This is a genomic window from Amycolatopsis sp. NPDC051903 (assembly GCF_044452505.1).
Lineage (GTDB): Bacteria > Actinomycetota > Actinomycetes > Mycobacteriales > Pseudonocardiaceae > Amycolatopsis.
Window position 1 is genome coordinate 1 of sequence record NZ_JBITBT010000010.1, and the last position, 225,717, is coordinate 225,717.

At 71.7% G+C, this 225,717-nt stretch carries 209 protein-coding genes, 1 tRNA gene, 3 pseudogenes and 1 riboswitch (1 of these 214 only partly in view); of the genes and pseudogenes, 76 read left to right on the forward strand and 137 right to left on the reverse strand.

Translation table 11 applies throughout. From position 1 onward, the window contains the following. Positions 1–2,860 (reverse strand): Eco57I restriction-modification methylase domain-containing protein (locus ACIA77_RS22275; RefSeq protein ID WP_395887840.1); only part of this gene is annotated, 2,860 nt, incomplete at its 3' end. Next, complete coding sequence (gene drmD, locus ACIA77_RS22280) at positions 2,860–5,997, reverse strand: DISARM system SNF2-like helicase DrmD (RefSeq protein WP_395888067.1); 3,138 nt, start codon at positions 5,995–5,997, stop codon at positions 2,860–2,862. The genes ACIA77_RS22275 and drmD, both read right to left, overlap by 1 nt. Before the next feature lie 372 nt (positions 5,998–6,369). On the opposite strand from drmD, the gene ACIA77_RS22285 reads away from it, so the two are divergent. The 4 genes from ACIA77_RS22285 to ACIA77_RS22300 are packed head-to-tail and all read left to right on the forward strand — an operon-like array spanning position 6,370 to position 9,601. Next, a complete protein-coding gene (locus ACIA77_RS22285; RefSeq protein WP_395887841.1) occupies positions 6,370–6,852 on the forward strand; it encodes a hypothetical protein in 483 nt (160 codons plus the stop codon). After that, entirely contained in the window at positions 6,849–7,472 is a 624-nt protein-coding gene (locus ACIA77_RS22290) for a DUF3558 domain-containing protein (RefSeq protein ID WP_395887842.1), read from the forward strand. Before ACIA77_RS22285 ends, ACIA77_RS22290 begins: the two co-directional genes overlap by 4 nt. Beyond that, positions 7,472–8,827, forward strand: a complete 1,356-nt coding sequence (locus ACIA77_RS22295) for a hypothetical protein (protein WP_395887843.1) — start codon at positions 7,472–7,474, stop codon at positions 8,825–8,827. Before ACIA77_RS22290 ends, ACIA77_RS22295 begins: the two co-directional genes overlap by 1 nt. A gap of 9 nt (positions 8,828–8,836) precedes the next feature. Continuing rightward, positions 8,837–9,601 (forward strand): ESX secretion-associated protein EspG, encoded by a 765-nt coding sequence (locus ACIA77_RS22300; protein ID WP_395887844.1) that lies wholly within the window; start codon positions 8,837–8,839, stop codon positions 9,599–9,601. 276 nt (positions 9,602–9,877) lie between these two features. Here ACIA77_RS22300 and ACIA77_RS22305 read toward each other — a convergent pair whose 3' ends face one another. Genes ACIA77_RS22305 through ACIA77_RS22315 form a run of 3 tightly spaced genes read right to left on the reverse strand, consistent with a single transcriptional unit; the run spans position 9,878 to position 11,060 of the window. Next, positions 9,878–10,276 carry a transcriptional regulator gene (locus ACIA77_RS22305; RefSeq protein WP_395887845.1) on the reverse strand — a complete coding sequence of 133 codons (399 nt, stop codon included), beginning with the start codon at positions 10,274–10,276 and terminating at the stop codon, positions 9,878–9,880. Then, entirely contained in the window at positions 10,273–10,512 is a 240-nt protein-coding gene (locus ACIA77_RS22310) for a hypothetical protein (protein WP_395887846.1), read from the reverse strand. The genes ACIA77_RS22305 and ACIA77_RS22310 overlap by 4 nt, the downstream gene beginning before the upstream one ends. Next, positions 10,509–11,060: a hypothetical protein gene (locus tag ACIA77_RS22315; RefSeq protein ID WP_395887847.1), complete on the reverse strand. Its 552-nt coding sequence runs from the start codon at positions 11,058–11,060 to the stop codon at positions 10,509–10,511. Before ACIA77_RS22315 ends, ACIA77_RS22310 begins: the two co-directional genes overlap by 4 nt. 56 nt (positions 11,061–11,116) lie before the next feature. Here ACIA77_RS22315 and ACIA77_RS22320 point away from each other — a divergent pair, with 56 nt between their 5' ends. Continuing rightward, the gene (locus tag ACIA77_RS22320; protein WP_395887848.1) at positions 11,117–12,586 is read left to right on the forward strand and encodes a helix-turn-helix transcriptional regulator; all 1,470 of its coding nucleotides are present in this window, start codon (positions 11,117–11,119) and stop codon (positions 12,584–12,586) included. Here the strand turns inward: ACIA77_RS22320 and ACIA77_RS22325 are convergent. The 3 genes from ACIA77_RS22325 to ACIA77_RS22335 all read right to left on the reverse strand — a co-directional run bounded on the left by ACIA77_RS22325 (position 12,575) and on the right by ACIA77_RS22335 (position 14,973). After that, on the reverse strand, positions 12,575–12,925 hold the full coding sequence (locus tag ACIA77_RS22325; RefSeq protein ID WP_395887849.1) for a cupin domain-containing protein: 351 nt from the start codon (positions 12,923–12,925) through the stop codon (positions 12,575–12,577). The genes ACIA77_RS22320 and ACIA77_RS22325 overlap by 12 nt on opposite strands. Continuing rightward, positions 12,922–14,481 (reverse strand): transcriptional regulator, encoded by a 1,560-nt coding sequence (locus ACIA77_RS22330; protein WP_395887850.1) that lies wholly within the window; start codon positions 14,479–14,481, stop codon positions 12,922–12,924. Before ACIA77_RS22330 ends, ACIA77_RS22325 begins: the two co-directional genes overlap by 4 nt. Positions 14,482–14,589: 108 nt before the next feature. Next, complete coding sequence (locus ACIA77_RS22335; protein WP_395887851.1) at positions 14,590–14,973, reverse strand: helix-turn-helix domain-containing protein; 384 nt, start codon at positions 14,971–14,973, stop codon at positions 14,590–14,592. 155 nt (positions 14,974–15,128) lie between these two features. Between ACIA77_RS22335 and ACIA77_RS22340 the strand changes: the two genes are divergently transcribed. The 6 genes from ACIA77_RS22340 to ACIA77_RS22365 all read left to right on the forward strand — a co-directional run bounded on the left by ACIA77_RS22340 (position 15,129) and on the right by ACIA77_RS22365 (position 20,670). After that, the gene (locus ACIA77_RS22340) at positions 15,129–15,323 is read left to right on the forward strand and encodes a helix-turn-helix domain-containing protein (protein WP_395887852.1); all 195 of its coding nucleotides are present in this window, start codon (positions 15,129–15,131) and stop codon (positions 15,321–15,323) included. Continuing rightward, complete coding sequence (locus ACIA77_RS22345) at positions 15,305–15,631, forward strand: WhiB family transcriptional regulator (protein ID WP_395887853.1); 327 nt, start codon at positions 15,305–15,307, stop codon at positions 15,629–15,631. Before ACIA77_RS22340 ends, ACIA77_RS22345 begins: the two co-directional genes overlap by 19 nt. Next, a complete protein-coding gene (locus ACIA77_RS22350; protein WP_395887854.1) occupies positions 15,628–15,957 on the forward strand; it encodes a hypothetical protein in 330 nt (109 codons plus the stop codon). The genes ACIA77_RS22345 and ACIA77_RS22350 overlap by 4 nt, the downstream gene beginning before the upstream one ends. Next, positions 15,954–16,652 (forward strand): hypothetical protein, encoded by a 699-nt coding sequence (locus ACIA77_RS22355; protein ID WP_395887855.1) that lies wholly within the window; start codon positions 15,954–15,956, stop codon positions 16,650–16,652. The genes ACIA77_RS22350 and ACIA77_RS22355 overlap by 4 nt, the downstream gene beginning before the upstream one ends. Beyond that, entirely contained in the window at positions 16,645–18,768 is a 2,124-nt protein-coding gene (locus ACIA77_RS22360) for a cell division protein FtsK (protein WP_395887856.1), read from the forward strand. Before ACIA77_RS22355 ends, ACIA77_RS22360 begins: the two co-directional genes overlap by 8 nt. A 150-nt stretch (positions 18,769–18,918) precedes the next feature. Further along, complete coding sequence (locus ACIA77_RS22365) at positions 18,919–20,670, forward strand: recombinase family protein (protein WP_395887857.1); 1,752 nt, start codon at positions 18,919–18,921, stop codon at positions 20,668–20,670. Here the strand turns inward: ACIA77_RS22365 and ACIA77_RS22370 are convergent. Next, positions 20,652–20,735: transfer RNA gene (locus tag ACIA77_RS22370), tRNA-Leu, on the reverse strand. The two genes, ACIA77_RS22365 and ACIA77_RS22370, sit on opposite strands and share 19 nt — an antisense overlap. A 1,029-nt stretch (positions 20,736–21,764) precedes the next feature. Here ACIA77_RS22370 and ACIA77_RS22375 point away from each other — a divergent pair. Together ACIA77_RS22375 and ACIA77_RS22380 are read left to right on the forward strand one after the other, a co-directional pair. Then, on the forward strand, positions 21,765–22,913 hold the full coding sequence (locus tag ACIA77_RS22375) for an acyl-CoA dehydrogenase family protein (RefSeq protein WP_395887858.1): 1,149 nt from the start codon (positions 21,765–21,767) through the stop codon (positions 22,911–22,913). A 73-nt stretch (positions 22,914–22,986) separates the two neighbouring features. Beyond that, positions 22,987–23,787, forward strand: coding sequence for an alpha/beta fold hydrolase (locus ACIA77_RS22380; protein ID WP_395887859.1), 801 nt, complete (start codon positions 22,987–22,989; stop codon positions 23,785–23,787). A gap of 24 nt (positions 23,788–23,811) precedes the next feature. Here the strand turns inward: ACIA77_RS22380 and ACIA77_RS22385 are convergent, their stop codons facing one another. From ACIA77_RS22385 to ACIA77_RS22415, 7 genes are all read right to left on the reverse strand, one after another. Continuing rightward, positions 23,812–24,483 carry a TetR/AcrR family transcriptional regulator gene (locus ACIA77_RS22385; RefSeq protein WP_395887860.1) on the reverse strand — a complete coding sequence of 224 codons (672 nt, stop codon included), beginning with the start codon at positions 24,481–24,483 and terminating at the stop codon, positions 23,812–23,814. A gap of 128 nt (positions 24,484–24,611) precedes the next feature. Further along, a complete protein-coding gene (locus ACIA77_RS22390) occupies positions 24,612–26,525 on the reverse strand; it encodes an FAD-dependent oxidoreductase (protein ID WP_395887861.1) in 1,914 nt (637 codons plus the stop codon). Then, positions 26,522–26,716 carry a ferredoxin gene (locus ACIA77_RS22395; protein ID WP_395887862.1) on the reverse strand — a complete coding sequence of 65 codons (195 nt, stop codon included), beginning with the start codon at positions 26,714–26,716 and terminating at the stop codon, positions 26,522–26,524. Before ACIA77_RS22395 ends, ACIA77_RS22390 begins: the two co-directional genes overlap by 4 nt. Next, positions 26,713–27,960 carry a cytochrome P450 gene (locus tag ACIA77_RS22400; protein WP_395887863.1) on the reverse strand — a complete coding sequence of 416 codons (1,248 nt, stop codon included), beginning with the start codon at positions 27,958–27,960 and terminating at the stop codon, positions 26,713–26,715. Before ACIA77_RS22400 ends, ACIA77_RS22395 begins: the two co-directional genes overlap by 4 nt. 9 nt (positions 27,961–27,969) lie before the next feature. After that, a complete protein-coding gene (locus tag ACIA77_RS22405; RefSeq protein WP_395887864.1) occupies positions 27,970–28,776 on the reverse strand; it encodes an ester cyclase in 807 nt (268 codons plus the stop codon). Beyond that, complete coding sequence (locus ACIA77_RS22410; RefSeq protein ID WP_395887865.1) at positions 28,776–29,585, reverse strand: enoyl-CoA hydratase/isomerase family protein; 810 nt, start codon at positions 29,583–29,585, stop codon at positions 28,776–28,778. Before ACIA77_RS22410 ends, ACIA77_RS22405 begins: the two co-directional genes overlap by 1 nt. Then, positions 29,582–31,153 (reverse strand): acyl-CoA carboxylase subunit beta, encoded by a 1,572-nt coding sequence (locus ACIA77_RS22415; protein WP_395887866.1) that lies wholly within the window; start codon positions 31,151–31,153, stop codon positions 29,582–29,584. Before ACIA77_RS22415 ends, ACIA77_RS22410 begins: the two co-directional genes overlap by 4 nt. A gap of 195 nt (positions 31,154–31,348) precedes the next feature. Between ACIA77_RS22415 and ACIA77_RS22420 the strand changes: the two genes are divergently transcribed. After that, positions 31,349–33,115 (forward strand): acetyl/propionyl/methylcrotonyl-CoA carboxylase subunit alpha, encoded by a 1,767-nt coding sequence (locus ACIA77_RS22420; protein ID WP_395887867.1) that lies wholly within the window; start codon positions 31,349–31,351, stop codon positions 33,113–33,115. Positions 33,116–33,207: 92 nt separating this feature from the next. On the opposite strand, the gene ACIA77_RS22425 is transcribed toward ACIA77_RS22420, so the two are convergent. The 8 genes from ACIA77_RS22425 to ACIA77_RS22460 are packed head-to-tail and all read right to left on the reverse strand — an operon-like array spanning position 33,208 to position 40,753. Beyond that, positions 33,208–34,008 carry an SDR family NAD(P)-dependent oxidoreductase gene (locus ACIA77_RS22425; protein ID WP_395887868.1) on the reverse strand — a complete coding sequence of 267 codons (801 nt, stop codon included), beginning with the start codon at positions 34,006–34,008 and terminating at the stop codon, positions 33,208–33,210. A gap of 23 nt (positions 34,009–34,031) precedes the next feature. Next, the gene (locus ACIA77_RS22430; protein ID WP_395887870.1) at positions 34,032–34,793 is read right to left on the reverse strand and encodes an SDR family NAD(P)-dependent oxidoreductase; all 762 of its coding nucleotides are present in this window, start codon (positions 34,791–34,793) and stop codon (positions 34,032–34,034) included. After that, positions 34,790–35,623, reverse strand: a complete 834-nt coding sequence (locus ACIA77_RS22435) for a mycofactocin-coupled SDR family oxidoreductase (protein ID WP_395887871.1) — start codon at positions 35,621–35,623, stop codon at positions 34,790–34,792. Before ACIA77_RS22435 ends, ACIA77_RS22430 begins: the two co-directional genes overlap by 4 nt. 59 nt (positions 35,624–35,682) lie before the next feature. After that, positions 35,683–37,035, reverse strand: a complete 1,353-nt coding sequence (locus tag ACIA77_RS22440) for a phytoene desaturase family protein (RefSeq protein ID WP_395887872.1) — start codon at positions 37,033–37,035, stop codon at positions 35,683–35,685. Positions 37,036–37,063: 28 nt separating this feature from the next. After that, on the reverse strand, positions 37,064–37,522 hold the full coding sequence (locus tag ACIA77_RS22445) for a VOC family protein (RefSeq protein ID WP_395887873.1): 459 nt from the start codon (positions 37,520–37,522) through the stop codon (positions 37,064–37,066). Beyond that, complete coding sequence (locus ACIA77_RS22450; RefSeq protein WP_395887875.1) at positions 37,519–39,084, reverse strand: class I adenylate-forming enzyme family protein; 1,566 nt, start codon at positions 39,082–39,084, stop codon at positions 37,519–37,521. Before ACIA77_RS22450 ends, ACIA77_RS22445 begins: the two co-directional genes overlap by 4 nt. 31 nt (positions 39,085–39,115) lie before the next feature. After that, positions 39,116–39,526: a nuclear transport factor 2 family protein gene (locus tag ACIA77_RS22455; RefSeq protein WP_395887876.1), complete on the reverse strand. Its 411-nt coding sequence runs from the start codon at positions 39,524–39,526 to the stop codon at positions 39,116–39,118. Positions 39,527–39,538: 12 nt separating this feature from the next. After that, positions 39,539–40,753: a cytochrome P450 gene (locus ACIA77_RS22460; RefSeq protein WP_395887877.1), complete on the reverse strand. Its 1,215-nt coding sequence runs from the start codon at positions 40,751–40,753 to the stop codon at positions 39,539–39,541. Between the two features lie 215 nt (positions 40,754–40,968). On the opposite strand from ACIA77_RS22460, the gene ACIA77_RS22465 reads away from it, so the two are divergent. Continuing rightward, positions 40,969–42,072, forward strand: coding sequence for a hypothetical protein (locus tag ACIA77_RS22465; RefSeq protein ID WP_395887878.1), 1,104 nt, complete (start codon positions 40,969–40,971; stop codon positions 42,070–42,072). 1 nt (position 42,073) lies between these two features. Here the strand turns inward: ACIA77_RS22465 and ACIA77_RS22470 are convergent, their stop codons facing one another. The 3 genes from ACIA77_RS22470 to ACIA77_RS22480 are packed head-to-tail and all read right to left on the reverse strand — an operon-like array spanning position 42,074 to position 44,970. Then, on the reverse strand, positions 42,074–42,466 hold the full coding sequence (locus ACIA77_RS22470; RefSeq protein ID WP_395887879.1) for a nuclear transport factor 2 family protein: 393 nt from the start codon (positions 42,464–42,466) through the stop codon (positions 42,074–42,076). Further along, on the reverse strand, positions 42,463–43,584 hold the full coding sequence (locus ACIA77_RS22475) for an LLM class flavin-dependent oxidoreductase (RefSeq protein ID WP_395887880.1): 1,122 nt from the start codon (positions 43,582–43,584) through the stop codon (positions 42,463–42,465). Before ACIA77_RS22475 ends, ACIA77_RS22470 begins: the two co-directional genes overlap by 4 nt. Then, positions 43,585–44,970 (reverse strand): phytoene desaturase family protein, encoded by a 1,386-nt coding sequence (locus ACIA77_RS22480; protein WP_395887881.1) that lies wholly within the window; start codon positions 44,968–44,970, stop codon positions 43,585–43,587. 167 nt (positions 44,971–45,137) lie between these two features. On the opposite strand from ACIA77_RS22480, the gene ACIA77_RS22485 reads away from it, so the two are divergent. Further along, a complete protein-coding gene (locus ACIA77_RS22485) occupies positions 45,138–46,811 on the forward strand; it encodes a class I adenylate-forming enzyme family protein (protein ID WP_395887882.1) in 1,674 nt (557 codons plus the stop codon). 24 nt (positions 46,812–46,835) lie between these two features. Then, a complete protein-coding gene (locus tag ACIA77_RS22490) occupies positions 46,836–48,476 on the forward strand; it encodes a class I adenylate-forming enzyme family protein (RefSeq protein ID WP_395887883.1) in 1,641 nt (546 codons plus the stop codon). 36 nt (positions 48,477–48,512) lie between these two features. Here ACIA77_RS22490 and ACIA77_RS22495 read toward each other — a convergent pair whose 3' ends face one another. Then, positions 48,513–49,364 carry an NmrA/HSCARG family protein gene (locus tag ACIA77_RS22495; RefSeq protein WP_395887884.1) on the reverse strand — a complete coding sequence of 284 codons (852 nt, stop codon included), beginning with the start codon at positions 49,362–49,364 and terminating at the stop codon, positions 48,513–48,515. Between the two features lie 727 nt (positions 49,365–50,091). Between ACIA77_RS22495 and ACIA77_RS22500 the strand changes: the two genes are divergently transcribed. The 7 genes from ACIA77_RS22500 (at position 50,092) to ACIA77_RS22530 (ending at position 57,886) form a co-directional block, all read left to right on the forward strand. After that, a complete protein-coding gene (locus ACIA77_RS22500) occupies positions 50,092–51,894 on the forward strand; it encodes a hypothetical protein (protein ID WP_395888068.1) in 1,803 nt (600 codons plus the stop codon). 56 nt (positions 51,895–51,950) lie between these two features. After that, positions 51,951–53,684 (forward strand): hypothetical protein, encoded by a 1,734-nt coding sequence (locus tag ACIA77_RS22505; RefSeq protein ID WP_395887885.1) that lies wholly within the window; start codon positions 51,951–51,953, stop codon positions 53,682–53,684. A 32-nt stretch (positions 53,685–53,716) separates the two neighbouring features. Further along, positions 53,717–53,917 (forward strand): hypothetical protein, encoded by a 201-nt coding sequence (locus ACIA77_RS22510; protein ID WP_395887886.1) that lies wholly within the window; start codon positions 53,717–53,719, stop codon positions 53,915–53,917. 25 nt (positions 53,918–53,942) lie between these two features. Continuing rightward, entirely contained in the window at positions 53,943–54,182 is a 240-nt protein-coding gene (locus ACIA77_RS22515) for a hypothetical protein (protein ID WP_395887887.1), read from the forward strand. A gap of 64 nt (positions 54,183–54,246) precedes the next feature. Further along, positions 54,247–55,515 carry a YeeE/YedE family protein gene (locus ACIA77_RS22520; RefSeq protein ID WP_395887888.1) on the forward strand — a complete coding sequence of 423 codons (1,269 nt, stop codon included), beginning with the start codon at positions 54,247–54,249 and terminating at the stop codon, positions 55,513–55,515. A gap of 75 nt (positions 55,516–55,590) precedes the next feature. Then, the gene (locus ACIA77_RS22525) at positions 55,591–57,015 is read left to right on the forward strand and encodes a UbiD family decarboxylase (RefSeq protein ID WP_395887889.1); all 1,425 of its coding nucleotides are present in this window, start codon (positions 55,591–55,593) and stop codon (positions 57,013–57,015) included. A 79-nt stretch (positions 57,016–57,094) separates the two neighbouring features. Then, entirely contained in the window at positions 57,095–57,886 is a 792-nt protein-coding gene (locus tag ACIA77_RS22530) for an enoyl-CoA hydratase/isomerase family protein (protein ID WP_395887890.1), read from the forward strand. Between the two features lie 492 nt (positions 57,887–58,378). Here ACIA77_RS22530 and ACIA77_RS22535 read toward each other — a convergent pair whose 3' ends face one another. The 14 genes and pseudogenes from ACIA77_RS22535 to ACIA77_RS22600 form a co-directional block, all read right to left on the reverse strand. After that, positions 58,379–59,719: a HEAT repeat domain-containing protein gene (locus tag ACIA77_RS22535; RefSeq protein WP_395887891.1), complete on the reverse strand. Its 1,341-nt coding sequence runs from the start codon at positions 59,717–59,719 to the stop codon at positions 58,379–58,381. A 757-nt stretch (positions 59,720–60,476) separates the two neighbouring features. Next, positions 60,477–61,253: an IclR family transcriptional regulator gene (locus ACIA77_RS22540; protein WP_395887892.1), complete on the reverse strand. Its 777-nt coding sequence runs from the start codon at positions 61,251–61,253 to the stop codon at positions 60,477–60,479. Positions 61,254–61,267: 14 nt separating this feature from the next. Next, positions 61,268–62,188: an SRPBCC family protein gene (locus tag ACIA77_RS22545; RefSeq protein WP_395887893.1), complete on the reverse strand. Its 921-nt coding sequence runs from the start codon at positions 62,186–62,188 to the stop codon at positions 61,268–61,270. An 8-nt stretch (positions 62,189–62,196) separates the two neighbouring features. Beyond that, the gene (locus tag ACIA77_RS22550; RefSeq protein WP_395887894.1) at positions 62,197–63,684 is read right to left on the reverse strand and encodes a CoA-acylating methylmalonate-semialdehyde dehydrogenase; all 1,488 of its coding nucleotides are present in this window, start codon (positions 63,682–63,684) and stop codon (positions 62,197–62,199) included. A 24-nt stretch (positions 63,685–63,708) separates the two neighbouring features. Further along, the gene (locus ACIA77_RS22555) at positions 63,709–64,422 is read right to left on the reverse strand and encodes an ABC transporter ATP-binding protein (RefSeq protein WP_395887895.1); all 714 of its coding nucleotides are present in this window, start codon (positions 64,420–64,422) and stop codon (positions 63,709–63,711) included. Further along, on the reverse strand, positions 64,419–65,126 hold the full coding sequence (locus tag ACIA77_RS22560) for an ABC transporter ATP-binding protein (protein ID WP_395887896.1): 708 nt from the start codon (positions 65,124–65,126) through the stop codon (positions 64,419–64,421). The genes ACIA77_RS22555 and ACIA77_RS22560 overlap by 4 nt, the downstream gene beginning before the upstream one ends. After that, on the reverse strand, positions 65,123–66,385 hold the full coding sequence (locus tag ACIA77_RS22565) for an ABC transporter substrate-binding protein (RefSeq protein ID WP_395887897.1): 1,263 nt from the start codon (positions 66,383–66,385) through the stop codon (positions 65,123–65,125). The genes ACIA77_RS22560 and ACIA77_RS22565 overlap by 4 nt, the downstream gene beginning before the upstream one ends. A 13-nt stretch (positions 66,386–66,398) precedes the next feature. After that, positions 66,399–67,346, reverse strand: a complete 948-nt coding sequence (locus ACIA77_RS22570; RefSeq protein WP_395887898.1) for a branched-chain amino acid ABC transporter permease — start codon at positions 67,344–67,346, stop codon at positions 66,399–66,401. Next, a complete protein-coding gene (locus tag ACIA77_RS22575; protein ID WP_395887899.1) occupies positions 67,343–68,209 on the reverse strand; it encodes a branched-chain amino acid ABC transporter permease in 867 nt (288 codons plus the stop codon). The genes ACIA77_RS22570 and ACIA77_RS22575 overlap by 4 nt, the downstream gene beginning before the upstream one ends. Next, complete coding sequence (locus ACIA77_RS22580) at positions 68,199–70,619, reverse strand: xanthine dehydrogenase family protein molybdopterin-binding subunit (RefSeq protein ID WP_395887900.1); 2,421 nt, start codon at positions 70,617–70,619, stop codon at positions 68,199–68,201. The genes ACIA77_RS22575 and ACIA77_RS22580 overlap by 11 nt, the downstream gene beginning before the upstream one ends. Next, complete coding sequence (locus ACIA77_RS22585) at positions 70,616–71,122, reverse strand: (2Fe-2S)-binding protein (RefSeq protein WP_395887901.1); 507 nt, start codon at positions 71,120–71,122, stop codon at positions 70,616–70,618. Before ACIA77_RS22585 ends, ACIA77_RS22580 begins: the two co-directional genes overlap by 4 nt. Beyond that, on the reverse strand, positions 71,115–72,008 hold the full coding sequence (locus tag ACIA77_RS22590) for an FAD binding domain-containing protein (protein ID WP_395887902.1): 894 nt from the start codon (positions 72,006–72,008) through the stop codon (positions 71,115–71,117). The genes ACIA77_RS22585 and ACIA77_RS22590 overlap by 8 nt, the downstream gene beginning before the upstream one ends. A 295-nt stretch (positions 72,009–72,303) precedes the next feature. Next, complete coding sequence (locus ACIA77_RS22595) at positions 72,304–73,311, reverse strand: sensor histidine kinase (protein WP_395887903.1); 1,008 nt, start codon at positions 73,309–73,311, stop codon at positions 72,304–72,306. Then, a pseudogene (locus tag ACIA77_RS22600) lies at positions 73,308–73,876 on the reverse strand (DNA-binding response regulator). Before ACIA77_RS22600 ends, ACIA77_RS22595 begins: the two are co-directional and overlap by 4 nt. Positions 73,877–74,017: 141 nt before the next feature. Between ACIA77_RS22600 and ACIA77_RS22605 the strand changes: the two are divergent. Further along, positions 74,018–74,632 (forward strand): VC0807 family protein, encoded by a 615-nt coding sequence (locus ACIA77_RS22605; RefSeq protein WP_395887904.1) that lies wholly within the window; start codon positions 74,018–74,020, stop codon positions 74,630–74,632. A 4-nt stretch (positions 74,633–74,636) separates the two neighbouring features. Here the strand turns inward: ACIA77_RS22605 and ACIA77_RS22610 are convergent, their stop codons facing one another. The 22 genes from ACIA77_RS22610 to ACIA77_RS22715 are packed head-to-tail and all read right to left on the reverse strand — an operon-like array spanning position 74,637 to position 95,847. Beyond that, on the reverse strand, positions 74,637–75,707 hold the full coding sequence (locus ACIA77_RS22610) for an NAD-dependent epimerase/dehydratase family protein (RefSeq protein ID WP_395887905.1): 1,071 nt from the start codon (positions 75,705–75,707) through the stop codon (positions 74,637–74,639). Further along, positions 75,704–76,624, reverse strand: a complete 921-nt coding sequence (locus ACIA77_RS22615) for an acyl-CoA thioesterase (protein ID WP_395887906.1) — start codon at positions 76,622–76,624, stop codon at positions 75,704–75,706. Before ACIA77_RS22615 ends, ACIA77_RS22610 begins: the two co-directional genes overlap by 4 nt. Further along, entirely contained in the window at positions 76,621–77,451 is an 831-nt protein-coding gene (locus tag ACIA77_RS22620) for a MaoC family dehydratase N-terminal domain-containing protein (RefSeq protein WP_395887907.1), read from the reverse strand. Before ACIA77_RS22620 ends, ACIA77_RS22615 begins: the two co-directional genes overlap by 4 nt. Further along, positions 77,448–77,777, reverse strand: a complete 330-nt coding sequence (locus ACIA77_RS22625) for a MaoC family dehydratase (protein ID WP_395887908.1) — start codon at positions 77,775–77,777, stop codon at positions 77,448–77,450. Before ACIA77_RS22625 ends, ACIA77_RS22620 begins: the two co-directional genes overlap by 4 nt. Further along, positions 77,774–78,160 carry a hypothetical protein gene (locus tag ACIA77_RS22630; protein ID WP_395887909.1) on the reverse strand — a complete coding sequence of 129 codons (387 nt, stop codon included), beginning with the start codon at positions 78,158–78,160 and terminating at the stop codon, positions 77,774–77,776. The genes ACIA77_RS22625 and ACIA77_RS22630 overlap by 4 nt, the downstream gene beginning before the upstream one ends. Then, the gene (locus ACIA77_RS22635) at positions 78,157–78,903 is read right to left on the reverse strand and encodes an enoyl-CoA hydratase (protein WP_395887910.1); all 747 of its coding nucleotides are present in this window, start codon (positions 78,901–78,903) and stop codon (positions 78,157–78,159) included. Before ACIA77_RS22635 ends, ACIA77_RS22630 begins: the two co-directional genes overlap by 4 nt. Continuing rightward, on the reverse strand, positions 78,900–81,059 hold the full coding sequence (locus ACIA77_RS22640; RefSeq protein ID WP_395887911.1) for an acyl-CoA dehydrogenase family protein: 2,160 nt from the start codon (positions 81,057–81,059) through the stop codon (positions 78,900–78,902). Before ACIA77_RS22640 ends, ACIA77_RS22635 begins: the two co-directional genes overlap by 4 nt. Next, complete coding sequence (locus ACIA77_RS22645) at positions 81,056–81,814, reverse strand: hypothetical protein (protein WP_395887912.1); 759 nt, start codon at positions 81,812–81,814, stop codon at positions 81,056–81,058. The genes ACIA77_RS22640 and ACIA77_RS22645 overlap by 4 nt, the downstream gene beginning before the upstream one ends. Further along, positions 81,811–82,629 (reverse strand): CoA transferase subunit A, encoded by an 819-nt coding sequence (locus ACIA77_RS22650; RefSeq protein ID WP_395887913.1) that lies wholly within the window; start codon positions 82,627–82,629, stop codon positions 81,811–81,813. Before ACIA77_RS22650 ends, ACIA77_RS22645 begins: the two co-directional genes overlap by 4 nt. Continuing rightward, positions 82,626–83,438, reverse strand: coding sequence for an SDR family NAD(P)-dependent oxidoreductase (locus ACIA77_RS22655; RefSeq protein WP_395887915.1), 813 nt, complete (start codon positions 83,436–83,438; stop codon positions 82,626–82,628). Before ACIA77_RS22655 ends, ACIA77_RS22650 begins: the two co-directional genes overlap by 4 nt. Next, on the reverse strand, positions 83,435–84,535 hold the full coding sequence (locus ACIA77_RS22660; protein ID WP_395887916.1) for a CaiB/BaiF CoA transferase family protein: 1,101 nt from the start codon (positions 84,533–84,535) through the stop codon (positions 83,435–83,437). Before ACIA77_RS22660 ends, ACIA77_RS22655 begins: the two co-directional genes overlap by 4 nt. After that, a complete protein-coding gene (locus tag ACIA77_RS22665; protein ID WP_395887917.1) occupies positions 84,532–86,025 on the reverse strand; it encodes a 3-hydroxyacyl-CoA dehydrogenase NAD-binding domain-containing protein in 1,494 nt (497 codons plus the stop codon). The genes ACIA77_RS22660 and ACIA77_RS22665 overlap by 4 nt, the downstream gene beginning before the upstream one ends. Continuing rightward, positions 86,022–87,200, reverse strand: a complete 1,179-nt coding sequence (locus tag ACIA77_RS22670; protein WP_395887918.1) for a thiolase family protein — start codon at positions 87,198–87,200, stop codon at positions 86,022–86,024. Before ACIA77_RS22670 ends, ACIA77_RS22665 begins: the two co-directional genes overlap by 4 nt. A gap of 44 nt (positions 87,201–87,244) precedes the next feature. Then, a complete protein-coding gene (locus ACIA77_RS22675; RefSeq protein WP_395887919.1) occupies positions 87,245–88,585 on the reverse strand; it encodes a phenylacetate--CoA ligase family protein in 1,341 nt (446 codons plus the stop codon). Beyond that, the gene (locus tag ACIA77_RS22680; protein WP_395887920.1) at positions 88,582–89,214 is read right to left on the reverse strand and encodes a TetR/AcrR family transcriptional regulator; all 633 of its coding nucleotides are present in this window, start codon (positions 89,212–89,214) and stop codon (positions 88,582–88,584) included. The genes ACIA77_RS22675 and ACIA77_RS22680 overlap by 4 nt, the downstream gene beginning before the upstream one ends. Beyond that, positions 89,211–90,032 (reverse strand): cyclase family protein, encoded by an 822-nt coding sequence (locus ACIA77_RS22685; protein WP_395887921.1) that lies wholly within the window; start codon positions 90,030–90,032, stop codon positions 89,211–89,213. Before ACIA77_RS22685 ends, ACIA77_RS22680 begins: the two co-directional genes overlap by 4 nt. After that, entirely contained in the window at positions 90,029–91,198 is a 1,170-nt protein-coding gene (locus ACIA77_RS22690; RefSeq protein ID WP_395887922.1) for an acyl-CoA dehydrogenase family protein, read from the reverse strand. The genes ACIA77_RS22685 and ACIA77_RS22690 overlap by 4 nt, the downstream gene beginning before the upstream one ends. Before the next feature lie 13 nt (positions 91,199–91,211). Beyond that, entirely contained in the window at positions 91,212–92,285 is a 1,074-nt protein-coding gene (locus tag ACIA77_RS22695) for a branched-chain amino acid ABC transporter permease (protein WP_395887923.1), read from the reverse strand. Continuing rightward, on the reverse strand, positions 92,282–93,133 hold the full coding sequence (locus tag ACIA77_RS22700) for a branched-chain amino acid ABC transporter permease (RefSeq protein ID WP_395887924.1): 852 nt from the start codon (positions 93,131–93,133) through the stop codon (positions 92,282–92,284). Before ACIA77_RS22700 ends, ACIA77_RS22695 begins: the two co-directional genes overlap by 4 nt. Next, positions 93,130–93,861, reverse strand: coding sequence for an ABC transporter ATP-binding protein (locus ACIA77_RS22705; RefSeq protein ID WP_395887925.1), 732 nt, complete (start codon positions 93,859–93,861; stop codon positions 93,130–93,132). Before ACIA77_RS22705 ends, ACIA77_RS22700 begins: the two co-directional genes overlap by 4 nt. Then, positions 93,858–94,640, reverse strand: coding sequence for an ABC transporter ATP-binding protein (locus tag ACIA77_RS22710; protein WP_395887926.1), 783 nt, complete (start codon positions 94,638–94,640; stop codon positions 93,858–93,860). Before ACIA77_RS22710 ends, ACIA77_RS22705 begins: the two co-directional genes overlap by 4 nt. A gap of 4 nt (positions 94,641–94,644) precedes the next feature. After that, complete coding sequence (locus ACIA77_RS22715) at positions 94,645–95,847, reverse strand: ABC transporter substrate-binding protein (protein ID WP_395887927.1); 1,203 nt, start codon at positions 95,845–95,847, stop codon at positions 94,645–94,647. Positions 95,848–96,081: 234 nt separating this feature from the next. Between ACIA77_RS22715 and ACIA77_RS22720 the strand changes: the two genes are divergently transcribed. From ACIA77_RS22720 to ACIA77_RS22730, 3 genes are read left to right on the forward strand one after another with little or no spacing between them, the layout of a single operon-like run. Then, entirely contained in the window at positions 96,082–96,861 is a 780-nt protein-coding gene (locus tag ACIA77_RS22720; RefSeq protein WP_395887928.1) for an enoyl-CoA hydratase/isomerase family protein, read from the forward strand. Between the two features lie 14 nt (positions 96,862–96,875). Then, positions 96,876–97,523, forward strand: a complete 648-nt coding sequence (locus ACIA77_RS22725; RefSeq protein WP_395887929.1) for an enoyl-CoA hydratase/isomerase family protein — start codon at positions 96,876–96,878, stop codon at positions 97,521–97,523. Further along, positions 97,520–98,008: a nuclear transport factor 2 family protein gene (locus ACIA77_RS22730; RefSeq protein ID WP_395887930.1), complete on the forward strand. Its 489-nt coding sequence runs from the start codon at positions 97,520–97,522 to the stop codon at positions 98,006–98,008. The genes ACIA77_RS22725 and ACIA77_RS22730 overlap by 4 nt, the downstream gene beginning before the upstream one ends. Before the next feature lie 320 nt (positions 98,009–98,328). On the opposite strand, the gene ACIA77_RS22735 is transcribed toward ACIA77_RS22730, so the two are convergent. Next, positions 98,329–99,213 carry a LysR family transcriptional regulator gene (locus tag ACIA77_RS22735; protein ID WP_395887931.1) on the reverse strand — a complete coding sequence of 295 codons (885 nt, stop codon included), beginning with the start codon at positions 99,211–99,213 and terminating at the stop codon, positions 98,329–98,331. 190 nt (positions 99,214–99,403) lie between these two features. On the opposite strand from ACIA77_RS22735, the pseudogene ACIA77_RS22740 reads away from it, so the two are divergent. The 3 genes and pseudogenes from ACIA77_RS22740 to ACIA77_RS22750 all read left to right on the forward strand — a co-directional run. Beyond that, positions 99,404–99,868: pseudogene (locus ACIA77_RS22740) on the forward strand (MFS transporter); the annotation flags it as partial. Between the two features lie 181 nt (positions 99,869–100,049). Further along, positions 100,050–100,652 (forward strand): MFS transporter, encoded by a 603-nt coding sequence (locus tag ACIA77_RS22745; protein ID WP_395887932.1) that lies wholly within the window; start codon positions 100,050–100,052, stop codon positions 100,650–100,652. Between the two features lie 14 nt (positions 100,653–100,666). After that, positions 100,667–101,995, forward strand: coding sequence for an enolase C-terminal domain-like protein (locus tag ACIA77_RS22750; protein WP_395887933.1), 1,329 nt, complete (start codon positions 100,667–100,669; stop codon positions 101,993–101,995). On the opposite strand, the gene ACIA77_RS22755 is transcribed toward ACIA77_RS22750, so the two are convergent. The 6 genes from ACIA77_RS22755 to ACIA77_RS22780 form a co-directional block, all read right to left on the reverse strand. Then, positions 101,981–102,793 (reverse strand): amidohydrolase family protein, encoded by an 813-nt coding sequence (locus ACIA77_RS22755; protein ID WP_395887934.1) that lies wholly within the window; start codon positions 102,791–102,793, stop codon positions 101,981–101,983. The genes ACIA77_RS22750 and ACIA77_RS22755 overlap by 15 nt on opposite strands. A 679-nt stretch (positions 102,794–103,472) precedes the next feature. Continuing rightward, positions 103,473–104,510, reverse strand: a complete 1,038-nt coding sequence (locus tag ACIA77_RS22760; RefSeq protein WP_395887935.1) for an aldose 1-epimerase family protein — start codon at positions 104,508–104,510, stop codon at positions 103,473–103,475. Further along, positions 104,507–105,235: an SDR family NAD(P)-dependent oxidoreductase gene (locus ACIA77_RS22765; protein WP_395887936.1), complete on the reverse strand. Its 729-nt coding sequence runs from the start codon at positions 105,233–105,235 to the stop codon at positions 104,507–104,509. Before ACIA77_RS22765 ends, ACIA77_RS22760 begins: the two co-directional genes overlap by 4 nt. Beyond that, on the reverse strand, positions 105,232–106,236 hold the full coding sequence (locus ACIA77_RS22770) for a hypothetical protein (protein ID WP_395887937.1): 1,005 nt from the start codon (positions 106,234–106,236) through the stop codon (positions 105,232–105,234). The genes ACIA77_RS22765 and ACIA77_RS22770 overlap by 4 nt, the downstream gene beginning before the upstream one ends. Continuing rightward, a complete protein-coding gene (locus tag ACIA77_RS22775; RefSeq protein ID WP_395887938.1) occupies positions 106,233–107,420 on the reverse strand; it encodes a CaiB/BaiF CoA transferase family protein in 1,188 nt (395 codons plus the stop codon). Before ACIA77_RS22775 ends, ACIA77_RS22770 begins: the two co-directional genes overlap by 4 nt. A 2-nt stretch (positions 107,421–107,422) precedes the next feature. Next, complete coding sequence (locus tag ACIA77_RS22780; protein WP_395887939.1) at positions 107,423–108,169, reverse strand: enoyl-CoA hydratase/isomerase family protein; 747 nt, start codon at positions 108,167–108,169, stop codon at positions 107,423–107,425. A 109-nt stretch (positions 108,170–108,278) separates the two neighbouring features. Here ACIA77_RS22780 and ACIA77_RS22785 point away from each other — a divergent pair, with 109 nt between their 5' ends. Continuing rightward, positions 108,279–109,166 (forward strand): fumarylacetoacetate hydrolase family protein, encoded by an 888-nt coding sequence (locus ACIA77_RS22785; protein ID WP_395887940.1) that lies wholly within the window; start codon positions 108,279–108,281, stop codon positions 109,164–109,166. A 37-nt stretch (positions 109,167–109,203) separates the two neighbouring features. On the opposite strand, the gene ACIA77_RS22790 is transcribed toward ACIA77_RS22785, so the two are convergent. The 6 genes from ACIA77_RS22790 to ACIA77_RS22815 all read right to left on the reverse strand — a co-directional run bounded on the left by ACIA77_RS22790 (position 109,204) and on the right by ACIA77_RS22815 (position 116,975). Then, the gene (locus tag ACIA77_RS22790; protein ID WP_395887941.1) at positions 109,204–111,090 is read right to left on the reverse strand and encodes a right-handed parallel beta-helix repeat-containing protein; all 1,887 of its coding nucleotides are present in this window, start codon (positions 111,088–111,090) and stop codon (positions 109,204–109,206) included. Between the two features lie 34 nt (positions 111,091–111,124). Next, positions 111,125–111,907, reverse strand: coding sequence for a ribonuclease activity regulator RraA (locus tag ACIA77_RS22795; protein ID WP_395887942.1), 783 nt, complete (start codon positions 111,905–111,907; stop codon positions 111,125–111,127). 11 nt (positions 111,908–111,918) lie between these two features. Next, entirely contained in the window at positions 111,919–113,838 is a 1,920-nt protein-coding gene (locus tag ACIA77_RS22800; protein ID WP_395887943.1) for a hypothetical protein, read from the reverse strand. A 61-nt stretch (positions 113,839–113,899) separates the two neighbouring features. Next, positions 113,900–114,820, reverse strand: a complete 921-nt coding sequence (locus tag ACIA77_RS22805) for a carbohydrate ABC transporter permease (RefSeq protein WP_395887944.1) — start codon at positions 114,818–114,820, stop codon at positions 113,900–113,902. Beyond that, on the reverse strand, positions 114,817–115,707 hold the full coding sequence (locus tag ACIA77_RS22810; RefSeq protein WP_395887945.1) for a carbohydrate ABC transporter permease: 891 nt from the start codon (positions 115,705–115,707) through the stop codon (positions 114,817–114,819). Before ACIA77_RS22810 ends, ACIA77_RS22805 begins: the two co-directional genes overlap by 4 nt. Beyond that, a complete protein-coding gene (locus ACIA77_RS22815; RefSeq protein WP_395887946.1) occupies positions 115,704–116,975 on the reverse strand; it encodes an ABC transporter substrate-binding protein in 1,272 nt (423 codons plus the stop codon). The genes ACIA77_RS22810 and ACIA77_RS22815 overlap by 4 nt, the downstream gene beginning before the upstream one ends. Before the next feature lie 169 nt (positions 116,976–117,144). On the opposite strand from ACIA77_RS22815, the gene ACIA77_RS22820 reads away from it, so the two are divergent. After that, positions 117,145–118,209: an FCD domain-containing protein gene (locus ACIA77_RS22820; protein ID WP_395887947.1), complete on the forward strand. Its 1,065-nt coding sequence runs from the start codon at positions 117,145–117,147 to the stop codon at positions 118,207–118,209. Positions 118,210–118,279: 70 nt separating this feature from the next. Here ACIA77_RS22820 and ACIA77_RS22825 read toward each other — a convergent pair whose 3' ends face one another. After that, a complete protein-coding gene (locus ACIA77_RS22825) occupies positions 118,280–120,394 on the reverse strand; it encodes a glycosyl hydrolase family 95 catalytic domain-containing protein (RefSeq protein ID WP_395887948.1) in 2,115 nt (704 codons plus the stop codon). A gap of 216 nt (positions 120,395–120,610) precedes the next feature. Here ACIA77_RS22825 and ACIA77_RS22830 point away from each other — a divergent pair, with 216 nt between their 5' ends. The 6 genes from ACIA77_RS22830 to ACIA77_RS22855 all read left to right on the forward strand — a co-directional run bounded on the left by ACIA77_RS22830 (position 120,611) and on the right by ACIA77_RS22855 (position 128,723). Continuing rightward, on the forward strand, positions 120,611–121,321 hold the full coding sequence (locus tag ACIA77_RS22830) for a FadR/GntR family transcriptional regulator (protein ID WP_395887949.1): 711 nt from the start codon (positions 120,611–120,613) through the stop codon (positions 121,319–121,321). Continuing rightward, on the forward strand, positions 121,314–122,204 hold the full coding sequence (locus ACIA77_RS22835) for an aldo/keto reductase (protein WP_395887950.1): 891 nt from the start codon (positions 121,314–121,316) through the stop codon (positions 122,202–122,204). Before ACIA77_RS22830 ends, ACIA77_RS22835 begins: the two co-directional genes overlap by 8 nt. 289 nt (positions 122,205–122,493) lie before the next feature. After that, entirely contained in the window at positions 122,494–125,283 is a 2,790-nt protein-coding gene (locus tag ACIA77_RS22840) for an AAA family ATPase (RefSeq protein WP_395887951.1), read from the forward strand. 159 nt (positions 125,284–125,442) lie between these two features. Beyond that, positions 125,443–126,444, forward strand: coding sequence for an ATP-binding protein (locus ACIA77_RS22845; RefSeq protein ID WP_395887952.1), 1,002 nt, complete (start codon positions 125,443–125,445; stop codon positions 126,442–126,444). 1,318 nt (positions 126,445–127,762) lie between these two features. Then, a complete protein-coding gene (locus tag ACIA77_RS22850) occupies positions 127,763–128,131 on the forward strand; it encodes a helix-turn-helix transcriptional regulator (RefSeq protein ID WP_395888069.1) in 369 nt (122 codons plus the stop codon). 415 nt (positions 128,132–128,546) lie between these two features. Then, positions 128,547–128,723 (forward strand): hypothetical protein, encoded by a 177-nt coding sequence (locus tag ACIA77_RS22855; RefSeq protein ID WP_395887953.1) that lies wholly within the window; start codon positions 128,547–128,549, stop codon positions 128,721–128,723. 751 nt (positions 128,724–129,474) lie between these two features. Here the strand turns inward: ACIA77_RS22855 and ACIA77_RS22860 are convergent. Then, complete coding sequence (locus tag ACIA77_RS22860; RefSeq protein WP_395887954.1) at positions 129,475–130,386, reverse strand: LysR family transcriptional regulator; 912 nt, start codon at positions 130,384–130,386, stop codon at positions 129,475–129,477. 84 nt (positions 130,387–130,470) lie between these two features. On the opposite strand from ACIA77_RS22860, the gene ACIA77_RS22865 reads away from it, so the two are divergent. Then, a complete protein-coding gene (locus ACIA77_RS22865) occupies positions 130,471–131,799 on the forward strand; it encodes an aspartate aminotransferase family protein (RefSeq protein WP_395887955.1) in 1,329 nt (442 codons plus the stop codon). A 39-nt stretch (positions 131,800–131,838) separates the two neighbouring features. On the opposite strand, the gene ACIA77_RS22870 is transcribed toward ACIA77_RS22865, so the two are convergent. From ACIA77_RS22870 to ACIA77_RS22880, 3 genes are all read right to left on the reverse strand, one after another. Continuing rightward, positions 131,839–132,885, reverse strand: a complete 1,047-nt coding sequence (locus ACIA77_RS22870; RefSeq protein WP_395887956.1) for a ferritin-like protein — start codon at positions 132,883–132,885, stop codon at positions 131,839–131,841. A 261-nt stretch (positions 132,886–133,146) separates the two neighbouring features. Then, entirely contained in the window at positions 133,147–133,791 is a 645-nt protein-coding gene (locus ACIA77_RS22875) for a hypothetical protein (RefSeq protein ID WP_395887957.1), read from the reverse strand. 95 nt (positions 133,792–133,886) lie between these two features. Further along, positions 133,887–134,012, reverse strand: coding sequence for a hypothetical protein (locus ACIA77_RS22880; protein WP_395887958.1), 126 nt, complete (start codon positions 134,010–134,012; stop codon positions 133,887–133,889). Positions 134,013–134,246: 234 nt separating this feature from the next. Here ACIA77_RS22880 and ACIA77_RS22885 point away from each other — a divergent pair, with 234 nt between their 5' ends. Beyond that, on the forward strand, positions 134,247–134,903 hold the full coding sequence (locus ACIA77_RS22885) for a hypothetical protein (protein ID WP_395887959.1): 657 nt from the start codon (positions 134,247–134,249) through the stop codon (positions 134,901–134,903). Here ACIA77_RS22885 and ACIA77_RS22890 read toward each other — a convergent pair. Continuing rightward, positions 134,884–135,357: a nitroreductase family deazaflavin-dependent oxidoreductase gene (locus tag ACIA77_RS22890; protein WP_395887960.1), complete on the reverse strand. Its 474-nt coding sequence runs from the start codon at positions 135,355–135,357 to the stop codon at positions 134,884–134,886. The two genes, ACIA77_RS22885 and ACIA77_RS22890, sit on opposite strands and share 20 nt — an antisense overlap. Positions 135,358–135,452: 95 nt before the next feature. Here ACIA77_RS22890 and ACIA77_RS22895 point away from each other — a divergent pair, with 95 nt between their 5' ends. The 4 genes from ACIA77_RS22895 to ACIA77_RS22910 all read left to right on the forward strand — a co-directional run bounded on the left by ACIA77_RS22895 (position 135,453) and on the right by ACIA77_RS22910 (position 139,497). Then, a complete protein-coding gene (locus tag ACIA77_RS22895; RefSeq protein ID WP_395887961.1) occupies positions 135,453–135,950 on the forward strand; it encodes a GNAT family N-acetyltransferase in 498 nt (165 codons plus the stop codon). Between the two features lie 174 nt (positions 135,951–136,124). Next, positions 136,125–137,432, forward strand: a complete 1,308-nt coding sequence (locus ACIA77_RS22900) for an MFS transporter (protein ID WP_395887962.1) — start codon at positions 136,125–136,127, stop codon at positions 137,430–137,432. Between the two features lie 14 nt (positions 137,433–137,446). After that, positions 137,447–138,289 carry a fumarylacetoacetate hydrolase family protein gene (locus ACIA77_RS22905; protein WP_395887963.1) on the forward strand — a complete coding sequence of 281 codons (843 nt, stop codon included), beginning with the start codon at positions 137,447–137,449 and terminating at the stop codon, positions 138,287–138,289. Then, positions 138,286–139,497 (forward strand): alpha-hydroxy acid oxidase, encoded by a 1,212-nt coding sequence (locus tag ACIA77_RS22910; protein ID WP_395887964.1) that lies wholly within the window; start codon positions 138,286–138,288, stop codon positions 139,495–139,497. Before ACIA77_RS22905 ends, ACIA77_RS22910 begins: the two co-directional genes overlap by 4 nt. 234 nt (positions 139,498–139,731) lie before the next feature. Here the strand turns inward: ACIA77_RS22910 and ACIA77_RS22915 are convergent, their stop codons facing one another. The 5 genes from ACIA77_RS22915 to ACIA77_RS22935 form a co-directional block, all read right to left on the reverse strand. Next, positions 139,732–140,415, reverse strand: coding sequence for a GntR family transcriptional regulator (locus tag ACIA77_RS22915; RefSeq protein WP_395887965.1), 684 nt, complete (start codon positions 140,413–140,415; stop codon positions 139,732–139,734). Positions 140,416–140,452: 37 nt separating this feature from the next. Next, entirely contained in the window at positions 140,453–141,163 is a 711-nt protein-coding gene (locus ACIA77_RS22920; protein ID WP_395887966.1) for an SDR family NAD(P)-dependent oxidoreductase, read from the reverse strand. Between the two features lie 12 nt (positions 141,164–141,175). Further along, positions 141,176–141,895, reverse strand: a complete 720-nt coding sequence (locus ACIA77_RS22925) for an SDR family NAD(P)-dependent oxidoreductase (RefSeq protein WP_395887967.1) — start codon at positions 141,893–141,895, stop codon at positions 141,176–141,178. Continuing rightward, positions 141,892–142,656 carry an acetoacetate decarboxylase family protein gene (locus tag ACIA77_RS22930; protein WP_395887968.1) on the reverse strand — a complete coding sequence of 255 codons (765 nt, stop codon included), beginning with the start codon at positions 142,654–142,656 and terminating at the stop codon, positions 141,892–141,894. Before ACIA77_RS22930 ends, ACIA77_RS22925 begins: the two co-directional genes overlap by 4 nt. A gap of 103 nt (positions 142,657–142,759) precedes the next feature. Further along, complete coding sequence (locus ACIA77_RS22935) at positions 142,760–143,542, reverse strand: IclR family transcriptional regulator (protein WP_395887969.1); 783 nt, start codon at positions 143,540–143,542, stop codon at positions 142,760–142,762. A gap of 60 nt (positions 143,543–143,602) precedes the next feature. On the opposite strand from ACIA77_RS22935, the gene asnB reads away from it, so the two are divergent. The 5 genes and pseudogenes from asnB to ACIA77_RS22960 all read left to right on the forward strand — a co-directional run bounded on the left by asnB (position 143,603) and on the right by ACIA77_RS22960 (position 149,941). Continuing rightward, positions 143,603–145,114, forward strand: a complete 1,512-nt coding sequence (gene asnB, locus ACIA77_RS22940) for an asparagine synthase (glutamine-hydrolyzing) (RefSeq protein WP_395887970.1) — start codon at positions 143,603–143,605, stop codon at positions 145,112–145,114. A gap of 419 nt (positions 145,115–145,533) precedes the next feature. After that, complete coding sequence (locus ACIA77_RS22945) at positions 145,534–146,238, forward strand: hypothetical protein (RefSeq protein WP_395887971.1); 705 nt, start codon at positions 145,534–145,536, stop codon at positions 146,236–146,238. 140 nt (positions 146,239–146,378) lie between these two features. After that, positions 146,379–147,575, forward strand: a complete 1,197-nt coding sequence (locus ACIA77_RS22950) for a cytochrome P450 (RefSeq protein WP_395887972.1) — start codon at positions 146,379–146,381, stop codon at positions 147,573–147,575. Between the two features lie 269 nt (positions 147,576–147,844). Then, positions 147,845–148,094 (forward strand): annotated as a pseudogene (locus ACIA77_RS22955) (IS256 family transposase); the annotation flags it as partial. A 425-nt stretch (positions 148,095–148,519) separates the two neighbouring features. After that, complete coding sequence (locus tag ACIA77_RS22960; RefSeq protein WP_395887973.1) at positions 148,520–149,941, forward strand: lamin tail domain-containing protein; 1,422 nt, start codon at positions 148,520–148,522, stop codon at positions 149,939–149,941. A 57-nt stretch (positions 149,942–149,998) separates the two neighbouring features. Here ACIA77_RS22960 and ACIA77_RS22965 read toward each other — a convergent pair whose 3' ends face one another. Next, complete coding sequence (locus tag ACIA77_RS22965; protein WP_395887974.1) at positions 149,999–150,613, reverse strand: class I SAM-dependent methyltransferase; 615 nt, start codon at positions 150,611–150,613, stop codon at positions 149,999–150,001. A 96-nt stretch (positions 150,614–150,709) separates the two neighbouring features. Next, positions 150,710–150,988, reverse strand: coding sequence for a hypothetical protein (locus ACIA77_RS22970; RefSeq protein WP_395887975.1), 279 nt, complete (start codon positions 150,986–150,988; stop codon positions 150,710–150,712). A 61-nt stretch (positions 150,989–151,049) separates the two neighbouring features. On the opposite strand from ACIA77_RS22970, the gene ACIA77_RS22975 reads away from it, so the two are divergent. Next, positions 151,050–151,682 carry a TetR/AcrR family transcriptional regulator gene (locus tag ACIA77_RS22975; RefSeq protein WP_395887976.1) on the forward strand — a complete coding sequence of 211 codons (633 nt, stop codon included), beginning with the start codon at positions 151,050–151,052 and terminating at the stop codon, positions 151,680–151,682. 95 nt (positions 151,683–151,777) lie between these two features. After that, positions 151,778–153,400, forward strand: a complete 1,623-nt coding sequence (locus ACIA77_RS22980; protein WP_395887977.1) for an ABC transporter substrate-binding protein — start codon at positions 151,778–151,780, stop codon at positions 153,398–153,400. Here ACIA77_RS22980 and ACIA77_RS22985 read toward each other — a convergent pair. Genes ACIA77_RS22985 through ACIA77_RS23005 form a run of 5 tightly spaced genes read right to left on the reverse strand, consistent with a single transcriptional unit; the run spans position 153,393 to position 158,137 of the window. Next, positions 153,393–154,097 carry an SDR family NAD(P)-dependent oxidoreductase gene (locus ACIA77_RS22985; protein ID WP_395887978.1) on the reverse strand — a complete coding sequence of 235 codons (705 nt, stop codon included), beginning with the start codon at positions 154,095–154,097 and terminating at the stop codon, positions 153,393–153,395. The genes ACIA77_RS22980 and ACIA77_RS22985 overlap by 8 nt on opposite strands. 2 nt (positions 154,098–154,099) lie before the next feature. Continuing rightward, positions 154,100–154,936: a polysaccharide deacetylase gene (locus tag ACIA77_RS22990; RefSeq protein ID WP_395887979.1), complete on the reverse strand. Its 837-nt coding sequence runs from the start codon at positions 154,934–154,936 to the stop codon at positions 154,100–154,102. Then, entirely contained in the window at positions 154,933–156,072 is a 1,140-nt protein-coding gene (locus ACIA77_RS22995) for a C45 family autoproteolytic acyltransferase/hydolase (RefSeq protein WP_395887980.1), read from the reverse strand. Before ACIA77_RS22995 ends, ACIA77_RS22990 begins: the two co-directional genes overlap by 4 nt. An 8-nt stretch (positions 156,073–156,080) precedes the next feature. Then, the gene (locus ACIA77_RS23000) at positions 156,081–157,382 is read right to left on the reverse strand and encodes an MFS transporter (protein ID WP_395887981.1); all 1,302 of its coding nucleotides are present in this window, start codon (positions 157,380–157,382) and stop codon (positions 156,081–156,083) included. Between the two features lie 32 nt (positions 157,383–157,414). Further along, positions 157,415–158,137 carry an SDR family NAD(P)-dependent oxidoreductase gene (locus tag ACIA77_RS23005; protein WP_395887982.1) on the reverse strand — a complete coding sequence of 241 codons (723 nt, stop codon included), beginning with the start codon at positions 158,135–158,137 and terminating at the stop codon, positions 157,415–157,417. Positions 158,138–158,264: 127 nt separating this feature from the next. On the opposite strand from ACIA77_RS23005, the gene ACIA77_RS23010 reads away from it, so the two are divergent. From ACIA77_RS23010 to ACIA77_RS23020, 3 genes are all read left to right on the forward strand, one after another. Then, complete coding sequence (locus tag ACIA77_RS23010; RefSeq protein WP_395887983.1) at positions 158,265–158,402, forward strand: hypothetical protein; 138 nt, start codon at positions 158,265–158,267, stop codon at positions 158,400–158,402. A 207-nt stretch (positions 158,403–158,609) separates the two neighbouring features. After that, positions 158,610–159,392: a methyltransferase domain-containing protein gene (locus ACIA77_RS23015; protein WP_395887984.1), complete on the forward strand. Its 783-nt coding sequence runs from the start codon at positions 158,610–158,612 to the stop codon at positions 159,390–159,392. Positions 159,393–159,660: 268 nt separating this feature from the next. Then, positions 159,661–160,398 (forward strand): class I SAM-dependent methyltransferase, encoded by a 738-nt coding sequence (locus ACIA77_RS23020; RefSeq protein WP_395887985.1) that lies wholly within the window; start codon positions 159,661–159,663, stop codon positions 160,396–160,398. A 154-nt stretch (positions 160,399–160,552) separates the two neighbouring features. Here the strand turns inward: ACIA77_RS23020 and ACIA77_RS23025 are convergent, their stop codons facing one another. Beyond that, entirely contained in the window at positions 160,553–161,224 is a 672-nt protein-coding gene (locus ACIA77_RS23025) for a MerR family transcriptional regulator (protein WP_395887986.1), read from the reverse strand. A gap of 55 nt (positions 161,225–161,279) precedes the next feature. Between ACIA77_RS23025 and ACIA77_RS23030 the strand changes: the two genes are divergently transcribed. Further along, complete coding sequence (locus tag ACIA77_RS23030) at positions 161,280–162,563, forward strand: amidohydrolase family protein (RefSeq protein ID WP_395887987.1); 1,284 nt, start codon at positions 161,280–161,282, stop codon at positions 162,561–162,563. Between the two features lie 21 nt (positions 162,564–162,584). Here ACIA77_RS23030 and ACIA77_RS23035 read toward each other — a convergent pair whose 3' ends face one another. The 8 genes from ACIA77_RS23035 to ACIA77_RS23070 are packed head-to-tail and all read right to left on the reverse strand — an operon-like array spanning position 162,585 to position 170,164. After that, on the reverse strand, positions 162,585–163,655 hold the full coding sequence (locus ACIA77_RS23035) for an ABC transporter substrate-binding protein (protein ID WP_395887988.1): 1,071 nt from the start codon (positions 163,653–163,655) through the stop codon (positions 162,585–162,587). Positions 163,656–163,680: 25 nt separating this feature from the next. Beyond that, entirely contained in the window at positions 163,681–164,367 is a 687-nt protein-coding gene (locus ACIA77_RS23040) for an SDR family NAD(P)-dependent oxidoreductase (RefSeq protein WP_395887989.1), read from the reverse strand. Next, positions 164,364–165,182 carry a polysaccharide deacetylase gene (locus ACIA77_RS23045; RefSeq protein ID WP_395887990.1) on the reverse strand — a complete coding sequence of 273 codons (819 nt, stop codon included), beginning with the start codon at positions 165,180–165,182 and terminating at the stop codon, positions 164,364–164,366. Before ACIA77_RS23045 ends, ACIA77_RS23040 begins: the two co-directional genes overlap by 4 nt. Positions 165,183–165,193: 11 nt before the next feature. Continuing rightward, the gene (locus ACIA77_RS23050) at positions 165,194–166,609 is read right to left on the reverse strand and encodes an amidase (RefSeq protein ID WP_395887991.1); all 1,416 of its coding nucleotides are present in this window, start codon (positions 166,607–166,609) and stop codon (positions 165,194–165,196) included. After that, a complete protein-coding gene (locus tag ACIA77_RS23055; protein ID WP_395887992.1) occupies positions 166,606–167,373 on the reverse strand; it encodes an SDR family NAD(P)-dependent oxidoreductase in 768 nt (255 codons plus the stop codon). The genes ACIA77_RS23050 and ACIA77_RS23055 overlap by 4 nt, the downstream gene beginning before the upstream one ends. Further along, a complete protein-coding gene (locus tag ACIA77_RS23060) occupies positions 167,363–168,169 on the reverse strand; it encodes an ABC transporter permease (RefSeq protein ID WP_395887993.1) in 807 nt (268 codons plus the stop codon). Before ACIA77_RS23060 ends, ACIA77_RS23055 begins: the two co-directional genes overlap by 11 nt. Continuing rightward, a complete protein-coding gene (locus tag ACIA77_RS23065; RefSeq protein ID WP_395887994.1) occupies positions 168,153–169,040 on the reverse strand; it encodes an ABC transporter permease in 888 nt (295 codons plus the stop codon). Before ACIA77_RS23065 ends, ACIA77_RS23060 begins: the two co-directional genes overlap by 17 nt. Further along, a complete protein-coding gene (locus ACIA77_RS23070) occupies positions 169,037–170,164 on the reverse strand; it encodes an ABC transporter ATP-binding protein (protein WP_395887995.1) in 1,128 nt (375 codons plus the stop codon). The genes ACIA77_RS23065 and ACIA77_RS23070 overlap by 4 nt, the downstream gene beginning before the upstream one ends. A gap of 209 nt (positions 170,165–170,373) precedes the next feature. Between ACIA77_RS23070 and ACIA77_RS23075 the strand changes: the two genes are divergently transcribed. The 6 genes from ACIA77_RS23075 to ACIA77_RS23100 all read left to right on the forward strand — a co-directional run bounded on the left by ACIA77_RS23075 (position 170,374) and on the right by ACIA77_RS23100 (position 176,620). Further along, positions 170,374–171,129, forward strand: coding sequence for a FadR/GntR family transcriptional regulator (locus ACIA77_RS23075; protein WP_395887996.1), 756 nt, complete (start codon positions 170,374–170,376; stop codon positions 171,127–171,129). Between the two features lie 17 nt (positions 171,130–171,146). Further along, on the forward strand, positions 171,147–172,259 hold the full coding sequence (locus ACIA77_RS23080) for a 3-isopropylmalate dehydrogenase (RefSeq protein ID WP_395887997.1): 1,113 nt from the start codon (positions 171,147–171,149) through the stop codon (positions 172,257–172,259). A gap of 80 nt (positions 172,260–172,339) precedes the next feature. Next, complete coding sequence (locus ACIA77_RS23085; RefSeq protein WP_395887998.1) at positions 172,340–172,954, forward strand: TetR/AcrR family transcriptional regulator; 615 nt, start codon at positions 172,340–172,342, stop codon at positions 172,952–172,954. Between the two features lie 245 nt (positions 172,955–173,199). Continuing rightward, on the forward strand, positions 173,200–173,991 hold the full coding sequence (locus ACIA77_RS23090) for a serine protease (RefSeq protein WP_395887999.1): 792 nt from the start codon (positions 173,200–173,202) through the stop codon (positions 173,989–173,991). A 904-nt stretch (positions 173,992–174,895) separates the two neighbouring features. Beyond that, positions 174,896–175,798, forward strand: coding sequence for an AraC family transcriptional regulator (locus tag ACIA77_RS23095; RefSeq protein WP_395888000.1), 903 nt, complete (start codon positions 174,896–174,898; stop codon positions 175,796–175,798). 96 nt (positions 175,799–175,894) lie between these two features. Continuing rightward, the gene (locus ACIA77_RS23100; protein WP_395888001.1) at positions 175,895–176,620 is read left to right on the forward strand and encodes an alpha/beta fold hydrolase; all 726 of its coding nucleotides are present in this window, start codon (positions 175,895–175,897) and stop codon (positions 176,618–176,620) included. 4 nt (positions 176,621–176,624) lie between these two features. Here the strand turns inward: ACIA77_RS23100 and ACIA77_RS23105 are convergent, their stop codons facing one another. Continuing rightward, positions 176,625–177,827, reverse strand: coding sequence for a hypothetical protein (locus ACIA77_RS23105; protein WP_395888002.1), 1,203 nt, complete (start codon positions 177,825–177,827; stop codon positions 176,625–176,627). A gap of 641 nt (positions 177,828–178,468) precedes the next feature. Between ACIA77_RS23105 and ACIA77_RS23110 the strand changes: the two genes are divergently transcribed. Further along, a complete protein-coding gene (locus tag ACIA77_RS23110; RefSeq protein ID WP_395888003.1) occupies positions 178,469–179,752 on the forward strand; it encodes an MFS transporter in 1,284 nt (427 codons plus the stop codon). Positions 179,753–179,758: 6 nt separating this feature from the next. On the opposite strand, the gene ACIA77_RS23115 is transcribed toward ACIA77_RS23110, so the two are convergent. From ACIA77_RS23115 to ACIA77_RS23150, 8 genes are all read right to left on the reverse strand, one after another. Continuing rightward, positions 179,759–180,412: a (2Fe-2S)-binding protein gene (locus ACIA77_RS23115; protein ID WP_395888004.1), complete on the reverse strand. Its 654-nt coding sequence runs from the start codon at positions 180,410–180,412 to the stop codon at positions 179,759–179,761. Continuing rightward, positions 180,409–181,254: a CbtA family protein gene (locus tag ACIA77_RS23120; RefSeq protein ID WP_395888005.1), complete on the reverse strand. Its 846-nt coding sequence runs from the start codon at positions 181,252–181,254 to the stop codon at positions 180,409–180,411. The genes ACIA77_RS23115 and ACIA77_RS23120 overlap by 4 nt, the downstream gene beginning before the upstream one ends. Before the next feature lie 25 nt (positions 181,255–181,279). Then, the gene (locus tag ACIA77_RS23125) at positions 181,280–181,489 is read right to left on the reverse strand and encodes a CbtB-domain containing protein (RefSeq protein ID WP_204089520.1); all 210 of its coding nucleotides are present in this window, start codon (positions 181,487–181,489) and stop codon (positions 181,280–181,282) included. 33 nt (positions 181,490–181,522) lie between these two features. After that, positions 181,523–181,656: riboswitch (cobalamin riboswitch) on the reverse strand. Between the two features lie 72 nt (positions 181,657–181,728). Further along, on the reverse strand, positions 181,729–182,349 hold the full coding sequence (locus ACIA77_RS23130; protein ID WP_395888006.1) for a class I SAM-dependent methyltransferase: 621 nt from the start codon (positions 182,347–182,349) through the stop codon (positions 181,729–181,731). A 10-nt stretch (positions 182,350–182,359) separates the two neighbouring features. Beyond that, positions 182,360–182,962: a class I SAM-dependent methyltransferase gene (locus ACIA77_RS23135; protein WP_395888007.1), complete on the reverse strand. Its 603-nt coding sequence runs from the start codon at positions 182,960–182,962 to the stop codon at positions 182,360–182,362. 94 nt (positions 182,963–183,056) lie between these two features. Beyond that, positions 183,057–183,965 carry a serine hydrolase domain-containing protein gene (locus tag ACIA77_RS23140; RefSeq protein WP_395888008.1) on the reverse strand — a complete coding sequence of 303 codons (909 nt, stop codon included), beginning with the start codon at positions 183,963–183,965 and terminating at the stop codon, positions 183,057–183,059. Then, positions 183,854–184,324, reverse strand: a complete 471-nt coding sequence (locus ACIA77_RS23145) for a hypothetical protein (RefSeq protein WP_395888009.1) — start codon at positions 184,322–184,324, stop codon at positions 183,854–183,856. The genes ACIA77_RS23140 and ACIA77_RS23145 overlap by 112 nt, the downstream gene beginning before the upstream one ends. A gap of 124 nt (positions 184,325–184,448) precedes the next feature. Next, positions 184,449–185,258, reverse strand: a complete 810-nt coding sequence (locus ACIA77_RS23150; protein ID WP_395888010.1) for a DeoR/GlpR family DNA-binding transcription regulator — start codon at positions 185,256–185,258, stop codon at positions 184,449–184,451. Between the two features lie 268 nt (positions 185,259–185,526). Between ACIA77_RS23150 and ACIA77_RS23155 the strand changes: the two genes are divergently transcribed. From ACIA77_RS23155 to ACIA77_RS23165, 3 genes are read left to right on the forward strand one after another with little or no spacing between them, the layout of a single operon-like run. Then, on the forward strand, positions 185,527–186,138 hold the full coding sequence (locus tag ACIA77_RS23155; RefSeq protein WP_395888011.1) for a TetR/AcrR family transcriptional regulator: 612 nt from the start codon (positions 185,527–185,529) through the stop codon (positions 186,136–186,138). Between the two features lie 11 nt (positions 186,139–186,149). Next, positions 186,150–187,340, forward strand: coding sequence for an acyl-CoA dehydrogenase family protein (locus ACIA77_RS23160; protein ID WP_395888012.1), 1,191 nt, complete (start codon positions 186,150–186,152; stop codon positions 187,338–187,340). Next, positions 187,337–188,314: a phosphotransferase family protein gene (locus ACIA77_RS23165; protein WP_395888013.1), complete on the forward strand. Its 978-nt coding sequence runs from the start codon at positions 187,337–187,339 to the stop codon at positions 188,312–188,314. Before ACIA77_RS23160 ends, ACIA77_RS23165 begins: the two co-directional genes overlap by 4 nt. A gap of 393 nt (positions 188,315–188,707) precedes the next feature. Here the strand turns inward: ACIA77_RS23165 and ACIA77_RS23170 are convergent, their stop codons facing one another. From ACIA77_RS23170 to ACIA77_RS23215, 10 genes are all read right to left on the reverse strand, one after another. Continuing rightward, positions 188,708–189,922, reverse strand: a complete 1,215-nt coding sequence (locus tag ACIA77_RS23170) for a hypothetical protein (RefSeq protein ID WP_395888014.1) — start codon at positions 189,920–189,922, stop codon at positions 188,708–188,710. A 372-nt stretch (positions 189,923–190,294) separates the two neighbouring features. Further along, positions 190,295–190,870: a TetR/AcrR family transcriptional regulator gene (locus tag ACIA77_RS23175; RefSeq protein ID WP_395888015.1), complete on the reverse strand. Its 576-nt coding sequence runs from the start codon at positions 190,868–190,870 to the stop codon at positions 190,295–190,297. A gap of 13 nt (positions 190,871–190,883) precedes the next feature. Then, the gene (locus tag ACIA77_RS23180) at positions 190,884–192,158 is read right to left on the reverse strand and encodes a chloride channel protein (protein WP_395888016.1); all 1,275 of its coding nucleotides are present in this window, start codon (positions 192,156–192,158) and stop codon (positions 190,884–190,886) included. 399 nt (positions 192,159–192,557) lie between these two features. Further along, positions 192,558–192,962, reverse strand: a complete 405-nt coding sequence (locus ACIA77_RS23185; protein WP_395888017.1) for an ester cyclase — start codon at positions 192,960–192,962, stop codon at positions 192,558–192,560. A gap of 133 nt (positions 192,963–193,095) precedes the next feature. Further along, positions 193,096–194,253, reverse strand: coding sequence for an acyl-CoA dehydrogenase family protein (locus ACIA77_RS23190; protein WP_395888018.1), 1,158 nt, complete (start codon positions 194,251–194,253; stop codon positions 193,096–193,098). Positions 194,254–194,269: 16 nt separating this feature from the next. Continuing rightward, complete coding sequence (locus ACIA77_RS23195) at positions 194,270–195,013, reverse strand: SDR family NAD(P)-dependent oxidoreductase (RefSeq protein ID WP_395888019.1); 744 nt, start codon at positions 195,011–195,013, stop codon at positions 194,270–194,272. Between the two features lie 45 nt (positions 195,014–195,058). Then, entirely contained in the window at positions 195,059–196,240 is a 1,182-nt protein-coding gene (locus tag ACIA77_RS23200) for a thiolase family protein (RefSeq protein WP_395888020.1), read from the reverse strand. Positions 196,241–196,255: 15 nt separating this feature from the next. After that, positions 196,256–196,471 (reverse strand): hypothetical protein, encoded by a 216-nt coding sequence (locus ACIA77_RS23205; protein WP_395888021.1) that lies wholly within the window; start codon positions 196,469–196,471, stop codon positions 196,256–196,258. Positions 196,472–196,816: 345 nt separating this feature from the next. Continuing rightward, positions 196,817–197,395: a TetR/AcrR family transcriptional regulator gene (locus ACIA77_RS23210; protein ID WP_395888022.1), complete on the reverse strand. Its 579-nt coding sequence runs from the start codon at positions 197,393–197,395 to the stop codon at positions 196,817–196,819. A 168-nt stretch (positions 197,396–197,563) separates the two neighbouring features. After that, positions 197,564–198,292, reverse strand: a complete 729-nt coding sequence (locus tag ACIA77_RS23215) for a DsbA family protein (RefSeq protein WP_395888023.1) — start codon at positions 198,290–198,292, stop codon at positions 197,564–197,566. A 145-nt stretch (positions 198,293–198,437) separates the two neighbouring features. Between ACIA77_RS23215 and ACIA77_RS23220 the strand changes: the two genes are divergently transcribed. Next, a complete protein-coding gene (locus ACIA77_RS23220; RefSeq protein WP_395888024.1) occupies positions 198,438–199,205 on the forward strand; it encodes an enoyl-CoA hydratase/isomerase family protein in 768 nt (255 codons plus the stop codon). Here ACIA77_RS23220 and ACIA77_RS23225 read toward each other — a convergent pair. Continuing rightward, positions 199,202–200,176, reverse strand: a complete 975-nt coding sequence (locus ACIA77_RS23225; RefSeq protein WP_395888025.1) for an NADPH:quinone oxidoreductase family protein — start codon at positions 200,174–200,176, stop codon at positions 199,202–199,204. The genes ACIA77_RS23220 and ACIA77_RS23225 overlap by 4 nt on opposite strands. Before the next feature lie 106 nt (positions 200,177–200,282). Between ACIA77_RS23225 and ACIA77_RS23230 the strand changes: the two genes are divergently transcribed. Continuing rightward, entirely contained in the window at positions 200,283–201,902 is a 1,620-nt protein-coding gene (locus ACIA77_RS23230) for a class I adenylate-forming enzyme family protein (RefSeq protein ID WP_395888026.1), read from the forward strand. A 97-nt stretch (positions 201,903–201,999) separates the two neighbouring features. Here the strand turns inward: ACIA77_RS23230 and ACIA77_RS23235 are convergent, their stop codons facing one another. Genes ACIA77_RS23235 through ACIA77_RS23245 form a run of 3 tightly spaced genes read right to left on the reverse strand, consistent with a single transcriptional unit; the run spans position 202,000 to position 204,840 of the window. Beyond that, complete coding sequence (locus ACIA77_RS23235) at positions 202,000–203,277, reverse strand: amidohydrolase family protein (protein ID WP_395888027.1); 1,278 nt, start codon at positions 203,275–203,277, stop codon at positions 202,000–202,002. Further along, the gene (locus tag ACIA77_RS23240; RefSeq protein ID WP_395888028.1) at positions 203,274–204,185 is read right to left on the reverse strand and encodes an oxaloacetate decarboxylase; all 912 of its coding nucleotides are present in this window, start codon (positions 204,183–204,185) and stop codon (positions 203,274–203,276) included. Before ACIA77_RS23240 ends, ACIA77_RS23235 begins: the two co-directional genes overlap by 4 nt. A gap of 13 nt (positions 204,186–204,198) precedes the next feature. Next, the gene (locus tag ACIA77_RS23245) at positions 204,199–204,840 is read right to left on the reverse strand and encodes a GntR family transcriptional regulator (RefSeq protein ID WP_395888029.1); all 642 of its coding nucleotides are present in this window, start codon (positions 204,838–204,840) and stop codon (positions 204,199–204,201) included. 126 nt (positions 204,841–204,966) lie between these two features. On the opposite strand from ACIA77_RS23245, the gene ACIA77_RS23250 reads away from it, so the two are divergent. After that, positions 204,967–205,509, forward strand: a complete 543-nt coding sequence (locus ACIA77_RS23250) for a GNAT family N-acetyltransferase (protein WP_395888030.1) — start codon at positions 204,967–204,969, stop codon at positions 205,507–205,509. Here ACIA77_RS23250 and ACIA77_RS23255 read toward each other — a convergent pair. Next, entirely contained in the window at positions 205,467–206,243 is a 777-nt protein-coding gene (locus ACIA77_RS23255; RefSeq protein ID WP_395888031.1) for an SDR family NAD(P)-dependent oxidoreductase, read from the reverse strand. The two genes, ACIA77_RS23250 and ACIA77_RS23255, sit on opposite strands and share 43 nt — an antisense overlap. 249 nt (positions 206,244–206,492) lie before the next feature. Next, positions 206,493–207,413 carry a glycine/sarcosine/betaine reductase selenoprotein B family protein gene (locus ACIA77_RS23260; protein ID WP_395888032.1) on the reverse strand — a complete coding sequence of 307 codons (921 nt, stop codon included), beginning with the start codon at positions 207,411–207,413 and terminating at the stop codon, positions 206,493–206,495. Positions 207,414–207,553: 140 nt separating this feature from the next. Here ACIA77_RS23260 and ACIA77_RS23265 point away from each other — a divergent pair, with 140 nt between their 5' ends. The 3 genes from ACIA77_RS23265 to ACIA77_RS23275 all read left to right on the forward strand — a co-directional run bounded on the left by ACIA77_RS23265 (position 207,554) and on the right by ACIA77_RS23275 (position 211,228). Continuing rightward, entirely contained in the window at positions 207,554–208,210 is a 657-nt protein-coding gene (locus ACIA77_RS23265) for a GntR family transcriptional regulator (RefSeq protein WP_395888033.1), read from the forward strand. A 172-nt stretch (positions 208,211–208,382) separates the two neighbouring features. Next, positions 208,383–208,733, forward strand: coding sequence for a VOC family protein (locus ACIA77_RS23270; RefSeq protein ID WP_395888034.1), 351 nt, complete (start codon positions 208,383–208,385; stop codon positions 208,731–208,733). 104 nt (positions 208,734–208,837) lie between these two features. After that, positions 208,838–211,228, forward strand: a complete 2,391-nt coding sequence (locus ACIA77_RS23275; protein WP_395888035.1) for an ATP-binding cassette domain-containing protein — start codon at positions 208,838–208,840, stop codon at positions 211,226–211,228. On the opposite strand, the gene ACIA77_RS23280 is transcribed toward ACIA77_RS23275, so the two are convergent. Together ACIA77_RS23280 and sigJ are read right to left on the reverse strand one after the other, a co-directional pair. Further along, positions 211,213–211,680 (reverse strand): DNA topology modulation protein FlaR, encoded by a 468-nt coding sequence (locus tag ACIA77_RS23280; RefSeq protein WP_395888036.1) that lies wholly within the window; start codon positions 211,678–211,680, stop codon positions 211,213–211,215. The two genes, ACIA77_RS23275 and ACIA77_RS23280, sit on opposite strands and share 16 nt — an antisense overlap. 9 nt (positions 211,681–211,689) lie before the next feature. Beyond that, entirely contained in the window at positions 211,690–212,577 is an 888-nt protein-coding gene (gene sigJ / locus ACIA77_RS23285) for an RNA polymerase sigma factor SigJ (protein ID WP_395888037.1), read from the reverse strand. 396 nt (positions 212,578–212,973) lie between these two features. On the opposite strand from sigJ, the gene ACIA77_RS23290 reads away from it, so the two are divergent. Both ACIA77_RS23290 and ACIA77_RS23295 read left to right on the forward strand, forming a co-directional pair. Beyond that, positions 212,974–213,822 (forward strand): GH25 family lysozyme, encoded by an 849-nt coding sequence (locus ACIA77_RS23290; protein ID WP_395888038.1) that lies wholly within the window; start codon positions 212,974–212,976, stop codon positions 213,820–213,822. Positions 213,823–214,367: 545 nt separating this feature from the next. Then, positions 214,368–215,441: a winged helix DNA-binding domain-containing protein gene (locus ACIA77_RS23295; protein WP_395888039.1), complete on the forward strand. Its 1,074-nt coding sequence runs from the start codon at positions 214,368–214,370 to the stop codon at positions 215,439–215,441. Between the two features lie 404 nt (positions 215,442–215,845). On the opposite strand, the gene ACIA77_RS23300 is transcribed toward ACIA77_RS23295, so the two are convergent. The 4 genes from ACIA77_RS23300 to ACIA77_RS23315 all read right to left on the reverse strand — a co-directional run bounded on the left by ACIA77_RS23300 (position 215,846) and on the right by ACIA77_RS23315 (position 222,706). After that, entirely contained in the window at positions 215,846–216,541 is a 696-nt protein-coding gene (locus ACIA77_RS23300) for an ArsR/SmtB family transcription factor (RefSeq protein WP_395888040.1), read from the reverse strand. Between the two features lie 1,095 nt (positions 216,542–217,636). Continuing rightward, positions 217,637–219,124 carry a metallophosphoesterase gene (locus tag ACIA77_RS23305; protein WP_395888041.1) on the reverse strand — a complete coding sequence of 496 codons (1,488 nt, stop codon included), beginning with the start codon at positions 219,122–219,124 and terminating at the stop codon, positions 217,637–217,639. Between the two features lie 157 nt (positions 219,125–219,281). Continuing rightward, positions 219,282–220,529, reverse strand: a complete 1,248-nt coding sequence (locus tag ACIA77_RS23310; protein ID WP_395888042.1) for a dihydrolipoamide acetyltransferase family protein — start codon at positions 220,527–220,529, stop codon at positions 219,282–219,284. 14 nt (positions 220,530–220,543) lie between these two features. After that, positions 220,544–222,706, reverse strand: coding sequence for a thiamine pyrophosphate-dependent enzyme (locus ACIA77_RS23315; protein WP_395888043.1), 2,163 nt, complete (start codon positions 222,704–222,706; stop codon positions 220,544–220,546). Positions 222,707–222,821: 115 nt separating this feature from the next. On the opposite strand from ACIA77_RS23315, the gene ACIA77_RS23320 reads away from it, so the two are divergent. Beyond that, positions 222,822–223,325, forward strand: coding sequence for a VOC family protein (locus ACIA77_RS23320; protein ID WP_395888044.1), 504 nt, complete (start codon positions 222,822–222,824; stop codon positions 223,323–223,325). An 11-nt stretch (positions 223,326–223,336) separates the two neighbouring features. Then, the gene (locus ACIA77_RS23325) at positions 223,337–224,002 is read left to right on the forward strand and encodes a GntR family transcriptional regulator (protein ID WP_395888045.1); all 666 of its coding nucleotides are present in this window, start codon (positions 223,337–223,339) and stop codon (positions 224,000–224,002) included. Between the two features lie 243 nt (positions 224,003–224,245). Here ACIA77_RS23325 and ACIA77_RS23330 read toward each other — a convergent pair whose 3' ends face one another. Then, positions 224,246–225,397, reverse strand: coding sequence for a Rid family hydrolase (locus ACIA77_RS23330; RefSeq protein ID WP_395888046.1), 1,152 nt, complete (start codon positions 225,395–225,397; stop codon positions 224,246–224,248). A 39-nt stretch (positions 225,398–225,436) separates the two neighbouring features. Further along, positions 225,437–225,717, reverse strand: the 3' portion of a protein-coding gene (locus tag ACIA77_RS23335; RefSeq protein ID WP_395888047.1) for an SDR family NAD(P)-dependent oxidoreductase. Its footprint extends 481 nt past the window's final position; the window shows 281 of its 762 coding nt (coding positions 482–762); the start codon falls outside the window, past its right edge; the stop codon is at positions 225,437–225,439.

Consider the following 225,717-nt stretch of genomic DNA (forward strand, 5'->3'; position numbering starts at 1 on the left):
CGACCTCGCGGGTGTCGCCTTGGGCGACCGTGTTGGTGGCGATCAGGCCGAGGGTGCCGTTCCTCTGTAGGAGTGAGGTCGCACGGAGAAAGAAGTAGGCAACGAGGTCGGCGCTGCCTCGGCGGCCCGTAGCAATGTTGTTGACGAACCAGTCGCGTACGGAAGTGCCCATCGCGCCGGTGAGCTTCTGGCCGCCGAGGAAGGGTGGGTTGCCGACGACGGCGTCGAAGCCACCGTTGTCGATCATGACATCGGGGGCCTCGATGATCCAGTGCAGTGGCTTCCAGCGCTCGTAGTCTGTCTCGACCGTCGGCCGGAGACCCCCCTCGATGAGCGATGCGAGAAACGTGCTGTCCGCTTGGCCCTTGTCTGGGTAAGCGGCACGGGCGGCGAGGCGAAGGTTCTCGTACGCCTCGTCGAGTGCTCTGCCCGGCTTTCCACCGAGCGGAAGACCGGCGGCGATGACGCCGTTGGCGAGCTCGAGAAGGTCGGAGGTCACCTCGCGGAACTGAGCGAGTTGGCGACGCTTCGCAGCGCTGTTACGGGCCGGGTCACCCTCGTCGATCTCCTCCAGCAGCCGGCGGCGGATCTTGGCGGCTCGGTGAAGGATCGCGTCGACGTCAATGAGGCCGCCGAAGAAGGTCTCAGCGTGGGCCTTGGCCGGATTGATGTGTAGTTTGCGAAGCTGGTCAAGGCTGGTGAGGCCGAGGAGCGAGTTGCCGAGGAAGACCTTGTCATCCACGAACGAAAACGGCAGATCGCGGTCGAGTGATACGAGCCAGAGGGAGAGCTTGCACATCTCGACGGCCATGTCGTTTATGTCGGCCCCGTAGAGGCAGTTCGCAACGACCTGGCGGATCGCTCGGACGTGCAGGTCCTTGCGCTGCGCGTTGGCGGGATCTTCGCTTGTCCAGGCTTCGACTACGCGGTCAGCGAGGTAGCGGGCGGCGGCGACGAGGAAGGCACCAGAGCCGCAGGCGATGTCGGCGACCTTGAGGCCAAGCAATTCGTCGGAGGACTTGAGCCTCCAAGCCGAATCGTCGGCGGACTGGTGCGGGCCTGGCGAATAGCACAGAGGCTGGAGGGCGTGGTGCACGACCTCCTCGGCGAGAGACTTAGGGGTGTAGTGCGCGCCGGCGTTCTTCCGCGAGGGTGTCTCCTTGACCAGGAGCCCTCCCTCCACCACAACGAATGGGTGGTCGCGCAGGTCACGTCGGACGAGTCCGAGCCACGGTTTGATTAGGTCCCGCAAAATGTAGTCGTCGCCGACGGCCTGAGTGAGCGCGCTCACCGCACTCGAGTCCGGGGCAGCACCGACCGCCTTCGCGTACGCGGCCACGGAGGATGGGCTCGCCGAGGGTTGATCCTCAGCAACCCACACGCGGATTGCTGCGGCCAGCTTCTTCGGGTCGGGGTTGGCTGACGCTAGTGCTTCGAGCTTGGCGAGCGGGATCTCGGGCTCGGATCCGGTGGTTCCCTTCAGGCCGAGGTAGGTCTCGTCGACGGTGACGCAGGTGTAGCCGAGCAGTCCTTCGTAGATGTAGCCGATCTGCTCGACGTCGATGTCGCGGAAGGAAATTTGGCGAGCTTCGCCGTTGATGTAGGCGATCTGGACAGAGCGGAGGACGTGGAGCATGACGCGGTCGGACACCGTGACCGCGAGTGTGCCCTGTTCGTTTGTGGCGGTGAGGAACGGGAACCGCGACGGGTCGAACAGGGAGCCTCCATATGCCGGCATCCGGAGGCTCTCGAACGTCGCGCCGTTGTACAGGGCCTGGCTGGTGGCCAGCAGACGATGCCAGGCGAAGAACGTCGAGTCCAAGCCTTCCTGGCCTTCCGACACGTCTCGATCGGTGAGGTGCCGCAACGAACCTGCGATGCCGTAGCCCTGCTCGAACAGCTCGCCCGAGGGCAGGAGGCCGCGTTCCTCGGCGAAGAGCAAGAACACCACGCGCATCATGACCGTGACGGCCGCCTCGTAGGTGTCATGGGTGCGAGCCGGGAGCGGGTCTGGTACGCCGCGACGTTTGGCGTCAGCGGCGGACTCGGAGAAGGACTGGATGAGCAGCTCGACGGCGCGGCGCACCTGGCCACCGAGAGCTTCGGTGATGTCCTCGGCCTCGGCGATGGAATCCTCGAACAGCACCGGCAAGCGTTCGATGGGGTCGCCGCCGATGATGTGCTGGCGACCGACGAGGGTAAGGAAGGCGTCTCGGGCGCGTGGTTCCTCGACCCAGGTGAGTGCGTCCACGATGCCGGATGCCGTCAGCTTGCCCTCGCGGGCACAGACCAGGCCCCACCAGCGGCCGTCGGTGACGATGCCGATCTCGACACCGTTCTCGCGCAGCAGCGCTTCGAGTCGATCGACCGGGGTCGCTGCCCACAGGTCGCCGGGAGTCTGCCGCAGTGAGTCGGTCGGGTCGACGACGTGCACGAGCGCCCCGGTGCTGTTCGCACCGACGAGCGTGCCTTGGGCGGTGACCGTGATGGCACGGTTTGGGGACTGCGCCTGCACGCCGGGCACGGTGCCCCATCGAAGCGACTCGGCCCAGCCCACCACGTCGCGCAGGACCGTTTCGACCCAGCTGTCGCGGACGGCGCGGTAGGCATCGAGCCTGGCGTCACTGTCGGGGTTGCGGTCGAGTGCTTCCCACGCCGCCTCGAACTCTTTCCGCGCGTCGACCAGTAACTCGAACCGCTCGCGGTGAGCATTGCGGAAGTCGGGGATGCCGTTGGGCCAGACTCGCCTCAACGGCGGGATCGCGAGGAATGGGCCCTCGATATCGACGAGTTCGAGCCATTGCCGGTGCAACTCGGCGGCGTCTGTGGTGGGGCCGGTGCGGCGTGCGAGGCGGGCCATCAGTTGGTCCATCCTTCGGCGTCGGTGCGGGTGAGTGCAAACACGACGGCGGCCGCGGTGGTGTGGGGTTTGACCTCGGCGTACCGGTCGGTGATCGCCGCGATCTCGCGAGCTTCCTCGTCATCGAGTTCGTCCAGGCGGCGTTCCATCGCGTCGATGTCACGGCGGCGCTGGCGCTGCTGATCGTCGGGCAGCAGCATCGCGGCCGCTTCTTCTTCGGCCTGGCGAAGACGTTGGAGGGAGTCGCGGAGGTTTGTGCGGAAGGCCGCGAAGATCTCGCTTGCACGCTGGATGTCGGCTTCCTGCCGCCGGGCGAGCTGCTCGATCACCAGCTCGTGGCGTCGGGTGGCGCGGGCTTGCATGGACTCTTCCAGCCGGGCACGCAGTGGCGCGTCGGGCACGTTCCACATGTCGCACAGCTGATCACGCACCCGCTCGTGCGCCAGCTGGAGCGTGTCGCCGTCGAGGGCGTGGTCGAGTGCAGCTTCGGCCTTCTCTTCGGCCATTGCCCGGCGCCCGCGGAGGCGGACACCGGCGAGGAAGACCTCCTCGTGGAGGCGGATGCCGCCGCGGCCGACCAGCACCATGCGCGTGACAGCGGCGACGAATGACTCAGGCAGGTCGTCGACCACGACAGCGCTGACGCGGCTGAGCGGCGAGTCGACGCTCCACAGCGACCGGCGCAGCAGCCGCTGTGCCTTCTGCACGATCGGGTGCCCGAGATGGACGTACACGACGTCGTTCGTCTTCGCTGCGGCCTCGGGGTCGAACGTGATCGGGCGCACCACACCTGGGTTCAGGCGCGTGTCCAGGCCCTTGAGGGTGGCGTGCCAGCCCGGCGACAAGGTCGGCACGTCAAAGATCTCGGCGTCGATGTCCTGCGCGAAATCATAGTTGCGCACAAGCGGCGACTGGTGGTTGATGCGCAACGCGGTATCGACCACGCGGCGCAGGTTTGCCGGTTCCAGGTGCATCTCGGTGCGCGAAGCGTCGTACCCCTGCTCCAGCCGGGTCAGGCGGGCGTTGAGTTCCATCCCGCCAGCCAACGCGGTGTTGATGGCCTCGTTCGCGTCCACGCCTTTGGCCTTCGCCCTTACTGGGCCGCGTTTGGCGAAATGCTGCTGGATGTCGTCACCGATGACCTGGTTGACCGAACCAAGGTCCTGCTCCACATTGGCGACCTTCTTCGCCACGCGGGCCATGAACCCAGCGTCGGCGGCATACGTGGACGACTCGGCGTCGGGCAGGAAGTGGAACACCTGCGGCTCATGGGTCTGCCCGTACCGGTCGACACGGCCGATGCGCTGTTCGAGGCGCGACGGGTTGAACGGGATATCGAAGTTCACCAGGCGGTAGCAGTACGTCTGGAGGTCAATGCCCTCTCCCGCGGCGTCCGTCGCGAGCAGCACGCGCACCGGCTCCTTGACGGGGTGCTCGGTGAACTGTGAGCGGATGTACTCGCGGTCTTCCGGTGACGTAGAGCCCTGGATCACAGCGAGCACATCGGTGTAGCCACGCTGGTTGAGCACGCGGGCGAGCCAGTCGACGGTGTGGGCGTACTCGGTGAACACCACCACGCGTTCGTTCGACCAGTGCTTGCCGTCCGGGCTACAGACCGCGTCGAGGAACTTCAGCAGCTCGTCCAGTCGGGAGTCGGCCCGGCTCTCGTAGCTCAGACCCCACTCCATCAGCTGTTCAAGCTGACCCGGCTCGGCCGCGACCAGCGGGTCGGAGCCCTTGGACTCACGCAGCCGCTCAGCCTCGTTCTGTTCCCACAGGCCCTCTTCCTCGTCGGCCTGGCCTTCGCCGAAGACGTCGTCGTAGTCGTCCTCGGACAGGCCGCGACCGGCCTTAGAACCCAGGTAGTGACTGATGGTCTGCCCGAACGCGAACGGGCTGGACAAGAACCGCTTCTTCAGGAGCATCGTCACGATGTCGCCGCCAGGCTTGGTGCCGTTCAGCTTGGCGCTCTTGACGACGATCTGGTCGAGCAGCGCGAACATCTCCTGCTCGTCGTCCCGCGGAGTGAACGGAAGGCTTCGGACGCTTCGAGTTTTGAAGCCCTTGCCCGTCAAGTCGCGCTTGAGGCGGCGGACCGTCACGTCCTTGAGTGCGTTGGAGTCGAGCAGCGCGCCGCGAGAGAACCGGCGCGGGTCGATCATCTCCAGCAGAGCGGTGAACGACTCCGGGTGCCCGTTGTGCGGGGTCGCCGACAGAAACAGCCGGTGCTCGCACTTGTCAGCCAACTGCCGCGCGGCCACCGTGCGCTGCGTGTCGACCGCGTACCCGCGACCGCCCGCGATCACTGACGGGCTCGACGGCGCGACATGGTGCGCCTCGTCGACGATGAGCATGTCGAACGCGAACCGCTTGCCCGTCTTCGGGCTGCTGGCCTGCGCGTACACATCGCGCAGCAACCGCTGCGCACGCACTTGCGGCAGCCAGGCCATCGACACGATCACTCGCGGGAACATCAGGAACGGATTGGCGTGCAGCCCGTGCGTGCGGCGCACCTGCGCCATCAACTCGCTGTTGACGATGACGAAGTTGAGACCGAACTTGTCCCGCATCTCGTCCTGCCACTTCAGCGACAGGCTCGGCGGGCACACGATCACCGCCGTCCGCGCACGGTGCCGAAGCAACAGCTCTTGGATCACCAAACCTGCTTCGATCGTCTTGCCCAGACCCACGTCGTCGGCCAACAGCAAGTTCGTACGGGGGGCGCCCAGCGCGCGGCGAAGCGGTTCGAGTTGGTAAGCCTCCACATTCACGCCCGACCAGAATGGAGCCTGATACCGATTCGGGTCTGCCGAGGTAACCGCACCCCAACGCATCGCGTCTACAAAACCCGCAAGCGTCGTCGGGTCGTCAAACTGCTCGGCATAGATCGCCTCTGGCAGCCCTTGCGCAGGTGTGACGGTATGACCGACCTCCAGCTCCCACACGACCGAGAGCTGCTCGCCCAGACGGTCCTCATCAAGCGACTGGAGATCGACTACGTGTGAGAGCTGGGCCACCGCCTCGTCCGCTGGACTACGTGGCAGGCCTTGCGCCTGGACGTTGGCCACTGCCCAGGTGGAGCCGCGAACTTCGACAACCAAGCCGGGCTCGGGCAGTAGCGGCGCGACTCCGGACATAGCCGTCACAGACTGTTCTCCTCAGTTTAATGGTCTGAAGGAGTGCATCCTATCCAAATCTGGCCGGTCGAGGCCCGGTTTCAGCACCTGGAGTCGGGCGATCAGGCAAGGAGGGCCCAGGACGCCCTCGTGGCCAGCGACGCAGTCACCGAACATCAACGCCATGGCTGTGCCGGCGGACGGCAAGCAGCCGGAGGCACCTCGGCTGAGAACCCACCGCAATTCGGGCAAAAAGGATGTGATCGGATGACCAAACGGGTTGCACGGTTTGACCACCCCGCTGTGAGTGATCGGTTACTGTGACAGACGGAGTTGCCATCGGATGGGCGGCTCTGACGTGTGGCTGACGTGTGTCAAAACGAGGGGTGCACCATGGCGCAACAGGCGCCTGCGCCAGGTAGCTGGCTGGCAGGTCTGGACTTCAATATCAGCGATGCTTTCGGCGCGGCGGCGGCCGCGGGTGCAGCGGTGGGTGGTGGTGCGGGCGCCGGCGGTGCCGTGGCGTCGAGCGGGCAGGGGTTCACGCTCAACCACGACGAAGCGATGACCATGCTGAACACGGCGCGTGAGATTCGAGACGACCTGTGGAATCTCATCCCCAAGGCCGAACGCCTCACCTCGCTGAAGCCCCCAGCCGACGAGCCTGCAAGCAACGGCTACAACGCGCTCCTCGCCAGCAACGGGGGAAAGCCTGGAGCGTTCGACTACGGGCTGGGACACATCAAGCTCGAACACCAGTATGTCGTCGAGTTGATCGGCCGGCTTGAAGATGCCCTGCATCTGACGCGCTCCAGCGATCAGAGCGCCACTGGTGACATTCAGAAGACCGCGGGTAACGGAGGAGTTCTGGGATGACGGCCCGATCAGCTCTTGTGGTCTTCGGCGTCGCGCTGGCAGCGGGGCTCACCGCCTGCAGCTCCGGAAACTCCCCATCCGCACCCAGCTCGTCAGCTAGTGCCCCGTCGAGCACTTCGCAGGCGTTGCCACATAGCGGCGCACCCAAGGTACCGAACCCAGTCGCGTCGTCGATCCTCGACAACCAGCCGTGCCAGAGTGGCCTGACCGCGGCACAGCTGACCGACCTTCTGGGCGAGGCCCCGCAGGGCTCGCCCGACACGACCGCCGGGCTTGGGCCAAGCTGCAACTGGACGAACAGCGAAAAGGGCTCGCACGTCGACGTGGCGTACGACTCTGAGTCGCATGAGGGCTTAAGCGGCTGGTACGAGAACACGAAGCCGAAGGCTGTGGTGTGGCGCGAACTACCTGCTATTCAGGGGTTCCCCGCGGTCGCGCACGTCACGTCAGCCGGTGACCCCAGCACGTTCTGCCAGATCAGCATCGGCATTAACGATCAGACGACGGTCGACGTGTCGGTCGGTCTCGGCCCGGCGAAAAAGGGCACCGATCCGTGTCAGGCGGCCACGATCGCGGCCGGCATGGTCGTCACGAACCTGAAGCAGAAGGCCGGCTCGTAATGGGGTTCTTCGATTGGGTCGGCGACACCGCCAAGGCGGTCGGGCACGGCCTGGAGGATGCAGCCGACTGGACGGGTGACCGGTTCAGCGACGTTGGCAACTGGTTCGGCGACCTGTACCACGGGAGCCTCGGCGAGCAAACCGTGCCATCGTCGGACCTGGTCCAGAAGGTCATGGCCAGCAAAGGTGCGCCTGACTGGCACAACGGCAGTTCTGATGCAGCTGACCTCGCCTCAGAACACAGCCAGATCAGCGGGCGCGTGCAGCAGCTGAGTTCGAATCTGGAGTCGGTGTGGACCGGCGGCGGAGCAGATGCGGCGCAGGGTCGGATCAGGCCGCTCGCGGACGTGTCTCAATCGGCGTCGGAGACGTTCACATCCAATTCGCAGAACGTCAGCGACCTGGCGCACGGGTTCGACGAGATGAAACAGTCGCTGCAGCCGATGCCGCCGACTCCGCCGCACAAGAACTTTTTCGACGAAGCGGCTTGGTGGCAGACCGACACTGAGAAACAGATCCAGGACTACAACAACGTCGGGCAGCAGAATCTCCAGAAGTACCAGGGGTATGCGACGCACGCGCAGGCCAGCGGTCAGAGGCTGAAGATCGATTACGGCCAGCTTGCCGCCTTCGACGGTGGCAAGGTCACGATCGGCTCGGGCCAGCCTGTCACCAGCAAGCAGGCCGAGATTGCCGCCCGCAGCGAGACTGGCAGTGGCCGGGGCAACGGCGGGGCGTCGCCGACATTCACGCCGGGGCAGGGTTCGACGGTCCCGGTAGCCCACGGGCCTGGCGTGACCACGCCCGTGGGTTACCAGCCCGGCAGCGGGCCGGGTGACGGGACGACGACCTCGGGGTGGACTCCACCGTCCACGAATCCGACCGGCGGCTCGACCTGGAGTCCGCCGTCGTCGTTGCCGCCTGGTGGCGGCAGCAGCGGCGGCAACCCGTGGTCGCCGGGTGGCATCGGCGGGTTCGGCCCGACCAGCGGGTTTGGTGGTGGCGGTTTCGGCGGTGGTGAATCGGGCGGCGTGAGCGGTGGTGGCCGCGCGGGCGGCTCTGCCGGCCAGCTGGGCGCCGGTTCCGGCGCCGGTGCTGTTGCTGGTGCGGAGGAAGCAATGGGGCGAGGAGGGGCCGGTGCGGGCGCACGCGGGGCCGCCGGCGCTCGGGGTTCGTCCGGGATGGGCGGCATGGGTGGTGCCGGTAAGGGCGGCAAAGGCGAGGAGGACAAGGAGCACCAGCGCAAATACGTGCTGGAGGACGACTCCGCGTTCGACATCGTCGACGACGAGGATGGACGGCTGCGTGACCCGTGGTCCGGGCTCCCGCCGACCCCGCCGACGATCGGTGGCTGAGACACGACGATGACGATCATCGACAAGCCGGTCCGGATGCCGCGATCGGCGTTCTTCGTCGCGTGGAAGCTGGCCGAGCTGGGCGATCTCCCAGCTGTGGTCGACCCGGACGACAGCTACTCGACAGCTGAGTTCGCCAAGGAACTCACCAGGCGCTCGTTGTCCCGGTTCACCGCACTGCGCCTGGCCAGAGATGACGGTCGGCTCACGCCGGAATTCCGCGCGACGCTCAGCCTATTGGCCGTGCCCGAGCGGGAGTTCTACTCGTGGACCGCGTTCGGGAGCCACCCGGATGACAACGGCGCCGTTTTCGTGGCCGCGGCCGGCCCGGACGCGGTGCGGCTGATCACCGACAATCGGTCGATCCAGCTCGACCCGATCCGGCCCCGCGACGTAGCGGCCAGCCTGGTGGACACCTTGCCGGGCTGCGCGCCCGCCCGCATCCAGCAGCTGAGGGTGCCGACTGCCTATCTCGAAGGCAGGGATGCTGATCCGATGTCGGAGCTGTCCGGAGTGGCCGACGAGATGCGGTACCTGATGCGCGCCGAGCGCGTAGCGGTGCACAAGCTCTACGCCGCGATCCGCGACGGGGACGGCGACCGAGTCCGCAGCACCCCGTTGACCGTGTACGACCTCGCCCACACGGGCCGAGTCCTGGCTTTCACCAGCGACACGAACGACGGTGAGCTGGAAGCCAACATGTGTGCCGGCAGCCGTACCAACCTGATCGACGCGCTCAACCTCACCCGCGACGGCCTCGCCGCAGTCCGGTAAAGCCAGCATCCGGCCGGCGCAGTCAATCTGCGCCGGCCGGACCGGCTCGGCCGTTCCGCTCGGATGGTCGCGAGGGGAGCGACGCCGGAACAGCCAAGACTCAACGCCCGTCACCGGGCCGTAGTGGTGGTCTTCCTTCCCTTGTCACCGGGGCCGCGTTCCTCCCGTCAGCCGTCACGGCCGTCACACGGCCTGTGACAGCGACAAACGCGGGTTGACCTGCGACAACGCCTGCGTGACGGCTGTGACAGCTCGACGGGAGTCCCGTCACAACCGTCACGAGCAGCCGTCTTCGGACGGTTCAGCGCATCGGGCCACACCCGTCACAGCACACCGGATCGGCGGAGCACGCCGGGCAGTGACGAGTTCGGCGGCTGTGTTCGCGACTGACCGGAGTGCCGTCACGTGCTCGGTCAGCCGGTCGAGTCCGAGCGGCGTCAAACGGAGCACCAGGCTAGGTCTCTCGAACCGGGTCTCCACGTATCCGGCGGCGCGCAGGGTCACCAGGTGCGGCGCGAGACTCCGCCCATCCACACCCAGTGCGGTCCCGACCACGACGGCCCTGTGCCAGCGCATGTTCGCCAGCTGGCACATCACGAACAGCCGGACCGGCAGGAGCAGCAGTGGATCCAGCTCGCGTTGAAACGCCGGCGCGAGCGGCGGGCTCGGCGTCATCGCTCGATCGCTTGCCGGTCGGCGTCGCCCGGGGTGGGTGCGAGGCGGAGGCAGGTCACGCACGGCATCCCGACCGGGCGTTCCAACAACTCAAGCTCGCCGCGGCCGAACGTCGCGCCGCAATACGCGGTCAGCCGTTCAGGCGCCAGGCCCTCTGCTGGGAGCGGGAAGACATGGACGACGCGGCGGGATTCGCCGACCGTGCCGGGCAGCGGGCGTGCGATGTAGACGGTCATCGGGTCGGCCGCCGGTGATGGTGGTCGGCGGGAGCGGGCGCGCTCGGGGTGCTGCCCGTTCCCGCCGACGTGGTGGTCCGGCTGTCCTGCTCGGGAATGAGCCGCACGCGTTGAGGCGGGCGCGGCAGCAGGGCGGCCGGAGTCTGGAGACGGCCGAAGACGCGACGCCAGCACGACGGCTTGCGATGGGACGCGGGTTCCGGCGACGGCGTGGCCGTGCGGAGCCAGACCAGCGACTTGCACATAGCGCACGGCCGACCGGGCGGCATCAGGCAGGAGTGGAACAGCACATCGCGGCCGCAGAGCGTGCGGTAGCGGCCTTCGTGGCGTGCGATGCCATCGGCCAGAGCGTCGTCAGTGACGGCGTGGTCCAGGTTGTCGGCCACGCAGCGGTGCCAGGTCACGTACAAGCGCGAGCCGTGTTCGCCGCTGGTCACATCCGCCCCCTGGTCTTTGGATCTGTTGAAATCATCCAAACCGGAGAGGCGGGCATGGCCCAGAGCGGAAACGTTGATGTTTCGTGGCGGGGATATCGCAGTCAGGACCATTACCTGCAATGACGGCTGCTACGCTGTGATCACGTCAACCGGGGTGAGGTGGTCGAGTGGTCAGCATTCGTCGACGCGAGGAGCTTGTTTCAGCGCGTAAGGTGGCCGGGCTGACTCAGGAGAACCTTGCCGAGGTGATGGGCGTCGACCGCTCGACGGTCATCCGGTGGGAAGCCGGCGACTACGCGCCCCTGCCGTACCAGTGGCCGAAGCTGGCCGAGGTTCTCGGCCGAACTGCGGACGAGCTGCGCGAGCTGATCGGCCTGCGTCGGCTGAATCGGACGGCGGAGCTTGACTCGGCGCTTGAGCCTGCGTTCGGCTGGCTGGACCGGCACGCCGGCTGGTCTCCCGGCACTGCACGCGGACGCGTGGCAACCGCCGCGCCGGTGAGGCCGCATTCCGACGCGCCAGCCGGACGGAGTCATGTTGCTGCCGCCTTGGCGAACTACTACAGCGACTCGGTTCCCGGGTATCTGCTGTATGCCGCGCGCTGCGGACCGGTTGAGGTCGCGACCAGCGTCCTGACCCGGCAGGACTGGCTGGACCTTACTTGCCCGTTGACGGCCGAGAACGACCGGATTGTGTTGTCTGCCAACGACAATGCCTCGCGCGAGCCGGTAGATGAAGCCGTTGCGGTTCGGCGGCTGGCCGAAGCCGCGGCCGACGACGTGCGCATCGCGGACGTGCCGCTGTATCGGCTCACAGACGTGCAGATCCGACCGGGAACGGTCGGCGGCGACGTCCAGGTGGTGCCGTTCGTCGAGTACGCCCTGAGCATGGATCTTCTCGAGCGCGAGCTACACGAAAGCCGGGCGGTGCAACCGGGCCGGATGCCGCTTCGGGATCGGTACCTGCCGAGTCTTGCGACTGTGCTTGACCTTCCGGGACGGCTTTGCGCCGGTGGCGTGCTCGCGTTGACGGCGATCGCGCGGCCGGCCGATCCGTTCCGCGGTGAGGCGGACTACCTATTGCTGGTGCAGGAGCGTTCACGGCACGTGGTGAACGCGGCTCGCAGGCTGGCCGTCATCCCGAAGAGCTTCCACGGGCCGCTCGCCGATCAACGCGCCGACGCGCGGATCGGCGCCACGCTGCACCGTGAGCTGGAAGAAGAGCTGTTCGGCAGGGGCGACCTCGACCGGACAACCGGCGTCCAGTGCGCCGCCGATCCCATGCACCCGGCTCGGTTCTCGGCACCGATGCGGTGGTTGACCGAACAGCCCGGCCGGTTGCAGTTGGAGTGCACTGGGTTCGGGTTCAACCTGGTCAGCGGGAACTACGAGTTCGCCAGCCTGGTCGTGATCGAAGATGAGGAGTTCTGGCCGCGGTTCGGCGGTGACGTCGAAGCGAACTGGGAGGCCGCCGGGCTGCGGCAGTACTCGACGCTCGACGGAGACCTGATCACCGAACTGATCGGTGACGAAACCTGGAGCAATGAGGGATTGTTCGCATTTCTCCAGGGCCTGCGTCGACTCTCCGAGATCGGCGGTGAGCGGGTGAGGATTCCCGCAGTCGAATTAGGTCGCTGACGGCCAGCGGACCGTCACGACAACCGAATCCGCCAATGCTTCCCAGGAATGGTCGATTCCCGGGCCCCACATGAGGTAATCGCCCGGTCGGTTCATGACCTTGCTCCCGCCGGTGACTTCCACTCGAAACTCACCCGAGACGAGCATCACGAGCGTGGTTCGCTGGTCGTCTGAGGTCCACTCGGGACGCTTGTCGCCCGCAGGATGGTTGGCCCACTTGACTTCCACGTCTTGGGACGAGCGAACGCCCTGTGACGGATCGATGAAGTGACCGACCAGCCAACCGCGCGTGTCCGCCGCGTCTTCGTTGGCGTTGCCGGCGGTCCAACCGTCAGTCACTGGCTGATCTCCCATTCGATCGCAGGTAGTTTCACACGCTCTCCGCCGATTTCCGCGAGGCGCCTGAGCCCCTGCGACATGGCGAACAATCCTTCGTTGCTCCACGCTACATCACCCAGCAACTCAGTGACGAGCTCGTCATCGGTAGTCGAATACTGACGAAGAGTCGTGGATTCCCAGTTTGCTTCGACCACTCCTCCGTAGCGTGTCCAAAACTCTTCGTCGTCGATGACGATCAGGCTGGCGAACTCGTAGTTTCCGCTGACGAGGTTCAGGCCGAACCCGGTGCACTCCATCCGCAGCCGGCCGGGCTGCGCCATGAGCCAGCTCATCGGCTCGGTGAGCTTGGTTGGGTGCAGCGGGTCAGCCGCCAGCATGTCGCCCAAGGTGTTGTCGATGTCGGGCCGGCCGAACAGCTCTTCTTCCATCTCACGGCGGAGTGTCATGCCCACCTGCGCGTCGCGGCGGAGGTCGGTCAGCGGCTGGTGGAAGCCCTTCGGGATCACCGCGAGACGGCGCGCCGCGTTCAGCACGTTGCCGGACCGCTCTTGGACCAGCAGCAAGTAGTCGGCGTCTCCGCGGTACGGGTCGGCAGGCCGGGCGATCGCCGTCAGTGCGAGGACGCCGCCCGCACAGAGCCGCTCCCCGACGTCGAGCACCGAGCGGAGGTCCGGCAGGTAACGGTCCCTCAGCGGCATGGCCGTGGAGCCCGCGGCCACCGCGTCGACCAGTTCACCTTCGAGAAGGTCGGCCGTCAGCGCGTAGTGCACGAACTGGGACACGCCGAACGTGCCGCGAAGCTGGTGTTCACGGATGTCCGCGCTCGTGAGCCGGTAGATCGGGCTGTCGGTGAGCCGGGTGTTCATGGACAGCGTCTCGGCGAGTCGCTGAACGGCGCGGTCGGCGGCGTGGTCCTCCAGGTCGAGGTCGGCTTCCGGCTGCGCGCTCGGAACCCGAAGCCGGTCATACGGCGGACGCAGCTCGCAATCCAGGTCGAGCCAGTTTGCGCAGGTCAGCACGCTGGTGTTCATGGCGAGATCACCGCATTGCGCGGTGTACAGGCCGTGGTCGTTGAGCCGGCCGCCGTAGTAAGCGGTCAACGCGGCGGCGACGTCACGTTGACTGACCCAACCACGCCGCGTCCCACGGTCGTGAAGTGCTTGGACGTCCATGCGCGCAATGCGATCGGCGACGGCGCGACGCGCGGTGCCCGGCTTCCAGCGCGCGTGGCGGTCGAGCCACTCCAGTGCGGCGCCGATGTGAGGGTCGGCGTCCAGGCGTTGATCAGCCTCGCTCGACGCGGCCGGCGAGGCGCTGGCCGGTGCGTCGCCGGTCAACGCGCCGAACCGGTCGCGCTCGGCGTCTGACGCCTGCGCCAACGCCGTGTCCAAGACCTGTTGCATGTCTGATTGCGGTCGAAGATCCGGTTTCTTGTGCCACGACCCGACCGTTCGCGCGCTGATTCCGAGGCGTTCGGCGAAGCGCTCTTGACTCAGCCTTAATGCCGACTGCAATGCCGTCGCGGTGCGTCCCGTCCATCCCCCGGCCGGATTCATTGCGCTCCTGAATGTCGGTGATCTGCGGTGGTTGTGCGGTGGTGCTGCGGTGTTTGTGCATGGGTTGCGAGGCCGTTCCAGCCTTGAATTGAAGGCATGGAAAAGACCTCAGTGACGCTTCGGCCGGATGTGTTCGACCACGGTGGCCAGGCTCGTTTGAACGTCTTCGAGCCGGTCCGTGATCTCGGCCAGCCGCTGTTCGAGTGCGTCCAATCGGGACGCGAGCTCGTTGCCGTCGTCGGCTGGCTCGTCCGGGTGCGGCGGCGTGCGGTTCTGCAGCACGGCGAGCAGATGCCGCGGGTGCCAGCCCAGCGTCGTCGACAGCGCTTCGAGCGTCCGGGCACTGCGGCGCCGCTCGACGACGTGGTGTTGAAGCTCGCGCACCGTCGCTTGCGACACGTGCGACCGCTCGGCCAGCTCGCGTTGCCGCCAGCCCAGTTCCCGCACGCGCATGTCGATCGCCTTCGCGACCGCCGCCCAGTCCTCCGTCACGTATTCCTCCGCGCTCCGCCTCAGCGCCGAGATTAGCGGCTTTTCAACCGTTCATTAGCGCCGCGGGCGCGTGTTGCCGCGGCGCGCGGACAAACACGTCCACGTGACAGCTGAAATAAACAACATAGTCTTGAAATCAACAGAATGGTTCTCTCATGAACACCAAAACGACCTTTCACACCATTCCCGAGTCCGCATGGATTCTCGGCGTCTCCCGCAACACGGTCAGTCGGGCGATCCGGACTGGCGCCCTGCGCGCCACCCGATGCCGGACTGGCCTGCGCGTCTCCTCCGCCGAGCTGGCCAAGGCGCTTCAGGACGGAGGTGCGGCATGGACGACCTGCAGCTGATCGGCATCGCGTGGCGGCTGGATCGCTTGCGATGGGTGCCCACCGATGTCCTGACCAACATCGTGACCAGCGATGGAGCCTGCATGACCCCGGCGGCGGGCGGGCCGCCGGACGCTCGTGACGATCGGGAGTTCGCCAAGCGCTTGTGCGGTGGCTGCCCGGTCCAGGACGAGTGTCTTGAACTGGAGCTCCGGACGGCCGGCGCCGAGACGGTCGGCGTCTGGGGCGCGATGACCGACGATGACCGGCGCGCGCTGCACCCGCACTGGCTGCGGCGCGGCGAGCGGATCGATCGGGGTGCGCGATGAACGGACTGACCGTGACACCCACGCAGATCCTCGCCGGAGTCGGCGTGCTGCTCGTGCTGTTCTGGGTCTGGCGGGCCGGCGCCCGCCGGGCGAAGGCTGCCACTGAAGCCGCTCGGAGCGGGGCGCGGCTCGTGTCGCTGGTCGGGCGGGTGCTGTTCAACGGCGGCTTGATCGTCGCCGTCCAGTGGGTGGTGATCGCGCACCCGGGTAGCCGGTGGCTGCTGGTCGCCGTGCTCGGCCTGCCGGCACTGTTTGCGTCGTACGCGCTGACTCGCGCCATGACCGTGACCACCGTCGACACGCGGAAGCGGAGTGGTCGGCGATGAACCGTGCTCAACGGCTCGCGCAGGACGCGGCCGAAACCGCAGAGGTGCGCGCCTACCAGACCGATCCGGACGTCGTTGCGCTGCGGATCGAGCGGGTCCGGCGGCAGGTCGACTGGATGTGCTGGACCGGGATCGTGCTCGGACTGGCGTTCACGATGACCAACGTCCAGGGCTTCGCGTCTGCCGGAACACGGCCGGGCTCGCTGCCGTGGCTGGCGGCGTGGGTACTGGACCCGACCGTCTCACTGGTCCTGCTCGCGATCCTGCGCGCGGAGCAAGTGACCGCGCGACACCAGGTCCGGACGGGTCCGTGGGTGCGGCGGGCGAAGTGGTTCACGCTCGCCGCCACGTATGTCATGAACACCTGGACATCGTTCGCGGCCGGGGAGCCCGCGTCGATCGTCCTGCACTCGGTGCCGCCGCTGGTCGTGTTCGTCGCGGTCGAAGCGATCACCGATCTGCGGGACAAGTTCACGGACGCCGTGCTCGTGGCTGCTGAACGGCGTCCTGTTCACGAGGAACCCGTGAACGCTGGTAGGCGCGTCCTGTTCGGCGACTACCTCGCGATCGCTCGGGAGAGCTGGACTCCGGACGTCGAGATCACGCCGGCGTGGGTGCGACGGGCGACCGGCTGTTCGCGCGGGCTGTCACCGCGGCTTGCGCGGGCGCTGCGCGCGGAGGTGGCCAATGGCTGACTCGTTGCCGGTCAAGGCCGATCCCGTGCTTGACGGCGAGCTGGTCGACGACACGTTGCCGCAGCCGCGTCGGCGTGAGCGACGTCGGAACCGTTTCGTGTTGTGGTGGTTGCACTCGCCGCGGGTCCCGTTGTGGCTGAAGAGCAAGCCGCAGGCGGTGCAGGCGCTCAAGGATGCGGTGGTGTGGCTGGTGCTGTCGCCGTTGCGGTTCCTCGGTGCGGTTGTGCGCGGTGTCGTCGTCGGTGCGCGGTGGTGGCGTGGGTGGGTAACCGTCCGGGATTACCGGACGGCCGCCGAGGAGTCGGAGAAGCTGGCCGACAAGTTCATCGAAATCCGGGCGCTGACGTTGTTCCGGTGGAAGGTCAGCGGCGCCGTCACGGTCGTTGTCGCCACTGCGGTGGCCGTCGTCGACCTGGTGTATGGGACCGATCCACTGTGGATCGGCGGGGCGGCTGCGTCGGTAGCGCTCGCGGTTCTCGGACGCAGGAAAGACGGCAGTCCCGGGCGCAAGCCGGCGCTCGCCGGACCGCGGACGCTGACGTGGACGATGGACCCGCAGGTCCTGGTGGACGCGTTCCGGGACGCGAAGCTGATCGGCAAGGACGAGACGTTGCGGCTCGTCGAGCGCGCGACGCGCGTCGGTGACGGCTGGGCGGTCACTGTCGACCTTCCTGCCACGCGCAAGGCGGCCGACGTGGTGAAGAACCGGGACGCGCTCGCGTCGGCGCTTGCCGTCGATGAAGTCCAGCTGATCGTCGAGCGGGTGCGCGGCAACAGCGGGCACGCCGGCCGGGTGGCGATGTGGGTGGCTGACGAAGACCCGTACGCATCACCACCGTTGCGGACACCGCTGCTCGGCGTGACCCAGTGGGACGCGTGGCGGCCGATCCCGTTCGGACGGGACGCGCGGGATCGGCGGATCGACCTTCCGCTGGTGTGGACGTCACTGCTCGTCGGCGCGATTCCGCGGCAGGGCAAGACGTTTTCCGCCCGACTCGCCGCGGCCGGGCTCATCCTGGACACGTGGGTCCGGCTGTACGTGGCCGACTTCAAAGCCGGGAAGGACTGGGACGCGGCCGGCCTGGTAGCGCACCGGTTCATGTCCGGCGACGAACCCGAACACGTGCTGACCTTGGTCGACTGGCTGATCGAGCTGGTCGGCGAGGTTCAGACGCGATTCCGGCGGATGCGCGACCTGGACGACCTCACGTGTCCGGAGTCGAAGGTCACGCCGGAGATGTCCCGGGACAAGGCGTTGAACATGCCGATCACGGCGATCTTCATCGATGAGGTCCAGGTTCCCTTGGAGGACCGCACACCCGTTGACGTACAAGGAAAGAAGCTACCGGCCGGTGAGTACGTCGGCGAGCTGCTGACGTGGCTGGCGAAGAAGGGACCGGCCGCCGGGATCGTGCTCGTACTCGCAACGCAGCGGCCGGACTCGAAGACGATCCCGTCCGGGCTGCGCGCAGTGCTCGGCTCGCGGTTCGCACTGCGGGTGATGGATTGGCGCGACTCGAACATCGTGCTCGGCGAGCAGATGAACACGCGAGGGTTCGACTCGTCGCGGCTACTGCCCTCGCACAAGGGTGTCGGCATCCTGCGGCCGGACGGCGACACCGCGGCCGGCGCCGACGTGCTGGCGATGACGGTCCGGACCTACTACATGCCGAACGAGGACTGGCGGACCATCTGCGAGCAAGGCCGTGCGCTGCGCGAAGCGGCCGGGACGCTGACCGGGCACGCAGCAGGGCAGGACACCATGCCAGTGCTCGACCGCGCCGCGGCCGTGAAGGCAATCAGTGCAGGTCAGCCCGTTGACGCGATTGAGCTGCCCGCGCTGCTCGCGTCGATCGTCGACTACCTGGGCGACGATCTCGGCGAGGACGGCCGGGACTTCATACCGACGGCCGAACTGCTCGACGCGCTGGAGATGGACCGGCGGACGTTCGCCCAGGAGATGACTGACCTGGGATGCCGGCCGACCCGGGACCGGGTGACCGGCGAAGACGGTGAGGTTCGACAGGTACGCGGGTACTTGACAGCTGAAATCAGGGACGCTGTCAGCCGAGTGATCGGCGGCGACGACCCGGACGTCGAAGAAGATCAGCCATGAGTACCGCTCACTCCGAGGATCGACCGGTCCGAGTTATCCTACCTGCGGGATTGCCTAACCTGACGCCTGCTGTCGCGCGCGGCTTGCTGGCCATTCTGATCGAGCTTACCGAGGTGCCGGTGTTGGACGGACCGGCGGAGGAGGTACACCGTGACGGCTGAAATCAGCAGTGACCCGTGGTCGACGCTTGACGACATCCTTGGCCTGGAAGTCGTCGACCCCGTAGACGACGGGATCGGCGAGCTGGCGGTCTACGGCCGGTGCTCTACCGAGGACAACCAGGACCCCGAGACTTCTCGCGGCTGGCAGTTCGGGAACGCGCGAAAGTTCGTCGAGCCGCTCGGCGGACGGGTCGTGGCCGAGTTCTTCGACATCGGGCAGTCACGATCGGTCCCTTGGGAGCGGCGGAACGAGGCAGCACGGCTGCTCGCCGAGCTGAAGAACCCACGGCGGACGTGGAACGCCGTCGTGGTCGGTGAGGGCACCCGGTGTTGGTTCGGCAACCAGTTCTCGCTGATCGCGCCACGGTTCGCTGCGTACGGGGTGGACTTGTGGGTGCCGGAACTCGGCGGAAAGTTCGACGCGCGGAACCCGTCGCACAAGATGCTCATGAGCGTGCTTGGCGGGATGAGCGAATCGGAGCGCCAGCACGTCCAGGCGCGCGTTCGCGCAGCGATGGACGCTCAGGTGGTGAACGAAGGACGGCACCAGGGCGGCCGGGCGCCGTACGGATACGTCGTGGTCGATGGCGGGCCGCACCCGAACCCGCGGAAGGCTGCAGAGGGGTTCCGGCTGCGCGTGTTGGCAATCGACGATGAGGCGGCCGGCGTCGTCCGACGGATCTTCGCCGAGTACATGGAAGGTGTGGGCGACCGCGCGATCGCGAAGGGCTTGAATGAGGACGGGGTGCCCTGCCCTTCGGAGCGCCGGCGCGACCAGAACCGTCACCGACTCGCGGATGGCTGGCAGGGCAGCACCGTTCGATCCATTTTGGAGAATCCGCGCTACACCGGGTACGCGATCTTCGGGCGCTGGACGAAGCACGAAACCTTGCTGAACCCGGATGATGTGAGCGCGGGGCACGTCGTACGGTTCCGCCGTGCGGAGCCGGAACGCGTCGTTCGATCGCGGCGGCCCGCCCACCCGGAGATCGTCTCGGTGGAGACGTTCACGCAGGCACAGCTGGTGCGCCGGTCCCGGGCAGCCGGCGGGATGCGTGGCATTGCGAAGCTTGACCGGGATCGGAGCGCCACCAAGCACACCTACTTGCTGAAAGGGTTGGTGCGCTGCGAGATCTGCACACGGAAGATGCAGGGGGCGGCGATTCGGAAAGGCGTCTACTACCGGTGCATCGCGCGGACGCTGGCGCCGGGCTCTGCGGCGCTCGCCGACCACCCGAAGACGGTGAATCTGCGAGAGGACGTCGTGACTCCGCCGATCAACGGTTGGCTGAGTCAGGTCTTCGACCCGGCCAACCGGGACGAGACGGTAGCCGCGCTGGTCGGGGCGCAGGGCGGCCAGCCTGGCACGGGCCGGGAAGCCGTGGAGAAGCGACTTAAGGACGCGGAAGCACGGTTGCGCAGGCACCAGGCGGCGATCGAGGCAGGGGTTGACCCGGCGGCGCTGGTCGACGCGATGAACGTCGCTCAAGCCGAGCGGCAAGCCGCGAAGGAAGAGCTTCAGCACCTGCCAGAAGCGCAGACGGTCGACACGGCGGAGGTCTACGCAATGCTCGACCAGCTCGGCGACGTCGAGAGGCATCTGAACTCGCGGAGCCCGGAGCGGATCATGCAGGTCTACCGGGATGTCGGCCTGCAAGTGGTCTACGACAACAAAAAAGAGGCGGTCGTGGTGACCGCCTCTCCCCGTGTGGTTAACGTGTGTGTCCGAGGGGGGACTTGAACCCCCACGCCCGTTAAGGGCACTAGCACCTCAAGCTAGCGCGTCTGCCATTCCGCCACTCGGACTTGCTGATGAAGAGAGTATACGACCCCCTAAGGGCGGTTTTCAGGGGGGTGTCACGTGGTGAACGTGGGGCGGATGGGATGATCATCTGTTTCGCGCATCGAGCGACATCGTCAAGAAAGGGCCTGGTCAGGCGCCTGCTGTGCGGTGTGGGCGGTTGAGTGGGCGACGCCTGCTGGGGACGGTAGGAGCACGGCGCGACCGGCCGTTGAAGCGGTGCCGCGTGTCGTCGAGGGTGGCGGCGGGCAGGGCGGGACGCGAGAAGGCGACACGAGTGTTGGATCGCGTGCGCGTTCGTGCGGTGGAACAGAACGGGGAACGAGTGGAGGTTTGGTGGGGCGATCACGGGGACCCGGTGCCGCCGGTGGCAACCGGGTGGCGAGGTGCTCGCGCATGAGGTCCAGCTGCCGGTGCGGTATGAGCCGTGGGTGGGGCGAGCGGGTCGGTGCCGTCCACGAGGAGGGCGGGTGGGCCGGTCGGGCCCGCTGCGCGCCGAGGCCTGAGTGTCGACGAGTCGGAACGTGACCTCCGCCGAGGCGGGATGGGTGGCGAGTACGTGTTCGAGGCGTTGTTGCGACGGGGTGGCGTTCGGGCAGCCGGGTACGTGGACGATCTCCAGTCGCATCGCCGCTCCCCTCGTTCGGCGTCGGGACGAATGCCCGGGCCTTGGCCGAGACGCGGGCTGAAACTGCGGATGCTGGTACGCGGAACCAACGTGGCCTGGGCGGCGTGCGTCGAGCCGGGGATGAAATCCGACCACACTGAATGCAGAGCCTGAGCCACCGCAACAAGGGGTGCCCGAACCTTCCGACACCGAAGTCGAACAGGAGTCTCGCGGGCCGCCGCACCTGAATGCGTAGGGACAACCGTCGGCCGGGGTCGACATGAAGAAGCGCGGCTTGCCAAGTCCGGCGCCGCGGTATTGCCGGCCGGTCGGTTGGCTTTGATTAACAAACAACCGTCAGGTAGGTTTCGGCGGGGCGGCCGGAGCGGGGTGCGGCCACAACTCGGCGGGGCGGAAGGGGTGAGCCGTGGAGCGGGTGGTGTTCGGCGGTGAGCACGAGGAGTACCGGGAGACCGTGCGGCGGTTCGTGCGGGCCGAGGTGGTGCCGCACCGAGAGCGGTGGGAGGGGGCCGGCCGGGTGGATCGGGGGTTGTTCGCCGCGGCTGGGGAGGTCGGGATTCTCGGGGTGGCCGCGCCGGAGGAGTTCGGGGGTGGCGGGTGTGGAGATTTCCGGTTCAATGCGATCCTCAGCGAGGAGCTGGCGGCGGCGGATTGCCTGAGCGCGGGGCTGGGGTTGTCGTTGCAGGCGGACATCGCGTTGCCGTACTTGCTGGCGAACTGCTCGCCTGAGCAGGCCGCAAGATGGCTGCCCGGGGTGGTGAGCGGGGAGACGATCCTCGCGCTCGCGATGACGGAGCCCGGGGCGGGGTCGGACGTCGCCGGGATCGCGACGCGGGCGGTGCGGGACGGCGATGCGTACGTGGTCAGTGGGACCAAAACGTTCATCACCAACGCGCTCAACGCGGATCTGGTGATCACGGCGGTGAAAACGGATCCGGCCGCGGGACGCAAGGGCATCTCGCTGCTGGTGATCGACACCCACGCGGACGGGTTTCGGCGCGGGGCGAAGCTGGCGAAGATCGGGCAGCCCGCGGCGGACACCGCGGAGTTGTTCTTCGACGAGGTGCGCGTGCCGGCGGCGAATCTACTGGGCGAGGAAAATCGCGGCTTCTACCTGATGATGAACCACCTCAGCCAGGAGCGGCTGGCCGTCGCCGTGCAGGCCACTGCGCAGGCGAGGCGGGCGTACGCGCTGAGTGTCGAGTACGCGAAACAGCGCGAGGCGTTCGGCCAGCCGATCGGGGCGTTCCAGCACACCCGCTTCGCACTGGCGGAGATGAAGACCGAGACGGAGATCGCGCAGGTGTACGTCGACCGGTTGCTGCTGGCGCACAGCCGGGGCGAGCTGGACGCGGTCGAGGCAGCGCAGGCGAAGTGGTGGACCACCGAACTGTGCCAGCGCGTGGTGGACCGCGGGGTGCAGATCCACGGCGGCTACGGCTACCTGACCGAGTACCCGATCGCGAGGGCGTGGGCCGACAGCCGGATCCAGCCGATCTACGCGGGGACCACCGAGGTCATGAAGGAGATCATCGGGCGCTCGATCGGGCTCTGACTCAGAAGTTGGTACCCGGCGCGGGCGCTGCTAAGCTCAGCCACCAAACGACCGGTAGATTTGCGAGGCGACGATGCCTGATCTGACGATGCGCGACGGCACCCGGCTGCACGTCCGGGACGAGGGCGCCGGTCCCACGCTGCTGCTCCTGCCCGGCTGGGGCGTGTCGACGTGGTGGTTCCGCAAGCAGTTCGAGACGCTGACCGCGTCGTTCCGGGTCGTGTCCTACGACCCGCGCGGGCAGGGCGACTCGGACAAGACGACGCACGGGCAGCGCACCGCGCGGCTGGCGGCCGACCTCGCCGAGGTCCTCGCGTGGACCGGGGCCGACCCGGTGCACCTGGTGGCGTGGTCCGGCGGCGGCTCGACGGCGTTGCAGTACGTGGAACTGTTCGGGACCGACCGGCTGCGCACGCTCACGCTGGTCGGCGCGAGCCCGAAACTGCTGAAGTCCGACGGCTGGGAGCTGGGGTTCGCCGACCTCGACGGCCTCCGCGGCTGGGTCGGCCTGGTCGGGAGCGACTTCGGGGCCGCGGCGGAGACGCTGTTGCCGGCGTTCTTCGCCGAGCCGCTGTCCACTGAGGACAAAGAAGCCACGCTGGCGGAGATGCGCCGGTGCGACGCGGCGGCGATGGCGCTCGCTTCGTGGGACTTCATCATCCAGGACTACCGCGACGTGCTGCGGCTGATCGACGTGCCGGCGCTGATCATCACCGGTGAGGCCGACGTCGCGGTGCCGGCGGGCAACGGGCCCTACCTGCACGAGCACATCGCGGGCTCGCGGCTGGAGATCGTGGCGAAGGCGGCGCACTGCCCGTTCCTGGAGCAGCCCGAGCAGTTCGACGCGGCGCTGCGGAAGTTCCTCGCCGCCTGACGGGCCCGGACAGCGGGCCCGGCGTCAGTCCGAGGCCCGCTTCTTCGGCGAGGGCTTCTCCAGCGACGCACCGTCGGCCACGAGGCTGTGGAGGATGAGGTCGGCGAAGTGCTCGCCGATCTGCTTCGGGGTGAACTCGCCGCCGGGCCGGAACCAGCGGTACACCCAGTTCACCGAGCCGAGGATCGACAGGCTGGCGAGCTTGGGATCGATGTCGTCGCGCACCAGCCCTTCGGCCTTGCCCTTGCGGATCAGGTCGAGGAACACCGACCGGTACGCGTGTTCGCCGCCGAGGATCTCCTCCTGGCGTTCGGCCGGCAGCGCGGCCATCTCGTGCAGGAAGACGGTGGTGCCGGTGAGGTTGCGGCACATGTGGTCGACGTGGCCGACGACGACGTTGCGCAGCCGCTGCAACGGATCCCCGGGCCGGCTCGCCAGCGCGACGATGTTCGCGAGCCCTTGGCGGTGGACCTCGCTCATGACCTCGAAGAGCAGGTCTTCCTTCGAGTGGATGTAGTAGTACAGGCTGCCCTTGAGCAGCCCGAGCCGATCGGCGATGTCCTGCAGCGACGCGCCTTCGTAGCCCTTCTCGTAGAACACCTCGGTGGCGACGGCGAACAGTTCCGCCCACCGCTCCTCACGCGGTTTGCGCGAACCACCGCCGCGTCGCTGGGCCCTGCCCGCCGGCTGCCGCATCCGGACCACCTTCATTCGTCTGCTCGGCCGCTCGACCGGGTCTCGGAAACCCCCAATCTACCAAACGACCGATCAATGAACCGCTGACCGGGCTCTCGGTGGGTGGCGATCACGCTACCCTCGGCCAATCAGACGGCGAGCCCGGCGTCGGCGCCGGCGTTCACCGCGGCGACGAAATCGGCCGGGTTTTCGGCGTCGCCGAGGATTCGGACGTCACGCCCCTCCCCCGCGAGTTCCGCGGCGATCTCCGGCCCCGTCGCGCGCCAGCCGATGGCCAGGGCGACGAGGTCGGCCGGGAACGATTCCCCGGCGCCCTCCTCCCCCGCCGGCCGCCAGTGCACGGCCCCCGGCTCGATGCCGACGACCACGGCGTTCGTGACGATCCGCACGCCGTCGCGGCGGAGCTGCTTCACCAGCTGCCGCCGCGTGATCGCCTCGATGCCGCGACCGACGCTCGAGCGCATTTCGACGATCGTGACCTCCGCGCCCCGAGCTCGCACCAGCTCGGCGGTTTCGCAGCCGGTGGCGCTGCCGCCGACGACCACCAACCGGGTCCCGGGGGCCACGTCGATCTCCCCGCGCAGCAACCGCTGCGCGTCGTGCACGTGCGGTCCGCCGATGCCGGGAATGGGCGGCACCAACGGAACCGCGCCGGTGGCCACGACCACGACGTCGGGCCGCTGCTCGGCCACCGTCCGGGCGGACACCGGTGCGCCGGTGCGGATCCGCACGCCCAGCTCGCCGAGCCGGCGAAGCTGAAACTCCCGGAACCGCAGCACTTCCTGCTTGCTCGGCGCCGCGCCCGCCACGCCCAGCTTGCCGCCGCAGGAGCCGTCGCGTTCCCACACGGACACCTCGTGGCCGCGCAGCCGCGCGATCCGCGCCGCCTCCAGCCCCGACGGCCCCGAGCCCACGACCATCACGCGCCGCGCGGCCGCGGCCGGTTCGACCGCCCACGTGCGTTCTCGGCCGACTTCGGGGTTCACCGAGCACCGCGCGCGCTCGCCGCGGCCGACCAGGTCCACGCAGGCGTTGCACGCGATGCACGGGCGCACCTCGGAAAGCCGGCCCGCGCGCACGAGGTTCGGCCAGTCCGGCTCGGCGATCAGGCCGCGCCCGAGCAGCACCAGGTCCGCGTCGCCGGAGGCCACGACCTCGGCGGCCAGCGCCGGGTCGTCCAGGCGGCCCACGGCCATCACCGGCACGGACACGGCCTGCCGCACGGCCTTCACGAGCGGGCGCATGTGCCCGCGGCGCACCGCCATGGGCGCCAGCGTTTCGTGCAGCGTCAGCCAGGTGCCCGAGGACACCGAGATCGCCGCGACGCCGGCGTCTTCCAGCAGGCGCGCGACGGTCACGGCCGAGTCGAGGTCGAACCCGCCGGGCTCGGCGTCGGTGCCGTTGAGCCGCCAGACGAGCGGCAGCTCGACCGCGGCGACGATCGCCTGCGCCACCTCGACCGAGAACCGGGCCCGCCGGGCGAGGGTGCCGCCGTAGCCGTCGGTGCGCAGGTTGTGCCGCGGGGACAGGAAGTTCGACGGCAGGTAGCCGTGGGCGCCGTGCACCTCGAGGTAGTCGAACCCCGCGTCGGCGGCCAACCGCGCGGCCTGCGCGTAGTCGGCCACGATGCGGGAGATCTCGGGCTCGGTCAGCTCGTGCGGGGTCGGCGAGGCCGAGTTGAGCGGGACCGGGGACGGCGCCACGGACGGGCCGTCGACGACCTGCCGGCCGGGGTGCATGAGCTGCACACCCACCACGGTGCCGTGCGGGCGGACCGCCTCGACGATCCGGTTCAGCCCGGGCACGTACTCCGGCGCGGACAGGCGCGGCTCGGGCCCGACGGTGTCCGGCGAGACGAGGCAGCCTTCGACGGTGATCGCACCGACGCCACCCTCGGCACGGCGCCGGTAGTAGGCCACGGTGTCGTCGGTGACGAACCCGCCCTGGTCCAGGCACGTGCCCATCGGGGCCATGACAAGCCGGTTCGCGAGCGTGAGCCCGCCGAGCCGCACCGGGGTGAACAGCGCGTCCGTCGCGTTCACCGCAGCACCCGCAGCGCCGCGACCGGGCACGCGTCGACCCCCAGTTCGGCGGTGTCCTCCTCCCCCGGCGGCACCTCCTGCTCCGCGCCGACGCCGGAAAACCCGTCTTCGTTGAGCGGGAACAGGTCCGGGTCGATGATGTAGCACTGCGCGTGGCCCTGGCAGACGTCGCGCACCTGGCCGATCTTCATGACGTCCTCCGGGCGCCGTGCGTGACGGGGAGGGCGGCCATGGCCCGCGACGCCAGGCTCACCTTCCACTGTGGATCGCCCGCGAGGGCGAGTTCGGGCATCCGCGCGAGGATCCGGCTCACGGCGATCCGGGTTTCCATTCGCGCGAGCTGGGCGCCGATGCAGGCGTGGATGCCCTTGCCGAACGCCAGGTGCGGGTTGGGGCCGCGTTCGAGGTCCAGGGAGTCCGGGTCGGTGAACTTCGCCGGGTCGCGGTTGGCGGCGGCGAGCACGAGGTGCACGCGCTCGCCGGGCGAGATCGTCCGGCCGCCCACTTCGGTTTCCGCGACGACCCAGCGGATCAGGACCTTGATCGGCCCGTCGAACCGCAGCAGCTCCTCGACCGCGGGACCGATCAGGCCCGGTTCCTGCCGCAGCCGATCCAGCTCGTCGGGCCGGCGCAGCAAGGCCAAGATGGAGTTCGCGATGGAGTTGGTCGTGGTCTCGTGCCCGGCGAACAGCAGCAGCGCGCACATGGCGACGAGTTCGTCGTCGGACAGGTGGTCGGCGTCCCCGTCGTGCGCCATGAGCGCGGACAGCATGTCCTCGCCCGGGTCGGTGCGCCGTTTCGCGATGAGCTCGCGGATGTAGGCGTCCATCTCGCGCAAACCGCGCAGCGCCCGTTCGTGCCGGTCGGCCCGCGCCGTGCCGCCCGCGCCGAAGGCCACGAGCGCGAGCTCGTCGGACCACTCGCGAAAACGATCCCGGTCTTCCGGCGCCGCGCCCAGCATCGTGGCGATCACGGTGGTGGGCAACGGATACGCGATGTGCTCGATGAGGTCCTGCGGGCCGGAGCCGCGCAGGAAGCCGTCGATGTGCTCGTCGACGATCCGGGTGATCATGCCGTCCATGCGGGCGATCCCCTGCCCCTTGAACGCTCCCGCGGCGAGTTTCCGCAGCCGGGTGTGGGCGGGCGGATCGGACACGACCATCCAGCTGGACATCAGCCCGAGCACCGCGGTCGAGGGCTGCTCGGGCCGACCGGCGCGCGCGGCGAGCAGCGGCCGGACCCGGTCGCTGGAGAACGCCTTGTTCTGGAACGCGGCCGAAACGTCGTCGTAGCGGGTGAGCAGCCACGCGCGGTGCGGCTCGCTCCAGTGCACCGGATCCGCGTCGCGCAGGGCGCGCAGCACCGGGTACGGGTCGGCGCTCGCCGACGGTTCGAGCAGGTTGTCGGGCACGGCGGCGTTTTCGGTGGCAGGCATGGGGTCCTCTCAGGAGCTGGCGACGGCCGGCTGCGCGAGGCTGCGCGCCAGCCCGAGCCGATCGCGGACGATCCAGCCGCCACCGACCCGGCCGTGGCCGACGGTGACCAGGCCGACGAGGTGCAGGGTCGCCAGGGTGCCGGCGGCCGCGCTGCCGGCCGCGGAGCCGAGACCACCGGTGTAGGCGCCGGAAGCGGTGACCCGGAACGCGACGTGCGAGCCGGCCGAGAACAGCTCGTCGACCCTCGACGTCACGTCCGTCAGCAGGGCGGGTCCGGCGTCGCCGTCGTCGAAGCGGACGGCAGCGCTCGCCGGCTGCACGGCCGCGCCGGTCGCGAGCCACTCGCGCACCACGGTTTCCGCCGCGGGGTCCGCCGCTTCGGCCGCGGTGTCCCACGGGGCGAGCGCGGGCGGATCGGCCGTGCCCGGGTGCCCGGAGCCCAGCTGGCGGCGGCGGGACCAGTAGTCCTGCTCGACGAAGTTCGACTCGAGCCGGCTGCCGTTCCAGCGGTACAGCCCGATCCCGGTCCACACCGCGAGCCGCCCGTCGCGGGCGCGGCGGCCGTGCTCGGAGAACCGCATGGCCAGCCGCCGGCCGTCGGTGACGATCGCGTGGACCGTGAGGCCCAGCCCGGGGAACTGCTCGAACTGCCGCCGCGCCGCGGGGATGTAGGCCTCGTCGCGCCCGGCGACCTCGTGCGGGCCCATGTGCAGCACGTAGCCCGGTTCCATGATCTCCGGGCACACCGACACGTCGTGGCGGTTGGTGTAGTCGTTGACGTAGCGGCGCATCAGGGCCACGAACGGTTCGGTCATCAGCGGCCCTCGAAGCGCGGCGCGCGCTTGCCGAGGAAGGCGGCGATGCCCTCGGCGGCGTCGGCGGTGGCGTGCAGGGTGGTCAGCGCGCCGGTCGAGTGGTCGAACTCGCCGCGGTCCACGCCGCGGTTGACCAGGTTCTTGCCGGTGGCCACGGCGAGCGGGGCCATCGCGGCGAACCGCCCGGCGAGTTCCCGGGCGGCGGGCAGCAGTTCGGCGGCGGGAACCACCTTCTGCGCCAAGCCGATCTGCAGCGCCGTGGCCGCGTCGACGCGTTCGCCGCCGAACATCATGAGCTTCGTCCACTGCCGGCCGATCACGGCGGGCGCGCGCAGCACACCGAACCCCGGCACCAGCCCGACGCCGCACTCCGGCATCCCGAACGTCGCGGTGTCGGCGGCGATGACCACATCGCACGCCAGCGCCAGTTCGCAGCCGCCGCCCATCGCGAAGCCGTTCACCGCCGCGATGATCGGCAGCGGGGACTCCTCCACCGCGGCGAAGGTGCGCATGCAGTCCTGCTGGAACTCGCGTTTGGCGACGACGTCGGTGAGCTCGGCGAAGCTGGCGATGTCGCCGCCGGCCGAGAACGCCTTGTCCCCCGCGCCGGTGATGATCACCGCGCGCGTGCGGCCGTCGGTGGCCAAGCGGGACAGCGCTTCCCTCAGCTCCGGCCAGAAGGTCCGGCCCATCGCGTTCAGCTTGGCCGGGGAGTCGAGGGTGAGCACCGCGACCGCGCCCGAACCGTCGCCGGTGTCGCCGGCCTCGACGCGGATGGTGCCGGCCGCGATCCCGTTCCCGTTGCTCACGCAGGTCCTCCCGATGCGATCTCGATGCTCGTCGCGATGACGTCCCTCGTGCGGGCGGGTTCGATGACGTCGTCCAGCGACAGGTGCGCGGCGGCTTCCCACGGCTCGGCTTCGCTGATCCACTCCTCGGTCAGCTGCGCGACGAGCGCCGCGTGCGCCGCCGGACCCTCCTCGGCCAGCACCCGTTCCAGCCGGCGCCGGTGGATGGTGCGGATGCCGGTTTCGGGCGCCATGAAGCCGAGTTCGGCGCTGGGCCACGCGTAGAGGAAGTCCGGTTTGGTCGGTCGCCCGCCCATCGCGAAGTGCCCGCCGCCGTAGGCTTTGCGCAGCACCACACCGACCTTCGGCACGGTGGCTTCGGCGATCGCGGAGACGAGCCCTTCGTAGCCGTGCAGGATGCCGCCGCGTTCGGCTTGGGTCCCGATCATCAGGCCGGGCACGTCGTGCAGGAACACCAGCGGCAGGCCGAAGGTGTCGCACAGCCGCACGAACGCGCGTTCCTTGGCCAGGCTGGGCGGTTCCAGTGCGCCGGCGCGCACGATCGGCTGGTTGCCGATGAGCCCGACGGGCCGGCCCTCGATGCGGGCGAGCGCGCACAGCAGGCTGGGGCCCCAGCCGTCCGCCCACGGCAGGATGCTCGCTTCGTCGGCGATGCACGCGAAGACGTCGCGCATGTCGTACCCCGAACGCGGGCCGAGCGGGACGATCGACTCGAGCTCGGCCGGATCCCGCGCGGGCGGCAGCGGCGGCGCGAGCGGCGGCCGCTGGGCCGAGTTCTGCGGCAGGTAGGACAGGAACGCCGCGAGGGCGTCGATCGCGTCCGCCTCGGTGTCGACGACGAGGTGGGCGTTGCCGGCCTCGGTCGCGGCGGCTGGGCCGCCGAGTTCGGTGTCGGTGACCTTCTCGCCGATCGCCGGCTCCACCACCGACGGGCCCGACAGCGCGATCGAGCCGCTGCGCACCATCACCACGAAGTGGGCGGTCGACGCGTGCAGGGCGGAGTCGCCGTAGCTCGGGCCGAGCACGGCCGCGGCTCTCGGCACGACCGGTGACCCCGGTGGTGGCTTGAGGAACGTCGTGAAGTCCAGGGGCAGCCCGGAGAAGCGCCAGCCGGACACGTCCGGCATGCGGCCGCCGTCGGCGTCGCACAGCAGGACGAGCGGGAAACCGTGGCGCTGGGCGTGCTCGATCAGCCGGCCCTGCTTGCGCATGCTGATGGGCGCGGTGGTTCCCGCGACCACGGAGGAGTCGATGCCGATCACGCCGACGCGGCGCCCGTCGAGCAGGCCGAAGCCGGTCACCACGGCGTCGCCGGGGATCGGCTTTTCGCGGCGCAGTTCCGGCAGCGCGAGGGCGCCGATCTCGAACCACGTGCCGGCGTCGACGAGCAGCTCGATCCGCTCGCGCACCGGCAGGCGGCCGGATTCGCGGTGGCGGCGCAGGCCTTCCGGCCCGCCGCTGGCGTGCGCGGCCTCCTGCTTCTCGCGGAGCACGGCGAGCCGATCGGCCATCGTGACCTCGGCCGGTTCGCCGGCTTCGTCACCCGAGCCGGTGCTCCTCGTCGCCACGGCACCTCCACTTGCTGAGTCGGGTCGTGAGCGTGAACCGCCGCGCCTGCGAAGGGCGTGATCCATCCTCGACGCCGACACTAGACTATCAGACGGTAGGTTGGTAGACAGATCTCCGCGAGGGTGCCGTCGACCGGGACGGGGCCCCAGGATGGGTGTGCCAGTCGCGCCGGCACGGACGTGAGGGAAGCCGACATGCCAATCGGGACCGTCCTCGTGGCGAACCGCGGCGAGATCGCCGTTCGCATCATCCGCGCGTGCCACGAGCTGGGCCTGCGCGCCGTCGCGGTGTACAGCGACGCCGACGCCGGGGCCCTGCACGTGCGGCTCGCCGACGAGGCGCACCGGATCGGCCCCGCGCCCGCCCGCTCGTCCTACCTCGACGTCGACGCGGTGCTGGGTGCCGCGAAGGCGGCGGGCGCGGATCTCGTGCACCCGGGTTACGGCTTGCTGAGCGAGGACCCGGCGTTCGCGGAGGCGGTCGCCGCGGCCGGGCTGACGTTCGTCGGGCCGTCCGCGGAGATCATCGCGCGCATGGGCGACAAGGTCGCGGCGCGCGGGGTCGCCGAGAAGTGCGGAGTGCCGGTGCCGCCGGGCACGGGTGACCTGACGGCCGAGCAGGCGGCGGCCGAGGCGGAGCGGATCGGGTTCCCGCTGGTGGTCAAGGCGTCGTTCGGCGGTGGCGGGCGGGGCATGCGCGTCGTCGCCTCCGCCGCCGGCCTGGCCGAGGCGATGGCAGCCGCCGGGCGGGAAGCGGGGGCCGCGTTCGGGCGGTCGGAGGTGCACCTCGAGCGCTACCTGCGGCCGGTGCGGCACGTCGAGGTGCAGGTGCTCGGCGACGCGCACGGCACCGTCGTCCACCTGGCCGACCGCGACTGCTCGGTGCAGCGCCGCCACCAGAAGCTGATCGAAGAAGCCCCGGCGTTCGGCCTGCCGGACGCGCTGCGCACCGCGCTGCGGGAAGCGGCCGTGACGCTCGCGCGGGAGGTCGGGTACGCCGGCGCGGGGACGGTGGAGTTCCTCGTGCCGCCGGGCTCCGGCGAGTTCTTCTTCCTGGAGATGAACACGCGGCTGCAGGTCGAGCACGGCGTGACGGAGCTCGTCACCGGGCTCGACATCGTCGCGACGCAGCTGCGGATCGCGCTGGGTGAGCCGCTGCCGTTCACGCAGGACGACGTCGTGGTGCGCGGGCACGCGATCCAGGCGCGCATCGCCGCCGAGGACCCGTGGGCGGGCTTCCGGCCGGCGCCGGGCACGGTGTCCGGCCTGGCCCTCCCCCTGGGTCCCGGCGTCCGCAACGACTTCGGCGTCGAGCCGGGTGATCCGGTCCCGGCGATGTACGACTCGCTGTTCGGCAAAGTCCTCGCCCACGCCTCGGATCGCGACGCCGCCCGCCGCCGGCTCGTGGGCGCGCTGGGCGAGCTGCGGGTCACGGGCGTAGCGACGACGGCGCCGTACCTTCGGACGATCCTCGAGTCGGCGTCGTTCACCGAAGGCCGGCACGACACGGGATCGGTGGAGCGGGAGTGGGTGCCGGATCCGGCCGAGGCCCCCGTCGCTCTCGGTCCATCCACAGTGGACGGCCCCGCGGCGGAGGCCGTACCCAGCCGGCGGGTCCGCATCAGCACGGACCGCGGACCGGTGGAGATCGCGGTCTACGGCCGCGCGCCGCGGGCAGGGGCGGTCGCGGGACCGTCGGACCGCCCGTCGCGCAACAGCGTTTCGAGCCGGGCCACGGCCGCGGTGGCCGGCGGAGTGCCGACGGCACCGATGGACGCGACCGTCGTCGCCGTCCGCGTCGAGCCGGGCCGGGAGATCGCCGCGGGCGAGGTCGTCGCCGTGCTGGAGGCGATGAAGATGGAGATGGAGGTGCGCACGGAGGTCGGCGGCGTCGTCGGCGCGGTCCTCGTCACGCCGGGCACCTCCGTCGCCGCCGGAGCACCGCTGATCACGCTCGGCTGAGCCGGGCGCGCCGCCCGGCAGCTCCCCCGGGACGGCGAGGATGGGGCCGCCCCGCCGGGAGCCACCGGCCACCGCGCGTGAACCCGCCCCGATCAGGACTCCGGGGCGGCGACGATCGGGATGTCCGGGCCACCGCCGTCGACGCGGATGCGTTGCGCGGTCAGGTAATCGGCGGCGGCGGAGGCGAGGAAGGCCACCACGCCGGCGACGTCCTCGGGGCGCGCCACGCGGCCGAAGGGGTAGCGGGCGTCGAGGTCGGCGATGGCGGCCGCGCCCGAGGCCGCGACGAGTCGTTCGCCCATGTCGGTGGCGACGAGGCCGGGCGCGACGATGTTGACGCGCACGCCGTTCGCCCGTTCTTCGTAGGCCAGGGTGCGCGCGGCGGTCTCCAGGGCGGCCTTGGCCATGGAGTAGGGCGCGCCGCCGGCCGGGGCGGTGTCGACGATGGCGCTGGACACCACGATCACGTCGCCACGCGGCGCCGTGCGCAGGTCCGGCAGCAGGGACCGGATCAGCGCCAGCGGGCCCAGCGTGTGGACGCGCAGCAGGCGCAGGTACTCCTGCTCGTCGGTGTCCGCGATGGGGGTGCCGCGGCTCGCCGTGCCCGCGTTGCTCACGAGCAGGTCGACCGGGCCGAGGTCGGCGTGGATCCGGTCCACCATCGCGGCGACGGCGTCCGCGTCGTCGACCGAAGCGCGGTAAGCGAGAGCGGTCCCGCCCCCGGCGGCGATGCCCGCGACGACCTCCTCGGCCGCCGCGGCGTCGCGCCGGTAGTTGACCGCGACCGCGGCACCGTCGGCCGCCACACGCAGGGCCACCGCGCGGCCCACGCCGCGCGAACCTCCGGTCACGAGCGCGGTGCGCCCCGCCAGCGGTGCGGCGGTATCGGACATCGGGAACTCCTCGCTGTAGTGCGTCACAACCGGGTCGCGGCGTCCAGCCGGACCACTTCGCCGTTGAGCAGCTCGTTCTCCATGAAGCTCGCGACGAGCCGGGCGAAGTCCTCCGGACGGCCGAGTCGCTTCGGGAACACGTGCAGGTCCATCAGCGCGGCGCGGCGTTTCTCGTCCGCGCCGGCCAGCATGCCCGTGTCCATGATCCCCGGGCAGACCGTCAGCACCCGGATGCCCCACAGCGCGAGGTCGCGCGCCAGCGGCAGCGTCAGCGCGACCAGCCCGCCCTTCGACGCCGAGTACGCCGCCTGCCCGGCCTGTCCTTCCAGCGCCGCCGCGGACGAGACGTTGACGATCAGCCCGCGTTCGCCGTCCGGTCCCGGTTCGTTGCGGGCCATCACGGCGACCGCGTGGCGCAGCACGTCGAACGCGCCCACGAGGTTGATCTCGACGGTCTTCCGGAACAGCTCGAGCGGGTGCAGTTCACCCTTGCGCGACAGAACGCGCGCGGCCGGGCTGATCCCGGCCGCGTTGACGCACACGTCGAGCCGGCCGAACCGCTGCGCGACCTCGGCCACGGCCTTCTCCACCCCGGCCTCGTCGGACACGTCGGCCGGCACGAACAGCGCGGCGTCGCCAAGTTCGGCCGCGAACTCCGCGCCCGCCGAGCCCGGCAAGTCGAGAATACCGACCCGGCCGCCGCCGGCCACCAGCATCCGCGCGGTGCCCGCGCCGAGGCCGGACGCGCCGCCGGTGACCAGGCCGACGGAACCCTCGATCCTCATTTGACCGCGGCTCCCGCGTCGACGGGCAGGGCCACCCCGGTCACGTAGCGCGCCTCGTCGCTGGAGAGGAACAGCACGGCGTTGGCGATGTCGACCGATTCGACCCACGGCACCTGCAGCGCGTTGAGCGACAGGAAGCCCGGCATCGCCTTCTCGCGCGTCGGCTCGGGGTCGTCCGGGGCGAACATCCCCCACGTGCCCGGGTTCTGGATCATGTGGGTGTCCACATTGGTCGGGTGCACGGTGTTGACGCGGATGCGGTGCCCGGCCAGCTCGTTGGCCATCGTGCGCATGAGCCCGACGATGCCGTGCTTGGCGGACACGTAGTGGGCGACCTGCATGATGCCCTTCAGCCCGCCGATCGAGCTGGTGAACACCATCGAGCCACCGCCGCGGCGCATCAGGTGCGGCACCGCGGCCTTCGCGGTGTGCCAGACGCCGGTGAGGTTGACGTCGAGCATGTCCTGCCACATGTCCTCGGTGAGCTCCCAGGACATGCCGTAGGTCGCGATGCCGGCGTTGGCGACGACGATGTCCAGCCCACCGAGCTGGTCGGCGCCCTCGTCGAGAGCCGCCTGCAGGCCCTTCGCGTCCCGGACGTCGGCCTTGCGCGCGACGATCCTGCGGCCCAGCTTCTCGACCAGCGCCGTGGTTTCGGCCAGGTCCTCCTCGGTGGCCGGTGGGTACTTGTCCACCGTCTCGATCGCCTCGCACGCGTCGATCGCGATGATGTCGGCGCCCTCCTCGGCGAGCCGCACCGCGTGCGCGCGGCCCTGCCCGCGGGCCGCACCCGTGATGAACGCGACCTTTCCCTCGACCCGTCCCGCCATGTCCGCCTCCTGCCGTCGTGGAACTGTTGCCGTCAAAGAACTTTCAGTAGCGCCGGGGTTCAGTAGCGAAGAGTGCCCGCGAACGCGTCGAGCCGCTGCCCCAGCACGGCTTCGGCGGTCGTGATGCCCGAGCGCGCGGCCTTGTCGATCCCGATGCCGCGGGCGCGGGTGGTGTCGCCGGTCAGCCACAGGCCCTCGACGCCGCGGACCTCGGCGTCGGGCCGGACCGGGCCGACGAGCCCCGGTTTGGTGATCACGCCGTAGCTGGTGACGACGTGCGGTTTCGTCCACAGTGCACCGCGGGCCGCGGGCATCATCTCTTCGATGTCTTCCCACAGCTCGGCGAACTTCCGGTCGAGCCAGGGCCGGTCGCCGTAGTGCCGCGTCGCGTCGAACGACGCCCCGACGCACGTGAGGTACTCCCCTTCGGGCGAGACGCCGGAGTCGTAGCCGGTGAAGTTGAGGGTGAACCCGGGCAAGCCGCAGCGGGGCGTGGACAGGAACGACGCCATCTCCCGCTCGGTCATCGCGATCACGGGTTCCTCGGCGGCGATCCAGTAGCCGATCCAGCAGGCGCGGTTGCGGTTGTCGGCCAGCAGCCGGATCCGCGCTCGCAAGTCCCAGGGCAGCGCGTCGTCGGCGAAGAGCCGGGGCAGGTCCCACACCGGCGCGGACACGACCACTTGCGGCGCCTCGATCTCCTCGCCGTCGCGCAGGGTCACGCCGTGCACGGCGCCGGCCCGGACGTCGACCCGGCGCACGGGGGCGGACGTCCGCAGCTGCCCGCCCTTGGCTTCGAACGCCGCGACCAGGTTGTGCCACAACGCGTCCCACCCGCCCATCGGCCAGAACGAGTAGCCGGCGGTGCGGCGCGTCGAGTAGTGCAGCTTGCGCGTGTAGAGGTTCTCCGAGGCCGAGTGTTCCCACGGGCGCAGCGTGATCTGCTCCAGCACGGAGATGGCTTCCCACACCGTGTAGACGCCCTCGTCGGAGGTGTACTGCGCCATCCACTCCCGCAGTGACGCGTGGTTCCAGTTCTCGAGCTCGTCGTAGGACGTGTAGTTCAATGCCTGGATGCAGCGCTTGAGACCCTGTTTCGCGCTGCCCGCGTACTGCTCCTGGATCGGCGCCCAGCCCCGGCCGTTGGTCCAGAACGGCATCGAGTCGCTGCGCTCGGAGTGCACGAGGTCGAGCCCCATCAGCGCGCACACGCGGGTCAGCGAGTCGCCCGGGTCCTCGACGAGGTGGCTGCCGAGGCCGAGCTGGTGCCCGCGGTACCGGTATTCGCGCGCCCGGCCGCCCAGGTACGCGTGCTTTTCCAGCAGCAGCACGCGTTTTCCCCGTTCGGCCAGCAGGGACGCCGTGACCAGGCCGGACACGCCGGCGCCGAGCACGATCACGTCGTAGGACAAGGAACCTCCTCCTCGGGCACGTCGGTGCTCACCGGGCGACCACGTCCGCGACCGCCCGCAGCGGCCCGTCGAGCAGCTCGAGCACGGTCCCATCCGGATCGCGCAGGTACACCACCCGCACCGGGCCCCACTGCTGCGGTTCGTCCCACAGCCGCTGCCCGCCGGCCGCCTCGGCGCGGGCCAGCGCGGCGTCGACGTCGGGGACCTGGATCCCGAGGTGCGGCAACCGGGCGGCCGGCTCCGGCTCGGCGCACCACGGGGGTACGGGGTCGCCGAACTCGAACAGCTCGACCCCGCTGCCGTCGGGGAACCCGAGCAGGGCGACCCGCACCGGGCCGGCGCCGCGCGCGTTCATCGCGAGCCGGGCGGCGCCGGGGGCGAGCGTGAACTCCCCGGCGAGCGGCTCGGCCCCGAGTTCGCGGTAGAAGGCCACGGCCTTCTCCAATGCCGCCACGCGCACGCCGAGGTGGTGCAGTCCCGCCGTCACACCGACCGGCCGCGATCCGCCCAGTACTCCCGGCGCAGGTCGCGCTTGAGGATCTTCCCGGTGGGCGCCTTGGGCAGCGCGTCGACGAACTCGACCGACCGCGGCTTCTGGTAGGAGGCCAGGTGCTGCTTGGCCGTCGCGATGATGTCGGCTTCCGTGGCCGTCGTGTCGGGTTTGAGCACCACGAAGGCCTTGACCGCCTCGCCCCACTCGTCGTCGGGCACGCCGATCACCGCGCACTCGAGCACCGACGGGTGCTTGTTCACCGCTTCCTCGACCTGGATCGAGTAGATGTTCTCGCCGCCGGAGATGATCATGTCCTTGGCGCGGTCGACGATGAACACGTACGACTCGGCGTCCCACGTGGCGATGTCGCCGGTCCACATCCAGCCGTCGCGGATGGTGTCGGCGGTGAGGTCGGGCCGGTTGAGGTACCCCAGCATGTTGGCCTCGGACCGCACGATGATCTGGCCCGCGGTCTTGCCGTCCTTCGGCACTTCCCGGCCGTCCGGGTCCACGACCCGGACCTGGGTGACGAACCCTTCGCGCCCGCAGGACATCAGCCGTTCCGGGTGGATCCCGCGCACGGCGTCGAGGTGGTCCTCCTGGGACAGGAAGCACATCGTCGTGCCCTCGGTCTGCCCGTAACCCTGGATCAGCGTGCAGGGGAAGTGGTCCAGCGCGGCCTTGACCACCGACGAAGGCATGGGGCCGCCACCGTACTGGATGTTGCGCAGCGCCGAGAGGTCGTAGGTGGAGAAGCCGGGCACGGCCATCATCCAGTTGAGCATCGTCGTGATGCCGAGGAACGCCGAGACGCGCTCCTCCTGGATCAGCTCGAGCGCGGTGCGCGCGTCGAAGTTCATCAGCACCAGCGGGCAGCCGTGGCGGTGGTAGTTCATCGAGAGCACGACCGGGATGTGGTACATCTGCCCGGTCAGCATGTAGACGTCGGTCGCGACGATGCGCTCGGCGACGGTCTGGTTGAGCATCCCGAACGACACGCTCGTGTGGCTGTGCAGCGCGCCCTTCGACTCCCCGGTCGTGCCGCCGGTGTAGAGGATGAAGAACGGGTCGGCGTCACCGACCGAGGCTGACTGCTCCGGCTCGTCGGTGCTGCTGCGCGCCAGCAGGTCTTCGTACGTCCCGTCGCCGGAAGCCCCGAACTGCAGCCAGTTCGGCACGTCCACCGCGGACTGCAGCTCCTTGGCGGTGTCCAGCCACTCGTCGGAGGTGATCACCGCCTTCGGGGCCGCGTCGGCGACGATCCGGGTGAGCTCACCCGCGCCGAGCCGCCAGTTCAGCGGCTGGGTGACGAGCCCGGCCCGCCCGGCGGCGTAGTACAGCTCTTGGTACTCGATGGAGTTCTTCGCCAGGATCGCGACCCGGTCGCCTTTCGCCAGGCCGAGCCCGCCCCTGCCCGCGAGCCCGTTGGCGAGCCTGCGCACGCGCTCGTCGAGGGTTCTCCAGTCCATCCGCCGCCCGCTCGGGGCGTCGACGATCGCGTCCCGGGTGGGCGTGAGCGCGGCCCACTTCTCCGGGATCCGTCCGATGTTGACCATGGGTGTCCTCTGGTAGGTGCCGGTGCGGGGATCAGTAGGGCAGGTCGAGGTAGATGTGCCGGGTGGCGATCAGCCAGGACTCCCCGCGCTTGACCAGCTCGTCGCGGTACCAGCCGCTGGAGAGGACCTGCACGGCGCCGTTCTCGATCGAGAGCAGGGTGAGGTTCGCGGTCGTCGACGCGCTTTCCGGTGTTTCCTTGGTGATCACCAGGTTCGAGAGGTTGTGCCGGCGCTGGTCGGTCTGCGCGGCCAGCGAATCCGCGTGCAGCTTGCGGATCGCCTCCCGTCCTTCGAACGGGCCGATGGTGTCGCCCTCGCGGCCGATCTGCATCGTCATCGTGGCGGTTTCGGTGAACTGTTCGGCGATCAGGTCGACGTCGTTCTCGTCGTAGCCCCAGGAAGCCTTGCCCAGGACGTTTTCGATCTCCGCGCGTGCGGTCATGACGGTGTCTCCTCAGGCGGGCGTGAAGGTCAGTGGCAGCGAAGCGGGGGCGCGGGTGAACACGCCGTGCTCCGGCGGCGCATCGCCGTCGAAGCGGATGTCCTGCATGGCGTCGAGCAGCTGCGCGATGCCGGTGTCGAGTTCGGTCTTGGCGAGCATCGCGCCGACGCAGAAGTGGCGGCCCAGGCAGAACGCGGTGTGGTTGGCGCCGGCGGTGTAGGCGCGGCCGAGGTCGAGATCAGTGCGCAGCACGTTGAACGAGTCCGGATCGGCGTACTTGGCCGGATCCCGGTTCGCCGCGCCGATCAGGCAGGTCACGGTCTTGCCCGCTTCGACGACACCGCCCGAGAGCTCCACGTCTTCCGAGGGCTGGCGCATGATCATGTGCACCGGCGGCGAGAACCGCAGGGTTTCCGCGAACGCGGCCGCGATCAGCGAGTGGTCCGCCCGGACCGCGGCGAGCTGATCGGGGTTCGCGACGAGGTTGCGCATCAGGCTCGCGATGGCCTTGTCGGTGGTCTCGCCGCCGGCGGTCAGCAGCAGGCTGCAGAACGCCTTGATCTCCTCGTCGGTCATCCGCACGCCGTCGATCTCCGCCGAGCAGAGCGTGGACAGCAGGTCGTCGCCGGGGTTTTCGCGGCGCTCGCGGATGATCGGCAGCAGGTACTGCTCGAATTCTTCCTTGGTGCGGATGCCTTCGGCCATGACCTGTTCGTCACCGGACAGGTTGGACAGGAAGGCCATGATCGAGCTGTACCAGCGGTGGAAGTGCTCGTGGTCGGACTTGGGCAGGCCGAGCATGTCCACGATGACGTTGATCGGGAACCGCGTGGCGTACTGGTCGACGAGGTCGACCCGCCCGTCGCGGCGGAACTGCTCGATCAGCTCGCGCGAGTTCTGCTCGATGACGGGCAGGAACTTGGTCATCAGGTCCCGCCCGCGGAAGGCCGGGGCGACGAGGTTGCGGTGTGTCGAGTGCTCGCGCCCGTCCATCTGCAGGATGGTGCGCCCGTGCACGGGTTCGAGCTGCCAATCGTAGTTGCGGCTCGTGAACACCGGGTCCTTGAAGGCGCGCTCGACGTCGCAGTACCGGCTGATCACGTAGCTCTGCATGGCTTCGTGCCAGATGAGCGGGTGCTGCTCGCGCATCACGCGGTACGCGCGGTACGGGTCCGCAGCGAACTCCTCGGACAGGATGTCGGGTGGAGCGGTGGCGGCTACGGACATCGGCGTCCTCCATGACGTCGTCGTCATTGACTAACGGCCGTTTGGTAGCGGTGAGATTAGCACCACACCCGGACCCCAACAAGGGCCATCAACCAACCGTTTGACAGAAATACCCGCGCTTGCGATGCTCCGCGAAGGACTCGCGCAGGGAGGGCTCCAGTGCACGGAAACGGCAGCGGTGAGCAGCCGCGGTTCGCCGGAACGGGCGGTTCGTGATGGGGCGCGCGCTGGTCGTCGGCGGCACCGGACCGACCGGGCCGCCGATCGTCGAGGGGCTGCTGGCCCGCGGGCACGACGTGACGGTGTTCCACACCGGACGGCACGAAGTCGCGGAACTGCCGGACGTGCCGCACGTGCACGGCAGCCCGTTCGAGGCCGGCGACATCACGCGCGCCGTCGGCGACGGCGGGTGGGACGTGGTCGTGGCGACCTACGGCCGGGTCCGGCTCATCGCCGAGCACGTGGCGCGCCGCTGCGCGCACCTGGTCGTGGTCGGCGGCGTGCCGGTCTACCAGGGTTACGTCAACCCCGGTTCGCGCTTCCCCTACGGCGTGCGGCTGCCGGTGCGCGAGGATTCGCATCCCCTCGTCGCGCCGGACGAGCCGCGCTTCGCGGGCTACAGCACCGGCCCGATCCGCCGCAGCGAGGACCAGGTGTTCACCTTGGGCGCCAACGGTTCCTTCGCGGCCACCTACCTGCGTTACCCCACGGTCTACGGACCGCGCAACCCCTACGCGTGGGAGTGGCACGTGGTGCGCCGCGTGCTCGACGGCCGGCCGTGGATGATCCTCGCCGACGGCGGCCACGGCGTGCACTCCCGCGCCGCCGCGCGCAACGCCGCGCAGGCGGTGCTGCTGGCGGTCGACCGGCCGGAAACCGCCGCCGGCAAGGCGTACAACGTCGCCGACGACGAGCTTCTCACCGTCCGCCAATGGGTTCAGCTGGTCGCCCGTGCGGCGGGCCGGGACCTGGAGCTCCGGTCGCTGCCGCGCGAGCTGCCCAGCCCCGGCCTGGCGGTGTCCGCGTTCGGCGGCCAGGAGTCACCGACGTCCATTGTGGACACCACCCGGCTGCGCGAGGACCTCGGGTACCGCGACGTGGTGACGGTGGCGGACGGGCTCGCGGAGACGGTGGAGTGGATGCTGGCGAACGAAAAGGCCCTCCGAGCGGCGGGTACGACCGACCCCTTCGCCTACGCCGCCGAAGACGCCCTCGTGGCCGCCTACGACCGGGCGCTGGCAAGCCTCGCGCCGCAAGCCGCCCCGTTCGACTCGGGCATCGGGCGCATGGACGTGGTGCAGACCGCCAAGGGACGGTGACTCACGACGCGAGCACCTGACGGCGGACGTCGCGGGTGTCGTACCACGTGGCGACCTTCGCGATCAGGCCGTCGCGCAGGTCGAACACGTCGAGGGCGGCGAAGCCGATCGGCCGGCCGTCGAGCAGGCGGCCCGTGAAATCGATCTCGGTCACGACGGACCCGGTGCCGGCGTCGTCGGCTTCGATCCACCGCGTCACGCGGTCTTCGTGCTCGGCGTAGCCCGCGAGCAGTTTCGCGAAGTGCGTGATCGCGGCTTCCCGGCCGACGACCGGGGCCGCGCCGACCGTGTGGATCTCCACGTCCGCGGTGAACACCTCGGTGAGCTCGGGGAACCGCTCGGCGTTGATCGCCGAGAAGTAGCCCTCGACCGTCGTCCGCGCGCGGGCGCTCACGACCCCACCAGCTCCTTCAGCTCGCGCATCGCCTGGAACGACCACTTCGCCAGCGACGGGTCGCCGAACGCGGTGATGTTCCACATGACGAGGTGGCGCAGCCCGGCCTCGCGGTACTCCGCCAATTCCTCGGCGACCTGCGCCGGGGTGCCGCAGAAGGCGTAGTGCCGCACGACCTTCGGCGGGATGGCGTCGATGATCCGCAGCGACTCCGCCCGGGACACGGTGGTGGGGATGAAGTCGTGGAACCCGGAGCCGTGCGGCCCGCCGGCCAGGGGCGGTTCGACGCCGAGTTCGCGGAAGACCTGCGCGGGCAGCAGCACGCACAGCGCCCGCACGAGCGGTGCCTCGGTGAGCCGGCGCACGGTTTCCTCGTCGGGGCCCATGAGCAGGTAGCCGAGCATGCCGGGCGTGAACGCGGCGGGATCGCGCCCGGCGTCCTGCGCGGCCTGGTGGATCGTGGTGAGCGATTTGGCGTAGCCGGCCGGCGTCATCTTGGTGGGCAGCCAGCCGTCGGCCTTGGCGCCGGTGAGCTCGAGCATCCGCGGACCGTGTGCGGCGGTCCAGATCTCGGGTGGTTTCCCTTGGTAGGGCTGCAATCCCAGGACGGCCCGCTCGAGGGTGTGGAACTTCCCGCGGTAGTCGACGGGGCCGTCGGCTTCCCACAGCAGCCGCATCACGTCGATGCCCTCGGACAGCTTCGCCACCGGCTTGTCGAACGACATCCCGTACGGGGTGACGTTGAGCTTCTCCCCCGAGCCCAGCCCGATGATCGCCCGGCCCTTCGTGACGTGGTCCAGCGTCAGCGCGCTCGCCGCGGCCATCGCCGGGTTGCGCCGGATCAGGTCGGTGACGACCACGCCGACCTTGATCCGCTCGGTGTGCGCCCCCACCACGCCCATCATGATCATCGGGTCGAAGTAGGTGTGCGGGTTCGGCTGCACCGCGGCCAGCGGCGTCAGGTCTTCGGTCCACATGGTGTCGGCGTGCCAGCCCATGAGGTGATCCGGCCACCAGACGGCGTCGAACCCCTCGGCTTCACTGCGCAGCGCGAACTTCGCCGCGGCGTCCGCCGGCGGCATGATCTGACCGGGAACACCGAGCTGCAGACGCTCCACTCAGTACCTCCATCCATCACCGAAGGTCGGGATCCGCGCGCCGAGGTAGTCCTCGACGCAGGTGAGAGCCGCGCGCGCCGCGCGGTCGGTGCCGATGCCGCGGCTGCGGAAGGTTTCGCTGGCGAACCACAGGCCTTCGACGTTCGGCGCCCGCCAGTGCGGCCGGTACTTGCCGACCAGCCCGGGCATCTGGATCACGCCGAAGCTCGGTTCGAACACCAGGTGGCGGCGGCGCCAGAGCGGTTTCGCGAACCCGGGCCACATCGTCTCGGCGTCTCGTTCGAACGCCTGCATCGTGGCCCGGCACCACTCGCGGTCGCGGCCCTTCTCCCCCGGGATGATCGCGCCCAGCACGTGCAGGTGCGTGCCCTCGGGCGAGCACGACGGGTCCATCGCGGACTGGTCGAACATGAACCCCGAGCAGTTCGTCGACGGGGTCGAGGTCCAGGTCGCGAGCTCACGCGGGTCGTAGCGGGTGACCGGCTCCTCCGTCGCGAGGTAGAGGCCGAGCCAGGCGATGCGGAACTTGTCCTGCGCCAGGAACTCGATCTGCGAGGCGTACCACTCCGGCAGCGCGCTGCGCAGCACCACGTCGAGCACGTGCCACACGGGCAGCGTGGAGATCACCGCCGGGGCCTCGAGGATCTCCTCTTCGAAGAACTCGTTGGGCAGCACCTTCGGTTCGCGGGCGACCGCGACCCCTTGGACCGCACCGTTTTCGATCAGTACCCGCTCGACCGAAGTGCCCAGGCGCAGTTCCCCGCCGTGCTCGGTGATGGCGTCGGCGAGGTCGCGCCACAGGCCGTCCCAGCCCTGCCCGGGCCAGCATGAGTAAGCGGCGGTGTTGCGCTCCTCGAAGTGCATCTTGCGGACGTAGAGGTTGTCGCTGGCGGAGTGGTCGTACCAGTTGTCCGTCATGCACTCGAGCACGGAGATGAACTCGAACAGGTCCACCACGCCCTGGTCGGAGGTGTGCTGGTGGAGCCACTCCCGCAATGACCGGTCGTCCCAGTCGTCGAGCTCCGAGTACGGCGTGTTGACGAGCGCCTTGATGACCTTCTTGAGCTCCGTGCGGTCGGTGTAGCGGTCGCGGATCGAGCCCCAGCCCTTGCCGTTCTCCCAGATCGGCATCTCGTTGCTGACCTCGCCGTGGATCAGCTCCTTGCCGACGTGCTCGAAGACCTTCGTGATGCCGGACCCGCCGTCTTCGATCAGGTGCCCGCCGAGGTTGACGGTGAACCCCTCGTCCGGCACGGCCATCGCACGCCCGCCCAGGTACGGGCTGCGGTCGAGGACCACGACCCGTTTGCCTTCCGTGGCGAGCAGCGCTCCCGCGCACAGGCCGGCGGCCCCGGCCCCGATCACCACCACGTCGTAGCTCGGCACGGCATCACCTTTCCTCGCCGCGGGGTTCAACGCGATGTCGCGGCCGACCGCGGATCGCCGGGTCTTCCCGCTTGTCCACCCTTGAGCACCCGCGCTAGTTTGTCAAACGGTCGGTAGATAGTGACCGCCCGCAGGCCGAACCCGCCTCGCCGCCCGAGGAGCCGCCGATGACGAGCAGAGCCACCGCCTCCGTCCGGTCCGTGGCCGCCACCACCCTCGGCGATCTGGTGCGCCGGCGCGCCCGCGAGCACCCCGGCCGCGAAGCGCTCGTCTTCCCGGCGGAGCGGGCCGGCTACGGCGCGCTGGCCGAGCGGGTCCGGGAATTCACCCGCGGCCTGCTCGGACTGGGTGTGCGCCCGGGCGACCGCGTCGGGATCCTGCTGCCCGCGTCGGTCGACCTCCTGGCGATGCTCGTGGCCGCGACCGAAACCGGCGCGATCGCCGTGCCGGTCAACGCGCGGTTCAAATCCGTCGAACTCGCGGGCATCGTGGCGCACTCCGGGATGCGGGTGCTGGTGACCGCTCCCCCGCAGGCCGGTGAGCCGGACTTCGTCGCCCTTCTGCGCAGTGCATTCCCGGACCTCGGCGGTCCTGTCCTGAGCGCCGCGCCCGAACTGGAACGCGTCGTGCACCTCGGCGGTCCGGGCGGGCCCGGCCTCGTCTCCGGTTCCGAGTTCACCGCGCTCGCCGCGGCGACCGACCCGGGTGCGGCCGACCGCGCCGCGGCGAGCGTGCGGGTTCGCGACACCGCGCTACTGGTCTATACCTCCGGGACGACGGCGGCGCCGAAGGGTGCGATGCTCAGCCACGAGGCGCTCACCCGGCTGGCCGACGGCATCGCCGGCGAACGCCTGCCGCTCACGGCCGAGGACCGGGTGTGGACGGCGATCCCGCTGTTCCACGGCGGCGGCATCACCTTCGCCCTCACCTGCCTCACGGCCGGCGCCACGTTCGTCCACCCCCGGTTCTTCGATCCCGCCACGACGCTCGACGTGCTGGTCCGCGAGCGCGTGACGGTCGCGCTCGCGGCGTTCGAGACGATCTGGCTGCCGGTGCTCGACCGGCCCGATTTCGCCGGGCACGACCTGAGCCGGCTGCGGATCGTGATGGTGGTGGGCGTGCCCGAACGGCTGCGCGCGATGGCCGCCCGGCTGCCGCACGCGGTGCACGTGTCCTGCGTGGCGATGACGGAGTCGGCCGCGTTCCTCACGCTCAACCGGCTGGACGACCCGCCGGACAAGCGAGCCGAAACCGGCGGGCACCCGATGCCCGGGATGCAGTGCCGGGTCGTCGATCCGGGCTCGGGCGCGGACCTGCCGCCCGGTGCGCAGGGTGAGCTGCTCTTCCGCGGCCCCAACGCGTTCGACGGCTACTTCCGCGATCCGGAGCTCACCGCCCGCGTCTTCGACGCCGAAGGCTGGTTCCACACCGGGGACGTGGTCGTCGCGGACGCCGAAGGACGGCTGACGTTCGTTTCGCGGCTGAAGGACATGCTCAAGGTGGGCGGGGAAAACGTCGCGGCGGCCGAGGTCGAGGGCCACCTGCTCACGCACCCCGCCGTCGCGATCGTGGCCGTCGTGGCGGCGCCCGACGCCCGGTACGTCGAGGTGCCCGCGGCGTTCGTCCAGCTCAAGCCCGGGCACGCCGTGAGCGAGCAGGAGCTGATCGACCACTGCGTCGGCCGGATCGCCTCCTACCGCGTACCCCGCTACGTCCGCTGGGTCACCGAGTGGCCGATGTCGGGCACGAAGATCAAGAAGGTCGAGCTGCGCGAGCGGATCGCCGACGAACTGGCGGCCGCGGGCATCACCGAGGCGCCGCGGATCAGCGCTCGCCCATGATCGGCCGTGTTCAGGAGGGTCCGCATGCCCGACACCATCCCGGATCTGCTCGACCGGTGTGCCGCCGAAGCCGGCGAGCGCGAAGTCGTGTTCCCCGACGGACGCCTGACCTACGCCGAGATCGCGGCCGGCGCGAAGCGCTTCGCCGGCGCCTTGTGGGCTCGCGGCGTCCGCCCGGGTGACCACGTCGGGTTGCTGACCCCCGGCCGGCTCGCCAGCGTGACGGCCTGGCTGGGCGTCGCCTGGCTCGGTGCGGTCACCGTCCCGCTGAACCCGCGGCTCAAGGCCGCGGAGCTCGCTTACCTCATCGAGAACGCCGATCTGCGGCTGCTGCTCGCCGACCCGTCGCTCGGGCCGGTTCTCGCGGACGCGCTGCCCGGGCTCGCCACCGCGGCTCCCGGACGGCTGACCCTCGGCGCGGCGCCGGTGCTGCGCGCGGTGATCGCACTGGACGACGGTCCGACACCCGCGGGCTGGCTTCCTGCGGCCACGTTGGCGACGAGCGCGGCCGACTTCGCGGACGTCGCGGCGGCCCGAGCCGGGGTGCGCGCGGGTGATCCCGCGTTGATCCTCTACACCTCGGGCACGACGGCCCGGCCGCACGGGTGCGTGCACGACAACGCTTCCCTGGTCACCGAAGGCGAAGCCGTCGCCGAGCGGCTCGGGCTCGGGCCGCGGGACCGGTTCTGGACCGCGCTGCCGATGTTCCACTGCGGCGGCTACGACGTCGCCCTCGCGGTGCTCGCCGCCGGGTGCGCCATGGTCCACACGGGAACGTTCGAACCGGGGGCCGCGTTGCGTCAGCTCGCCGAAGAGCGGTGCACGGTGGGGTTTCCCGCGTTCGAGACGATCTGGCTGCAGGTCCTCGACCACCCCGATTTCCCCGCCACCGACCTGTCGGCGCTGCGGCTCGTGCTCAACGTCGGCGCGCCGGAACGGTTGCGCGCCATGCAGGCCCGGGTCGAGCCGGCGGTCCAGATGTCGTCACTCGGCTCGACGGAATCCCTCGGCTTCTGCTGCGTCGGCTCGCCGGAGGACCCGGCTGACGTCCGCGCGACCACGAGCGGGAAAGTGCTGCGGCACATGCAGGTCCGGGTCGTCGACCCGGAAACCCGCGCGCCGGTGCCCGCCGGCACACGGGGCGAACTGCAGTACCGCGGCGCCTCCCGGATGGCGTACTACCACCGCGACCCCGGCCTCACCGCCGAACGGATCGACGCCGACGGCTGGTTCTCCACCGGCGACCTCGTCGTCGCCGACGCGGACGGCCGGCTCTCGTTCGTCTCCCGCCTCAAGGACATGCTGAAAGTCGGCGGCGAAAACGTCTCGGCGGCCGAAGTCGAAGGCTGCCTCGGCGAGCACCCCGCCTGCGGTGTCGTGCAGGTCGTCGGCACCCCCGACGCCCGGCTGGGCGAGGTGCCCGCCGCCTACGTCCAGCTCCGCCCCGGCGCGGCCGCCACCGAACGCGAGCTGATCGAACACTGCCTGGGCCGCATCGCGACCTTCAAGGTGCCCCGCTACGTGCGCTTCGTGACCGACTGGCCGATGTCCGGCACGAAGGTGCAGAAGTTCCGGCTGCGCGAGCGCATCGCCGCGGAGCTCCGCGCCGCGGGCATCACGGAAGCCCCGCGCCTCTCCTCCCACTCGACGACGGCTGCCACGTAGGGGCCTGCTGCGCGGGTCGGGTCCGGATGCCCGGCGTCACCGGTCCGGGGTGAACGCCTCGCGAGCCCAGGCGGCGAAGCTCGTCCACGCGATGTCCGGGTGCGTGGCGTGGAGGGCGGGGACGTCGACCCGGTAGCCGGGGTCGGTGAGGAACGTCCACATGGCGTGCATGTCCTCGTTGGTGATCGCCGCGAGCGGGACGGGGTTGTGCCGTACCTCGCGGCCGAGGACGTCGCTCAGGGTGGCCGCCATCTGGTGCGGCGTGACGGAGTCGCTGGCGAGTTCGATGCGGCGGCCGAGGTAGCGGTCGGGATCGAGCAGCGCGCCGGCGGCGAAGGCGCCGTGGTCGGGGCGGGCGAGTTGCTGCAGGGGGCGGTCGCCGGGCAGGGGGAGGTCGAGGAAGCCGGCGAGGATGCGGTCGGTGCCGCCGCGGGCGTTGTCGTAGAAGTACGTCGGGCCGAGGATCGTGAAGGGTACGCCCGACGCGCGCACGTCGGCCTCGACGACGGCCTTGCTGTCGAAGTGCGGCACGTCCGAGTGGTCCAGCGCGCCGGCCACGGAGCTGAACACGAGGTGCGGCACCACGGCCTCCCGCGCGGCAGCGAGGATCGAGCGGCCCTGCGCGATCTCCGCGGCCGGGCCGGATTCGAACGGCGTGGTCAGCGCGAAAACCCCCGCGACGCCGCGCATCGCGTCGGCCAGCGGGCCCGGGTCCTCCAACACGCCGGTGACGACCTCCACGCCCCGCCCGGCGAGCTCCTGCGCGGCCGGACGCGCGGCGTCCCGCACCAGCGCCCGCACAGCGGCGCCGCGGGCCAGCAGCGCCTCGGCGACGGCGCGGCCCTGCCCGCCGGTCGCGGTCAGCACCAGCACGGGTCGTTCGGGCATCACGAACCTCGCTCCCCTGAGGACGGACGGCTGTCGATTACTTTACCGGCGAACGGTTCCGCGCGGGCCCGAGCCAAGCCGGAGCCGGCCGCACGGCCCGGGCCCTCGCCCTTGGCTCGCGCCGCCACGGCCTCCCGCCCCGTGGGCCGCCTCGCCCGGCCGAGCTGCCCGCGCCTAGAGCCGGCCGGAACCGCCCACCCCATTGCTCGCACTGCGGCACCCCTTCCTCCGTGGTGCTCCGCGAGCTCGCCGCGCCCAGCCACCTTGCCCACGCGACCCGTCTGGCCTCGCCGGAAAAGCACCACCGACCGGGCTTCTCCGTTTTGTGCCAACCCGTCCGGGTGAACCGAATCGCGAAATCCCTGCTCACACCGGCCGGGACACGCATGTCCGGGTTTCACCCGATGTCGTGGTTTCTCAGGCTTTGATCACCGGATTGACGGTTGGTCTGAATGGCGCAACCATTTCGCGCATGTCCGACCCAGTCGCCCTCGTGTGGCGCCGGCACGTGGACCTGCGGCAGCAGGCCAGCGCGCTGTGTCCGGAAGCCTGAGCCTTACCCGCTAGGCGCCGAGCCAGGCCGGCGCACTTCACCACACCCCCGGTTTCCCTTGCCGTGCACGGAAACCGGTCTTCAGCGCGCCCGCACGAAGGCGCCCGACAGAACAACAGAGGAGAACGCATGCGAGCGAGTCCGAGCCGGTGGCGGAAGGTGGTGACGGGGTCGATGGCCACGGCGCTGGCGATCGCGGCGGTGACCTACACCGGCGCGAGCACCAGCGCCTACGCCGACGTCCAGGTCCTCACCGACACCAAGACCGGCGCCGACGGCAAGCAGTACTGGGTGCAGAACCACCTGGTGTCGAAGGACCTCGCGGCCCCGTCGCGCGCGGACGGGGGCCCGCCCAAGAAGTGGCTGCTCGTGTGGGCCGGCGACGAGAACATCGCCGACACCGCGGTGAAGGACGTGAAGAACCTGCCGGGCACGCTCGGCGGCGGGCTGAACAAGGTGAAGAACGCCTTGCCCGGCCCCGATTTCCTCGCCGTGATCGACGCGACGCAGGGCTCGCCGACGTACGGGAAGGTCGTGAACACCGCGACCGTGGGCCCGCTCGTGGAGAACGAGCCGCACCACATGCAGTACGTGTGGCACAAGGGCGACACGATCTACGCGGGCGCGCTGTTCGCGGCGGCGACGTACGCGTTCGACGTGAGCTCGTTGCCGCAGCTGAAGCTCAAGGGCGTGAGCCTGCCGACGCAGACGCCGGGCGGTTCGGTCCCCGACGCGTACTGGGTGCTCAAGGACGGCACCGCGTACGGCACCTACATGGGCGGCCCGGTCGTCCCCGGCCCGTACACCTACCCCGACGGCAGCACGCAGATCGGCAACGGGTTCGCCGGCAGCCCCGGCGAGGTCGTGCACTTCGACCCGAACGCCAAGGTGCTGTCGGAAAACCCCGCCGCGACCCCGCAGGGCGACAACCCCAAGCTGTGTGACAACCTCCCGCAGCTGGGCAAGCCGACGTGCGCCAACCCGCACGGCGTCCAGGCCCGTGAGGACCTGAACACCCTGGTCACGAGCGACTACGCCGAACCGCGCAACATCATCCTGGACCCGGTGAAGCAGCCCTCGCCCTACCTGCGGCGCCCGACCGTGCGCACGTGGGACATCTCCGACCGCAACCACCCGAAGCTGAAGTCGGTGTCCTACCTGCCCGACGGGCCGCGCGCCGACCCCGCGGACCCGCTGCACTCCGAGAGCCGCGCGGTCATGGAGACGACCGTGACGAACCTGCCGGGCCACAAGGGCGCGTTCGCCCAGACGATGCAGGGCGGCGCGGTCTTCTACACGCCGGACATCACGGCCAAGGAACCGCACTGGATCGAGGTGTTCGACGACGGGGCGGCCAACAAGGCGATCTTTCCGAACAACGACGCCAACGGTGCCAGCTCCAACGGCGGCTGGATCCAGACCAGCCCGGACGACAAGTACCTCTACCGCGCGATCGTCGGGCGGCAGAAGGGCACGCTCGGCCCCGACGACCCCGGCACGACCGGCGGGGTCTACGTGCTCGACATCCGCAAGCTCGTGAACGCGGGCGACCGGATCGAGGACATCCGGGGGCGCGTTGACACCAAAACCAAGGCGCAGCAGGGCGGGGGCGGGGACCTGCCGACCGTCGCCGGGGCCGCGCCGATCAACCCCGGCACCCCCGGGGCCGGCCCGCACTGGGGCGCGTACGACAACCTCGTGCTCGGTTCCGACGGGCTGTACCACGAGACGACGCAGCCGCAGCACCTCGCCGTGTCGAACTACTTCGTCGCCCGGTCCGGGTTGGACGGTGACCACAAGGTCAACCTCCTGAACCTCTCGCCGGACGGGCAGGTGTCGGTGGACCGGAACTTCCGCGACGAGTTCACCGGCCAGGTCGGGATCAACTTCAACCGCAAGTCCTGGCCGCACGGCGACTTCGGCAACGCCAAGCCGCACTCCGAGCTGTTCGTGGCCGCGGACGCCGACGTCCAGTGACACCTCCGGTGCCGGGCCTTCACGGTCCGGCACCGGACCTCCCCGGAAGGTCCACGATGGATCACGACCACCTCACGCCGGGCACCGGCTCGTCCGGAGTGGACGCGCTGGCGCTCGCGCTGCGGCTGGCGTTGCTGCTCACGACCGCCTGCCTCGCCGGGGCGGGCCTGCTCACCCCGCTCGCCGGCGAGCTGACGAGGCGGCTTCGCACCATCCTCCCCGGACTCGGCGCGCTGTCGGCCCTGCTGGCCATCGGTTCTCTGTTCGCCGTGCCGATCAACCCGGTCGCGCTCGCGGTGCACGTGCTGCTCGCGCTGGCCGTGCCGGTGCTCGTGCGGTGGCCGCGGTTCGGGCGGTGGGCGGCGGTGGCGCTCGGCGCGCTGGTGGTGCTCGAGACGTCGGCCGGGCGGTCCGGAGTCGCCTTCGCCGCCGACCTCGGCTACGTGGCCGGCGCGACAGTCTGGTTCGGATTCGCGTTCCTCGGCGCTTCGCACCGGGAGTGGCGCACCGGCACCGTGCGGCCCGGCCCGCTGGCGCTGACGCTCGGCGGGCTGCTGGTGCTCGCCGGCGGGGTCGAGCTGGCCCTGTCCGGGCCCGGGTTCGACCGGCGGCTCTACACCACGGCCTTCGGCATCACGGTGCTGCTCGTGGTGACGCTGCCGCTGGTCGTCACGGCGCTCGCGGTCGGGCTGCGCCGGGACCCGGGCCGCACGTACCGCGTGGGCGCCCTCGGAGTAGGGCCGGCGTTCCTCGCGTGGAGTGCGCTGGCGGTGCTCCCGGCTCCTCCCCCGTTGCCGGTGCCCGGGGTCCCGCTGCTCGCCGACGCGGGCGGGTTCCCGGTGCTGGTCAGCCCGCAGCGGCCGGGCCACAACCTCGTGCACTTCCCCGCGAGCGCCGGCACCGGCCTCGCGGTGGCCACCGGCGCCGGCCCGGTCGCGCAGGCCGTGACGAGGCCCGGAGCGGAAGGCACGTGGGCCGACGTCGTCCTGCCACCCGGCCGCAGCGAGCTGCGGATCCAGCGCGGCGACGCCACGTCGGCGCTCGAGGTGGACGCCGGCACCGAGCCTGGTCCGGGCGTCGCGGACGACTCGCCGGAATGCGCGACCGCCGCGCTCGGCGGTCTGGTCGCCGGGCACCGCGACGTGCTCACCTCGTGCCCGGCCGACGCACTGTCCCCTGAGGACAGTGGTGCGCTGGCGAAACTGGTGGACTTCCTGGCGACGCGCAAGCCGGCTGCGATCACGCTCGTGGCCGACTCGTCGCCGCGCGGCACGGCTGCGGCCGCGCTCGTGCGAGACCGCGCGGCAAGCCACGGACTGCGCGTGCAGGCCGGCCCCGGGCCGGACACGGCGCTGCTGGTCGTGGCCGGCTGGACCCGGGGGTACGCCGCGTTGAAGGGCGTGAAGGAAGCGCAGCAGACCCGCCCGACGCACCAGTACGGCCTGTACCTGGCGCCCTGGCTGCTCAACGCACCGCTCGTGAACGCCGTCGCCGGCTCGTCGCTGCCGCTGCGGTTCGACCCGCGCGAACCCACCGCGCTGGCCTACGCGGTCGCGGTCGGCGACGCGTTCGGCGGCGAGAGCCCGACCGTCGGCGGCTTCGCGCGGTGGCTCGGGCCGAGCCGCGGCGACGTGGACGGCGGCGTGCAGATCTACGCGTCGGCGCAGGTGAACGCGATGCCGACGGACCCGCGGGAGCCCCACGCCCCCGGGATGGTGATGAACCGCGACTACGCCGGCCAGTGGGTGCCCGACGGCACCGTCGTGCCGATCTCCGCGGTCCTTCGCTGAAGAAAAACCCCGATGAGTAAAGGAGAAACCGCATGAACCGCAGGATCCTGCTGCCGCTCGCCGCGGCCGCCGTCTTCACGGCGCTGTGCGCCGGTGTGGCGGACGCGGCCCCGGCCGGCCCGGCCGCCGTGTGGGCGGCGCCCGGCGTCGACCTCGGCAGCGTGCTCGGCCCGCTCGGCCAGCCCGTCGATCTGCTCGCCCCCGGGTACGGCCTGCTCACCACCGTCTCCTGAATACCGCGTCCCGAAAGGAAACCCGATGAAACACACCCTCGTCCGCGCCACCGCGATCGCCGCGTTCGCCGGCGCCGCCACCCTCGTCGCCGCCGGTCCCGCGCTCGCGGCCGAACAGGACCCGCCCGGGGTCGTCGTGGTCGACGAACCGGACACGAGCGGCCTCACGAACATCTGGACGTTCGCCCCGCTCGGCGTGCCGCCGCTCGGACTCGTCCAGTCGCTCGGCGGGGTGCCGGGCAAGATCCTGCCCTCCTGGGGCTGATCCTCCGCGCGGCGGCCGGCCTCCCCGGCCGCCGCGCCCGTCCTCCTCGTTCCCTGGAGTTGCCATGACTGTGAAGAAACCCCTGCCGGCCGGCCGGTTCCTGCTGTCCTCCCCCACGTCGTGCGCGGCGCCGCGACCTGCGCCCGAAGAGCCGGTCCGCGTGGTGCCGCTGACGATCGCGGCGGTGCTCGGCGTCGCGCTGAGCTGGTACGTCTGGGCGACCTACGGCGGCAAGTACGGCATCCTGCTCGTGCTCGGCCTGGCGCTCGGGATCGCGTTATTCCACTCCCGCTTCGGCTTCACTTCCGCGTGGCGGCAGCTGATCGCCGTCGGCAACGGCGAGGGCCTGCGCGCCCACGCGCTGCTGCTCGGCACCGCGACCACGCTGATCGCGCTCATCGCCGGCACCGGCGCCGGGCTGTTCGGCGCCACCCCGAAGCTCACGGCGAGCCCGATCGGCCTGCCGCTGTTCGTCGGCGCGGCGGTGTTCGCGATCGGCATGCAGCTGGGTGGGGCGTGCGCGTCCGGGACGCTGTTCGCCGTCGGCGCGGGCCAGTCGACGATCGCGCTGACCCTCGGCGGGTTCATCGCCGGGTCGGTGTTCTACGGCTGGGTGTACCCGGTGTTCACCGGCTGGCCGCAGGTGTCCGGTTTCCTGCTCGCGGACCACGTCGGCTGGGCCGGGTCGTGGGCGATCACGATCGCCGCGCTCGCGCTGGTCGTGGTGCTGACGCGGGCCGTGCAGGCGCGCCGGACACCGCCGCCGCTCGACGTCGTGCCGACCGCGCGGGGGTTCGTGCGGGTGTTCCGCGGTTCGTGGCCCCTACTGACCGGCGCCGTCGTGCTCGGGGTGCTCGCGGCCGCAGTGGTGCTGGTGTCGGGCGGCACGTGGGGTGTCACGTTCGCGTTCGCGCTGTGGGGCGCGAAGCTGCTGCAGCTGGTGGGCCTGCACCCGGAGACGTGGGAGTTCTGGCAGACGAGCACCAACGCCAAGGCGCTCGCGGGCCCGATCTGGACGGACAAGACGAGCCTCACTAACCTCGGCATCATCCTCGGCGCCGCGGTCGCCGCGTCGGCCGCCGGGACGTGGCGGATCCGCGCCGAAATCCCGTGGCGGACGGCGGTGGCAGCCGTGCTCGGGGGGTTCCTGATGGGGATCGGCGCTCGGCTGGCGGGCGGCTGCAACATCGGCGCGTACCTCGCCGGGATCTCCACCGGCAGCCTGCACGGCTGGCTGTGGGGCCTGTTCGCGCTCGGTGGCACGTGGGCCGGCCTGCGGCTGCGGCCGCTGTTCGGCCTCACGAACCCACAGCCGTCCGACGGCGTCTGCTGAGTGGGACAGCTTGTCCCGTCGGCGGCACCTTCCTATAGTGCGTCAGACGTCTGACGTCTCGGGAAGGCGGAGTTGATGGCGAAGGATCTGCGGTCGTTCCTCACCGAAGTGGTTTCAACCGGTGCGGGCCAGGTCAAGCACGTGAGCAAACAGGTGGACCCGCGATTCGGCGTCACCGCCTACGGAGCGTGGTACGACAAACGCGGTGACTACCCCGCGTTGCTGTTCACCGACGTGGCGGGCAGCGAACTGCCCTGCCTGACCAACCTCGTCGCGACGCACGAGCGGATGGCGCTGGCCCTCGGGGTCGACGTCGAGACGCTCGTGCGTTCGTCGGTGGCCGGTCAGGGCCGCGCCGCGCACCCACCCGTCGAGTTCTCGGGCGACCGGGCGCCGGTGCAGGAGGTGGTGTGGCGGGGCGACGACGCCGACCTCACGCGGCTGCCGATCCCGACGCACAACGAGCTGGACGGCGGGCCGTTCCTGACCGCCGCCGTCGGGGTCATGCGCGACCCGGAGTCGGGCGCGGTCAACGCCGGGATCTACCGCCACCACATCTACGGGCCGCGGCGGCTGGGCGTGTGGTTCTTCGGCTCGCACGACGGCGGCACGATCCACCGCCGCTACGCCGAACGGGGCGAGCCGACGCCGATCGCGCTCGTCGTCGGGCACCACCCGGCGTTCCTGATGGGCGCGGTGTCCCGGGTGCCGGGCATCGGCGGCGAGTACGACGCGGCCGGCGCGTACCTGGGCGAAGCGGTGGAAACCGTGCCGGCCGTGACGTCCGGGATTCCCGTGCCGGCCCACGCGGAGATCGTGATCGAGGGCCACATCCTCCCGGACGAACTCGAGGAGGAGGGGCCGTTCGCGGAGTGGCCCGGGCACTACGTCGGCGGCGGCCGCAAGCCCGTCATCGAGGTCGACGCGATCACGATGCGCCGCGACGCGATCTTCCAGGACATCCAGGCTTCCGGCCGCGAGCACCGGCTGATGGGTGCGCTGCCGCGGATCGCGAGCATCCACGAGGCCGTGCGGCAGAAGGTGCCGGGGTTGCGCGCCGTCAACATCCCGCTGCACGCGCGCATGCACTGCTACCTGTCGATCCGCAAGGACTCCGACACCGACCCGACGCGCGCCGCGTTCGCCGCGCTCAACACCGAGCCGGAGAACCTGCGGGCGATCGTGATCGTCGACGACGACATCGACGTCTACGACGAACGCGAGGTCGCGTGGGCGATCGGCACCCGGTTCGACGCGTCGCAGGACCTGCAGATCATCCCGCGCTGGAACGGGCCCGGCGGCCTGCTGCCCACGAACTGGAGCTACGACTCCGAGGGCGGGCGTACGCCGCAGCGCTCGTCGGCCGTGATCGTGGACGCGACGAAACCGGCGCCGCCGATCGTGTTCCCGGCGCGGGCGCGGGTGCCGGAAGCCGCGCTGGCAGCGGTGGACGTCGACGCGATCCAGACGATTTCCGCGGTGGGCGAGCTGCCGATCTGAGGTTCCGCGGCCCTACCGTCCACTTCGGACACTCGCCTCGGTTTGACGGTTTAGTCTAGACGACTTAGTCTACCGAGCCATGAGCGAGACGAGCTACGAACGCGCCGGTGCCGTCGCGGTCGTGACCATGACGGCACCGCCGAACCTGTTCACGCCCGCACTGGGGACGCAGCTGGTCGCGGCCGTCGGGCGCGCGCGCGACGAGGGCGCGCGCGCCCTGGTGCTGCAAGCCGACGGCCCGGTGTTCTGCGGCGGCGCCGACGTGAACCTCTTCAAGGACCGCTCCGAAGCCGACGCGCGGACGATGCTCACCGAGGCGTACGCCGCCATCCACGCCCTCGAGGACGCACCGTTCCCGGTGCTCGCCGCGGTCCAGGGGCAGTGCCTGGCGGCCGGTCTCGAGCTGGCACTGGCGTGCGACCTCGTCGTGGCCGCCGAAGGCACGCTGTTCTCCCAAGTGGAGGCCCGGATCGGCGCAGCAACGTTCCTCGGCGGCGTCAACCGGCTCGTCGAACGGTGCGGCCCCGCGCGGGCCCGGGAGATCGTGTTCGGCGCGGACTTCCACGACGCGGCGACGTTCGAGCGGTGGAACGTGGTGAACCGGGTGGTGCCTGCCGCCGAACTGCGGTCGTCCGCGTTGGCGTGGGCGCAGCGGTTGGCTGCGGGCCCGACGGCCGCCCATGCGGTTACGAAGCGCTTGGTGCAGGCGACCCTCGCGCAAGGGGCGCGGGCGGCGGACGCCCAGGTGCTGGAGGTTTCGCCGGCGCTGTTCGAGTCGAGGGATCTGCAGAACGCGGTGGGTTTGCTGCTGAGCCAGGGGGTGCGGAAGTTCATGGCTCAGCACGAGGATGTCGTGTTCGAAGGACGTTGAGATCGGATCCCTGGTGGGTTCCGGCGAAGGATAGCTGCCACGCGACGGTGGACGGCACCGTGGTTCCGTCTGCTGTGGACAGTCCGGTGCTCTCGGTCGACGTCGAAAAGCTCCGGCTGGTCGAGGTTCGCAGGCCGACATCGCGCCGTCCGGTGTGGTGCTCGCGCCGTCGCCAGCCGCGGCGAAGGCCGGGGACACGGTTTACCACGGGGTCAACCCGTTCCTGACTGCCTCAGGGCCGGCGGGCCGGTGTGTTCGAGCGCCGAGATGATCGCGGCACTGCGGCCGCGGGTGGTGGTCGCCGGGCACGAGCGGCCGGGGCTGCCGGACGGCGATCTCGCGGCGACGGTCGGCTTCACGCGGTCGTACTCACAGGAGTTCATCCGCGGCGTCGAGGAGTGCGCCGGGGCCCGGGAACTCGTGACGCGGATGTGGCACGGTTCCCGGACCTCGGCAACCCGTCGGTGCTGGTGCTGTCGGCGGTGACGGCGTTCAAACGGACGCGAGGCGCCTGAGGTACCTCGTCGCGTCCGCGCCCAGGCGGGGTTCGAGGGCGCCCAGCAAGGCAGCGATCTGCGCCGCCAGCTGGGGTGCCGGCCGGGTGTACGTGGTGGTCGGCCGGCGGCGCCACTCGTCGAGGTCGCGCTGGGCGTCGTCGGTGAGCGGGTCGTCGGGCGTGCTCAGCAGGTGCAGGTCGATGGCGAGGCGGGACCATTCGCTCACCCCGCGCAGCAGCGCCACGCCCGTGCCGCGAACGTGCCTCGGCTGGTCTTGCGCGGCGAGCGCCAGCAGGTACGGGCGGTCGGCCTGGCCGAGACGACCGGCGACGACGGTCGCGGCCGCGCGCACGACACCCGGCGACGGATCGGCGAGCAGCGGGCGGGCGAGCTCGACGGCACGTGAGTTCGTGGGGTCGGCGAGGAGCCACCGCAGTCCCCGGACGGCGGCCGCGCGCACCCGGGGCCGGGGATGGGCGAAGTGGTCGCGCAGGAGATCCACGTCGGCGGCAGTGCCCGTCTCCCCCAGGCCGGCGACGGTCGCGGGCGTGATGGCACCTCGGGCGAGGGCTTCGCGGTAGTGCCGGGCGGGGTCGTCGCCGACGCGGAGGACAAGCGCTTGCGCCATCGAGCGGACGAGCGAAGACGACTCGTCGAGGTGGTCGTGGGCGTGGCCGAGGAGGTGCAGTGCCCGCGCCCGGACTCGGGGTGGGCCGTCGCGCAGCATCGCTTGGGCCAACGCGGGGTCACCGTGGTCGAGGACGAGGTTTCCCGCCTGGGTGCGGACCACCGAATCGGTGTCGTCGTGCACAAGGCCGGCGAGGCGGTCATCCGAGAGCCGGCCGGCGTCGATGGCCGAGTCGAGGATCAGGCGACGGGTGCGGAAGTCATCGACGGTCAGGGCGTCGTCGAGGAGGTCGGCGGCGTTCAGGACCGGGTGCAGGAGGTGTTCATCGAGCCAGCCGTCGCTGCGCCGGCGGACGAGTGCGGTGGTGAGGGGCAGCAGGGGAACGAGGTCGGTCCGCGCGAGACGGGCCACGAGTGCCCGGCGCGCGGTCATGCGCACGGGGCGCACCCAGTCGGTGCAGCGGATCACCAGCAACGGCAAGGCCTCGGGGTTCGAGCTGCGGCTCAGCGCCGGGATGACCCGCTCGCGGACGTGGCCGCTGGCGGCACAGACCGCTTCGGCGAGTTCGGTGCGGGTGAGACGCCAGGACGATCCGCGGTGTGCGGTGTCGTTGAAGTACCAGCGGCTGACTCGGTGCGATTCGTCGAAGCGGATCCAGGCGCGGGGGTTTCCTGAGGCGAGTGTGTCGAGGTCGTCGTTGGTCACCATTGTTCGTTCCCCCCCGTCGGGGAGGAATGGTGCCGGTTGAAGTCGTTGGGTGCCAGCGGTTTATGGGGGCACACGTCGTTGGGACGTCGCGGAGGTGCCGTGGAGTGCTCGCGGTTGATCTAGTCGGTGTCGTCGCGGGCACAACATCCGGCAGCCGAGCCGGTTTGCCCGGAGCGACCATGCAGCCAGACCCGGCCCTGCACTTCGATCCCCGCCTTCCACGCGGTCTGGAGCACCTTGTCAAGGTACTCTTTCCCGCCTTGACAAGGTGCTCCAGACCGTCGTGACAATGAGAGATCGGGGTGCCCGTAGGGAGATCGATCCGGCGCAATGGCGCGTTAGCGCCGAGGCGGATCGGTGTTGGGCGGCGCTGAGCGGCAGTGGGCGGTACTTCGCGTGCAAAGCGCCTCGGCGCGCTGGTGCGCGCCATTGCGCTGGGGACTCGCCTGCACCCCGAAGCCGATGATGGTAACGACGGTCTGTACCACAGTGTCAAGGCGGGAAAGAGTACCTTGACACTGTGGTACAGACCGCGTGGAGGCTTCGGATCGAGGTGCAGGGCGGAGTCTGGGTGCAGGGTCGGTTTCCGTGTCGGGTGCGGGTGGTCGAGAGCCGCGCGGTGAGTTTCGTTCGGAGCTGAGTGGCGTTGCGCGGTGCGGGTGGCGAGGCTGGGTGTGGAGCCGATGGCCGTGTCAAGTGCTGGGAGATCCGTGGTGAGTCCCAGTGAGGGATAGGTGCCGTTGCGCGGCGGTGGCGTTCAGAGGCCGCCCAGCCGTTCGGTGATCGCGGTGCTCAGCCGGAGGATCGCGGCCGTCGAGTGGTCGAGGCGATGTGCGTCCACTGTGGACTTGACCATGCTGACGCTGAGGGCGCCGACGGGGTGGCCGCCGCGGCCGGCGACGGCGGCGCCGACGCACATCATGCCCGGGGCGGTCTCCTCGTCGTCGATGGCGTAGCCGTTGGTGCGGGTGCGGGTGATCTCGGTCATCAGCTCGGGCATGCGCGAGATGCTGTGCGGGGTGGGGGTTTCGAAACGGCCGTCGGCGTAGCGGCCGGCGATTTCGGCGTCCGGGAGGGACGCGAGGAGAGACTTGCCGCCGGCGGTGCAGTGGGCGGGCAGGCGCATGCCGATCTCGTAGGACATCGCGAGGGTGCGCAGGCCCGGCCGGGTCTCGACGTACACGACGTTGCGCCCGTCCAGCAGGGACAGCACGATGGTGTCCTCCGACAGCAGCCCGAGTTCCTGGTCGACGCGCCGGAACTCCTTCACGAAGCCGGACGTCGAGAGGTAGGCGCGGCCGAGCGGGACGACCTTCCAGCCGAGCTGGTACTGCCCGGCCGGGGTGCGGACGAGCAGGCCGGTGCCGACCAGCGTGGTGCACACCGCGAGGCAGCTGCTCTTGGGGGCGCCGATGATGCGCGCGAGCTCGCTCAACGGCAGGCCGTCGGGCACGGCGGCGAGCGCGTCGAGGATGTGCGCGGCGCGGGCGACCGACGGGACGGGCAGCCCGGCGGAAGACTGAGAACTGGTCATCGCGGGAGATTCTGTCATCGACGCAGCCGGCGGGCGAGCACCGCGGCCGCGACGAGGGCGGCCAGGGCCGGGACGACGCGTTTGGCCACGGGGAGGGCGATCGCCCGCAGGACGACCGTGTCGGAGTTGTGCCGGGAATCCCGCGCACCTGAGTTTCCGTCGTTCGCGAGCCGTGCGGATCCGACGCCGCCGTCCGAGCCGGCTGAGCCACCCGAGCCGGCCGAAACCGGCGAGTCGACTGAGCCACCCGAGCCGCCCGAGCCCCGCGAACCGGCCGAAACCGGCGAGTCGACTGAGCCACCCGAGCCGCCCGAGCCCCGCGAACCGGCCGAAACCGGCGAGCCGACTGAGCCACCCGAGCCGCCGGCAGCCGGGACGGCGCCGGCCGGCTCGTCGTCCGGCCACGCCTCCGCGGCCAGGTCGACGACCTCGGCCACCGGTTCCGCGGCGGCGATCCGGGCGGGAGCAGCACCAGAAACCACCGGCCGGCGGGCGCCCGTCACCTCGTCGGCCAGCGCTCGGGCGAACTCGCCGACCAAGCGGCTCGTCACCTCGCCCAGCACGCCGCGCCCGAACTGCGCCAGCCGTCCCGCCAAGGCGAGGTCCGTGGCCAGGTCGACGCGGGTGCCCTCCGGCGCCGGCGCGAGCCGCAGGGTGACCGTGGCCGATGCGGAGCCGCGGCCGCGCACCTCGCGGCCCGACGCCGCCACGACCACGACGCCCGCCCGCCGGTCGCGGGAGCGGAACTCGGCCACGCCCGAGTACTCGGCGGAGATCGGGCCCACCTTCACGCGCAGGCCGCCGCGGATCTCGTCGCCCTCGACCGCGTCCAGGTGCACGCCGGGCATGCACGGCGCGACGCGTTCCGGGTCGGTCAGCACGGCCCACGTCTGCTCCGGCGGCAGGGCGACGGTGAAGCTGTTGTCCAGTCGCACGAAACCCCCTACGCCGGGAACCGCAGGTCGACGCGCGAGCCGGCCGGCGGCGCCCAGCGGCTCGTGACGACCTTGCGCCGCGTGAAGAAGCGGATGCCGTCCTCGCCGTACTGACCGGAGTCGCCGAAGAGGGAGTGCTTCCAGCCGCCGAAGGGGAAGTACGGGATCGGCACCGGGATCGGCACGTTGAGCCCCACCATGCCCGCCTGCACGGTGTGCTGGAACCGCCGCGCGGCCACGCCGTCGCGGGTGAACAGGGAGACGCCGTTGCCGTATTCGCTGCCGTTGATCAGGCCGACGGCGTCCTCCAGGGTGTCCACGCGCAGCATCGACAGCACGGGGCCGAAGATCTCGTCCGTGTACACGGTCATGTCCGGGCGGACGTGGTCGAGCAGCGTCGGCGCGAGGAAGAACCCGTCCTCGCGGCCGGGGACCCGCACGTCGCGGCCGTCGACGACGAGTTCGGCGCCCGCGTCGGCGCCGGCCTGCACGTAGCCGCTGACGCGCCGCAGGTGGTCGGCCGTGACGAGCGGGCCCATGTCGGCGCCCTCGTCGCGACCGTCCCCAGTGGACAGCGAACCGATCCGCGCGATCAGCCGCTCGCGCAACGCGTCGCCGACCCCGCCGACGGCGACACCCACCGAAATCGCCATGCACCGCTCCCCCGCCGACCCGTACGCGGCCGAGACGAGCGCGTCCGCGGCCGCGTCGAGGTCCGCGTCCGGGAGCACCACGAGGTGGTTCTTCGCGCCGCCGAGCGCCTGCACGCGTTTGCCGTGCCGCGCGGCGGTTTCGTAGATGTAGCGGGCGACCGGCGTAGAACCGACGAAGCTCACCGCGTCGACGTCCGGGTGCTCCAGCAGCGCGTCGACGGCCGGGGCGCTGCCGTGCACGACGTTGAGCACGCCGGCCGGCAGCCCGGCCTCGACGGCCAGCTCCGCCAGCCGGTTCGCCGCCGACGGATCCTTTTCGCTGGGCTTGAGCACGAAGGCGTTGCCGCACGCGATGGCCAGCGGGAACATCCACATGGGCACCATCACGGGGAAGTTGAACGGCGTGATGCCGGCGACGACCCCCAGCGGCTGGCGGATCGAGTACGTGTCGACGCCGCGGGAGACGTTCTCGCTGAACTCGCCCTTGAGCAGGTGCGGGATCCCCGCCGCGAACTTCGCGACGTCCAGCCCCGCGTTGACCTCCGCGCGCGCGTCGGCGATCGTCTTGCCGTGCTCGCCGGTCACGATCTCCGCGAGCGCGTCGCGGTCGCGTTCGACGAGCCGGATGAACTCCAGCATCACCTGCTGGCGGGCGCCGAGCGACTCCTCGCCCCACGCACCCTGCGCGTCGAGCGCGACCTTCACCGCCTGGTCGACGATGCCGGTGTCGCCGAGCGCGACCCGGCCGCTGACGCTGCCGAGCGCCGGGTCGTGCACGTCGGCCCACGCGGGCGGCTCCGCCTGCACCGGTGCGCCGCCGACGAAGTGCTGGATGTTCTTCACGGGTTTCCTTTCCTCCACAGGGTTTCAGACGCCGAGGTGGCGGTCGAGCAGATCGTCGCGCTCACTGAGCTCGCGCGATGTGACCTCGGCGGCGACGCTGCCGCGATCGAGGAAGTAGACGCGGTCCGCGACGCGGCGGACCATGCCGAGGTCCTGCTCGGCGAGCAGGACACCGACCCCCGACTCAGGGAGCCGGCGGATGATGTCGGCGACCTGGCGCACCACGCGGGGCGCCAGCCCCTCGCTGGGTTCGTCGAGCAGCACCAGGCGGGGGTTGGTCATCAGCGCCCGCGCGATCGCGAGCATCTGCTGTTCACCGCCGGACAACGTGCCGGCCCGGTGCCGGCGGCGCTCGGCCAGCCGCGGGAACAGGTCGAAGACCCGCTCGCGCGTCCACGGCTCGTACCCGGGCGGGGCCGGGCGCGCGACGACGTCGAGGTGCTCGTCGACGGTGAGGCTCGGGAAGATCCGCCGGCCCTGCGGCACGTACCCGATCCCGGCCCGCGCGATCTGGTGGGGTTTGCGCCGCGTCAGCTCGGTGTCGCCGAAGCGGACGCTGCCGGCCGACACCCTCGGCACGGACAGCGCCATCACGGCCTTGAGCGTGGTCGTCTTGCCCATGCCGTTGCGCCCGGCGAGTGCGACGGCCTCGCCGCCCGCCACGGTCAGGCTGAGGCCGTCGATCACCGGGTGGCCCTGGTAGCCGGCGGCGAGCCCGGTCACGGTGAAGGTGCTCATGACGCGATCTCGCTTTCGTCGTCGCGCTCGCCGAGGTAGACCTCGCGCACGGCGGGGTGGTCGCGGATCTCCGCGGCGCCGGCGTCGGCGACCAGGCGTCCGTTGGACAGGCACAGCACCCGGTCGACGAGGCCGAGGACCAGGTCCATGTCGTGTTCGATCAGGAGCACGGTGACGTCTTCGGGCAGCTGCCGCACCGCGTCGCCGATCACCACCCGCTCCGCCGCGCCGAGCCCGGCGGCGGGTTCGTCGAGCAGCAGCACCCGCGCCCCGGTGGCGAAGGTGACCGCGAGCTCGACCAGGCGCTGGCGGCCGTAGCCGAGCTCGTCGACGCGGGAAGCTCGCCACGTCTGCAGGCCGAACCGGCTCAGCACGCCGGCGACCTGGTCGCCGTCGCGCGCCGCCAGCCGCACGTTCTGCTCGACGGTGAGCGTGCCGAACAGCTCCGTGATCTGGAAGGTGCGCCCGATGCCGAGACGCGCGCGGCGACGCTCGGAGATCCTCGAGAGGTCCTTGCCCTCGAAGGTGACCCGGCCCTGGCTGGCGCGCTCGCTGCCCGCGATGACGCGGAACAGCGTGCTCTTGCCGGCGCCGTTGGGGCCGATCACCCCGACCCGCTCACCCTCGCCGGTGGTGAAGGACACCGCGTCGAGGGCCCGCAGCCCGCCGTACTCGCGGCCGACGTCGTCCAGTGCGAGCGTCATCGCACGCCTCCTTGGTATTCGCGGGAGAGCACGGGCTGGGACAAGTACTCCGCGTACGTGAGACCGCCGGTCGCACCGACGTCGGGGATGGTCGAGGTGACGGTGTTCCACGGTTTGCCGTCGGGGCCGGACGTCACCTCGCGCAGGTAGACGCTGTAGACGGGCTGGCCGCGTTCGTCGACCCGGATCGGGCCGAACACGCTGTCGGGGTAGGAGATCGTGCGCATCGTGCGGACGAACGCGCTCGCGTCACCGACCTTGCCGCCGTTCGCGACGAGCGCGCGGGCCGTCCAGTCGGCGGCCAGGTACCCGCTCGCGGCGTAGTAGCTGGGCAGTTTGTGGAACTTCTGCCGGAACGCGCTCGTGAACTGCTGCGTCGCCGGGCTCGGCCGCCCTTCGGCGAAGTGCCCGACCGAGACCAGGCCGAGGGACTGCTTGCCCACGCCGCGCAGCACCGCCTGGTCGAACGACGGATCGGAACCGAGCAGCGTGGCCTGCCCGGTCATGCCGAAGTCGCGCCAGGCCTTGAGGAACTTCACGCTGTCGGCACCGATCAGGCCGACGAACACCGCGTCCGCCCCGATCTGGCGCAGCTGCGAGATGAACGGGGCGAAGTCGGAGCTGCCCAGCGGCGGCCACAGCTGCCCGGCCAGCGTGCCGCCCGCCGCCCGGTAGGTGCCGGCGAAGCCGCCGCACACCTGCTGGCCGAAGGCGTAGTCGGAGCAGATCGTGGCCACCCGGCGGTGGCCGTGTTCCGCCGCCCACCGGCCCAGCGGCGCGTTGAACTGCGGCGCGGTGCCGGTGACCGGGAAGACGGTCGGATAGTCCTTGTGCACGAAGATGTCGCTGGTGGGGATGGGGTAAACCAGCGGCACCTCGGTGGTTTTGACGTACTGGCCGAGCGCCACGCCGACGTTGCCGGCGAGCGGTCCGATGACGAGATCGGAGCCGGCTTGCTCGACGAGGCGCTTGGTGACCTGGACGCCCGTTTCGGTGGAGCCCTGGTCGTCCTCGACGAGGAGCTTGACGTCGCGGCCGGCCATCCGGCCCTGGTTCTGGTCCAGCCACAGGGTGAGCCCGTCGCGCATGTCCTGGCCCGCTCCGGCGAGCGAGCCGGACAGGCTGTCGACGAACCCGACCGTGAGGGGGCCGCTGGTGCGTTGCGCGGCGGCGTGGTCGGCGGCCGGCGGCGCGCACGAGGCGAGCGCCGGCAGGAGGCAGAGCGCGCCGCAGAGGACGCGCGTGCGCAGGATTCGCATCGGTTCTCCTCGGCTAGCTCGTGGCGGGACGACGGCTTCGCAGCCGGTCGCGCAGGGTTCCGGTGATGCCTTCACGGGCGAAGAGCACGACGACAATGAGCACGACGCCCATCACCGTCGGCCAGCGCGGGGTTTCGGCCGAGACGGCCGCGCGCAGCACGGTGAGCAGGACCGCGCCGACGATCGGCCCGACGAAGACCCCGGACCCACCCGTGAGGACCATGAGCATGAACAGGATCGACGTGGACAGGTAGGCGGTGGACGGGCTGACGACCGGGTAGTACCCGGCGTAGAGCACACCCGCGACGGCCATGACCGCACCCGACACGAGGAACGCGCCGAAACGCTGCGTGGGGGCCGAGTAGCCGATGCTGGTCAGCCGGGCCGCGCTGTCGCGGGTGGCGCGGATGCGCAGCCCCGCCTTCGACCGCGTGAACAGGTACAGCAGCACCGCGACGACGACGAGCACGGCCAGCGCGAGCCAGTAGTACTGGTAGTAGCGGGTGAACCCGCCCGGGCGCAGGCCGCTGACGGCGCCGTTCTCGCCGCCGGTCACGGCCGACCAGCGGTGCGCGAGGCCCCAGATGAGCATGCCCTCGGCGAGGGTGATCATCAGGAAGTACATCCCGGTGGTCCGGACCGCCGCGATCGCGAAGGCCGCGGTGAACACGAGGGTGACCGCGATCGCGACCAGGGCCGAGGTGAAGAACCCGAGCCCGTACTGCGTTTGCGTGAGCGCGGCGGTGTAGGCGCCGGTGGCGAACAGGCCCGCGTGCCCGACGGAGACCAGGCCGCCCTGGCCGATCAGCACGTTCAGCCCGAGCGAGGCGATCGCGAAGATCACGGCCTCGGTCGCGATCCCGATCCAGTACTGGCCGGTGAGGTAGGGCAGGACCACCCCCGCCGCGACGGCGGCGACGAGCAGCAGCGTGCGGGAGGTCGTGGAGGTCAGCGCCGTCATCCGAGCCGCCCCTCGAGGATCCCGCGCGGGCGCAGCACCAGCACGAGCAGCATCGGTCCGAAGAGGACGAAGTAGAGCAGGTCCGGCACCAGTGCGACGCCGAAGCTGTAGAGCAAGCCGACGACGAGGCTGCCGACGACCGCACCGGGCAGGCTGCCCAGGCCACCGACGACGACCACGACGAGGGCGAACAGCAGCATCTCCGCGTCCGCGCCCGGGTAGGTCCCGAAGAACACTCCCCCGACCACGCCGCTCGCGCCGGCGAGCAGGGCACCGAGGACGAACACCCCGGCCGCGACCCGCCGCACGTTCACCCCCAGCGCGCCCAGCATTTCTTCGTCGTCCACGCCGGCGCGGATGATCGCGCCGACCTTCGTCCGCTTCAGCAGCAGCCACAGCACCGCGAGCACGACGAGCGCGGCGACGATCACCGCCAGGCGGAACCGCGGCACCACGAGGTCGCCGAGCCCGACGCTGCCGGCCAGCCACGCCGGGGGCGCGATGGTGAGGGAGTCACCGCCGAACTGCGCGAGCGCGAGGTCGGCGAGCACCAGGGAGATCCCGACGCTGAGCAGCACCTCCGAAAGCTCCTTGCCGCGCACGCGGCGGTAGACGAGGCGCTCCAGCACCCCACCGCCGACGGCGACGCCGAACGCTCCGGCGGTGAGCGCGAGCAGCCAGCTCCCGGTGGCGCCCAGGGTCACCAGACCCAGGTAACCACCCCACAGGTAGAAGGAACCGTGGGCGAGGTTGAGCACGCCCATCAGGCTGAAGATCAGGGTGAACCCGCTGGCGACCAGGAAGAGCAGGCCCGCGAAACTCAGGCCGTTGAAAGTCGTCAGCGCCAACTCGCTACCGGACACCGTTGTCCTCCTCGAGTGATGGCAGCCCCGGGGTGTCGGGCGGTTCGGGCCAGCTGCGCCCGGCGGCCTCGTCCAGGGCCCGGACGACGCGTTCGGGTGTCAGCGGCTGGTGCCACACCCGTGCGCCGAAGGGGGAGAGCGCGTCGTTGACCGCGTTGTGCACGGCCGCGGGTGCGCCTGCGGCGCCGGCTTCGCCGGCACCTTTCACGCCCAGGCTGGTGACCGGGCTCGGGGTTTCGATGTGGGTGATGCGCACGTCGGGCAGCTCGGGCCCGGTCGGCATCAGGTAGTCGAGCAGCGTCGAGGTGAGCAGCTGCCCGTTTTCGTCGTAGTGGAGCCGTTCGAACAGCGCGCCGCCGACGCCTTGCGCGACGCCGCCGCGGATCTGTCCGTCCACGATGGACGGGTTGATGAGCACGCCGCAGTCTTCGACGCACGCGTAGTCGACCAGGTGCACGAGCCCGCTGTCCTCTTCGACCTCGACGACCGCGGCGTGGGCACCGTTGTTGAAGGTGACGTTCGGGCCGCTGTACTCCCCCGTCACCGACAGTCCGATGCGCAGGTCCTCCGGCAGGCGGTGCGTGCGCCAGTGCGCGATCTCGGCGATCTCCTCCACGCCCAGGCGGGCGTTCGGGGCGCCGACGACGTGGACGACACCATCGTCGATCTCCAGGTCGGCCGGATCCACTTCGAGCAGGTGCCCGGCGATCGCGAGCATCCGTTCCTTCACCTCACGCGCGGCCGACGCGGCGGCACCGCTGCTGACCACGGCCGAGCGGCTGGCCCACACGCCCGTGCCGTGCGGGACGACGGCGGTGTCGCCGCTGATGACGGTGATGCGGTCGAACGGCACCCCGAGGTGATCGGCCACGACCTGCGCCGCGGTCGTCTGCAGCCCCTGGCCCTGGCCGGGGGTGCCCAGCAGGACGGTGACGGAGCCGTCGGCCTCGACGCGGACCTCGACCTGGTCGTGCGCGGTGATCGGGGCGCCGCGCTTGCCGTAGAACATCACGCCGGGCGCGGTGACCTCGACGAAGCACGCGAGCCCGACGCCGAGCAGCCGCCCGCGTTCGCGTGCCTCGGCTTTGCGCTTGTCCAGGTCGGGCCCGGTGGCGATCATCGAGAGCAGTTTTTCCAGCGATTCCTGGTGCGAGCCGCTGTCGTAGACCTGGTTGGTGACCGACGTGTACGGCAGCTCGTCGGGCGTGATCAGGTTGCGGCGGCGCAGTTCCGCGGGGTCGAGGCCGAGCCGGCGCGCGGTCTCGTCGAGCAGCGTCTCCATGGCGAGGATCGCGACCGGGTGCCCGACGCCGCGGTACACGGCGAGCGGCGCCTTGGTGGTGATCGCGACGCGCACGTGTCCCGAGTAGACCGGGATCCGGTACGGGCCGGGCATGATCGTGGCGACCTGGATGCCTTCGGTGACCATGCTGCGCGGGTAGACGGAGAACGCGCCGCCGTCGCTCACGACTTCCGAGCGCAGGCCGAGGATCCGGCCGTCGGCGGTGACGGCGATCTTGGCGGACACGCGTTCGTCGCGCGCCTGCGTGTCCGACTGCAGCGATTCGACGCGATCCTGGATCCACTTCACGGGGCGGCGCAAGAGGATGCTGGCCGCGCACGTGGCGACCTCGTCGGAGTAGACGTGCGCCTTCATGCCGAACGCGCCGCCGACCTCGTCGGTGATCACGCGGATCGTGCTCTCGCGCAGCCCGAACAGCTCGGCGAACACGGACTGCAGCATGTGCGGCGCCTGCGTGGAGATCCGCACCGTGAGGGCCTTCGCCGACGGGTCGAACTCGGCGACCACGCCGCGCGGTTCCAGTGCGACGGCGGTGTGGCGGGCGGTGCTGATGCCGGTCTCGACGACCACGTCCGCTTCGGCGAACGCGGCTTCCACGTCACCCGAGCCGAAGGTGGCTTCGAAGGCGAGGTTGGACGGCAGCTCGTCGTGGACCCGCACCGTGGCGTCGTCGAGCGCGGCGATCGAGTCGACGACGGCGGGAAGTTCTTCGTATTCGAGGTCGATCAGCTCGAGCGCGTCCTCGGCGACGGCGCGGCTTTCGGCCACGACCAGCACCACCGGCTCGCCGACGTAGCGCAGCTTGCCGGTCGCCAGCGGCCGCTGGTCGCCGCTGACCAGGCCCGGCCAGTCGAGCAGGCCCTTCCACGAGCGGCACATCGGGTTGAAGTCGTCGGCGGTGAACACGGCGACCACGCCGGGGGCCCGCCGCGCGGCCTCGGTGCCGATCGAGGTGATCCGCGCGTGCGCGACCGGCGCGCGCAGGAACGCGGCGTGCAGGCAGCGGGCGGGCGTGACGTCGTCGGCGTAGCGGCCGCGCCCGAGCAGGATCTTCGGGTCTTCGACGCGCTTGACGCGGCGGCCGACCCAGCCGTCGGTGATGCTCACGACCGCGCCTCCCGCAGCTGCTCGGCGTATTCGGCGACGGCGTCGACGATCGGGGCGTAACCCGTGCAGCGGCACAGATTTCCCGACAGCCGTTCGCGGATCCCGTCGCGGTCGAGATCCGGGTCTTCCTCCAGCGCGGCGAGAGCGGCCATGAGGAAACCCGGCGTGCAGAACCCGCACTGCAACGCCTGGTGCTCCCAGAACTTCTGCTGCAGCGGGTGCAGCACGTCTTCGGTGCCGGCGGTGGCACCGAGCCCTTCGACGGTGTCCACAGCGGCTCCGTCGGCCTGCACGGCCAGCGTCAGGCAGCTGCGCACGGCGGTGCCGTCGAGCCGCACGGTGCAGGCACCGCACACGCCGTGCTCGCAGCCGAGGTGCGTGCCGGTCAGTCCGAGGTCGTGGCGCAGGAAGTCGGCGAGTGTGGTGCGCGGGGTGGTGCGCGCCGACTCGGCTTTGCCGTTCACCGTGAGGGTGACCGGCGTCGGTTCGTTCGCGTCAAGCACGGGCACTCTCCACTTCGGACTGACAACGCGCGCGGGCTTCGGCGAGCGATCGGACGACGAGCCGCGTGCCGGCGCGGCGGCGGTAGGTGACGGAGCCGTGGAGGTCGCCGAGGACGTCGATGTCGTCGAACGCGTGCTCGGCGGCTTCGGCGAGCACGGCGTCGTCGAGCAGCTGTCCTTTGAGGACGTTCTCGGCCGCGGTGGCGCGACGCGGGGTGCCGGCGATCCCGAACAGCGCGAGGCGAGCGTCGGTGCAGCGCCCGTCCGCGTCGGCGTCGAGGATAGAGATGACCCCGACGAGGGCGAAGTCGCCGCTGCGCCGCGTGATCTCGCGGATCGACCAGCCGGCCGTCCGCGCCAGCAGCGGCAGCTCGGCCCCGGCGACGACCTCACCCTCCTCGAGCGCGGTCAGGTAGGGACCGGCGAAGAAGTCGGCGGCCGCGATCCGCCGGCGGCGTTCGGCGCCGGCGACCCGGACGGAGCCGCCGAGCGCCAGCAGGAGCGCGGGCAACTCGGCCGCCGGGTCCGCGTGCGCGAGCGAGCCGCACACCGTGCCGCGGTTGCGGATCTCGGGGTGCCCGACCTGCGCGAGGCACTCCGCCACCAGCGGGTGGCGGCGCCGCGTCTCGGCGTCGGTCTCCACCGCGCGGGTGGTGACCGCGGCCGACACGACCAAGCCGTCGGCGTCGCGGAAAGCGTGTCCCTGCAAGTCTTTCGCGGTGGTGATGTCGATCAGCACGGCCGGGTTCGACATGCGCAGGGCCATCACGGGGAGGAGACTCTGGCCACCGCCGAGCACTCTGGCGTCGGGGCCGTGCTCCGCCAGCACCGCCACCGCTTCACCGAGCGATTCGGCGCGGTGATAGCCGAAAGGTGGCAGTTTCACCGGCTCGTCTCCCTTGCCGTTGTTCGAAATGCTGAACGCCGTTCGATTTGCAGCACAAGTGTCGGGATGGCGTGTCCGGATGTCAAGCGCGCCGTGACGGTTCGGCGGCGGCTTGCGCGCCACGTGTATTGTCCTGAAAAGTCCGATTCAGTCCAGGAGGGCGGTTCAGGAGATCAACGGCTGACCCGGCAGGTGGCCGGGGTCCGGCGGCACGTCGTCGGCCACCGCCCGCACGGAGAACCCGCCTTCGCGCCGTGGTCCCGCGCAGAGCCGGGCACCGGCGGAGGCGAGCCGGTCAGCTAGGCCGTTGCCGTGCGCCGCGGGCGCGGCGCGGCCGTCGTCGGTGATCTCGACCCAGGTGGGGCCGAAGCGGATTTCGCGGCGCGTGGCGCCGCTGTGGCGGATGACGTTGGTGACGGCCTCGCGGGCGACGAAGGCGAACGGCTGCTGCAACGTCGTCGACCGCGTGCGGCGCGATGAGCCGGACGCCGGCGGCGGAGAGGGCGCCGCGGACCCCGGCGAGTTCGGCGGCGAGCGACGCGCGGCGGAAATCGGTGACGGTGGCGCGCACCTCGGCGAGCGCTTGGCGCGACAGGACTTCGACCTCCCGCACCTCGCCGAGCGCCTGGTCGGCGTGCTTGCCGCTCTCCAGCATCCGGCGGGCGAGGCCGGTTTTGAGCGCGATCGTGGTGAGGCTGTGGCCGAGCACATCGTGCAGGTCGCGCGCGACGCGGCTGCGTTCCCCGGACACGGCGAGCGTGCGGACCTGCTCGCGCGCGGCGCGCAGTTCGGCGACGGTGCGGCTCAGCCGCGTCGCGGAGATCAGGCCGAGCGCGAGGAGCACGGTGTCGCCGATGTCCGGACTGCCGCGCACGATCGTCGTGGTCACGAGCACCAGCCCGGCCACGCCGAAACCCAGCCCTTGCGCCGCGCGCACCGGTAGCAGCACCACCGCCGCGGCGATGGCGTACGCGGTCAGGGTCAGCAGCTCCGGGCGCCGGACCAACACCGGCAACGCCACTCCGCATGCGAACAGCGCGGCCACGACCAGCACGCGCAAGCCCGGCCGCAGCCGCAGGCCGAACACCAGCGCGGCGAGGAACCCGGCCGGGTAGACCGCCGCGACCACCAGCGCCGGGACGCGCACGGCCGGGGCCGCGTCCGCTTCGGCCGGGATCTCGATCCACAGCCAGGCGAGGAACAACGTGAACGGTCCCAGCTCGCGCACCAGCGGCCAGACGCTGGTGCGCGCCGGGTCGCGGACCGGCCAGGTCACAGCCGGCCCCGTTCGTCGGCCGGTCACACGGCTTCGGCCCGCGTGGTGGCCTCGAGGTTGCCCATCGCCGAGGACAGGTAGTTGCGCACCGTGCCCGCGGACAGGTGCAACCGCGCGGCGACGGCCGCGACGGTGCTGCCGTCGCGGGCAGGCCTCCAGCACGTCGCGTTCCCGGTCGGTGAGCGAACTCGGGCCCAGGGTCAGCGACTCGGTGGCCGGCGACGGATCGATCACCCGCAGTCCGGCGTGGACGCGGCGGACGGCGTCGATCAGCTGCTCCGGCGGGCAGTCCTTGACCACGAACCCCGAGGCGCCGGCGACGAGAGCGCGCGTGAGATATCCCGGTCGGCCGAACGTGGTGTACATCAGGATCCGGCAGCCGGGCAGCTCGGCGTGCGGCTCCGCCGCGACGTCGAGGCCGTTCTTGCGCGGCATCTGCACGTCGAGCGGCGCGGCATCGGGCCGCGTCGCGCGGGCGGGCGCGAGCAACTCGTCGCCCGAACCAGCGCGCCACCACCCGGATGTCGTCCTCCAAGTCCAGCACCGCAGCGAGCGCGCCGCGGACCAGCCCCTGGTCGTCCGCGACCAGCACCGTGCTCGCCACGAACCGAACGCAGCCGGTGAGGCGGCTCGCCAGTGCTGACAGTTGTCAACCGGATCCGGTGACCGATCGCCCCACGCCGGGGGCCGGGCCGTGCCCAGCGTCGGACGCACCGACCGACTGGAGGGACCCATGACACTGCCGACCACGGCCAGGGCGAGCCGGATCGCCCGCCTCAAAGCGCTGTTCCCCGCGCTGCTTTGTGACGTGCTGCTGCCGGGCGTCCGCTACTTCACGTTGCACGCCGCCGGTGCCGGCGACCTCGTCGCACTGTCCGCCGCGTTGCTGATCGGGCAGTTGCTGCGGCTGCGCCGGATGCAGATCCTCTCGGCGGTGATGCTCGGGGTGTTCGTGCTCGGCGCGACCCTGCTCACCGGCGACGTGCGCCTGCTCGTGCTCAAGGATTCGTTCGTCACCGGTGCGGTCGCGCTCGTCTTCGTCGGCACGACGCGCGCCGGCCGGCCGCTGCTGTACCTGCTCGGGCGCAAGTTCGAAACCGCCGACGACCCGGCGAAGGTCGCCGCGTTCGACGAGCGCTGCGCGACCCACGCCCCGACCCGGCGGCACTTCCGGGTGCTGAGCTGGGCGTGGGGCCTCGGGCTGCTGCTCGAGGCGGCGGTGCTGGCGGTGCTGTGTTTCGTGCTGCCGATCGAGACGATCGCGGCGCTCTCGCCCGTCCTGCTGTTCGGCACGCTCACGGTGATCTACTTCCTCGCGAAGCGCTACCTGGCCACACGAAGAGCGTGAGTCCTCAGTGGACGGGCAGGATCCGGCGGTCTCGCAGGACCCGCAGCCAGTGGCGGAACGACTCCTCGGTGTCCCAGGTTTCCGTGAAGCCCGCCTGGTGGATCTTGACGGTGCTCACGAACGCCGGCGGCGGCGGGGTTTCGGCGCCGGCCGCGAAGTGGAAGTCGGCGTAGTGGTGGGATTCGCCGAGCAGCGCGGGCAACGGGGTGGGGCGCAGGCCGTGGGTGGCGACAACGCGCTCCCAGGTGCCGGACTGTGCGGGCAGGAACTCCGCGAGCCGCAGCGGCGTGTCGGGGGCGGGGTCGACGCCGAGTTCTTCGGCCAGCGCGGGCCACAGGTCGCGCCACGCGAAGACCTCGCCGTTGGTGAGGTTGAAGTGCTCGTCGCGCGCGGCGGGAGCGGTCGCGGCCCAGACCGCGGCATCGGCGACGAGGCGGACGTCGACGGCTTCGCTGACGTAGGGCGCACCACCCGGGAAGCCGAACGGCAGTCCTTCGGCCCGGCAGATCGCGGCGTAGGCACCGATCACCGGCGGCAGGTTCATCGCGACGCCGTGGGTCGGGCCGACGACCAGCTGCGGGCGCAGGATCGTCCAGCCGAAGCCGCGTTCGGCGGCGACCGCGCGCAGGTGGTCTTCCTGCAGCCAGTAGAAGTTGTCGTGGTCGTCGCGCGGCTCGCGTTCGCGGGCGGGGATGCGGATCGGGTGCCGGTGCACGCCGTAGGCCTTGGTGCCCTGCAACAGGGTCGCGTGCTCCAGCGGCGCGCCGGCGAGCGCCGCGGTGAGGGCGCGCAGCATGCGGTCGTTGGTCCGCATCTGGTCCCGGTCGCGCCAGCCGCGCACCAGGCCCGGCTTCTCGAACACGGCGGTGTAGACGAGGTGGGTGACGTCGGCGAACCGCGGCGCCGCCGCGCTCACCGCCGCGGCGTCGGTGAGGTCGAGGGGCACGTGCTCGAAGACGGCGTCCGTCTCCGGGGCGCGCCGCGAGACGGCCAGCACGTCCCAGCCGGCCTCGGCGAACGCCGTCACGCAGGCCGCGCCGACGAGGCCGCTCGCGCCGGCGACGAGGACGGTCACCGCCGCTCCCCCGGCATCGTCCGGTCGGCCGCCGTGCCGGCGAGCCAGCTGCCGGCGCCGCCAGTGGGGCGCAGCAGTCCTTCCTGCACCACGGTCACCACGAGTTCTCCGTTCTCGTCGGACAGCCGGCCCGACGCCAGGCCGCGCGCGCCGGTCATCACTTCGGCTGTCTGTTCGTACCGCAGCCACCGGTCGGCGCGTGGCGGGCGGTGGAACCACATCGTGTGGTCGAGGCTGACGCCGTCGAACTCACCGTCGGCGTAGACCACGCCGAGCGGCAGGAGCGCCGTTTCGAGCAGCGTCATGTCGGAGGCGTAGACCACGGCGGCGGCGTGCAGCAGCGGATCGTCCGGCAGTGGTCCGTCGGCGCGGACGAGGGTGGTCTGGCCGCGGCGCGGCCGGTCGCGCAACGTGGGGTCCAGCGGCGGCGGTGGGTCCACGTAGCGCAGGTCGATCGGGCGGGACCGGGTCCACAGAGGACTGAGCCGGTCGCGCCGGTCGCCGAAGCGGTCTTCCCAGCGGGGCAGGGTTTCCGGGTCGATCGCCGCCGGGGCCGGGTCCGGGTACCGCGGGCCGGGCTCGGGCAGCTGGAACGACGCCGTCGCGGTCAGGATCAGCTTGCCGTCCTGGCGCAGTTCGACGCTGCGCAAGTCGAAACCGCGGCCCTCCTTGACCGTGGTCACGTGCAGCTCGATCGGGACGCCCGTGCGGCCGGGCCGGACGAAGCGCGTGTGGAGGCTGTGCACCGGGCGGTCGGCCGCGACGGTCCGGCCCATCGCGACGAGCGCCTGCGCCGCGACTTCACCGCCGAAGAGCCGGTGCAGCGGGTCGTCGCCGCCGGGGTCGCGGAACACGCCGGGCGCCACGGGGTCGAGGTCGAGGCGCGCCAGGAGGTACCGCAGCGCCGGGCTCCTCATGCCGGTCCTGTCGCGAGGAGCGTGGCGGTGGCCGAGACGACGGGCTCGCCGCCGGCGCCGGTGATCAGCTGCGTGACGTCTGTGAACCGCAGTTCGCCCGCCCGGCCGGTTTTGCTGGTGCGGCCGGTGATCCAGTGCCGCGAGCGCACGGTTTCCCCGGCGACGAGCGGGCGGTGGTAGGCGAAGGTCTGTCCACCGTGGACGACGGGCCCGGTGCTGCGGGCCCAGCGCGCCGAGTCGGCCACCGGGTCCGGGCGCGCGCCCGCGGCGGGTTGCTCGTCGGGGTACCAGCCGAGGGCTGGCAGGGCGAAGGCGAGCGTCGGGATCCCGGGCACGGCCGCCAGTCCGGCTCGCTCGGCGGCTCGGGTGTCGTACCAGAACGGCGCCCGCGCCCCGACCGCCCGCGCGAGCTGCGTGAGGGCGCCGCGTTCGACGCGCAGCCGGTGGTCGGCGACCGGCGCGTCGGTGGGCTCGACCGGCGGTGGCGGTGGCGAGCCGAGGTCGACCTCGGCGGTCAGGGCCACGGTGTCGCCGCAGGTGACGGTGAGGCCGGCGCCGCCGGGTCGGTCCTTCGCCGTAAGGCTGATCGGCGTGTCGAGGTAGACCGGCGCACGGAAACGCGCGCGGCAAGCGGTCAGCCCGGCCGCTCCGGCCTCGTCGGCCAGGTGCGCGAGGACACGCCCGAGCGTCAGCATGCCGTGGGCGACGAGGCCGGCGAACCCGGCGTCGCGGGCGGCCCGCGCGTCGTGGTGGATGGTGTTGAAGTCCAGCGCCGCGCCGGAGTAGCGGACGAGGTCGGTCAGGGTGTAGCACCAGGGTGCGGTCACGGCGTGGCCTCCGGTTCGACGCGCGCCTCGACCGGTTCCGCGTCACCGCAGCGCAGCCGCAGGTCCGGGCCGTCGACGGTGACGGAGACCGTCGAGCCGACCGGCACCGGCGCCCGGAAGCGCAGGGTGACCGCACCCGGGGTACCGCTCGTTTGCAGGGCGTCGCAGGCGAGGGCGAACAGCAGCGAGCCGTGCGTGATCGGGGTGCCGAAGCGGGTGCCGGCCGCGTACTCGGGGTCCAGGTGCAGCGGGTTGTGGTCGTCGACGACGTCGGCCCACGCGGCGATCGTGGCGGGATCGAGGGAAAACGCGGAAACCTCGGTCACTGCGCACCCGCCGGCCAGTCGACCAGGAACCGCACGGACGCGACCGGCGTGGCGCCGGCGTCGCGCAGGTCCGTGACGATCGCGACACGACGGCGGCCCGCGCGTTCACCGACCACAGTGGACTCGATGCGCGCCTGCCACCGGCCGTCGGCGGGCACTTTTCCGCGTGTCGTCTGGGAGATCTCGCGCAGGACCCCGCCGGGCGGCATCGGGCGGCCGCGGGTGTAGGCGAGGCGCCCCACCACGGACGCGAGACCGGCCGGGGGTTCGGTGCCCGACCAGCCCGTGACGGCGCAGTACGCGGGCAGGAGTCCGGGGCCGACGTCGAGCGGGAGCCACTCGCCGTGCGTGTCGAGGTCGGCCACCCGCAGCACCGCGCTCACCGGAACCGCGCCACGGCCGCCTGCACCGCCGGTCCCGTCGCGGACGACGCTTGCGCCCAGGACTCGAACTCCAGCGTCGCGGCGAAGTCCCCGGTCCGGGCGAGGCCGACGGCCTTCTTGATGTCGCGCACGAGTGTGGGATCCGTGGCGGCCCACCGGTCGGCGTAGGCCGTCGCGGCCGCCACCGGGTCGTCCGCCAGCTCCAGCGCGACCCCGGCCCGGACGGCTGCTTCGCCGTCGAGCGCTCCCCCGTCGAGCAGCAGCGCCAATGCCCGCTGCGCGCCGAGCGCGTCGACGAGGAACCACGTGCAGCCACCGCCGGGGTGCAACCCGATCCGCGCGAACGTCGCGGCGAACGACGCGCGCGGACCGGCGATGCGGACGTCGCACGCCAGCGCGAGGTTCAGCCCCGCACCGACGGCGGCACCCTGCACGGCGGCGACGGTCGGGATCGCCAGGTCGCGCAGGCGCAGGAAACTGTCGTAGACCGCGTGCAGATCGCGCCGGAGGTCCGCGACCGCCCGGCCCGTCTCCCCGAACACGGCGGGCAGGTCCGCGCCGGCGCAGAACGCCTTGCCGGCACCGGTGACCACGAGCGCGCGGGCCTCCGCGTCGGCGGCCACGGTGGCGATCGCCTCGGTGAGGTCCCGGCACATCTTCGCGTCGAGGCAGTTGCGGCGGTCAGGGTCGGCGAGGGTGAGCGTCCAGCGCCCGCCGGTGTTCTCGAGGTCGACTTTGCTCATCGTGCGTCCTCCGCTCCGGAAAGGTCTTCGGTCACCCAGTCCCACACCGCGTCCGGGCCGAGCCGGGTGAGCCGCTCGCCCAGCAGCCGCGCCCAGTGGCGTTCGCCGCCGAATTCGTCGCGCCACGACCAGAGCCGGCGGGTGGCCAGGTGCAGCGGGTGTTCGCGGGTCACGCCCATGGCGCCGTGCAGCTGGTGGGCGCCGCGGGCGACTTCGGTGGCCGCGTGCGCCGTGATCACCACGGCCGCCGCCACCCGGTCGAGGTCACCGCTCGCCGCGACCGCCGACGCCACCGCGGTGCGGGCGAGCGTCAGCTGCGACTGCATCCGGGCCAGCGTCGCGCCGACGGCCTGGAACTTGATGAGCGGACGGCCGAACTGCTCGCGCACGGTCACGTGCGCCACGGTGTGTGCGACCGCGGTTTCCAGCGCACCGGCCGTCGCCGCGGCTTGCAGCAGCGCGCCGGTCGCGGCGAGCGACTCCGGCACCTCGCCGATCCGCTCGGCCGGGGCGTGCTCGAACCGCACGGAATCACGCGGCTCACCGGCGAGGTTCGCGCCGGGCTCGAGGACCACGCCGGGTGCGTCCGCCGCGACGAGGACCAGCACCCGCGTCCCGTCCGCAGCTCGGGCCGGGACGACGAACCGCTGGGCCGCACGAGCCCAGTGCACGCGGCTCGCGGTGCCCGACAGTTCCGTGCCGGTGAGCACCAGCTCTTCCCCGGCGCGGGGCAGCACGACGGTCGCCGGGCCCGGGGGCACGGAGTGACCGGCCGCCGCGAGCACCAGGCCGGCCCACGCCGTTTCCAGCAGCGGCAGCGCGACGGTGTGCCGGCCGGCCGCTTCGGCGAACTCGGCCAGCTCCGCCAGGCCACCGCCGGATCCGCCGTGCTCCTCCGGCGTGCCGACGCCGGGCCAGCCGAGTTCGGTGACCGTGGCCCAGACCGCCGGCAGGCTGCCGTCGGGATCACCGCCGTGACCGGACAGCACGTCGTCGGCGACCGCGCGCAGGCCGGACTCGTCGGCCGGGCGGCCCGCGGTGGCGGCCGAACGCGCGATGATCGTGCGCAGCACCTCGGTGGTGCCGCCGCGGATCGTGAACCCGGGCGCGGCGAGCACACCCTGCGCCAGCAACCCCGCTTCGCCCTCGGCGAAGGGATCGGGTTCGACCTCGAGGACCGCGCGGGCCAGTTCGTTGACGTCGCCTTCGAAGGTGGTGCCGAGGTCCTTCAGCACGGCGGCCTGCTGCACGGGCGCGGCGCCGCCGTCGATCGCGATCGCGACCCGCCACGCCAGCTGCCGCAACGTCGCCAGCCGCGCGAGCGCTTCGCCGATGCGCACCGCCGCGTCGGGCGCCGGCGTCGTGGTGTGCGCGACGACGGCGGCGAGCAGCGGGTACGTGCTCAGCACCCGTTCCATGCCGCCGCGTTCGAAGGCGAGCTGCTCGGTGACCTGTTGCCAGCCGTGGCCGGGCTCGCCGAGCACGTGGTCGGCCGGCACGAAGACGTCGTCGAACACGACCTCGTTGAAGTGGTGGTCGCCGCGCAGGTCGAAGATCGGCCGGATGTCGACGCCCTCCGAGGTGAGGTCGACGATGAACTCGGTGAGTCCCTCGTGCTTCGAGCCGCTCGCGTCGGTGCGCGCCAGCACGTACGCGTGGGTCGCGCGGTGGGCGTGGCTCGTCCAGATCTTGCGCCCGCGCACCCGCCAGCCGCCGGGCACCGGCCCGGCGACGGTGTGCACGGAAGCCAGGTCCGAGCCCGATTCCGTCTCGCTCATGCCCAGGCAGAACGACACGTCACCGCGGATGATCAGCGGCAGGTAGGTCTTCTGCAGTCCGGGCGAGCCGTACCGGAGGATGGCCGGGCCGATCTGCCGGTCGCCCATCCAGTGCGCGGCCACCGGCGCGCCCGCGCGCAGCAGCTCCTCGGTGACCACGAGCCGCGCGAGGTTGGACCGCCCGGCGCCGCCGAACTCGGCGGGCCAGGTCATGCCGACCCAGCCGCGGGCGGCGAGCTCCCGGCTGAACTCCGGGTCGTGCCCGCGCAGCCACGCATCGCACCGGGGCGTGAACGCGCCTTGTTCCTGGCGTTCGCGGGCAAAGGCCCGCACCTGCGCCCGCAGTGCCGTCAGGTCCGTCGTCGGGTCCTCGGTCATCGCAGCACCTCCAGTTCCGCGTGCGCCCGGCGCGCCACCGCGTACCCACGCTCTGCAGCCTCCGCCAGAACCCGCGCGGCCGCACGGCGATCCTCCGGCGACACGTCGGCGCGCGGCCGCGGCGTGGCGACGTCGACGCCGAGCCCGCGCACGTGGGCGACGAACGCTTCGGCTCCGGGCACGTCCGCGGCCACCTCTTCGAGCTGCGGTTCGGCGCCGAGCCGGACGCTGCCCCAGCGCGTGTGCAGCCGGACCAGCGACTGCGGCCCGGGTGCGGCGGTCACGTGCTCGACGCGGTCCTGGATGCGGCGGAGATCACCGCCGCCGTGCAGCCACACGAGTTCCCGCGCGGCCGCGGCGACGTCCGGCGCGCCGCCGCCCCCGGGCAGCCGCACCGCGGGCCGGTCCCGGGCACCGAGGAAGGAGGAGTTGACGCGGCCCAGCACGTCGATGTTGCTCGCGTCCAGCACGACGCGGTCGAACCGGCGGGCCAGCCCCAGCAGCACGTCGGACGTCGTGGCACGCCAACCCAGAGCGTCGGCGTAGGCCGGGTAGTCGGTGGTGCTCGTCGGCACGGCCGCGCCGGCTTCCCAGCACCCGGCGCCCGCTTCGAAGACCTGCACGAACTCCGCGCCGTCGAGCGCGTGGGCGAGGTGACCGGCGAGCACGGGCCAGTGGAAGCCCGTGAAAACCCAGCCACCGCGGCGGAATTCGCGCGCGGCGCGGACGAGGAAGTCGACGGTCGGGGTGTTCACGACGCCACCTCCGCGGCCAGGACTTCGCCGGCCAGCCACTGCCGGAACCCTTCCGGCGTGCGCGAGAGCTCGGCGTAGCGTTCGTAGGCCGCGACATCCCGGTCGTAGCGGCCGGCCGTGCCGTCGGGCGCGACCGCGCCGGGCAGGTGGACGACCGCGTCGACGAGCAGCCCGGGGATCGTGACGCCCAGCGCCCGCACCTGTTCGCCGGGCACGACCTCTTCGGCGACGAGCACCACGCGCTCGGCCGCCTGAGCGGCCAGCGGCACCTCGCCCAGCGGGCCGCGGAGGTGCCCGTTGCCCTGCTCGTCGACCACGTCGACGTGGACGAAGGCGACGTCGGGCCGCTCGGCGCGCACGACCGTGGTGCTGCCGAACGGACTGTCCACAGTGGCCAGCCGCCCGCCGGTCCAGTCCTCGTCGGCGTACCCGGTGCCGGGCAGGCCCGCGACCGGCAGGAACGGCACGCCGTGCGCGCCGGCGGTCAGCGCGCTGCTGAACAAGCCGAGGCTCAGCTCGTGCAGCTCGACCGTGCCGGCACCGGATTCGGCCAGACGGCGGAAGTTCCACGCCGGCGCCGGGCCGACGGGGCTCCAGCAGTGCCCGAAGGTCGCCGACCGCAGCACGCGGGCACCGAGCAGCTGGTCGAGCAGCAGCCCGCCGGAGGCGATCACCGCGTCGAGGTCGTGCAGGCCCTGGCGGATCAGCTCGTGCCCGACGCTGAACAGCTGCGCGCCGAAGTTGCCGAGGTACACCCGCGTGCCGGGGCGGACGTGGGTCCGCACGGCGTCGGCCAGTGAGGTCGGGTCGGTCACCGGTAGGCCTCCGGCAGCATGTGCAGGCCCGCGCCGAGGTGCGCGCCGCCGTCGATCTGCAGCAGCTGGCCGGTCATCAGCGCGCCGGCGGGGCTGGCGAGGAACGCGACCAGCTCGGCGACGTCGGCCGTCGGAGTCGGCTGTTGCATCGGCGTGGCCTTGTGCACGAGGTTGCCGAGCACGTGCTCACTCGCCTCGTCGTTGAGCGCGTGGGTGAGCACGGTGCCGGGGCCCACGCAGTTGATGCGGATCCCCGCGGTGGCCCATTCGAGCGCGAGGGTGCGGGTCAGCCCGAGCACGCCGGCGCGGGCGGCGATCGAGTGCGCCATGCCCATCCCGCCCCGCTCCACTCCGGACAGCGACAGGTTCACGACGCTCCCCCGCGTCCGCGCGAGGTAGGGGTGCGCGGCCTTGGTCAGGTGGAAGATGCTGGTGAGGTTGAGGTCCAGCACGGAGTTCCAGCCGTTGACCGAGATGTCGAGCGCCTTGGCGAAGAACTGGCCGCCGGCGTTGTTCACCAGCAGCCCCAGCCCGCGGCTCTCGCCGACCTCGGTCAGGGCCGCGGTGGCGGCTTCGGTGTCGCGGACGTCGCACACGCGGTGGTCGTAGCTGCCCGGACCGTCGAGCAGGTCGCCGGTCTCCTTCAGCGAGTCCTCGTGCCGGCCCAGGCCGGTGACGTGGGCGCCGAGCTGCACGAGCCGGTGCGTGACGGCGCGGCCGATCCCGCTGCCGGCGCCGGTGACGAGCGCGGACAGGCCGTCGAGCGTGCCGCTCGCGAGCACGCGGGGTTCGGTGGTGGCTGCGGTCATCGCGCTGTCTCCTCGGGTATCACGGTGGCGCGCTGCGGGCGCGCCGGGGCGGGCCGGCGGTGCGGCCGGTGCCCGGAGAACGAGACGGGGTACTGCGGCACGGCCTCGCCGCCGGGTTCGCGGGCGACGACCGCACCCGGCCGCTCGGCCGCCGTCGCGGTGAGCGCGGCGACGGGGTCGCGCACGGGCCCGGCCGGGATGCCGAGCTCGCGCATCCGTTCGTCGACCTCGGCGACGGTGTGGCGGCGGGTCCACGTCTCGACGGCCGCGTCGAACTTCGCGCGGTCGGTGATCCGCTGCGGTGCCGGGGCGTCCGGGCCGTTCACCAGTGGCCGCAGCAGCGCCCAGTGCTTGTCGAGCCCGGCGTAGACGTAGCAGTGGCCGTCGCGGCATTCGTACACGTTGGACGGTGCGGTGGCGGCGTCCCGGTTGCCTTGCCCGGCGGTGAAGGCCGCCTCGTCGGCGGCCAGCAGCGACGCCGGGCCGGTGAGCGAGGCCATGGCGACCTCGATCATCGGCACGTCGATCTCCAGCGCCGGCGCACGCTGGGGATCGAGCAGCGCCATCGCGGTCGCCGTCGCGGCGTGCAGGCCGCTGAACACGTCGGTCGGGTAGCCGGCCGCGATGCTCGGCCGCCCCTGTTCGTCGGCGTTCAGCACGGCGAACCCGCTCACCGCCTGGGCGATCGAATCGAAGCACGTGCGCGGGTCGTCGGCGCCGTACGCGCTGACGACGGTGACCACGAGCCCCGGGTGCTGCGCGTGCAGCGCCGCCGCGTCCAGCCGTAGCCGTTCCCGCGTGCGGCGGCCGAAGTTGAGCACGACGGCGTCGGCGCCGGCCAGCAGTTCGTCGAGCCGCGCCCGGTCGCCGGGAGCACGCAGGTCGAGCGCGACCGCGGTCTTGCCCGTGTTGTACGCGCGGAAGTAGCTGCTCCCGAAGCGGCTGCCGGCCAGCGCCCGCGACGGGTCACCGCCCGGCGGCTCGACCTTGACGACCTCGGCGCCGTAGTCGGCGAGCACCTGCCCGCACACCGCGCCGGCGATGTACTGGCTGAGGTCCACGACCCGCCGGCCGCGCAACGGCTGCGGAGTGCTCACCGCCGCACTCCCGCCGCCTGCCGGCGCAGCAGCTGCGCGGGCCGGTAGCGCGGGTCGCCGGTCAGCTCGGCCATCGAGCGCAGCGCCTCGTACACCGCGGGCGCGCCGGCGAGCTCGAGCGTTTCGAACGGGCCGCGCGGGTGGTTCATGCCGAGCGTCAGCGCGACGTCGACGTCGCCGGCCGAGGCGGTGCCCTCTTCGACCAAGCCGGCGGCTTCGTTGACCATGCAGTACGCGAGCCGGTCGACGACGAGCCCGGGCAGCGCCGGAACCTCGACGGACGCGGCCCCGACGGCGTCCACGACCGCGGTGACCGCGGGCGTCGGCGCCACCTTGGCGACGTCGTCGCGCACGACCTCGGCGAACAGGTCCCCGGCGGGCGCGGGGTGCAGCCGCAGCCAGCCGACGTCGGCGGGCAGCACATCGAGCCAGCGCCCGTCGGAGCTGTCGACCACGACCTCACCCGACACGGCGAGCTTGCGCACCGCGGCGACGTCGCCCTCACCCGGCCCGCCGTGGCAGCGGTACAGCGTGATCACGCGCCTGCCGCTCGTGGCCGGCAGGTCGAAGGCTCCGGCGTCCGGCCCGGCGGTGATGACCTGCGCGTCGGCGCCGTCCGAACCGGGCTCGCGGCGCAGCCGGGTGATCGCGGCACGCGGTTTTTCCGTGGCGTAGTCGTAGAACCCGCGCCCGGCGGCCCGGCCGGTGAAGCCGCTGCGCACGAGTGAACGGGCGAGCGGGATCGGCCGGTAGCGCGGGTCGCCGAACTCGCGCAGCGCCGTCTCCGACGAGCCGAGGTGCGTGTGCAACCCGGTGAAGTCCAGCAGCGTCAACGGTCCCATCGGGTGGCCGAGCCCGCCGGACACGGCCGCGTCGACCGCGCCGGCCGGCACGCCCTGCGTCAACAGCAGCTGCGCCTCGTAGTACAGCGGCCGGCACACGCGGTTGACGATGAAGTTCGGCGAGTCCCGGCACACCACGGCGGTTTTGCCGAGCGCTTCCGCGAGTTCACGCGCGCGCCGCACCACCGCTTCGCTCGTGCCGCCGCCGGCGATCACCTCGACGAGCCGCATCTTGGTGGCGGGGTTGAAGAAGTGCATCCCGACGACCCGCGCGGGGTCGCCGAACGCGTTGCCCATCTCCCCCACGCTCAGCGACGACGTGTTCGACGCGACCACGAGATCGGCCCGCCCCAACCCCGCGACTTCGGCCAGCAGTTCCCGTTTCACCGCCATGTTCTCCACGACCGCTTCCAGGAACACGTCGGCGTCCGGCACCGCCTCCGCGAGCGTCGCGCCCGAGATCGCCGACACCCGCTCGCCCGCCGATTCGGCTTCGGCCCGGATCTTCGCCAGCCCGGCCTCGGTCAGCTCCGGCGAGACGTCGACGACCCGCACCTGCGCCCCGGCCTGGTCGAAGACCCGGCTGATGTCGCGGCCCATCGGCCCGAGGCCCGCGACGACGACCTTCAGCCCCGCGAGGTCGCTCACGCGCCCACCGCCTCGATCACCGCGGCCACACCCATCCCGCCGCCGACGCACAGGCTCGCCACACCCAGTCGCGCGCCGCGGCGTTCCAGCTCGGCCAGCAGCGTGACCACGAGCCGCAGCCCGCTCTGCCCGGTCGGGTGCCCGAGCGCAATGCCGCCGCCGTTGACGTTCACGCGGTCCTCGTCGAGCTTGAGCTCCCGCACGTTCTGCACGATCTGCGCGGCGAACGCCTCGTTGATCTCGAACAGGTCGATGTCGCTCGTGGACAGTCCGGCCGAAGCGAGGGCAGCCGGGATCGCCGCCGTGGGGCCGATTCCCATCATGCTCGGGTCGACCCCGACCGCGGCGAACGACAGGATGCGGGCGCGGGGCGCCAGCCCGTGGCGTTCGACCGCTTCGCCGCTCGCGACGACCAGCCCCGCCGCGCCGTCGGACATCTGGCTCGAGTTGCCCGCGGTCACCGTGCCGTCCTGCTGGAACGACGGGCGCAGCTTCGCGAGGCGCTCGAGGCTGGTGTCGCGCCGGTAGGTCTCGTCGGTCGCGAGGGCACCGTTCTCGCTCTCCACCGCCACGACCTGGCTGTCGAACCGGCCCTCGTCCCAGGCCGCCATCACGCGCGCGTGGCTGCGCGCCGACCACTCGTCCTGCGCGGCGCGGGAAATCCCGAACTCGCGGGACACCTTCTCCGCGGTCTGGCCCATGTTCATACCGCAGATCGGGTCGGTGCCCCCGTCGCGCCAGCCGTCGGCCAGCGTGATGTCGCCGCGGCGCGTGCCTTCCCACCGCAGCGTGTACGGCGCGATGAACGGCATCGTGCTCATGCTCTCCACCGCGACGGCGAGCGCCACGTCGGCGCTGCCCGCGAGCACCGACTGGTGCGCCAGCTGCACCGCTTTGAGCCCGGACGCGCAGGCCATGTTGATCGTCTGGGCCGGCACGCGCTGCTCGACTCCGGCTCGCAGCGCGACCTGGCGGCCCGGGTTCGGGCCGTTGCCCGCCTGGCGGCAGTTGCTCACCACGGCTTCGTCGACGGCGTCGGCCGGCACCCCGGCCCGCTCCAGCGCCGCCGCGCCGGCGAGCCCGCCGAGCTCGACCGTGCGGACATCGCGCAACGCGCTGCCGTACCGCCCGTTCGGCGTGCGGACGCCCCCCACCAGAAACACTTCCCTGCTCATCTTCCGCCTCTCGTTCCTCGCGTGCGTCGGGAAAAGCGCGTACGTCAGCCGGCGCGCACCACCCGCTTCGTCTTGTGCGTGCTGCGCGGCAGGCTGCCCTCGGGCACCGGCTCGGCGACGCAGCGCACGGTCAGCTCCGTGCGCACCGCCGCCGCCAGCCGCGCGCCGAAGTCCTCGGCCACGCCCCGCTCCACCTCGACGCGCAGCTTGATCCCGGTCAGGTACCCGGTCGCGGGGTCGGTGACGTCGTCGTCGAGCACGATCAGGTACTCCCCCGTCGTGCCCGCCGTCCGGCGCACCACCTGCTCCACCGCGCTCGGGAACAGGTTCACGCCACGCACCACGAGCATGTCGTCGGCGCGCCCGACCACCCCGCCCGCGAGCCGCGCGTGGGTGCGGCCGCACCCGCAGCGCGCGCTGTCGCGCACCACGATGTCGCCGGTCCACCACCGCACGAGCGGCGTGGCCTGCTTGTCCAGGTGCGTCAGCACGAGCGCGCCGGGCGTGCCGTCGGGCACCGGCTCGTGGGTGTCCGGATCGACGATCTCCGCGAAGGCGAAGTCCTCGACGAGGTGCCCACCCGCCTGCTCCTCGCACTCCCACGCGATGGGCTGGAACTCGAGGCTGCCGTAACCGTCGAAGCACTTGGCGCCCCACCGGCGTTCGATGTGCGCGCGGGTCGCGGGCACGCCGGCGCCGGGTTCGCCGCCGACCTGGATGCGGCTCACGGCCGAGCCGGTCAGCGGCGTGCCCTTGGCCTCCGCCGCCTCCGCGAGGTGCAGGACGAACGACGGCGTGCCGCTGATCGCCGTGGTGCCGTAGCGGAACATCGTCTCGATCTGGCGCTCGGTCTCGCTCGACCCGCCGGGCAGCACCGTGGCACCCAGGCGCTCGTAGCCGAGCGTCGCGCCGAGCCCGCCGACGAACCACGCGTACCCGAACAGGCACTGGTACACGTCGGTGTCGCGCACGCCCTGCGCGTATCCGGTACGGGCGTAGAGGTCGGCCCACCGCGCCAGATCCGCGGCCGACCACAACACCGGCGCCGGACGGCCCGTGGTGCCGGACGAGAAGTGCACGCGCCGCACGTCGCGCGGGTCGGCGGTCACGTTGGTGCCCCACGGCGCGGCCGCGTCCAGATCGGCGACGTAGTCCGCTTTCGTGACCACCGGCAGGCGCCGCAGGTCGTCGAGGGTGCGCACGTCACCCGCCTCGAACCCCAGCTCCCGCCACCGCGAACGGTAGAAGTCGCTGTGGGCGCCCACGTACTCGAGCTGTTTGCGCAGCGCGGCCAGCTGCAGTTCGCGGATCTGTTCCGGGGGCGCGGTTTCGACCTCGCTCCAGTAGCGGTCGGAGTACGGGCGGACGGTGGTCGGAGAGGTCATGTTCTGCTCCTGCGCAAGCCGTTGACGATGAAGTCGGCGTACTCGTTGGCCACCCGCTGCACGGTCGCGTAGTCCCCGCGCTCGGGGTCGTACCAGAGGCTGATCCAGTTGAGGGCACCCAGCGCCGGCTTCGTGGCCAGCCGGGGATCGACGTCGCGGAACAGGCCTTCGCGCTTGCCCTCGTCGATCACGTCGGCGAACATCTGCTCGTACTCGTCCCGCAGGGCGATCACCTTCTGGTACGCCTCGCGGTGGGCCTGGTTCTCCTGCAGGCGGTGCATCTCCACCGCCTGCACGGCGACCCGCTGGAACGAGTTGCGGGTCATCATCAGCCCGGCGTGGTGGTGCACCATGCGCCACAGCCGGTCGGCACTCGAGATGTCCGCCGTGGCCGCGATGGGCGCGACGCCGGCGATCATCTCCTCCATGCCCGTCTGGACGACGTCGAGGAAGATGTCCGCTTTGGTGCGGTAGTAGTGGTAGACGCGGCCCTTGGTCGCGCCCAGGAGCTCGGCGATGCCGTCGATCGTGGTCGCCTCGTACCCGGTCCGGGTGAAGGCGAGCGCCGCGGCCTCGAGGATCTCCCGGGGCCCCGGCCCGGTCCCGGAGCGGGACGTCCTGCCGGTCATGCGGCGGCCCCGGCGGGCACGAAGGCGAGCGGCCGGATCGGCGATCCGGTACCACCGCGGATGGACAGGGGCGAAGCGGTGAAGAAGAAGTCCCAGACTTCGTCTTCGGCAAGTGTCGAGAGGTTCATGGCCTCCATGATCGGCACTCCGCGTTCGACGAGCAGATGGCAGTGCACCTGAAGCGTCGGATTCGGCATGCGTTCGTAAGCGACGGTGTCGCAGCCACTGGCGACGACACCGTGGTCGGTGAGCCACTGCGCGCCCGAGAGCACCACGCCCGGCGCTCCGGTGTTGGTGCCGAGGAAGGCCGCGTTGTCCTCCCACAGCCCGTCCCAGCCGGTGCGCACGAGCACGACCGAACCCGGCCCCGGCACGGGTTTGTCGGCGAACCACCGCTCGAACAGGTCCGCGTCGACGCCGTCCTCGGGCGTGAGCGGACGCCCCAGCGCGCGGGTGGCGTCCACCAGGTGCCCGCGCCCGGCCATCGGCGCCAGCTCGTGCACGGACACCTCGAGCATGCCCTCCGGGTAGGTCTGGTTCGAGACGATGTCGACTCCGCCGTAGACCTTGCCGAGCTTCGAGACGTGCGCGAGCCCGTCGACGTGGGTGCCGACGTGCCCGCCGGTGGTGATCATCTCCGCGGCCGCGGACACGTCGTCGGGGTACATCACCTCGCCGTGGCGTTTGGTCAGCGAGAAGCTGTACGGCGGGTGGTTGGGGTGGTGCGGCACGCCGGTGTAGAGCTGCTGCGCGAGGTCGTAGACCTTGAACCGCCCCGCGGGCGGGAAGTCGACCTGCTGCTCCCAGGACGCGCTCACCGCGCGGCCCCGGCCTTGAGCGCCTCCGCTTTGATGGCCCGGCCGAGCACCAGCCGCTGGATCTCCGACGTGCCCTCGTAGATCTCGAGGATCCGCTGGTCGCGGTAGAGCCGTTCGGCCGGGCACGGTTTGCAGTACCCGGCCCCGCCGAAGACCTGCACGGCGGTGTCGACCGCGCGGTGGGCGGCTTCGCTCGCGTCGAGCTTGGCCATCGCGCCGAGGATCGAGACGTCGCCGCCCTCCTGGTAGGTGCAGGCGGCGCGGTGGGTGATCATGCGGGCCGCGGTGAGGCGGGTGGCGACGTCGGCGAGCGGGAACGAAATGCCCTGGTTGTCGATGATCGGCGTGCCGAAGGTCTCCCGGCGCGAGGCTTCGCGCGAGGCGACGTCGTACCCGGCGAGGCCGACGCCGATCGACTGCGCGGCCACGGTGATGCGGCCGGCGTTGAGCGTGAGCATCGCGAGTTTCATGCCGCGGTTGAGCTCACCCAGCACCGCGTCCTCGGCGACGACGGTGTCGAGCTTGAGGTTGCTGGTGTTGGTGCCGCGGATGCCCATCTTGTCCTCGAGGTGGTCGATGACCACGCCGTCGGCGTCCTTGTCCACCATGAACGCCGTCATGCCGCGGGTGCCGGCCCCGGGGTCGGTCAGCGCGAACACGACGTAGTGCTGCGACGCGCCGCCGTTGCCGATGAAGATCTTCTCGCCGCGGATCCGCCAGCCGTCCCCCTCGCGGACGGCGGTGGTCCTGATCCGCGCGGCGTCGCTGCCCGCACCCTCCTCGGTGAGCGCGAAGCTCACCGCCTGGCCCTTCGCGAGCCCGCCGAGGTAGCGGCTGCGCTGCTGCTCGGTGCCGGCGAGCACGACGGGGGTGCCGCCGAGCGCGTAGGCGGTCAGGATGGCGCCGGTCGACGCACAGGCCCGCGACACCTCTTCGATCACGGCGCACACCACGTCGAAGCTCGCGCCCTGGCCGCCGTACTCGGTGCCGATGAACAGGCCGGCGAGACCGGACTCGACCAGGACTTCCACGCTCTCCCACGGGTAGCGCTGTTCGCGGTCGAGCTCCTCGGCCAGCGGCGCGAAGTGCTCGGCGGACAGCTTGCGGGCGAGTTCCCGCCACTGCCGGCCTTCCGGGCTCAGCGGCGGCTCCCAGATCACGGACACGGTCGGGCTCCCATCATTCGTCGGCGGCAGCGGTGGCTGCCGGAGAGGCTTCGGCCGCCGGGTGGCGGCGGCGCACGAGCAGGCGTCCCAGCCCCGCGAAACCGTTGGGCGACACCAACAGCACGAGCGCGAGGACGCCACCGAGGACGATCTTGTCGACATCACCGCCGAACGAGGCGAGCTGCTGTTGCGCGGTGATCAGCGCGGCGCCCACCAGCGGGCCGAGCAGCTGGCGACGGCCCGGCAGGATCACGGCGGTGAGCATGAACAGCAGGAACGACGCCGACAGCAGGTCGGGGCTGACGTAGCTGCGCTGGAACGCGTACAGCCAGCCGGCGAGCGCGCTGATCGGCGCGGACACGACGAACACCAGCACCCGCGTGCGGCGCACGTCCACGCCCATCGTCGTCGCCAGGCCCGGGTTCATCTGGGTCATCAGCGCGTTGGCGCCCAGGCGCGAGCGGCGGAAGCGTGCGATGAAGAAGACGACGAGCACGAGCAGCACGTACGCGATCGGCCAGATGTCGGCGTCGGTGCGGGCGACGTACGAACCGCCGATCGCCGGCAGCGTCAGCAGCGGGACGCCGACGATGCCGTCGGACCCGCCGAGGCCGGACACGTTGGACACCACGGACAGCCCGATGATCGCCGTCGCGTACGTGACGAGCGAGAACACGAACTCCCGTGTCCGCAGCGTCGCCAGGCCGACCAGCAGCGCCAGCACCGCCGCGATCGCCAGCGACGCCAGCAGCGACGGCAGCGGGCCCCACCCGGACTTCACCGTGAAGTACGCCGTGGCGTACGCGCCGGCGGCCCAGAACAGCGTGTGCCCGAGGCTCACCTCGCCGAGGTAGGACAGCACCACGTCGGCGCCGTAGGACATCATCGCGAAGATCGCGACGAGCACGCACGTCGTGTAGATCTGCGTGGACCCGCCGAGCGCGGCCGGCACGAGGAACCCCGCCACGGCCAGCACGAGCCAGGCCGAGACGCGCGCGCCCGGGCCCAGCCGCCGCGAACGCCCCGCGGTGCCGTCACCGGAGGAGGTCGGTGCCGGGGCGTGCCCGGCGTGCACTGCGTTCGTCATCGGGCGGTCAACCCCTGAGGTCGGACGATCAGGACCACGAGCAGCACGGCGAAGGCCGCGGCCGTGGAGAAGGCCGGCGAGACGTAGGCGCCGAAGAACGCGGTGAACACCCCGAGCCCGAGGCCCACGAACAGGCCGCCGGTCAGGTTGCCGATGCCCGCGAGCACGACCACGAGGAACGTGATCACCAGCTGGTCGAACCCGATCGAGGTGAGGATCGGGCTGCGCGGCGCGACCACGGCGCCGGCGAGCGCGGCGCACGCGGCGGAGAACACGAACACCCCGAAGTACACCTTGGCCGCGTTGACGCCGTAGAGCTGCGCCAGCTTCGGGTCTTCCGCGACACCGCGCACGACGCGCCCGATGTTGGTGCGGCCGAGCACGAACCACGTGACGCCGTACAGCGCCAGCGCGAGGACCACGATCAGCAGGTCCTGCCCGGTGAACCGCGCCGAACCGACCGCCAGGCCCGCGTTCTGGAACGGGCTGTCGATGATCTGCGGGTTGCCGCCGAACAGCAGCGATCCGCCGCCTTCGAGCAGGTAGCCGAACGCCAGCGTCACCAGCATCAGGCTCACGATGTTCTGGTCCAGGGTGAGCCGGCGCATCAGCAGCTGCATGATCCCGCCGAGCACCGCGACCACCACCACGGCCACCGGGATCGCCGCCAGGTACGGCAACCCGGCTTTGGTGATCACCAGCCACGTGAGGAACGCACCGATCATGTAGAGCTGGCCGTGGGCGAAGTTCACCAGCCGGGCCGCGCCGAGCAGCACGGTCCAGCCGACCGCGAGCAGGGCGTAGCCGGCGCCGAGGGCGAGGCCGTTGACGAGTTGCGCGAGGATCACGACCGGCCCAGCCTTCCGAGGTAGGCGGAGACGATGCGGTCGTCGTCGCGCATTTCGCTGCACGGCCCGGTGCCGACGACCCGGCCCTGCTCCAGCAGGTACAGCCGATCGGCGACCTCGAGCGTGGCGCGCACGTTCTGCTCGACCAGCAGCACCGACAGCCCGCTGGTGACGAGCTCGCGGATGTGCTCGAGCACCTCGACCACGAGCCGGGGTGCGAGGCCGACGGACGGTTCGTCGAGGATCAGCAGCCGCGGGGCCGCGCGCAGGGCGCGTCCGATGGCGACCATCTGCCGTTCGCCACCGCTCAGCGTGGCGCACTTCGCGTGCGCGCGGGCCGGCAGTTGCGGGAAGACGTCGTACACATCGGACACTTCGTAGCGCCGGCCGGCCGCGTCGCGCGGCGGCCGGACCAGGCGCAGGTTCTCCTCCACCGTCATGCGCTCGAACACGCTCTTGCCCTCGGGCACGAGCACCACGCCGAGCTTGGTGCGCTTGTGCGCGGGCAGCGCGGCGACGTCCCGGCCGGCGAGGCGGATCGAGCCGGTCGCGCTGGCCTTGCCGCGCGACCACCCGGCGACGGCGTTGACGAGCGTGCTCTTGCCCGCGCCGTTGGCCCCGGCGACGGCGACGAGCTCACCGTCGCCGACCGTCAGGTCCACTCCGGACAGTGCGGTGCTGCGCCCGTAGCGCACGCGCAGGTCGTCGACTTCCAGCAGCACGCTCATGCGGCCCTGCCCAGGTACGCCTCGAGCACCGCCGGGTCGCGCTGCACGTCTTCGGGCTCCCCGTAGGCGATCGGCTCGCCGCGGTCGAGCACGAGCAGCCGGTCGACGATCTCCATCACCAGGTCCATGTGGTGTTCGATGAGCACCACGGCCAGGCCCCGGTCGCGCAGCTGCAGCAGCAGCTCGGCGAGGTTGTGCATGTCCTCACCGCCGACGCCGGCCGCCGGTTCGTCGACGAGCAGCACCTTCGCACCGGCCCCGTAGGCGAACACGATCGACAGGCACCGCTGCAAGCCGTAGGGGATGTTGTCCGGGAACATCCCGTGGTAGCGGGCCGGGATCCCGAAGTCGGTGAGCAGCTGCGCCGCCGCCCCGCGGGTGCGGGCGCGCTGCTTCGCCTCCCGCCACGGGGTGAAGACGCTGCCGGCCAGCGGCACCCCGTTCTCGACGGCGAACGTGGCGGCCGCGTTGTCCAGCACGGACAGTCCACTGTAGAAGGAGTTCTGCTGGAACGTGCGGCGCAGGCCGCGCCGCGAGAGCCGGTGCGTGGGCACCGAGTCGACGCAGGTGCCGTAGAGCTCGACGGTGCCGGTGCGGCGCACGGTGTTCGTCACCGCCGCGAAGCTCGAGCTCTTGCCGGCGCCGTTGGGCCCGATGATGCCGAGGATCTCGCCGTCGGACACCGTCCAGGACACGTCGCTCAATGCCTGCAGGCTGCCGTAGCGGACACCGAGGTCCGCCACCCGCAGCGCGGGGATCGAGGAGTCGGGAGTGGACATGGCCTCACTGCTCCCAGATCGCGTCGGGGATCGGGATCTCGTCGAGGACCTGGACCTTGCCGCCCTTGACGGTGAACGCGTAGACCTTCGTCTTGAGCTGGCCCTTGCCGGTGAAGGACACGTCGCCGAGCACGGTGCCGGTGAAGCTCTGACCGTGGATCGCGGTGGCCACCTTGTCGCGATCGGTGCCACCGGCCTTCTCGACCGCTTTCGCCCAAACGTCGACGCTTTCGGCTCCGAGGGCAGCGTACTTGTCGGGCAGGTTCCCGGTCTTGGCGGAGAACGCCTTCACGAACTCGGTGTTGACCTGGTTGGCGTTGAAGGGCGCCACGTCGGGGAAGTAGAGGTCGGCCGACAGGAGCCCGTCGACCTTCGCGCCGCCGGCGAGCGAGACGACCTTGGGCGACACCGTGCCCAGCGCGGCGAAGTGCGGCGCCTTCATCCCGGATTCGGCGTACTGGTCGGCCAGCGCGGGCATGCCGGACGATTCCGCGGCGTTGGCGGAGAAGACCACGTCGGGGTTCGAACCGGCCAGCTGCGAGAGCGGCACGCGGAAGTCGGTGCCGGCGTAGTCGAACTTCTGCTGGCTCACCACCTGGATGCCGGCGGGCTGCAGCTGCTTGCCGAGGAACGTGCCGGCGTCGTTGCCGTAGGCGTCGTTCTCCAGCAGCATGGCCACGCGCTTGGCCTTGAGGTTCTTCCCGATGTACTGCGCGGCGGCGTACGCGCCGGCCGCGTTGCCCGCGTTCATCCGCACCGCGTCGGGGTCGGCGTGGCCGATGATCGACGCGTTCTGCGGGATCGACGTGATGTTGAGGACGCCGCCGCGCACGAGCACCGGCTGGATCGCGAGCGTGACGGGGCTGTTCCAGCCGCCCATCACGACGGAAACTCCTTCGTTGACCAGGGAGGTGGCCGCGCTGACCCCGGTGGCGGGGTCGCTCTTGTCGTCCTTGGAGACGATCTGCAGCTGCCGGCCGCGCACGCCGCCGGCCTTGTTGATCAGGTCCGCCTTGGTGGTGATCGCGTCGAGCACGTCCTTGCCGTTGGGCCCGGCGGGTCCGCTCAGCGGCACGATGACGCCGATCTTGAGCGGACCGGACCCGCTGTCGCCCGAGCTGCCGGAGGACGGACTCGCCCCGGTGTTCGCGCAGCCGGCCAGCAGGACCGCCAGGCCCAGAACGGGGAGGAACCTTGTCCGTTTCACGCGAGCCTCCAGTGTCGACCTCGTTGTCGCCATACTTCAGCGTATGTCGAGCAGAAGGTATGTGGTCGGCGATCCGGCGTCAAGAGCCAACCCGTTGGCAGTTATGGCTCTACACAAGGGAAAATGATCATACTTCGGCGTTGACCGAGCGACATACGCTCGCGTATGTTTCCCCTCGGACATACGCCGGGGTACGTCCCTCGGCGCCCTCTGCTCCCGACGAGGAGGCCTCTGTTGGCCGACGACGAGAAGGCGGTGCGCTACGACGTGGACGACCACGTCGCGGTGCTCACGATCGACCGCCCGTCCGCACGCAACGCCCTCAGCACCGACGTCCTGCGCGGCCTGTGCGACGGCCTCGACCGGGCGGAAGCCGACGACGAGGTGCGCGCCGTGGTGCTGACGGGCGGGGCGAAGATCTTCGCCTCGGGCGCGGACATCCGGGAACTGCGCAAGACCTCCCCCGCCGGCTACCTGCAGTCCGAGCGGCTGGCCGCGTGGGCGCGCTTCGGCCGCTTCCCCAAGCCGTCGGTCGCCGCCGTCGCCGGGTACGCCTTAGGTGGCGGCTGCGAGCTGGCGATGTCGTGCGACTTCGTGGTCGCCGCGGATTCGGCGACGTTCGGGCAGCCCGAGATCCGGCTGGGCATCCTGCCCGGTGCCGGCGGCACGCAACGGTGGGCCCGGGTGGCGGGCCGGTTCCGCGCGGCCGAACTCGTGCTCGCCGCGCGCACGGTGGACGCGTGGACAGCGCGGGAGTACGGCCTCGTCTCGCGCGTCGTCCCCGCGGAACGCGTGGTCGCGGCCGGGCTCGCGCTCGCCGGCGAGGTCGCGGCGTTCGGCCCCGTCGCGGCACGGCTGTCGAAGGCGGCGGTGCGCGCGTCGGAGGAACTGCCGCTGGCCGGCGGCCTGGAGCACGAACGCGCGCTCCTCGGCACCCTACTGTCCACAGAGGACCACTTCGAGGGAATCGACGCGTTTCTGGAGAAGCGCGCGCCGCGTTTCACCGGACGATGAGGAGACCGGCACCGATGAGCGAGTTCGTGTTCGACGACCCGGGTGCGGGCCGCCGGCTGGACGAGGACGTCCGCACCGCGCTGGCGAAGGAGATCCGCGGCTGGCGCCGGGCGGCACCGGGCGCGGTCCTGCTGCGGGTGCGCGGCGACGCGTGGCACCACGCACCGGAGGTGGGCGCGGCGGCGCTGGACCGCGACCGCGTCGATGCCGGCTACCAAACTCTGGTCAAAGATCTCTTCGGGCTCGCCTGCCCGGTGGTCGTCGCCCTCGACGGGCGGGTGAGCGGGTTCGGGCTGGCGCTCGCGCTGGCCGCCGACGTCCGGCTCGCCACCGAGCGCACGACGCTGGCGGTCGGCGATCTCAAGGCCGCCGCGCTGCTCGGGGGCACCGGGTGGTTGCTCGGCCGGGCGTCCGGCACCGGCACGTTCGCCCAGCTCGCCTGGACCGGCGAGACGCTGCCCGCCGGCGAGGCCGCCCGCCGGGGTCTGCTCAGCCCGGGTGACGACGACGCGGCCCGAGCGCTGGCGGACCGGCTCGCGGCCGATCTCGCGGGGTCGTCGGCGTTGAAACGCGCGCTGACCACCCGCCAGCGCGGCGAACTGGAAACCGTGCTGGACTACGAAGCCTGGCTGGCCGACGTCGCCGCGGGCGGTGCCGCGTGAGCGCCCTGCTGCCGGAACCGGGCTGGGCCACCGCAGCGGGCCAGGTTTCCCTGCCCGGCGCCGGGCCCGGCGCGGTCGCCGACCGCCTGCTCGCCGGCGAGCTGATCGCCCGCTACGGCTGGGCCTACGACGAACGCGACCGCGCGGCGCTGGCGGCCTGCTTCACGCCCGACGGCGTCTGGCAGGGCGTGACCATGGGCCGCGATCGCGTCGACCCGATCCACGGCGCCGACGCGATCGCCGCCTGGCTCGCCGGGTTCTGGCCCGCGCAGACCGACCAGCGCCGCCACGTCTTCACCAACGTCGTGGCCGGCGAACCCACCGGCGGCTCGATGGTCGCCCACGCGTACCTGCTGCTGCTGAGCAGCCATGACGGCACCACCACCCCGGTGTCCGCCGGGCCGTACCGCTTCACCCTGGGCCGCACCGACCGCGGGCTCTGGCGCATCGCCCACCTCGAAGCGGGGTTCGACGCGCCGTTCTGACGAGCGGGAAAAGTCTTCAGGACAAGGGAAGCCGCCTCAGGGAAACCACGACGGTCACCGCACTCGCGGCCCTGCCCCGCGCCCGGCGAGTGCCGTGCACTCCGACAGCTGCCGAGCCGAGGGGGTAGCGCGGGATCGCGGGCTGGTGGTGCGGGGCTTCACCGGCATGCGAACCACGGGTGAGCTGCAGAGCTCCTCCGGTCCTTCGGACTCGGCAGGTCCGCCACGGTCTGGCCCGCCCGCTGACGCCGTCGACAGCATCACCTCCGGGCGCCACCCGAGACGTTCGGAAGCGGGCTTCGACGCCCCGTTCCGAGTGCTCACGGCACCAGGGGTTCGAGGGCTTGCAGCGCCGGCACCAGCACGGGATTGGTGTGCACCCGCGGCCACAGCAGGTGCAGCTCCACCGACGGGTCGGGCCCGTCCAGCTCGGCCCACGCGACGCCCTCGATGGTCATGCGGGTGGCGGACGCCGGGACGAAGGCGATGGCGTTGCGGGCGGCCACCAGCCAGATCATGGTCTGGATCTGGCTGACCGTGTGGACGACGTTGCGGTGCGCGATGGGCAGCAGCCGGATGACCAGGTCGTAGAAGTAGCGGGCCTGGTCGGGGGCGTACATGATCAGCGGCTCGTTCGCGAGATCGGCGGCGGTGACGCGGCGGCCGGGGGTCGCGAGGCGGTGCTGCGCGGGGACGCAGAGCACGAGCGGCTCGCGGTGGACGAGCCGCGAGGCGAAGGCGTCGGTGTCGAAGGGCGGGCGGGCCAGGCCCAGGTCGATCTCGTCGCGCGACAGCGCGTCGACCTGATCGTTGGTGACCATTTCGGACAGTTCGACGTGCACCTCGGGCAGGGTTTCGGCGAGGACGCTCAGCACGCGGTCGAGGACACCGAACACCGAGGCGCCGGTGAAGCCGATGCGGATGAAGCCGGCCGTGCCCGCGGCGACGCGCCGGGCGCGGTCGGGTGCGCGCCCGGCCAGGGCGAGCAGGCGGCGGGCGTCGACGAGGAAGGCCTCGCCGGCGCGGGTCAGGCGGGCGCCGCGCGTGCCGCGGTCGAACAGCTGCACGCCGACGGAGTGCTCGAGCTTCTGGATGAGCCGGCTCAGCGGCGGCTGCGTCATCGACAGCCGCGCGGCGGCCCGGCCGAAGTGCTGCTCCTCCGCGACCGCGACGAAGCCTTCGAGCTGCCCGAACGAGAAGTCCATACCCCCACGGTATCGGCGCATGCCATTTGGGTGTTGGACCCGCATGATGATCTCTGCTTACGGTCGGGGCCGAGCCGGGCGACGAGGCCCGCCGTCCTCCCGGAGGTCCTCGATGACTCCCTCGCAGAGCGAGCACCTGAACGTCGCCGTCGGCAAGGTGTTCCGCCGCGTGGTGCCGCTGTTCGTGGTGATGCTGATCTGCAACCAGCTCAACCGCGCCAACATCGGTTACGCCCAGGTGCACCTGGAGGCCGACGTCGGCATCGGCGCCGCCGCGTACGGGCTCGGCGCCGGCCTGTTCTTCGTCGCGTACGCGATCTTCGAACTGCCGAGCAACCTGCTGATGGAGCGCTACGGCCCGAAGATCTGGCTGACGCGGATCATGGTCTCCTGGGGCGTCGTGTCCGCCGCGACGATGTTCGTGCACGGCCCGACGTCCTTCTACGTCCTGCGGTTCCTGCTCGGCGCCGCCGAAGCCGGCTTCTTCCCCGCGATCATCTACTACTTCTCGCGCTGGCTCCCGTCCTCGCACCGCGGCCGCGCGACGGCGCTGTTCGTGGCGGGTTCCTCGATCGCGTCGGCGATCTCCGGGCCGCTGTCGGCTCCCCTGCTGTCGCTGCACGGGTTCCTCGGCCTGGCCGGCTGGCAGTGGCTGTTCGTGCTCGAAGGCGCGTTGTCGATCGTCGTCGGGATCTTCGCCTACACGCGGCTCGACAGCCGAATCGCCGACGCCCGCTGGCTCACCGATGACCAGAAGCACGCGCTCACGGCGGCGATCGACCTCGAGGACGCCGGGCGCCGCAACCACCGAGACGGGCAAGGTTTCGCGGTGGCGCGTGCTGCTGCAGCCGCAGATCGTGATCTTCTGCGTGATCTACTTCGCGATCCAGCTGTCCATCTACGCCAACACGTTCTGGCTGCCGACGATCGTCCGGCGCATCTCGGGGACGGACGACACGACCGTCGGCCTGCTGTCCTCGCTGCCGTGGATCTGCGCGGTGGTCGCGATGTACTTCACCGGGCGCGCGTCGGACCGGGTGGGGCGCAGCAAGCCGCTGCTGATCGCGTCGCTCATCGTGGCCGCGGCCGGGACCTTCCTGGCCGCGATCGTCTCGCCGGTGCTCGCGCTGGTGGTGCTGTGCGTCGCGGCGATGGGGTTCAAGAGCGCAAGCCCGCTGTTCTGGACGATCCCGCAGGGCAGCGTGCACCCGATGGCGCTCGCGTCCGTGGTGGCGGTGGTGAATTCGCTGGGCAACCTGGGCGGGTTCGTCGCGCCGTACGGGTTCGGGCTGATCAAGCAGGCGACGGGCCAGGTGACCTGGGGCCTGTACGCGCTCGCCGCGGCGTGTCTGGTGGCCGCCGTGCTGGTGCTGTTCGTGCGGCGTGACCGGGTGGTCGCCGCTCCTGCCGTGAGCCCGGACGTCCGGGAAACCCTCTGAGGAAAGGCCGGTCCATGACCAGCGCTGTCCCGCTCGTGACCGAACTGCGGGTGGTTCCCGTCGCCGGCCGCGACAGCATGCTGCTCAACCTGAGCGGTGCGCACGCGCCGTTCTTCACGCGCAATCTGGTGATCCTCACCGACTCCGAGGGCCGCACGGGCGTCGGCGAAGTCCCCGGCGGCGAGGCGATCCGGGCGACGGCCGAGGAGTTCCGGCCGTTCGTGGTCGGGCAGCCGGTGAGCCGTTACCACCGCGTGCTCAACGAAGTGCGGGAGCGGTTCGGCTCGCGGGACTCCGGTGGGCGCGGGGTGCAGACGTTCGACCTGCGTGTGACGGTGCACGCGGTGACGGCGCTGGAGTCGGCGCTGCTGGACCTGCTCGGGCAGCACCTGGAGGTGCCGGTGTGCGAGCTGCTGGGCGACGGACGGCAGCGCGACGCCGTGCCGGTGCTGGGCTACTTGTTCTACGTCGGGGACAGCGCGCGCACGGACTTGCCGTACCGCGCCGGTTCGGGTGAGGACTGGTTCGGGCTGCGGGACCGGGCGGCGCTGACCCCTTCGGCGGTGGTGGCGCTGGCGGAGGCGGCCCAGGCGCAGTACGGCTTCCGGGACTTCAAGCTCAAGGGCGGGGTGTTCGCGCCGGAGGAGGAAGCCGAGGCGGTGCGCGCACTCGCCGCCCGGTTCCCGTCCGCGCGGATCACCTTGGACCCCAACGGGTGCTGGTCGCTGGCGGACGCCGTCCGCGTGGGTTCTTCACTGCGCGACGTCCTGTCGTACGCCGAAGACCCGTGCGGCGCCGAGGCCGGCTATTCGGGCCGCGAGACCATGGCCGAGTTCCGCCGCGCGACCGGCCTGCGCACCGCCACGAACATGATCGCGACCGACTGGCGCCAGCTCCGGCACGCCCTGCGCGCCGACGCCGTCGACATCCCCCTGGCCGACCCGCACTTCTGGACCATCGCGGGCTCCGTGCGCGTCGCCCAGCTCTGCCACGAGTGGGGGCTCACCTGGGGTTCCCACTCCAACAACCACTTCGACGTCTCGCTGGCGATGTTCACGCACGTCGCCGCGGCCGCCCCGGGCACCATCACGGCCATCGACACCCACTGGATCTGGCAGGACGGCCAGCGGCTGACGGCTTCGCCGTTCCGGATCACCGGCGGGGAGATCGAGGTGCCTTCGCGGCCGGGGCTCGGGGTTTCGCTCGATCCGGACTCCGTCGCCGCCGCGCACGAGTTGTACCTGGAGCACGGGCTCGGGGTGCGTGACGACGCGGTGGCGATGCGGTACTTGCGCGCGGGGTGGGAGTTCGATCCGAAGAAGCCCTGCCTAGTCGCCCGGTAGACCGTAGACGCGCTGCGCGGTGCCGGCGAACAGGTCAGCGCGTTCGGGGCCCGTGAGGTGGGCGGTGAGCTGGTCGGCGGCGGAGAACGTGTCGGCGTAGGTGCCGGCGAGGAGGCAGACGGGCCAGTCGGAGCCGTACATCAGGCGGGCGGGGCCGAACGCCTCCAGCGCGACGCCGACGTACGGGCGCAGCTCCGCGAGAGTCCACTGTGGTCGCGGCGCGGCCGTGATCAGCCCCGACAGCTTGGCCACGACGTTCGGCTCGGCGGCCAGCTCACGCAAGCCCGAAGCCCACAGCTCCACGTCACCCCGCGGATTGCCCAGGTGGTCGAGGACGAAGGTCAGCTCCGGGACCGCCCGGACCGTCGCCAGCGCGGCGGCGAACTGGTCCGGCCGGATCAGGAGGTCGAACGTCAGCCCCGCGGCCGCGACGGCGCGCAAGCCGCGGCGGATCGCCGGGCGGCAGAGCCACGCGGGGTCAGGTTCGGAATGGCGAAGCCCGACGAGGCGCGTTCCTTCGAAGCGCGAGAGGTCAAGCGATGGGGACTCCAGGTCGGCCCAGCCCACCACCCCCGCCACCAGCGGATCGGCCACCCCCAGGAGCTGCTCGGTCTCCGCCGCCGACGCGACGGCCTGCACCAGCACCGTCCGCGTGATCCCCACACCGATCGTGGCCAGGCGCAGATCGCGGACGGTGAACGGGCGCCGCAGGACCGCCAGCGCCGGCTTGTCCAGCCACGGCTGTGGGTGCGCGGCGGAGTGCCAGACGTGGTGGTGCGCGTCGACGAGGTTCAGCACTCCTTCCCCCGCACCGCCGCCGCGCTCGACCGCAACCGTGGCCGGGCGGCCGGGAATGCGGCTGCACCACCGCGAAACCGAGTCGGCCCGCTCGCCACGGTTGCCGCGTTCACGGCAGCTCCACCGGGCAACCGGACCGGCCCAGCCGCCGCAGTCGCCGTGAGCATCGCTACGCCGCAGCGAAAACGGGCCGGCCCGATCATCGCCGCGACCGGATCCAAGGCTGCTCCGCGGCCAGGGGCGGCCCGCCCGGACACACCAGTCACCAGGCGAGCCGGGAACACCCCTGCACCACCACGAAACCCAGCCGACCCGATCACAGCCACGGCCAGATCCAAGGCTGCTCCGCGGCCAGAGTCGGCCCGCCCGGACACACCCGCCACCACGCGAACCCGGAACACCCCTACGCAACCGCGAAACCCAGCCGGCCCGATCACAGCGAGGGCCAGATCCAACGCTGCTCCACAGCCAGAACCCGCCCGCCCGGACACACCCGCCACCACGCGAACCCGGAACACCCCTGCACCACCACGAAACCCAGCCGACCCGATCACAGCCACGGCCAGATCCAGGGCTGCTCCGCCCCGAGAGCCGGCCGGCCCGCCCGCCGTGGCACCCGCGGTCGCCCCTGCGCCGCCGCGAAAGCGGGCCCGCCCGGCCGGGGCCGGGCGAGCCGCGCTCACAGCTCCTCCACGCGGAACGTAGTGCGGTACGTACGTGACTCCCCCGGTTCGAGCCACGTCATGGTGCCCGCCGCGCGGGCGGCGGCGTCGCCGGTGACGGGGTGGGTGGAGGGTTCCAGGCCGATCGCGTAGTCGCCCGCGCGGAGGTTCAGCCATTCGAAGAAGCACGGGAACTCGTCCTGCGACCAGTGCACGCTCACGGCCAGGCCGAGCCGCTCGTTGACGACCGCGGCCGTGCCCGCGGTGAGCTCGTGTTCGTACACCTGCTCCACGAAGCCCGGGATCGGTGCCGGCAGCACGACGTGGTCCACGCCCTGCGCGGCGACGCTGTCGGATTGCCACACCGTCCGCGCGACCGGCGCCACGAACCGCGCGCCCTCGTCGAGCAGGGGCCAGCCCAGGTTGATGTGGTACAGGAACATGTGCGGCATCGGCTCGAAGGCCGGGTTGTGCACCGTGTCGGTCAGCCGGATCTCGTTGCCGCCCAGGTCGGCTTCGACGCGGCGGGTGAGGGTGAGGTGCTCGGCGAACACGGCTGCCTGCCGCACCTCGCCCTCGGCCCACAGGACGCAGCGCTCGCCCTCCCACCGCGAGCCGTAGCCTCCCAGGCGGGCCGGGATGTTGGCGACGCGGCCGTGCAGCCCGTGCCGCACCGAGGAACGCGGCGGGTAGTGGTAGCCGGCCGCGTCGACCGTGTCGCCGAAGAGCGTGTGGTCGAGTCCGCCGGTCACGAGCAGGCCGGTGAACGAGCGCAGCCACGACAACCCGTCCTCGTCCGCGTGTTCGTGCAGCCCCGGGTGCCGCACGCCCGTCGGCGAGTTCCAGCCGAACGCGCGGCCCGCGTGCTCGGCCGCCCCGAGGTCCATCGCCCGGTCGACGAGCACTTCGAACGCCAAGCCGGTGCCCGTGCGGAATTCCAGCGCCCGCACGCCGCGCTCGGTGCCGTCGGCGAGCGTCACCAGCCGCACGCCGCCCGCACCGCCGCGCGCGGCCAGCGCGCGGCGGTCGTGGGTCTGTCCGTAAAGGTCGGTCATGTCATCACCCAGCCACCGTTGACCTCGATCGTCTGCCCGGTCACGAACGACGCGTCCGGGCCCGTCAGGAACTCCACCACCGCCGCGAGCTCGTCGGGCCGGCCGCGGCGCTTCAGCGCCTGCCGCTCCAGCACGAAGGCCCGGTACGCCTCGGGGTCGTCGTGGATCTCCTCCGCCGCCGTGGGAAACGCGCCCGGCGACACGCAGTTCACGCGGATCTCGTGCGGCCCGAGCTCGCGAGCCAGCGCCTTCGTCAACGCCGCCGCGGCGCCCTTCGTCGCCACGTACGCCGCGAGATCGGCCCAGCCGCCGTGCATCGTGATCGACGCGATGTTCACGATCGCGCCCCCGCCCTCGGCGATCATGCCGGGCACCACCGCCTGCGCCGCGACCCAGTACGCCCGCTGGTTCACGGCGTGGACCTCGTCGTACTCCGCCAGGTCCACCTCCACGAACGGCCGGCTCGGGTAGATCGCCGCGTTGTTCACGAGCACCCCCACGGGCCCGAGCTCCGCCGCGGTCCGCTCGATCGCGGCCCGCACCGCGCCGGCGTCGCGCAGGTCGACGACGAGCGGCAGCACCTTGGCCCCGGCCAGGCGGGCGGTCTCCGCGAGCGCCCCGGAGTCCCGGTCGAGCGCGGCGACCGCGTCGCCGCGCGAAGCCAGTCGCAGCACGGTCGCGCGGCCCAGTGCGCCACCCGCCCCGGTGACGAGTGCGGTGGTCATGCCCTCCTCCATTCCTCGTAGCGGGCCACGAGCCGGTCGTGGACCCGCGCTTCACGCGCGACGATGCCGTCGCGCAGGATCCGCGACCCGTCGGTCTGGAACCGGAGGTAACCCGGCTCCCGCGGCCGCACCCACGCCCGCTCCACGGTCGCCGCCGTGTCCCCGTGGAACCCCGGCCTGGTCCACACGCGACGGTCGGCCGGCTGACCACCGAACTCGGGGAACATCGACGTCTGCACGTCCGGCGCGATCAGCCGCCGCACCACCGCGCGCGCCTGTTCCACCGGGGCCTTGCGCGACACCGCGATCCCCGTCCCGCCCAGCACACTGCCGATCCCCGCCGGTCCGGCCGGCGCGTCCTGAAAGGACAGCAGCGGATAGCCGGTGTAGCCGTACACGAGCGGGCAGTACCGGACCGGGCCGTCGGTCATCGTCGCCAGCACGCCGATCGGGTTCCGCTGCGCCACGGACGGGTCCGCGTACGCCGTCAGCTCCGTCAGCACCTCGACCGCGCGCTCCGCCGCGGCGGTGAAGGGCTGCACGCCGAACGCGACGCACACGGCGAAATACATCAGCAGTGCGTGCGGCCCGCCGAGGCACGGCGTCACCCCGCCCTCCCGCGCCACCGCCAGCACCTCGTCCCAGGTCCGCGGCAGTTCGGCGAACGTCCCCACCGACACCTGCGCCGCGGCGTCCAGAGGCAGCGCCCACGTCCACCCGGCCAGCACGTACGAGTCGTAACTCGCCCCGATCGTGCCCGCCCGCCACGCGGCCAGCTCGCCGGCGTCGAGCAGTTCCTCCATCGGCACGAGGTGCTCGACGGCCGCGCCCAGCCCGGGGTGGTCGATCACGAGCAGGTCGTACTCCGCCGCCAGCTCGGCGATCGGCGTCGACTCGAACCCTTCCAGCGACTGCCGGCGCCAATCGACACCGCCCTCACGACGGGCCAGCTCGTCGAGCGGCCCGTAACCGCGCGGGTGGTCCCAGGTCAGCCCCTTCACGGCGCGAGCACCACCTTTTCGTCCACCAGCCCGGCGATCCGCTCCGGCGCGTACCCCAGCTCACGCAGGAGCTCCTCGCTGTGCTCCCCGGTCACCGGCGCGCCGCGGCGCACTTCCGGCGGCGTGGCGCTGAACCCGTACGGGAACCCCGGCGTGGTCACCGGGCCTTCGGTCGGGTGCTCGTACCGCACGAACGATCCGTTGTGGACCACCTGCGGGTCGTCGAGCAGCTCGGTGTACGAGTACACCGGCCCGGCCCAGATCCCCGCCTCGTGCAGGCGCGCGAGCCAATCCTCCGTCGTGCGCTCGGGCAGCCGCCCCCGCACCAACGCGGTGATCTCGTCGCGCTTCCGGTGCCCGTCGACGTCGGTGTCCATCGTGGACAGTTCCGGAAGATCGAGCGCCACCGCCAGCGCCGGCAGCGGCGGCATCGCCAGCGCGAGGTGCCCGTCCAGCGTCTCGAAAACCCCGTACGGCGCCCGGATGTAGGTGTGCCCGTGCGCTTCGCTCCCCCGCCGCTGCGGCACCCCGCCGACGGTGAACACCGACAGCTCCTGCATCTGCACCGCGATCGCCGCGTCGAGCATGTTCACCGTCACCAGCTGCCCCTCCCCGGTCCGCTCGCGGTGCAGCAGCGCCGCCAGCGCGCCTTCGAACGCGCTGTACGCGGTGATCGCGTCGATCGCGTACGTCCCGGCGGGCAGCGGCGGGTCGGCCGCCCGCCCGACGCTGTACATCGCCCCGCTCATGGCCTGCAGCAACAGGTCTTGGCCCGGCCGCCCCGCGTACGGCCCGGACTCGCCGTAGCCGGAAATCGACACGTACACGACGGCCGGGTTGATCTCCCGCACCGTCTCGTAGTCCAGCCCGAGCCGCCGCGCCACGCCCGGCCGGTAGTTCTGCAGCACGACGTCGGCGCTGCGGATGAGGTCGTAGACGACCTCCCGGCCGGCCGCCGCCTTCAGGTCCACGGCGAGGCTGCGCTTGTTGCGGTTGAGCGACAGGAACGACGGGTTCACCGCCACCCCGGTCGCGCCGCCCGCCGGCGCGTGCCGTTGCCACTCGCCGCCCGGCGGCTCGACCTTCACCACGTCCGCGCCCAGGTCCCCGAGCCGCATCGCGGCCAGCGGCCCGGCCATCGCGATCGACACGTCGACCACGCGGTACCCGTCCAGCACTCCCATCGTCACTCCCCCGTGAACCGCGGTTCGCGGCGCTGCGCGAAGGCCGCCCGGCCCTCTGTGGCGTCCGCTGTGGACAGACAGACCGTCTGCAGGTCCCGCTCGTAGCGGATGGCCTGCTCCAGCGGCATCGAGTACGCCGCACGCAGGTTGGCCTTCGCGGTCTGCGCGGCGATCGGCGCCCGGGCCGCGATCCGCTCGGCCAGCGCCAGCGCGACCGGCAGGAGCGAAGCGGGTTCGGTCACCTCGGTGACCAGTCCCCACGCCAGCGCTCGCGCCGCGTCGATCGGGTCGCCCGTGAGCAGCATCGTGGCCGCGTTGCCCGGGCCGATGCTGTGCGCCAGCAACGCCGATTGCCCGCTGCCCCCGATCCAGCCGAGCTTGATCTCCGGCGCGGCGAACGTCGCCGTCGACGCGGCCAGCCGGATGTCGCACGCGAGAGCCAGTTCCAGCCCGCCGCCGAAGGCGAACCCGTTGACGGCCGCGATCACCGGTGTGCGCAGGGCGCGGATCGTGTCACCGTAGTCGTCGCGGTTGCGGAAGTCCCAGGGCGTGGCGTAGCGGTCGAGCTCGCCGACGTCGCTGCCCGCGCAGAACGCGCGGTCTCCCGCCCCGGTCAGCACGACCGCCCGCACCTGCGGATCGGCGTCCAGCGCCGTCGCGTGCGCGCGCAGCGCCGTGGCCATCTCCGGCGTGATCGCGTTGCGCTTGGCCGGGCGGTTCAGCGTCAGCACCGCGACCCGGCCCGTCACCACGCAGTCCACATCGGATGAAGCACTTGCGTGAACACCATTGCCGTGTCTAGGTTCCTGCTCGGCCCGCCCGTCGGCCGGGCCGCCACCACGAGGATCGAGGTCACCCGTGCTCATCGTTCGTTTCCTTTCCGCGGGCGGAGATCGCCCGCTCGTCGGCGTCCGCGACGACGGCACCGGCACCGTCACCGAGCTGCCGGTACCGGCGGTCGGCGAGCTGCTCGGCCTGCCGCTCGCCGCGCTGCGGGAGCTGTGCACGGGCGCGACCGGGGTGGTGCACGAAGCCGGCGCCGTCCGGCTCCTGCCGCCCGTCGACCGGCGCACCGAGGTCTGGGCGGCGGGCGTCACCTACCAGCGTTCGCGCGAGGCGCGGATCACCGAGAGCGAACGCGCCGCCGACGTCTACGACCTCGTCTACGACGCCCCGCGCCCGGAGCTGTTCTTCAAGTCCGCCGCCTGGCGCGTGACCGGCGACGGCGAATCGGTGGCGATCCGCCCCGATTCCGACATCGACGTGCCGGAACCGGAGCTGGGGCTCGTCGTCAACGCCGGCGCCGAGGTCGTCGGCTACACCGTGGTCAACGACGTGAGCTCCCGCAGCATCGAAGGCGTCAACCCGCTCTACCTGCCCCAGGCGAAGATCTACCTGGGCGGCTGCGCCGTCGGCCCCGGCATCCGCCCGGCCTGGGAAGTGCCCGACGCCGGGAACCTCCCGATCGAGCTGGAGATCCACCGCACCGGCACCCTCGTGTGGTCCGGTGCCACCAGCACGTCGCTGCTGCGGCGAAGCTTCGGTGAGCTGGTGGAGCACCTGTTCCGCGCCGACGTGTTCCCCGACGGCGCCGTGCTGTCCACCGGCACCGCGCTGGTGCCGGACCTGCCGTTCACCCTCGCCGCCGGCGACCGGGTCGCGATCACCGTCGGCGAGGTCGGCACCCTCACGAGCACCGTCGTGTCCGGGAAGGACGAAGTGGCGAAGCTGCTCGAAAGCCGCTGAACCGCGGGGGCCGGGTGCGAGCCCGGCCCCCGCCGGCTCACTTCGCCGGTGACACCGTGGCCGGCGGCCGCGGGTACGGGAACGCCGCGGTGACGCCGATCTTGTCGTACTGCATCCGCGACTGGTCGAACCCGTCCGCCCAGTTGGCGTTGGTCACCGTGTTGCACTGGTAGCTCTGGTACTTGTCGTCGGTGACCTTGCCGACCTCGATGTCGGTGAAGGAGAAGCCGCAGCCGCCCGCGTCCATGTGCACGCCGCGGGTGCCGCTGTCCGGCATCGACGCGTCGGGGATGACGTCGCCGATCACCACCTGGGACACGTAGTTGTCCAGGGTGTGCGGCTCGAAGTTGTCGACGCCGTAGGTGTAGAACGCACCCATGTCGCCGCTGTCGAGCCCGGCTTCCTGCAGGTTCAGGTACTTGAACGTGTTGTTCTGCGCGTAGTCGTCCTGCGCCTGCACCTCCGGCCGCGCTTCGAGGCTCACCGCGTAGCGCGCGCTGTGGTCGATCACGCTGTAGCTGACCTCGTTGTGGCCGGTGTCCATGAGCTCGACGCCCGACGCGTCGCCGGGCACGAGCTCGCCGAAGTGGTGGATGTAGTTGTCGGTGAACAGGTGGTAGTTGGAGATGTCGCCTTCGCCCGGATAACCGCCCTCCACCTTGATGCCGTCGGCGCCGATGTGGTCGATGAGGCTGTCGGTCACCGAGAAGTGGTCGTTGGCGAAGAGCGCGTAGACGGCCGTGAACCCGGTTTCCGAGATGTGCGCGTTCTTGAGCGTGACGTGCGACGTGTTGGTCACGCGCACCGCGCCGAACCGGTCGCGCGGCATTTCGACCTGCCGGTCGTACTGCGGGTACTGGTGGATGTCCCCCGAATCGCCGTCGTTGATCCAGCCGTTGCGGTACCACTCCACGTAGTCGGAGTACTGCACGCCGAGCCCGTCGAAGGTGATGTCGTGGGCGCGGTGCTCGGGCGAGCTGCCGGCCACGTCGACCACGGTCTGCACGGTCGGGCGGATCACCGAGCTGTCGGTGGGCTTGGCGCCGTTCTCGGGCCAGTAGTAGACCTCGCCGTTCTTGTAGTCGACGTAGAACTCACCGGGCTGGTCGAGGAAGCTCAGCGAGTTCTGCAGGAAGTACCGCGACCCGCCGCCGCTGTTGTGCAGGGCGTAACGCGTGTTGTACTTCATCGTCAGCTGGTTCTTGGCGAAGTTGACGTCGAGGATCGGCACGGTGTCGGTGAACCAGCTCCAGCTGCCGCCCGACCAGATCGTCAGCGACGCCTGCGACAGGTCCCAGCTCGGGTCCCAGTCACCGGGGTTGGACCACAGCCAGTTGTGCACGGCTTCTTTCGAGATGTCCGGCAGCGCCGAGGTGAGGTAGGGCGCCCAGGTGTCCGGGGTGGCGCGGTTCGGGTACCGCGCCAGGGTGGCGCGGTCGCCGTTCTCGAACAGCGTGTAGAACGGCTTCGTCTTGTCGAACGGGGCTTTGTAGATGTTGCCCTGGTAGGGCTGCCAGCCGGTGATCGGCGCGCCGCCCAGCAGGCGGGCCTTGCCGGGGCCGTCGGCGCTGCGGTAGACGACCTGGTGGCCGTTGGCCCCGGAGTCGCCCTCGTCGAACGAGACCGTCCGGGTCACCGGGTAGTCGCCGGCGGCGAGGTTGACGTGGATGTCGCAGCGCATCTGGTTGGCGGAGTTCCAGCCGTGGCCGCTGATCTCGTCGCGGGCGTGCTGCACGGTCTGCCAGGGGTGTTTGGCCGAACCGTCGGCCTTGTCGTTGCCCTGCGTCGAAACGTAGAGCTCCCGGGGTGCGCACGGCCCGTGCCCCTGGACGTCGGCGGAGGCGGTCTGGACGCTGACCGCTCCCGCCAGCAACACCACCCCCACGCCCGCTCTCAGCAGTTTTTTGCGCGTTCCACCGAACATGCGATCTCCTTCGCGTTGGTGTACTGCGGATCCATCAGCGGCGGCGGTCCCGCCAGGCCTCGAACTCGGCACGCGTGTCCGGGGTCAGCGGGTAGTAATCGGAAAGGCGGGCGCCCTCTTCCAGGCGCGAGCGGCTGAAGCGCTCCCACTCCTCGTGGTCGCTGGCCGCCTCCAGCACGTCGGGCGCCTTGAGCTTCGGCACGACGACGGCTCCGTCGTCGTCGGCGACGACCAGGTCGCCGGGCAGCACGAGCACCCCGCCGCAGGCGATCGGGGTGTGGTAGGCCCACGGGAAGAGCTCAGCCTGCGAGGCGTAGTGCGGGGTGGTGCCGGTGCACCAGATCGGCACGCCGAGCTGTCCCACCCGCGGCGAATCGCGGATGCGGCCGTCGACGACGATCCCGGCGCCGCCCTTGCGCTCGAAGTACCGCACGAGCATGTCGCCGAAGCAGCCGGTGAACGGGCTGCCGTAGGCCTGCACCACGAGCACGTCACCGGGCTGGATCTCCTCCAGCACGGCCCACAGCGCGGTACTGCGCTCCACGTACTCCTGCGCGACGCCCGAGGCGACGTCTTCGCGCTGCGGCATGAACTGCAGCGTCACGGCGCGCCCGGCCACCTTCTGCCCGGCGTGCAGCGGCCGCGGGCCCTCCACGAAGGTGCGGCGGATCCCCTGCTGGTGCAGCTTGGCGCACGCGGTGGCGGAGCTGACGGCCGCGAGCCCGCGCACCAGCGCGGGATCGGCCGGGCCCGGGTCCGCGCCGCGGACCGGGAGCTCCCACACCGGTGCCGGCGCTGTGTCGCCGTTGCGTTCCACTCGTCGGCTCCTCACTGGTCGATACCGTGGTGCGCGGCCGGGTAGACGCGCGGGGTCAGGGACAGGTCGAGCCGGACGCCGTGCCCCGGCGGCAGCACGACCTCCAGACGGGGTCCGCCGACGTCGGCCGTCTCCCGCCGGACCGCCGCGTCCGGCGCGGTGTAGGCCCGCGAGTCGCCGGGATAACCCTGCGCCGAGGCGGTGAACGTGACGCGGTCGATGCGGTGCTCGCCGAACCCGCCGGCTTGCACGAGCACCCGCCGGTCGCCGGACAGTCCGATGTGGACCAGCTCGACGCGCACGTGTTCGTCGGTCGCGACGTCGACGAGCGCGGCGACGTCCGGCGGCAGGCCGGGCCGGCGGCGGTCGGCGTCGAAGTACGCGAGCCGCGTCGGCAGGAGGCCGCCGTTGTAGAGCACCTGCGGGGTGCCGGTCACCAGCTGCAGCAACGCTTCGGTGAGCACCGGGTTGTGCCGCTGCCAGTGGTGCACGTGGACGCTCGCCGGGTCCGCTTCGTCGGCGTCGATGAGCGCGAGCCGTCGCGCGACCTGGCCCAGCGCGGTCCGCAGCATCGCCTCCGGGTAACCGGGGTTGGCCCCCCGCAGGAACTCCAGCCACGGCGCTTCGTGGCCGGCCTCCTCCTTGTTGCGGAACCCGCGCACCTCGGCCCAGTCGTAGCCACTGGCCTTGTGCAACCGGTCGAGGCGGTCGCGGTCGGCGGGCTGCCCGGCGGCCTGCCACAGCCACGCCGAGAGCCCGAGCTGCGGCGGCTGGAAGTCGAACCAGCCGCGGTCGCTGTGGCGGTTGGGCACGAGCAGCGTTTCGGCGTCGACGTCGAGCTCGGCCGCCCAGCGGTCGCGGATGCTCGCGTCCGAGCCCGCGACCGTGCCGCGGATCCCGTGCGCCGCCACGGTGTCCAGCGGGCCGCGCGCGAGGTCGAGCCGGTCGGCGGATCCGGTGAGCAGCACGGTGTGCACGGCGGCGATGACTGCGGCCGCGCCGACGCTGTAGACGCCGTGGGGCCACGCCCAGCCGTAGTTGCCGCCGTACCAGCGGCCGTCGTGCAGCTCCCCGACGATGCCGTGCGGGCCGACGTTGTCGGGTAACACGCCGTCGTTGGCCGCCGCGCGCTCGCGCCAGGCGTCGACGTACTCGAGCACCCAGTCGCGGTAGCGGTCTTCGTGACCGTAGAGCCAGGCGTTGGCGGCAAGTCCCGTGGCCGCGAGGTTCACGGCGGTGTCGCCGCGGCCGATGCGCTCCTGCATCGCCGCGCCCATCGCGCGGGCCTTGGCCGGATCGGCGAGGTCGGACCACTCGCGGACACCGGCGACGTCGGGCAGCGGCACGCCGAACGGGCGCATCGACTTCAGATCCGCGTGGTAGCTCTGCCATTCGTCGCTGATGCCGTAACGCGGACCGCCCGCGCCGTTGTGCGGGGCGCGGATCGTGCGCGTGGCCGGGTCGTAGTTGCCGGCCGGCGAGTCCGGCAGGTAGAGGTCGGCGAAGCGGTACGCGCGTTCGCGGAAGGCCGGGTCTTGTGGGTCGGCGGCACAGATGCCGTAGAACAGCAGCAGTGATTCGCCCTGGTGGAACCAGTCGTAGCCGCGCTCGAACTCGTCGACGAGGTAGCCCGCCTCGGTCAGCTGGGCGGTGACGCCGGTCCAGTGGTGCTTGGCGGCTTCGAGCAGGTCGTCCGCGCCGCCGAGCTGGTACAGCACCGGCCAGTTGAAGAACGCCTCGTAGAAGTCGTCGGCGCCGTCGCGGCTTTCACCGGTGCCGCGGAAGATCAGGCGGCCGTCGGGTTCGCAGTAGCGGGCGGCGAAGGTGCGCCAGGCGGTGTCGAGGACGTCGAACAGGCGGCGTTCGAGCACGGCCCAGCCCGGTGGCGCGCCGAGCGGGACGGTCGCGGCCACCGCGGGAGTGGTGGTCATTTCTGCCTTTCTGCGGGCACTGGGCGGATCTTGGGGCGGGCGGGGTCACCGGGCGGGTGGGTCAACCCTTCGTCGAACCGGCGGTGAGGCCCGAGATGATGTGCCGCTGCATGATCACGAAGAACACGAGCAGCGGGGCGATGGCGAGCAGCAGCGTCGGGAACACCACGGTGTAGTCGGTCTGGTACTGCCCGACCGCCGCGTAAATCCCGGTGGTGACCGTGTAGAGGCCGCTGCTCGGACCGAGGATGGTCTGCGGGTTCACGAAGTCGTTCCACACCGAGAACGTGTTGAGGATGACCATGGTGGCCACGGCCGGGCGCATCAGCGGGAACACGATCCGCCAGAACGTCCGCATCCGCCCGCACCCGTCGAGCGCGGCGGCCTGGTCGAGGTCGCGCGGCACGGTGCGGATGAACCCCGCGTAGAGGAAGATCGAGAACGGCAGCGTCAGCGTGGTCTCGAACAGCACGTACCCGGGGATCGTGCCCATGAGCCCGAGGGTCTTGAGCACGTAGACGACCGGGATCACCAGCACCTGGCTGGGGATGAACGTGCCGGCCAGGAAGAACACCATCAGCACGCGGAACACGCGTTTGTCGCTGCGGGCGATCACGTACGCCGCGGGGCCGGCCAGCAGCACCGAGAACACGTTCACCAGCACCACGAACAGCACGGTGATGGCGTACCCCTTGACGATCGAGAACCGCGGGTTCCGCAGCGCCGCCCCGAGGTGCTCGAGCGTGAGGCCGCCGGAGAACCCGAACGGGTCGGCCAGTATCGCCTGCTGGTCCTTGAACGCGTTGACCAGCAACAGGTACAGCGGCACCAGCAGGACGATCGCGACGAGCACCAGCACCAGCCCGCGCAGGACGAGCCGCAGGGGGTTGCGCCCGGCTCGTTTCGGGCGTGCCGGCGGGACCGGCGGCGGTGGCGCGAGATCGGCCCTGGCGACCGGGGCGGTGGGGACACCGGTGGTCATGCGTGCGCTCCTTGGTCGGCGCGGCGGCGCAGGCGGGTGACGGCGAGCGCGAGCCCGGCGGTGACGATCATGAGCACCACCGACTGCGCGGAGCCGAAGCCGAGGCGGCCGTCGTGGAAGGAGTTCCACAGGATCAGGTAGGCCAGCGTCTGCGTCTGGCCCGCCGGGCCGCCCGAGGTGAGCGACACGACCAGGTCGTAGGTCTTGAGCAGCGTGATGAGGCTCAGCACCAGGTTCACGGTCACCACCGGCGCGATGGCCGGCAGCGTCACGTGCCGGAAGGTCTGCCACCGCGTCGCGCCGTCGATGCGGGCGGCTTCGATCAGGTTCTGCGGCACGGTCTGCAGACCGGCCACGTAGAGCACCGTCGACACCCCGAACCCGGCCCACACGAGCACCGCGATGAGCGTGACCGTCGCCCAGTCCGGATCGGACAGGAACGGCAGCAGCTTCGCGCCGTGGCCGGTGAGGAAGCTGTTGACGGCGCCGTTGGTGCCGAGGATCGCGCTCCACAGGAAGCCGACGACCAGCGCGGAAAGCACGTGCGGGTAGAACAGGATCGTCCGCAGGATCGAGCTCACGCGCGACGTGCGGCTCCCCAGCATCCCGAAGCCCAGGCCCAGCACGTTCATCAGCACCGTGCCGGCCACCGCGGCGAGCAGCGTGACGAGCGCCGCCCGCCGGAACTCGGGATCACCGAGGACTTCGCTGTAGTTGGCCCCGCCGACGAACGACGGATCGGCGCTGTAGCCGTCCCAGTCGGTGAGGCTCAGGTAGATCGCGAGGCCGACCGGGACGATCAGCAGCACCGTGTACAGCGCGGTCGCCGGGAGCACCATCACCGCGGTGGCGACCCCGCCGTCACGGCGGCTACTCGGCGGCCTCATTTCGCGTGCGCCGACACCCAGCGGTCGACGGCGTCGGCGACCGCCTCCGGCGAGTGTCCGATGTAGAGGCCCTGCACCTCGGTGTTCCACGCGGAGTTGAACCCGCGCGGCAACGTCGAGTCGCCGTAGCCCTCACCCTGGGCGACCTTGGCCGGCGCGTCGTCGAGGATCTTCTGCACGGCCTGTTCCAGCGGCGTGAATTCGCGCTGGACACCGGTGCGGAAGTTGCCGTCCTGCTTGAGCTGCGCGGCCACGGCCTGGTTGTCCGTGACGAGCCAGCGCACGAGCTTCGTGGCCAGCTCGCGGTGCTGGGTCGATTTCATGATCAGGTACGGCGCGGCCATCGTGGCGCCCTGCGCCCCGGGGCTCTTCTGCCCGCCGGACACCGGGGCGGGGAAGACGCCGACCTCGAAGTCCTTCTTCGCCTTCGCTTCCGAGGCGGTGAACCAGCTGCCCATCACGAACATGCCGGCCTTGCCCTGCAGGAACGCCGTCTCGGCGTCGGGGTACTTCAGGCCGAGGGCGTTCTTGTCGACGTAGCCCTGGTCGAGCCACGACTGGTACAGCTTGAGGTAGGGCAGCATCGCCTTGCCGACGGTGGTCTTGCCGGCGCGCACGTCGGCGTAGAACTGCGGGTTCGCCGCCGCCAGCGCGGGGTCGGTCAGCTGCAGCAGCTGCAGCCCGGTGGCGAAGTCGCCGGAGGTCTGCAGGGGCAGGTAGCCCGCGGCCTTGAGCTTGCCGAGGTCCTGCGTCATCTCGTCCAGTGTGGACGGTGGCGTGGTGATGCCGGCCTTCTCGAAGGCGGCCTTGTTGTAGAACACCAGCGACTGGGCCTGTTCGCCCACGCCGACGTTGTAGATCTTGCCGCCGAGTGAGGCCTGGTCCACCAGCGGCGTGTTCTTGACCCAGGCCTCGCCGGTCAGGTCGACGAGGTGGGGCGCGAGCGCCGGGTCGGCCATCAGGGTCTCGACGACGTCGGGCGTGTTCCCGGCGGCGAGTTCCTGCTGCAGCGTGTCCGAGACGCTCTTGCCCGACGGGGCCTCGACGACCACGTCGACCCCCGGGTTCGCCTTCTCGAACGGGGCGACGAGCTTCTCCCAGAAGTCCTGGGTCAGGTTCGGGGTGATGTTGACGAGCATCCGGATCGAGCCGGTCTCACCGCCCGCGGAGCCGGAATCCGCGAAACCGCCGCCGCCGCAACCGGCGAGTGCGAGCGCGAGCAAGGCGCCGAGAACGGCGATGCCCCCGCGGGTACGTGCTGGACGCATCGCTCCTCCTCATTGAGAGAACCGCGTGAAAGCCACGTGCGTGGTTGGTCGAATTTGGGTTCAGCTAACGACTGCTGAGTGATTTGTACTTCTCGGCAAATCAGCTTGTCAACGCGGAGAACCTGCCAGAAGTCCGAGGATTGAGTCAGAAGTGTGTAGCCTGTCCGGCATGACAGAGGACGCCACGGTGCGGCTGACCGACGCCGAGCGGTCGACGCTGCTGGGCTGGGCCAGCCAGGACTCGGGTCCCCTCGGGTTGCGCAGCAGGATCGTGCTGAGCTGCGCCGACGGCCTCGACGTCGACGAGGTTGCGCGCCGCCTCGGCGTGAGCGCGGCGACCGCGGCGAAGTGGCGGAACCGGTTCCTGCGCCGCGGCCCCGACGGCCTCGCCGACGCGCCCCGCTCCGGCCGGCCCCGCAGCCCGGACCGCGCCGAAGCCGAACGGCTCGTGCTGTCCGCGATCGCCGAAGCCCGGCGCGGCGGCGAGGTGCCCACGACCCGGTCGCTGGCCCGCACCGTCGGCCTCTCGCAGTCCACCGTGTCGCGGATCTGGCGCGAGCACCGCGCGCCCGAACCCGCGCCGACCCGGCTGTCCACTCCGGACCGCGCGGGCCGGGGACTGCTGTCGGACCAGGTGCACACCGTGCTGCGCCAGCAGATCATCGACGGCGAGCTGCGGCCCGGGATGCGACTGGTCGAGTCCGCGATCGCGCGCCAGCTGGGCACGAGCCAGGCACCCGCGCGCGAGGCGATCAAACGGCTCGTGCACGAGGGGCTCGTGAGCTCGCTGCCGCACCGCGGGAACTACGTCGCCGAGATCTCCGCCGAACAGGCCCGCGAGGTGCGCGACGTGCGCGTGGTGCTCGAGGAGTTCGCCGCCCGCGAGGCGACGGCCCGCGTGCAACCGCGAACCCTGCGATTGCTCGAAGCGTCCGTCGACCGCATGCGCACCGCGGCGACGGCGGGTGACATCGGCGCCTTCCGGGAAGCCGACATCACCTTCCACCGCGATGTCTGCGCCGCCAGCGGCAATTCCTTCCTCGACCGCTTGTGGCGCACGATCGAACCCAACCTGTGGGGCCTGCACGTCGTCGGCAACCCGCTCTACGACGGCGACTGGTCCGCCATGGCGGAACGCCACGCCGACCTCGTCGCGGCACTGGCGGCGGGCGACCCGGACGAAGCGGCCCGGCTGTTCGGCGCCCACGCCCGGGGGCGGGCCAGCTCCACCTGAAGCGCCGGGCCCCGGCGGTGGCGGCCCGGGGGTTCGGGTGACCGGGCCGCCACCACCGGGGGTCACGGGATCACGCGGCGGTGATCGTGTAGGTGGCTCCGCGGCGGGTGGCCATGGCCAGTTCTCCGTCGTGCACGGTGAACCGCGGCGCCGGACCCCCCGTGGCGTGCACGCGCACCGGACCCGAGAGCAGGGTGCTGCGCAGCTTCAGGTCGCTGCCCGCGTCGGAGGTCACGCCGATCTCCGTGGCGCGGCCGCCGGCCCAGGCCGCGGTGACGGTGAACGCGCCGCGCGCCCGCAGGCCGCGGAACGAGCCGGTCCCCCACCCCGTCGGCAGCGCCGGGAGCACCTCGACGAACCCGGCGTGGCTCTGCAGCAGCATCTCCGCAACGCCGGACGCGACGCCGAAGTTGCCGTCGATCTGGAAGGGCCAGTCGTTGAGGAAGTTGGGGAACGTGTTGCGCCACAACAGGTGGTCGAGCTGCTCGCGGGCCTGGTCGCCGTTGTGCAGGCGCGCGAAGGCGTTGATCTTCTGGGCGCGGTTCCAGCCGATGTCGTTCTGCGCGGTGTGCGCGGTGCGGGCCTCGACGGCCACCCGCGCGGCCTCGTAGAACTCCGGGGTGCCCTCGGCGGTGATCTGGTGGCCGGGGAAGAGCGGGTAGCTGAAGGACATGTGCCGGTGGCCGCTGTCGGCCTCGTCGCGGATGAGCCAGGCCGTGGACTCCGGTGCCCACGTCGCGGCGTTCGTCGAGACGCCGGTGTAGCCGAAGACGTTGACGTGGCTCATCGCCGCGAACCCCTGCGCCACCCCGCAGAGCTCGCGGGCGGTGACGCGGCCCGGTTCCCGCAGCCCTTCGATGAAGTCGACCAGCGGCGGCACGGTCTCGGTCAGGTTGGTGACCTCCGAGGGCCAGTAGTTCATCTCCAGGTTGATGTTCGTCGTGAAGTCGGCCTGCCAGTCGGGGTTGGTGGAGTCGTTCCACACGCCCTGCAGGTTCGCCGGCCGCGAGCCCGCGCGCGACGAGCCGATGAGCAGGTACCGGCCGATCTGGAAGTGCAGCATCTCCAGCTGCGGGTCGGCGGGGATCTGCCCCTGGTTGCGGGCCGTCTTGAACGCCTGCAGCGCCTCGTCGGTCGCCACCGTGGTCGGCTGCTGCCCGACGTCGATGCGCACCCGGTCGAACAACCCGCGGTGATCGGCGACGTGCCGCTCCCGCAGCGCGCGGTACCCGCGGCGGGCCGCGGCGTCCACTGTGGACGTCACCGGGGCGTGCGGATCCGCGCCGCGGTAGTGCGGGTACACGGGCGCGTAGTCCGTGCCGGGGACCAGCACGAGCGTCGCCGCGTCGGCGCCGGTCACGGTCACCGCGCCGGCCGGGTCGGTGGTCACCTTCCCGCCTTCGGCCAGCACGCGGACCTGCGCCTCGAAAACCATGCCGTTGTGCGTCAGCGCGCCGCGCATCGTGATCCGGCCATCGCCGGCCGAGTACGCGACCGTGCGGTTGTCGGCCGTCGCGAACCGCGCGGTGAACGACACCTGGCCGCGACCGCTCGCGCTCACCCGCGTGACGATCGCGTGGTCGGGGTAGCTGGCGAACAGCTCACGCGTGTGCGTGACCCCGTCAGCGGTGGTGAAGCGGACGGTCGCGACACCGGTCGCCAGGTCCAGCTCGCGCCGGTAGCCGGTCACGTCCCCGGCGGGTGTGGTGCGGTCGAGGAAGAGGTCGCCGAAGGTCTGGTACGCGCCGTAGCCCCACTTGGTCTGGCCGAGCGCGGCCATCGCGGGCCCGGTGTCGGCGCTGCCGGTGGCCGCGATCGTGGCCCGCACCCCGGCGAGCGCGTCCGGACGCTGGTCGTACCAGTTGCCGAAGTGGTACTCGTGGCCCTCGTCGACCGAGCCGGGGCCGCCGTTCCAGAGGGTGTCGTGGTTGAACTGGATCTGCTCGGACTCGACGGTGCCGTAGACCATCGCGCCGGCCGCCCCGTTGCCGACGGGGAAGGCCTGTTCCTGCCAGGTCTGCGCGGGTTCGTCGAACCACAGCACGTAGTCCTGGCCGGGCGCGGGTTTCACGCCGGTCGCGGCGGCGGCGCTGACGCGGCCCAGCGCGGCCGTGGTCAAGGCGAGCGCGCCGCCCGCCATCGCCGCGCCGAGCAGGCTCCGGCGCGAGAAGCCGGGTGAGGACATGGGAGGACTCCTTCGTCCGGTGGGGTGGTGGAGAGGGTCGACTCGCGGTCCGCAAACAACATACGTATGTGTAGGCGAGGTGGGAGCGGGTGTCCAGATCTGAACCGAAAAACCCTGGTGACTTGTCGGCCGGACAGCGGAATCCGGTCGAGACATCTGATGTAACCCCCGGCGGGCCCTTGCAGACGTCACATGTCTGGCGCTACCGTCGCCGGGGTGTCACTCACCGACGAGGCGATCGCCCGCATCCGCGAGCTGATCCAGTCCGGCAAGCTGCCGCCGGGGTCGAAGCTGCCGCCGGAGCACCAGCTGGCCACCGAACTCGGCATCTCCCGCTCCCCCATGCGCGAGGCCGTCAAAGCGCTCGCGGTCGCCCGCGTGCTCGACGTGCGCCGCGGCGACGGCACCTACGTGACGAGCCTGGCGCCCACCGTCCTGCTCGAAGGGCTCGGCCTGGCCGTGGAACTCATGCAGGGCAACACGTTGCTCGAGCTGACCGAGGTGCGCCGGCTGTTCGAACCGGTCGCGACCGGGCTCGCCGCCACGCGCGCCACCCCGCAGCACCTCGAGCAGATCCACGGCCACCTCGCGGCGATGCGCGCCGCGGCCGACGACGTCGAAGTGCTCAACCAGCACGACGCCGCGTTCCACCGCGCAGTCGTGGCTGCCACCGGGAACGAAGCGCTGACCACGCTGCTGGACGGCATCTCCAGCGGGACCTTCCGCGCGCGGGTGTGGCGCGGGCTGGTCGAAGCCGGCTCCGCCGACCGCACCCTCGCCGAGCACGACGCGATCTACGCCGCGCTCGCCGACGGCGACGCGGCGCTCGCGCAGGCTGCCGCGCTGGTCCACATCAGCACGACCGAACACTGGCTGCGCCGCGTGCACGGCGCGGGCTCGACCGGCTCCGGAGATGGCGATGGCTGAACCGATCGTCGGACTCGGCACCGCGGCGATCGCCGGACTGTACGAAGACGTCGGCGAAACCACCGCGCGCGCCACCCTGGAAGCGGCCTGGGCCACCGGAATCCGCTACTTCGACACCGCACCGCACTACGGCGCGGGGATCGCGGAACGACGGCTCGGCGCGTTCCTGCGCGACAAGCCCCGCGACGAGGTCGTCGTGTCGAGCAAGGTCGGCCGGCTGCTGCGGCCCGGCGACGGCGGGCTCGTGCGCGTGCGCGACTACTCCGCCGACGGCGTCTACGCCTCGCTCGCCGAGAGCCTGGCCCGCACCGGGCTCGACCGGTTCGACACGCTGTTCATCCACGACCCCGACGACCACTGGGAGGACGCGGTCGGCGCCGCGTACCCGGCGCTGGCGCGGCTGCGGGCCGAAGGCGCCGTGCGGCGGATCGGCGTCGGCATGAACCAGGCCGGGATGCTGACGCGCTTCGTCGCGGAGACCGACCTCGACTGCGTGCTCGTCGCCGGCCGCTACACGCTGCTGGACCGCACCGCCGCCGCCGAACTGCTGCCGTCGTGCGCCGCGCGCGGGGTCGAGGTGGTGGCGGGCGGGGTGTTCAACAGCGGCGTGCTCGCCGACCCCGGCCCCGGCGCGCACTTCGACTACCGGCCCGTGCCACCCGACGTGCGCGCGAAGGTCGACGCGCTGGCCGCCGCGTGCGCCCGCCACGGCGTGCCCCTGCCCGCCGCGGCGGTGCAGTTCCCGTTGCGGCACAAGGCGATCACCACCCTCGTCATCGGCGCTCGCACCCCGGACGAGGTCGAGCAGAACGCCGCACACCTCACGACCCCCATCCCGGCCGCGTTGTGGTCCGAACTGGCCGATCTCGCCGCCGGGTGGTGATCCGCCGCCGGGCAGGATTCCACTGTGGACGAAGCAGTCGGCTGCCCGCGGAACGCGCGTCCGGCTCCTTGACGGTCGCCGCGCGGGCCGGGACGGGGTGGTGATCACCACAGACGGCGGCCGCGCCCCCGATGTCCGAAGTGCAGGCCTGATTCCCGCAGCGTACGGCGGTGGTGGCGCGTGCTTGCCGGGCCGGCGAGGGCGGTGCTATACGTGAAATCGCGCCGCCTCCGGACCGGGAGGCAAGACGGCGAAAGCAGTTCCGCCGGCGGCGCGAAGGAGGAGACGGGTGGCCATACCGGGTCCTCCCGCGCTCCTCGGCCGAGCTCGTGAGCTCGCGCTCCTCGACCGGTTGGTCGAAGACGCGCGCAACGGCCGCAGCTCGGTTCTGGTGGTGCGGGGCGAACCAGGCGTCGGGAAGACGGCGCTGCTGAACCACGTCACCGCCACCGCCTCGGACCTGAGGATCGCTCAGATCTCGGGTGCGGAATCGGAGATGGAGCTGGCGTTCGCCGGTGTGCACCAGCTGTGCGCGCCGATGCTCGACCGACTCGACAGCCTGCCCGCTCCGCAGCGCGAAGCGATCTCCACGGCGTTCGGGCTCCGCGAAGGCCGGCCGCCGGACCGGTTTCTCGTCGGGCTCGCCGCGCTGACGCTGCTGGCGGAGTCGGCCGCGAAACTGCCGCTCGTGTGCGTGGTCGACGACGTGCAATGGCTCGACAGCGCTTCGGTCCAGACCCTTTCGCTCGTCGCGCGGCGCCTCGACGCCGACCCGATCGCGATGATCTTCGCCGTGCGCGAGAGCGAGGACAAGCGCGAACTCGAAGGCCTCGACGGTTTTCCCGAGCTCGTGCTCACCGGCCTCGACGACCGGCACTCCCGGCAGCTGCTGGAGACGGCGATGCCCGGGCGGATGGACGACCGCGTGCGCGAACGCATCCTCGCCGAGGCGCGCGGCAACCCGCTGGCCCTGCTGGAGCTGCCGCGCGACCGCCCGCCCGCCGCGCTGGCCGGCGGCTACAGCCTGGTCGGCGGCGACCGGCCGCTGATCGGGCGCGTCGAACGCAGCTTCGCGGCCCAGCTGCAGACGCTGCCGTCCGACACCCGGCTGCTGCTGCTCGTCGCGGCCGCCGACCCGGTGGGGGAAGCCGCGCTGCTGTGGCGCGCCGCCACCCGTCTCGGGCTCGGCGTCGAAGTCGCGGAACCCGCCGAAACGGCCGAGCTGATCAGCATCGGCGCGCGCGTGCGGTTCCGCCACGCGCTGGTGCGCTCCGCCGTCTACCACTCGGCGAGCCTGCGTGACCGCCGGCGAGTGCACGGAGCGCTCGCCGACGCCATCGACCCGCGGGTCGACAGCGAGCACCGGGCGTGGCACCGCGCGCAGGCCGCGGCCGGTCCCTCGGAAGAGATCGCGGCCGAGCTGGAGCGCTCCGCCGACCGGGCCCAGGCACGTGGCGGGGTCGCGGCGGCCGCGGCGTTCCTCGCCCACGCCACCGACCTGACGCCCGATCCCGAGGACCGCGCGCGCCGGGCCCTGGCGGCGGCGCAGGCCAAGCTCGACGCGGGCGCGCCCGGCGCGGCGCTGGCCCTGCTCGCCGTCGCCGAGGCCGCGCAGACCGACGAACTGCAACGCGCGCGGATCGACCTGTTGCGCTCCCAGATCGCGTTCGCCCGCCACCGCGGCGGCGACGCACCGGCGCTGCTGCTCGACGCCGCGCGCCGCCTGCGCGACCTCGATCCGGAGCTCTCGCGCGAGACCTACGTCGAAGCGCTGATGTCGTCGGTGTTCGCGGGCCGCTTCGTGTGGAGCGAGGAGGACGGGCCCGAAGGCGTCGCGCGGGCCGCGCGGGCCGCACCGCCGGCCCCGGACCCGCCGCGGGCGGTGGACCTGCTGCTCGACGCGCTGGTGAAGCGCTTCACCGCCGGGTACGTGGCCGCCGCGCCGCAGCTGCTCGAGGCCGCGCGGGAGTTCCGCCGTGAGGACGACGAAGGCGTCGCCGCTCCACGCTGGTACGGCATCGTCGGCCGCATCGCGCTCGAGCTGTGGGACAAGGACTCCTGGGACGAGCTGGCCGCCAAGAAGGTGGAGATCCTGCGCAGCGAGGGCGCGCTCACGCTGCTGCCGGTCGCGCTCGTGTACCGCGCCGGCGTGGGCGTGCAGGCCGGCCGCTTCGACGAGGCCGACGCCCTGCTGCAGGAGGCCACGGCGATCAGCAACGCCGTGGGCGCGCTTCCGCCACTCGACGTTCAGCCCGTGCTGGCCGCCCACCGCGGCGAGGAGGAGCGGACGCTGCGGCTGGTGCGCGAGATCCGCCGGCGGGCGACCGTGCGCGGTGAGGGGCGCGTCATCCCCGTGATCCAATACGCGTTGTCCGTGCTGCACAACGGACTCGGCCAGTGGCGCGACGCGCTGGCGGCCACCGGGCTCGCCCTGGAACACGACGATCTCGGCCTGTACGGGTACATGTTGTTCGAACGCGTCGAAGCGGCCGTGCGCAGCGGGGAGCCGGAGCTCGCGGCGGAGTCGCTGCGCGTGCTCGTCACGCGCGCCGAAGCGAGCGGCACCGAACTGGCGCTCGGCGTCGCCGCGCGGTCCCGGGCACTGCTCGCGTCGGGCGCCGAAGCCGACACCCTCTACCGCGCCGCGCTCGCGCACCTCGACCGCCGCCGCACCGACCCCATGTTCGCCCGCGCGCAGCTCGTCTACGGCGAATGGCTGCGCGGCGAGGGCCGGCTGAGCGAGGCCGTCGAGCAGCTCAAGCACGCGCACGCCAGCTTCACCCGCGTCGGTGCCGCCGCGTTCGCCGAACGCGCCCGCAGGGAGCTCGTGGCCGCGGGCGAACCGGTGCGCGCGCCGGCCGCGGCCGTCTCGGACACGCTGACGGGCCAGGAGTCCTACATCGCCCGGCTGGCCGCCGACGGCCACACCAACCAGGAGATCGCCGCGCAGCTGTTCCTCAGCCCCCGCACCGTCGAATGGCACCTGGGCAAGATCTTCGCCAAGCTCGGCATCACCTCGCGCCGGGGCCTGCCGGCCGCACTGCTGGCCCGCGGCGCGAATCAGCCGTCCGAACTGTGACGTTCCGCCGGGCTTTCCCGGACTGACCGCGGCACCGGCCCGCCCTCGCCGTCCAGCCCGGCCACCCCCGGGTGAGCTACCTTGGACGGGGGAGGTCGGAGTTCGCGTGACTGGGAAACAAGCCGTCGGTGTCCACCGCGGCGATTCCGGCGTTTCCCCGTGACGGGCCTGCTCGGCCGCGAGCGGGAGCTGCAGGTGCTCACCGGCCTGGTGACCGGCCGCGGCGGAGTGCTCGTCGTCCACGGTGAAGCCGGCATCGGCAAGACGACCCTGATCGAAGCCGCCCTCGCGCGAGCACCCGAGTCGCGCCTGATCCGCGTGCGCGGCGCGGAGTCCGAGCGCGAGTTCGCCTACGCGGGTCTGCACCAGCTGCTGACCTCCGGCACCGGACGGCTGGCCGGACTGCCCGATCCCGAGCGTTCGGCGCTGCACCGCGCACTCGGGTTCGCCGACGGCCCCGCGCCGGATCCCGGCCTGGTCGCGGCGGGTGCCGCGGCGATCCTGGCCGAGCCGGACCGGACCGTGATCTGGTTCGTGGACAACGCGCAGTGGCTCGACCACCCGTCGCTGCACGTCCTCGCGACGATCGCGCACCGGCCGCCGCCGGGTGTCGTCATCGTGTTCGCCGCGCGGGAAGTGCCGGCGCGGCTGTCGGGGCTGCCGGACCTGCGAATCGGCCCACTCGCCGACGAAGCCGCCTACGCGCTGCTCACCACGGTGCTCCCCCAGCTGCTCGACGAACGCGTGCGCCGCCGGATGGTCGCCGAAGCGCGGGGAAACCCGGCGGCGCTGGCCGGGCTGCAGCTCGTGTTCTCGCACACGGATCTTTCCGGCGGCTTCGGCCCCGCCGCCGTGCGGACGATCGTCGACCAGCGGGAACGCGAGTTCGCCCGCCGGATCCGCGAACCTGCCGTGGCCGACGCGGCGGCTGCTCCTGCTCGCCGCCGCCGAGCCGACCGGGGATCCGGCGCTGCTGCGGCGGGCGGCCGCGATCCTCGGCGTCGACGAGTCCGCCGCAGCGGCGGCCGCGGACCTGATGACCGTCGACGGCCTCGTGCGGTTCCACCACCCGCTCGCGCGCCCCGCGACCTACCACTCCGCGCCGCTGGCCGACCGGCGCCAGGTCCACCACGCGCTGGCCGTCGCCCTCGGAACCGGTGACCGCGACCAGCGCGCGTGGCACCGCGCGCAGGCGGCGACCGGTCCGTCCGAGGAGATCGCGGCCGAGCTCGAAGACTCGGCGGGCAGCGCCCGGGCGCGCGGCGGAGCGGCCGCGGCGGCCGCGTTCCTCGCCCGGGCCGCCGACCTGACCCCCGACCCCGCCCGCCGCGCCGACCGGCTCCTCGTCGGTGCCCAGGCGAAACTCGACGCCGGCGAGCCCGCGGCGGCCGCGCGCCTCGTCGTCGCCGCCCGGGCGCTGGAGCTGGACCGCTTGCCGGCGGCGCGCGCCGACTTGATCTCCGCGAAGGCGAGGTGGCTCACGGAGCCCGCGGGCGAAGCGGCCACGGCTCTCGTCGCGGCCGCCGACGGGCTGGCCGGCCTCGACCCGGCCCTGGCCCGGGAGACCTACCTCGAAGCGCTGACCGCGGCGATCTTCGCGGGTGACGTGGCGGGCGGCGACACCCGGCCCGTGCGCGCGGTGGCGCTGGCCGCCAAGCAGGCGCCACCCGCACCGCAGCCGCCGCGCCCGGTGGATCTGCTGCTGGCTGGTCTGGTCGTCCGGTTCACCGACGGCTACGCGACCGCCGTTCCCCTGCTGCGCGAGGCACTGGCGGAGTTCCGCGCGGCGGGCGCCGCCGACATCCGGTGGACCTGGCTGTGCGCGAACCTCGCGCGCGACCTGTTCGACTGCGACGGCATCGTGTTCTGGGCGGCGCACCAAGTGGAGCTGCTGCGTGCGGCGGGCGCGCTGGGACTGCTGCCGAGAGCGCTCGGCTACCTGGCCCACGTGCAGGCCAGCCGTGGCCGGATGGCCGAATCCGCCGCGTCGCTGGCCGAGGCCGACGCCATCACCACCGCGACGGGCGCGCCGCCGCGGCAGTTCGTCGAGCCGTTCCTCGCCGCGTTCCGCGGAGCCGAAAAGCCGGCCGTGGAACTCGTGCGCGCCGCGGCCGAGCGCGCGATCCGGCAACGGCAGGGCATGGCGCTGCGCGTGGTGCGGATTTCGGCGGCGGTGCTGCACAACGGGCTCGGGCAGTACCGCGCGGCGCTCGCCGCGGCCCGCTCGGCCGCGGAAGACGAGGACGACCTCGGGACCGTCGGCGTGGGGCTCGTGGAACTCGTCGAGGCCGCCGTGCGGTGCGACGAACCGGAAACCGCGGCCGACGCGCTCACCCGGCTCGTGGAACGGACCGAGGCGAGCGGCACCGAGTTCGCCCGCGGCGTCGCGGACCGGTCGCGGGCGCTGGTGAGCACCGGCGCCCAGGCGGAAGCGCTGTACCGCTCGGCGCTGGCACACCTGGCCCTCGGCGGTGACGCGATGTGGCTCGCCCGCACCCACCTGATCCACGGCGAGTGGCTGCGGCGCGGCGGGCGCCGCATCAACGCCCGCGCCGAACTGCGGCTCGCGGCGGACCTGTTCACGCGCATCGGCGCCACGGCCTTCGCCGACCGCGCTCACCGCGAACTCCTGGCCACGGCCGAATCCGTGAAACCCGCCGAAGACGACGGACCGCTCACGACGCACGAAGCGTTCATCGCCCGCCTGGCCCGCGACGGCCTCACCAACCGCGAGATCGCCGCGCGGCTGGTGCTCAGCCCGCGCACCGTCGAATGGCACCTGAGCAAGATCTTCACGAAACTCGGCATCACGTCACGGCGTCAGCTGAGAACCGCGCTGCCGGACTGAGCCGGGTTTCGGTGCGTGGCAAACGTTTTCCACGCGGGCTCCGGTGCGCTCCGCGGGGTTTTCCCGTGGCGCACACCACAACGCACGGGCGGCGTGCGCACTCGCCGCCGCCCGTTCGACGGCTCACCAGTCCAGGTCACCGGTGGACATGACTCGCTCCTTCCGCTTCGGCCGACTTCCGCGACGGCGGGGAACCCACTGCTCACGCGGGATCCGGGACAGACGCCCCCACCGCGGCTCGGTGTCCAGTCAACCGGACGGGCGGCCCCGAGACGCCCGGGAGAACCCCGGGTCCCGGGCAACCGGGGATGCCCGCGCGCACCGGGCCCGGGTACGGGCCCGGGGTCCTACCGGGTGCCCCGGCCACCCCAGGCCTGCCACAGTTGGACCAGACCACTACGAGAGGGGCTCCCGCATGACCCGCACACCCGGCCCCCGCCGCGGCCCGGTGCCCCAGTGGCTGCGCACCACGGTGTCCGCCCGCCGCCGGGCCACCGGCTGGCGCCCGGCCGCCCCGTTCGTCGTCGGCCTCCGCCGCACTTCGCCGGCGTGGTCCACCCGCCTCGACGAAATCGCGAGCCACTTCCACTGACACTTCCCACCGGGGATGGGGGAAGACGCCCGCGCGCCCAGCCGGGGAGGGATGGGCGCGCGGGCCCACGGCGTGAACGAGCCGAACTGACCGATGTGGACATTGCGGACACGCGATGCCCCGGGTGTCCCGCGATGCGGAACGGTGCTCGGTCCGCCGCCGATCCCGTGGCGGCCGCTGTTCGGCCCCGCCCGACGCGGGGCAGTTCGCGGTCGTCCTGTTTCCCGCCCTTCGCCCGGTTCACGACCGCTGGCGGCAGTCCCATCGCAGCGCTTGCACGAAGCGCTTCGCCTTGCCCCGTTGCGACGATGCCCACGATGCGTGAGGCGGCACTGTCGCGAGGGGACGGGCCCAGGATCCGGCAGAAGTGGACCTCTCTCGGTGCCAAGGAAGCCGATAACGCCGCCAGCGGTCCTCGCTCGCCGCCTTGAGCGAAGCCGAGAACCGCGGCCGGCCGAGCTTGGTCGCGTCGGCGAGGGAAGTCGCCGCGTTCAGCTCGCCGCGTGAAGTGAGGACGCGGGCGGCGGCCACGAGGTGCTCGACAAGCCTTGCCCATCCGGCCGGCCACGGGGGATTTCAGCCGGTAGTCGGCGACCTCGTCCGTCTCGATCGCTTCGCTCGCAAGGCAACCGCACACCCGGATTCGTCCGCGCCCACAGCTCATGGTCGTGTCGGCAGCGCCCGGCGCTGCCGAGAACCACTTGCCGCGTTGTCCGCGGTGTCTGTGCCCCACTCCTCCTCGCGGTGCGAGCTATTCGGCACCGCCGAGGCGGGGCAGTTCGGGGTTCTGCCGCAAGGCGTCCAGCACCACCTGGATCGCCGCGCGTTGTGGTGAGCCGCGGCGGACGGCGGCGGTGATGGTGCGCGTCACCGGGGCGGCCAGCTCGCGCGTGGCCACCCGGTAGCGCGGATCGACGGCCAGGCCGGGCAGCAGGGCGATCGACAGGCCGGCCTCGACGTGCTGCAGGGCGAGCATGTAGTTGCCGAACCGGCACACCACGCGCGGCTCGAAACCCGCCTGGCGGCACAGCCGCAGGGTCAGCGTGGCCATGTAGGACTGCGGCATGTCGAACGCCCACGCTTCGTCGGCGAAGGTGGCGAGGTCGGCGGTGCCCCGGCGGGTGGCGGGGTGGTCCGGGGGCAGCACGGCGACGATCGGGTCCGTGGCGAGCGGCACGAGGTCGACGTCGGGGTCCAGGGGCTGCTCGACGAAGTCCGTGGTGGTGATGATGAGGTCCGCGTCACCGCCGCGGAGGGCGGGCATGCTCTCGTGGGGTTCGAGCTGGAGGACCTCGACGTGGAGGTCCGGGTGCGCCGCGCCCAGGCGCGTGGCCGCGGGCACCGCCAGCGTGTGGACGGCGCTCTGGAACGCGCCCAGCCGGACCAGGCCGGCGGGTTCGTCGCCGAAGCCGCGAAGCTCGGCTTCGACCGTGTCCATGTGGTCGAGGATCGCGCGGGCGCGCCGGGCCAGGATGACCCCGGCCGGGGTGAGGCGGACGTGGCGGCCGGTGCGTTCGAGCAGCGTGGTGTGCGTTTCGGCCTCCAGCACGGCCAGCTGCTGCGACACGCTCGACGCGCTCAGGTTCGACGCCTGGGCGACCGCGCGGATCGTCCCCAGGGTGTCCAGCCGGGTCAGCAGGCGCAGGCGCCACGGGTTCAGCACTCCCCCATTGTGCGGTTTTGCCGAACAGAACGTCCGGAATCGTGAGCTGGACGTGACGCTCGCCGCCGTCTTACCGTCGGGGACATGGCTGCTCCGACCACTGCCCCGTCGTCCGCCGAGGCGTTCTGGGCCGACGCCGACCGACACCTCGTGCGCTACGGCGGTGAGTTCACCCGCGAGATCATCGACCGCGCCGCCGGCAGCTTCCTCCACACGGCCGACGGCCGGAAGATCCTCGACTTCACCTCCGGCCAGATGAGCGCGATCCTCGGCCACTCGCACCCCGAGATCGTCGAGACCGTGCGCCGCCAGATCGGCACGCTCGACCACCTGTTCAGCGGCATGCTGAGCCGCCCTGTGGTCGACCTGGCGCGGCGGCTGACCGAGACGCTCCCGGCGCCGCTGGAGAAGGCGCTGCTGCTGACCACCGGCGCGGAGTCCAACGAGGCCGCGATCCGGCTGGCCAAGCTCGTGACCGGCAAGCACGAGATCGTGTCGTTCGCGCGTTCGTGGCACGGGATGACGGCCGCCGCCGCGGCCGCCACCTACAGCGCCGGCCGCAAGGGTTACGGCCCGGCCGCGCCCGGCAACTTCGCCATCCCCGCGCCCAACACCTACCGCCCCGACTTCACCGCACCCGACGGTTCCCTGGACTGGCGCCGACAGCTCGACTTCGCGTTCGACCTCATCGACGCGCAGTCCGTCGGCAGCCTGGCGGCGTTCCTCGCCGAGCCGATCCTCAGCTCCGGCGGCATCATCGAGCCGCCACTCGGCTATTTCGCGGCGCTGCAGGAGAAGTGCCGCGAACGCGGGATGCTGCTGATCCTCGACGAAGCCCAGACCGGCCTGTGCCGCACGGGAACCTGGTACGCGTTCGAACGCGACGGCGTCGTGCCCGACCTCCTCACGGTGTCCAAAACGCTCGGCGCCGGCCTCCCGCTCGCGGCCGTGCTGACCACCGCCGAAATCGAGGAAACGGCGCACGAGCGCGGATTCCTGTTCTTCACCACGCACGTGTCCGACCCGCTGGTCGCCGCCGTCGGCACCACCGTGCTCGACGTCCTGCAGCGCGACCGCCTCGACGAGCGCGCCCGCGAACTCGGCGCGTTCCTCCGCCGGGGGCTGACGGACATCGCCGCGCGCCACGAGGTCGTCGGCGACATCCGCGGGCGCGGCTTGCTTGCCGGGCTCGAACTCGTCGTCGACCGCGAGACGAAGGAGAGCTCCGACCGGCTGGGCGCGCTCGTCACGAAGCGGTGTCTTGACTTGGGCCTGCACACGAACATCGTGCAGCTGAAGGGCATGGGCGGCGTCTTCCGGATCGCGCCACCACTCACGGCCACCGAGGACGAGCTGTCGCTCGGTCTGGCCATTTTGGACGAAGCGATCGGCGACGCACGCGCCACACTGTGAGCCCGGCACAGGAATTTCGCCCCTGTGCCGGGGTTTCCGCTACGAGCGCTGCTCCGGCGGCACGTACTCGAACGTCGGGCCCGCCGTCGTCTTGCCGTCACCGGTGGGCATCTTCATCAGCGCCACCGCCTGGCCCTTCAGCTGGAACATCGTGCCGACAGCCGCGCGCAGCTGGCCCGGGTTGCCGGTGAACGCGTCTTCGAGCAGGTAGAGCAGCAGGCAGTAGGTGTTGTTGAACTCCTGCTGCGCCGTGCGGATTTCGCTGCCTTCGGGGTAGTCGGCCGTGCGCGGGTTGCGGCGCATCGGCAGGACGCCCTCGAAGTCGACCTGGATCTCTTCACCGGTCGGCCCGGTCTGCGGGGTGTCGCCGGTCTGGTAGCGGCGGCCGTGCTTGAGCTCCTGGAAGCGGTAGAAGTGGGCGACCTCGTCGCGTTCGGGGTGGAAGACGTCGCGGTCGCCGTCCCACACCTGCGTGCGCGCAGCACCTTCGCCCTGCTCCACGATTTCCACGAGCGCGGCCTGCGCCGACTTCAGGTCGGTCACGGGGAGAACACCGCCGCCGCCGGTGTGCAGGTGCATCTCGCCGATCTGGCGCGTCGCGTCACCGGTGAAGACGGCTTCCTCGCCCAGCTCGTCGCAGAGCTTCCGGAGTCCCGCTTGGACGGACGCGTAGAACTGCCCGATGGTCCGGTACTCGTCCGACTGCGGCGGCGCATCGGCCGACTCGGGCTGCTCGATCCGCAGGAACAGCTCCAGCGCCTCTTCGCCGAACGGCACCAGGTTCACGGGCAACGACTTGTCCCCGTGCGGCAACGGGTGCGGGTACGCGGGCAGCAGCTCCGGCGCGTCGAGCTTCGGCTGCCCGCCCACGGCGTTGAGCAGGTTCGCCGCCAGCGCCAGGTGGATCATCTCCTCGGCGAGCACACTCCCCACGACCTGCGCCGCCTCGGCGTTGCGGTTTGCGTCGAGGGAGTACAGGGCACACAGGTAGGGCGGGATGGTCGCGTGTTCGAGCTCGACCGCCCACTGCAGGTGGCGGCGGAGATCGTCCAGGGTGTCGATGGCGTGGGCGCCACTGGTGTCCATCGGTGCCTCTCGGGTGTCGGCCGGTTCGGGTTGCGACAGGCAGGACAAGACGGGCGCGGGGTTTGTGACACGGAACTTCGCTGTCACACTTCCGCGCCGGCTCTTGTCCTTCCTCCCGGCGGGCCCCACCCCGCCGGTCCGGCCGAGTCACGAGACAAGAGCGGGAGCGCCGGGTTTCAGACGGCCTCGAGGGGTACGCGTCAAGCAGAGCGTGGCTGGTCCCACCCGCCGCCGGACTTCCACCCCGACTGCGAAAGGAGTTCACGCCCGGAGGAACGCCGCCTCCACCGCCGGGACGGCTTCATCGAGCCACTTCGCGAGCGCATCGCGAAGCTGCGGATATTCGATCATCGCCGTGCTGGCGCGGAATCGAGCGACGAGCGCGAAGTCGCCGTGGGCGGCGAAGAGGGAGCATTCGCGTTCACGGTAGATCGTCTGCTCCTGGCAATACCCGGCCTGCGCTGCCAAGCCCGGCACCCGCGGTACGGTCAACGGCCCCGAGATGACGACATCCGCCGGGACGTAGGTGCGGCAGCCGAGCACCTTCCGCGCCTCGGCGACGACCTCGGCCCCGGTGGTGCTTTCGTAGCGCGCGATCGTCTCGGCGAAGGAGATCCCCAAGCGGCCATCGAGGTTCCGACCGGTGACGTGCACGCCGGCGACGAGCTTCGAGTCAGACGGGATGCTTTGCGCGCACGGGGTGGCGGCGGAGAACGGGCTGGTGGCCTGCCGGGTCACGGGAACCGGGGCATCGCGCCGGGTGAGGCCCAGCCGGTTCAGCTCGTCCGCCGTGAGCAGCGCACCGAGCAGGCGCTGCTCGTCGGTCGGCACCAGCCGGCCGGCCACGACGTGCGAGCAGCCGGTCAGCAGTACGAGCATGGCAGCGACGAGCACCGTCCAGCGCACGTGATCCTCCCCCGTTGTCCCGACTCAAGATCGCCGGGCCGGGATCACGTGTTACGTGGTCCGGACCTTCGCGGCGGCAGGGCGAGGCGGACGGATCACGCTCCGGTCTTCAGCGCGGCAGCCAGCTTGGGGACCACGGCGTCGAGCGCGTACGGGATGCTGAGCACCGGCGGGCGTCCCCTGAGGTATCCCGCCACCACCACCCGCTTCGGCGGGGCCATGACGGTGGTCGCGTGACCGGGTACCCCGGAGCGGCCGCGGCGGGGTGCACGTTCGCGCCGCCACGCCCCGCGACCAGCAAAGAAGCACCGCTCGTCGCCAGGAGAAGGCCACGTCGGGACAGGCTCATGGGGGGGCTCCCCGGAGCTCGGCGGCAGAGTCAGCTGCTGCCTCACCACCCTTCCTGTCGACTCCGAACTCTGCGACAATCCCGGCATCCGGGACAGGGGGTCGCCGTGTTCGTCGCCGCTCTTCGCCGCACCGTGGGAACCGCGCCGCGGCGGTGGATCCTCGGTGCCGCCCTGCTTCTGGGCGTGCTCGCCGCCGTGGCCGTTTCGGTGTTCGGCTCGCCGACGTTCGCCGCGTTGTCGGATCCGGTGCAGAGCCTCATGTCGGTGGTGGTGCCCTTCACCGGTGCCCTCGCGGCGGGCGACGTGCTGCGGTCGCGGCTGCCCGTCCGGCCGACCCTCCTGGCGGCTTCCGCGCTCGCTGCCGGCGTCGGCTTGTTCGGCGCCGCGGTGTGCGCCGTCGCCGCCACGACGTCGTCCGCTTCCTTCGTCTGGCACGACGCGGGACTCGTGGCTGCCGGCGGCGTGCTGGTGCAGGTGGTGGCGCAACTCGTCGGCACCGGACTGGGTCTGCTGATCCGCCACCGCCCGACGGCGTGCCTCGCGAGCATCGTGCTCCCGCTCGGCCTGTGGTTCGTGCTCGGCCTGGTCTACCCGCCGGTGCAGGCCTGGCTCACGCCCTACCCGTCCGTGCGCAACTTGCTGTCCGGCTCGATGAGCGCGCTGGCGTGGGCGCAGTGGGGTGTCGTGGTGGTGCTGTGGGTCGTCGGGCTGAACGCGGCCGGCACCGCGCGCGTGCGCCGGGTCAGCGCGGTGCGGGCGTGAACGCCACCCCGTGCACCCGCTCGACCGACTTCGTCCACAGTGGATCAGCCGGATCGGCCGGGAAACCCAGCTGCGGCCCGATCTTGCGCCACGCCCGGGCGTTGTGCTCCCGGTAGCCCCTCAGCACGTCGTCCAGCTCGGCGTGGTCGAGGAACCGGGCCGCCGGCGCCCGCCACCGGTACTTCCCGCACCGCACTTCGATCGGCGGCGCCGCCTCGATGTTGCGGTACCACTGCGGCACGCCACCCCACGCCGCGATGACCGTCAGCTCGGGCAGATCCGCCCGGTGCCGGACGACCTCGACCACCGCTTCCCGCCGCACCCCGGACTTCCGCCCCCGGTGCGCGAGGTACAGGAGCCGGTGCCCGAGCAGCGGACCGAACCCCCAGCGGTACAACGGAATCGGCGCCCTGAGCAACCACCGCACCAGCCCCGTCGGCGGACGATCGGTCACCGGCATGTCCACCTCCGAGGCTCGCCCTTCGCGTCAGACCATACTGACACCGTGACCGCGCGTCCGTGCCGCTTTCCCGAAGTCGGGTGCTCCCGGTGACCGAGCCCCGGTTCACCGAGCGCCTCCGCCTCGTGCCCATCGGACCCGCCCTCACCGATGAGCTCTTCCACCTCCACCAGGACCCCGGCATCGCCCGGTGGTACGACACGTGGACCGCCGACGACGCGCGCGAGCAGGCCGCCGCGATGGGCGGCGCCTGGCGGACCGACGGCGTGCACAAATGGCTCGCCTACGACCGCACCACTGCCACCCTCATCGGCCGCGGCGGCCTGTCCTACACGGCCGACCGCCGCCTCGAAATCGGCTGGGCAGTACGCGAATCGTTGTGGGGCCAGGGCTACGCCACCGAAATCGGCCGGGCCGGCCTGGACTTCGCGTTCGGCGACTTGGGCGCGAGCGAAGTCATCTCCTTCACGGAAACCCACAACCACCGCTCCCGCACCGTCATGGAGCGGCTGGGGTTGCGGTACGACCGCGACATCACGCACCGCGGTGAGCCGTTCGTGCTGTACGTCAAGCGAGTCGACGCGTAGGCGGATCACCTCGCCGGGCAGCGCCGCGCCAACCTGCATGCAGCCGTAACCCCGCACCTCACCCCTCAAGAACCGCGTCACCCGGCATCTCACGCCCCGGGACACGCGATTGACACTCCTGCATCCTGCATGCAGGATGTCCGCAACCCAGCGCGACAACCAATGGAGGTTGCCATGACCGTGCGCGCCCCCGCGGGGGAGACCGAGCTCGAGGCCACGCAGCGGCGGAAGGCGATCCTCGCCGCCTGCATCGGCAACTTCATCGAGTACTACGACTTCGTCGTGTACGGCTACTTCGCCAGCGTCATCGCGAAGTTGTTCTTCCCCAGCAGCGACACGGCGGCCAGCCTGCTGCTCACGTTCGCCGCCTTCGCGGTGAGTTACGCGGCCCGCCCGCTCGGCGCGCTGATCTTCTCCCACCTGGGCGACAAACACGGCCGCCGGACGCCGCTCGCGGTGTCGGTGATCCTGATCGCCGTGTCGACGACCGTGATCGGGCTGCTGCCCACGCACGCGCAGATCGGCGTCGCCGCGCCGCTGGTGCTGACGTTCGCGCGCATGGTGCAGGGCATCTCCGTCGGCGGTGAGTATGGCGGCGCGACCAGCTTCATCTCCGAATACTCGGCGAGCCGCAAGCGCGGGTACTACACCGGCTGGCAGACGTTCACGATCGGGCTCGCGCTGTTCACCGGCGGCGCTGTTGCGACGATCCTCACCGCGAGCCTGTCCGACGCGGCGCTGAGCTCGTGGGGCTGGCGGCTGCCGTTCCTCGTCGGCGTGCCGCTCGGGCTCGTCGGCCTCTACCTGCGGATGCGCCTCGACGAGACGCCGCACTTCGCCGCCGCGCGAGCCAACGCCGACGTCGTGCGCGCGCCCGTGCTCGCGGGCATCAAGCAGCAGTGGCGCTCGCTCGTGATCGGCATGGGTGTGGTCGTCACGCCCGCCATCTGCGTCTACATCCTGTTCGTCTACACGCCCACCTACCTCGGCCAGGTCCTGGGCCACAGCCGGTTCGAAGCGCAGGCCGCGAACCTCGTCGCGCTCGCCTTCTACTGCGCGCTCATCCCGTACTTCGCCCGGCTGAGCGACCGCATCGGCCGCAAGCCGCTGATGGTCGCCGGTACCGTCGCGCTCGTGGCGGTCACCTACCCGGCGTTCCTGATGCTCGGCAGCGGCGACTTCCTCGTCGTCGTGCTCGGGTTGTGCCTGCTGGGCCTGGCGTTCGCACCGCACTCCGCGGTGATGCTGGCGGTGGTCGCCGAGCTGTTCCCCACGACCGTGCGCTACACCGGGCTCTCGCTGTCGCTCAACATTCCGGTGACGCTGCTCGGCGGCACCGCACCGCTCCTCGCGACGGCCCTGATCTCGTGGTCCGGTACGGCCGCCGCGCCCGCGTTCTTCGTGATCGCCGGCGCGGTCGTCTCCCTCGTCGCCGCCTTCGCCGCGCCCGAAACCGCCCATTCCGACCTCCGCACCGCCTAGCAGAAAGGTTCGCCATGCGACTGCTCAACGTGGCCGGCCGCGCCGTCCTCGAAACCCCGGACGGCCGGACGGACGTCGCCACGGCCAGCGCGGGCCGGTTCGGCCCCGATCCCCAGTCCCTGTACGGGAGGTGGGCCGAGTTCCGCGCGTGGGCGGGCACCGCGCGGCCGGCCGGTGACCAGCCCGGCGGCCCGCTGCTGGCGCCCGTGCCGCGGCCGCCGCAGGTGTTCGCGGTCGGGCTGAACTACGTGAGCCACGCGGAGGAGACGGGGCTGGCCGCGGCGACCGGGCGGCCGTTGACGTTCACGAAGTTCCCCAGCAGCATCGCCGGGCCCGACGGCGACCTGGTGCTGTCGGGCGAGCAGGTCGACTGGGAGGTCGAGCTGGTCGCGGTGATCGGCTCGCCGGCCCACCGCGTCTCCCCCGCGCAGGCGTGGGACCACATCGCGGGGCTCACCGCCGGCCAGGACTTCTCCGACCGCGCCGTGCAGATGGAAGGCGCGCCGCCGCAGTTCTCGCTGGGCAAGTCGTTCCCCGGGTACGGCCCGCTCGGCCCCGCGCTCGTCACCCCCGACGAGCTCCCCGATCGCGACGACCTGCGCCTCACGTGCGAGGTCAACGGCGAAACCGTGCAGGACGGCCGCACCAGCCTGATGATCCACCCGGTCGCGGAGCTCGTGTCCGAACTGTCGCAGATCTGCCCGCTCGGGCCCGGTGACGTGATCTTCACCGGCACCCCGGACGGCGTCGGCATGGGCCACACCCCGCCGCGCTACCTCAAGCCCGGCGACACGGTCGTGACGACGATCGAGGGCATCGGGACGATGACCCACCGGTGCGTCGGGGGCCCGGCATGACCACCCGGCGGGTGCCGCGCTGGGCCGAGCTCGCACCCCTCCTGCGGCCGAAACCCGTGGTGCTCAACGGATCCCGGCGCCGGCTCGGCGGCGCGGCGACGGTCGACGACCTGCGCCGCGTCGCCCGCCGGCGCACTCCGCGCGCGGTCTTCGACTACACCGACGGCGGCGCCGGGGCCGAGCTGTCCCTGGCGCGCAACCGGGCGGCGTTCGACCGCGTGGAGTTCCGGCCCGGCGTGCTCCGCGACGTGTCCGATGTAGACACTTCGGCGACGATCCTGGGTGCTTCCTCCGCGTTGCCGCTCGCGCTGGCACCGACCGGGTTCACGCGCATGGTGCACCACGAGGGTGAGGTCGCCGTCGCCCGCGCCGCGGCGGCGGCCGGCGTGCCGTACGCGTTGTCCACCATGGGCACGACGTCCGCGACGGACCTAGCGGCCGCCGTGCCGCAGGTGCGCCGGTGGTTCCAGCTCTACCTCTGGCGCGACCGCGAGCGCAGCCGGGAACTGGTGCGGGCCGCGGAAGCGGCGGGGTACGAAGCGCTCGTGCTGACCGTCGACACTCCCGTTGCCGGGACGCGGTTGCGCGATGTCCACAACGGAATGACGATCCCGCCGTCCTTGACAGCGCGGACCTTCCTCGACGGCGCGGTGCGGCCCCACTGGTGGTTCAACTTGCTGACGACGGAGCCCCTGCGGTTCGCGTCGTTCAGCAACTGGGAGGGCACCGTCGCGGACCTGGCGAACCACATGTTCGACCCGTCGGCCACGATCGCCGACGTCGCCTGGCTGCGGGAAACGTGGCCGGGCAAGCTGATCGTGAAGGGCGTGCAGCAGGCCGACGACGCGGTCGCGGCCGTCGACGCCGGTGCCGACGCCGTCGTCGTCAGCAACCACGGCGGCCGCCAGCTCGACCGCGCGCCCGTCCCGCTGGAGGAACTGCCGTCCGTCGTCGCGGCCGTCGGCGACCGTGCCGAGGTCTACCTCGACGGCGGCATCCGCACCGGCGCCGACGTGGTCGCCGCGGTGGGCCTCGGCGCCACCGCGGTCCTCATCGGGCGCGCCTACCTCTACGGCCTCATGGCCGGCGGCGAACCCGGCGTCCGGCGGGTGCTGGACCTGCTCACCGCGGAAGCGCGGCAGACGATGCAGCTGCTGGGGGTTTCGTCGGTGAAGGAACTGACGCCGGACCGCGTGCGCCTGCGCTGACGGCCGAAGCCGGGCGGTGCGCTTCGCCCGGCCCGGGGTTCGGCACGGATGCCCGGGCCGGGCCTTGCGCACGCCGCCGGCGACGGTGGCGATCACCGAGCCACAGTGGGCCGCGCTTTCCGCACCGACGCGGCGCGGACCACCGGCCCGCGCCGCAGCAACTCCGAGACAACCGATCGCCGCAGGTGCCGAGCGGCGATGTGGGCGGTTGAGCCGAACCCTTGCGGGCCGGGCTCAAGCGGTACGTGACTCCTCACGATCACGCCGCCGCCATTCGCGGCGGACGCGTTCGGCCAGGTTGTCCAGGTGGATGGTCGCGGCGCGGCCCGCGGCTTCGCCGTCGCGGGCGGAAAGGGCGGCGAGGATGCGGGCGTGTTCGGGCACGGCCTGGACCTGGTTGGAGCTCCACGCGGTCGAGTAGGTCGCCAGGATGACCCGCGCCTGCACGCGTTCCAGGTGCTCGACGAGACACGCGTTGTCGCAGTGGGCCTGGACTTCCTGGTGGAACTGGAAGTCCGCCTTCTGCGCCGCGCGGGTGTCGCTGCGCTGCACGGCGGCCTCGAACTCGGTGTGGATTTCGGTGAGAGCGGCGACGTCGGCGTCGGCGAGCTGCGGGGCGGCCAGCCGCGCGGCCAGGCCCTCGAGCGGCGCGCGGACGGCGAGCGCGTCGAGCAGATCGCCGCGGCCGGGCGTGGGCACGAGGGCGCCGCCCGGGGTGAGGATCATCAGGCCGTCGGTGGCGAGGCGCTCGATCGCCGCGCGCACCGGGCTGCGGCTCATCCCCATCTCGGCGGCGAGCGACACCACGCTCACCCGCCGGCCCGAGGGGAACCCGCCTTCCAGGATGCCGTCGCGCAGCTGCTGGTAGGCCAGCTCCGTCAGCGACTTCGGCCTCGGCACGCGTTCGACCACGTCCACCCCTCCCTGCTTCTTGCATGCAGCATACGCCGCGAGTTCACGTCAGGATGCCCGCTCCGGCGAACCCGCCGTCGACGGCGAACACGCTGCCGGTGACGTACGCGGCTTCCGGAGAACACAGGTACGCGACGGCGCTCGCCACGTCGTCCGCCCGGCCGTAGCGCCGCATCGGCACGACCCGCTCCCACGCGCGGCGCACGTCCGCGCTGTGCTGCGTGGCCGCCAGCGGCGTCTCGATCGGACCCGGCGCCACGACGTTCACGCGGATCCCGTGCTCCGCCAGCTCGACGGCCATCACCTGGCTCAACGTCGCCACACCGCCCTTCGCCGCGCCGTACGCGGCACGACCGGCGTTGCCCCGCACCCCCGAAGCGCTGCCGATGTTCACGATCACTCCCCCGCCGCGCGCGGCCATCACCCGGGCGCACGCCCGGCCGACCAGGAACGTGCCGCGGAGGTTGGTGCGCACGACCGAGTCGAACAGCTCGGCGGACGTTTCGAGGAACGGTGCCACCCGGCCGATCCCCGCGGCGTGCACGAGGCAGTCGAGCCCGCCGTGCTCGCGCACGACGGAATCGACGAGCGCGTCCACTTCGGACTCTTCGGTGACGTCGACGCGCTCGTGGTCGATACCGGGTCGCGGCGGTACGAGGTCGGCGGCCACGACCGTCAGCCCGTCGGCGGTGAGCCGTTCGGCCACCGCGGCGCCGATCCCGGACGCACCACCCGTGACGATCGCGACGGTCATCTCACGTTCTCCTCACGCGACGGTGCCACCACCGTCGACGACGTACTCCGCGCCGTTGACGTGGCGCGCCTCCGGCGAGACGAGGTGGGCGACGGCTGCCGCGACATCCTCGACCCGGCCGTACGGCACCGGCGCGGCGCGGTGTACCTCGGTGCCGCTCAGCGCCTGCGCTTCTTCGTCGATGGCGCGGATCATGCGGGTTTCGATCGGCCCCGGCAGCACCGCGTTGACCCGGACGCCCGTGCCCGCGACCTCCAGCGCCGCCACCTTCGTAAGCCCGACGACGGCGTGTTTGCTCGCGACGTACCCCGCGAGGTTCGCGCGGCCGCGGACACCGGAAGTCGACGCGGTGGTGACGATCGCACCGGAACCCCGCTCCTTCATCAGGGGCAAGGCCGCGCGCAGGCCGAGGAAGACACTGTGGACGTTCGTGCGCATGACGTGTTCGAACACGTCCTCGGGGTAGTCGCCGATTGGCCGCACGGCACCTTCGACGCCGACGTTGTTGACCAGCGCGCCGAGCCCGTGCCGATCGGCGACCTCCCGGACGAGGGTCTCGACCTGTGCACGATCGGTCAGGTCCGCTCGGCGGGCTTCACCCCCGATCTCGCCGGCGAGGCCAGCGGCGCTCTCGCGATCCACGACCACGACGTGCCAGCCGTCGCGGGCGAGGCGCCGGCAGATCGCGGCTCCGATCTCGCCGGCGCCGCCCGTGACGATGGCCGCCGTCATGGGATGCGGCGCTCGATCAGCCGCCGGTCTTCGACGGCGAACCCGCCGCCGTAGACGGGGGTCTTCATCGACTGCGCGCTGAGGACCTCCGGTTCCAGCTCCGTCAGCGGGTCGAACCGCGACGGCAGCAACTGCAGGTCCACGCGCCCGCGGATCGGCTCGGAGTTCCGGATCGGCGTGCGGCGGTAGACGACGTCGGCGTAGGAAACCCCGACGCCGGACGGATCAGGCAGGCGCCGGACGTGCAGTTCGCCGCCGGGCTGCTCGTCGTCGTCGGTGAGCCGGACGAGCGGCGCGGCCGGGTCGGGCGTGAACGCGAACGCGGCCAGCGGGATCGAGCGGCGCGTGACGGACCCGGTGACGCTGCCGTCGCCGGCCTCGAAGAACTCGAAGTCGCAGTCCTTCTTGGTGTACCCGAACAGCTCCCGCCCGGCGGCGAGGCCCATCGGGTCGCTGCAGTACATGTAGAGGTGGGTCTGGGTGTAGAGGTCGCGGTAGCGCACCGGAACGGTCACCATGAGGTCGAACATCCGCCCCCGGTACAGCGACAGCGTGTGCCCGGGCGAGAGCATGAACCGGAACGCCACGCGGTCGTTGACCACCTCGAACCCGGTGTCCGCGAGCAGCTTCGCGACCTTCCCGCGGTCGACGCGCGTGACCACCTCGACGGTGTGGATCCCCGTCTCCCACTCCAGCGGATACGCCGGCGAGTAGGGCGGGTTCACGCCGCCACCGGGATGCATGTCGAACCGACCGAACATCGATGTGCCTCCTCGTCGAAACAGCTCGAGCCATCCTGCATGCAGCATGCATTGAGTGTCAAGGCGGGCGCTTGGTGATTGCCGCTGCTCAAGTCGGGCGGAGTCAGTGTTCGGGGGATCCCGGCCCCTGCATGCAGGTCGCCGAGTCCTGGGAGCTCGACAGGCTCGCCGCGGTGGTGGTGACCGCGGCGATGGTGCGCTTGAGGATCGCCGGGGTGAGGCGGAAGGAGGGCATCGACACGTTGACCGCGGCGATCGGGGTGCCCTGGAAGCCCAGGACCGGCGCGGCGACGGAGGTGAGGCCGACCTCGTACTCCTCGGCGCAGACGACGTGGCCGGTGGGGCGCTCGTGGCGCAGCCGTTTCACGACGGCCGCCGCGGTGCGCGGGGCGCCGCGCCGGCCCGGCAGCGGGCCGGTGGGGAGGATGGCGGCGACCTCGTCGGCGTCGAGGCCGAGCAGGAGGGCGCGGCCGCTCGAGGTGCAGTTCAGCGGGGTGGTCCGGCCGACCCACTCGTGGGCCTGGATGCCGTGGCCCGACGCCTCGCTGAGGACGGTGAGCGCCGACGAGCCCTCGCGGACGGTGAGGTAGGCGGCTTCGCCCAGCTCGCGCGTGAGGGCGCGGAGGGCTTTCGCGGCGGTGCGGCGCAGGTGGGTGCCGGTGCCCGCGGCGGCGAGGGCGAAGATGCGCCAGCCCAGGCTGTACTCGAGGGTCTGCGGGTCGCGCTCGGCGAAGCCCTCTTCGGCGAGCGCTTTGAGCGTGCGGGAGACCTGCGTCTTCTCCGTGCCGAGCACCTCCGCGACCGCCTGCACGCCGAGCGGGCCCGAGCCGAGCGCGGTCAGCACGTGCAGGGCGCGGTGGACGCTCGTGAGACTGTTGTTGGCCATGGCCCCATGGTCGAGGTGGCGTGCGCGGAGCGCAACTGCCATTGCCGTACCCCCACGCGCGTGCCTAGCGTGCAGCTCATGTGCGGAATAGTGGCGTGGTACTCGCCGTCCGATCGGGATCTCCTCCGTACGGGCAGGGAAATGCTCGGCCGGATCGTCCACCGTGGACCGGACGACACGGGTGAGGCGCTCGTGGGGCCGCGGACGTGGCTGGGGCACAACCGGTTGTCGATCGTCGGGCTCGAGGACGGCGCCCAGCCGCTGGCCGGGCCGCGCGGCTGGGCGATGGTGTGCAACGGCGAGATCTACAACGACGCCCGGCTGCGCGAAACCCTGGCCGGCTACCGCTTCGGCACGGGCTCGGACAACGAGTCCGCACTGGCGCTGCTCACGGTGCACGGCCCCGGCGCCCTCGACCGGCTCCAGGGCATGTGGGCGCTCTGCGCGGCCACGCCGGACGGCCGGTTCGTCGCCGGCCGTGACCGGCTCGGCATCAAACCCCTGTACTGGGCCAAAACCGGCGGCGCGGTCCTGTTCGCCTCGGAGCTGCGCGCCTTCCCGGTCGAGGTCCAGTCCGACGTCGAGACGTTCCCGCCCGGCTGCTGGTGGACATCGGAGGACGGCCTCGTCCGGTTCGCCGAAGCCGTGACGGAGACGGCGATCGACCCCGAGGAGACCGAACGCCGCACGCGCGAGGTGCTCGTCGACTCCGTCCAGCGGCACCTGATGGCCGACGTCGAGGTGGGCGTTTTCCTGTCGGGCGGGCTCGATTCGAGCATCGTCGCCGCTGTCGCCGCGCAGGAGTACGCGCGGCGCGGCTTGCGGTTGAAGACGTTCTCCGTCGGCACCACGGACTCCCCCGACCTCGCCGCCGCCCGCGAGGTCGCCCAGTTCCTCGGCACCGACCACCACGAGGCCGTCTTCGACGCGGCGCGGGCGATCGCGGCGCTGGACGACGTGATCGCGTCGGTCGAATCGTTCGACGCTTCGCTGATCCGCAGCGCCGTCCCGAACTGGTTCCTGGCCGAGCTGGCGTCGCGGCACGTGAAGGCCGTGCTGACCGGCGAAGGCGCCGACGAGCTCTTCGCCGGCTACGGCTACTACCACGAACACCACCCCGCGCCGGGCGCGCTGCGGCGCGAGCTCGTGCGGACGGTGAGCCTGCTGCACGGCCTCAACCTGCAGCGCTGCGACCGCGTGACGATGGCCCACGGCCTCGAGGCCCGCGTGCCGTTCCTCGACACCGCCGTGGTCACGCACGCCATGTCCCTGCCCGACGAGGTCAAGGTCCTCGGCCCCGACGGCATGGAGAAGGCCCACCTGCGCCGCGCCTTCACCGGCCGGCTCCCCGACTCCGTCCTCTGGCGCCGCAAAGCGGAATTCGGCACCGGCAGCGGCGCGCAGGACCTGCTGACGCCGTACTGGGAAAGCCGCGTGACCGACGCCGACCTCGCCGCGAACCGGACGGCGCAGGTGCGGTCCAAAGAGGAGCTCGCCTACTACCGGGCGTTCCGGCGGGCGCTGCCGGAGATCCGGCCCCACGCCGTCCTGACGCGGTTCGCCGTGGCCTGACCGCCGCCGGGTGCGTCCCGCGGCCGGCCACCGCCGCGGGCTCGGGGCCGTTCCCTCGGGTCGTGGCGGTGCCAGCCGGCACTGTCGTCTCCGCAGTGGCCGACGCCCTGCGCGACACCGTGGCGGAGAAGGCCGGCGACGGACGGTGAGTTCTCCGGGTTCCGCAGGGGAATGCCGGCGGGATCCGTTGTGGACGATGGGGTGGACGGGCACGCGGCCACGGCCGAACGGGCACGCCCGCGATCGCACCTTCAGCCGTTGCCGGTGGGTCTTCGCTGGTCAGCCGCCGAATCGTCCGGTCTCGGCCGGTGGCGGGCAAAAAATGCGCCGAAGCCCGTGAACCGCCGGGGAACCGGCAGCCGTGTCCCCGGTCGAAGTCACCCGGACGGACCGGGTGCCACCGACCACGGGGAGTTCCCATGTTCCGCAAGCAGGCGATGTTCCTGGCCGCTTTCGTCGCGGCGGGTGCCGCGGTGCTGTCTGCCTGCGGGCACGACACCACCCCGACCGACCCGGGCGCCGGGGCCGAGAACCTGCGCGGCGCGGCCGCCGCTTCCTCCTCCGGGGCGCTGACCGCGACGAGCGCGATCCTGTTCGACGACGCGGCTTTCTCCGACAACGGTGCCTCGCAGGGTGTTTCCGGCAAGGGCTGCCAGCCGGTGGCGCGGCCGCGCGTCACGTCGTCGCTGACCGCGACCGGCACGCTCAAGCTGTGGAGCGGCGCGAACTGCACCGGCACGTCGGTCACCGTCACCGGCAACGTGAGCAACCTGGCCAAGCTCGGCTTCGACGACAAGATCGTGTCGGTCAAGCTGGCCGGCGACGACAACGGCGGGAACAACGGGGGCGACAACGGGGGCGACGTGAAACTCACCACCACCTTCGCGCTCCTCGACAGCGGCAAGAACTTCTCCGAGCCCGACGGCTCGCAGGTCGCCAGCGACCCGGGCTGCAACACCGTGCGCAACCCGGACCTGGTGCGCTCGATCGACGCCGACGGCACCTACAAGATCTGGACCGGCCCGAAGTGCGACGGCCGCTCGATGGTCGTGACGGGTGACGTCGCCGACCTCGAGAAGATCGGCTTCGACCGGCAGGTCGGCTCGCTGCGCCTCGCCGGCTGACTCACCGGAACGGCTCAACCGAGGGGAAACAAGGGCAGGGGCGCCGGGTACTTCCGGCGCCCCGCGCCGCGAAGATCAGCCACCACCGGAAAAACCTGGAAGAGTTGGTTCTTCCAGGTTTTTCTACGTATGGAGCCGTTTTGCCACTGACGCTCGACCACCCCGTGCACGACCTCGACCCGGCGATCCCGACCTACGACGAGGGGGCGGCGTTGCGCAAGCACGGCCCGATCGTCCCGGTGCAGCTGGCCGAAGGCGTCCGGGCGTGGGCCACCACCACGCACGACGCCACGCGCACGGTGCTCGAGAGCCACCCGCACCTGTCGAAGGACCCCGTGCACTGGGGCGCCTACCGGCGCGGCGAAATCCCGCCCGGGTTCCCGTTGCTGCCCTTCATCGTCGGCGAAACCATGCTCACCAAGGACGGCGCCGACCACCGGCGGCTGCGACGGCTGGTCGCGCGGGCGTTCACGCCCAAGCAGATCGCCACGCTCGCACCGCGCGTCGAGCGCCTCGCCGATGACTTGCTCGACGGCCTCGGGACCGGTTCGGTGGTCGATCTGAAGGAGCAGTACGCGTTCCCGCTGCCGATGCGGATCATCTCGGAGTTCTTCGGCGTCACCGATCCCGAGCGGCAGCAGGCCCTGCGCGGGCACTACGCGACCCTGCTCAGCGCCGACGCGACGGGCGAACAGCGCCAGGCCGCCGCGCTCGGCCTCGGCGACGAACTGACGCGCCTCATCGAAGACAAGCGCGCGCACCCCGGCGACGACCTCACCAGCACACTGGCCGCCATCGACGACGGCGATCGCCTCAGCGAGCAGGAACTGCGCGACACCCTGCAGCTCATCCTCGTCGCCGGCCACGAGACGACCGTCAACGCGATCACCGCGACGATCCACGCGCTGCTCACCCACCCCGACCAGCTCGCCCTGGTGCGCGCCGGCACGCACGACTGGTCGGCCGCGTTCGAAGCCGCGCTGGCGTGGAACGGCCCCTTCCGCAACGTGTACATGCGTTACGCCACCGCCGACACCGAGATCGCGGGCACACGCGTGAGCGAGGGCGAGCCGATCTTCGTGCTCCTCGCGTTCTCCGACCGCGCAGCCACCGAACGCTACGACGTGACGCGCCCGCCCAAGGGCCACCTCGCGTTCGGCGCCGGCCCGCACTTCTGCATCGGCGCTCCCCTGGCGCGCCTCGAAGGCGCGGTGGCGGTGGGCAAGCTGTTCACGCGGTTCCCGGACCTGCGCCTGGCCGTCCCCGAAACCGAACTCACGCCGCTGATCTCCCCGGCGATCAACGGCTTGGCGGCGCTCCCCGTCCGGCTCGGCTGAGAGCCGGCGCTCCTCGGCAGTAACCGATCGGGTTGTGGACGACTGTCCTGAACTGCCTGAGTGCAGCCGATTTTGTCGCTTGTGGGCGAGAGAATGGACGTGAGAGGCCCCTCTGGAGGTTCCGGCAAGTCTTGTGGCTCTGGTGGTAGAGCGAGCAGGGCTCTTGTTGATCTTGTGAGTGTATGAGTCTCGCGTGAGAGCCGGGCCCGCTACATCGCCCGCGCCTGATCCCCGCTGTAGCCGATCGTCTGACCCCGACGATGGCTGCGGCCGAACACTGGATACATCTACGCACCACCAATCCGATCGAGCCGACCTTCGCCACGGTGCGGCACCGCACGAAGGTGACCAGGGGCCGGGTTCACGGGCGGCCGGATTGGCGATGGTGTTCAACTCATCGAGCCTGCCCAGATCCGCTGGTGGGCGGTCAACGGACCCCATCTCGTCGTGATTGTCCACGCCGGAGCCCGCTTCGAGCGCGGCATCCTTGTCGAGCGAGGCGACCAACAGGTCGCCTGATCATGAAGGGCTCGCCCAGATATGGATCACCCGGCCCGGCAGAACTGCAACCCCAGTCTTACAGCCGGCGAAGAGCGCACGTTACGGCGCCGCAACGACCTGCTACTCCAACCGCCTCTGAACCACATGCGACTTCGCCGGAGCACTGCCTCGGGACCAAGGGGCTTACCGCATCCGCCGGCGTTCGTTCGACACCGTGGTTCGGCGTCGCGAAGTGGTCTGCACCGGGTGCCGGGCCGGGGGCGCACGGGTTCGGCCAGACGGAGCACGATCACCCCGTGCGGCAACCACACTGTGGGAGCGCGCGGCGGGTGAATGCGCGCGTTCGTCCAGCGTTCACATCGCGCTCATCCGCGGGAAGGCACGCGTTCGGTCCGGGTCGGAAGTGTCGGGTGGCCCTGTCCCCCTGACCCTGGACGGATTACGTGACCGATTCACGCGGTCGCCGGTGGCGTCGAAGCCTCCGTCGTCCCCTCGTCGCCGTTGCCGGACCCGCGCTGGTGCTCGGTGCGCTCGCCGTGCCGAGCGCGAGCGCCGCGCCCGCCGACGACGTCCGGATCAACGAGGTGGTGACGACCGGCGACGTCAACGACTCGATCGAGCTCTTCAACAAGGGCACCGCGACCGTGGACGTCTCGGGCTGGATCCTCAAGGACGACCAGAACAGCTCGAAGTACGAGATCGCGGCCGGCACGACGCTGGCGCCCGGCGGGTTCCGCGCGTTCGACGTGCACAGCGCGTTCGGCCTCGGTTCCGACGACCAGGCGCGGCTCTACCTCGCCGACGGCACGACGCTCGTCGACAGCTTCTCGTGGAGCCGGCACTCGGACCCGTCGTGGTCGCGCTGCCCGGACGGCACGGGTTCGTTCGGCCAGGCCGCGCTGACGCTGGGCGCCGCGAACGCGTGCGGCGGCTCGGGCCAGGCCACGTCGCCGGTCGCGTGGCCGGGCAGCGGCACGGTGTCGACGGCCGACGCGTCGAACGTCTTCGGCGAGGACCTCAGCGGTCTGTACCAGGAGGGCAGCGTCCTGTGGGCGGCGCAGAACTCCGGCGAGCTGTGGCGGCTCGTGTCGAACGGCTCGGGCGGCTGGAAGCCCGACCCGGCGTCGGGCTGGTCGTCCGGCAAGAAGCTGCACTTCCCCACCGGGTCGGGCACGCCGGACGACGAAGCCGTGACGGTGACCGGTTCGGGCTCGTCGGCGGGCGTCTACGTGGCGACCGAACGCGACGGTGACAAGTCCGGCACGAGCCGGCTTTCCGTACTGCGCTACGACGTCAGCGGCACCGCCACGTCGCTCACCGCGGCGAAGGAGTGGAACCTGACGGCGGACCTGCCTTCGGTGGACTCCAACTCGGGCTTCGAAGGCCTGACCTGGGTGCCCGACTCGGCCCTGACCGCGGCGGGCTTCAAGGACGCGGCCACGGGCGCCGCCTACTCGCCCGGCAGCTACGGCTCGCACGCGGGCGGCGTCTTCTTCGCCGGCGTCGAGGCGACCGGCATGGTCTACGGCTACGTGCTGCAGGATTCCGGCGCGTTCACCCGCGTGGCCGCGTTCAGCACCGGCATGGCCGGCGTGATGGAACTGCAGTGGGAACCGCAGGCCTCCCGCCTGTGGACCGTCTGCGACGACACGTGCTCGGGGCAGCACCGGACGTTCCAGCTGTCGTCGGGGTCGTTCACCCTCGCCGCGGTGTACAACCGGCCGAGCGGGATGGCGAACTACAACAACGAGGGCTTCTCCGTCGCACCCGCGGCCGAGTGCTCGGGCGGGGCGAAGCCCGTGTACTGGTCGGACGACAGCAACGACGGCGGACACGCGTTGCGCAAGGGCAGCATCAGCTGCTGACGTGCCGGCCTGTGGTCCCGGCCTGGGGGTCCGGGGCCACAGGCCTTCCCCCGGGCGTCACCGTTTCCGGGCGGCGAGGCGTTCGACCGTGCCGAGTTTGCCGCGTTCCGTGCCCGTGATTTCGAAGCCCGCGGCCTGGACGTGCGGGAGCGGGCGGCGGGTCTGGTAGTCGCCGAGGGTGCGGACGGTGAAGTGCTCCAGGAGGCGCTGGCCCCACCGGATCGGGCGGTGGTGGCTGCCGATGTGGTCCAGCAGGAGGAGCCGGCCGTCCGGGCGCAGGACGCGGTGCATCTCCGCGATGGCCGCGCGCTCGTCGGGGAAACCGCACAGGCCGAGGGTGCAGACCACGGTGTCGAAGGCCCCGTCGGCGAACGGGAGGGATTGGGCGTCGCCCTGCTGGAGCGCCACGGTGCGGCCGAGGTCCCCGGCGCGTTCGCGGGCCCGGCGCAACATGGCGGGGCTGAGGTCCAGGCCGGTGAGCCGCACGCCGGCCGGGTACAGGGCGAGGTTGAGGCCCGTGCCGATGGCCACTTCGAGGACGTCACCGGTCGCCTGGGCGCAGACCCATTCGCGGCCGCCGCCGAACTGCAGGCGTTCGAGGACGCCCATGCTGCGGTCGTACTGCGGGGCGTACTTGTCCCACTGGCCGCGGAGCCACTCGAGGTCGGCCACGGTCCGCACCTCCCCTTCCCCGGATCGCCGACACGCAGGTCCAGTTCAGCACACCCGCGGCGGCCGGGGGGGGAACCCGCCGGAACGCCGCGCCGGTCATCGCGGGGAGCGCCGGTCCGGGGACCCGCCCTCGGCCTCCGGGTACCGCCACGGCAGCAGGGGTGGGTCGCCGGGCGCCGGCGTTTCCGGACGGCGCTCGGCTTCGATCTCGATCTGGATGTTCGTCTTGTACGCGATCGGGTCCCAGATGTCCTCGAACGGCGCCATGAGCGACTGACCAGTGCCGCGCCGCCCGGCGCGCACGGCGTACCAAGCGAACCCGGCCAGGAAGAGGGGCAGGATCAGGAACGCGGCAGCCGGTGCCAAGAACTCCATGCCCCCGACGGTACAGTAACATCGTGTTTCCAGAAACGCCGTGTTTCCGAGTGAGCGGGCGATGACCAGACTGACGCGCGCCGAACAGCAGCAACGCACCCACGAGCACCTCTTGGCGGCAGGGCGCGAGGTGTTCCTGCGGCGCGGCTTCCTGGCGGCGACCGTCGAGGAGATCGCGGCCGAGGCCGGGTACACGCGCGGCGCTGTGTACAAGCACTTCGGCGGCAAGGAAGGTCTGTGGCTCGCGCTCATCGAAGCCGACGCGGACACCTTCTTCGAGGGCCTGCGGGAGACCCTGGCCCGCACCACCACCCGCGACGACCTGATCGCGGCCCTGTCCCCCGCCGGCTCGCAGGACGAGGACGCGGCGAAGTGGAGCGCCGCGGTGGCGGAAGTGCTCGCGGCAACCGCACAGCAGCCCGAGACCACCGCTCGGGTCGCCGCCGTCCAGCAGCAGTTCGACGACCGGGTGGCCGGCCTGCTCGCCGAGCACTCCCGGCGGCTCGGCCTCGAACCCGCCCTGCCCCTGGCCCAGGTGGTGATCATGCTGGGCGCACTGGGCATCGGCCTCGCCCTGCGCCGCGCGATCGCGCCGGCCGGCGACGCCGCCGCGATCACCGCCCACGTGCTGGGCAGTGTTTTCCCTGTTTTCCGCCGCACAGACACGGAAGCCCCGTCCGAAAGGACCGGTTGATCCCTGTCCGCCTTACGCGGCCGAAACGAGCGAGCAGCGCCGGACCACCGACCGTTTGGGATACTCCTCATCTGCCCGGTGAAGGGAGACGGCTGGTGGCTCAGGGACAGCGGCGGTGGCTGCAGCCGGAGGGCGCGGCCGGGCACGGGAGTGACCAGGCGTTCTTCGCGCGGCGCCCGGATCTCGTCCGGGTGGCCGAGCGGGCGGTGCACGCCCTCCGCGGTCGGTCGGTCCAGTTCTTCGACACCGCGGACGGCACGACGCGCCGGGTGACCGTGGACGTGACCGACGGTGCCGAGCGGCTCGCGCGGCTGGACGTCGTGGACGAACCGGCGCCGTTCGGGTTGACGGTGCGGGAGCTGCAGGTCGCGACGTGCGTGGCGGGCGGGCTGGCCAACCAGGAAATCGCCGGGGCGCTCGACTGCGCGCGCCGGACCGTGGCGACGCACCTGGAGCACATCTTCACCAAGACCGGGGTGAGCTCGCGCGCCACCGTCGCGACGCTGCTGGCCGAGCACGACGCGTACGCGGCGCCGCTGCCGGCGAAGAACCTCGTGCTCCCGGCGACGCTCCTGGCGCTGTTCGAAGAAAAGCCCAGGAAAACGCCACGGCGGGTGAAGCCGCGGCCGGCGCTGATCGGGGCCGTGTACACGGCCGCGGCGGGCGCTGAGGCGGTCGCGATGCGGCGGGGCGACAAGCTGGCCGTGACGGAGCTCAACGCGCGCGGCGGCGTCGCCGGGCGCGAGGTGGAGCACGTGGCCCTCGCGGCGACGCCGGAGGGCCTGCTGGACGCCGTGGCGGAGCTGACGGCGCGCGGGGTCGACGCCGTCGTCTTCGGGAACTTCCCCTTGCCGTACGCGCGGCCCGCTATCGCCGCCGCCGCAGCGGCGGGGGTGCCGGTGCTGCACAGCATGACCGGGCCCGCGCTGAGCGACGACGTGCACGCCGACCCGCGCGGCCTGGGCTCGGTGTTCCAGGTCTGCTCCACCGAGTCCGCGTACGTGCCCGGCCTCCTGCGGACGTTGCCGCAACGAGGGCGGCTGGCGATCCTGCCGCGGGAAAGCACGTTCGACGCGTCGGTGCCTGAGCAGATCGCGCGCCACGCCGCGGCTTCGGGCTGGGAGCTCGTCTACGCGGACCCGGTGCCCGACCACACGCGCGACTTCACCGACGTGGTGCGGCAGCTCGACCGCGTGAAGGCCGACGCCGTGTCGCTCTCGACGTTCCCCGAGGCGACGCTGGGCGCGTTCCTCACCGCCGCCGAACCGCTGCGCGACCGCACCCTCGTGCACGTCGCGTGGTCGCCGGCCGCCCCCGGGTTCACGGAGCGGTTCCGGTCGCTGAGCGACGGGCTGGTCTGGTCGACGGTGATCGGCAACGTCGACACGCCCGCGTGCCACGCGTTCGAGCAGCGCTACCGCGCGGCCTACGGCGGCGAACCCGGCCTCGGCGCGGCCGCGGTGCACTTCGACATGGTCAACGTGCTGGCCCACGTGTGGAGCCAGGTCAGCAGGCCGTGGGACTTCGCGGCGGTGCGCAAGCAGCTGCGTTCAGTCGCGTCGTTCGGGGTGACGGGCGCGCACCAGTTCCTCGGCCGCGGCCAGCGCGGCCTGTCCTACCCCGACGACACGGGCGACCCGACGCGCGGGCACCCGCACCTCGTCTACCGCATCGAGGGCGGCACCCACCGCCGGCTGGCGCCGTCACTGCTCACGTGAGCCACGACGGCGCGCCGACGGACCCGATGCCGTCCCCGCCGTCGACGGGCACCGTGCGCCCGTTGACCCAGGACGCGTCCTCGCTCAGCAGCCACGCGACCGCGGCGGCCACCTCGTCCGGGCGCCCCAGCCGCCCGCTGACGCCGGCCGCTTCGACGCCCTCGACGTAGGACCGGGGCACGGGGTTGAGCGCCGAGCCGACGTCGATGAACCCCGGCGCGACGGCGTTGCAGCGGATGCCGTCGCGCCCGTGCTCCAAGGCGAACGCACGGACCAGCGCGTCGAGCGCGGCCTTCGACGCCGCGTAGACGGCGGTGCCCGTCCGCGCCCGCACCGCCGCGCCGCTGCTGAGGAACACCATGGTCCCGGGCCGGCCCGCGGCGAGGCAGCCGCGCACGAACTGCGCGCCGGCGGCGAACGCCGAGCGGGTGTTCACCGCCAGCACGCGGTCGAACAGGTCCTCGTCGCCGTCGGCCACCGGCGCCGCCGGGTACAGGCCGGCCGCGTGCACGAGCGCGTCGAACCCGCCGCGCTCTTCCTGCAGGCGCGCGACGTGCGCCGCGACCACGTTGCGCTCGGCCAGGTCCAGCTCCGGCAGGTCGACGCCGGTGACGGACCAGCCGTCGGAGCTCAGGCGCGAACCGGCCGCGCGCCCCAGCCCGCCGCGGGAACCCAGCAGCAGCGCGGACTTCGCCACGGTCACCGTCCTTCCAGGACGGTGCGGAAGCGCCGCGCGACGTCGACGCAGCGCTCGAACTCCACCCCCAGGGCCCGGCAGCCCGTGACGAACTTCTCCAGCGCCGCCATCCGCGCGCCGCGCCCGACGACCTGCGGGTGCAGCGTCACGGTCGCGACCCCATCCGGCACGGTCTCGCTCAGGTAGCGCACGTCGCGCAGGAACCGCTCGAACATCGACTCCGGGTCCTGCAGCCCGGGCATCACGCCTTGGGGCAGGCGCAGGTACTCCAGGTGCGGGTAGTCGTCGAGCGTCCACGACACCGGCAGCTCGACGATCGGCGACGGCTTGCCGAACCGGTACGGACCGTCCTGGTCGCACTCGTCGCCCGAGCGCGCGAAGTACGGCTCGAAGTCCGTGCCCATCAGCGAAGAGTCGTACTCGACGCCGAGCTCACCGAGGATCGCGACGGTGTTGTCGGTGAAGTCCCAGCTGGGTGTGCGGTGCCCGGCCGGCGGCGTGCCCGTGAACTTCTCGATCAGCGCGGCCGAACGCCGGTTCACGGCCAGCTCCGCGTCCCGGTCCAGAGTGGACACCGGCTCGTGCGCGTAGCCGTGCAAGGCGATTTCGTGCCCCGCTTCGGCGATCGCCGCGCACTGCGCCGGATACGTCTCCAGCGTGTGCCCGGGGATGAAGAACGTCGAGGGCACGTCGTGGCGGCGCAGCAGGTCGAGGATCCGGCTGATCGCGTACGCGCCGAACTCGCCGCGCGACACCGGCCCGGGGGTCACCTGCCCGCGGGCGATCCACAGCGAAATGGCGTCGAAGTCGAACGTGAGGCAGACGGTGGGGCGGGTCATGCGACGGCGGCCTCCTCGGGCACGAATTCCGTACGGGGCGCGGGTTTCCCGTCGAAGAGCCGGTCGAGCTCCCAGCGGGTGTAGGGGTGGCGGCTGGGCGGGCCGGGCGCGATCCACAGCACGCGGTCGGTGAGATCCATGACCAGCGAGTACACGGTGGAGAAGTGCTCGGACTCCGGCACGTCCGGGTCGGGGTGGCGGCAGATGCCGTCCGGGAACGACCACTCGTCGCGCAGCGTCGCGACGACGTCGGCCACCCGCACCCGCCGCTCCTCCAGTGCGGGTTCGAGCAGGTGGCGCGCCCGCACGGGCCGCAGCAGCGTCAGCGCGCTCGTGGCCGCCTTCTTGTCCTGCAGGGGAAGCGACGCCTGGAAGTGGTTCGAGTGCGTGATCAGCCCTTGCTCGGGCAGCAGCACCCCGAAGACACCCGGCGCGAGCTCGAAGTCGATCGACTCGCCGCCCGCGTCGGCGAGCAGCACGTTGCCCGACGAGATGCGCTCGACGGGCAGCAACCGCTTGTGCGCCACCGACATCGTCTTCGCCTGCAACGCCCCGCGCAGCAGGTAGTGGTACGGCACGCCGCGGCCGCCGTGGTCGCGGTCGGAGATCAGCAGGTTCGCGCACACGCCCAGCCCCGCCGAGTTCAGGCCGCTCTTCGCGAGCATGCCCGCCTCGGTCAGCGACAGCACCGAGAACCCGGCTTCGTCGCGCGTGGCCAGCAGGAACGTCACCTCGGCCTGTTCGGGGTGCCAGTCCCAGTTCTGCGCGAGCAGCGTGTGGCCGTCCGCGGTGTAGCGCGGCAGCACCGACACCGACGTGCAGCCTTCGTCGCGGTACCCGGTGCCGTAGAGCATCTCGGTGCGCGCGTTGAGGGCGGCGAGGCGGTGCGCCGGGTGGCCCGAACCGTCGGCCATCCCGTGCAGCATCGCCGCGATCTCGGGCACGTAGGACTCGGCGACGTCGAGGTAGACGCGGCCCCAGCGGTCGATGTCGGCGTCCGAGAGCCCGGCGTCGTCGTGGAAGCGGCCGGTGTAGGTGGTGAGGCTGCGGTCGATCAGGTCGGCGGTCTGCTCGCCCACCTGCTCCCCCATCTGCCGGTAGCTGCCCTGCACGACGATCAGGCGCGGTTCGGTCATGTCACCCCTCATTTCAGTTCGGTGCGGTAGGTCTCGGGCATCAGGCAGACCGTCACGAAGGTGATGATCGCCGCGGCGGTCGGCAGCGCGGCGACGACGAGCGCGTTGCCGGTGGCGTCGATGAGCGCGGTGGCGATGAACCCGGCGGTGCCGCCGAAGGCCATGACGGAGAAGTTGTAGCCGATGCCCAGCGCGGAGTAGCGGACGTTGGTCGGGAACAGCTCGGCCAGCGCCGCGGGTCCCGGCCCGGAGAACGCGGCGAGCACGAGCGCGATCAGGATCTGGCCGAGGTAGGCACCGGCCGTGCTGCCGGTCCCGAACAGCCACATCACCGGGAACGTCAGCACGATGAACCCGCCGGACCCGATGAGCAGCAGCGGTTTGCGCCCGATCCGGTCCGACAGCACCCCGAAGAAGTAGATCCCGACGGTCAGCACGGCCAGCGCCACGAGGTTCGAGGCCTGCGTTGTGCCGGCGTCGAGCTTCACCTGCGTCTTGAGGTGCGTCGGCAGGTAGGTGAGGAAGAAGAAGTACGCGACGGTCCAGCTGACGGTGAAGAAGAACCCCAGCGCCATGGCCCGCTTCTGCGTGCGCAACGCCAGGCGCAGCGGGTTCTCGCTGACCTCACCCGCCGCCTTCTCCGCCCGGTAGGCCGGGGTGTCCTCGAGCCCGAACCGCAGCACGAGCGCCACCACGGCGGTGAGGGCGCCGATGAGGAACGGCACGCGCCAGCCGAAGTCGCGCATGCTCTGCGTGGACCAGAACAGCGAGTTCAGCGCGACGACCCCGGCGGCGACGAGGAACCCGGCGGCGGTGCTGACCTGGTTGAGGCTGCCGTAGCGACCGCGCTTCTCCTTTTCGGCGTACTCGACGAGCATCGTCGCCGACCCCGCCCACTCCCCCGCGACGGCGAAGCCCTGGAACAGGCGCAGCACCACGAGCAGGATGGGCGCGGCGACGCCGATCGTCGAGTACCCGGGCAGCAAGCCGACGAGCACGGTCGCGGCGCCCATCAGGACCACGCTCAGGATCAGCGCGGGCCGCCGGCCCACCTTGTCGCCGATGTGGCCGAACACCACCGTGCCCAGCGGACGGGCGAGGAAGCCGACCGCGAACACCGCGAACGTCGACAGCAGCCCCGAGAACGAGTCGCCGGCGAAGAACGTGGCGGACAGGTAGACGGCCGAATAGGCGTAGACGAGGTTGTCGTACTGCTCCAGGAGGTTGCCGATGCTGCTCGAAACGAGTGCGCGCAGCTGCAGTCTCGGGGCACCGGCGTCGGTCGCGGACCGGGCGCTCTGGGTGGTCATGGTTCCTCCGGCGATCCAGGTGGGGGGACGGGTCAGGACGCCGCCAGGTACCCGCCGTCCACGGGCACCAGGGCGCCCGTGACGAACGAGGACTCCGGGCCGGCGAGGAAGGCGAGCACGGCGGCGAGTTCGCCGAGCTCGCCGGACCGCGCCATCGGGGCGCCGTCGACGCGGGCGCGCAGCGCGTCGGGCGGCAGGTTTTCCACCAGGGGCGTGCGGAACACCCCGGGCAGCACGGCGTTGACGCGGATCCCGCGCGGCGCGAGCTCCACGGCGGCGACCTTGGTCAGCTGGTGCACGGCGGCCTTGCTCATCTGGTAGGCCACGGACGAGGGCACGGTCCCGTCGCCGCCGGGCGGCGTGGTGACGCCGTAGATGGAGCCGACGTTGACGACGGCGCCGCGGGTGGCGGCGAGGTCGTCGGCGAAGGTCTTGATCCCGCGCCACGGGCCGAACGCGTTGACGGCCAGCACGCGGGCGAAGTCGTCGTCGGCCGTGGTGAGCAGGTCGGCCCGGGCGCTGACGCCCGCGTTGTTGACGAGCAGGTCCAGGGTGCCGAAGTGCTCGTGCACGTGGTCGCGCAGCCGGTCCCACGACGCGGGAGCGGTCACGTCGTGGTGCACACGGGCGCGGTCGGTGCCGTCGAACACGAGGTCGGCGCGGACCACCCGCGCGCCCAGCTCGGCGAGCCGGTCGGCGAACGCGCTGCCGATCCCCCCGGCGGCCCCGGTCACCAGTGCGAGCTTCCCGTCCACAGCTCCTCCTCCCGCTCGACGACGGTGCCGGGGAAGGTAGGCGCGCGGGCGCGGTGGTGCATCGGTCGTTCGACCGATGCGCGGGGCCGGCCGGGCGTCCGCCGGGATCGGCCCGCTGGGTGTTCGGATGGGGGATCTGCTGCACGCGTGGCGGGAGTGGCTCGCCGGGCACGACACGGCGCAGCTGCCCGTGTTCGGAGTGCCGGTGCTGTGCTGGGGCCGGCTGGGAAAACGCCGGCGTTCCTCGGCGGGCCGACCGTGGTGACCGGACCTGCTGGGGCGCCAGCGGATGGCGGCTCTGTCTCCTGCTGGTCGAGGCGTTCGTCGTGACCACGCTCGGGCAGGTCAAGAGCCGCGAAGGCCGCGACTCGCGGCTGAAGTGGAGCGGGCTGGTGATCTTCGTCGACGGGTTCTCGATGGACCTGCTCTCGCCGTGGGCGGCCGGGGTTGCCGCGGCGGTTAGTCTCGGGACATGGCGATGCTGCGGTTCGACGACGAAGGCGCGAAGCGGACCGACCGGCTGTACGCGAGCCCGGACGTCGTGGACCAGCGGAACACGGTGCTGTCGCTGCTGGCACCGCGTCCGGGTGAGCGCGTGCTGGACGTCGGGTCCGGGCCGGGGTACCTGCTCGAACCGATCGCCCGCGCGGTGGGCGCGACGGGCGCCGCGCACGGGCTGGACCCGAGTGCCGCGATGAACTCCCTCGCCGCCGACCGGGTCGACGGCCTGGCGTGGGTGTCGCTCGACGAAGGCGACGCGACCGCGCTGCCCTACCCGGACGGTTCGTTCGACGCGGCCGTGTCGACGCAGGTCTACGAGTACGTGCCCGACGTGCCGGCCGCGCTGGCCGAACTGCGGCGCGTGCTGCGGCCCGGCGGGCGCGTGCTGATCCTCGACACCGACGCGGACTCGCACGTGTGGCACACCTCCGACCCCGAGCGCCACCGGCGCGTCCTGGACGCGTGGGACGAGCACCTCGCACACCCCCGCCTGCCGCGGGTCCTGTCCGCGCTGCTGCGGCGCGCGGGCTTCCGCGTGACCGGGCACCACGTGCACCCGATCGTGAACCCCGAGCTGACCCCGGATTCCTTCAGCGCGACCGAAATGCAGATCATCGCCGACTTCGTCCCCGGCCGCCGCGGCGTCACGGCGGAGGAGGCCCAGGCGTGGCTGGCCGATCTGCAGGCCCTCGGCCGCGCGGGCGAGTACTTCTACTGCCTGAACCGCTACCTCTTCACCGCCGTGGCGGAGTAGCCCCGCGGGGACCACGCCGTCCACTGTGGACGCCACCGGACCCGTGCCGGGAACGGTCACGAGTCCCTCGAACGGGGACCGCGCAGAGCTCCGCGGTGAACAGTGCTGCGAGCGGCACCAGGTGGATGAAGATCGGCCCGGTAGCCGGTGCTGACGCAAGGAATCCTGTCGTTCTTCCCCACCACGGCCATCCTGGGGACGGCGAACAGCGGGTTCACCACCCTCTAAATCGGTGGACAGCACTCGCCCCCGTGGTGAGGGTGGGTGCATGCGACAGGACGAGATCTGGGACGCCGACACGGCGCAGCGCTACGACACCCCGGGCGTCGGCATGTTCTCACCCGACGTCCTGGGCCCGACGCTCGTGCTCGCCGCGCTGGCCGACGGCGGGCGGGTGCTCGAGTTCGCCGTCGGCACCGGCCGCGTGGCCGTCCCGCTCGCCGCACTCGGCGTGCCCGTCACCGGCGTCGAGCTGTCGCGCGCGATGCTCGCCCGGTTGCGGGAGAAAGCCGACGAAGCGACAGTCCCCGTGGTCGTCGGCGACATGGCGACGGCCACGGCACCGGGCCGGTTCACGCTGGTGTACTTGGTCTACAACACGATCTCCAACCTGCTCACCCAGGCCGAGCAGGTCGAGTGCTTCCGCAACGCGGCCCGCCACCTGAGCCCCGGCGGCCGCTTCGTGGTCGAGCTCGGAGTGCCCGACCTGCGCGTGCTCCCGCCCGGGCAGGCGGGGCTGGTCTTCCACTCCGAGCCGGGCTACTTCGGGATGGACACCTACGACACCGTGCGCCAGCACCTCGTCTCCCACCACGTCACCTTCGGCGACACCCGCCAGGCTCGCCTGGCGCGCAGCCCCCACCGCTACATCTGGCCCGCCGAACTCGACCTGATGGGGCAACTGGCGGGGTTCGAGCTGGAGAGCCGGCACGCGGACTGGACCGGCGGCGAGTTCACCGGGGAGTCGCGGTCGCACGTGTCCGTGTACCGGCTGCCGCCGCACTGATTCGGTGGCGCGCGCGAATGCCGATCATCCACTTCGGACTCGCAGGCCGTGCTCACGAGGTTCAGTGAGGTTTCAGACGGTGCCGTGCGTAGGCTGGGATGGCTGCGGCCAGCCAAGCGGGCAGTTCCGGATCCGCCTGTTCGGCCAGGCCCCGCTAGCGGGGATCGGTCAGGTACAGGCGGCCCAACGCCGCGTACGCCTCCGGCGTGGGCTGCCAGTACTTGCGGACGGAGTCGTAGTGCTCGCCGATCGCGTCCAGCGCCGTGGGTGCGTCCGGAGCCGCTCCGGTGCGCATGACCTCGGCCAGCCGCCGGAACAACGCGGCGCCCTGCGCCGCCGCGTGTTCGTAGTCCGCGGTGGTGAAGCCGTCCTGGGCTGCCGCCGCGGCGTCGAAGGCGGCTGAACTCGCCGGCCCGAACGACTCCGCCAGGGACTCCCTCATGGTGGTCTTGTCCTGGCGTAGACCGGCGAAGAACCGTTGCGGGTCCTGGATGCGGGCCGCGTCCAAATCGCCGATGGTCTCCTCGACCGTGCTGATGATCGCGTCGAGCCGTCGGCGTTCGGCCTGCAGTTGCGTCAGGTGCCCGCGCAGCGCGGTCGCCTCGTCGGACTGCTCGCGCAGGATCTCACCGAGGTGCTCCAGCCCGATGCCGAGCCGGCGCAGCACCAGGATGCGCTGCAACCGCAACAACTCCGCGCGGCCGTACCAGCGGTAGCCGTTGGCGGCGACCACACTGGGCTTGAGCAAACCGACCGCGTCGTAGTGGCGCAGCATCCGGGCGGACACGCCGGAAGCCTTGGCGACCTGGCTGATGGAGAAGCGCACGCGACCACCGTACGCACTTGACCTTCACACTGTGTCAACTTTTACCGTTCTCACCATGGCAACGACGATCACCCGGGTCCGCGTTCACGACGGACGGCAGCTGACCGAGCACACCGCCGTGCGCCTCATCGGCGACCGGATCGACGCGGTCGGCGGGCCTGAGCTGCTTCGAGCCGGTGACCAGCACGTGGACGGCTGCGGCGGCACCCTGCTGCCCGGCCTGATCGACGCGCACGTCCACCTGCTGCCCGGCGCGCCGCGGCAAGGGCTGGCCTTCGGCGTCACCACGGTGCTGGACATGTTCAGCAAACCCGACACCGTGCGCCAAGCCGTGGCGCAGGGTGCTGGGCCCGACGCCGCCGAGGTGCGTTCGTCCGGCATCGGCGCCACCGCGCCGGGCGGGCACCCGAGCATGATGTACGCGCCCTTCCCGTACGTCACCGGACCGCAGGACGCCGAGGCGTTCGTGGCCGAGCGTCTCGCCGAAGGCGCCCACCACCTGAAGGTCTTCTACGACGACAGCACGAACGGCGGCCCGATGCCCATGCCGTCGCTGGACCTCCCGACGGTGGCCGCGCTGGTCAGCGCCGCACACCGGGCCGGCCTGCTGGTGGTAGCCCACGCGACCACCGCTCAAGCGGCCGTCGACCTGCTGTCCACCGGCGTGGACGTCCTGGCCCACGTGCCCTTCGACCCGGTTACCGAGGCTCACGCCAGGGCCATTTCGGCGGCGGGTGTCGCGGTCATCGCCACGCTGTCGGTGGCCGACGGGTTTCCCGGTGACGGCGACGAGATGCCGCTGCTGGCCGAGCCCGAGCTGGCCCGGCGGCTGGGACCGGCGTGGTCCGGCGTCCTCCAGCGGCAAGCACAGCGGTGGCTTCCGCCGCAGCTGCCCGACTTCACGGCACCGGCCGCCAACGTCGGCCTCCTGCACGACGCCGGAGTGCCGATACTGGCCGGCACGGACGCCCCCAACCCGGGCACGGTCCACGGCGCCAGCGTGCACCGCGAACTTCAGCGCCTCGTCGCTGCGGGACTGACCCCTGAAGAGGCCCTGGCGGCCGCGACGGCGCGCACCGCCGAGGTGTTCGGCCTTGCCGACCGGGGCCGCATCCGACCTGGACTGCGCGCCGACCTGGTCTTGGTCGATGGGCGACCGGACCACGACATCACCGACACACAGCGCGTGGCGGCCGTGTGGAAACACGGCATCCGCGCAGACCTCGACACCTACATCGGGTCAGCCGACGAGCAAGCGGGCTTGGCCGCCCTGCGCGCACAGACCGACAAGGTCATCGCCGCGGTCCGGGATCTCCTTCCAGGGATCACGCGTGAGTGACACCGACGTCGGCGGGCTGGCTCAGCTCGCGATCTCCTGCTGCCACCGCGTGATCCACGCCGACAGGTTGCGTGAGATCGCCTCGCTGTCCAGCTGCACCAGCGACGAGATCTCCTTCTGCCCGTAGGGCACGTAGTTCGCCGACAGGAACGGCTGGGGCAGCGTCACCTTGCTGTTGGTGGGGCCCTCGGCGATGGCCTGCACGAACTTGCCGTTGACGGCCGAGGAGATCTGGAAATCCAGGTAGGCGTGGGCGTCCTGGGCGCGGGCCGAAGCCTTGGGCAGGCACATCGCCGAGAGGATCGCGGTGGCGCCTTCGGCCGGGCGCACGAACGCGACGGGGGCGCCGCTGGACTTCAGGGCGCTCGTGCGGTCCGCGTACCACACACCGAGGTCGGCCTCGCCGCTGGTGAGGAGCTTGCTCATCTCGTCGGGGGTGCTGTAGATGGCCGAGAGGCTGGGTTTCAACGCGGACACCGCCGCGAAGCCCGGGTCGATCGCGCTTTCCGAACCGCCGTTGAGGCGCGCGGCCATGGCGAGGAAGTGGTACCCCGCGGTGCCGCTGACGTTGGAGATGGCGACCTTTCCCCGGTACTTCGGGTCCCACAGGTCCTTCCAGGACTTCGGGGGCGTGGTGATCTTCTCGGTGTTGTAGACGATGCCGGTCATCGACGCGAGTTCCGCCACCCAGTAGCCGTCCTTGTCCACCGCCAGCGGGTACAGCTCCGACACCGACGGCAGCTTGCCGCGGTCGAGCTTCTGCAGCAGGCCCGCGGACTTGGCCTGGTAGAGCGGCGCGAGGTCCAGGTACGCCAGGTCGAAGGCGTTGTTCGCGGCCTTCATCTTGGTCAGGGCGTCGCTGGAGATGGCGGTGATCAGGTCGACGCCGACGCCCGTCTTGGTGGTGTAGGCGTCGGCGACGGTCGACTGCACGGCGCTCTGGAACGTGCCGCCGAAACTGTTGATCTTCAGTCCGCCGCCCGCGGGCGAACCGGGTTTGCCCGGCTTGTTCGGGCCGCACGCGGTGAGGACGGCGGCGCCCGCGGCGGCGCCGGTGAGCCGGAGGAAGCCCCGGCGGTCGAGGGTGGGCATGGTGATCTCCTTGGGGGGGTGGGGACTAGTGGAGGGAACGCCCGCCGTCGAGCGCGAGGGTGGCGCCGGTGGCGTAGCGGTTGGTGGCGAGCAGCACCACGGCCTCGGCGATCTCCCCGGCCTCGGCGGTGCGTTTCACCAGGTACGGCTCGAAGTTCCGCACCGCGGCCCGCGCCTGGCCGCCCCGCTGCTCCTGCGCGTGGCGCGCGAGCGGGGTGTCGACGAGCCCCGGGCACACGCAGTTGACGCGGATACCGGCCGCCGCGTGGTCGATCGCCATGGCGCGCGTCAGGCCGACCACCGCCGCTTTCGACGCGACGTACGCCGGCATTTCCGGGATCGCCCGCAGCGCGGCCGCCGACGCGACGTTGACGATCGCTCCCCCACCCGTCATCAACGGGATGAACGCCCGCGCCGTGCGCCACACCCCGGTGACGTTCACGTCGAACGCCCGCTGCCAGTCCGCTTCGGACACCGCCAGCACGTCCCCCACCGCGACGACACCGGCGCAGTTCACCAGCACGTCGCACCGCCCGTGCTCCTCGGCCACCCGGGCGGCGAGCGCGTCGACACTGTCCGAAGACGACACGTCCGTCGGCGGCGTCGCGTCGAGATCGGCCACGACGACCGTGAAGTCCCGCGCTGCCAGCAACTCCACCACGGCCGCGCCGATCCCGCTCGCCCCGCCGGTCACCACGGCCACGCCGGTCACGGCGCCAGCCCCGCGTCCGCCAGCAGCGCCGGACGGACCCGCTCCGCGTAGTCCACACAGGACAGGAACTCCCCCGTGCCCGCCTCGCGGATGTGCTTGATCGTCTCCTCCAGCGCCCACAGCCGCGAGTGCCGCCCGATGACCTGCGGGTGCATGGCGATCAGGAAGTGCGTGCCCGCCTCCTGGGAGATGCCGTCGTACTCGCGGATCCAGGACTCCGCGACGGCCGACGGCGCTGACATGGTGCGGCCCGGCAGCCGGTTGCTGTAGAGGAAGAACGGGGCGTCGTCGAGGACCCACGCGAAGGGCAGCTCCACGATGGCCGTGGTGCGCCCCTGGTCGGCCAGCAGGTGCGCGGTGTCCGAGTCGAACAGGTTCGACGAGAACGTCATCCCGAACTGCTCCACATACCGCACGGAATCCGCGGTCAGTTCACCCGCCGGCGAGCGCCAGCCTCGCGGTTCCCGGCCGGTCGCCTTGACGATCGCGTCCCAGCCCTTCTGGAACTCCTCCAGCTCGGCCTCGGGCCCGAGCTTGTCCGACCACTCGTGGGTGTGGCTGTGGTGCTCGATGACGAGTCCCGCGTCCAGAATGGACTCGATCGCCGCCGGGTAGCGCTCCACCACGAGGCCGGGCACGAAGAACGTCGCGGTGATCTCGTATCGCTTGAGCAGCGCGAGGATCCGCGGCAGGCCGACCTGGGGTCCGTAGTGGCCCTGCGAGAGCCACACCGGTTTCGACGCACCCGCCGGATCGCGCGCCGTCCACAGCAGCTCGGCGTCGAGGTCGAAGGTCAGCAGAACGGGAGTGGGCATCGGCGGCGCTCCTAACGCGACGGGGACAGGGCGGACACGGGAGCGGGCGGCAGCCGGAACACGCGGTCCTGGAACGCGGCGGCGTAGGACATCAGCACGTCCTCCGAACCGGGCCGCCCGATCAGCTGGAGGCCGACGGGCATCGACCGGACGGTGCCGCACGGCACGGTGACCGCCGGGAAACCGGTGTAGTTCAGGAGAAAGGTGAAGGCGACGAACCCGCGCCGAGCCTCCTCCGGCAGTGCGAGATCACCGTCGGGGATGCGGGGCGCGGTGAACGGCACGGTCGGCGTCGCCACCAGGTCGGCGCCGTCGAGCAGCCGTTCGAGGTGCTCCACCGCCTTGAGCTGCGTCTCGATCGCGGCCGAATAGGCGGCGCCGGTGACGGCCGAACCGCGCGCGAACTGGTGGCGGCCGTAATCGGTGAGCAGCGCGTTGGCCTTCTCGTCGCGGAAGATCTCCGCGCCGCCGGTGGAGAACCGGTCGGCCTGCATCATGTCGTAGAACGCTTCGCTGAACAGCGGCGAGTCCATTCCGGACACGCTCTCGTCGAGCCGGCCCCCGCAGCCGCGGACGAATTCGGCGGCGGCTTCGTGCGCGGTGGTCACGACCTCGTCGTCCGCGCCGGGCACGCCGCTGTCGCCGATCCAGCGGACGCGGGGCGTCGCCGGGATCCCGGCCTCTTGCCGGATCCCCGTCGGCAGCAGGCCGCGGCTGAGCCCGTCGCCGGCGTACGGGCCGGCCATCACCTCGTACAGCACGTGGGCGTCCCGCGCGTCGAGCGTGATGGGCCCGCCCGAGGAGAAGCGCCGGGTGCCGATGCGGCCGCCGGTGCGGGGCAGCGCGCCGCGCGAGGGCATCAGGCCGACGCAGCCGCACAGGGCCGCCGGCACGCGGATCGAACCGCCGCCGTCGCTGCCGACCGCGATCGTCGTGAGCCCGGCCGCGATCGACGCCGCGGCACCGCCACTCGACCCGCCCGGCGTGCAGGCCGGGTCCCACGGGTTGCGCGTTTCGGGCTGCAGGTCGTTGACCGTGCGGATGTAGATCGCGAACTCGGGCGTGTTCGTCTTGCCGACGAGGATCCCGCCGGCCCGGCGGATCCGGCGCACCAGCTCGGCGTCGCGCTCGGGCACGTGGTGGTCGTAGACGCGGGAACCGTACGTCGTGCGCACCCCGCGGGTGTCGTAGACGTCCTTGACGGAGAACGGGACTCCCCACAGCGGCCCCGGTTCCTCCCCGGCGGCGCGGCGGCGGTCCAGTTCGCGCACCTGTTCCCGAGCGTGCTCCTCGTCGACGGTGAGGAACGCGTGCAGGGTCGCGTCGGTCTTCTCGATCGCGGCGAGGGTTTCGTCGAGGACCTCGCCCGCCGACAGCTCGCCGTCGACCACAGCCGTGCGCAGCTCGAGCGCTCGTGCGGGAATCATGACCACCCTCCCCAGATGGACCAGCCGCCGTCGACCGACAGCGTCTGGCCGGTGATGTAGGACGCGTCGCGCGAGAGCAGGAACCGCGCGGCGGTGGCGATTTCCCCCGGCTCGCCGAGCCGGCCCAGCGGGGTGCGCTGCAGCACCTGCCCTTCGTCGAGCAGCCCCCGCTCGAAGTTGCGGCGCACCAGCGGGGTCAGGATCGTGCCCGGCGCGATGGCGTTGACGCGCACGCCGTCGGCCGCCCACTCGGCGGCGAGCTGCCGGGTCAGGCCTTCGAGCGCGGCTTTCGTCGCGCCGTAGCCGGCGCGGCCGGTCAGCGCCCGCCCCGCGGCGAGGCTCGACATCGTGACGACACTCCCCTTCGCGGCGGCCAGGTGTGGGTGGGCCGCTCGCAGGAGCCGGGTCGCGCCGAGCAGGTGCGTTTCCAGCAGCGTGGTCCAGTCGTCGTCGCCGAGGTCGCCGAAGGCCTTCGTCAGGCCGGTGCCCGCGTTGCTGACCACGCCGTCGAGCCGGCCGAACCGCTCGACGGCGGCCCGCACGAGCGCCGAAGCGACCACCGGCTCCCGCATGGCGCCGCCGACGGCGACCGCCGTGGCGCCCTCCGCCGCGACCAGGTCCGCGGTCTCCGCGAGCCCGTCGTCGGTGAGCCCGTGCACGACGACGTCCCAGCCGCTGCGCGCGAGCTCCACCGCGCACGCGCGCCCGATGCCCGACGACGACCCGGTCACCACCGCCGCCGGGCGCGTGCCCTCAGCGCTCATCCTGGCCTCCCCCGCGCGTGACGAGCCCGACGAGCACCGCGGAGACGAGCACGATCACGGTCGAGACCGCGGCGATCGTCGGGTTGTTCGAGTACTGGACGTAGGTGAAGATCGTGATCGGCAGCGTGGTGAAGCCGCTGCCGGTGAGGAACAGCGTGACCACCGCTTCGTCGAAGGAGATGACGAACGCGAACACCGCGCCGCCGATGATCGCGCCGCGCAGCGAGGGCAGCACGATCCGGCAGAACGTCCGCGTCGCGCCCGCGCCGAGCGACCGGGACGCCTCATCCAGCGCGGGATCCAGCCGCCGCAGCCCGGCCAGCACCGACCGCGTGACGAACGGCGACGCGATGATCACGTGCGCCAGCAGGCCGCCGGGGAACGTGCCGAGCCAGCCCGAGAGCGACAGCGCGAACAGGACGCCGAGCCCCAGCACCACGGCGGGCAGCAGGATCGGCGAGAGCAGGACCTGTTCCAGCGCCCCGGTCACGACACCGGGCCGGCGCACGATCGCGTAACTCGCGAGGACGCCGGCGAGCACGCTGATGACCGTCGTCGCGGCGCCCAGCTGCAGGCTCGTCCACAGCGCCTCGAGGAACTTCGGGTCGTTCGCGGCCGCGGCGAACCACTTGAGCGTGAAGCCCTTCGGCGGGAACGTCAGGTAGCCGGTCTCGGTCACCGACGAGCCGATCGCGACGGCCAGCGGCGCCAGGATGAAGACCACGATCAGGGCGACGACGACCCAGAACACGACCGAGCCGGCGCGGCCGCGGCGACGCTCACCCGCGCGTGGCACGGCGCACCGCCCAGGTCTGCAGGGACAGGATCACGAAGGTGATGACCAGCAGCAGCACGCCGAGCGCGGACGCGAGCGGCCAGTTCTGCGCCGTCGTCGCCTGCTGGTAGATGACCGTGACGATCGTGGACACCTTGCCCCCGCCCAGCATCTGCGGCGTGATGAGCGCGCTCATGCTCGTCACGAACGTCAGCGCGGACCCGGCGGCGAGCCCGTCGAGGGACTGCGGGAACGTCACGCGCCGGAACACCTGCCCGGGCGGTGAACCGAGTGCGGCCGCCGCCTCTTCCGTGCGGCGGTCGAGGGCTGAGAGCGCCGCGACGAGGCTGATCACCATGAACGGGAAGTAGGTGTGCACGAGCCCGAGCACGACCCCGGTCGAGGTGTTGATCAGCTTCACCGACGACAGGCCGACGGCGTCGAGCGTGCGCTGCAGGAACCCGTCACTGCTGAGCAGCACCTGCCAGCCGAACGTCTTCACGACGACGCTGGTGAGCATCGGGATCGTCACCACGGCCATCAGCGGCCCGCGCAGCCGCCGCGGCCCGCGCGTGATCGCCAGCGCCAGCGGATACCCGATCACCGCGGAGATCACGGTGGTCGCGAGCGCGAGCCCGAGCGTGCGCAGGATCAGGTTGCCGTACAGCGGGGTGGTGAAGATCGTGAGGAACTGGTCGAAGGTGAAACCCCACGTCTGCCCGTCGGCGGCGTCGAAGTGCTCGAGGGAGAAGCGGACCACGAAGTAGAGCGGCACGGCGAACCCGACGGCGAAGATCACCACCATCGGCAGCAGGAGCAGCAGCACGCGGCGCGACGGTGCTTTCCGCCGCGTGCGCGACGGGGCGATCGGCTGGGTCAGCGTGGCGGTCATGCGCCGGCCCCGTCCGGGACGAGCACGGCGTCGCGCGCGTCGATGTGCAGCGAAACCCGTTGCCCCGCTTCGAACCGCGTGGTGGCCGCGCCGGTGACGAGGGCCTGGACGCGGACACCGCCGGCGTCGGCCTGCACGACGAGCGAGCTGCCGTAGTAGAAGCTCTCGGCGATCGTCGCGGCCAGCACCCCGGGCCCGGCGGCGCCGGGTGGCTCGATCCGGACGTCCTCGGGCCGGACCAGGACCACGACCTCGGCGCCGGCGGCCGCTTCGTCGTCGGTGACGAGCCGCCCCGCGGCGGTCGTGACCTCGGTCGGCTCGGTCGCGGTGACGGTGCCCGGGATCAGGGTGGCGTCGCCGGCGAAGCCCGCCATGAACGCGTTGGCCGGGCGGCGGTAAACGGCGCGAGGGGTGTCGAGCTGTTCGATGCGGCCCTCGCGCAGCACAGCCATCCGGTCGGCCATGCCGAAGGCCTCCTGGCGGTCGTGCGTGACCATGATCGTGGTGGTGCCGGTGCGCTGCTGCAGGCGCCGGATCTCCTCCCCCACCTCGCGGCGCAGGTTGGCGTCGAGGTTCGACAGGGGCTCGTCGAGCAGGAGCAGTTCGGGATCCATCGCGAGCGCCCGCGCCAGGGCGACGCGCTGCTGCTGCCCACCGGACAACCGCGCCGGTCGTTTGCCCGCGTGCCCGCCGAGCTGCACGAGTTCGACCAGCTCGGCCACGCGGGCCTTGATCGCGGCGCGGCCCTTCTTCTGCACCTTCAGCGGGTACGCGATGTTGTCCGCGACCGACAGGTGCGGGAAGAGCGCGTAGCTCTGGAAGACCAGCCCGATGTTGCGGTGGTGCACGGGGACGCCGGTGAGATCACGGCCGTGCAGGAGCAGCTCGCCCGAGACCGGCCGCGTGAAGCCGGCGACGGTGCGGATCATCGTCGTCTTGCCCGACCCGCTGGGCCCCAGCAGGGCGATGAGCTCACCGCGGCGCACCGACAAGTCGACTTCGTGCAGCACGCGGGTCGCTCCGTAGTCCACCGAGACGGCGCGCATGGCCAGCACGACGTCCGGTTCCGGCCGCGAGTCCACCGCCGGCGCGGTGCCGGCCCGGCGACGGGTGGTGGCGGTCATCTGCACCTCCGCTGTGTTGTGGAGTGCTTGTTGTGTCGTGCTCGGTGTGTCGTGCTCGTGGTGTCCTGCTGGCTTCCTAGCATCTGGTCTGACCAGATGCTAGGTTGACGGGAGCCATCATTCATCGGCACCCGGATGGGGTCAAGACGTTCCCGCCGGCCACTTCGCCCCCGTCGACCCCGGGCAGGTGGGCACGAGAGGATTGCGGAATGTTCACCCCCGTCACCAAGGGACGCGCCTTCGAGTCCGTGGTCGCGCAGATCGAGGCCGCCATCTACGACGGCCGGTTCAAGGCCGGTGACTACCTGCCTTCGGAGCGGGCGCTGGTCGAACAGTTCTCGGTCGGGCGCTCCACGGTGCGGGAAGCGTTGCGGATCCTGGAGAACATGGGGCTGATCAAGACGAGTCCCGGCAGCCACAAGGGCCCGCGCGTGTCGGCGTCGATGACGCAGGGCATCTCGCGCATGCTCAACGGCGCGGTGAAGGTGGAGCAGATCTCGCTCGTCGACCTCGTGCAGTACCGGATGATGACCGGCTCGACGGCCAACTTCCTGGCGGCCCACCTGCGCACGCAGGAGCACCTCGACGAAATGGCCGAGGCGATCCGGCTGATGGCCGGCGCCGAACCCGGCGACACCGAGGCGTTCGCGCGCGCCGACGCGCAGTTCCACGCCGCCATCCGCAAGGCGGCCGGCAACGCGCTGATGGACATCATCAACGACGTGATCGAAGAGGCCATAGTGGACCTCGTCCGGGACACCGTGGACTCCTCGACCCGCACCGGCCAGGTGCGCGCGGAGTTCGTGCGCACGCACCAAGAGGTCTACGACGCCATCGAACGCGGCGACGCCGAAGCCGCCGCGACGCTGTCGCGCCACAGCCTGACCGCCGTGTACGGCCGGGCGCTCTCCCCCGAAGACCGGCGCCGGCTCGAGCTGCTCGACGCCGCCGGCCGCGCCGAGTGAACCCGACGGAGGTCTGCATGCGCACGCACCACCTGGCCGTGATCGGCGGCGACGGCATCGGCCCGGACGTCACCGCGGCCGCGCTCACCGCCGTGCACGCGGCGGCCGGGAAGTTCGGCTTCGCCGTCGGCACCACCGAGTTCGACCTCGGCGCCGAGCACTACCTGCGCACCGGGGTGGTCCTCGACGAGCCGACCGTCGAGAAGCTGCGCGAGCACGACGCGATCCTGCTCGGTGCCGTCGGCGACCCGCGCGTCGCGCCGGGGATCCTGGAGCGCGGGCTGATCGTGGCGCTGCGCGTGGCGTTCCGGCAGTCGGTGAACATCCGGCCCGTGCGGCTCTACCCCGGCGTGGAGAGCCCGGTGAAGGGGGTGACGCCGGAGAACTGCGACCTGGTCGTGCTGCGGGAGAACACTGAAGGCCTGTACGCGGGCGGCGGGTCGACCACGCACGCCGGGACCCCGCACGCGGTGGCGCTGCAGAACTCGGTGACGACCGTGGCCGCCACGAGGGAGATCGTCGAGTTCGCGTTCCGCCTGGCGGCGCGGCGAAGGCGCAAGGTGACGTTGTGCCACAAGACGAACATCCTCGTCCACGCGGGCCGGCTGTGGCAGGACGTGGTCGACGAGGTCGCCGCGGACCACCCCGGCGTCGAGCACGACTACGTGCACGCCGACGCCATGTGCCTGCACCTGCCGCTCGACCCGGGCCGCTTCGACGTCGTCGTCACGGACAACCTCTTCGGCGACATCATCAGCGACCTCGGCGCGACCGTCCAAGGTGGACTCGGCGTCGCCGCCAGCGCGAACCACAACCCGGCGGGCACCGCACCCAGCATGTTCGAGCCCGTCCACGGTTCCGCGCCCGACATCGCCGGCCGCGGCTGGGCGAACCCCGTCGCGGCCATCCTCTCGGCCAGCCTCTGCCTCGCCACGCTCGGCGAGCGCGACGCGGCGCTGGCCCTGGAAGCCGCCGCCACGTCGGTGCTCGCCGAACTGCCCGCCCTCGCGGGCCCGGACATGGGCGCGACGACGGCGGAGATCGGGGCGCGCGTCGCCGAGCGGGTGTCCACCGTGGACCCGTCGGCGATCGGGGATCCCGCGCGGTCGCTGATCAGCGCACTGGCCTGACCGCTCTCCGGATCTCGGGCAGTTCCGGGACGCGGCCGGCGCAGCGGTTTCGCCGCGGCCCGCGGTGTTACGTTGGCGTCGTGGCGAACTATCACTCCCCGCGGCGGGCCCAGGCGGCGGAAGCCACGAGGACGACGATCGTCGAGACGGCCCGGCGGCTGTTCTCGGAGCGGGGTTACGCGGCGGTGACCATCGCCCAGATCGCCGATGGCGCCGGCGTCGCGGTGCCGACGGTGTACGCGAGCGCAGGCGGCAAGGCACAGATCCTGCGTCTGCTGATCGACGAAGCCGTGCACGACCCCGCCGTCGCGCAGACGCTCGCGGTCGTGGCGGCGTCGGGCTCGGCGGCCGAGATGGTGCGCGCGACAGCGGCCGGCGTGCGGCGCACGCACGAACGGCACTGGCCGACGCTCGTCGCGCTCATCCCCCAGTGCTACGGCGAGCCGGCGGCCGCCCAGGTCCTCGAAGCGGCGAACCGCGAGTTCCTCGCCGCGCTGACGGACGTCGCCGGCCACCTGATCACCGCGCCCGGCGCCCGGCCCGGGCTGACCGTGACCGAGGCGGTCGACTTCCTGTGGTTCCACCTCGGCCAGTCCGCGTGGTTCAGCCTGGTGCGCGACCGGGCCTGGACCTTCGACCGGGCCGAAAGCTGGCTGGCCGACAACGCCCGGCGCGCGCTGTGCGCACCGTCCTAAGCGGACACCGGCCCGGCCGACCCATCTCGTTCTCGCGGCCGGCAGCACAGCCGAACAACGCCCCCTGCTCGGGCCCGGCCGAGTTCCTGACAGTGACGGACCTCCGTGTGCCGCAGGGCGAGTCGGCGAAAAACCAACTATCTTCGGGAGTTTTCAGGTCACGACTTTCGTAGCTAACCCCCACCCCGGCGGCTCTGGTCTGCTCAGGATCGCGATCCGAGGGATCTCCGAAGGGAGCAAGGGTGATGAAGGCAGACGTGAGGCGCTTGGTGACCGCGCTGGCCGCGGTGGCGGCGGCCGGCGTGGTGGCCGCCGCGGGGGCGCCGGCGGCGTCCGCCGGGCAGGGGCCGTTGATCGTGGGCGGGACGCCGACGACCATCGACCAGTTCCCGGCGACCGTGATCTTCAACGTGAACGGCCAACAGCACTGCGCGGGCACGCTCGTGGCACCGGACAAGGTGCTCACGGCGGCGCACTGCACCGACGGGGTGAAGGCCGGGCAGATGCAGATCATCGGCGGGCAGACGAAGTTCTCCGACACCACGGGCGAGAAGGCCGGGGTGAAGGAGGTCTGGCAGAACCCCGGCTTCACCATGGACGGCATGCAGCACGACAACTCCGTGCTGACGCTGGACAAGGAGCTCTCGTACAAGCCCGCCACGCTCGTGCAGTCGGCGGACGACCCGGCGTACAAGACCGGCACCGACGTGACCGTGGTCGGCTGGGGCACGACGTCCGAGGGCGGCGACGTGTCCGACCAGCTGCTGAAGGTCACGATTCCGGTGGCGGACAACAACACCTGCGCCGACGCGTACCAGAAGATCGGCGACAACTACGACACGGCGACGATGTTCTGCGCGGGCGTGCCCGAGGGCGGCAAGGACTCGTGCCAGGGCGACTCCGGCGGACCGGCCTACGTGGACGGCAAGCTCGCCGGCATCGTGTCCTGGGGCCAGGGCTGCGCGCGCAAGGGCTTCCCCGGCGTGTACACCAACGTCGGCAACGACTACTCCGTGATCAGCTCCCACATCGGCTGACGTCTCCCGCCGGCGGGCAGGGCACCGCCTCGCCTGACGGGCTGGGCACTGCCTCGCCGACGGCCATCCGCTGCCTCGCCGACGCGCTGGGCTGCCTCCCCGGTGAGCCGGGCAATGCCTCAACGGCAGCTTTCCACCGCCTCGCCGGCGGGCTGGGTTGCGCCTCCCCGGCGGGCTGGAATCTGGCTCGCCAACACGCTGGACTACCTCGCCGGCAAGCCGGGCAAATCCTCAACGGCAGCTTCCCCTGCCTCGCCCGGCGGGCTGGACTGCCCCGCCGGCGGGCTGAGCAAATCCTCAACGCCAGCTTTCCACTGCCTCGTCGGTGGGCTGGGTTGTGCCTCCCCGGCGGGCAAAGCCAGCCTCACCGGCGGGCTGGCCTGCCTCACCGGCGGGCTGGATTGCGCCTCCCCGGCGGGCAAAGCCAGCCTCACCGGCGGGCTGGATTGCGCCTCCCCGGCGGGCAAAGCCAGCCTCACCGGCGGGCTGGCCTGCCTCACCGGCGGGCTGGGTTGCGCCTCCCCGGCGGGCAAAGCCAGCCTCACCGGCGGGCTGGCCTGCCTCACCGGCGGGCTGGGTTGTGCCTCCCCGGCGGGGTGGAATCTGGCTCGCCAACACGCTGGACTGCCTCGCCGGCGAGCCGGGTACTGCCTCGCCGGCGAGCCGGGGTCTGCCTCACCGGTGGGCTGGAATCTGCCTCGCCGGCGAGCCGGGGTCTGCCTCGCCGGCGGGCTGGCCTGCCTCACGGGCGGGCTAGGGTCTGCCTCGCCGGCGGGCTGGCCTGCCTCGCCGGCGAGCCGGGGTCTGCCTCGCCGGCGGGCTGGGCACCCACCCGCCGGCGAGGTAGGCTCTGCCGCCATCCGGCCGGCCCCGACGAAGCGGCGGGCCGGGTGGAGGAGGCGAGATGGAGGGCATGACCGTCCGGCTGGACACCCGCGACGCCGACCAGGCCCGGGCCCGGCTCATCAGCTCCTACTGCCCGCACCGGATCACGCCCGGCGGCGCCGGTTTCCACGCCCGCCACGCCGAAGCGGAGAGCACCGACCTCAGCGTGTACGACCTGTCCTACGGCGACGACGCGGTGCAGGTCAACCCCGTGCCGTTCCAGGACTTCGTCCTCTTCTCCCGCCCGCTGGCCGGCTCGCTGGGGTTCGGCGCGAGCACCCGCGCGGGCACGGGCCAGACGGTCGCGCTGGACGCGCGGACCCAGCACGACCTCGCGTTCGGCCCCGGCTGCCGCCTGCTCACCGTGAAGCTGCCCGGCAAGCTGCTCGCCCGCGCCGCGGCCACGTCCGGCCGGGGCGTCGCCATCCGCACCGGCATCGCACTCGATCCGCGGCCGTGGGACGCGGTCACCCGGTTCGTCGTCCGCGAAGTCCTCCCCCACCGCCTGCTCACCGCACCCATGGCCACGTCGGTCGCGCAGCTCGTCGCGGTCGCCGCGCTCGAATCGTTCGGCGGCCCCGCCCCGGCGCGCCGGCACCGGAACGCGGCCGCCGTCGTCCGCCGGGCGTGCGAGTACCTCGAGGCCCACGCCGGGGCGGACATCGGGCTGCTCGACATCGCCGCCGCGGCCGGCGTCGCGCCGCGCACGCTGCAGGACCACTTCCGCGCCCGGCTCGGCACGTCGCCCACGGCCCGGCTGCGGCAGGTCCGCCTGGAGCGCGTGCACGCCGAACTCCTCGCGGGCGAGGCCACGTCCGTCGCCGAAGTCGCGAAACGCTGGGGTTTCGGCAATCTCGGGCGCTTCGCCGCCGACTACCGGCGCACGTTCGGCACGGCCCCCTCGGCCGATCTGCGCCGCTGACCCCGCGCGTTTCGGCCGGCCCGCGGATTCCGGACAGCGCACCCGCGCTCCGCGGGCTAACTTCCCGGCCACCACCAGGCACGAAGGGAACTCACCATGGCCACCATCGTCCTCGTCCACGGCTCCTGGCACGACGGCAGCCTCTGGGCACCGGTCGCCTCCGTCCTGCGCGGCCGCGGCCACGAAGTCCACACCCCGACCGTCGCCGGGCACGGGCCCGGCGTCCCCAAGGACGTGACCCACGACGACTGCCTGCGCTCGATCGTCGACGCGATCACCGCCGCCGACCTGCACGACGTGGTGCTGCTCGGCCACAGCTTCGGCGGCACCGTCGTCGCCCGCGTCGCCGAGGAGATCCCCGATCGGCTCAAGCGGCTGATCTTCTGGAACGCCTTCGTCCCGCAGCCCGGCAACTGCCTCGACGACGAGGTGCCCCCGCACTACCGTGAACTGTTCGCCCAGTCGGCGGCGGCGAGCGACGACAACTCCGTCACGCTCCCCTTCCCGATCTGGCGCGAGGCGTTCATCCAGGACGCCGACGCCGAGCTCGCGGCCTCGACCTACCAGCAGCTTTCGACCGAGCCGTACCAGCCGTTCCTGGACAAGCTCGACCTCACGCGCTTCTACGCGACCCGGCTGCCGAAGAGCTACATCAACGCCACCGAGGACACCGCGCTGCCGCCGGGCGAGTGGGGCTGGCACCCGCGCATGTCGGGCCGGCTCGGGCTGTACCGCCTCGTGCAGCTGCCCGGCAGCCACGAGGTCATGTTCACCGCACCCGAGCGGCTCGCCACGGCGATCGAGGAAGCCGCGCGCGACTGAGCCGTCAGGGGCCGTAGGTCGCCTGCGTCACCGCGAAGACGTTGCGGTTGCCCGCGCCTTCCTGCAGCGTCCACAACAGGTCGGCCTTGGTGTCGTCTTCCCAGTACGACAGGCTTTCGCCGCTCGAGACCCACGCGTGGGTGGCGGGGCCGGTCGCCGGGGTCCAGTAGTAGAGCTGCTTCTGGCCCGAGGAGTTGAACCACCAGCGGTTGTTGTGCGAAGCGACGCCGTTGAGGTTGTACCAGGGCAGCTGCAGCGCCTCGCTCGCCGTGGTCGTGGCGGCGAACGTCGTCGCGCCCGCGGCGAACGGGAAGCGCACGGCCCGCGGCGCGCGGTTCGGGTAGGCGGTGCAGCCGGACTGGCAGGTGTACTCCGCCATCACGATCGACTTGCTCACGCGGTCCAGCGAGATCGACGACCACACCAGGTTGGTGCCCGACGTGGTCTTCGAGGTGATCGTGCCGACCTGCGGGAGCACGTAGGCGTAGTTGTGGGCGTAGTACGTGCTGCCGGTCTGGTGCCCGATCTGGCCCGCCGTGCCACCCGTGTCGGTCTTCAGGATCTTGCGCAGGTCGAACACGCGCATGCCGTGGCCGGTGTCGGCGACGTAGAGGTAGTCGCCGTACCAGGAAACGCCGCCGGCGTGGATCGGGATGTCCTTGAAGTCCGGCGCCGCCGAGGTCCCGGTCGGCTCGACGAGCAGGATCTTGCGGTACTTGTTCGGGTACGTCGCGTCCCAGTCGACGAGCGTGATGCGGCTGCGGGTCTGGTCACCGTCGCACGCGCTCTTGGTGTACCAGCTCACGAGCACCAGCTGGTGGCCGTCGTAGTTGCCGCTGTTGGCGGTGCCGACGGCGTCGCGGCTCGTGGTGATGCCCTGCGGGTAGTTCGTGCAGTCGGAGTTGTCGCCGCTGTCGAAGCGGAACCCGTCCGACAACCCGGCCACCGACACCGACGACGGCAGCGCCGTGCGGTCGTGGTTCGCGTTGTCCATGACCGTGTGCACCGCGGCGGTGCCGAGCGTCGAGACCAGTGCCGAGTTGACCGCGTCGAACTGGTGGTAGTCCGCGCTCAGCGTGTACTGGCTGGTCGGCAGGTTCGTCGGCGCGGTGGCCGCGATCGCCGGTGGTGAGGCCGCGACCGCTCCGGCGACGAGCACCCCCGCGGCGAGCACCGCCCGCGAGGCGACGAGAACACGACGACGCACCGACATGAGACCCCCCAGAAGTCAAGTCTGCGTTCGCGGCACAGGCTAGGGGTGAGCACCCGATCGCGCAATACCCCTAATGCCGCAACGAAGCGCGGTACACCTCCGCGTCGCCGACTGTCCACTCAGTACTCATCCGGCGGTCGCTTCCCCGGGTACGGCAACGGCCGTGCAACCGGCCGGGGGACGCGGCCCCACCGGCCTTTCCTGGCGCACAAGGAGTTCGACCCGGCGACCACGCCGCGTCGATCCCGGCCTCGCGCCACAAGCGGGGACGTCGGCGGCCGCATCGAGGGGCCCGCTATCGGGTCGAGCCGTCGGCCCGTGCCGCGCTGCCGTGGTCCGGACCAAGTCCACCCGACTGGCGGCACCGCGTCTCGGCGTTGACGATCAGCGCCAACACTCCCGGCGGCCGGCCGAGCCCGAGCGCTCCCACCCGCCTCGATCAACTTCCTCCGACCTCTTGTACCGATCGGTCCGTACACTGTATCGTTCCGCGCAACGTCCCAGGTCACGGCCTTGAAGATCGGCGACCTGGGCGCCCACCGCTCGTCCCGGTACGCGCCGGAGCCGGCGGTGTCCACTCCGCGGCCAGTGCGCCGGCACGGGTCCGTGCCGCGTGCGGCCGTGCCCTCTCACCGATGACGCTGGAGGTTGTCGTGGTTGTCGATCAGCAGCAGGCGGCGCGGGTGAAACCCGCGCGCGTGGCGTTCGCGAGCTTCATCGGGACCGCCATCGAGTGGTACGACTTCTTCCTCTTCGGCTCGGCCGCGACGCTCGTGTTCAGCAAGCAGTTCTTCCCGACGCTCGACCCGCTCGCCGCCACCCTGGCGGCTTTCGCGACGTTCGGCGTCGCGTTCGTCGCGCGCCCGCTCGGCGGCATCGTGTTCGGGCACTTCGGCGACCGCGTCGGCCGCAAGCGGATGCTGTTCCTGTCGCTGCTGCTGATGGGCGGCGGAACGGTCGCCATCGGGCTGCTGCCCACCTACGAGCAGATGGGCGTCGCCGCGCCGATCCTGCTGGTGCTGGTGCGGTTGCTGCAGGGGTTCGCGGTCGGCGGTGAGTGGGGCGGCGCCGTGCTCATGGCCGTGGAGCACGCCCCGCCGAACCGGCGCGCGTTCTACGGCAGCTGGCCGCAGGCCGGCGTGCCCGCGGGGCTCGTGCTCTCCGCCGGGGCGTTCCTCGCGGTGCAGCAGCTGCCGAAGGACCAGCTGCTGAGCTGGGGCTGGCGGCTGCCGTTCCTGGCCAGCGTGGTCCTGATCGCCGTCGGGCTGTACGTGCGGTCGCGGCTCGAGGAGTCGCCGGAGTTCGCGCGCGCCGAGGTGCCGTCGTTCCCGCTGAAGGACACCCTGCGCCGTTCGCTGCGTGCGGTGCTCGTCGGCGTCTTCGCGCAGGCCGGCACGAACATCCCGTTCTACATCGCGAGCGTTTTCGTGCTGTCCTACGGCCCGGCTGAAGCCGGCGTCTCCCGCGGCACGGTGCTGACCTGTCTGATCATCGCGTCCCTGGTGGACATCGCGGCGGTGCCGCTGGTCGCGATCGTCGCCGACCGCATCGGCCGCCGCAAGGTGCTCCTCGGCGGCGCCGTCTACTCGGCCGCCGTGGCGTTCCCGTTCTTCTGGCTGCTGGACACGGGCGCCCCGATCGCCGTGCTCGTCGCGATGTTCCTGCTGTTCACCCTCGGCCACGCCACCACCTACAGCGCGATGGCCGGTTTCCTCGCCGAACTGTTCGGCGCCGAACACCGCTACACGGGTGTGTCCGTGGCCTACCAGGTGGGCGGCCTGATCACGAGCGGCCCGGCACCGTTCATCGCCGCCGCGCTGTTCGCCGGGTTCGGCGGGTCGTGGGTGATCGCGCTGTACATCGTGCTCGCGTGTGCCGTCACCTTCACCGCGCTGCTGCTGGCGCCGCGGCGGAGCTGAGCGGGCTCAGCCGAGCAGGACGCAGTCGCCGCACTTCGGCCCGTCGTGCCCCGGCGCGGCGCGGTAGATGAGGCAGCAGCTGCGGCGGCGGAAGCGCCCGCCCTCCCGGGTGAACGTGCCGGCGAGGGCGGGCACCGCGAAGAGCCGCTCGACGATGGTGTCCACTTCGGACGTCCACTCCGGATGGTCCTGGCGCAGCATCGTGGCGGCGCCGTTGAGCGCGGAGGCGACGTTGCCGCGGCGGATGGTTCCGGACACGGAGAAGGCGTCGAGGGCGTGGTCGAGGCGGGCGAGCGGGCCGTCGAGGACGTGGCTTGCGAAGTGCTCGACCACGTCGCCGGTCTTGCGCGGGACCGGCAGCGACAGCGGGAACGCGCCGCCCACCTCGGGTTGCCACCAGGCATCGGCGTAGTCGGCGCCCCTGCCGGCGGCCGCCAGGGCCAGTGCCGGGGAGAGCAGGCGGGCCGCGAGGCCCAGGTGCGCCACGGACGCCGCGACGCGCAGCTCGACGTCCCCTCCGCCGGCGGCCAGGACGCTCCGGACCCGCGCCACACGCTCACGCAGCACGAACCCGTCGTCGAGGACCTCTGACAGCGGACGCCACGACGCCGCGGGCTCGGCGCCCGCGGCGTGCGTGTCGTAGGTGAAGAACGGGTTCACGCGGCGGCGGTGGCCGTCTCCTTGCGGCCGCCGGAGAGCACGCGCTCGGCCAGCGGGCCGAACACGAGCGCGATCGTGGTCCACAGGATCAGCTGCGCGAGCACCGAGTTGAGGCGGAACGCGAACAGCGTGTCGGCCGGGAACCCCGGGTACACGATGGCGCCCGCGTCGTTCTTCAGCGGCAGCGGCGTCTCGGTCGGCTGCGCGCCGTACTCGGCGACGTTGGCCGAAAGCTGCCCCAGCGACGGCAGCAGCGCCATCAGGACCGCCGACACGACCACGAACGCGGCGCCCGCGACCAGCGTCGCGTTCCAAGTGCCGAGTTTCGGTGCGAGACGGCGGCCCAGCACCACGGCGCCGACGAGGAAGACGATCGACGCCGCGACCATCCCGAGGTAGAGCCCCGAGCGCGCGCCGATCGTGTCGGCGTGGCCGACGGCGGGCGGGTTGGCCGGGTACTTCAGGAACGGCACGAGGTAGAGGGCGAGGAACCCCGCTCCGGCGACGAGCACGGCCAGCACGCGGGCGCGCACCTGGCCGACGCGGCCCAGGCACACCGTGTAGACCACGGCGAACAGCAGCCCCATCGCGACACCGAAGAGGATCATGCCCGCGCCGATGCCGACGTTGGCCTGCACGGCGCGGCTGAACACCTCCGGCCCGTCGTGCGCCATGCCGGCCATGCCGCCGTGGTCGAGGGCTTCCTGCGCGGCGTCGCGGCCGGACTCGTAGTCGATGGCGGCCTGGATCTGCGGCTCCGCGAAGATGCGCGCGAAGACGAACGCCAGCAGGCCGCCCAGCGCGCCGGCGAGCAGGCCGCGCAGGACGAGCTTCTTCTCCATGTTCGGTTGTCCGTTTCCGTGCGCGTCAGTGGCAGGGGAAGCCGAGGAAGTGCCGCGCGTCGTGCACGAACTCGTGGACGTGGGTGTCGCTGCCGAACAGCGAGACCGCGCCCTGGTCGATGCCGATGAAGTAGTAGAGCAGCAGCGCCGCCGCCACGCTCAGGCCGAGCCACAGGGCGGCCTTCGAAACGGGCAGGACGACCGGGGTCGAGCGGTCGGCCGGGATGGTGGCCATCGATTGTCTCCTTGGGGATGACGCGTCCCTTGCGGGTGGACTCGTGGCGGCTGCTCGACCTGACTCGCCCTCGTTCGGGCTCACAGTGGCGCGACCGTGCCGGATTCACACCGGCTTCCGAGTAGCCGTCACGCGGGCAGAACGGTACGGCCCCAGTTGTCCGCGCGTCAATCTCCGGGCGGGTGTTTCGTGCCGCTTTGCCGGGTTGAGCGGCCGAGATCAGCACCCGACGGAGCAACTCAGAGCCGCTGGACCGTCGCGAACCAGCCGGGGGCGTCGTGCTCGTGGAAGCGGGTGTGCACACGCTCGCGTTCGAGGCTCGCGAGGCGCCAGCCGGTGTCGGGCGTGAAGACTTCCCGCAGTTCGGCCTCGGTGACGGGGTGCGGTCCGGTGTCCGGTCCGGCGTCGCTGAAGCACAGGACGTACAGCGTGCCGCCGGGGTTGGTGGCAGCGGCGAGCGAGGCGACGTAGCGGGCCCGCTCGGCGGCGTCGAAGGTGTGCAGCAGCCCGGAGTCGAGCACGGTGTCGAAGCGGCGGCCGAGGGCTTCGAGGTGCAGCGCGTCGGCCGTCACGAACTCGGCCGCGAGGCCTTGACCGGCCGCCTTTTCCCGGGCTCTGCTCAGCGCGGTCTCGGCGACGTCGACGCCCAGCACGTGCAGCCCCCGGTCCGCGACGAGCAGCGCGTTCTCCCCCGACCCGCACCCCGCGTCGAGGACCTCGCCGGTGAACCCGCCGTCGTCCGCGGCCCGCACGAACGCCGGCTGCGGCCCGCCGAAGTCCCACGGCGCGGGCCCGTCCTCGTACGAAGCGTCCCAGGGACGCCCGGTCCTGCGCTCGTGACTCGTCGGCTCGCGGCCCATGCCGCGATTCTCACTCCGTGGACTGCCGCGGGGCAATCGCCTTGAGGACCACGTCGCGCGTGTGGTGGGTCCCCTCGGGCCCCGGCCGGGTCCGTTCCCGCACCTCGTGCACCTCGACGGTCCACCCGGCCAGCCGCTGCACGATTTCGCCGGGCCGGTAGTAGTCGCTGTAGTCGACCCCCTCGTCCTCGGGATCGTGCCCGGTCACCAGCAGGGTCCCGCCGGGCGCCACGGTGGCGACCAGCCGGTCGAGCGCGCCGTCGTCGCGCTTGCGCAGCGGGAAGTACTGCACGGACACCAGTTCGAACGCCCCCGCCGGCATCGCCGTGCAGCTCAGGTCGGCCCGCGTCCAGGCGACGCGTTCGGCCACGTCGCGCCCGCTCTCGGCGCCACGCCGCAGCGCGGTCTCCGACACGTCCACGGCCGTCACGTGCCACCCCTGGCGCGCGAGCCACACCGCGTCGGCCCCTTCCCCGCACCCGACGTCGAGCGCCTGCCCCGGCGCCATCCCCGCGGCTTCCGCCACGAGCACCGCGTTGGGCTCCCCGCTGAACACCTGCTCCCGGCTGCGGTACATCCCGTCCCAGTCCTGGTCCTGGTCCTGGTCCGTCATCGGCGTCCCCTTCGGCTGTGGTGGTCTCCGTGGGACCAACTTGCCGCGCGGGCCGACGGGAGGGCAAATTGGTTTGCCGAACGGGCAAACCGGGTCAAGCGGAGTGCGGCAGGAGGGCCATTCCGCCGAGTTCGCCGGAGGGCAGGACGACCATCCGCAGTCGCCGGGTGGTGGCGGCGAAGGCGATCGCGACCTCCGCGACGACGGCGCCGGACGCGGCGATCTCGTGGTGGCGGACCGTGATCTCTCCCGCGGGTCCCGCGGGCTGGATGCTGGTCGTCCAGGCCCGAGCCAGGCGGTCTTCGGTGATCTTGCCGCGGACGTTCGCGGCCAGCCGGGCGTGCACGCGCGCGACGTGCCCGGCCACGAACGCGCGGGCGATCCCGAGGGCGTCGTCGCGCCAGGCGGGCCACGGTGCCGGTGTGCTCGCCCGCCGCGGGTCTTCGCCGGCCAGCACCAGTCGCGCGGCCCGTTTGAGGTGGGAGGAAAACGCGGGGCTGCCCTGGGTGCTGACGAGCATCGCCACGGCGCGCCCGCGTTCGTGATCAACGGTCACGCAGGCGCTGAACCCGCCGGTTCCGCCGCTGTGCTCACGCACGCCGCCCGGCCGCACGAGCCACGCGAGTGCTTGCTCGGCACCGTCTTCGACGCGCAGCACCGGTCGCTGCGCGAGCGTGATCGCCGTGCCCAGCGGCGTGGGCGGCGGGAACAGGCACGCGCGGGCGAAGCGGGCCAGGTCGCCGATCGTCGCTTCGACCCCACCGGCGCCGAGCGGGTGGTCCCACCGGGGAACCTCGTGCCCACCGGCGTGGCCCGGCAGCAGTGTGCCCGCTCCGCGCGGCCCGACGCCGGAACAGGTCATGGCGAGCGGACCGAGCAGCCGCTCGGTGATCAGCGCCGGGTAGTCCAGCCCGCTCGCGCGCTGCACGATGAGACCGAGCAGCTGGTAGCCGAGGTTGGAGTAGCGCCAGGGCCGGCCCGCCGTGGTGCTCGCTTGCCGCAAGCCTTCTTCCGCTCGCTCGAAGTCGTAGCCGGCCCAGGGGTGGTGGTGAGGTAGTCGTCGGCGAACCGGCCGCCGCCGGGGATGTCCGGCGCCAGCCCGCCGCGCCACGTGCCCTGGTCCTGGACGTTGACCCGCACCGGTCGCTGCCGGTGCGGTGCGAACGGGTCGCCCGCCGGGTCGGCCATGCGGGTCTGGAGGGTGAAGACCCGGCCTTGGCGCAGGCTGGCCGCGGCGGCGAGAACCTGTTCGGGGCCGAGCAGGTTCAGTGCCCCGATCTCGTCGTCCGCACCCCACCGGCCCCAGTTCGTCGGGGCCCCGGAAAGGATCTCGGAAAGCTGCTTCACCGGCTGATCGCTCACGACGAACCACGCTCCTTGACGTCACTGTCGGGCTCGCGCTGGTGCTGTGCAGCGAACATAAGTGGCGGAGGGAGGTGATGTCAATAAACTAACATCAGGGTGCTAGGAAAGTACCATTTCGGGCTCAGGCGAGGGCGTGGTCCTCGTCGACCGCGACCGTGACGACCTTGACGTGGTGCGCGGCCAACGCGGCCCGATGCTCGTCGGACAGCCCGTCGTCGGTGACGAGCACGTCGACGTCGTCGAGCGAACACGCCCGCACCATCGCGGAGCTCGCGAACTTGCTGGAGTCGGCCAGGAGGATCACCTCGTCGGCGACGTCGACGAGGGCGCGCTTGGACACCGCGTCGAAGTGGTTGCCGCAGTACACGCCCTCGGTGGTCACGCTCGACGCGGCGAGCAGCAGCGTGCGCACCCGCAGCTCCCTGATCGCCGCGAGCGTCATCGGCCCGGCGAAGGACTGCGAACTCTGGTGCAGGGTTCCGCCGAGGCTGATCACGTCCAGGTTCTCCTTGCCCAGCAAGGTGTTGATGATCGGCAGCGACGCGGTGACGACCTGCAGCCGAAGCGCCGGCGGCAGCAGGTTCGCCACCGCGTTGGTCGTGGTGCCGGCGTCGAACGCGACCGCGCCGCCGTCGGGCAGCAGCTCGATCACCCGGCGCGCGATGGCCTGCTTGGCGGCGGCGTGCCGGCTGGAGCGGGCGCGGAAGTCGGTGCCGTCGATCGCGGCGGCGGGCAACGTGGTGACACCGCCGTGCACGCTGCGCATGCGACCCTCGCGAACGAGCTTGCGCGCGTCGCGCCGGATGGTCATCTCCGAGACGCCGAGCACCTTCGACAGCTCGGCGACGGTGCAGAACCCCTGCTCCTCGACGAGCCCGACGAGGCGGCTGCGCCGTTCCTCGGCGGGCGACGGCTGGGTCTCAGGGGGCACGGTGCTCCTCCGGGTCGGTACCCGGGCCCGACCGGCGGGCCCGGGGGTGTTCGACCACGGAGCCCGCGGCACGCGAGCGGGTCCCGGACTTCCGTGGCTCCTGTGGCTTCCGTGGCGACCGGACCGGCGCCTCGCGCGCGCTCGCCCGACGCTAGATGTGCTGTTAATTCGTGTCAATAAACGAACATTAGCCACGGCCGGCGCTCGCCGGCAACCGACCGGGCGCCCGGTTGACGCGCGGGGGTGCGCCCGCCTAGCGTCGGGACCCATGAACCGCGCCTCGCCGGCCGTGGCCGACCGCATCCTCGTCACGGCGGCGGCGCTGTTCCGGCGCAAGGGCTACGCCGCGGCCACCACCCGCGAGCTGGCCGAACTGCTCAACATCCAGAAGGCGACGCTGTACCACCACATCGGCGCCAAGGAAGACCTGCTCCACGGGATCTGCCGGGAGAGCCTCGGCGACATCACCCGGCGCGTCGAGCAGGTCGCCGCGGACGTCAGCGGGCCCGACCGGCTCGAGGCGATGATCGAGGCGCACGTGGAGAGCGCGCTGGAGTTCCGCGACTTGCACTCGGTGATGTTGTTCGAACTGCGCTCGCTCACCGGCGATCGGCTGGCCGACGTGGTGGGGCTGCGCGATGCCTACGAGCGGGTGCTGCAGGCCGCCGTCGAGCACGACCAGTCCCGCGGCCTGCTGCGCACCGACCTCAGCGCCCGCCACCTCACGCTCGCCCTGCTCAACTCGTTGAACTGGACCATCTTCTGGTACGACCCGGCGGGCGACATGAGCCCGCGCGAGCTGGCCCGGTTCCTCTCCAGCGTGTTCCTCGACGGCGCCGCCAGCCCCGGCGCCCAGCAAGCCCGCGCCGCGCGGCACTGAGGGAGTCCACTGTGGATCTGAACTTCGCCCCCGCCACCACCGAGCTGGCCGGGAAGACCCGCGCGTTCGTCCGGGAGGTGGTGCTGCCCGTCGAGGAGCGCCACCACGGTGTCGCGCCCGACGGTGACGACTGGCGGCGGGAACTGCAGGACGCCGCGAAGGCCCACGGCGTGTTCGGCCCGCACCTGCCGGCCGAGTACGGCGGGCACGGCCTGGGCATGGTCGAGCGCGCGCCCGTGTTCGAAGAGGCCGGGTACTCGCTGTTCGGCCCGATCGCGGTGAACTGCGCGGCGCCGGACGAGGGCAACCAGCACCTGCTGGACCGCGTCGCGACGCCGGAGCAGCGCAAGACCTACCTCGATCCCCTCGCCCGCGGCGAGGTCCGCTCCGCCTTCGCGATGACCGAGCCCGCGCCCGGTGCGGGCTCCGATCCGCGGGCGCTGGCCACGACCGCCACGCGCGTCGAGGCGGGCTGGCGGATCGACGGGCTCAAGCGCTTCATCACCGGCGCGGACGGCGCGGCGTTCAGCATCGTGATGGCGCGGACCTCGGGCGAGCCCGGAGCGCGCGGTGGGGCGACGATGTTCCTCGTCGACGCGGACAACCCGGGGATGGTCCTCGAGCGGCACGTGCCGACGATGGACAAGAGCATGGCCGGCGGGCACTGCGAGGTGCGGTTCGAGAACTGCGTCGTGCCCGAGGACGCGGTGCTGGGCGAACTGGACCGCGGCTTCGAGTACGCGCAGGTGCGCCTCGGCCCGGCCCGCATGACGCACTGCATGCGCTGGCTCGGCGCGGCGCGCCACGCCCACGAGCTGGCCCTCGGCCGGGCGGTGGAGCGCGAGGCGTTCGGCGAGCGGCTGTCGAACCTGGGGCTGACGCAGCAGCTGATCGCCGACTCCGAGATCGACCTGGCGGCGTCGCGCGCGTTGGTCCTGCGCGCGTGCTGGGAACTCGACACCGGCGAGAGCGCCGGCGACTCGACCGCCATCGCGAAGACGTTCGTCTCCGAGGCCGTCGGGCGGATCGTGGACCGGGCGGTGCAGGTGCACGGCGGACTCGGGGTCTCCGAGGACCTGCCGCTCGCACGCATCTACCGCGAGGTGCGCCCGTTCCGGATCTACGACGGACCGTCCGAAGTGCACCGGTGGGCGCTCGCGAAACGGGCCGCCCGGCGGGCGCGCGAAGGGTTCGCCTCGTGATCGACCTCGCCCGGCTGCGCGCGCTGCTCACCGAACACGGCGTGGCCGTCGACGGTGACCTCCGCGCCGACGAGATCAGCGGCGGCCGCTCCAACCTCACCTACAAGGTCAGCGACGGCACCCAGGCGTGGGTCGTGCGCCGCCCGCCGGTCGCCGGCCTGACCCCGTCGGCGCACGACGTGCTGCGTGAGTACCGCATCGTCGACGCGCTGCAGGCCACCGACATCCCGGTGGCCCCCACGGTCCTCGCCGACGAATCCGGCCCTCTCATCGTCGTCGGCTTCGTGCCCGGCCGGGTCCTGCGCACGCGCGCGGACCTCGACGGCGTGGACCTCGACGGCGTCCACCGCGAACTGATCCGCGTCCTCGTGGCCCTGCACGCGGTGCCCTACGCCGACTTCGGCCTGAGCGGCTTCGGCCGCCCGGACGGTTTCTTCGCCCGGCAGGTGAAACGCTGGCGCCGGCAGTGGGACCACGTCGCCACCCGCGAACTCCCGGACCTCGACCGCCTGCACACCCGCCTCACCGACCGCACCCCACCCCCCTCCCCGCCCACGATCGTCCACGGCGACTACCGCGTCGACAACACCCTCCTGGACCCCACACGCCCCTCCCACATGCTCGCCCTGGTCGACTGGGAAATGTCCACCCTGGGCGACCCGCTCACCGACGTCGCCACCATGTGCACCTACCAACACCCCGCCTTCGACCACGTCGTCGGCGAACCGGCCGCCAGCACCAGCCCCCGGTGGCCGGGTCCCGATGCCCTCGCGCAGGACTACGCCGTCGCGTCGGGCCGCGACCTGGGTGAGTTCTCCGCGTACCTGGGGCTGGCGTACTTCAAGCTGGCCGTGATCGCCGAAGGGATCCGCGCCCGCTACCTCGCGGGCGCCGGCAGCGAGCCAGGCCACGCGTCGGCGGGTGAGGCCGTGCCGGGGCTTGTCGCTGAGGGGCTTGGGGTGCTTGGCCGCTGATCGTCGTGATGCTGGGGCCAGCTGTGCCCTTCGGCGAAGGGGTGCGCGAATGCGCCTGTGTGGCGGACGAACTCACCGACAGAAGACTGAAGCTTGACAAGGCGAGTGCGGAGCGGGTCGCTCTGCCGCGGGGGAGCAACCCTTCAAGAACAGGCGAGCGCTTCGACGTCACCGGCGAGCGAACGTGCTGCCGATGTCAGAGGGGCCTGTTGCGGCCGGCGAACCAGCAGGCAGCGCCAGCCCGGATAGCATGTGTGGGACCGCCCCGGGGCCGCGAGTCGCTGGGGAAGGCCGGTCGGTAAGACCACGTGTGAGAGCTGATGTAGGGCCGTCGTGGCAAGCGCGGATCGCGTGCGTTCCGGGCGTAGGTGGCTCGCGTCGAGCGCGGGCCACCTACACACCGAACGCCGCGCGCACCGCTGTGACGGCCGCAGCCAGCGCCGTTCCTGCTCCGCCTGCACGGGTGGCCACCTCTGTCAGTGACGACAGCCGCGCCAGGATTCCGGGGCGGCGGCGGTCGTCCTCGGCCAGGTCGGCTTCGCGCACCAAACCTGCGGACGCGTCCTCCGCCGCGACGGCGTCCTCCGGCGGCAGCGTCGCCGACATCGAGGCGACCGCCGTCTGGAGCCGCTCCAGCGCCTCGGCCAGGGACATGGCGTCGGTTCCCGTGTTGTGCTGGTGCGCACCACCCGAGCCGGTGTTGACCGGGCCGTGGAACGCTCCGCCGCTGATCTTGCTCTCGTACTTGGTCATCACGAGCTCCTTGACGTCGATGGTGATCCCGCGGCGGGTCGGGGCGATCGCGCCGGCGACGAGGTCGTGATACTCCGCGACGCGAGACCGGATGCGGTCGTTGTCGAGCAGTCCCAGCGCGTCCTGCAATGTACCCACGGTGTCCCAGTAGACGTCACGCGCGTGGCCGATGACCGTGCCGAGCAGCTGGGCGTTGCCGAAACCGTGTCGTCGGGGGCGAAGCAGCGTGTCGAGCGTCGAGACGAGGAAGCGCTCCACCGGTGGGTGGTCGGGGTCGAGCTTCCCGTTGACGCACAGGCCGAGCACGGTCTCCGCAGCCAGGAAACCGGCGTGCAGGCGGGACACGTGCGTCTTCAGTCTGCGCATTTCCTCGGGATCGGCGCCACCTCGCTTGAGATTCCAGGACGCCAACCTCGTGCCCTTGGTGATCCGCCACGTCTGGGACAACGACGCGCTCTCGGTTACGACCCCGGGAGTTTCCGCGATCATCGCCGGCTCTCCGGCGCGCACCACCCACTCCCGCAGCTCCCACCAAGCCAGCAGTTCGTCGCCGAGTACGGAGCCGGTGGACACCGGGTCGCCCAGGGTCGTCGCGTCGAGCAGGTGTGCGGCGAAGCGCGGGCCGAAGTCCACGAGCGGGACAGCGTGGCCGTGGAGGCCGCGCAACCAGGTCGGCGCCTGAGTCGCGTAGCGCGACATCAGGCCAGTGCGGTGGCCGTCCCAGCCCCGGAAGGCGAAGCAAACCTCCAGGCGCCCGACGATGCCGTCCGTGTAGAAGTTCCGATACACCACCTTCGCGGACGCCTGGTCCGGGGCGAATCGCTCGGGCGTCCCGACCCGCACGCGGTTGCGCACGTCAACGTAGGAGGATTCGCTGAGCCACGGCGCCACTCCACCACGCAGCCTCGGACGGACCGCGCCGAGCCCACGAACGTAGTCGCTGCGATGGTGGTCCGGCGAGCTGCGGCTGAACCTGTGAGCCGGCACCGGCCAGTTCGGGCGCGGATCGCGGTAGGTGTTCCCGGCAACGAGCGGGCGCACGTCGACGACTGGGAGTTGTACCGTCACGAACACCCTCGAAGCGTATCGAGACACTAGGCCTAGCGCGGCCGTATGGGCAGCGGTGGGCGAGGCTCTGGATCTAGATCCCGTGGTCAGCGGCCCAGAGCAATCGATGAATCGCGACCTCGTCGTTCCCCGATCTGGTCCAGGCCAAGGACGAAGAGCTCAGGTACCGAACAGTGACGTCACCAAGGTTTCCGCGATCGCCCGCAACTCTGCCGGCTCGTACGTCGCGCGTTCCATCACCGCGAGGCCGCGCGTGGTGGTGACGACGAGGCGCGCCGCGGCGTGGAGGTCGATCGGGGAGGCGGTGTCGGGGAGCGTGGACAGGCGCGTGAAGACCAGGGTTTCCAGCTCCTCCAGCATGGTGCGGACCGCAGCCTCGGTGCGGGGTGAGTCGGTGGCGGCTTCGATGGCGGTGCGGGTCGAGAGGCAACCGTGGGAGGGGGTGCCTTCGGCGAAGGTCCGGATGCAGTAGTCGAACAGGGACAGGAGAGCGTCGCGGCGGGTGGGGCGGTCCAAGGCGGCGGCGGCGCCGTCCAGGAAGCGTGCGGCGTAGGAGCCGAAGGCGCGCAGGAAGATTTCCTCTTTGCCGCCGTAGGCGTGGTAGAGGGAGCCGCGCTGGACGCCGGTGGCGGTGGCGAGGTCGGGCATCGACGTGGCGCGGAAGCCGCGCTCGGTGAAGACGTCTAGGGCTCGTTCGAGGGTCGCGCGTTCGTCGAACTGCCGGACACCTGCCATGAGAACCCCTTCCCTACCCGATCAGCTTAGTGCGCGGTACGTCGAAGATGCCGTGGCACGTGAGCAGGCTCGCGGCCCAGCCGACGGCCGCGGCGAGCAGGATCGGCGGCAGCAGGTCGACGCCGCTCAGCTCCAAGGCGAGGACGACCGCCGTCGCCGGCGCGCGCGAGGCCGCGGCCAGGCACGCCGCCATCCCCGCGGCCGCGCCGCCGGCCATCGGCAGCGCCGAACCCACGGTGGCGCCGACGAACAAAGCCGGCCCGATCGTGCCGACGACGCCGCCCGCGCCCACCGTCAGTCCCGTCGCGACGATCTTCGCCGCTGCCAGGGCCAGTACCGCGCCACCCGGCAACCCGACCCCGGCGGCGTCCGGCACCGCGAGCACGACGAACCCCACAGCCACCCCACCCACCACCGCCCGCACCCACCCCGGCCGGCCCGTCGCCGCCCACAGGAACCACGCCAGCGCCACCCCGAACAACGCAGCCACCGCGGCCCCGAACGGAGACCCCGCCACCACCGCATCGGGCAGCCGCACCGGCTCCCCGGGGAGCGCCCAGCCCACCGCGGCCCCCGACGCGGCGCCCACGACCACCGCTGCGAGCTCCACCCCGGCCAGCCCGTCCACCAGGACTTCGGCGACCAGCACCACCCCCGTCAACGGCGCACCGAACGACGCCGCCACCCCACCCGCGACGGCCGCCGCCGCGACCGGCCGGGACGGCAGCCGCGCCAGCCGGGCCAGCGCCGAACCCAGCGCCGCCGAGATGTGGATGACCGGTCCCTCCGCGCCACCTGAGCCACCGGACCCGAGCATTACGCCCGCGGCCACCCCTTTCACCCCGGCGACCCGACCGCGCACCGCCGCGCCCACCGCAAACGCTTGGCGCACCTGGGAAACGCCACCACCACTGGCATCGGGCACGAGCCGCACCAACCCGACGCACACCAACGCCCCGACCACCGGCGCCAGCACGACCACCACCGTCGGCGCCCCGGACAGGAGCGTCCGCAGCGCCCCGACCGTCTGTCCGAACGCGACAGCCGCGGCGCCGGCGAGCGCTCCCGCCGGCGCCGCGGACGCCACGAGCCACCACACCGCAGTCGGCTCGCGAACGTCCGTCCGCTCAGCGAGAACCACCGGACGACCCATGACGATCCAGCCATGCCCACTCGCCGGCGCAGCAGCGCTCACCGGGCGCCACGCCACCACCAGGCCGCGAAGAACAACCACCACCACACGCCACACCACGGCCAGACCGCCCACGGCGGCTCGCTCAGCGGTCACCAGCGGACCCCACGAAAGCCGGCCATGCGCACTCGCCGGCACCATCGCCGGATCGCCTGCGGCCGCTCGCGCCATGATCACCAACCGACCGACACGAAAGCCCGCCCGCGGACAGCAGCTCGGGCAGCGGCCGCAGACGGACGCCACGCGGAAGCCATCCGGCGGCCACTGAGCGCCACCCCGCGGGTAGCACAGCCGCCGCCAAGCACGACACGAAAGCCCGCCCGCGGGCAACCGCTGGGGCAGCGGCCCACGCGGAAGCCATCCGGCGGCCGCTGAGCGCCGTAGCAGCCGCCGCCAAGCGTGACACAAAAGCCGGCCCGTCGAACGCCCGCGCACGGCAGCCGGAACCGACGCCACGCGGCAATCGCGCAGAAACCACGAGGCACCACACCGTGATCAGGCCGCGAGCAACCGCTGGTGCAGTTCGTGCGAAGCCCGCTCCACGTGGTTGTGCACGAGCTTCCCGTCTGCGATCTCCCACACGGCGGTGCCGCTGAAGGAGATCGGGCGGCCGTCCGGCTCGAGGCCGAACAGGCCGTTGTTGCGGCCGTACACGGTCCACCGCGAGGCGACGCGCGTGCCGTCGTGGTTTTGGAACGATTCGGCGACCTCGAGGCGCAGGTCGTGGACCTGGTGGAGGAACGCGCGGATCCACGTCTTGAAGTTCTCGCGCCCTTCGATGCGCACGCCGGCGTTCGTGATGACGAAGTCTTCGACCACGAAGTCGTCCGCGGCGTCCGCGTTGTGGGCGTTCCAAACCTGGTCCCAGAACGCTTCGACCAAGTCCACCGAGTTCGGCATGGGTTCCTCCCGAGTCATGTTTGACACTGCTGTCAAACATAGCCGGGCCACCGCCGCCGGACACGTGGTTGCGAGGAGCACCACACGAAACCGGCCGGGCACCCACAAGGGGAGCCCGGCCGGTGAAAGCGCCTCAGAGCGAGAACGCGTCCGCGAACTCGTAGCCCTCCAGCAGTTCCCGTGCGGCGACCAGGTACTGGATCGTCGGGGTGCCTTCCTCGAGCCAGTTCAGGCGCGCGTCGCGGTAGAGGCGTTCGATCGGGTACTTGCGGGTGTAGCCGATGCCGCCGTGCACGAGCAGGGCGCGGTCGGTGACGCGGCCGACGGCCTCCAGCCCGAATTGCTTCAGCAGCGACGATTCCGCCGGGATGCGCTGGCCCGCGTCCCACTTGGCCGCGGTGTCGGCGAGCATGCCGCGCAGCGCGTAGACGTCCGCGGCCATCTCCGCGAGATAGCGCTGGATCGCCTGCCGCGACGCGATCGGCTTACCGAACGTCACGCGTTCCTTCGCGAACTTCACCGAAAGCTCCAGCGCGCGCGACGCGGTCCCGAGCGACGAAGCGGCGATGAACACCCGGCTGATCTCCAGCGCCCGCTCCAGGTGCGCGCCACCCTCACCCTCGGCGCCCACGAGCGCCGAAGCCGGCACCCGCACGTCGGTGAAGGTCAGCTCGCCGTGCTCGGCGCCCTTGCAGCCCATGGTCTCCGGCAGCGGCGCGATGGTGAAGCCCGGCGCGTCCCGCGGCACGATGATCGCGGAAACGTCCTTTTCGGACGTCTTCGCGAACACCAGGAAGTGCGACGCGATGTCGGAGTTGGTGATGAGCCACTTGCGGCCGTTGAGCACGTACTCGTCACCGTCGCGCCGCGCAGTCGTCGACAGGTCGGCGCCCGTGCCGTTGCCGGGCTCGGTGAGCGCGAACGCGAGCGACTTCTCCCCCGTCGCCGCGCCCGGCAGGATTTCCTTCTTGTGCTCCTCGCCGCCGAAGTCCGACAGCGCGTGGGCGAAGGAGTTGTGGACGTGCACGACCGCCCGGATGCCGCCCTGGATCTTGGCGAACTCCGCGAGGATCGGCAGGTACTGGGCGATCGACAGGCCCGAGCCGCCGTACTCGCGCGGCACGATCAGCCCGAACGCGCCGCACGAGCGCAGCGCCGGCAGCACCACGTCATACGGCAGGTGCTCGGTGTTCTCGATCTGCTCCTCGAGCGGGTCGAGCTCGTCCCAGATCGTCGCGAAAACGGCGTCGCGCAGCTTGCGGTAGTCGTCTTCGGGCAGGCCAGTGGTCATGATTTCCTCCTTGGTTTCACAACGTCCAGCCGCCGTCGGCGGCGAGTACCGCGCCCGTGCAGAACGTGGCGTCCTCGGCGAGGAACACGGCGGCGCGGGCGATCTCCTCGACGGTCCCGAAGCGGCCGAGCAGGGTGGCGTCGGCGATCTTCTGCCGCGCGCCGTCCGGAATGGCGGCGGTCAGGTCGGTCTCGACGAACCCCGGCGCCAGCACGTTCACGCGCACGCCCCGCGGCGCGAGCTCCTTCGCCAGCGACCGCGCGAAGCCGACCGCCGCTGCCTTCACGCTCGCGTAAGCGGTGTCGCCGGGGAACCCGACGGACCCGACGGCCGAACCGACGAGCACGACGCTCGGGTTCACCCCCTCGACCAGCCACGGGATCGCCGCGCGCACCAGCGCCGCCGTGCTGCGCAGGTTGTCTTCGATCACGCGCCACCAGTCGCCGGGGTCGATGCGGGCGAGCTTGCCGCCCTGCCACACCGCGGCGTTGAGCACGAGCGAGTCGAGCCGGCCCCAGTGCCCGGCGACGCGGTCGACGAGTGCCTCGGCCGTGTCGGGCGCGGCGAGGTCGAACGCCACCGGCAGCACGCGGCCGGGCGCGTCCGCCGCGAGCTTCTCGACGAGGTCACCGCCCGAGCGGGAGGTGCCGGCGACCCGCAAGCCCCGGTCGAGCAGCTGCCGGGCGACGCCGGCGCCGATGCCCCGCGAAGCACCGGTGACCAGGGCAACCCGGCCGTTCGTGGTGTCTTGTGCGTTCATGGGATGAGTGTACCGATCGGTCTGTACGAGAACATGTGAGAAATGTCAGAGCCGCTCGACGATGGTGGCGTTGGCCATGCCGCCCCATTCGCACATGGTCTGCAGCCCGAACCGGGCCCCGCGCTGCTCCAGCGCGCCGACGAGCGTGGTCAGGATCCGCGCGCCGCTCGCGCCCAGCGGGTGGCCGAGCGCGATCGCGCCGCCGTGGACGTTGAGCCGGTCGTGCGCCACCTTCGTCTCACGCTGCCACGCGAGCGGCACCGGCGCGAACGCCTCGTTGACCTCGAACAGGTCGATGTCGTCGAGCCCCAGCCCGGCCCGCTCCAGCACGGCGTGCGTGGCCGGGACGACACCCATCAGCATCACGATCGGGTCGTCGCCCACCACGGCGGTCGTGTGGATGCGGGCGCGCGGGGCCAGCCCGAGCGCCTCGGCCTTCTCCGCGCTCATCAGCAGCACTCCGGCGGCGCCGTCGGTCAGTGGCGACGAGTTGCCCGGCGTGATCTTCCAGTCGATCTCCGGAAACCGGCGCGCGGCGGATTCATCCACAAAGGACGGTCGTAGCCCGGCGAGGCGCTCGGCCGTCGTGGCCGGCCGGACGGTTTCGTCGAAGCCGTGGTCCGGCGCTTCCGCCACGGACACGAAGTCCGGTGCGAACAGCGGCTGCGCGGCGGCGGCCCGGCGGTGCGACTCCGCGGAGAACTCGTCGAGCTCCTCGCGGCTCAGCCCCCACCGCGCGCAGATCAGCTCGGCCGACAGCCCCTGCCCGATCAGGCCACCGCCGGGGAAACGCTCCGCGATGCGGGACCCGAGGTGGTCCGCACCCTGGGTATCGGAGTGCATCGGCACGCGCGACATCGACTCGACGCCGCACGCGATCACGACGTCGGCCGCCCCGGCCCGGATCGCGTGCGCCGCGAAGTGCACAGCCTGCTGGCTCGAACCACACTGGCGGTCGACCGTCGTGGCGGGCACCGACAGCGGGAAGCCCGCGGCGAGCACCGCGCTGCGCGCCGGGTTCACCGCCTGCTCCCCCGCCTTGGTCACGCAGCCGGCGATCACGTCGTCGACGAGCGCCGGGTCGAGGTCGTTGCGGCGCACCAGTTCCGCCAGGACGTCGGCGAGCAGGTGGACGGGGTGGACGTGCGCGAGCGCACCACCCTGCTTGCCCTTGCCGACGGGCGTGCGCAGCACGTCGACGACAACCGCGTCGCGGGGTGAGGTCATGGGTTCCTCCGGGGGTCAGGAGTTCGGGCGGGTGCCGATCGGCAGCCGGTCGGGCAGAGCGGGCACGGGTCCGGCGGTGCGTCCGCCGGGCACGCCGGGAAAGCGGAACGGGAGCGGTTCGCGGCCGGGCTGCACCACCACGACCTCGCCGGGTACGCACGCGACGTGCGCGGCAGCCACCTCGCGGACGGAGACCAGCCGGTCGAGTCCCGGCCGCGCGGCACCCGGCATCGCGGAGTCGCGGAGCCCCGGAGTCGCGGAGTCGCGGAGCCCCGGTACACGGACCCGATCCCCCGCACCCCGAGCGTGGGTGCGTAGCCGCCGGCGTCGAGCGCGTGGTGCGCCCGCGCCGCCGGCTGCCGGTCGGCTACGCGGCCGATGTCGCCGGCGACCGGCGCGCACGTGGGCGTCGTCGTCACGGTTCCTCCCGCCGTGGTCCGTCGTCGGATACGGCGACAATACCTGTATGGACCGGTCGGTACAAGGATGGAGATGAGTGGCTGAATCGGGAAAGAGCGCGAAAACGCGGACGAGGGCCGACCCGGCAGGGGTCAGCCCTCGTTCGTCACGCCGGGATCAGGCGTGGATGCCCTCGATCAGCGCGTCCAGGAACATGTCCGCCACTTCGTCGGGCGTCAGCTCGCCGCCGGGTTCGTACCAGAGGTAGGTGTAGTTCAGCATGCCGAGGATGCCCTTCACGAGCAGGCGCGGCGTCTGGCGCAGCACCTTGGTGCGCACGCCGTTGTCCAGCGCCTGGCGCCAATAACCCTCGTAGCGCTCGCGGGCGGTGATGACGTGGTCGCGCCACTCGCCCGTCAGGGCGGTGTACTCACGGAAGAACACGGCCCACTCGGAGCGGTGCTCGGCGATGTTGCGCAACAGCCCCCGCGCCATCTGCCGCAGCAGCTCCTCGGCCTCGAGGTCTTGGTCGAGGAGCGCTTCGGCGTAGGCGTTCATCGAGTCGACCTGCTGCTTGCTGATCGCGTAGAGCACGGCCTCTTTGCTGCCGATGTAGTGGTAGAGCGCCCCGCGCCCGAGGCCGGCGGCGGAGCCCAGCTCGGCGATCCCGGTGCCGTGGTAGCCGTTCCGGGCGAACAGGCCGGCGGCGATGCCGATCACGCGCGCGCGGTTCGCCTCGAATCCCGTAACCGTCATAGCCGCCTTCACCCCTCGTGGACCGAACGATCCAAGGATATCCGCCGACGGCCCCGCCGGGGCGCCAGGGCGAAGGCACGGCAGGTCGAGCCGCTCGCGGACCGCGCAGGATCCGTCTTCCGCGGCCAGAACCACGCCCCGGCTCCCACGTGGAGCCGGGGCGGCCGGTCACTTCTTCTGCCGCCGGCTGCCGCCGTGCCAGTCTTCCTGCTTGCCGACCTCGCCGGTGCTCACGCCGAAGGACGGGAGCTGCGGGCGTTCGCGCAGGCTGCGCTTCAGCTCGGCGAACCCGGGGAACCGCGACAGGGCCACGACGTGGTCCCACAGCTCCACGGCTTCCTCATCGCTGGGCAGCCGGCTGATCACGGGGCCGAACAGGGCCGTGCCCGTGGGCGGTTCGAAGTGCAGGATCGGCGTGCCGACGTCCTTGCCGGTCAGCGTGAGGGCCACGTCGGTCTCCGCCTGGATCACGGCGTCCCAGGTCTCGTCTTCGAGGGCGTCGGCGTAGGAGGCGGGCAGGTCGCACGCCGCGAGCGCCGTCTCGGCGAGCTGCCGCACACCCCGGTGCACCGCGGCGGCCGTCCCGCCCGGTACGACGTCGCGCTCGAACGTCTCCTGCCCCAGTGTCTCGTAGAACGTGCCGATCGGCCCCGGGCCGTGCTCGCGCCGGACCCGGGCCGCCACGCGCAACAGCTTCAGCCCCGACGTGTGCGATTCGTCGTACTCCGGCGGGAAGTGCGTGTCGTAGTCGAGGTGCGAGTTCAGCAGGCGCAACGAGATGAACCGCCACTCGACCTCGTACGCCTTCTGCCGCGCGACGGTGCGCACCCACTTGCTGGTCATCCACGCGAACGGGCAGACGGGATCGAAGTAGAAGTGCAGATCGGGGTCGCTCATGCGGCCGAGCTTACCCGCCGGCCCCCTTCGTACCACCCGGTCCAGCGCGCCGCGGGATTTATGGACCACGTCACCACTCCATTCGACAGCCGATCCCTACGCTTCCCTGTACCGATCGATTCAAGGAGGCGCCAGGTCTGAACACGTGCGACTGACGGTCGAGGACGGAGTCGAGATCGTCCGGCTCGACCGGCCCCCGGTGAACGCGCTGAACCGGGCCATCCGCGAAGACCTGCTCGCCGTCGCGGAGACGCTGAGCGCCCGCGAAGACGTCCGCGCGTTCGTGGTGCACGGCGGGCCGAGGACGTTCGCCGCGGGCGCCGACGTCCGTGACCAGATCGACCTGCGCAACCCGGGTCTGGCCGAAGAGGCGCGCCGGATCTCGGCGAGCCTGGGTGCGCTCGCGACCGTGCCGAAGCCCAGCGTCAGCGCGATCACCGGCTTCGCGCTCGGCGGCGGCCTCGAAATCGCGGTGAGCACCGACCGGCGCATCGCCGCGGACAACGCGAAGCTCGGCGTGCCCGAGATCCTGCTCGGCGTGATCCCGGGTGGCGGCGGGACGCAGCGCCTCGCCCGGCTCGTCGGCGAGGCCGCAGCGAAGGACCTCGTCTACACCGGGCGGTTCGTCGGCGCCGCGGAAGCACTGGCGATGGGTCTCGTCGACGAGGTCGTGCCCGCGGCCGAGGTCTTCGCCCGCGCGCTCACCTACGCCCGGCAGTTCACCGAAGGCCCGGCGCTCGCGTACGCGGCCGCGAAGAAGGCCATCGAAGGCGGCCTCGACACCGACCTCCGGGCCGGGCTCGACCTCGAGTCAGAGGTGTTCGCGGCCCTGTTCGACACCGAGGACCAGACGATCGGGATGACGTCGTTCCTCGAAAACGGGCCGGGCAAGGCGAAGTTCACCGGCCGCTAGAACACGAGCACGCTCTTGCCCACCGTCCGGCGGGCTTCCAGGTCCACCAGCGCTTGCGCGCCGTCTTCGAAGGGGTAGGTCCGGCCCACGACGGGCCGGATCCGCCCTTCGGCCGCGAACCGCGAGAGCTGCGCACCGACGCGGTGGATGAGGCCGGGGTCGTGGGCGGCGTAGTGACCCCAGGCGACGCCGACGACCGAGATGTTGCGCAGGAGCAAGCGGTTGACGGCGACCTGCGGGATGCGACCCTCGGTGAAGCCGACCACGAGCAGACGGCCACCGGGCCGCAGCAGCCGCAGGCTCTCGTCGAAGCGATCGCCGCCGACGGGGTCGAGGACGACGTCGACGGCACCGAACCGGTCGCGGACTTCGCCCGCCCACCCGCCGGCGAGGAGGACCTCCGTGGCACCGGCCAGGCGGGCGACGTCGGCCTTGGCCGCGTCGCTCACCACCGCCAGCACGCGAGCGCCGAGTGCGAGCGCGACCTGGATCGCGGCCGTGCCGACCCCACCCGCGCCTCCGTGGACGAGCACCGTCTCCCCCGGTTCGAGCCGGCCGCGATCGGCGAGGCCGAAATACGCGGTCTGGTAATTGACCATCAGCGCGACACCGGCGGAGAAATCGACGTTGTCCGGCAAGGGAACGACAGCACGCGCCGGCACTCCGACGGTTTCCGCGAACCCGCCGCCGATGCCGGTGTAGGCGACCACGCGGTCACCCGGCGCGAACCCGGACCCCGGCGCGGCCCGGCGCACGAGCCCGGCGACCTCCAGGCCCGGCGCGAACGGCGGGTCGGGCCGCACCTGGTAGCGCCCCCGCGTGAGCAGCAGATCCGGGAACGTCACACCCGCGGCGCGCACGTCGATGACGACCTCGGCCCCGGCCGGCGGCGCGGGCAGCGTGCCGAGGCGCAGCGCGGCCGGACCGGCGGGCTCGGCGAGCACGAGGGCGCGGACTTCGTCGGTTTTCATGGCGCGACCGTACTTGTTTATACCGATCGGTACAAGCATAATTACCTGCCAGTAGACTTATCCAGACCGATCGGTCCAATGAACGATCGACGGAGGAGGTTGGGCGATGATGCTCGACGAAACCGGCGCGCCGGGCGAAGACGGGCTGGTGCACCGGCTCCCCTGCCCGCGCGTCACCGTCGCGGAGCTCTACGAACGCGCCTACCGCGAGTTCGGCTCGCGGATCGCCGTGCGCGACGGGGAAACCGAGCTCACCTACGGCGAGCTGGGCGACCGAGCGCACCGCATCGCCGGCGGGCTCACGGCGCTGGGCGTGCGGCGCGGCGACCGCGGCGTGCTGCTGCTGAGCAACTGCGCGGAGTTCTTCGAAGCCGAGCACGCCCTGTTCACGGGCGGCTTCGTGCGCACCGCGCTGAGCGTCCGGCTGCACCTGCGCGAAGTGGCGCACATCCTCGACGACTGCACTGCCGCCGTGGTGTTCGCCGACGCCGCCTGGGCCGAACGGCTCGCCGGGATCCGCGGCGAACTGCCGGCGCTGCGCCACGTGGTGACCGTCGCCGGCGGACCGGGCGACACGACGCTCGCCGAACTGCGCGCGCACGACCCGGCACCGCCCGCCCGGCCCGAGGCCGGCGACCCGGCAGCCATCCTCTACACCAGCGGCACGACCGGCCTGCCCAAGGGCGCGACGCTCAGCCACGCCAACTGGGCCGCGATGATCCGCAACGAACTGCTCGAGCTCCCGCCGGGCGCCGACCACGACCTGGTGCTGCACGTCGCGCCGCTGAGCCACCTGAGCGGGTACGTCGCGCCGTCGTACTTCGTGCGCGGCGCGACCCACCTCACGTGCGCGAAGTTCGACGCGGCGACCACTTTGGACCTCGTCGAACGCCACCGCGTGACCATCCTCCCCCTGGTGCCGACGATGCTGAACCTGCTGGTGCTCGCGGCCGAGCAGCGGCCGGGCGACTACTCGTCGCTGCACACCGTCGTCTACGCCGGTTCGCCGATCGCGCCCGACCGGCTCGCCCGCGCCCGCGCGGTGTTCGGCGACGTGTTCGTGCAGTTCTACGGTTTGAGCGAACTGCCGATCCCCATCGCTTGCCTGTCGGCGGCCGACCACGCGTTCGACCCCGGCGCGGGTGTCCCGGCGCGGCTGGCGTCGGCGGGCCGGGTGAGCCCGTTCGTGCAAGTCAAGCTCGTCGACGACGTGGGCGAAGAGGTCGGCCCCGGGGAGATCGGCGAGATCACCGTCCGCGGGGACCAGACGATGATGGGTTACTGGCGCAGGCCCGAGGCGACGGCCGCCGTGCTGAGCCCCGGCGGGTGGGCCGGCACGGGCGACCTCGGCCGCTTCGACGACGAGGGGTACCTGTACATCGTGGACCGCAAGAAGGACCTGGTCGTCACGGGCGGGTTCAACGTCTACCCCACGGAGATCGAGAACGTGGTGTCCACTGTGGCCGGTGTGGCGGAGGTCGCCGTGGTCGGGGTGCCCGACGAAACGTGGGGCGAGGCGCTGAAGGCCATCGTCGTGGTGCGCGAAGGGCACACTGTGACAGCGGACGACGTCGTCGCCGTGTGCGCGGAGCACCTGGCGAGCTACAAGAAGCCGCGTTCGGTCGAGTTCACCGCCGAGCTGCCGAAAACCGGCTCCGGAAAGATCATGCGCCGCCAGCTGCGCGACCGGTACTGGGCGGCCAGCGAGCGCAAGGTCGGCGGCTGACCATCGTGGACGCTGTGGCCGGCCGCAGCGTCCACCTTGTCCACAGCAGACACAGCGAAGCCGGTGCCTCCGCGAGGCACCGGCTTCGTTGCGAGGCTCAGCTGTGCTGCCAGCCCTTGCGCAGCCCATCCCGGTCCACGCGCTGTCCGGCCAGGTAGACGTCCGCGATTCGCCGGGTCGCCGTGATGTCGTGGCGCGGATCGTCGTCGAGCACGATGAAGTCGGCCCGTTTGCCGGCGGTGAGCGAACCGCGATCGGCCAGCCCCAGCAGCTCCGCCGACGTCTCCGTCGCCAGCCGCAGCGCGGTGAGCGGCGACAAGCCCGCCGCCACGAGCGCCTCCAGCTCGCGGTGCTCGGCGAACCCGATGATCTGCGCGAGCAGGCCCGTGTCGGCGGAGAACACCAGCCGCACGCCCGCTTCGGCGAGCTCCACGAGTGTCTTTTCCATGCCGCGGTAGGCCGCGCCGGTGTCGAACAGCGGTTCCGGCGCGTGCTCGCGGATCGTCGCGCGCAGGGTCTCGACGGCCTCGCGCGGCAGGACGTCCGCGAACGCCGGTTCGTCGAGCCAGGCCTCACCCGGCGGCCGCTGGATGGCCATCGACGTGAACACCGCGACGTTGTGGTCCTTCAGCAGCGAGACGAGTTCGGCGTCGGCCCCGGTGCGCGGCAGGTGCGCGATGATGTCCGCACCCGCGCGCACCACGGCCTTCGCCTCTTCGAGCGTGTAGATGTGCGCGGCGACGATCAGCCCGTGGGCGTGGGCTTCGTCGATCACGGCCTCGTAGATCTCCGGGCCCAGCTTCGCTTTGGTGCCGTGGCGGTCGTCGAGCCAGAACTTGACGGCGTCGACCTTCTTCGCGACGAGACCACGCACGTATTCGCGGACCTCGGCCGGGCCGGTCGCTTCGTGCACGACGTCGGCTGCGAAGAACGGGCCGCCGTTGGTGCCGCCGGGCGTCGGCGCAACGATGCCGGCGCCCGCGGTGAACAGCTCGGCGACGTCGCGCTCACCGAGCTTCCCGGCGCGCTGGTCGTCGCGCACGCCGAGCTCGGTGTCGTCGCGGTCGGTGCCGAGCGACTGGAAGGTGCTGACGCCGTAGTAGGCCAGCCGGTGCAGGTGGTCGACCACGTTCGCGCGCGAGTAGTGGTCCGCGTGCGACGTGGTGCCGCGCATGTACCCGATGTGGCCGTGGGGGTTCACGATCGCGGGGATGATCGTCTTGCCCTGCAAGGAGACTGTGGCACCGTCCGAAGTGGTCTCGCCGGTGGTGCCGACCCGCTGGACGACGCCGCCGCGCACCACCAGCGCCGCGTCCTCGACCACCTGGTCGCCGCTGATCAGGCGGGCTCCCGTGTAGACGGTCTCGTCGCTCACGCGCCGGCCTCCTGTCCGCTCGGGACAGCGGCGTAGCGCGCGCTTCGCTGTTCGTATTCGGCGTAGCCCATCGCGGCTTCGAAGGCGTGCTGATCGGTGACGAGGTGCTTCACCCCGGCGACGTCTTGTCCCCCGCGCACCGCGTCGAGCACCGCCGTCACGTTCTTCGACGCCGCGCCGATCACCGTGTACCACAACAGCACGAGGTCGGCGCCGGCGTCGCCGTACTCCGCGATCGTGCTGGACGGTTCGTCGGAGCCCGGCACGTCGAGCAGGTCGCCGGCGACCATCACGGGCACCGGGATCCGGTCGCGCACGCGCTTGAGCTCGGCCGCCGGGATCGCGGGCGCGAACACCAGGTCCGCGCCGGCCGCGGCGTAGGTCTCCAGCCGGCGGACGCAGCCGTCGACGTCGTGCTCGACCCAGGCCGCGTCGGAGCGGGCGATCACGAGGAAGTCGGGGTCGGTGCGGGCGTCGACGGCCGCGCGGACCTTCTGGGCCATCTTGTCGGCCGGCAGCAGCCCGAGCGGGGTCGAAGTGTGCTTGCCGCCGAGGTTGTCCTCGATGTGCACCCCGGCGACGCCCGCGTCCTCGAAGACCTTCACGGCGCGCCAGAGGTTCGCGGCGTCGTAGAAGCCGTTTTCGGCGTCGGCGAGCACCGGCACGTCGACGGCGTCGACGACGCGGCGCGCCTGCTCGGCGATCTCGTTGAGGGTGAGCAGCCCGACGTCGGGCAGCCCGAACGCCGACGCGGCGGCGGCGAAGCTGCCGAGGTACGTGGCGGGGTACCCGGCTTTTTCGACGAGCCGGGCGCTGAGGGCGTCGTAGGCGCCGGGCAGCACGAGCGGCCCCGGCTGGGCGAGGAGGGCCTTGAACGCCTTCCTGCGCGAATGCGGTGTGTTCGGCATGGTTTCCTTCGGTTCAGACCAGGAAGTCGCGGTAGCGGCGCAGCCGCGTGCGGGCGGTTTTCATGTTGTGGCGCTTGAGTTCCTCGGCGCGCCCGGCGTCACCCCCGACGAGGGCGGCGATGATCTCGCGGTGCTCGGCCAGGCTTTCGGCCATGCGCCCGGGTGTCATGAGGATCCGGCGGCGCAGCAGGTGCGCCTGGTCCTGGATGCCGGCCAGGGTCTCGGCGAGGAAATCCTGATCCGCCAGGCGGATCACGGTGTCGCGGTAGCAGTCGATGGCCGCGAGGAACGTCTCGAGGTCGCCGGTGTCGGCGGCCTCGTCGAGCGGGCCGGGCGCGAACAGCTCCCGCAGCCGCGCCCAGTCCTCCGGCTTCGCGTTGGCCGCCGCGAGCCGGGCGGCGAGGCCTTCCAGCACCTCGAGGACGTCGTAGATCTTCTCGAGCCGGTCGGGGTCCACCTTCGCGACCACGGTGCCGACGTTGGGGATCCGCTCCACCAGCTTGCGCGACTCGAGCGCGAGCAGCGCCGAGCGGACGGCGTTGCGGGTCGTGCCGAGCTCTTCGGCCAGCTTCACCTCCGGCAGCCGGCTGCCGGGCGTGAACTCCCCGCGCAGCAGCCGCTCCCGCAGGTGCAGCTCGACCTCTTCGCTCTTCATGACCGGCCCCTTCGCCTTCGGTGCTGCCTCCCAGGTTACGAGCGTGTCGCTTGGATTGTCAACAATGCAAGTGACACTATTGTCGCGTGGCCCTGCTCACGCTCAGGTGCCGCTAGAGTGGGCGAGGTGACGATCTTGGTGCGCAAGGCCGGCCCCGCCGACCGGCCGGCGGTGCTGGCGCTGCTCGACGGTGCGCGAGGGCTCGGTCTGTCTCCCGCGGAGCGTGCGGCGCAGGGTTTCGTGCAGGGCAGCTTCGACGAGGAGAAGCTCGCGCGGTTCGAAACCACCACCGGCGTCTACCTCGCCGAAGACGACGGCAGCGAGCTAGCCGGCGTCGCGTTGACGTCGCCGGCGGAGGGCGCCGACGGAGGGCCGCCCCGGCTGACGATCGAGACCGCGCGTGCCGCGGGCCTGACCGACGGCGTGTTCCTGTACGGACCGGTCGCGGTCGACCCGGCGCACCGGGGGCAGGGCGTGGTGCGGCGGCTGCTCGCGGGCGTGGCCGAGCACCTCGCCGGGTACGAAGCCGGGGTGCTGTTCGTCGAGCGGGCCAACGAGAAATCGCTGGCCGTGCACACGCACCTCGGCATGACGCTCCTCGGCGACTACACCGTCGCCGGGCGCGCCTACGCCGTGTTCTCGTTCGACCCGGCGTCGTTCCGCTCCTGACGGTCGCGCAGCCACTGCTCGAACTCCGCGGCGACGATGCGCTCGTCGTGCACCCCGGCCGCTGCGGGCGAAGCCAGCCAGACGATCGGCGGCCCCATCACCGCCGGGTCCAGGAACGTGTGCTGCTCCGGGACGTTCGGCAGCATCCCCGTCACGGTCGCGCCGCCGGGCAGCAGCAGGTTCACCGTGACGCCGGTGCCACGCAGGTCGGCGGCCATCACGCGCGACAGCGCCTCACTCCCGGCGCGCGACGGGCCGTAGGGCACGAAGCCGGCGCGGGTCATCGTCGACTCGTTCACCGCGACGTTCACGATCCGGCCGCCGCCGGCCGCGAGCAGGCGCGGCGTGACTTCGCGCGCGACGAGGAAGTAGCCGGTGAGGTTGGTGTCGACCACCGCGCGGAACCCTTCGGCGGGCACTTCCCAGAAGCCCCGCGGGTGCGTCATGAACTCCGGGTTGACCGTGCGCATGCCGAGCCCCGCGTTGTTCACGAGCAGGTCGAGCCCGCCCCACCGCGCCCACACCTCGTCGACGGCGCGCGCCACCGACGTCTCGTCCCGCACGTCGAGTGCCACGCCGACCGCACCGGGCAATTCGGCGGCGACCGCCCGCGCACGCTCCCCCGACCGGCCCGTCACGGCGACTCGCGCGCCGGCTCCGGCCAAGGCGGTGGCCATCGCCAGCCCGAGCCCGCTCGTCGCCCCGGTCACCAGCACCCTCGTCGTCAGCTCCATCCCGGTGACGCTAGGAGCTGGAGCGCGCTCCACGTCAAGCCGGCCGCAGGTACGCGTCGAGCGCCGCGATGCCGGCGACGGCCCGGCGGCTGCGGCGTGCTCACGGCCACCACCGCCGGTGCGAACGCCGCGCACCGGCGGGACGCGGTTCACCGGCCCCTCCTTCCCGGAGCGGGCGCACCCCGCTCGGCGGTCCGCGCGGGCGGGGCCCCGGTTCTCCTCCGGCTCGCGCAGTCCGAAGTGGACCGATCAGCAGGCGCAGCGGATGGTGAACTCCTTCTCCTGGCCCGCCAGCGTGGTCACGTGCGCGTTCAGGTTCGCCAGCACACTCCCCCGGATCTCGTTGTCCACCCGGTACAGATCGGTCACGAGTGCTTCCCACCCGCGGTTCCCGTCGGCGGCCCACCGGAACGACAGCCGCGGCAGCGACCACGGCTCCGCCGGGTCGACGCGGGCGCCGGTTTCGAGCGCGGCGCGCACGATCGCCCGTTGCTGGTCGCTCTCCCGGGGCCGGCCACCGGGGCAACCGAGCGGGAAGTCGAGGAACGTGGCCCGCGGAGCCTTCACGGCTTCGGCCGGGCGGCGCAGCGTGGTGATGCTCGTGGTCGCCAGGCCGCGGCGCTCGATCGCCCGCGCGAGCACCCCGCCGGCGACGTGGCACTGCGGGCAGAACGGCACGACCAGCACGAGGTCGACGCCCATCGCGGTGAACTCGTCGACGATCTTCGGCGCCGTTTCCATGGCCAGCTCGTCGTACTGCGAGATCGACCCGACCATCGACACCGCGCGGTCGGCGTAGCGGCCGATCACCCCGTCGCGCTCGAGGTCGAGCATCGTGTCGCGCGGGTAGGCGACGTTCGGGTCGGCCAGCGCGAACGCCCGGATCGGCGTCAGGTGCGCGAAGAGCACCTCGGTCAGGTCGCGCTCGCGCGGCAGCAGCCGGTAGGACAGGTCGCCGCGCTGCCGCAGCCGCGGCTGGTCCGGGTAGTAGGCGCCGCAGGTGACGAGCAGCCCGACGGTCGCCTCGGCCAGCGGCTTCGCCAGCGGCGTCAGCTCCGACGCGTTGAACGTCGGCACGCTCAGCGGCGGGATGCCGAGCACCGGGCCCGCCACGTTCGCGTCGAAGTCGTACGCCGGTCCGGTGCTCGCGAGCTCCGCCTGGACGGTCATGGCCGATCCCCTTCCTGTCGGGTCGTTCAAGATCAGCCTAACCTCAGATATTCGAATATTTGCTGATTGCTCGAAAATATCGCCGATCGGCGGCACGTGAAGCTGCTCACCCGGTGCTCGAACATCTGTAGAATGAGGCCGTGGCCGAGAAGGAGACCCGCAACGAACGGGTGTACGCGGGCATCCGGGCGGAGATCCTCACCGGCCTGCGCAAACCGGGCGAGCCACTGCGCACCGCCGAACTGTGCAAGACCTTCGAATGCAGCGTCGGCGTCGCGCGCGAGAGCCTGCTGCGCCTGGCCGAGCGCGACCTCGTGGAGGAACGCCCGATGCAGGGCTTCCGCGTCGTCTCGCTCTCGACCGCGGACCTCGACGACCTCACCGAGGCGCGCCTGGAGATCGAAACCCTGGCGCTGCGCTACTCCGTGCGCCAGGGCGACGCGGCGTGGGAGGCGCGTCTGGTCGGCGCCCACCACCTGCTGTCGGTCACCCCGCGGCAGGAAGAAGGCGGCGCCCAGCCCTACAGCGCGGCCTGGGGCAAGGCGCACGGCGCGTTCCACACCGCCCTGATCGACGGCTGCCGCAACCGCCACCTGCTCGCCGTCGCGCTGCGGCTGCGCGACAAGGGCGAGCTGTACCGCCGCTGGTCGGTCGCGGCGCCGCAGCCCGGGCGCGACGTGCCGGCCGAGCACCGCGGACTGCTCGACGCCGTGCTCGCCCGCGACGCCGATCTGGCGGCCGCACGCCTCACCGCGCACCTCGAAGCCACCCACCAGGTGCTCGCGCGGGGCCTCTGACGCGAGCGTCCACTGTGGCCGGTGCACGCACCGGCCGCACCCGAGCGCGCACCGTCGGCGCCAACCGAGCAGGAATCGAGAAGCGCCCGCACGCCCGTCGCCGTTAGCGTCGAAGACGTCGAACCGCCGGACCGCACCAGGCGCCCGGCACCCGCAGATCCCAGGAGTGACCATGTCCGCCACGCAGGGCATCAAGACCGTGCTGCACCCCGTTTCCGACCTGGCCAAGGCCAAGGAGGTCTACACCGCGCTGCTGGGCCTCGCGCCGCAGGCCGACAGCGAGTATTACGTCGGTTTCGACACCGCCGGCCAGCACATCGGGCTCGTGCCCAACGGCGGCCCGCAGGGGATGACCTCGCCGGTCGCCTACTGGCACGTCGACGACATCGAGGCGAAGCTCGCCGAGGTGAGCGCCGCGGGCGCCGTGGTGAAGGACGCGCCGAAGGACGTCGGCGGCGGCCGCCTCGTCGCCACCGTCACCGACCCCGACGGCAACGTCCTCGGGCTGCTCCAGGACCGCTGAGTCACCCGCGAACGCCACGATCACCGGCGCCGACCTGGTTGAATCGAGCCAGGTGACGCCGGTGGGGGCGGCACGCGGCACCCACCCGAGGAGAGGGAGACCCGATGACCAAGGCCACGGCGAAGGCCCAGCCCTCGTCCGCGCCGAACGGCGCCGACAGCCACGACGTGATCCGCGTGCACGGCGCGCGCGTGAACAACCTCAAGGACGTCAGCGTCGAGCTCCCGAAACGCCGTCTGTCGGTGTTCACCGGCGTCTCCGGCTCGGGCAAGAGCTCCCTGGTCTTCGGCACCATCGCCGCGGAGTCGCAGCGGCTGATCAACGAGACCTACAGCGCGTTCGTGCAGGGCTTCATGCCGACGCTGGCCCGGCCCGACGTCGACGTGCTGGAAGGCCTGACCACGGCGATCATCGTGGACCAGGAGCGGATGGGCGCCGACCCGCGCTCCACCGTCGGCACCGCGACGGACGCGAACGCCATGCTGCGCATCCTGTTCAGCCGCCTCGGCAAGCCGCACATCGGCTCACCGCAGGCGTTTTCGTTCAACGTCGCCTCGATCAGCGGCGCGGGCGCGGTCACCGTCGAACGGGCCGGGCGCACGATCAAGGAGCGCCGCAGCTTCAGCATCACCGGCGGCATGTGCCCGCGCTGCGAGGGCCGCGGCAAGGTCAACGACATCGACCTGACCGCGCTGTACGACGAGAACAAGTCGCTCAACGAGGGTGCGATCACCATCCCCGGCTACAGCATGGAGGGCTGGTACGGGCGCATCTTCCGCGGCAGCGGGTTCTTCGACCCGGACAAGCCGATCAAGAAGTTCACGAAGAAGCAGTTCGACGACCTGGTGTACAAGGAACCGACGAAGATCAAGGTCGAGGGCATCAACCTCACCTACTCGGGTCTCGTGCCCGCGATCCAGAAGTCCTTCCTGTCCAAGGACGTCGACTCGATGCAGCCGCACATCCGCGCCTTCGTCGAACGCGCCGTCACCTTCACGACGTGTCCCGAGTGCGCCGGCACGCGCCTGTCCGCGGAGGCGCGGTCGTCGAAGATCGACGGCAAGTCGATCGCCGACGTGTGCGCGATGCAGATCAGCGACCTCGCCGAGTGGGTCAGCGGGTTGACGGAACCGTCGGTCGCTCCCCTGCTGGGCTCCCTGCGGCACACGCTCGACTCGTTCGTCGAGATCGGGCTCGGGTACCTCTCGCTCGACCGGCCGGCGGGCACGCTGTCGGGCGGCGAGGCGCAGCGCACCAAGATGATCCGCCACCTCGGGTCGTCGCTCACCGACGTGACCTACGTGTTCGACGAGCCGAGCATCGGCCTGCACCCGCACGACATCCAGCGCATGAACGGCCTGCTGCGGCAGCTGCGCGACAAGGGCAACACCGTGCTCGTGGTCGAGCACAAGCCGGAGACGATCGCGATCGCCGACCACGTCGTGGACCTCGGGCCCGACGCCGGGAGCGGCGGTGGCAAGGTGGTGTTCGAGGGCAGCGTCGAAGACCTGCGCAAGTCCGGCACCCGCACGGGACGGCACCTGGACGACCGGGCGAAGCTCAAGCCGTCGGTGCGCACGCCCTCGGGGGCGCTCGAGGTCCGCGGCGCCGACCTGCACAACCTGCGCGACGTGGACGTCGACATCCCGCTGGGGGTGCTCGTGGTCGTCACCGGCGTCGCCGGGTCGGGCAAGAGCTCGCTGATCCACGGCTCCGTGGCCGGGCGCGAGGGCGTGGTGTCGATCGACCAGGGCGCGATCCGCGGGTCGCGGCGCAGCAACCCCGCGACGTACACGGGGCTGCTGGAGCCGATCCGCAAAGCCTTCGCCAAGGCCAACGGCGTGAAGCCTGCGCTGTTCAGCGCCAACTCCGAGGGCGCGTGCCCGAATTGCAACGGCGCCGGCGTCGTCTACACCGACCTGGGCATGATGGCCGGGGTCGCGACGACGTGCGAGGTGTGCGAGGGCAAGCGGTTCATGGCCGAGGTGCTCGACTACCACCTCGGCGGGCGCGACATCAGCGAGGTGCTCGCGATGTCGGTGGCCGGGGCGGAGGACTTCTTCGGCGACGGGGAGGCGAAGATCCCCGCAGCGCACAAGATCCTGCAGCGGCTCGCCGACGTCGGGCTCGGCTACCTCACCCTGGGCCAGCCGCTGACCACGCTGTCGGGCGGTGAGCGGCAGCGGATCAAGCTGGCGACGAACGTGGGCACCGACGGCGGCGTGTACGTGCTCGACGAGCCGACCGCCGGGCTGCACCTCGCCGACGTCGAGCAGCTGCTCGGCCTGCTCGACCGGCTGGTCGACGCCGGCAAGTCGGTGATCGTGATCGAGCACCACCAGGCCGTGATGGCCCACGCCGACTGGATCGTCGACCTCGGTCCCGGCGCCGGGCACGACGGCGGGAAGGTCGTGTTCGAGGGCACGCCGGCCGACCTCATCGCCAAGCGCGCGACGCTGACCGGCGAGCACCTCGCGGACTACGTGGGTGCCTGAGCGGCCAGGAACTCCTCGGCCGCCCGGGGGTTCGTGATGCGGTACCGGCGGGCCCGCGGGGCGTGCCGCTCGATCGCGGCTTCGACGACGGGCAGCGCGCGGCGGCGGTAGGTGACGAGCCAGCGCCAGAAGGCGAGGTTCTCGCGCGAGCGCCGCAGCGCGCGCCCGGCGCAGCGCCACAGCGGGAAGTCCAGCAGCACCACGGTGTCGGCGGCCCGCAGGCGGGGTTCGAGGGCGTCGTACGGGCCGAGGTCACCGTCGAGGACCCACCGCGGCTCGAGCACCAGGTCCTGCTGGACCTCGAACCAGCGTTCGGGCGGCAGCGGCGTCAGGTCCGGAGCCCAGAACAGCGTGTCGAGCTCGACGACGGGCAGGTCCAAGGCCGCCCCGAGCCGCCGCGCGAACGTCGACTTGCCCGAGCCACCGCGGCCCAGGACGACGACGCGCCGCATCGGCCCGGCTCAGGCGCCCGGCACGGCGGCCGAGAGCTTGGTGGGGTTGAGCATCCACAAGACCTGGTCGATGCCCTCGTCCGACACCGTGAAGCTGATGACGCCGTAGACGTCGCCCGCGCGCTTGAGCACCGCGGCGATCGAGCCGTTGACCGGCGTCTGGATGATCTCGGCGTCGGTCCAGAAGTGATCCTTGTACGCGCGGATGACCTTGGCGAGCTGCACGGCGCCGTGGATCGGCCTGCGCGCGGCGCGGGCGAGGCCGTTGCTGTCGGAGTAGCTCACCACGTCCTCCGCGAAGAGCTTCTCCAACGTGGACAGATCACCGGCTTGCGCGGCAGCCAGAAAAGCGCTCATCAGCTTGCGCTGCTCGTCTTCGCTCACCGGCTTGCGGCGCTCCGCGGAGAGGTGCTTGCGCGCGCGGCTCACGTACTGGCGCGCCGTGACCTCCGAAGTCTGGATGATCTCGGCGATCTGGGCGTACGGGTAGTCGAACGCCTCGCGCAGCACGTACGCGGCGCGCTCGGTCGGCGTGAGCTTCTCCAGCAACAGCAGCACGGCGACCTCCAGCGCGGCCGCGCGTTCGGCGCCGAGCTGCGGATCGGCCGACGTGTCGATCGGCTCGGGCAGCCACGGGCCGAGGTACGTCTCGCGCCGGGCGTACGCGGTGCGCGTGGCGTTGATGGCCAGGCGGGTGGTCGTGGTCGCGAGGTAGGCGGCGGGGTTCTCGACCACCGAGCGGTCGGCCTTCTGCCAGCGCAGCCACACCTCCTGCAGCACGTCCTCGGCGTCGGCCGCGCTACCGAGCATCCGGTACGCGATCCCGAACAGCCTTGGCCGCACCTGGGCGAAGACCTCGGCAGCGTCGTCCAGCGTGGCGCTCGCGGTCTCGTCCATGCTTCCTGCGGCCCTTCCGACGACGTTTGCGGCCCCGCCGGGGCGCGTGACTTCGCCAGCTTACGCCCGCTCGGGGAGTGCTCCGCCGTCCTCCGGGAGGGTGAACGTGACCGGTGATCACCGACACGCCGGCACGCCGGCGCAAGACGAGTTTTTCAGCGCTTTCCCCGCGTTCCCCGGCGAAATCCGCACCCCATTCTGGATCGTGTCCGTCCAGGATGAAGGCCGCTGGGCGCCGTCTTCCGAGGTGTCCCGTTCAGCGGGAGTCCGGCCGGGGCGCGGGCGTCCAGGTCCACTGTGGACCTCGCCCCGTTCGGGTGACGGATCGCTCGCGGGGTCCCCGCCCCGTAGGCACGATGATCATCGGACGTGCCCGTTGCCGAGATCGGAGCCGGAATGCGTGAACTGCCGGGGAACGAGCGTGGGGGCCAGTGGCGCAGGAGCGTTGTGCTCGCGGCCGCGGTGGTGGTGGCGTGGATTCTGCTCACGCCCGGGCCGGCCGGGGCGGCGGACTACTCGCGGGCCGCGGACAACTTCGCGGGGTCGCAGATCGCGGCGCACGAGGGGGTGCACGGCGGCCCGGGCCTGGCGCGGGTGGACGCCGGCCAGACGCTGGGCCACGACGTGAGCGGGCACCAGGGCGTCGTCGACTGGAAGGCCGCGGCCGGGGCGGGCGCGCGGTTCACCTACGTGAAGGCGACCGAGGGCACGGGGTTCGTGAACCCGCAGTTCCGCGGGCAGTACGACGGCGCGCACGCCGCGGGCCTCATCCGCGGCGCCTACCACTTCGCCCGCCCCGACGTGTCCACCGGCGCCCAGCAGGCCCAGTACTTCATCACCCACGGCGGCGACTGGCACCGCGACGGCACGACCCTGCCCGGCGCCCTCGACATCGAGTACAACCCCTACGGCGACCCCTGCTACGGCAAGAGCCCCGCCGACATGACGAACTGGATCGCCGACTTCACCCGCACCTACCTCGCCCACGAGGGGCGCAGCGCGCTCATCTACACGTCCACCACGTGGTGGAAGCTGTGCACCGGCAACACCAACCGGTTCGGCAACACGGACCCCCTGTGGCTCGCCCGCTACGCCCCGCAGATCGGCGAACTGCCCGCCGGGTGGGACAAGCAGAGCATCTGGCAGTTCTCCCGCGCCGGCGGGCTGCCGGGCGACCAGAACTACTACAACGGACCGCTGGGGCGCGTGCAGGCACTGGCGAAGGGCCCGTCACCGGCGGCGTGAGTGGCCGGTGCAGTGCGGTCACCCGGGAGTGGGTGCTCGCGCAGGGACCGTCGCCGGCGTGAAGGCGTTCAGCACGGCGGGGTGCAGGCGCTCGCGAACGGACCGCCAGCGGCGGCGTGAAGATGGCCAAGGCAGCCGGATGCAGGCCCTCGCGAACGGACCGCCGGCAGCGTGAAAGCGTGCAGCACGGCGGAGTGCAGGCGGTCGCGAAGAGACCGCCGGCAGCGTGAAAGCGTGCAGCACGGCGGAGTGCAGGCGGTCGCGAAGAGACCACCAGCGGCGACGTGAAGATGGCCAAGGCAACCAGGTGCAGGCGCTCGCGAAGAGACCACCAGCGGCGACGTGAAGGCGGTCCTGCTCGGGCGGTTCCGGGAACTCGTGCGGATCCACCTGCTGTGACGTGGCCGAGGCCGTTCAAGCGCGGCCAAGCGCCGGGAAAGGAGCTGTCCCCTGTCTCAAAGCGCCGTGCGGCCGGGTGCGAGCGCCCGCGAAAGGACCGTCGAAAGAGGTCAGGTTCTGGCCGCTGTGCCTGCGAAGATCGCTGCATGACCGTGCTGGACACCCGGTCGCTCAATCGTGCGACGCTCGCCCGTCAGTTGCTGCTGGACCGTGCCGACGGGACCGTGCTCGGGGCCGTCGGGCATCTGTGCGGGTTGCAGGCGCAGGAGCCGCAGGAGCCGTTCGTGGGGTTGTGGTCGCGGGTTCGGGCGTTCGATCCGGCGGAGCTGTCGGAGCTGCTCGTCGAGCGGCGGGTGGTCCGGACCCATCTCATGCGCCGCACCGTGCACCTGGTCACGGCCGAGGACGTGCTGGCCTGGCGGGCGCGGCACGACGCGATGCTGCGGCAGCGCGTGCTCGGCACCTACCGGCGTGAGCTCGACGGCGTGGACCTCGCCGAGCTGGCGGCGGCCGGGCACGCGGTGCTGGCCGACGGTGAGCCGCGGTCGATGCCGGAGCTCGCGCGGGCCGTGGCGGGTCGCTGGCCGGACGTTCCCGTCCGGGCGCTGGGCGAGATGCTGGTGGCGGCGCTCGTGCCCGTGGTGCAGCTGCCGCCGCGCGGGGTGTGGCGGGAGAAGGCGGGCGTGCGGTACCTGCCGGTGGCGCAGTGGCTGGGCCGTCCGGTGCCCGCGCGCCCGGACGACGTGGCCGGCGCGGAGCTGGTGCGGAGCTACCTCGCCGCGTACGGGCCCGCGACCGTGGCCGACCTGCGCGCGTGGTCCGGGCTCGCCGGGCTGCCCGCCGCCGTCGCCGCGGTGCGCGACGAGCTCGTCACCTTCCGGGACTCGCGCGGCCGCGAACTGCTCGACCTCCCGGACGCCCCACGACCCGACGCGGACACCCCCGCGCCGGTCCGGTTCCTCCCCGCGTTCGACAACGCCCTCCTCGGCTACCAGGACCGCACCCGCATCATCGACGACGAGCACCGCAACCTCTCCGTCGCGGGCGCCCGCGTGGTCCTCGTCGAGGGCCGCGTGACCGCGACCTGGACCCTCGCCGACGGCACAGTCACCGTGACCCCGCTGCGGCGGCTGACCCGGGCGGAACGTGCGCAGGTGGCTGCGGAAGGGCGGGCGGTGGCGGAATTCCTCTCTGTTCGAGGATGTTCGGTGGGCCGCTGACCCAGGCGGACACGGCCGCCCAAGGCAACACGGCGGCCGAACTCCTGACCGATCGCGCGTGCTCAACGGGCCGGCAACCCCGGCCGACACGACCACCCAAAGCAACACGATGGCCGAACTCCTGACCGATCGCGCGTGCTCAACGGGCCGGCAACCCGGCCGACACGACCACCCAAGGCCGCGGTGGAATCCCTGCCTGTTCGCGGGTGCTCAACGGGCTGCCGGCGCACGCGGACATGACCGCCCGAGGCCGCGGTGGAGTTCCAGTCGGTTCCGGGGGTGTTTGGTGGGCCGCCGGCCCCGGCGGAGGCGACCGGCGAAAGCCGGGCGGTGGCCGAGTTCCTGACTGTTCGCGGGAGGGTGGGATTGACCCGTGAACGCCGGACAGCGGGGCCGGCGGGTGCTCAGTTCGGGGCTGAGTCGAGGCCGAGCCGGTCAAGGTGGGCGAGGGCGGTGGGGGTGATGGTCAGCGCCCGGTCGAGCGGGCGGCGCCGCAGCCAGCCGTGGTCGAGCAGGCGGGCGGCGATGGCCGTGCCGAGCCGTCCGGCGAGGTGGGGTGTGCGCTCCGTCCAGTCGAGACAGCCGCGCGCGGCAGGGGCCGAGCCGGGCGGCAGGTCCGTGATGTCCAGTGCCTGCAACAGGGGATGGTCGAACGAGTGCACTGTGGACGATGCGCCTTCGCCCAGCTCGCCGACCACGCCGCCGTCGACGAGGGTCCGCGTGAGCACGACGGCCAGCCGCCCGCCGAGGTGGCTGTAGCACAGCCGCGCGGCCCTCAGCCGGCTCGCGGTGCGCGCGTCGCGCAGCGACTCCACCGGCAGCAGCGGCGACACGGCCGCCAGGGCCTCCAGCACCGCCGCCACCTCGGGCGACGCCAGCGCGTGCAGCCGCGTGCGCCCTTCGGTGACCGCCGTGACGAGCCCGGCGCGCACCAGGCGCCCCAGGTGCGCGCTCGCCGTCGACGGCACCACGCCCGCGACGTCCGCGAGCTCCCGCGCGGTGTGCCGGCGGCCGTCCATCATCCGCAGCAGCATCGCGGCGCGCGCCGGTTCGCCGATCGCGCGGGCCGTCGCCGCGAGGTTGTAGTCACCGGTCGCCACGGTGCGAGGGTAGCCCGCCGAAGGTTCGTCACCGGGCGAACTGTCGCCGGTACCAGTACCACCGGACGATGGTGGACGGCCCGTCGGTGGCCGGACGCTGAGTCCATGGCGCACACACCTGAGCAGACCACTCGCCCCCGACGCTCCCGCCGCATCGCCGGGGTCGTCACGGGGGCCGTCGCGATCGCGGGGATCGCCGCGGCAGTCGTCTGGCGCGGTTCGGCCGCCGGCACCCCGCAGCCGCAACCCCGACCGGCCGCATTCGTGTCCACTGAGGACAGCCCCACCCCGACGACCGGACCCCGCCAACAGCCGGCGACTGCCACGGCGGCACCGCCACCGAACCCGGCGACGACCGCGACATCCGCCCGGACCCCACCACACCCGCGCCGGCCACCTACACCCCACCGACCTACCCCACCCACCGCGAACCGGGCGACGACCGCGGCCACCACCCCGAACCCGGCGACGACCACGGCGGCGACAGCGGCCACGGCGGCCACTGACCCGACGGGCTCCGCGAGGCACCCAAGCGCCAGCAGGCACCGCCGCAGCGAACCGGTCGCGGAAACCGCCGCCGTCACCGCGAACCGGCTCATGGGACGGCTCGCGGTGGCACCCCGGACCTCTGTTCGGCTACCGACAGCCGACGCACGTCGGTACGCCGGGCCGCAGCGACAGCCACCGCATCCGGTGCCGGCCATTACGGGCCACGCCAGCCAGACCGCGCCGGCGAAGGCCGCATCACGACGAGCCGCTGGGCCGACGCCGGATCAACGCCGCCTGCACAAGGCCGGCCGACACCGAAACACCGAGCCGTTCCAGGCCACTGCGCCGGACAGCGCCTCATCACCACCAGCCGCCCCACCGACCACGCGAGCCCGTGCCGAACCTCCGACGTCCGCGCAAACCTGGCACACTCAGCCACCGCAAAAACTGAGCCGCACCAGACCGCTCGGCCGGGCGGCGCCCGAACACCGCGCGCCGCCCGGTCGAATCGCGTCAGCCAGCACTACCAACGGCAGGCGGGTGCCACGCGATCCACAAAGGACACTGCTACCACCCGATCCCAGGCAGCAGCACCAGGACGCAACCTCAGTGGTGCCCCTTCTTCAACCCCGTCAAGTCGCGCTTCACGACCGTGTTCCGGTCCCCCACCGTGTTGCCGAAGGCGAACTGCGGCCAGTAGCCCATGATTTCCTGGCGGCTGCGTTCGCTCCACTCGCGGGCGAGGGCACTGCGCGACTTGGAGAAGTTCAGCGCGTAGCCGTGCGTGTGCAGCCGCAGGATGGAGAAGCCGCCGGGGTATTCCTTGGCGGCCGCGATTTCCTGCAGGGTGACGCCGGGGGCCGCGGGTGAGGTGGTGCGGTGGTTGCGGTGCGTGTGGCCCGCGTGGTGGAGGAAGACGCCCGGGGTCTGGGCGTACCAGGACAGGATCTGGGCGGCCTGGCCGGCGTCCACGGAGTTGCTCGCGGTGATCGGGAACGCCGAGTCCTGCACGACGAGCGGGTGGTGGCCGAACACGAGCGTCGGCTGGTCGCGGTGGGCCTTGAGGTCGGCGCGGAACCAGTCGAGCTGCTCGGGCGAGAGCGCGCCGGCGTCGCCGCCGTTGCCGGGTTTGTCGTAGGTGTCGAGGCCGATCACGTGCAGGCCCGAGAGGTCCCGCGAGAAGTACGTGCGCTCGGTGTGCGCGAAGTACGCGTCGTGGAAGCAGTCGTTGCCCTGCCACTGCCCGACGCGGCACGTGGAGTACGCGTCGCCGATGTGGGCGCGGTCGTGGTTGCCGCGGGTGACGAAGTAGTCCTCCTGGTAGCGGCCGAAGCCCGAGAGCAGCCGGCCGGCGCGGCTGAGGTCCGTCGGCACCGCCTCGGCGGAGATGTCGCCCGCCGCGAGCAGGTAGCGCGGGTCGAAGCGCTTCACGTCCTGCACCAGCGACTCCAGCATCACCTCGGGGTACGGCGGGAGGCCGGGCACCTGGGAGATCCCGATGTACTGCGGCTGCCCGCCGACGAGCCCCGCCTGCGTCTCGCCCATGTGCAGGTCGTTGCACAGCACCAGGGAGAACAGGTGGCTGCCCTGCGGCGGCTGCGGCGTGGTGAACTCGAACGGTCCCGTCGTGCCGAGGCCGCGGTCGGTCGTCCCGACGGCGTTGCCGGCGATGAGGGTGAACGCGGTCGGAGCGGCGAGCGTCCCGTTGGACCGCGCCTGGTAGTAGTAGGTCTGGCCGGGTTCGAGGTCGTGCAGTTCGACGTAGTGGTAGGGCGTGTGGCCCGAGGTGTCGTGCGCGACGCGGTTGAGCCGGCTCGGGTGCGTGCCGTAGTGCACCTCGCCGTCGGACGCCGCGGGCACCATGCGCCCGAGCCCGTCGTCGGTGCCGGCGTGGCCGGTGTACCAGGTGATCACGGCGCGGTCCTCCGCGAGCGTCACGAGCTCGAGGTTGACCGGGGTGACCGGTCCCGTGCCGGATGAATCGGTCGCGGCCAGGGCGCGGGCGGGGTCGAGCAGGGTCGTCGAACCCGCCGCGGCGGCCGCGTACGCGGTCCAGCGCAGCAGGTCCCGGCGGGTGAAATCGCAAGCAGGCATGCGGCGCAAGCTAAGTGGGCGCGTTGAACGCCGCGCCGACCCCGCGCGAAGGGAAAGTGTCGGCACTCGGAAGTCCGCGACGCGACGAGCGGCCGATCTTCCGTTCGGCGCAGCCCGGTTCCGCCCGGGGGAACAGCCGGGCGGAACCGGGGCCGCGTCAGGCGACGAGCCGCAGGGGCCGCTCGAGCGCCTCGACCAACGCGGCCATCCACTGCGCCGCGAGGGCCCCGTCGACGGCCCGGTGGTCGACCGAGAGCACCAGCGACAGCTGCGTCGCCACGGTCAGCTCGCCGTCGACCACGGCGGGACCGGGTTTTCCGGCGCCCACGGCCAGGATCGCGGCGTGCGGCGGGTTGATGATGGCGGTGAAGTCGTCGACGCCGTACATGCCGAGGTTGCTCACCGCGATCGTGCCGCCCTCGAGGTCACGCTGGTTCAGCCTGCCCTCGCCCGCCTGCGCCGCGAACGCCTTGACCTGCGCGGAAACCCCGCTCGGGGACAGCTTTTCGACCCCGCGCAGCACCGGCGTGACCAGGCCCTTCTCCGACGCGATGGCGACACCCACGTCGACCGAGTCGTACTTGCGCAGCGCGTCGTCGGTCCAGATGACGTTCGCGTCGGGCACGTCGGTGTGCGCGACGGCCACCGCCCGGATGATCAGGTCGTTCACGGAGATCCGCGCCGGCGACACCTCGTTGAGCTGCTCGCGCAGCGCCAGCAGCGCGTCGATCCGCGCGCTGCGGCGCACGGTGAAGTGCGGCACCGTCTGCTTGCTCGTCGTCAGCCGGCTCGCGATCGCCCGGCGGATCCGGCTGTGCGGGAGCTCCGTGTACGACGCGCCGCCCTCCGGTTCCCGACGCGCCGGTGCCGGTTCGGGAACCACCGGCGCGGGCGCCGGAGCCACGGGCACCGGCGTGCCCGCGCGGGCGATCGCGGCCTCGACGTCCTTGCGCACGATCCGCCCGTTGGGCCCGGTTCCCGTCACCTCCGCCAGCCCGATTCCGGCTTCCTTCAACAGTTTCCGGGCCAGCGGGCTCGCGAAGATCCGCGGTGCGGACCCGCTCGGCCCAGCTCCGTTCGACCCGGGCGCAGCGGCCACCGGTTCGGGTTCAGCCGCCTGGGGCGCCGGCCCGCCCAGCTCGGCCAGCAGCGCGCTCACGTCCTCCCCCGCGGCCCCGAGCACGGCGATCGGCGAGCCGACCTCCACCGTCGCGCCGCGGCCGACCAGCTGCCGCAGCACGATCGCGCCCGCTTCGGCCTCGACCTCAACGGCCGCCTTGTCCGTCTCGAGCACGGCGAGCGCCGTGCCGGCGTCGAACGCCTCGTTCTCGGGCACCAGCCACTCGCTCAGCACGGCCTCGGTCGACCCCGTGGCGACTTCGGGCACCCGCAACAGCGTTGCCATCGTTGGAACTCCCGTCAGTCGGTGACGCGCCGCAGCGCTTCGGCCACTTCCTCGGTCCGCGCGATCGCCGCGCGTTCGAGGACCTTGCTGATGCTGGGCGACGCCTCTCCGCCGGTGACGCGCTCGATCGGCGCGTCGAGCCAGTCGAAGAGACGGCGCTGGATCTCGTCGGCGAGCCGGCCGCCGTAGGACGTGCCGAGCGCGCCCTGCTCCACGATCAGCACCCGGTTGGTCTTGCGGACACTGGTTTCGATCGTGTCCCAGTCGAGGCTCGCGCGGTCGAGCCAGCGCAGGTCGATCAGGTCGGCGCTGACGCCGGTCTCGTCGAGCGCCTCCAGGCAGTGCCCGACCATCGACAGGTAGCTGATCACCGTGAGGTCGTCGCCGGTGCGGCGCACCGCGGCCTTGCCGACGGGCAGCCGGTAGTCGAAGTCGTCGACGGGCGCGGTGCCGGTGGACGCGTAGAGGTCCACGTGCTCGAGCACCACCACCGGGTCGTCGCACGCCAGGGCGGTGTTCATCAGGCCCACGTAGTCGAACGGGTTCGACGGCGCCACGACCCGCAGCCCGGGCGCGGTCGTGAGGACGCCCGCCGGGTCCATCGAGTGCTGCGAACCGTACCCGGTGCCCGCGGCGAGCTTGCTGCGCAGCACGAACGGCACGCTCCCGTGGCCGCCGAACATGTGCCGTGCCTTGGCGACCTGGTTGAACAGCTGGTCGGCCGCGACCCACATGAAGTCGGCGTACATGAACTCGACGATCGGGCGCGCCCGGCCGTCGATCGCCATGCCGCCCGCGAGGCCGGTGAACGCGTTCTCGCTGATCGGCGTGCCCAGCACCCGCTCGGGCACCTTCTCGATCGCCTTCCTGGTGGCGCCGTTGGTGCCGCCCTTGAGCCGGTCGACGTCCTCGCCGAGCACGACCACGCGCTCGTCGGTCTCGAGCCGGCGGGCGAGCACGTCGCTGACGACGTCGATGAACCGCCGCTCCTTCAGCTCCCCGGAGAAGGTGGCGGCCTCTTCGTAGCGGCTGCCGGCCAGTTCGGACAGATCACCGCGCACGCCGACGTCGACGAACGCCGGGTCGGGCCAGGCCGATTGCCGGATGCGCTGCTTGCCGTCCGGCCCGGCTTCGAGGAAGCTCTCGCCGATCTCGTGCAGCGTGCGGGTGATCTCCTCGTCGAACGCCTTGAGCCGGTCGTCGTCGACGAGGCCGCGGCGCACGGCGTGAGCCCGCAGCAGGTCGATCGGGTCGCGGTCGCGCCAGGACTGCTCCTCGTCCTTCGTGCGGTAGCCGAAGGCGCTGCCCGGGTACGGGCCGTTCTGGTGGAAGTAGCGGTAGAGGTCCGCCTCGACGATCGTGGGCCCGCCGCCCGCGCGCATGTGCGCCACGGCTTCGGTCATGGCCAGGTGCACGGCGAGTGGATCCATCCCGTCGACGCGCCAGCTCGGGATGGTGAAGCCGAGGCCGCGCGCGGACAGCCGCGGTTCGGCCGTCGCTGTGCCGACGGGCGTGGACACCGCGTACTGGTTGTTCTCGATGAAGAAGCAGAGCGGCAGCTTCCACGCGGCCGCGAGGTTGAACGTCTCCAGCACCGAGCCGATGTTCACCGCGCCGTCGCCGAAGTACGTGACCGTGACCGCGTCCGTGCCGGCGTGGCGCTGGTTCCAGGCGAACCCGGCCGCTTGCGGCACCCCGCCACCGACGATCGCGTTGGTCCCCATCGCGCCGGCCTCGCGCCACTGCAGGTGCATCGACCCGCCGCGGCCGTTGCCGTAGCCCTCGGCCAGGCCGCAGATCTCGGCGAGCGTGCGGCGCAGCACGGTGCGCACCTCGTCGCCCAGTGCCGGCAGGCCCGTCGACTCCGGCGCGACGTGGCCGAAGGCCTTCGCCAGGAACTGGTGGTGGCCGCGGTGCGAGCCGTTGACGTAGTCGTCGCTGCGCAGCGACACGATCGAGCCGACGGCGCCACCCTCCTGCCCGATGCTCGAGTGTGCCGGGCCGTGCACGAGGCCGCGGGCGGCGAGGTCCAGCACGTACTCCTCGAACGACCGGATCCACTGGGCCTGCCCGAGCAGGCGCAGCAACAGGTCGGGGTCGGCTTCGTCCCAGTCCTCCGGCGTGGCGCGCAGCTGGATCCAGGGCGCGCCGGCGACCAGTGACTCATGAGTGGCCATCAGGGCTCCTCGTCCGGTTTCGTCAATAAATGGATCCATTGCCAAGGTCTTGACGCAGACTATGCCGTGAAGTAGCTATGAAAAGCAAGAGAATGGATCCATTGGAGGTGTGCTCATGCCGATCCCCGGCGTGACGGGCGTGGACCACTTCGGCATCACGGTGCCGGACCTGGCCCAAGCCCACGAGTTCTTCACCGACGTGCTGGGCTGCGAGTACCTGTACCGGCTCGGGCCGTTCCGCCACGACGAGGGCAGCTGGATGAGCGAGCACCTCGACGTCGCCGACCGGACCGTGATGCGCCAGCTGCACTTCTACCGCCTCGGCGGCAAGGCGATCTTCGAGGTGTTCGAGTACCAGGCCGAGGACCAGAACCCCGAGCCGCCGCGCAACTCCGACGTCGGCGGGCACCACATCGCCCTGTACGTGGCCGACCTCGACGCGGCCGTCGCCGATCTCCGTGAACGCGGCCTGCGCGTGCTCGGTGAGCCGACCGCCAGCCGCGGCGCCAGCGAAGGCCAGCGGTGGGTGTACTTCCTGTCGCCGTGGGGCCTGCAGTGTGAGCTAGTGTCCTATCCGAACGGCAAGGCCTTCGACCACAACCCGCGGGCCTTCGACTGAGAGGACCGAGCGTGGCCGTACCCGCCGGCGTGGCCAGCCAGCGCGTCGCCGACGAACTGCGCGAGCGGATCCTCGACGGCCGGCTGGCCCCGGGCACGCGGATCATCCAGGACGAGCTGGCCGAAGAGCTCAGCACCAGCCGGCTCCCGGTGCGCGAAGCGCTGCGCATCCTCGAATCGCGCGGCCTGGTGACCCTGCGCGCCAACTCCGGTGCGTGGGTCACGTCCATGGACGTGCGCGAGTGCGAGCTGTCGTACAAGATGCGCGAGCGGCTGGAACCCTTGCTGCTGGCCGAATCCGCGCCGCGACTGTCCGATGCGGACATCGACGAGCTCGCCGCCCTCGAGGACCGGATCGAGGCCACCGGCGACGTCGAGGAATTCCTCGTGCTCGACCGCCGCCTGCACTGGACGGTCTACCGCCACCACGACGCGCACGACCTCGCCGCGATCCTCAACCGCCTCTGGGACACCACGCAGCACTACCGGCGCGCGTTCACCCACCTCGCGTGGGACCGGCGGGCCTGGCTCATCCAGGCCGAGCACCGGCTGCTGATCGACGCGCTGCGCCAACGCGACCACACCTCCGCCGAACGCATCCTGGAACTGCACATCCGCCGGACGCGGGTGGAACTCGTGAAGCACCCGGAAGTGTTCACGGTTCCCACCCGGTCCTGACGCGCTGGGGCTTGGCGCGCCCGGTTCCCGCGGCACCGGTCCGGCCACGATTCCCGCTTGGCAGCGCCGCTTTCGCCATTTCGCACGGGAGCGGCGTGGTGCAGTGCCGCTTTGACAGTGCCGGCATCCGGCGGCCGCCGCGGCGCCGTTTCGGTGGTGGGCGCCGACGGGCACGGCGCCCGCCCGGCCGCCACCGCCGCCAGTTCGCGTCCACATCCTCGGCGCGCAGCACGGGCGGGGGTGTCAGGTGAGGTCGTCGGAAACGACGGCGGTGGCGGCGATCTCGTGGAGGTAACCCTCCATCCACAGGCCGGGCACGGCGGCGGCCGTCCACGCGGGACGGTTGTCACCGAAGTAGGGAGCGGCGACGGAGAGCACGCCGGGCAGCGAGCGCGGGTCCTTGTGGAACGAGCTGATCTCCACGACGTCGCCCAGGCCGGCGCCGACGCCTTCGAGCGCTTCGCGCATGCAGTCGAAGATGTAGACCGCTTGGCGATCCGGGTCGCCGGGGGCGTGGATGCTGCCGTCGGGGTTGCAGGCGACCTGGCCGGCGACCGTGATGACGCGGCCGCGGCGCTTGCGCGTGGCGCCGGCGATCGGCAGCACGCCCTTCCACCAGATGCTGTCGGGCGTGTTGCCCACGCGGCCGCCGGGCGAGAGATCGGCCAGTGCGTGGAACGTGCCGAGCGCGCCGCGCGTGAGCAGGCCCGTGGAGCCGAGGTGGCTGGTCGTGGCGACGGTGCCGAGGTCGACGCCGGCCATGATCTCCTTGGTGTACACCTCGTCCATCGTCGGCAGCGCACCGCGGATGTCCTCGTGGAACGAGGTGAACCCGAGGACGTCGGAGAAGTCGCCACCCGCCTCCTTCAGGCAGTCGGCCAGGCCGGCGTAGCAGGCGCGCGACTGGGCGACGTGGTCGAACGGCGGCTCGACCGTGCCGTCGGGCTTCGTCGCGAGCTGCCCGCCGACGAACACCAGCGGGCCCTTCGCGACGGCCGAGGACATCGGGTACCGCGAGCGCCACGCCTGCGCCGGCGGCGTGAGGCAGCGCTTCGGCTCGGCGCCGGTGTGAGCGGTGACGCGGATCATCACGAGCGCACCCGGCGCCCAGGCGGAACCGGTGAACCCGGCGAGCGTCCACGCGGGCGGATCCTGTGGGAAGAACGGGCGCGCGGCGTCGAGCACGTCGGCGCACCAGCGCGGGTCCTTCACGAACGCGGTGACGTCGACGACGTCGCTCAGCCGGGCGTCGACGCCGTCGAGGAGTTCCTCGACGCGGGTGAGCACCGCGGCCGTCTGCGCGGCGACGTCTCCCCCGGCCTCGGGGGCGATCTGACCCGCGACGAACACCAGGTCGCCGGCCCGGCGGATCGCCGTGAAGGGGCTTTCGGTCATGGGTGGTTCCTCCGATCACCGGTGTCGCTCGCCCAGCGGTCAGCAGGCGATGAAGCCGCCGTCCACGACGAGCGTGGTCCCCAGCGCGTAGCGCGAGAGGTCGCTCGCCATGAAGACGACGGCGTTGGCGATGTCCTGCGGTTCGCCGATCGTGCCGGTCGGCGTCGCGGCGCGCGCCTCCCGGTCCAGCACGGGATCGTCGAGCCGCGCGGTCATCTGCGTCCGCGTCATGCCGGGCGACACGATGTTCACCCGGATGCCGCGCGGCGCGAGTTCGATCGACAGCGCGCGGGCCAGCGCTTCCACGCCGCCCTTCGTCG

Bases quoted from the DNA above. Each gene is read 5' to 3' on its own strand.
- ACIA77_RS23185 (WP_395888017.1), bottom strand. From the start codon at position 192,962: ATGCCGAACTCGGTGGACTTGGTCGAAGCGTTCTGGGACCAGGTTTGG.
- ACIA77_RS23020 (WP_395887985.1), top strand. From the start codon at position 159,661: ATGCGACAGGACGAGATCTGGGACGCCGACACGGCGCAGCGCTACGAC.
- ACIA77_RS22500 (WP_395888068.1), top strand. From the start codon at position 50,092: ATGGCCACGGCGCTGGCGATCGCGGCGGTGACCTACACCGGCGCGAGC.
- ACIA77_RS23260 (WP_395888032.1), bottom strand. From the start codon at position 207,413: ATGACCGTCCAGGCGGAGCTCGCGAGCACCGGACCGGCGTACGACTTC.
- ACIA77_RS22565 (WP_395887897.1), bottom strand. From the start codon at position 66,385: ATGCGAATCCTGCGCACGCGCGTCCTCTGCGGCGCGCTCTGCCTCCTG.
- ACIA77_RS22345 (WP_395887853.1), top strand. From the start codon at position 15,305: ATGGACGACCTGCAGCTGATCGGCATCGCGTGGCGGCTGGATCGCTTG.
- ACIA77_RS22925 (WP_395887967.1), bottom strand. From the start codon at position 141,895: ATGACGGCGGCCATCGTCACGGGCGGCGCCGGCGAGATCGGAGCCGCG.
- ACIA77_RS23195 (WP_395888019.1), bottom strand. From the start codon at position 195,013: ATGAACGCACAAGACACCACGAACGGCCGGGTTGCCCTGGTCACCGGT.
- ACIA77_RS22990 (WP_395887979.1), bottom strand. From the start codon at position 154,936: ATGACCCGCCCCACCGTCTGCCTCACGTTCGACTTCGACGCCATTTCG.
- ACIA77_RS23290 (WP_395888038.1), top strand. From the start codon at position 212,974: ATGCGTGAACTGCCGGGGAACGAGCGTGGGGGCCAGTGGCGCAGGAGC.
- ACIA77_RS22750 (WP_395887933.1), top strand. From the start codon at position 100,667: ATGACCAGCGCTGTCCCGCTCGTGACCGAACTGCGGGTGGTTCCCGTC.
- ACIA77_RS22765 (WP_395887936.1), bottom strand. From the start codon at position 105,235: ATGACCACCGCACTCGTCACCGGGGCGGGTGGCGCACTGGGCCGCGCG.
- ACIA77_RS23330 (WP_395888046.1), bottom strand. From the start codon at position 225,397: ATGACCGAAAGCCCCTTCACGGCGATCCGCCGGGCCGGCGACCTGGTG.
- ACIA77_RS22350 (WP_395887854.1), top strand. From the start codon at position 15,628: ATGAACGGACTGACCGTGACACCCACGCAGATCCTCGCCGGAGTCGGC.
- ACIA77_RS23035 (WP_395887988.1), bottom strand. From the start codon at position 163,655: ATGCCCACCCTCGACCGCCGGGGCTTCCTCCGGCTCACCGGCGCCGCC.
- ACIA77_RS22970 (WP_395887975.1), bottom strand. From the start codon at position 150,988: ATGGAGTTCTTGGCACCGGCTGCCGCGTTCCTGATCCTGCCCCTCTTC.
- ACIA77_RS22330 (WP_395887850.1), bottom strand. From the start codon at position 14,481: ATGAATCCGGCCGGGGGATGGACGGGACGCACCGCGACGGCATTGCAG.
- ACIA77_RS23175 (WP_395888015.1), bottom strand. From the start codon at position 190,870: ATGGCAGGTGTCCGGCAGTTCGACGAACGCGCGACCCTCGAACGAGCC.
- ACIA77_RS22935 (WP_395887969.1), bottom strand. From the start codon at position 143,542: ATGGCCAACAACAGTCTCACGAGCGTCCACCGCGCCCTGCACGTGCTG.
- ACIA77_RS22435 (WP_395887871.1), bottom strand. From the start codon at position 35,623: ATGGCGGGACGGGTCGAGGGAAAGGTCGCGTTCATCACGGGTGCGGCC.
- ACIA77_RS22285 (WP_395887841.1), top strand. From the start codon at position 6,370: ATGGCGCAACAGGCGCCTGCGCCAGGTAGCTGGCTGGCAGGTCTGGAC.
- ACIA77_RS22655 (WP_395887915.1), bottom strand. From the start codon at position 83,438: ATGACCGCAGCCACCACCGAACCCCGCGTGCTCGCGAGCGGCACGCTC.
- ACIA77_RS23230 (WP_395888026.1), top strand. From the start codon at position 200,283: ATGATGCTCGACGAAACCGGCGCGCCGGGCGAAGACGGGCTGGTGCAC.
- ACIA77_RS23130 (WP_395888006.1), bottom strand. From the start codon at position 182,349: ATGGGCCGCGAGCCGACGAGTCACGAGCGCAGGACCGGGCGTCCCTGG.
- ACIA77_RS23245 (WP_395888029.1), bottom strand. From the start codon at position 204,840: ATGAAGAGCGAAGAGGTCGAGCTGCACCTGCGGGAGCGGCTGCTGCGC.
- ACIA77_RS23095 (WP_395888000.1), top strand. From the start codon at position 174,896: ATGGAGGGCATGACCGTCCGGCTGGACACCCGCGACGCCGACCAGGCC.
- ACIA77_RS22855 (WP_395887953.1), top strand. From the start codon at position 128,547: ATGACCCGCACACCCGGCCCCCGCCGCGGCCCGGTGCCCCAGTGGCTG.
- ACIA77_RS22800 (WP_395887943.1), bottom strand. From the start codon at position 113,838: ATGACCACCACTCCCGCGGTGGCCGCGACCGTCCCGCTCGGCGCGCCA.
- ACIA77_RS23190 (WP_395888018.1), bottom strand. From the start codon at position 194,253: ATGACCACTGGCCTGCCCGAAGACGACTACCGCAAGCTGCGCGACGCC.
- ACIA77_RS23275 (WP_395888035.1), top strand. From the start codon at position 208,838: ATGACCAAGGCCACGGCGAAGGCCCAGCCCTCGTCCGCGCCGAACGGC.
- ACIA77_RS22805 (WP_395887944.1), bottom strand. From the start codon at position 114,820: ATGACCACCGGTGTCCCCACCGCCCCGGTCGCCAGGGCCGATCTCGCG.
- ACIA77_RS22820 (WP_395887947.1), top strand. From the start codon at position 117,145: ATGACAGAGGACGCCACGGTGCGGCTGACCGACGCCGAGCGGTCGACG.
- ACIA77_RS22880 (WP_395887958.1), bottom strand. From the start codon at position 134,012: ATGGCCCCGCCGAAGCGGGTGGTGGTGGCGGGATACCTCAGGGGACGC.
- ACIA77_RS22380 (WP_395887859.1), top strand. From the start codon at position 22,987: ATGCCTGATCTGACGATGCGCGACGGCACCCGGCTGCACGTCCGGGAC.
- ACIA77_RS22305 (WP_395887845.1), bottom strand. From the start codon at position 10,276: ATGACGCCGAGCCCGCCGCTCGCGCCGGCGTTTCAACGCGAGCTGGAT.
- ACIA77_RS22850 (WP_395888069.1), top strand. From the start codon at position 127,763: ATGTGGCTCGCCCGCACCCACCTGATCCACGGCGAGTGGCTGCGGCGC.
- ACIA77_RS23090 (WP_395887999.1), top strand. From the start codon at position 173,200: ATGAAGGCAGACGTGAGGCGCTTGGTGACCGCGCTGGCCGCGGTGGCG.
- ACIA77_RS22825 (WP_395887948.1), bottom strand. From the start codon at position 120,394: ATGTCCTCACCCGGCTTCTCGCGCCGGAGCCTGCTCGGCGCGGCGATG.
- ACIA77_RS22635 (WP_395887910.1), bottom strand. From the start codon at position 78,903: ATGAGCAAAGTCGACCTCGAGAACACCGGCGGGCGCTGGACGCTCACC.
- ACIA77_RS23050 (WP_395887991.1), bottom strand. From the start codon at position 166,609: ATGATTCCCGCACGAGCGCTCGAGCTGCGCACGGCTGTGGTCGACGGC.
- ACIA77_RS23240 (WP_395888028.1), bottom strand. From the start codon at position 204,185: ATGCCGAACACACCGCATTCGCGCAGGAAGGCGTTCAAGGCCCTCCTC.
- ACIA77_RS22675 (WP_395887919.1), bottom strand. From the start codon at position 88,585: ATGACCTCTCCGACCACCGTCCGCCCGTACTCCGACCGCTACTGGAGC.
- ACIA77_RS22555 (WP_395887895.1), bottom strand. From the start codon at position 64,422: ATGAGCACCTTCACCGTGACCGGGCTCGCCGCCGGCTACCAGGGCCAC.
- ACIA77_RS23110 (WP_395888003.1), top strand. From the start codon at position 178,469: ATGACGCTGGAGGTTGTCGTGGTTGTCGATCAGCAGCAGGCGGCGCGG.
- ACIA77_RS23045 (WP_395887990.1), bottom strand. From the start codon at position 165,182: ATGCCCACTCCCGTTCTGCTGACCTTCGACCTCGACGCCGAGCTGCTG.
- ACIA77_RS22315 (WP_395887847.1), bottom strand. From the start codon at position 11,060: ATGGTCCTGACTGCGATATCCCCGCCACGAAACATCAACGTTTCCGCT.
- ACIA77_RS22425 (WP_395887868.1), bottom strand. From the start codon at position 34,008: ATGTCCGATACCGCCGCACCGCTGGCGGGGCGCACCGCGCTCGTGACC.
- ACIA77_RS23125 (WP_204089520.1), bottom strand. From the start codon at position 181,489: ATGGCCACCATCCCGGCCGACCGCTCGACCCCGGTCGTCCTGCCCGTT.
- ACIA77_RS22430 (WP_395887870.1), bottom strand. From the start codon at position 34,793: ATGAGGATCGAGGGTTCCGTCGGCCTGGTCACCGGCGGCGCGTCCGGC.
- ACIA77_RS22810 (WP_395887945.1), bottom strand. From the start codon at position 115,707: ATGAGGCCGCCGAGTAGCCGCCGTGACGGCGGGGTCGCCACCGCGGTG.
- ACIA77_RS23255 (WP_395888031.1), bottom strand. From the start codon at position 206,243: ATGGAGCTGACGACGAGGGTGCTGGTGACCGGGGCGACGAGCGGGCTC.
- ACIA77_RS23100 (WP_395888001.1), top strand. From the start codon at position 175,895: ATGGCCACCATCGTCCTCGTCCACGGCTCCTGGCACGACGGCAGCCTC.
- ACIA77_RS23155 (WP_395888011.1), top strand. From the start codon at position 185,527: ATGAACCGCGCCTCGCCGGCCGTGGCCGACCGCATCCTCGTCACGGCG.
- ACIA77_RS23210 (WP_395888022.1), bottom strand. From the start codon at position 197,395: ATGACGGTTACGGGATTCGAGGCGAACCGCGCGCGCGTGATCGGCATC.
- ACIA77_RS23120 (WP_395888005.1), bottom strand. From the start codon at position 181,254: ATGGAGAAGAAGCTCGTCCTGCGCGGCCTGCTCGCCGGCGCGCTGGGC.
- ACIA77_RS22835 (WP_395887950.1), top strand. From the start codon at position 121,314: ATGGCTGAACCGATCGTCGGACTCGGCACCGCGGCGATCGCCGGACTG.
- ACIA77_RS23055 (WP_395887992.1), bottom strand. From the start codon at position 167,373: ATGAGCGCTGAGGGCACGCGCCCGGCGGCGGTGGTGACCGGGTCGTCG.
- ACIA77_RS23225 (WP_395888025.1), bottom strand. From the start codon at position 200,176: ATGAAAACCGACGAAGTCCGCGCCCTCGTGCTCGCCGAGCCCGCCGGT.
- ACIA77_RS22490 (WP_395887883.1), top strand. From the start codon at position 46,836: ATGCCCGACACCATCCCGGATCTGCTCGACCGGTGTGCCGCCGAAGCC.
- ACIA77_RS22395 (WP_395887862.1), bottom strand. From the start codon at position 26,716: ATGAAGATCGGCCAGGTGCGCGACGTCTGCCAGGGCCACGCGCAGTGC.
- ACIA77_RS23270 (WP_395888034.1), top strand. From the start codon at position 208,383: ATGTCCGCCACGCAGGGCATCAAGACCGTGCTGCACCCCGTTTCCGAC.
- drmD (WP_395888067.1), bottom strand. From the start codon at position 5,997: ATGTCCGGAGTCGCGCCGCTACTGCCCGAGCCCGGCTTGGTTGTCGAA.
- ACIA77_RS22505 (WP_395887885.1), top strand. From the start codon at position 51,951: ATGGATCACGACCACCTCACGCCGGGCACCGGCTCGTCCGGAGTGGAC.
- ACIA77_RS23320 (WP_395888044.1), top strand. From the start codon at position 222,822: ATGCCGATCCCCGGCGTGACGGGCGTGGACCACTTCGGCATCACGGTG.
- ACIA77_RS22340 (WP_395887852.1), top strand. From the start codon at position 15,129: ATGAACACCAAAACGACCTTTCACACCATTCCCGAGTCCGCATGGATT.
- ACIA77_RS23000 (WP_395887981.1), bottom strand. From the start codon at position 157,382: ATGACCACCCAGAGCGCCCGGTCCGCGACCGACGCCGGTGCCCCGAGA.
- ACIA77_RS22510 (WP_395887886.1), top strand. From the start codon at position 53,717: ATGAACCGCAGGATCCTGCTGCCGCTCGCCGCGGCCGCCGTCTTCACG.
- ACIA77_RS23080 (WP_395887997.1), top strand. From the start codon at position 171,147: ATGCGCACGCACCACCTGGCCGTGATCGGCGGCGACGGCATCGGCCCG.
- ACIA77_RS23030 (WP_395887987.1), top strand. From the start codon at position 161,280: ATGGCAACGACGATCACCCGGGTCCGCGTTCACGACGGACGGCAGCTG.
- ACIA77_RS22495 (WP_395887884.1), bottom strand. From the start codon at position 49,364: ATGCCCGAACGACCCGTGCTGGTGCTGACCGCGACCGGCGGGCAGGGC.
- ACIA77_RS22460 (WP_395887877.1), bottom strand. From the start codon at position 40,753: ATGTCCGTAGCCGCCACCGCTCCACCCGACATCCTGTCCGAGGAGTTC.
- ACIA77_RS23280 (WP_395888036.1), bottom strand. From the start codon at position 211,680: ATGCGGCGCGTCGTCGTCCTGGGCCGCGGTGGCTCGGGCAAGTCGACG.
- ACIA77_RS23295 (WP_395888039.1), top strand. From the start codon at position 214,368: ATGACCGTGCTGGACACCCGGTCGCTCAATCGTGCGACGCTCGCCCGT.
- ACIA77_RS23200 (WP_395888020.1), bottom strand. From the start codon at position 196,240: ATGACCTCACCCCGCGACGCGGTTGTCGTCGACGTGCTGCGCACGCCC.
- sigJ (WP_395888037.1), bottom strand. From the start codon at position 212,577: ATGGACGAGACCGCGAGCGCCACGCTGGACGACGCTGCCGAGGTCTTC.
- ACIA77_RS22930 (WP_395887968.1), bottom strand. From the start codon at position 142,656: ATGTTCGGTCGGTTCGACATGCATCCCGGTGGCGGCGTGAACCCGCCC.
- ACIA77_RS22865 (WP_395887955.1), top strand. From the start codon at position 130,471: ATGGCTGCTCCGACCACTGCCCCGTCGTCCGCCGAGGCGTTCTGGGCC.
- ACIA77_RS22815 (WP_395887946.1), bottom strand. From the start codon at position 116,975: ATGCGTCCAGCACGTACCCGCGGGGGCATCGCCGTTCTCGGCGCCTTG.
- ACIA77_RS23015 (WP_395887984.1), top strand. From the start codon at position 158,610: ATGGCGATGCTGCGGTTCGACGACGAAGGCGCGAAGCGGACCGACCGG.
- ACIA77_RS22525 (WP_395887889.1), top strand. From the start codon at position 55,591: ATGGCGAAGGATCTGCGGTCGTTCCTCACCGAAGTGGTTTCAACCGGT.
- ACIA77_RS22310 (WP_395887846.1), bottom strand. From the start codon at position 10,512: ATGACCGTCTACATCGCACGCCCGCTGCCCGGCACGGTCGGCGAATCC.
- ACIA77_RS23315 (WP_395888043.1), bottom strand. From the start codon at position 222,706: ATGGCCACTCATGAGTCACTGGTCGCCGGCGCGCCCTGGATCCAGCTG.
- ACIA77_RS22450 (WP_395887875.1), bottom strand. From the start codon at position 39,084: ATGGTCAACATCGGACGGATCCCGGAGAAGTGGGCCGCGCTCACGCCC.
- ACIA77_RS22910 (WP_395887964.1), top strand. From the start codon at position 138,286: ATGACCACCCGGCGGGTGCCGCGCTGGGCCGAGCTCGCACCCCTCCTG.
- ACIA77_RS22290 (WP_395887842.1), top strand. From the start codon at position 6,849: ATGACGGCCCGATCAGCTCTTGTGGTCTTCGGCGTCGCGCTGGCAGCG.
- ACIA77_RS22640 (WP_395887911.1), bottom strand. From the start codon at position 81,059: ATGACCGAGGACCCGACGACGGACCTGACGGCACTGCGGGCGCAGGTG.
- ACIA77_RS22615 (WP_395887906.1), bottom strand. From the start codon at position 76,624: ATGAGGAGCCCGGCGCTGCGGTACCTCCTGGCGCGCCTCGACCTCGAC.
- ACIA77_RS22870 (WP_395887956.1), bottom strand. From the start codon at position 132,885: ATGGACACCAGTGGCGCCCACGCCATCGACACCCTGGACGATCTCCGC.
- ACIA77_RS22535 (WP_395887891.1), bottom strand. From the start codon at position 59,719: ATGGTGACCAACGACGACCTCGACACACTCGCCTCAGGAAACCCCCGC.
- ACIA77_RS22790 (WP_395887941.1), bottom strand. From the start codon at position 111,090: ATGTTCGGTGGAACGCGCAAAAAACTGCTGAGAGCGGGCGTGGGGGTG.
- ACIA77_RS22775 (WP_395887938.1), bottom strand. From the start codon at position 107,420: ATGGGAGTGCTGGACGGGTACCGCGTGGTCGACGTGTCGATCGCGATG.
- ACIA77_RS22905 (WP_395887963.1), top strand. From the start codon at position 137,447: ATGCGACTGCTCAACGTGGCCGGCCGCGCCGTCCTCGAAACCCCGGAC.
- ACIA77_RS23070 (WP_395887995.1), bottom strand. From the start codon at position 170,164: ATGACCGCCACCACCCGTCGCCGGGCCGGCACCGCGCCGGCGGTGGAC.
- ACIA77_RS22670 (WP_395887918.1), bottom strand. From the start codon at position 87,200: ATGAGCAGGGAAGTGTTTCTGGTGGGGGGCGTCCGCACGCCGAACGGG.
- ACIA77_RS22945 (WP_395887971.1), top strand. From the start codon at position 145,534: ATGTTCCGCAAGCAGGCGATGTTCCTGGCCGCTTTCGTCGCGGCGGGT.
- ACIA77_RS23065 (WP_395887994.1), bottom strand. From the start codon at position 169,040: ATGACCGCCACGCTGACCCAGCCGATCGCCCCGTCGCGCACGCGGCGG.
- ACIA77_RS22485 (WP_395887882.1), top strand. From the start codon at position 45,138: ATGACGAGCAGAGCCACCGCCTCCGTCCGGTCCGTGGCCGCCACCACC.
- ACIA77_RS22605 (WP_395887904.1), top strand. From the start codon at position 74,018: ATGACACTGCCGACCACGGCCAGGGCGAGCCGGATCGCCCGCCTCAAA.
- ACIA77_RS23215 (WP_395888023.1), bottom strand. From the start codon at position 198,292: ATGAGCGACCCCGATCTGCACTTCTACTTCGATCCCGTCTGCCCGTTC.
- ACIA77_RS22520 (WP_395887888.1), top strand. From the start codon at position 54,247: ATGACTGTGAAGAAACCCCTGCCGGCCGGCCGGTTCCTGCTGTCCTCC.
- ACIA77_RS23010 (WP_395887983.1), top strand. From the start codon at position 158,265: ATGGGGGATCTGCTGCACGCGTGGCGGGAGTGGCTCGCCGGGCACGAC.
- ACIA77_RS22975 (WP_395887976.1), top strand. From the start codon at position 151,050: ATGACCAGACTGACGCGCGCCGAACAGCAGCAACGCACCCACGAGCAC.
- ACIA77_RS22695 (WP_395887923.1), bottom strand. From the start codon at position 92,285: ATGACGAACGCAGTGCACGCCGGGCACGCCCCGGCACCGACCTCCTCC.
- ACIA77_RS22295 (WP_395887843.1), top strand. From the start codon at position 7,472: ATGGGGTTCTTCGATTGGGTCGGCGACACCGCCAAGGCGGTCGGGCAC.
- ACIA77_RS22400 (WP_395887863.1), bottom strand. From the start codon at position 27,960: ATGCCTGCCACCGAAAACGCCGCCGTGCCCGACAACCTGCTCGAACCG.
- ACIA77_RS22680 (WP_395887920.1), bottom strand. From the start codon at position 89,214: ATGACCGGCAGGACGTCCCGCTCCGGGACCGGGCCGGGGCCCCGGGAG.
- ACIA77_RS22710 (WP_395887926.1), bottom strand. From the start codon at position 94,640: ATGTCCACTCCCGACTCCTCGATCCCCGCGCTGCGGGTGGCGGACCTC.
- ACIA77_RS23310 (WP_395888042.1), bottom strand. From the start codon at position 220,529: ATGGCAACGCTGTTGCGGGTGCCCGAAGTCGCCACGGGGTCGACCGAG.
- ACIA77_RS22420 (WP_395887867.1), top strand. From the start codon at position 31,349: ATGCCAATCGGGACCGTCCTCGTGGCGAACCGCGGCGAGATCGCCGTT.
- ACIA77_RS22385 (WP_395887860.1), bottom strand. From the start codon at position 24,483: ATGCGGCAGCCGGCGGGCAGGGCCCAGCGACGCGGCGGTGGTTCGCGC.
- ACIA77_RS23135 (WP_395888007.1), bottom strand. From the start codon at position 182,962: ATGACGGACCAGGACCAGGACCAGGACTGGGACGGGATGTACCGCAGC.
- ACIA77_RS22995 (WP_395887980.1), bottom strand. From the start codon at position 156,072: ATGACCGAACCGCGCCTGATCGTCGTGCAGGGCAGCTACCGGCAGATG.
- ACIA77_RS22920 (WP_395887966.1), bottom strand. From the start codon at position 141,163: ATGACCGTCGCGATCGTCACGGGTGGTGCGTCCGGGATCGGCGCCGCG.
- ACIA77_RS22530 (WP_395887890.1), top strand. From the start codon at position 57,095: ATGAGCGAGACGAGCTACGAACGCGCCGGTGCCGTCGCGGTCGTGACC.
- ACIA77_RS22900 (WP_395887962.1), top strand. From the start codon at position 136,125: ATGACCGTGCGCGCCCCCGCGGGGGAGACCGAGCTCGAGGCCACGCAG.
- ACIA77_RS22540 (WP_395887892.1), bottom strand. From the start codon at position 61,253: ATGACCAGTTCTCAGTCTTCCGCCGGGCTGCCCGTCCCGTCGGTCGCC.
- ACIA77_RS22465 (WP_395887878.1), top strand. From the start codon at position 40,969: ATGGGGCGCGCGCTGGTCGTCGGCGGCACCGGACCGACCGGGCCGCCG.
- ACIA77_RS22300 (WP_395887844.1), top strand. From the start codon at position 8,837: ATGACGATCATCGACAAGCCGGTCCGGATGCCGCGATCGGCGTTCTTC.
- ACIA77_RS22570 (WP_395887898.1), bottom strand. From the start codon at position 67,346: ATGACGGCGCTGACCTCCACGACCTCCCGCACGCTGCTGCTCGTCGCC.
- ACIA77_RS22515 (WP_395887887.1), top strand. From the start codon at position 53,943: ATGAAACACACCCTCGTCCGCGCCACCGCGATCGCCGCGTTCGCCGGC.
- ACIA77_RS22760 (WP_395887935.1), bottom strand. From the start codon at position 104,510: ATGACCGACCTTTACGGACAGACCCACGACCGCCGCGCGCTGGCCGCG.
- ACIA77_RS22355 (WP_395887855.1), top strand. From the start codon at position 15,954: ATGAACCGTGCTCAACGGCTCGCGCAGGACGCGGCCGAAACCGCAGAG.
- ACIA77_RS22705 (WP_395887925.1), bottom strand. From the start codon at position 93,861: ATGAGCGTGCTGCTGGAAGTCGACGACCTGCGCGTGCGCTACGGGCGC.
- ACIA77_RS22405 (WP_395887864.1), bottom strand. From the start codon at position 28,776: ATGACCGAACCGTTCGTGGCCCTGATGCGCCGCTACGTCAACGACTAC.
- ACIA77_RS22725 (WP_395887929.1), top strand. From the start codon at position 96,876: ATGAGCGAGTTCGTGTTCGACGACCCGGGTGCGGGCCGCCGGCTGGAC.
- ACIA77_RS22360 (WP_395887856.1), top strand. From the start codon at position 16,645: ATGGCTGACTCGTTGCCGGTCAAGGCCGATCCCGTGCTTGACGGCGAG.
- ACIA77_RS23075 (WP_395887996.1), top strand. From the start codon at position 170,374: ATGTTCACCCCCGTCACCAAGGGACGCGCCTTCGAGTCCGTGGTCGCG.
- ACIA77_RS22735 (WP_395887931.1), bottom strand. From the start codon at position 99,213: ATGGACTTCTCGTTCGGGCAGCTCGAAGGCTTCGTCGCGGTCGCGGAG.
- ACIA77_RS23305 (WP_395888041.1), bottom strand. From the start codon at position 219,124: ATGCCTGCTTGCGATTTCACCCGCCGGGACCTGCTGCGCTGGACCGCG.
- ACIA77_RS22455 (WP_395887876.1), bottom strand. From the start codon at position 39,526: ATGACCGCACGCGCGGAGATCGAAAACGTCCTGGGCAAGGCTTCCTGG.
- ACIA77_RS22560 (WP_395887896.1), bottom strand. From the start codon at position 65,126: ATGACGCTCGCACTGGACGACGTCGGCCGCGAGTACGGCGGGCTGCGG.
- ACIA77_RS23205 (WP_395888021.1), bottom strand. From the start codon at position 196,471: ATGCCGGGTGCCGCGCGGCCGGGACTCGACCGGCTGGTCTCCGTCCGC.